The following is a 223,562-nucleotide window of genomic DNA, read 5'->3' as shown; positions in this document are numbered from 1 at the left end:
TCCGCGTCCAGGACGGGGCCGTCGTGCACGGGCCCGCCACCGCCCGGCAGCCCGCCTTCGAGACCCGGGTCACGGAGGAGGGCACGGTCCAGGTCCGTCCTTACTAGGGGTTCGGGGGCTGTTCCACAGGTCCATTGCGGTCAGCAGAACGTTCCGCAATGGCGACTCATGGTAGTTGAGTACTGACTCTGCGCATATGTCGCTCGTAGGGTGGCGGCCATGACGTCCATCGCCCTCCCGCCGCTCCCGATGCCGTACCCGGCGCGCCTCAACCCGCACCACGCCCGGGCCCGGTCCGCCGCGAAGCGGTGGGCCCTCGACATCGGGATCCTCGGCTCCGACGAGTCCGTCTGGGACGAGGCGGACTACGAGGCCATCGACTTCGCCAGGTTCGCCGCCTACGGCTTCCCGGACGCGCCCGCGGACGAACTGGAACTGCTCACCGAGTGGTACGTCCTCGGCTGGTTCATAGAGGACCACATCGACCGACTCACCCCGGCCAAGGCCACCACGAGATTCGCTCCTTCCCGCCTACGCGCCTTAACCCCCGTGACCCTCACCCCAGAAGACACCCGCCCGAACACGGCCCCGCCCTCAAACACCGCCCCCACCGGCCCAAAGGACGCGCCCGCCGAGCCGAACAGCTCGCCCGCCCCGGACAGCCCGCCCGCCCCGAGCAACACGACCCCCGGGCCGGAGGGCACATCCGCCCTGGACGGCCCGCCCACCGCGGACAACGCGACCCCCGGACCAGAGGGCGCGCCCGCCATGGACGGCGCGCCCGCCGAGCTGGCGGGCACGCCCGCCGCGGACGGCCCACTCGCCCCGGACGGCCCGGCCGCCCCGGACAGCGCGTCTCCCGGACCGGAGGGCGCGTCCGCCCCGCACGGCCTGCTCGCCGCAGACGGCCTACTCGCCCCGGACAGCGCGCTCCCCGGGCCGAAGGGCGCGTCCGCCGTGGACAGCGCGTCCGCCGAGCTGGCGGGCGCGGACGGCCCGAACGGCCCGAACGGCGCGGACGGGGCGGACAGCGCGGTCGTCGGGCCGGAGGGCGTGCCCGACCCGGAGGGCGCGTGCGTCGAGGCGGAGGGGGTCCGGGTCGAGGCGGAGGGGGTCCGGGTCGAGGTGGAGGGGGCGGTGGAGCAGGGGCTCGCGGATCTGTGGGCGCGGACCGTGCCGGGTACGTCGGCCGGGTGGCGGCGCCGGTTCGCGGACGCCTTCCACGGCGCGGTCGAGACCTCGGCCGGGCTGCTGGAGTTCCCGGAGCGCGCCGTCCTCGACCCGATGGAGTACCTCGGCCTGCGGCGCGAGCACGGCGGCCCGTTCTGGACGGCGCGGCTCGTCGAGCACTCCGTCCGCGCCGAGGTCCCCGAGCGGCTCGCCGGGACGCGGCCGCTCCGCGTGATCGAGACGAGCTTCGCCGACGTCGTCGGCCTGCGCGACGACCTGTTCCGGCACGCCCGCGACGCGCGGAGAGGGTCGTCGTTCAACATCGTCCCCGTCCTGGCCGAGTGGCTCGGGTACACCCGGCAGCAGGCCGCCGACCTCGTCGGGGACCTGCTCACCGGGCGGATGGGCCAGCTTGAGGACACCGTCCGCGACGAGCTCCCCGGCCTCGCCGCGCGGGAGGGCATGACGCGCGCCGAGGTCGCCTCGGTCGGCGCGTACGTGCAGGCGCTGCGCGACCACATCGCGGGCGACCTGCGCTGGCACCGCGAGACGTCCCGGTACGGGTCCGCGGAGCCGCCGCGCGTGGACTGGACGCGCCGGGCCCATCGCCCGTCCACCGCACGCGCCGGGCACTTCGCCGGACGCCCCCTCGCGATGCCGTACCGGATCCGGCGCAACCCGCACCACGAGGTGTGCGGGCTCAGGTCGACCGACTGGGCGCGGCGGATGGGACTGCTGCGCCCGAACGGCGTCCCCGGCTCCGGAGCCTGGACGGAACGGCAGTTCACGGCCGAGGACCTGGCCTACATCCCCGCCACCGCCTTCCCGGACGCGCCGCGGCCCCGGTTGGAGCTGGTCGGCCAATGGCTGATCTTCGCCCTCTACATGGACGACCTGGTGGTCGAGCTGTTCAAGCGGGGCCGCCCGCTCGGCCCGGGCGACCTCGCCGCCGCCGAAACGCTGTTCGCACGGCTCCCGGCGTTCATGCCCGCCGACCGCGCCGCCCCCGTGCCGTCGCCGCTCAACATCCTGGAGCGGTGCCTGGCCGACCTGTGGCCGCGCAGCGCCGAACTGTTCCCGGACCGCGTCGACGGCCTGGCCGAATACTGCTCAGGCCACCTGTGGGAGCTGTTCAACCTGCACCAGCACCGCGTCCCCGAGCCGCTGGACTACTTCGACTGGCGCCGGCGCTCATTCGCGCACACCCTCAACCTCACCCTCATCAGGGCGGCCGCCGACATCCGGCTGCACCCGGCCCTGTCGGCCAGCCGCCAGCTCCGCGCCCTCGACAACGCCGCCATGGACGCCATGCTCCTGTTCAACGACGTGTTCTCCGCCCGCAAGGAGGTGGAGCTCGAACGCTGCCTGAGCACCGCGACGCTCCCGCTGGAACGCCTCCTCGGCCAGACGCGCGCCGAGTCGCTCCGCACGCTGAACGACCTGGCGGGCGTCCGGCTGCGCCGCTTCGACCACATCGCCACCGAGCGGCTGCCCGCCCTCACCGCCAAACTCGGCCTGGACGCGGACTCCCGCCGAACCCTCGACCGCTACGTGGACGCCCTGCGGTCGTGGCTCGCCGCCGTCCACCACTGGCACCACGCGGGCGACCGCTACTCCACCCGGACGACTCCGCGCCCGACTCTGGGCACGTCCGCCAGCCGTCCCACGGCCGTGCAGGCCGCCCGCACGCTCCGCAGGACGCTGACCGTCGCCGCGCCCGACCCCTGGCTAGCGAGCCTCACCGAACGCCCGCCGCCGGCCGCGGCCGGCGGCGCCCCGAGTCAACTGAACGATGGGCGCCTCCGGAGGACGGTTCCCACGAGGACCTCCTCGTCGGGCTGGGCGGAGTCGGCGTAGGGAGCGGTGCCTCTTTCGGCTATCCGCGCCGAGGTGATGGTCAGTTCGTAGTGCGCCCACACCATGGCGGCGTCGGCCAGGCGGCGGGGCGTCGCGTGGATCAGGTGGACGTCCGGCGAGTCGGCCACGACCAGCAGGACCGGCGCGCCGCGATCCAGCTGGACGGCGGTCGGGTCGTCCGGCCAGACCGCCACCCGCAGCCGCAGGCCGTCGAGCACGCGCAGCTCGCCCCAGTCGGGGACGCACACCCGCGGACGGCCGTCCGCGCCGCCGGTGAGCATGAGGACGGGGCGCCGCCGCGCCTGCGCGCTTCTGATCACGTCGAGGGAGGTCGAAAGGACGTCGGGCGAGGCTGTCATCGGCATCTCCGCCTTACGTCGAAGGTCCGCGGCCGCCCCGGAGTACCCCCTCCGAGCCGACCCCATCGTTCGAATACATGTTCGATATTACTCGATCGGTACGACCTTTCGCCCCCGCCGAGACGCCACGATCCCCTGACCCACCGGCCACCCGACCCCGCCACCCAGCCGAACCCGCCGCCCAATCGAACGCGCCGCCCAGTCGGGCGCCGGTCGATCGGACGCCGGTCGATCGGACGCCGATCGGTCGGACGCCGATCGGTCGGACGCGCCGGTCGGTCGAACGCGCCGGTCGGGTCGGGCACGCCGGTCGGTCGGGCACGTCTATCCTCCGGCGCGCCGACCGGCGGGCACGTCGGTCAGTCGGGGGCGTCGGCGGAGCGGTCGGAGACCGGGTACTCGACCAGGGCCAGGACTCGGCTGGCCATGAAGCGGGCCGTGCGGACCGCGGTGCCGGTGCGGGTCACCTCGCTGACCTCGACGACCCCGCGGCGGGTCGCGATGTCGACGCGGCGGCCGGCGCGGCTCGCCACGACCTCGTACGTCCGCGTTCCCTCGCCGCCGGCGTCGATGACGATTTCGACCCTGTCGCCCTTCATCGGCGCGAACCTCCGATAGTCGAACGTATATTCGACCTATACCCGGAACGCCCGTCCGCGAACCCTGCCTCGGGCGCCGAAAGCGCTGGTCACAGCAGGAGATTTACGATGGCGACGAGGCCGACGACCACGATCACGCCGCGCAGCACGAGCGGCGGGATCCGGCGTCCGACCCGGGCGCCGAGGAACCCGCCGACCGTCGCGCCGGACGCGATCATCAGCACCGCCCACCAGTTGACCCGCGTGTCCGAGAACAGCCACAGGAGCGTGAACAGGAGCCCGGCCGTCCCGTTCACGAGGGCCGCGAGGACGTTCTTCGCCGCGTTCAGCCGCTGGAGGTCGTCGTCCAGCATGATGCCGAGCAGGGCGATGAGGATGATCCCCTGCGCCGCCCCGAAGTAGCCGCCGTACACGCCCGTGAGCAGCACGCCGACCCACAGCGCCGCCCCGCCGTGCGGACGGTGCTCGCCCTCGCGTCGCCGCAGCATCCACTGCTGCAGCCGGGGCTGCGCCACCACCAGCACCAGCGCGATCACGATCAGCGCGATCACGATGACGTCGAACGCCCCGGCCGGGAGGCCGAGCAGCAGCAGCCCGCCGATCAACGCGCCGATCAGGGACGCGCTCACCAGCCGCAGCAGCCGTCCGCGCTGCCCCTTCAGCTCCTCCCGGTACCCGTAGGCGCCGGTCGCGCTGCCGGGCACGAGCCCGATCGTGTTCGACACGTTCGCCACCACGGGCGGGTAGCCGAGCGCCACCATGGTCGGGAAGGTGATCAGCGAGCCCGAGCCGACGATCGTGTTGATGCCGCCCGCGGCGACTCCGGCGGCGAAGATCACCGCCGCGTCCAGCGCGTCCATCGGGCTCAGCGGACGGACCTCGCGTACCAGCGCCCGTTCTGCCGGTCCACCGCGAGCGGGAGGCCGAACGTGCCGGACAGGTGCTCGGCGGTGAACACCTCGTCCACCTTGCCCTGCGCGACGATCTCGCCGCCGCGCAGCAGCAGCGCGTGGGTGAAGCCCTCGGGGACCTCCTCCACGTGGTGCGTGACCATCGCCATCGTCGGCGCGGTCGGGTCGTCGGCGAGGGCGGCGAGCCGGGCGACGAGGTCCTCGCGGCCGCCGAGGTCGAGGCCCGCGGCGGGCTCGTCCAGCAGCAGCAGCTCCGGGTCGGGCATCAGCGCGCGGGCGATCTGGACGCGCTTGCGCTCCCCCTCGGAGAGCGTGCTGAACGTCCGGCGGATCAGGTCGGCGCAGCCGAGCGCATCGAGCAGCGCGACGGCGCGGCCGACGTCCGTGGAGTCGTACTCCTCCTGCCAGCGGCCGAGGATCGCGTACGAGGCGGTCAGCACCAGGTCGATGACCGTCTCCCCGGCCGGGACCTTCTCCGCGAGGGACGAGCTGGCGAGGCCGATGCGCGGGCGCAGCTCGAACACGTCCGTCCGGCCGAGCTCCTCCTCCAGGATCCGGACGGAGCCCTCGGTGGGGTGCATCATCGCGGCGGCGATCTGGAGCAGGGTCGTCTTGCCCGCCCCGTTGGGTCCGACGATGACCCAGCGGTCGCCCTCGTTCACCGTCCACGTCACGCCGCGCAGCAGGTTCGCCCCGCCGCGCCTGACCCCGACTCCGCGGAGTTGAAGCACCTCGCCGGTCATCGCGCGCCTTCGTCCCCTCCGTGGTCCCTGATCCTCAGAAGAGAACTTATGCGATGCGGGACGGCCGCGGACCCCCGGCTCCCCACCCGGGAAACCGCCGCCCGGCGGCCCTCCGCGCGGCCCGCTCCGGCGCGAGAGGTTCGTTACGCGCTGCTGCGAGGGCGATCGGAGCGCTTATGGTGGATCGCATGCCCATCAGGGAGTGTTGGGGACGGCAATGAGCAAGGACGCTGCGACAGCGCTGGCCGCCTGGGGCAATGCCTGGCTGACCGGACACGTCGGCCTGGACGAGGCGGTCGACGCGGTCGAGAAGACGGCGGGCCCGCAGATCCTGCGCGGCGCCTCCGCGAACGGACACGGACCGGCCGAGGCGCCGCTCCGCGGCGCGCTCGGCGACCTGCGCGTCGCCGGGATGGCCGCGCTGCGGCTGGCCCTGCCGGAGCCGGGCGACCCGCTCGGGCTCACCGGCCCGGCCGCGTTCAACCGCGCCGCGATCGACGCGGGCGCGGCCGTCGTCGCCGTGTTCGGCGACCGGGCGGTCGGCCTCGTCCCGGCCGACGACCTGCGCGGATCGTCCTACGTCGGGATCTGCTGGACGGCCTGCGACGCGGCCCGGGCCGAGCCGGACGTCCCGTCCCTCGCGGACGCCGACCGGCAGCTCGCCCTCGCCATGCGGGACGCGACCGAGGCGCTCCTCACGGTCGACGACTTCGCGGGCGTCCCGCCCGAGATCGCGGACGCGCTCGCCGCGCTGCGCGACCCGGACCGCGGCGACCATCCGCTCGCCCCCGGCTACCCGGCCCGCGCGCACCGCGTGGCCGCGCTCGCCGGACGGCTGTCCCTCGTCGTCGACCTCGCCCGCCGGATGGACGACCGGGGGCTCGGCGCCGACCAGATGCGGCGCCGCGGGGAGGCGCTCCGGCTGCTCGACCGGGCCGTCCGCCGGGCGCTCGTGGCGGCCTGCAACAGCGCGTTCGACCCCGTCCCGTAGAAACCGGTCCCGTAGAAACCGTCCCGTAGAACGAGAGCGGGGCGCCCCCCGGAGGGGACGCTCCGCGCTGCCGCGAGCCCGGTGATCAGGCGCGGACGACGATGGTGCTGCAGATCTTGTCGGCGAAGGTCTGCTTGCGCTCGTCCCACAGCGGCCAGAGGAAGCCGATGTAGCAGAGGAAGCTGTCGGCGATGTGCGCGAACTTGCGGGCGATCGCCATGCCGAACCCGATCGGCTGCCCGGTCTGCGCGCTGACGAGCCGGATGCCCAGCTGCCGCTTGCCGATGGACTGCCCGGTGGTGCCCTCCTGGTAGCAGATCCACAGGCCGGCGCCGATCATCAGGGCGAAGCCGATCAGGTAGAACAGGATGCCGATCGCCGCCGCGCCACCGCTGCCGGAGCTCGCGAGCAGGCCGCCGATGAAGTACAGCACCCAGAACGGCGCCATGAAGATGAGGTAGTCGATGATGTAGCCGCCGGCGCGCGACCCCCACTCGGCGAGCTGCCCGCTGCTGCCGTAGTGGTGGTGGTGCACCTCCTGGTACCCGGGCGCGGACGGGGGCGGCGCGCCGTAGCCGGGCTGGGCGCCGGGCGGCTGCTGCCCGTAGCCGGGCTGGGCCGGGGGCTGTCCGTACCCCGGCTGGGCCGGGGGCTGTCCGTAGCCGGGCTGCGCCGGGGGCTGCTGCCCGTAGCCGGGCTGCTGGCCCGGCTGCTGACCGTAACCGGGCTGGGCCGGGGGCTGCTGGCCGTACCCGGGCTGTTGCTGCCCGTAGCCCGGCTGCTGGCCGTACGGGTCGTAGGGGTTACCCACACTTGCTCCTTATTGATTGACCCTGTGGTTATGTGACGCCCGCCGGACCCGGAGGGCTCCGCAAGTCTGGCGGAGGATCGTCCTCCGGCTCAAACCCGCAGAACGCCGAACCGGGCGAGCTGCCACAGCTCCGACCCCACGAGGGCGGTGCCGAGCATCCAGGCACGGGTCTTCGGCTGGAGTGCCCACCACCGTCGTCCCAGCCCGAGGGGCGCGACCGCGACCGCGACCGCGCCGACGAGGACCACGGGGTTCGCGAGCGCCGCCTGGGCCGGGCGGCCCCCGCCGAACTCGATGAACACGGTGGTGCCCCCGCACACGGGACAGGGGACTCCGGTGAGCGCCCGTAGGGGACAGAGCACGCCGGGGTCGTCGAGACGGTGGACCAGCGCGGCGCCGACGGCCGCGGCCGCCATCGCCGCGACGCGCAGCACCACACCCAGGGGTCCGTGCCGCGCCGCGGTGAGGGTCCGGCCGACGATCCCGCCGAGCGCACCTTGCGGTGCACCGGCGGCCGCCGCCCCGGGCGCTCCCCCCAACGGATCCTCCGCCTCGAAAGAAAAAAAGCTGAGTGACCCGTATACCGGGTCCACCCCAAGGCGGGTCAAGTCCGGGCAACGATCCGCGATCGGACCGTTACCCCGCACGCATCGACACCGCCTCAGAGGTAAGAGTAGGACAAACCGCCAGCTACATGGGCACTCTTTAGCCCGACGATTGTCACGAAATGGATGACGCGCTCCCGGAGCGGAACACGGGATCGCGGGCGGGACGGGACGCGCCGAAGTCACACGGGGGCATGCGCGCGCAACACGTGAAGGAGGGTCCGGCCGGGACGGACAACCGGTCTCGAACGGGCGGGCTCGGGCGGGGCTCGGTCAGGCTTGGGCGGCGGCGCCGACCACGACGGGGGGCTCCGCGCCGCGGGCGTGCTCGGCCTCGACGACGTCGGCGATGACGGCGGTGATGTTGTCCGGGCCGCCGTTGTCGCGGGCCTGCGCGATCAGCCGGTCGACGGCGCGCCGCGGATCGGCCTCGGCGGACAGGATCTCGTAGATGCGCTGGGCGTCGACGGGACCGGACAGGCCGTCCGAGCAGAGCAGGTAGCGGTCGCCGAGGCGGGCCTCGCGCAGCCGCAGGTCGGGCTCGCGGTCCTCGCGCCCGTCCAGCACCCGGTACAGGACGTGCGACAGCCGGGACGTCTCGGCCGGGTCGGCCTGCTGGCCGGCCTGTTCGGCCTCCGCCTTGAGCAGCTCGTCCATCGTGTGGTCCTGCGTCATCTGGAACAGCTCGCCGTCGCGCAGCAGGTAGCCGCGCGAGTCGCCGACGTGCGCGAGCGCGACGGACTCGCCGGACCACAGCATCGCGGTCAGCGTCGTGCCCATCCTGCTCAGGTCGGGACGTTCCTCCCGGACGATGCGCAGCTTCTCGTTGGCCTCGGCGACGGCGCGGCCCAGCATGTCGACGAGGTCGTCGCCCTGGCGGGCGTCGGCGTCGAGCGAGCGGAGGGACCCGATGACCGTCGAGCTCGCGACCTCGCCGCCCGCGTAGCCGCCCATGCCGTCGGCGACCGCGATCAGCCGCGCGCCGGCGTATCCCGAGTCCTCGTTGTTCTCTCGGTTGCAGCCGATGTCGCTTCCGGCCGCGTATCTGATTGCTACGTTCATACCAATTTCGATGACGATCCTGTCAGAGGAGTTGTATCAGTCGCGGACGTCGGCCCTGCCGATTTCCCCGGCGATCCCGGCCGCGCCGTCGTCGCCGGAGGAGCCGACGCCGTGCCGGACGGCGTACAGGGCCGCCTGCGTCCGATCCTGGACTCCCAGTTTCATGAGCAGATTACTGACGTGCGTCTTGACCGTCTTCTCGGACACCACGAGCGCGCGTGCGATCTCCCGGTTGGACCTGCCCCGCGCGATGTGCACGAGCACCTCCCGTTCCCGTTCGGTCAGCGCGGCGAGGCCGCGGTCGTCACCCTGGCCGGGGCCGCCGGCCGTCCCGGACCGCACCATCGCCTCGGCCGCGTCGGGCGCGAACAGGACGTGCCCGTCGTGCACGGCCCGGATCGCCTGGACGAGCGCCTGCGGGTCGACGTCCTTGTACAGGTACCCTGCGGCGCCCGCCCGCACCGCCGGGAGCACGTGCCCGCGCTCCGTGACGCTGGTCAGGACGAGGACCCGTGCCGCCACCCCACGAGCCCGCAGTTCCGTCAGCGCGGTCAGGCCGTCGGCGCCGGGCATCTTGAGGTCCATGAGCACGATATCGGGCTCCAGGGATTCGGCCAGTGTCACGGCCGATGTGCCGTCCGCGGCCTCCCCGACGACGTCGATGTCGTCCTGGATGCCGAGGAACGTGCGGAGCCCCTGCCGGACGACCGGATGGTCGTCGGCGATGAGCACCCTGATCGGCGCCTTCCCCCGGAGGCGCGGGGGGTCGTCCCCGCGCGCGGGGGTGGAGGCGCGGCCGTCGCCGGTCACAGCGGCACCTCCAGCCGGACGGTCGTGCCGCGTCCGGGCGCGGCGTCGATGGTGAGGTCGCCGCCGATCGAGTAGGCCCGGTCGCGCATGGACGCGAGGCCGAGCCCGTTCTGCGGCTCCGCCGCGTCGGCCGGGTCGAAGCCCGTGCCGTCGTCGGCGACCTCCAGCACGGCCTGCCCGTCCGAAGTGCCGAGGCGGACCTCGACCGTCCGGGCCTTGGCGTGCCGGAGCGCGTTGTAGAGGGCCTCCTGCGTGATGCGGAACGCGACGGCCTCGTGCTCCTCGGGCAGCACGACGGCCTCGTCGGCGGCGATCCGCACCTCGGCCTCGTGCGCCCGGTCGAGGACCTCGACGTGCTTGCGCAGCGAGGACACCAGCCCGTCCGCGAGGTCGGCGGGGCGCAGCTCGAAGATCACGGCGCGCAGCTCCGCGAGCGCCTCGGCCGCGAGCCGCTCGACCTGCTCAAGCTCCCGCACCGTCCGCGCCGGGTCGCGTTCGGCCAGCGCGGACGCGGTCCGCGCGGTCAGCCGCAGCGAGAACAGCTTCTGCGCGACCGCGTCGTGCAGCTCGCGCGCCATCCGGTTGCGCTCGGCGACGACGGTCAGCTCGCGGTTGTGCTCGTACAGGCGGGCGTTCGTGACGGCGATCGCGGCGTGCGCGGCGAACAGGGTGAGGACGTCCTCGTCGTCCTTGGTGAAGCCGCCCGGGGTGCGCTTGTTGGCGAGGAAGACGATGCCGAGGACGTCCTCCGCGTCGCGGATCGGCACGCCGATGAAGTCCTTGAGGACGGGATGCGCGACCGGCCACCCCTCGAACTCCGGCTCCCGGCGGATGTCGGCGAGCCGCTTCGGCGTGTCGCCCTTGAGCATCGCGGCGAGCATCCCGTGCTGGCGGGGCAGCGGGCCGATCCGCTCCCACTCCTCGTCGGAGACGCCCTCGACGACGAACTCGGCGAACGAGCCCTCGTCGTCGGGCACGCCGAGCGCGGCGTAGCGGGCGTCCAGGAGCTGCGCCGCCGCCCGGACGATCACCTGCAGCACCTCGTGCACGGACAGGTGGCGGGTGACCGCGAGCACGGCGGAACTGACGGCGTGCAGGGTCGCGCCCTGCTCACCGCCGCAGCCGTCGCCCGTCTCCATTCCGGCCTCTCGTCTCCGCTGGCCGCGCGCCCTTCCGGCGCCCGCATGTGAAGACCGTACTCTCTGTAGGGGCCTTCTCGAATCAGCCCCGGGGAGGACGCGCGCGGACGGGGCCGTCCACTCGTCCGTCCGCTCGTCCGGGACGAGGGTCCTAGGACCATCTGACCACCGCCGCCGGGGCCCGTCGGCCGATGCCGCGGACGCCTCCGTTTCCTAGCGTCGAGGGCATGGAAACCCCCCTCTTCGACCCCGCGTCCGCCAGGACGGCTCTGATCACCGGGGCGTCCCGGGGCCTCGGCCTGGCGCTCGCCCGGGCGCTGGCCCGGGACGGCTGGCGCGTCGTCGCCGACGCCCGCGACGCGGACGCGCTGAAAGCCGCCCTCGGCGAGATCGACGGTGATGTCACCGCCGTCCCCGGGGACGTCACCGACCCGGCCCACCGCGCCGAGCTCGTCCGGGCGGCCGGAAGCGGGCTCGACCTGCTCGTCAACAACGCGAGCACGCTCGGCCCGACGCCGCTGCCCCGGCTCGCCGACCTCGCCGTCGCCGACCTCGCCGACACGTTCGCCACGAACGTCCTCGCCCCGCTGGCGCTGATCCAGGACGTGCTGCCGCGCCTGCGGGGGCGGCGCGGCGCGGTCCTCAACATCACCTCGGACGCGGCCGTCGAGGGCTACGCGGCGTGGGGCGGCTACGGAGCGTCGAAGGCCGCGCTGGAGCAGCTCTCGAACGTCCTCGCCGCGGAGGAGCCGGACGTCGCCGTCTGGTGGGCCGACCCGGGCGAGATGAACACCGCGATGCTCCGCGCCGCCGGGGAGGACGCCGACGCCGCGCCGCCGCCCGAGGAGGCCGCCGCCGCGCTCCTCCGCCTCGTCGGCGACCGCCTTCCCAGTGGCCGGTACCGGGCCGTTGACCTGGCCGGTGCAAGATGACCACCGTGCTGGAGCATGAGCAGAAGACGGTCCCCGCAGGCGGCGTGCTGCGGGCCGGATACCGGGGCGCGACGTTCGGAATCGTCCTGGTCGTCACGCTGCTGGCCTTCGAGAGCATGGCGGTCGGGACCGTCATGCCGGTCGTCACGGACGACCTGAACGGCCTCTCCCTCTACGCCTGGGGCTTCAGCGCCACGCTGATCATGAGCCTGCTGTCGACGGTGCTCGCGGGCGGCTGGGTGGACCGGTCCGGGCCCGTGCGGCCGCTGCTCGCCGGGCTCGGGACGTTCGTCGCCGGGCTGGTCGTCGCGGGCGCGGCGCCGTCCATGTGGCTGTTCGTCGCCGGGCGCGCCGTGCAGGGCCTCGGGACGGGCGTCTCGCTCGTCGCGCTCTACGTCGTGATCGCCCGCGTGTACCCGGAGGAGCTGCGTTCGCGGGTGTTCGCGGCGCTGTCGGCGGCGTGGGTGCTGCCGTCGCTGATCGGGCCCGCCGTCGGCGGCGTCGTCGCCGAGCATGCCGGGTGGCGGTGGGTGTTCCTCGGGCTGGTGCCGCTGGTCGTCCCGCCGACCGTGCTGCTCGTCCCGGCGCTGCGCGAGATCAGGACGGTGGACGTCGCCCCGACCCCCGGCCGGGGCCGGTACGTGGCCGCCGTGTCGGTCGCGGCGGGCGCGGGCGTCATGCTCTACGGCTTCGACCGCCCCGGCTGGACGCTGGCGCTCGCCGCCGTCGCCGGGCTCGCGGGCCTCGCGTTCGGCCTGCCCCGGCTGCTGCCCGCCGGGACGCTCCGGCTCCGCCGCGGCCTGCCGAGCGTCGTGCTCGTCCGGGGGCTGCTGTCCGGCTCGTTCTTCGGCATGGACGTCTTCATCCCGCTGGCGCTGACCCGGCTGCACGGATTCAGCGCCGCCCAGGCCGGGATCGTGCTGACGGTCGGCGCGCTCGGCTGGTCGGCGGCGTCCCAGATCCAGGGCCGTTCGCAGCGGCCCCGCGAGTTCTACGCGCTGCTCGGCGCCGTGCTCGTCACCGCCGGGATCGCGGCCGCCGCCGTCACGCTCCAGCTCTCCGGCTGGCTCGCCGCGCCCGCGTGGATCATCGGCGGCGCGGGGATGGGCTTCGCGATCGGGAGCCTGTCGGTGCTGCTGCTCGACCTGTCCCCGGAGGAGGAGCAGGGCGTCAACTCGTCCGCGCTGCAGATCGGCGACACGCTCGGCTCGTCCCTCGTGGTGGGCGCGGCGGGCGCGCTGGTCGCCGGGTTCGGGACCGCGCGGCTCGGCACGGGCCTCGCCGTCGCCGGGACGCTGTTCGCCGCGATCGCCCTGCTCGGCGTGTTCGCGGCCCTCCGGCTGGAGGTGCGGGAATGACCGTCGAGTTCACCCTGCCGCCCGCGCTGGAGGCGCACGAGCCGCCGGAAGCGCGCGGACGGAGCCGGGACGGCGTCCGCCTGCTCCTCTCCCGCCGCGCCACCGGCGAGGTCACCCACCACGGGTTCCGCGACCTGCCCGCGCTCCTCGACCCGGGCGACCTGCTCGTGGTCAACACGTCCGCGACGCTGCCCGCCGCCGTCCGGCTGGACCGGATCGGCATCCACTTCTCGACCCCCGTCCCCTCGGCGGACGACGACCGGCTGTGGCTGGTGGAGCTGCGGCGCCTCACCGGCAAGGCCAGCGCGCCCTATTCGGGCGGTTCGCCGGGCGAATGGATCCCGCTGCCCGGCGGCGCGACCCTCACCCTGGTCGGACGGCGCACCCGGCGGCTCTGGGAGGCGCGGTTGAGCACGGAGGTCGTCCCCTACCTGCGGCGGCACGGCGTGCCGATCCGGTACGGGTACGTGCGGCGCGACTGGCCCGCCGCCGCCTACCAGACGGCGTTCGCCCACGACCGGTCGTCCGGCGGGGCGGAGATGCCGAGCGCCGCCCGCCCGTTCACGCCCGAACTGGTGACGCGGCTGGTGTCGGGCGGCGTCCACATCGCGCCGATCACGCTCCACACCGGGGTCGCGTCCCCGGAGGCGGGCGAGCCGCCGTACGCGGAGCGCTACGAGGTGCCGGAGGCGACGGCCGCGCTGGTCGGACATGTCCGGAAGCGGGGCGGACGGGTGATCGCGGTCGGCACCACCGCCGTCCGCGCCCTGGAAACATCCGTCGACGGCTCCGGGAACGTTCGAGCCGCCAAAGGGTGGACGGAACATGTCGTGACGCCCAAGGACGGCGTCCGGGCCGTGGACGGCCTCCTCACCGGTCTACACGAGCCGAAGTCGTCGCATCTGCTGATGCTCACGGCCATTGCTGGCCAAGATCTGCTCACCGCGACCTACGCCGCCGCGCTATCGGAAGGCTATCTCTGGCACGAATTCGGGGACGTGAACCTGATCGTCGCGAGGTGAACGGGGTGCCCCTGCCGGAAGACCAGTGATCCACGGCCGGTACCGTGGAAAGCAGTCATGGACGTGTCAGCGCAGCGCACGCTGCTCATCACACTCACCGGACGCGACCGCCCCGGAGTGACGTCGCGCCTCTTCAGAACACTCGCCGAGTTCCCGCTCACCGTCGCCGACGTGGAGCAGGTCGTCATCCGCGGACGGCTCGTCCTCGGCGTGCTGCTCTCCTACAGCGAGGGCGCCGACATAGGCGGCGTGTGGAACACGGCCGAGCGTGTCGCGAACGACCTCGACATGGAGGTCGAGCTGTCCACCGGGCGCAGCACGCGGACGCCGAAGCGGCGCGGGCGGCTGCACGTGACCGTCCTCGGCGCGCCGCTGCGGCCCGCCGCCATGGCCGGGATCGCCGGGCGGATCTCCGCGCACGGCGCCAACATCGACCGGATCGAGCGCCTCGCATCCAATCCGGTGACCTGCATCGAGCTGGACGTCTCCGGCGCCGACCCCGACGCCCTCCGCGCCGCCCTCACCGCCGAGGCGGCGGAGCAGCAGGTGGACGTCGCCGTCCAGCAGAGCGGCCTGCACCGGCGCGCCAAGCGGCTGATCGTCATGGACGTCGACTCCACGCTCATCCAGGGCGAGGTCATCGAGCTGCTCGCCCGGCACGCCGGGTGCCTCGACGAGGTCGCCAAGGTCACCGAGTCCGCGATGCGCGGCGAACTCGACTTCGAGGGCTCGCTCCGCGAGCGCGTCGCGCTGCTCGCCGGGCTGGACGCCGCCGCCGTCGACGCGGTCCGCGGCGAGGTGAGGCTCGCCGCCGGGGCCCGGACGCTCGTCCGGACGCTGAAACGGCTCGACTACAAGTTCGCGGTCGTCTCCGGCGGGTTCACCCAGGTCACCGACGCCATCGTCGACGACCTCGGGATCGACTACTCGGCCGCGAACACCCTGGAGATCGCGGACGGGAAGCTCACCGGCCGCGTCACCGGCCCGGTGATCGACCGCGCCGGGAAGGCCGCCGCGCTCGAACGCTTCGCCCGCGAGGCGGGCATCCCGGTCAGCCAGACCGTCGCGATCGGCGACGGCGCCAACGACCTCGACATGCTCCAGGCGGCCGGGCTCGGCATCGCCTACAACGCCAAACCGGTCGTCCGGCAGGCCGCCGACACCGCGGTCAACGTCCCCTACCTGGACACGATCCTCTTCCTCCTCGGCATCTCCCGCGAGGAAGTGGAGGCGGCCGACGCCCAGGACCCGCATGGGGGCACCGTCTCTCCTGGGTAGACCCCCCTTGTGATCAAGCGGGTGCGGGAGGCGTACGCGCTCGCCGGCGGGGGGTCGGCGGCGCCGTTCTACGGGCTCGCCGCCGCGCTCGCCATGGCCGTCCCGCTGTTCGCCGGGGCGCTCACCGGGCACGGCCCGCAGGGATCCATGATCGCGCTGGGCGCGTACCTGGTCGCGCTGCGGACGCCCGAGGGCCCGTACGGGGCGCGGGCCAGGGACCTCGCGGTCGGCGTCCTCGTGGTCGCGCTCGGGTCGACGGCGGGCGGGCTGCTCAGCGGGCACACGTGGCTCGCGGTCGCGGCCGTCCCGCCGCTGATCGCGCTCGGCGTCGCCGTCCCGCGGATCGGGTCGACGGCGGGGCTCGCGGTGCTGCTCAGCGCGGTCCGGCCGCCGTCCGCCGACGTGATCGGGATCGGGCTGCTGGAGCTGATCGGCGGGCTGCTCACCGCCGGGCTGCTGCTCGCGCCGTGGCCCGCGCGGCGGCTGCGCCCGCTGCGCGCCGCGCTCAGCGAGGCCGCCGACGCCGTCGCGGAGGCGCTGGACGCGGTCGCGCAGGACGTCGTCGCCGCCGACGCCGCCCCCCTCGACGCCGTCGAGCTGACGAACCCCGACCTGCTGGACGTGGCCCGCATCCCCGACTGGGAGGCCAAGCGGCGGGCGGCGTCCGAGGCGCTGACCACGGCCCGCGCCACGTACGCGCTGTACCGGTCGGGACACGGCGGCGGCGAACCGACCCGTCCGGAACGACTGATCGACGCGCTCGGCCGCGTCCTGCACGAGACGGTGACGCTCCAGGCCGTCATCGAGGCGGCGAAGAACTACCCGCCGGACCGCGACTGGCAGCTTGAGACGCAGACGGCGATCTGGGCGCTCGCGGCGCGGCTGCGGCTGCTCGCCGGGGCGGTCGCCACGGCGGGCGAGGCGCCGCTCGGCGGGGAGGAGTCGGCGGCCGTCCGGCGGCTCGGCCGCGCCGCCGAGCACATCAGGCGCGCCGGGCTCGCCGGGGACGAGGACCTCATCGCGGTGTCGCTGATCGGGCAGGTGAACCGGTCGATCGTCCGTATCGCGGGTGAGATCGCGTCCACCCGGCGGATCGTCGCGGGCGGGCTGCGGTTCGGCGTCGGCCCGCCGCGGCTGCCGGAGACGCTCGACCCGATGCCCGTGTGGGCCGAGGCGCGGCGTGCCGTCCGGACCCGCTCCCCGATGTTCCGGCAGGTGGCGCGGGTGTTCGTGACGGCCGTCGCGTCGATGTCCATCGCCGCCGCGCTGCACCTGTCGCACGGCCACTGGATGACGGTCACCGCGATGCTGAGCCTGCGCGCCACCTACGGCGAGACGGTCGAACGCCTCGTGCAGCGCGTCGGCGGCACCGCGGCCGGGGCCGTGGTCGCCGCGCTCATCCTGACGCTCGCCGCCGACCAGCCCACCACCGCGCTGATCGTGTTCGGCTTCGCGCTCGCCGGGTTCGCGATGCGCTCGGTCAGCTTCGCCTACTGGGCGCTGTTCGGGACGCCGCTGGCGATGATGCTGCTCGACTTCTCCACGCCGGCGGGGTGGGCGACCGCCGGGGAGCGGATCGTGCTGACCTTCGCGGGGACCTTGATGTCGTTCCTGGCCGTCCGGCTGCTGTGGCCCGCGGGGCACCTCGAACGGCTGCCGGTTCGGCTGGAACGGCTGCTCGACACGCACGCTCACCTCGTCCGGACGACGGCGGACGTGCTGGCAGGGGAGCGGGTGCGGCTGCCCTACGACCGGATCGTCGGCGCGGAACGGGCGGCTGAGGCGGTCGCGGACACGGGGAGGCGGCTGGGGCAGGAGCGGGTCCCGGACGAGGGGCTGATCGCGATACTGGAGACGGCCGTCGATGCCGCGCACCGGACCCGGGACCACCTGATCGCCGTGGCCCGGCTGTCGCGGGAGGAGGCCGTGGACACGGGGCCTATGCCCGAGATCCTGGACCGCTTGGCCGACCAGCTGGAGGAGACGGCGGATCTGGTGGCGGAGCCCGCGGACCGCGCTCCCGGGGAGCCGTCGCCGGTGGAGGAGCTGAGCGAGGAGCTCGCGGATCTCGACTCGCATCTGTCGACGTTGACGCGGAGGCGGCGGGCGGAGATCGCGTCGGGGGGTGGCGGGGAGGACATGACACCTGTGCAGCACGCGTTGTTGCAGGTATCCGGGACGCGGCACACGATCGGGGCGCTACGCCGCGACACGGAGACGGTCATCGAGTCGTCCCTGGCCGCGGTAGACCGTCTCCAGGAACGAGACCGGAGGACATCTCTACGCCTACGTCCCTGAACGGGCCTGCGGGGCCGGTCTGGCTTGATCTCGCCGGGCCTGGTCCCCTGGGGTGCGTGGAGTTATCCACAATCTGCGGCCCATCCTCCGGGGAGGTGCGCGGGCTGTTGACATGGAAGGTAACCGGCCCGCCCCCGGGCGGGAGGGGCCTGCTTTTCCGGGGGGTGGGTCAGTCCTTCGGGGTGCGGACGGTCCGGAGGGTGCCGATGCCGGGGCGTGCCTCAGCCCATGTGCCGGGCAGGTCGATCACGGCGAGGGCGCAGGTCGGGAAGGTGTCCGGGGACTGTCCGGTCAGGTCGTGGACGAGTTGGTGCACCGCCGGGTTGTGGCCGACGAGCAGCGCGCGTTCCGCGTCGTCCGCGACGCGGTTCACGAGGGCGAGGAGTGTCTCCGGGTCGTTGTCGTAGATCCCGGACTCGAAGCTCACCTCCGCCTCGATCCGCAGCAGCGCGAGCGTCTCGCGCGTCCGTGCCGCCGGGGAGCACAGCACCGCGCCGGGGACGAGGTCATTCGCGCGCAGCCAGTCGCCGGTCGCCGTGGCGTCCGCGCGGCCGCGATCGTTCAGGACGCGGTCGATGTCCGGTGTCCCAAGGCCTGCGACGGCCTTCGCGTGGCGGAGCACAATGAGCGTCGGCATGATCGCCACCCTACTCAGCGGGACCGTCCGCGCACTACGCGGACTGCGCGGACTGCGCGGACTGCGCGGACTGCGCGGACGTGGAGCACACAGCGACCACGGGCCCACGGGTACGGGACGGGGCGGATACGGAGAGGTATAGCGGCGGCTACGGTGCGACGAGCGCGGCGATGGCCCAAAGGACGAGCAGGATGCCGAGCATCCCGCCCATCATGATCGCGAAGCCCTTCGGCCCCGAGATGGTCGACTTGCCGCCGTCGCCAGCCACAACGCCTCCAGCTTCCCTGCTTCTAGTAGCCACTGGTCACCAGCTTCTGACCTAGTGATTGGACGCTGCGTTCCCTGCAAGGCTCCGCGTTGCTCCCAGGAGACTCCGCGTGCCCGGGAGGTTGTGTGTTGCTCACCGTGGAGAGTCCGCATTGCGGGACCGCCGCGTTCCTCAGCAAGCGTACGTCCGCCCCCCACCATGTCGAAAAGCAGGCCCCTCCAACCTGGCTTGAGTGCAGGCCCCGCCCCCCGAGGTTGAAGAGCAAGCCCGTCCCGCCCAGGCAGCAAGGCAGGCCCCTTCCGCCAGATAGAAGGGCAGACCCCTCCTACCCGAGGGGAAAGGCAGGCCCCTCCCCCGGGTAAAGAGCAAGTCCGTTCCGCCCAGTGAAGGGCAGACCCGTCCCGCCCACGGTGAAGAGCGCCCGTCCCGCCTAGGGTGACAGCCCGTCGCCTGGAGTGAAGGGCAGCCCGTCCCGCACAGGGTGAGGAGCAGGCCCCTCCCGCGCAGGTGGAAAAGCAGGCCCCTCCCGCCCGGGGGCGGGCCGGTTACCTTCCATGTCAACAGTCGGCGCACGTCCGCGGAAGAGGGACCGCAGATTGTGGATAACTCCTCGCACGCCCGGACGTGCGAGAGCTTGGCTGGACGTGCGAAGGGCCGGTGGCATGTCCTGCCACCGGCCCTCGTCTGACGGATTGTCAGCCCTTGTTCGCCGGTTCCTCCTCGTTGCCCGCCTCGGCCTTGGTGCCCTCGGCACCGACCGCGGCCTCCTCGGGCGCGCTCCCCTCGACCGCGCCGCCCTTCGCCTCGCCGCTCGCCGCGGCGGGCGGAGCGGCGCCGCCGCCCGCGGGCTCGGCGATCGGGTCGGCGCGCCGCTTGGACACGACGATCGCGGCCACCACGACCGCGACGGCGAGGATGGTCACCCCGGCGCGCAGGGCCGTGTTGTCCGCGTACCGGACGACGGCGTCCGCGATCAGCAGCGCGACCAGGTTCATCACCTTGATCAGCGGGTTGATGGCGGGGCCCGCGGTGTCCTTGAACGGGTCGCCGACCGTGTCGCCGATCACCGTGGCCTCGTGCGCCTCGGAGCCCTTGCCGCCGAGGTGGCCCTCCTCGACGAGTTTCTTCGCGTTGTCCCAGGCGCCGCCGGAGTTCGCGAGGAACACCGCCATCAGCACGCCGGCCGCGATCGCACCGCCCAGGTATGCGCCGAGCGGCGCGTACCCGAGCGCGAAGCCGACCGCAATCGGAGTCATGATCGCCAGCAGTCCGGGGGTCGCGAGCTCGCGCTGCGCGTCCGCCGTGCAGATGGAGACGACCCGGTCGTAGTCGGGCTTCTCGGTGTAGTCCATGATCCCGGGCTTGGTGCGGAACTGGTCGCGCACCTCGACCACGACCCGTCCGGCCGCGCGGCCGACCGCCATGATCGCCAGGCCGGAGAACAGGAACACGACGGCCGCGCCGATGATCAGCCCGATCAGCACGTTCGGGCTGTCGATCGAGATGTTGAACGTGGCGAAGTCGCCGAGCGCCTTCTTCGCGTCCCCGGACGCGTCGTTGATCGCGGAGATCACCGTCGTCCGGAACGAGCCGAACAGCGCGGTCGCGGCGAGGACCGCCGTCGCGATCGCGATGCCCTTGGTGATCGCCTTGGTGGTGTTGCCGACCGCGTCCAGCCGCTCCAGCACCTTCGCGGCCTCGCCCTGGACGTCCCCGGACATCTCGGCGATGCCCTGGGCGTTGTCGGAGACGGGGCCGAAGGTGTCCATCGAGACGATGACGCCGACCGTGGTCAGCAGCCCGGTGCCCGCCATCGCCACCGCGAACAGCGCGACGGTGGTGTTGCCGAAGCCGAGCAGGAACGCGCCGTACACGGCCGCCCCGATCACCAGCGCGGTGTAGACGGCCGACTCCAGACCGAGCGAGATACCGGACAGGATCACGGTCGCCGGACCCGTCCGGGCGCTGTCGGTGACCTCCCTGACCGGCTTGCGGTTCGTCTCGGTGAAGTAGCCGGTGAGCAGCTGGATCGCGCTCGCCAGCACGATGCCGATGATCACGGCGCCGAGCGCGACGAGGCGCGGGTCGTGGTCGAGGCCGCTGATCTCCTTGTCGGTGACGCCCTTCAGGTCGGCGAACGACGAGGGCAGGTAGGCGAACGCGGCGATCGCCACCAGCACCGCCGAGATGATCGCCGAGATGAAGAAGCCCCGGTTGATCGCCGACATCCCGGACCGGTCGCCCGCCCGGGGCGCCACGGCGAAGATGCCGATCACCGCGGTGATGACGCCGATCATCGGGACGACCAGCGGGAACACGAGCCCCTGGGTGCCGAACGCCGCGGTGCCGAGGATCAGCGCGGCGACCAGCGTGACCGCGTACGACTCGAACAGGTCGGCGGCCATCCCGGCGCAGTCGCCGACGTTGTCGCCAACGTTGTCCGCGATGGTCGCGGCGTTGCGCGGGTCGTCCTCGGGGATGCCCTGCTCGACCTTGCCGACCAGGTCTGCGCCGACGTCGGCGGCCTTCGTGAAGATTCCGCCGCCGACTCGCATGAACATGGCGAGCAGCGCGGCGCCGAAGCCGAAGCCCTCCAGCACCTTCGGCGCGTCGCCCTGGTACGCGAGGACGACGATCGCCGCGCCGAACAGCCCGAGGCCCACGGTGAACATGCCCGCGACGCCGCCGGTGCGGAACGCGATGCGCATCGCGGTCCGCTCGCCGCCCTCCTCGCGGGCGGCCGCGGCGACCCGGACGTTCCCCCGGACCGCCAGCCACATGCCGGTGAACCCGGTGACCGCGGAGAAGATCGCGCCGATGACGAAGAAGACCGAGCGTCCGATCCGCTCACCGGTCGAGTCGGCGGGGAGCAGCAGCAGGACGAGCGGGATCAGCACCACGAAGACCGCGACCGTGCGGAACTGGCGTTTCAGATAGGCGCTCGCGCCCACCTGAACGGCTCGCGCGATCTCCTGCATCTTGTCGGTGCCCTGGCCCGCGGCCAGGACATCACGCACGAGACCCGCGGCGACGGCCAGTGCCAGCAGTGCGATCACAGCGACGACGACGACCAATGACAGGTCGCCGCCGCCGAGATCTACTTCTGCGCTGGCCGGGCTTGACAGGGAAAGCCCAGACATCCGTCCTCCTCGACAGGGGTGTTGCGATCTCGATCGCAAAAAGTCGATCTTTACCGCGTACCCCGCGAGTCATGATTTCGAACGCCTCGCACGGCAGCGCGGGTCCCGGGAGTCTACGCAGGCGGCACTCGAATGTTAAGGCCGCAGGGCCCTTGAGAAGGATGTCGCCGAAATGCAATGAACGATACGCCGAATTTTGACCTCAAAGCCGACTCATGCAGCATCTTCCCAGGTCAACGGGGGTTAGGCCGTTATTACCCCAGGGGCACCCTGCCGCACTCAGGCGGCAACGGGCGCATCAGCGGGGTCGCTGGCGTCTTCATTAAAGCTAGGCTTTAACACGAAATATGTCTAGACCTAAATCGACGAAACTTAGATCAACTACACGAGATTCTCACACCTCGGTCCCCACCAGCCCCACCGGCCCCGCACCGGACGCCCGTCCGACACGCCGAAACGACCTGCTACCGGGCGGTCATCAGGCCGCGGACACGAGGGCCCCGGATGCGGCGCGAGACGCCCTCTGCCGGACGGTCGCCTCCCGGCGAGAGCAAGCACGGGGCGGACGACCAACTGACGACGCACCGTCGGCATGCGGCGCGCCATCGGACACGGTGGGGCGCGCGCTCCTGCACCCGTTGGATACAACGCGCCAACTCCATGCGGGGCGAGAGCAGACAGGTGGCAGGCGGTCGGCTCTCGCGAGAGGCGCATGCAGACCGACCAACGCGCCATCGCCACGTGGTGGGACGAGGCACGCGACGCGGCACGCATGTTGCAGGCGGCCGGGCTCATTAGGGAAGGGTGTGGCGGACGACCAGTTCGCGGCGGGCTGTCAGCTCGGGGACGGGCCGTCAGCGTGCGGTGGGTCGTCGGTCTTTGGCGGGAACAGGCATTTGGCGTGGGGGAACGAGTGAAGGCCCCGCCGTAGCGGGGCCTTCGGTGGTGCGGTGAGCGCGCGTCAGATGGTCGCCTCGGCCTCGGCCGGCCAGCTCATCCGTATCTGGACCCCCTTGGGCGTGGCGGCGATCTCGACATCGTCCGCCAGGCCGGCGATGACGGCCAGTCCCAGTTCGGCGGTGCCCTCGCCGCCGAGGCCGAAATCGAACTCGTCCGCGTCCGGGGCCGTCGGCAGGCCCCCCGCCTCGTCGTCCCCGGGGACGGTGTCGCTGACGGTCACCTCGAAGCGGCGGTCGGCGCCGCTCAACTCCAGGCGGACGGGCTCGTCCGGGCAGTGCCTGCGGTGCGCTTCCACGGCGCGCGAGCACGCCTCGCCGACCGCGAGCCTGACCTCGTCCAGCAGGGCCTCGGCGACGCCGCTGCGGCGGGCCACAGCGGTCACGATCAGCCGGGCGGTCCGGACGTGGACGGGCAGCGCACTGAAGGACAGTTCAACGGTCGCCATCTCAGCTACAGGCCGCCCCTACTTGGCGCCCTTGCGCTTCTCCTCGGCTTCGGCGATCGAGTCGTGGATGCCGAAGACCTTGGTCAACCCGGTGATCCGGAAGATCTTGAGGATGCGCTCCTGGGTGCACACCAACTCCAGCGACCCGTCGTGGGCGCGCACCCTCTTCAACCCGCCGACGAGGACGCCGAGACCGGTCGAGTCCAGGAACTCGACCTTCTCCATGTCCACGAGCAGGTGGAACTTGCCCTTGTTGACCAGGTCGATGAGCTTCTCGCGTAGCTTCGGCGCCGTGTAGACGTCGATCTCGCCTTCCACGTTGATGACGGTGAGGCCATCGTCGGTGGTGTAGTCGTTCACCTTCAGGTCCACAGATCCTCCAGCGCGCCGTGCAGCACAATCTGATCTCGCCTTCCGAGCCTCCGGGAGGTGGTCCGGACGGCGAGACTTCGCCGTGATTCAACCACGCTCCGGCACCGTCCACGTGGGTATTCGTCCACACGGGCGAAAGTTCGCGCCGTCCCATCTGACCTGCTGCTCCAGGGGTCAGGGCAGGGGGAACGGGCCCTCCGGCGCCGGGGCGTTCCCGTTGTTTTGCCCCGGCTGGCAAACTGAAAACCTCATGGGCGCCCAAAGATCTTCAACCCCTCTCGACCGCCTGCTCGCCGACCCCACCAGACGCGAACGCATCACTCATGTCGAGCGCGTTCCCGCACGTCAGGGCCGTCGCGTGGAGTGGCCCGCCTGGTCGCCGCCGGTCCTGCTGGAACGGCTGGCCGCGGCCGGCATCGAGGCCCCCTGGGAGCACCAGGCCGCCGCGGCCGAACACGCCCATGCGGGACGCTCTGTGATCATCGCCACAGGCACCGCGTCCGGGAAATCGCTCGCCTACCTGCTGCCCGGCATCGCGGCGATCTATGCGGGGGAGGACCATCCTCGCCACGAGGGAACGATTCTCTACCTCTCCCCGACCAAGGCCCTGGCGGCGGACCAGCTCCGCGCGCTCCGCTCCCTACACCTCACGCGCCTGCGCGCCGCGACCTACGACGGTGACACGCCCCAGGACGAACGGACGTGGGTCAGGCAGCACGCCAACTACGTCCTGACCAACCCGGACATGCTCCACCGCTCGATCCTGCCGAGCCACTCACGCTGGTCGTCTTTCCTACGCCGCCTCCGCTATGTGGTCGTGGACGAGGCGCACGGCTATCGCGGTGTGTTCGGATCGCATGTCGCCCACGTTCTGCGCCGGTTGCGCCGCATCTGCGCCCGCTACCACGCGAACCCGACCTTTGTACTCGCGTCCGCCACGACATCCGAGCCTGCTAGCGCCGCGTCCCGTCTCACTGGGCTGGACGTCGTCACAGTGGACGACGATGCCTCACCGCGTGGCCCCGCGACGTTCGCGCTCTGGGAGCCGCCCCTTACAGAGCTGCGCGGAGAACATGGTGCGCCTGTGCGACGCACCGCCACAGCGGAGGCCGGTGACCTCCTCGCCGACCTCGTCGTAGAGGGCATTCAGACACTCGCGTTCGTCCGCTCCAGGCGCGGGGCAGAGTCGGTGGCGCTCGGGGCCAAGCGCGCGCTGCACGAGGTCGTCCCCGCTCTGGCGGAACAGGTCGCCGCCTATCGCGCCGGTTACCTCCCTGAGGAGCGACGCGAGTTGGAGGCCGCGCTGCGCGACCGCTCGATCGTCGGCCTGGCGACCACGAACGCCCTGGAGCTGGGGGTGGACGTCTCCGGGCTCGACGCCGTCCTCGTCTGCGGCTGGCCCGGCACGCGCGCGTCCCTCTGGCAGCAGGCCGGACGCGCCGGACGTTCCGGACAGGCGTCCCTCTCCGTGCTGCTCGCCCGCGACGACCCGCTCGACACGTTCCTCGTCCACCATCCGGAGGCGATCTTCGGGACGCCGGTCGAGGCCACCGTCCTCGACCCGGACAACCCGTACGTCCTGGAACCTCACCTTTGTTCTGCCGCGTCCGAGCTGCCGCTCACCGAGGACGACCTCCCGCTGTTCGGCCCGGCCACCGAAGACCTGCTGCCCGACCTCGTCCGACGCGGGTTCCTGCGCCGCCGTCCCGCCGGCTGGTACTGGACGCGCCGCGAACGGGCCGCCGACCTGGCCGACATCCGGGGCGCGGGCGGCGCGCCGATCCAGGTCGTCGAGATGGGCACCGGACGCCTGCTCGGTACGGTCGACGAGGCGTCAGCGCACACGACCGTCCACGAAGGCGCGGTCTACATCCACCAGGGCAACTCGTTCATCGTCCAGACCCTGGACTTGGACGACTCCGTCGCGCTGGTCGAATCGGCCGACCCGGACTACTCGACCACAGCCCGCGACGTCACCGACATCAGCATCGTGGAGCGGTTGCGCACCACGTCCTGGGGCGAGGCCACGCTCTGCTTCGGCACGGTCGAAGTGACCCGCCAGGTCGTCGCCTACCAGATGCGCCGCCTGCAAACGGGCGAGATGCTCGGCGAGAAGCCCCTGGACCTCCCCGCCCGCACCCTCCGCACCCGCGCCGTCTGGTGGACGCTCTCCGACGCGCAGATCTCCGGCCTGGACGGCCTGGACGACGACCTCGACCTGGCCGGTGCCGCCCACGCCGCCGAGCACGCCTCCATCGGACTGCTCCCCCTGTTCGCGACGTGCGACCGGTGGGACATCGGGGGTGTGTCCACGGCCGTCCACCCGGACACCGGGCTCCTCACCGTCTTCGTCTACGACGGGCATGAGGGTGGAGCTGGTTTCGCTGAACGCGGCTACGCCGATGCGGCCTCCTGGCTGCGCGCGACGCGCGACGCGATCGCGTCCTGCGAGTGCGAGTCCGGCTGCCCGTCCTGCATCCAGTCACCGAAATGCGGAAACGGCAACGACCCCCTGGACAAACAGGGAGCCCTAACCCTCCTCGCCGTCCTGCTGGCCGACGCCCCCAACTAAACCCAAACCTCCCGCCGTAGCCGCGCACGCCTTGCCGCGACCTCTTACGGGCGAACGGGCTTAGCCAGGTGCACGTCTTCCGGGTAAACGCGCTTAGCTGGGTGCGACTCGCTGGGCCGGGACGGGGGCGGGCTGGTCGTCCCGGCCGCGCCGCGCCTGGGCGAGCGCCTGCTGCAGCCGCCGCCGCTCCATCTCCAGCGTCTGCAGGGACTCCGCGTGCTCGTCCCGCAGGTCCCGCAGCTCCCGCCGCATGCCCATGGACCGCCTGAACCCGAGCGCCACGACCATCAGACCCGCCATGAACACGATCGCGACGATCGCCCCGGCCGCGAAGACGTGCCACTGCTCGGTGATCCCCGGAACCTCGTCCCCGAACACGGTCAGGTGGGCTTGGCCCGTGTTGTCCAGCACCACCACGACACCGGCCGCGACAGCCGCGAACAGGACGAACAGTCCCAAGAAGATCATGCGGAGGGTCTCCTCTCCAATGGGCCCACACTTCCCGGGACAGGACGGGGCCGAAGCCTCGGACGAAGGACGCGCAACGCCGGACCAACCGGGGCGATCCGACTGGCAAGGCAGCCTAGACCCCTGCCCAAACCCCTCGCCAGCCCTCACCGTCCAGCACCGGATCGCCCATCACACCCCGGAAACACCCCCAGACCCGCAGACAGAATCCCTGGCCTGCAACAACAACCCACACCCACCCGCTCCACCCCTCAACAAGATCCAATAGGCGGGTAGCCGGGGCCGAGACAGCACACCGGATTGGGATGATGCCCGCGGCCCTTCCGCACGCGGAACCAGATGCCACTGCCCCCGAGTGGACGCGAAAGCACACCCGAGAGTGTCCGCTCCGCCGCGTCCGTCACCCGTGTGCGCACCTGGCCGGGGGGCTGGGCTTGCGTGCTGTTGTTCGTGCTGGACGGTGCGGTCTTGGGCGTGGCGGGCTGCGAAGTGGGGCGCTGTCGCCTGTGTGTGGAGTGGTGTCGTTCGGTGTGGGTTACTTGCGGCGGTGGGCTCGTTTGGAGCTCTTGCTCGGGCCGGACTTGGCTAGGCGGACGTTCACACCGCCGGAGCGCTTGCCCAATGTCGCGGGGCGGCGGACGGCACCCGCCACCTTGCCGGCCGCTGCCGCATCGACGAGGGTCGCGGTGCCGGAGGCCGGAGCGCTTCCCTTCTCACTGCGCTTCTCGGACTCGCCAGCCTTCTCGGACTCGCCCGGCTTCTCGGGCTCGCCTGACTGGTCGGGCTTGTCGACGAGGGGCATGACGGGGGCCGCCTTGGCGCGGGCTTCGGCGCGGGCGATCTGTTCGCGCGCCCGCCGGACGCGCTTGCGGCCGGTTCCGCCGCGCGCGAGGCGGGCGGCGGTGCCCTTGCTGCTCGTCCCGGCCTGGGCCACGCGCAGGCGCCGCGTCCAGGTTCCGAGGTGGGCGGCGGCGATCAGCAGGACCAGCGCGATGCCCACGCTCTTGCCCCATTGCAGGCGGTCGGTGGCCGCGACGTTCTGAGTCCTCGGCGATTCGGTGGCGATCTCGGGCGCGGGGTAGGCGATACCGGGCGTCGCCCCGTTCGGCCGGACGGACGGCAGAGTCACCGGCGAGTCCCCATTGAACGGCGTCAGCGGGGCTCCAGTGCCCGGCACCCCCGAGCCCGAGGGCAGGGACGGCGCGCTGCCTTCGGGCAAGCTCGCGGGCCCGCCGCCGACCAGGGCGCTCGCGCTGGCGGCGCCGGAGTACAGCGAGCCGCCCGTCCCGGTGGAGCGCCGCGCCCGGACGCCGACGGAGACCGGTCCGCTCGACCTGGTCACCGACAGGCTGGCGGAGCAGCTCGTCCCTTTACAGAGCGAGCCGATCGAGCCGGACGTGGACTTCACCCCGGAGCCTGAGAGCGCGTAGCCGGTGAGGTCGTCCTCCAGGCCGCGGTTCCAGCTCACGACGAGCTTGCTGCCGGACGCCTGCGCGGACACCCCGGTGGGCGCGGCCGGTGCGATGCGCACGGTGAACGTGTTGGAGTCGTAGACGTGGCTGGTCTGCTTGCCCTTCAGGTAGACCCTGTAGGTGCCGTTGCGGCTGATCGGGAACGTCCCGGACAGGTCGCCGACAAGCCCCTTCTCCTGCAGGACCCTGCTACCGATTCCGGGGCCGTCCACCCACAGCTGCATCGTGAGCGCGAAGTCGAAGTGCGCCTTGGCGGTCAGTTCCGATCCGCTGGTGATGACCGAGCCGGCCGCCGGGGTGATGACGCTCGTCGAGGCCGCCTGGGCGGGCATGGCGAGCAGGGGGAGGCTCATCGCAAGGGGTGCGGCGATTGCTACTGCACCGATCCTGCGAATGATGGTCACGGCCTCAATCCCTTCGACAGCGTCCTGCTCGTCTCATCCCGCCGGGGACCTCGCGGGACACAGCGTGCCGAGTGATGACTACGGGCTCACGGCAGCGTAACGTACTGCCGAGTAGCAAAAGTCACAGGACGATGACAAAGATGCGGTGTTCTCATCATCCGCAGCCCCTCCCGCCCTATTGACACTCAGTGCAACGAGCTTCGTCGCGCCAGGCTACGCCGTTCGGACCCCGTAGGACCAGCCCTCGCGCGCGATACGACACTCACCTCTCCGATCCCCATGGGCACCCGCATGTCCGCCGTCACCGAGACCTCCACGATTTCTCCTCTCACCCGGCACCGCGTCAACCGCGTCCGGTACTCGGCGGCGATGCCCTTCGCCCTGCCGCACGCGACGCTCGCACCCTCAACTGCACGGGCTGCTCCGGCCAGCGCGGCGAGGTCGGCCGCCGCGTCCGCACGATGCCGGACGCCACGCACCCCGCCGACCGCCACCGCCGCCACTCCGCAGACCCAGATGACGGCCGCGAACGCGAGTACCCAGATCGTCCCCGACCCCCGATCCGACCGAAGCGCGACCCGCCGAACACCACGTCTCACCACACCCGCCCTCCCCTAATTCCGCCCACTCCCTGCACTCCGCACACCCCGCACACTCCTCCGCCCCGCTCCCTCACGTTCCGCCGCTCCCGCACACTCCGCCCACTCCGCGCGCTCCCTCGTCCCCGCCCGCTCACCTCACTCCGCCCGCGCGCTCCGCCCGCTCCCTCGTCCCCGCCCGCTCACCTCACTCCGCCTTCTCACCTCACTCCGCCCGCTCCGCTCGCTTCGTCTGGTCCGCTTGCTTCATCTGCTCCGCTCGCTCTGGTTGTCGGATGGACGGGGTCGGCTGGGGCTTTGGGTGGACGGGGTTGGGTGGAGTTGGTGGTGGAGGGGCCTCGTTCGTGTCGGGTTCGGTTGCCGGTTCTGTGGCGGCGACGGCGTGGGCGTGGACGGTCAAGGTCGCGAGACCAGCGGCCGCTGGCGGCTTGACGGATGCGGAGACGTCCACCCGGACAGTGGCCTGATCTCGGCTTACGTGCACAGTCGCCCCCTCCGGGACGGCCTTCACCACGAGTTCGCGCACCGCGTCCAGGGACTCGCCCCTCGCCGCGGCGCGGGCGCCGGTTCGTGCGGCGTCCGTACAGGTGAGCTGGACGGAGGCGAGCGCCAAGCCCCACAGGGCGATCGCCGTGATCAGGACCAGGCTGGGGAGGGCCACGGCGACCTCCGCCGTGACCATCCCGCGGTCCCTCAGCCGGCGAGCCGCAGGGCCCTCTCGACGACGTGTAAGAGCAGCCCCTTCACCTTGGTGCTGGTCACGATCTCGAACAGACCGCCAGCGAGCGCCGTGGCCGCGAGCGTGCCGACCGCGTATTCGGCGGTGGTCATCCCCCGGTCTTTGCACGTCCCGAACCATCGCCGCACCGCCGTCCATTTGGCCCTCATGCGGGCTCCTTTCGATCGTCGTTCTCTTCCAGGCTGCTGCGCGGACGGCCCGGGCGACCGGAGAACGCCCGCCTGTGGATAACTCGTGACTCGTCATGGCGCGAGGATCGTCAGGGCGATCCCGGCGACGGCCGGGACGACGCTGAGCAGGACGAAGGCGGGCAGGAAGCACAGGCCCAGTGGCGCGAGCGAATGGATGCCCGCCGCCCGGGCCCTGGCAGCCGCCGCCGAGCGCGCCGCACGCCGTTGGTCCTGCGCAAGGCGGCTCAGCGTCGGCGCGAGCGCCGCGCCGGTGGACGACGCCCGGACCGCCGCTCGGGCGAGGGGCGCGAGCATCGGTTCCTTCGCGAGGGCCAGCCACGCGGCGGCCGGATCGGCTCCCAGTTGGATCTGGACGGAGACGGTTCGCAGTTCGTCCCCGAGCGGGCCGCCCACCGCGTCCGCGACCGCGGCGACCGCCTCGTGCCAGGGGGCACCGCCGCGCAGGCATGCGGCGAGAAGGTCCACCGCCACGGGGAGATCGGTGACGAGACGTGCCTGCCTGCGTTTTCGTTCGGCGTTTCCCAGGCGATCGAACGAGAGCCACATGGCGACGGCGGCCAGGACTCCGATCACCACGCCTGCCGTCCCGCCGAAGGTCAGCAGGCAGAACGCCCCCGCCGCTCCCGCTGCGGCGCGCCGTAGAAGGATGTCGCGCCGTCGCGTCGCTTCTGACCGTCTGTCGTCCGCGCGATGCCTTCCCTCGCCCGCCTGTTCGGGGTGATGTCCGGCCGTACTTGGGTCGGTTGCCGGGCTCAACGCAGGCCGATGTGTCTCCGGCCGGCTAGGACCGGTCGCTCTGCCGCGACTATGAACTCCTCGGGTGCGTGCCGGGCCGGGTTTGTTTGGCCGTCGATTCGCGGTCGCAGTGGGGGCTGCCGGAGCGGTTGGGCGGACATTTCGGGGACGTGCTGGCGGGGGCGGGTCGGCTTCGACACGGCTGCGGCTTCGGCGCCTCATAGGTGCGTGAAGCCACGTTGTGAGGCCGGGACTTTTGCGCGGCCGACCGCCCCCGGGACCTTGGTCGGGCCACCAGATCACGTGTGCTCCCCAGGCCGACGGGCTAACCGCTGCTCGTCCGTCCCCGATCCGGATCCAGGTGCAGGTGCAGGTGCTGGCCCAGGGCGATCGGCTGATCGGAGGACTGATCTACCGTGTTGTGGGACAGGGCGCCAGGGAGATCGGGTGGGTTCGCTTCCGTGGTCAGGTGGTGATGTGTGTTGGAGGGGCACCGGCCATGCGCTGTCGCGAGGGTGGCCGGGGGCCTTCGGGCTGAGGGAGTGAAGCGGTCCGCTCTGCGGGTGGTTGGAGGGGGCGGGGGCGCGGGGCGGGCCTGGTCTGCGGAGCTTTGTGAGGCGGTGGTCGGCGGGGTTGGTGCGTCTGGCCAGGCAGTAGGCGGAGGCCGCTGCGCAGAGGACAGCCATCAATGTCGTCATCTCTTCACCTCGTCTCGTGCGGACGGTCAGTGTGGGAACTCTGCTGATTTGGCTAGGTGGCGCGTCCAGTAGAGGCCGGTCAGGTTGAGGGCGGTGCCTGTGACCAGGCAGGCGAGGCCGGGGAGCGTCCCGCAGAGGAAGGACAGCGGGTGTGCGCCGAGGGCGGCGGCCATCGCCACGCCCAGGAGAGGGAGCACCGCCAGGAGGCGGGCTGTCGCGCGTGGGGCCGCCAGTTGGACGGCGACGTCCTGCCGTTGGGACTCGTCGTCGCGGAGGGCGGTGGCCAGGCCGTCCAGGACGGTGGCCAGTGCCCCGCCGCGTTCGGCGCCCACCCGCCAGCACGCGGCCAGGAGGCGTAGGCCCCCGGCTCCTGGTCGGTTCGCCAGTTCGGCCAGGTGATCGAAGGGTGGATGGGGGAGGTCGACGAGTTCTTTCGAGACGTCCGGGTCGAGGACGGTGGCGGCTGCCGCGAACGCCTCGTCGGGTGTGCGGCCCGCGGCCAGCTCGGCGGCCATCGCGTCGCACAGCTCGATGACGGACATGCGTCGGCGGTGAGGGAGCGTCCTACGGGCGCGAAGCGCCTCGACTCTGGCCTTGATGGAGTTGAACGGCCTGGCGGTCTGGGGCGGGACGAGGCGGTCTAGGCGGATGGCGGCCGGGGACGGGGTCAGCAGCATCCAGACCGCGGCGGCCGCGCAGAGCGCCACCAGCGTGGTGCTCATGGCGCGAGCCGGGCGGACAGCAGCTCAGCTCCCGGCCCTGAGACCATCTCGCCGGACGGCGTGAACGACACCGCCGGAACGACGCCCACCAGCCCATCGGGCGCCCGGCGCAGGAGGCAGATCTCCGCCACTCGGCGGAGACCACCGGCCGGTTCCCTGACCAGGTGGACCACGGCGTCCAGGGCGGCGGAAAGCTGGCTGTGAACCGCCTCCCGGGACAGCCCGGCCGCGCAGGCCAGCGCTTCAAGCCGGGCCGGAACGTCCGCCGCCTTGTTCGCATGGAGGGTTCCGCATCCGCCCTCGTGGCCTGTGTTCAAGGCTTGGAGGAGCACCACGACCTCCGGGCCTCGGACTTCGCCTACCACCAGGCGGTCGGGGCGCATGCGTAGGGCTTGGCGGACGAGGTCGTTCAACGTCACGCCTCCCGCGCCCTCCATGTTGGGCGGACGTGCTTCCAACCGGACGACATGGGGATGGGTCGGTCTCAGCTCCGCCGAGTCTTCGACCAACACCAGGCGTTCGGCAGAGTTCGCAAGCCCGAGCAAGGAACTCAACATGGTCGTTTTGCCGGTGCCGGTACCGCCGGTGATCAAGAAGGCGGCTCGGGACTCGATCAGCGCGGCGATCAGGTCCGCCCCTTCGGGCGGGACGGTGTGGGCCGCGACCAGTTCGTCCAGGGTGAAGGCGCGGCGGCGTGGGAGGCGCAGGGAGAGGCACGTGCCGGTCGCGGCGATCGGTGGGAGGACGGCGTGCAACCGCACCCCGCCGGAGAGGCGAGCGTCGGCGTAAGGCGAAGCGTCGTCAAGGCGGCGTCCTGCGGCGGCGGTGAGGCGCTGGGCCAGGCGACGGACGGACGCCTCGTCCGGGAACCGGAGGGCGGTGCGGACGAGGCCGGAGCCCGCGTCGATCCAAACCTCGTCGGGGCCGTTCACGAGGACGTCGGTGACGTCCGGGGAGCGCAGCAGCGGTTCGAGCGGCCCCGCGCCCACGAACTCGGCGCGTAACTCGTCGGCCAGCGCTAGTACCTCGCGGTCGCCGAGGAGCCGTTCCTCGGCGCGGAGCGCGGCGGCGACCAGGCCGGAGGTCGGCTCGCCGCCGAGGTCGGCGAGACGGCCCCGGACGGCGTTGGACAAACTGCTCACGCGCCCCCGCCTTTCTGGAGGACGAGCTCAGGGCCCGTGAAGGGAGAGCGTTCCGGCTCCCGCTTCGCAGCCCAGGGACCGGAGGCGGAGGGGTGTGGCGGGCGGTTCGTTGCGGTCATGCGGCTATCTCCTCTCGGTAGGCGTAGGGCTGGAGGGCCAGGTCGGCGAGGACGCCTGCGCAGAATTCCGCGAGGGGGCCGCGGCGGCAGCCTCGTTCGAGGGCGCCCTCGTCGACGGCGGCGGGCAGGCGGCGGTCGCGCTCGTAGGCGCCCGCGGACGGGATGTCGAGCGCGTGGGCGACCGCGTCGGCCGTGAGCCCGCCCGGGGCGGGGCCCTGGACGACGAGCCGCAGCTCGTCGGTGTCCCGGCGGAGCGAGGCGGCGAGGCCGTCTGCGGCGACGGTCGCGCGGACCTCCGCCGGGACGAGCACGAACGTCAGGTCGGCCGAGCGCAGGGCGGCGCGGCCGACGTCGTCCGGGTAGCGGGGGATGTCCGCGATGACCAGGTCGAAGCCACGGACGGCTGCGTCCAGCAGGGAGCGGGCCGACTCGCCGGAGACCGGGACGGGTGCGCCCCGCCGCCACGACAGCACGGAGAGGTCGCCGGACGACGGCAGCGTCTCGCGGAGCGTCGCGGTGTTGAGGCGGCCGCGCCGTTCGGCGAGGTCGTGCCAGCGGACGCCCTCCTGCTCCTCCAGCCCGAGCATGAGGTCGACGCCGCCGCCGAGGGGGTCGGCGTCCACGAGCAGGGTGCGGAGGCCCTGGCCCGCGGCGGTGAGGCCGAGCGCGGCGGCGAGGACGCTGGCCCCGGCGCCGCCGCGCGAGCCGACCACGCAGAGCGTCGTCGCCCAGCCGCCCTCGGGTTCGCCCGCCGCTGCGAAGGCGTCGACCAGCCAGTCTTCGTGATCGGGCAGGGCGGCGACGTCCTGCGCGCCCACCTCGACGGCCAGCCGGTACGTCTCGGACGTGGCGGCGGAAGGGGTGACCAGGACGACGCCGGGGCGCCGCTGGAAACCGGCGGACGCCACGTCGCCCGCGATGTCGGCGCCCACCAGGACGAGGGCGGGCCACGTCCAGGCGGCTCTCGCCTCGTCCGCGCCGTGGGCGACCTCTGCGTGGGCGTCGGCGGCGGCCGCGAGGCGGAGCAGGCCGTCGGCGAGGGCGGCGTCGCCGGTGACGATAAGTGCCGCGAGGTTCATCGGATGCTCCTTCGACGTTCGGAGACATCCACCTTGCGGCGCGCCACGGCGGCGATGAAGACGTTGCGCGAACTGTGGATAACTTCGCCGCGCCCCGCGACCGACCGACCGCGACCGACCTACGCGGACGACCAGCGCGGACGACCAGCGCGGACGACCAGCGCGGACGACCAGCGCGGACGACCAGCGCGGACAACTGTTCGCGACGGCTTCGGGGAGGCCGGGCGCGAAGACTGCGGCGAGAAGTGCGGGAAGGCGGCGGGGGAAATCGGCGGGCGGCCGAGGAGACGGCGGGGCGGTGGCGCCGGAGAGGTTTGCGCCGCCGCCCCGCGTCCCACGTTTGGGCGACCCCCGCCGGGGGGGAGAGCGGGGGTCGCCATGCGGTCCGGCTCCGGGGGGGTAGAGCCGGGCCGCTTTCCAAGAAAGACTCAGGGAGTTCGGCTAAGCCGACGCAAGTTCGCTCTATAGCAGAGGCAAACTCACTGACTCCAGTCTAAGCAGATACAACATATGCTGCCCGCCCGTTGAGAGTTCCGTCGAGTCGCAAACTCGCCTAGCAGGTGACGATTTTTCTCACCCACTTGGGACGATCCCCTCAACGCGCGCCGGATCGGTGCCGCACGTTGCCGCCCCGTACTCGACAGGACGCCGCGAACCCATGCACAGTACGTGCATCGGCACGGGCATGCGAGCGTACAGGAGAACTAAAGATCTTTCCTACCCCGGGCACCGGGATCGGTCCCGCAAATGGAAACGATCACACTGCGTGATCATTTTTGTGACCATTGCCCGGGTTCCGGTTAGTCCGGAATGGCGTAATCCATCCCGCGTTGGCCACATTGGACACCCGCGTCCCCCACGCCGCGCCACTCGCCGACCAGGCCCGCTTTCCGGACAGGGCCTTGTCAACTGGGCAAATAAGGCGTAGGAAGGTCATACGGACCACGTGTCCGAGCACGGCAGCCGGGCACCCACGCGCGACCAGCCGCGGGAGGCGCGTCGAGACGGGCTTGACCCGATCCGACGGATATGAGGTGCACGCTTGGTAACCCGGTGTGACGTGACTGGCGGCGGCGTCCCGGAGCGGGGCGCCGTTCGCTTTGTGCCGCGCCGAACGTCCCCGGGTTTTCGCGCGGCGGATCCGCCTTCGGCTTGACAGGCGGCTTTGCTCCTGACGAAAGATCGGTTACCGCTCGCGCACGTCCAGTCCCAGAGCGGTCGCGAGCACGACCGCCTGAAACGGATCGATCACGGCGCGCCGCAGTTCCACGGTGCGCGGATCCATCGCCGAGATGTCGCTTCCGCGTAGATCACAGCCCGAAAAGTCGGCCTTGTGAAGTGACGCACCCGACAGGTCGACGGAGCGGATCTCGGCTCCGTCGCATCGCGCGCCCGTGAGGTCCGCCTCGCGCATGCGCAGGTCCGTGAACGAGGCCCGGCGCAGGTCGGCCCCCGGCAGACCGGTGAAGGACCAATCGCCGCCCTTGACCTTCAACAGGTCGTACGTACAGCGGTCGAACATGCTGCCCAGCAGCTTGCATCCGCTGAAGGTCGCGTCGAAGAAACCGCAGGCGACGAACGTACAGTTCACGAACGCGGCGTCGGTGTGGGTGGACGCGTTGAACCGCACCCCGCGAAACGTGCAGTCGGTGAAGACCGCGCCGACGCCGTGGGCCTCGGTCATGTCGACGTCCATGAACAGGACGGCCTCGTGGTTCTCGCCCGTCAGGTCGCGCGAATCCCAGTCGGCGGACGAGACGGTCGTCTCCGTGGGCGCGGCGGGACGTCCGTGCATGCGATCAGCCATTCCCCCAGCATGGACCCCGCCACCGACAAACCCCGGCCACCGACAAACCCCGGCCACCGACAAACCCCGGCACCGACGAACCCCGGCTGCCGGTAGAGGTCAGCCGCGCATGAAGGCTTCGCAGATCGCCTGGGAGTCGCGTGCGGCGGCCGCCACCGCCGCGGAGCAGTGCGCGATCCACTGCGCGACGCCCTCCGGCGTGCCCGTCCCGTACGCACGGAGCGCGTCGCCGTAGCCATCGGCGAGTTCCAGGTGCCCGACCTCTGGCGCGACCAGTGATTTGGGGTCGAGCCCACGGGCGACAAGGGTGAGGCGCTGGGCGGCACGGGCGATGAGCCCGTCCCCCCAACCGAACGGACGCAACGTCAGCAACTCGCCGTGCACAATGGCCGCGACCACCAGGGCGGGCGCCTTCGTCCCACCGGTCAGGAGCCCGCTAAGGGCGTCCAGCCGCGCCGCCACCTCGGACGGCGACGGCGGCTCACCAAGTCCCAGCACATCCTGAACAGGACCGTCGTCCGTGCGCGGACGTCCCAGAGAAGCGCTGTCGACCGCGTCCGCCGCCGCGAGGACGTGCATCCGCGCGAGAGCCTGCCGAGGCGCCCTGCGCCATGTCTCCGCCAGAGACCCCAACTCGGCGGACACGCGCAACGAACCCTGAACAACAGGATCAGCAGGGTTCTCCGTGGTGCGCAGCTCGTCCAGCGTGACGGAAGACCCTTCCAGGACGGCCGAGGCCCGCGCCCCCCGCAGAGCCGACTCCGTCGACACCTCGGCGCTGCGCCGCCGCAGGACGCGGTGGCCGAGCAGCCGGTCCACCGCGGAGCGCGCCTCGTCCACCGCGCCGGACACTCCGGGCAGGTTCGCCACATCGGCAAGGGGATCGGTCACGGCCCGACCTTATGCGGTACGCCCGTCCGCCTGGACAGCACCCCACACCATCCGGACACCTCCCCACGTGCCCGGACGCATCCCCACGACCCACTAACCGGAGGCACCGTTCGCATAGACGCGAGACCCTCCGGGCACGTAGAACGTAAGCGGTCCCCCAAGCGGCGGTACACCGGAATCCGCCGTGTCGGGAACATCACACAACACCATCCCGAGCCGTGAGCGCCGGTCGCGTTCGTCATCCACCGCCATCCACGACACCCCCTGGCCGCGGCCTTGTGGTGACCGGGACCTTCCTGGTGGAGTGGGGATACCGGGCGACCCCCACGCTTCAGCTAGCAAGGAGTGAGCGTTGAGCCAGAGCCAAGAGACACTGTCGAACCTTCTGCAGGAGACGCGCCGCTTCCCCCCGCCCGCGGAGATCGCCGAGTCGGCCAACGTCAAGGCCGAGGCGTACGAGCAGGCGGCCGCGGACAGTCTCGCCTTCTGGGCGGAGCAGGCGGATCGGCTCTCCTGGACCAAGCGGTGGGATGAAGTCCTGGACTGGAGCAATCCGCCGTTCGCCAAATGGTTCGTCGGCGGTGAGCTGAACGTCGCCTACAACTGCGTCGACCGGCACGTCGAGGCAGGACGCGGAGACAAGGTCGCGTTCCATTGGGAGGGTGAGCCGGGCGACTCTCGTACGCTCACCTACTCCGACCTCCAGCACGAGGTGAACAAGGCTGCGAACGCGCTGCTCGAACTGGGTGTCCGCAAGGGCGACCGGGTCGCGATCTACCTGCCGATGATTCCGGAACTGCCGATCTCGATGCTGGCGTGCGCGCGCATAGGCGCGACCCACTCGGTCGTGTTCGGCGGCTTCTCCGCGGAGGCACTGCGCACCCGCATCGACGACGCGCAGGCCAAGCTCGTCATCACCTCGGACGGCGGCTTCCGGCGCGGCAAGCCGTCCGACCTGAAGGGCATCGTGGACGAGGCCGTCACGCAGACGCCGTCCATCGAGCACGTCCTCGTCGTACGCCGCACTGGGGAGCAGGTCGCCGAGAACGAACGCGACCTGTGGTGGCACGACGTCGTCGACAGGCAGAGCGACCAGCACACCGCCGAGCCCATGGACTCCGAGCACCCGCTGTACATCCTGTACACGTCCGGGACGACGGGTAAGCCGAAGGGCATCCTGCACACCACCGGCGGCTACCTGACGCAGTGCGCGTACACGCACTGGGCGGTCTTCGACCTGAAGCCCGAGACGGACGTCTACTGGTGTTCCGCCGACATCGGCTGGGTGACGGGCCACTCCTACATCGTGTACGGGCCGCTCGCCAACGGCGCGACCAGCGTCATCTACGAGGGCACCCCCGACACACCCAACAGGGGACGCTGGTGGGACGTCATCCAGAAGTACAAGGTGTCCATCTTCTACACCGCGCCCACCGCGATCCGGACGTTCATGAAGTGGGGCGACGACATCCCCGCCCAGTACGACCTGTCGTCCCTGCGCGTGCTCGGGTCGGTCGGCGAGCCGATCAACCCTGAGGCGTACGTCTGGTACCGCAAGCACATCGGCGGCGACCGGACCCCCGTGGTCGACACCTGGTGGCAGACCGAGACCGGCGCGATCATGATCAGCCCCCTGCCGGGCGTCACGGCCGGGAAGCCGGGCGCGGCGATGCGCCCGCTGCCGGGCATCGCGGCGGACGTCGTGGACGACCAGGGCCGGTCCGTCCCGAACGGCGGCGGCGGGTTCATGGTGGTCAGGGAGCCGTGGCCGAGCATGCTCCGGACGATCTGGGGCGACGACGAGCGCTACGTCAAGACGTACTGGTCGCGCTTCGAGGGCCTGTACTTCGCGGGCGACGGCGCCAAGCGCGACGAGGACGGCGACCTGTGGCTCCTCGGCCGCGTCGACGACGTCATGCTCGTGTCCGGCCACAACATCTCCACGACGGAGGTCGAGTCGGCGCTGGTCTCGCACCCGAAGGTCGCCGAGTCGGCGGTCGTCGGCGCGACGGACCCGGTGACCGGGCAGGCGATCGTCGCGTTCGTCATCCCGCGCGGGGACGCGGGCGGCGACGTCGAGGGCGAGGAGTTCCTGCGGGAGCTGCGCGACCACGTCTCGAAGACGCTCGGCCCGATCGCCAAGCCCCGCCAGATCATGATCGTCCCGGAGCTGCCGAAGACCCGCTCCGGCAAGATCATGCGGCGGCTGCTGCGGGACGTGGCGGAGAACCGCAGCATCGGCGACGTCACCACGCTGGCCGACAGCACGGTGATGGACCTCATCTCGGAGAAGCTCCCGAGCGCCAAGTCCGAGGACTGACGCGGGTCCCCGAAGCGGACCGATCGGCCCGCGCCCGGCGCACCCCGCCGGGCGCGGGCCGCGCCGTTTCCGCACGTTGGGTAAAGTCTGAAGAGGTGCGCCGGGAAGTCTGGTCGGCAGATGACCGCTCGCTCGTCCACGACGAGCGGGCTTCGACCAGACCGTCCACGGCCTTCCGGGGGTTCTCTGCATGGCGCGCCCACCTGTGCGGCGCCGCGTCGCCGCGACGTGGCCCTTCCGTCCGACCGTCCGCTACGGGACGCAGGTCGCCTCGGCCCTGCGCACCGAGACGATCGGCGGGGTCATCATGCTGCTCGCCGCGGTGGCCGCCCTTGTGTGGGCCAACACTCCCTGGGCGGACGCCTACAAAGACCTCCAGAAATACGAGATCAGCCCAGACTGGCTCCACCTCGGGCACATGGACGTCCAGCACTGGGCGTCCAGCGCCCTGCTCGCCGTGTTCTTCTTCATCGCCGGGCTGGAGCTGCGCGAGGAGCTGACGCACGGCGAGCTGCGCAACCCGAGGGACGCGGCGCTGCCCGTGATCGCGGCCGCCGCCGGAGTGGCGGTCCCGGCGCTGATCTTCCTCGCGGTGAGCGCCGGGGAGCCGGGCGCGGCGCGCGGCTGGGCGGTGCCGACGGCCACGGACATCGCGTTCGCCCTGGCCGTCCTCGCCGTGACGTTCACCTCATGCCCGGCCCCGCTGCGCGCGTTCCTGCTGACCCTCGCCGTGGTGGACGACCTCATAGCCATCGCCATCATCGCGCTCTTCTACACGAACGGGCTCACCTACATACCGCTCCTCCTGGCGGCGGCGCTGATAGCCGCCTACGGGTGGCTCCAGTACAAGAACGTGAGGTCGCCCTGGATTTACGTACCGATCGCGGTACTCGCCTGGTACTTCCTCCAGCGAAGCGGCATCCACGCGACCGTCGCAGGGGTCGCGCTGGGAATGCTCACCAGTTCCAAGGAGACCCCGGACGGACGTCCGACCAACGCCGAACGCGCCGACCACGCCCTTCGACCGTTCTCGGCCGGGGTCGCGGTGCCGGTCTTCGCGTTCCTTTCGGCGGGCGTCGGGCTCGGAGCGTCCCAGCTCGGAGGCGTGCTCGGCGATCGGGTGGCCCTCGGCGTGATCGCCGGGCTGGTGATCGGTAAGTTCGTGGGAGTCCTCGGCGGGGCCTGGACGGCCGTCCGGCTGGGCCTCGCGACCCTGGGGGAGGATCTGCACTGGCAGGAGATCGCGGGCGTGGCGCTGCTGGCCGGGGTGGGTTTCACCGTTTCGCTGTTGATCGGCGGTTTGGCCTATACCGACCCGTCACAATTCGAGAGAGTGACGACTGCGGTCCTGATCGCGAGCGTTCTCGCCTCGGCGGCCGCCGCCGTCGTCTTCCGGAGAAGGACGCGTCTGCGCGCGTCCGGACTGAAGGAGAGTTAGCGATATGTCCGAGCAACTGCCGGGCGAGGGCGCCGGGGACGACCGGTCCATCGGCGAGCTGGTCGCGCTGGCGTCCAGCAACATCTCCAACCTGGTCAGGGCGGAGATGGACCTGGCCAAGCTGGAGCTCAAGGCCGACGCCAAGAAGGCGGCGCTCGGCGGCGTGATGTTCACGATCGCCGCGCTGATCGGCGGGCTGATCGTCATCCTGCTGTCGATCTCCCTCGCGTACGGGCTGGTGGCGCTCGGCATCTGGCACTGGGCCGCGTTCCTCATCGTGGCCGGCGTGTACCTGGTGCTCGCCGGGCTGCTGATCCTCATCGGCTATCTCCGGATCCGGAAGATCGACGGGGCGAAGCGGACCCGGCGGACGCTGAAGGACGACCTGTCCGCGCTCCGCCACCGCGGTGATCCGGGCGCCCCCGAGCTGACGGGCTGACGGGCGGCATGTCCGGGCACGACGCGTCCCTCGTCGAGGTGGACGGACCGTGGACGCACCGCCAGATCAGCGCGGGCGGGACGCGGTTCCACGTCGCCGAGGCCGGTGAGGGCCCGCTCGTGCTGCTGCTGCACGGCTTCCCCGAGTTCTGGTGGTCGTGGCACAACCAGCTCGTGTCGCTGCCCGCCGCGGGCTACCGCGCCGCCGCCGTCGACCTGCGCGGCTACGGCGGCAGCGACAAGCCGCCGCGCGGCTACGACCTGATCAGCCTCGCCGGGGACGCGGCCGGGCTCGTCCGGGCGCTCGGCGAGGCCAACGCCGTCGTCGCCGGGCACGACTGGGGCGGGCTCCTCGCCTGGACGATGGCCGTCTACCACCCGAAGGTCGTCCAGCGGCTCGCGGTCGTGAGCGCCCCGCACCCGCTGCGGCTGCGGCAGGCCGTCGCGGGCGACCCGCGCGGGCAGGGCTGGGCGGCGCGGCACACGTTCGGGTTCCAGGTGCCGGTGTGGCCGGAGCGGCGGCTCGTCCGCGACGACGCGGCGCTCGCCGGGAAGCTCCTGCACGACTGGTCGGCGCCGGGCTGGCCGGACGAGCGCACGGAGCGGCTCGTCCGCCGGGCGGTGCAGATCCCGGGGGCGGCGCACAGCGCGCTCGAGTACCACCGCTGGCTGATCAGGTCGCAGGCCCGTCCGGACGGCATCCGCTACGCGCACCGCATGCGCGCCCCCATCCGCGTGCCGACGCTCCAGTTGCACGGCGCGCTCGACACGTGCACCCTCCCCGGCAGCGCCCAGGGGTCGGGCCGCTACGTGAGCGCGCCCTACCGCTGGAAGCTGATCGAGGGGGCCGGGCACTTCCCGCACCAGGAACGTCCGGACGTGTTCGACGCCCAGCTCCTCGGCTGGCTGACCGACCCGGAGCCGGAACGCTGAGCCCCCGGCGTACCGTGGAGGCATGCGGGACCGGGACGAGTCTGGACGCCCACGCAACGCACGGCCGCGCGACGCCTACGGCCGTCCGCTTCCGCATGGCGCGACCGGGATACCGACCATGCCGGACAACATCGACCTCCCCCCAGAGGAAGCCTTGGCCGAAGCCCAGGCCCTCTTGGACGCCGACCGTCCGTTCCACGCGCACGAGGTCCTGGAAGCGGCCTGGAAGGCGTCCCCGGACGGCGAACGAGAGCTGTGGAGAGGTCTCGCACAGGTCGCCGTGGGGCTGACCCATCTGCGCCGTGGAAACGCGCGAGGCGCCGAAGCGCTGCTGACCAGGGCGGCGGAACGGCTCGTCCCGTACGAGGACGCTCCCCCGCACGGCATCGACGTCCAGGGCATCGTGAAGCACACCCGCGAACTGGCCGCGAACCCCCACGACGACCCCGTCGAACTCCGCCTGACCAAGCCCTAGCTCAGTCGGAGCACTTCTGTGTCGACACGGCCTCCGTCGCGTTGATGCCCGCGCGCATGTCGGGGGCGACCTCCGCCGCCGTCAGCGCGTAGCCGGTCGACGGCGAGTCGAGCGCGGCGGCGAAGATGACCCCGTAGACCCGGCCGTCCGTGGACAGCAGCGGGCCGCCCGAGTTGCCCGGCTCGACCTTGCCGCGGATGGCGTAGATCTCGCGGCTGACCTGGCCGGAGTGGTAGATGTCCGGGCCGCGGGCCGTCTGCCGGGCGCGGATCCGGGCGGCCTCGGGCGTGAACGGCTGGTTGCGCGGGAACCCGGCGATGATCGCGCTGTCCCGGACGCGGGCCTCCCCGGCGAACTTCAGCGGCGGCACGTCCAGGCCGGGCGCGTACAGGACGGCGACGTCGCGCTTCGGGTCGTACAGGACGACCCGTCCCCGCGCCGTCCGGCCCTTGGCGGACGTGACCAGCGACGCCCCGCGCACCCCGGCGACGACGTGCGCGTTCGTCATGATGCGGTCCGGCGCGAACATGAACCCGGTGCCCTCGATGTGCCGCTGGCACTGCGGCGCGGTGCTGACGATCTTGACGATGCTGGCCTTGGCGGCGCGCAGCCCCCGGGTGTTCAGCACGGACTCGTCCGGCGGCGGGACCTGCACCACCGACTCGCCGCCGAGCCCGTTGAAGACCTGCGGGAACTCGCTGCTCTTCACGAACCCCTGGAACGAGGTGAACCACGTCTGCGCCTGCGGCGGCATCACGTCGTTGATGCCGCCGATGATCGAGGAGCCCTTGACCTGCGTCCGGACGGGCTGGAACTCGGAGTTCGCGACCAGGTTCCCGAAGAACCACGCGACGACCAGCAGCGACATCGCGCTGACGAAGGTGCCGCCGACCGCGTCGGCGTTGCGGGCGTTCATGCCGGTCACCCGGTTGCGCAGCACCGCGCCGAGGGACGAGGCGACGAGCTGGCCGAGGGTGGCGGTGAGGAACGCGATCACGATGGCGAGGAGGGCCTGCTGCGCGGCGCCGTCCACCACGGCCTCGGCGATCGGCGGCGCGATCAGCACCCCGGCGACGCCGCCGCCGACGAAGCCGACGAAGCTGAGCAGGCTCACGATGAAGCCCTGCCGGTAGCCCGAGACCCCGAACAGCACGACGAGCACGAGGAGGATCAGGTCGAGAACGTGGTCGTGCACCGCTTCACCGTATAGTGCCGCGCACCCCGGTAACGTCCCCTCTCTGTACCAGATTCAGGTGCGATGGGTAGCCGCCGGGGATGACGTGCGTGCCCTCGCGCGACCGTCCCGCCGGGCAACGGCGGGCTGACCTGCGAAGGAGTCGCCCCTCGCCGGGCCGGGCCGGTTCGGGAGGGCGTCAGCGCTCCGGCGGCAGGTCTTCGACGCGGTCCTCGTCCCAGGGGCGGTTCCAGCCGCCCGCGTCCAGCACCGTGGTCAGCAGCGCGGCCGTGAACCCCCACACGAGCATGTCGCGGACGCGGAACGCGGGCCCGAGCCGGAGCCCGGACGGGTGCCGGACCATCAGCCGGTTCGCCGGGTCGACCAGCTCCCTTATCGGCACACGCGCGACCATCGCGACCTCGCCCGGATGGCCGGGCGCGATCTCCGACGGCTCCCGCCACCATCCGGCGACGGGCGTGACCCGGTGCTCGCTGTGCCGCAGGTACAGCTCCGGCAGCGTGCACAGGACGTCCACGCCGGCGGGTTCGACGCCCGCCTCCTCCCACGCCTCGCGCAGCGCCGCCGCGACCGGGCCGTCGTCCTCGGGGTCGATCCGGCCGCCGGGGAACGCGGGCTGCCCGGCGTGCTTGTTGAGGGTCGCGGCGCGCTCGGTGAGCAGCACGTCCGGGCCGTCGGGGCCCTCGCCGAAGAGGATCAGGACGGCGGCCGCGCGGGCGCCGTCGACGGGCCGGAACACCGGCGGCACCGGCACCCGGGGGCCTTCGACCCGGAACCGTTCGAGCCACGGGGGAGGGCTGGGGGCGATGTCGGTCACCTCCATCCCAACCCTGGAACGCTCTCGTTCCTTCCCCTCACCGCGTACACGGTCATGAGAAGGGCCCCGGCTTGACGAGCTTCCGCGCCGTCTCCTCGTCGGTCGGGCCCTCGCCGAAGGACGGGCAGAGCCGCGCGACGGGGCACGCCCCGCAGGCGGGACGGCGCGCGTGGCAGATCCGGCGTCCGTGCCAGATCAGCCTGTGGGAGAGCATCGTCCAGTCTTTGCGCGGGATCAGTTCGCCGATCTCCTGTTCGACCTTCACGGGGTCGTCCTCGGTCGTCCAGCCGAAACGGCGGGCGAGACGGCCGAAGTGGGTGTCGACGGTGATTCCGGGGACGTCGAACGCGTTCCCCAGCACGACATTGGCCGTCTTACGGCCGACCCCAGGAAGGGTGACGAGGTCTTCCAGCTTCCCTGGGACCTCCCCGCCGAACCGGTCGCGCAGCGCGACGGACAGCCCCATCACCGACTTGGTCTTGGCTCGGAAGAACCCGGTGGGCTTCAGGATCGCCTCGACGTCCTCGGGGTTGGCGGCGGCGAGGTCCTCCGGGGTCGGGTACTTGGCGAACAGCGCGGGCGTGGTCAGGTTCACCCGCATGTCGGTCGTCTGCGCGGACAGCACGGTCGCGACGAGCAACTGGAACGGGGTCGCGAAGTTCAGCTCGCAGTGCGCGTCGGGATAGGTCTCGGCGAGGATCCGGTCGATCCGGCGGGCCCGCCGCACCAGCGCCAGCCGGGACTCGTTCTTCCACTTCCCCGCCCGCGCCTTCTTGGACGCCTCCGTCACCATGACGGCCAGCCTAAAGCCTCGCCCCGCCCGCCGGTCCCCGCTCCGCGTCGGCGCGTCAGCCTTAAAAAGACGATTGTGTTTGTTTGTGTTAGGGTCGCGCGCATGATCCTGGACTCGTCCCGCTGGACGGCGACGCTGGCCGGCCGCCGCGTGCTGATCACGGGCGCGGCGCGCGGCATCGGCGCGGCCCTCGCCGTCCGGCTGCACGGGCGCGGCGCGAAGGTGGCGCTCACGGGCCTGGAGCCGGAGCTGCTGGAGCCGGTCGCGGCGCGCTGCGGCTCCGCCCCCTGGTGGACGTGCGACGTCACCGACCGGGAGGGCGTCGCCGAGGTCGTGGAGTCCGCCGTCAGGGCGCTGGGCGGCGGGTTGGACGTCGTGGTCGCGAACGCGGGCGTGGCGGCGCAGATGCCCGTCGTCGGCGGCGACCCGTCCGTGCTGGAGCAGAGCCTCAGGGTGAACGTGCTCGGCGTCCACAACACGCTGCGCGCGGCCGGGCCGCACATCAGCCATGAACGGGGGTACGCGCTGGCCGTGGCGTCGCTGGCCGCCGCCGTCCACGCTCCGCTGCTCGGGGCGTACAGCGCGTCCAAGGCGGCGGTGGAGGCGCTGGGCGACACGCTGCGGGCCGAGCTGCGCCCCTACGGGGCCAAGGCGGGCGTCGCGTACTTCGCCGAGCTCGACACGGACATGACGCGGCGCGGGTTCGGCACGGAGGCCGCGTCCGCGCTGACCGGGTCCCGGCGCCTGAGCGGGATCGTCTCGGCGGTCACGCCGCTGGACGTCGGCATCGACGCGTTGGAACGCGGCATCGCCCGGCGCGCGAAGCGCGTCGTCGCGCCGTGGTGGGTCGGCGGGGTGCTGCCGTTCCGGATGATCGCGCAGCCGGTCGTGGACCGGGTCGTCCAGCGCGATCTGCGCCGGATCCTGGAGATCGCCCGCGCGGAGCAGGTCGAGCTGACCACGCCGCAACCGGATTCTCACCTGTGACGGCGGCGTCCGGCGTCCCGCGGGTGGCCCCCGGCGGCATCCGCGAGGTCGGGACGGTGAACTGGCTGGTCTGCCGGGTCGCGGGACGGGCCGCCGGGACGGGCCCGCCCAACCTGTTCCGCACCCTCGCCCGCCGCCGCGGCCTGTTCCGCGGCTGGCTCTGGTTCGCCGGACGCCTCATGCCCGGCGGCTCGCTGCCCCGCCGGGAGACCGAGCTGGTCATCCTCCGCGTCGCCCACCTGCGGGGATGCCGGTACGAGTTCGACCACCACGTCCGCCTCGGGCGCCGCGCGGGCGTCCGCGAACGGGACGTCGAGCGCCTCAAGGAAGGTCCCCGCGCCGACGGCTGGACCCCGCGCGAGCGGGCGGTCCTCGCCGCCGTCGACGAACTCCACGCCGACCGCGACCTGGCGGACGGCACCTGGACGCGGCTGCGCGCCCACCTGTCCGAGGGCGAGTGCGTCGAGCTGGCCGTGCTCGCCGGGCACTACGAGATGCTCGCCACGGTGATCACCGCGCTGCGCGTCCAGCCGGACCATGTAAGAGAGCGCTGACCAGCGGATTCGCGGAGTGAGGATCACCACACGCGCTAGGCGTCCAGGACGCCCGAGCGGAGCAGCAGCCGGACGTGCTCGACGACCGGCGGCCCGACCGCACGCACCGCGTCCATGTCACCCGCCGCGACCGCGGGCGTCACCATCGCGCCGACCGCCGACGTGACGATCTCGCAGGCGAACCGGGACGCCTCCCCGGTCACCCCCATGAGCCCCGCGAGGTCCTCGGCCAGGCCGTGCTGGATCTCCGACCGGCGCCGCACCGCCGCCGGCCCCGCCGCGTACACCTCGACCAGGAACAGGCGCGCGTAGCCCGGCTCCGACGCGAGCGCCTCCAGGTAGGCGCCGAACGCCCGCTCGAACCGCGCCATCGGGTCTCCGCCGCCCCCGGCCGCGTCCGCGAGACGGCGTCTGAGCAGCTCACTGGCCTTGTCGAACGCCGCCATGAAGCAGTCGAGCTTGGACGAGAACACCCCGTAGAAGCTCTGCCTGGACACCCTGGCCCGTTTCAGCACGTCCTCGACGGACGTCCCCACGTAGCCCTTCTCGGCCATCGCCGCCGCCATCGCCGCGCAGAGGCGGTCGCGGTGCACCCGCTCCACCTCCGACCGGGACAGCGCGTGCCGCCCCCTCGGAAGCCGGCGCGGCGCGGGCTCGGGCATCCGATCAGCCTAGGGCACCCCGCGGACCTGGCTGATCGTCCGGTAACGGGTGAAGAGACCGGTGTGACGGCATTCACCCGATGGTCCGTACACTGGGCGAACGGGACCACGGCGGCCCTGGCCGGGACGTTCGCACCGGTCCCGCGTTGTCGGCGCGCCGTGACCCTGCCTTCAACCACACGGTGGGACGTACGTCACACTAGGCATGTCGGGTGTTCGAGGAGGAGAAGCGTGACCGATCGCGACGTGGACGTTCTGAGCAGAGCCCCGCTCTTCGAGGCCCTCGACGAGCAGGGCGCCAAGGCGCTGCGCGCCAACGTGACCGAGGTGCGCCTCGCCCGCGGGCAGACGCTGTTCAACGAGGGCGAGACCGGCGACCGGCTGTACGTCGTCCTGGAAGGCAAGATCAAGCTGACCCGGACGGCGCCGGACGGCCGGGAGAACCTGCTGAGCGTCCTCGGCCCGAGCGAGATGTTCGGCGAGCTGTCGCTGTTCGACCCGCGGCCGCGCACCGCGAGCGCGATCGCGGTGACCGAGTGCCGCCTCGCCGGGCTCGGCCACGACGACCTGCGGCCCTGGCTGACCGGGCACCCCGAGGTGGCCGTCCAGCTGCTGCGGGCGCTGGCGCAGCGGTTGCGCAAGACCAACGACGTGATGGCCGACCTCGTGTTCACCGACGTCCCCGGGCGCGTCGCGAAGGCGCTGCTCGACCTCGCCGAGCGGTTCGGCCAGCCGTCGGAGGCGGGGCTGCACGTCCACCACGACCTCACCCAGGAGGAGCTGGCGCAGCTCGTCGGCGCGTCCCGGGAGACGGTCAACAAGGCGCTCGCCGACTTCGCCCAGCGGAACTGGCTGCGCATCGAGGCGCGGGCCGTCGTCATCCTCGACATCGAGCGCCTCCGCAAGCGCTCCAAGTGATCCTCCGGCCCGACGCTCCGACCCGACGCTTCGACCCCTTGACCGACAGGCCCGCACGGCGTGGTGCGGGCCGCCCCGCTCACCGCTCGTTCAGATAGTCGAGCTGGGACTGCACGGACCACTCGGCGGCCGGCCACAGCGCCTTGTCGACGTCCGCGTACACACGTTCCACGACCTCGCGGGCGGTCCGCGCCCCCGCCGCCACGGCCGCCTCGACCTGCGCGAGCCGCTCCCGGCGATGGTCGATGTAGTGGTCCAGGACGGCGATCGGATCGTCCAGCCTGGGCCCGTGACCCGGCAGGATCGTCGCCGCCTCGACGCTCGCGGAGAACTTCCGGAGCCGGTCGAGCGAGCTCAGGTAGTCGCCCAGCTTCCCTTCCAGGACGGTCGTCCCGTATCCGAGGACGGTGTCGCCGGTCAGCACGGCGCCGTCCGCCGGGAGCCAGAACGTCAGCGAGTCGTCGCTGTGGCCGGGCGTCTCCATGACCCGCAGCTCCAGGCCGCCCGTGGTGATCACGTCGCCCTCGCCGAGGCCCTCGTCGCCCAGCCGGTGCCTCGGGTCGAGCGCCCGCACCTTGACGGAGCCCCCGGCCATCGCCGCGAACTTCCCCGCGCCCGCGGAGTGGTCGGGGTGGCCGTGCGTCAGCAGGACGAGCCCCACCCGCCGCCCCTGCTCCTCGACGGTCCGCAGGACGCGCCTGAGGTGCTTGCCGTCCTTCGGGCCTGGGTCGACGACGACGGCCGCGTCGGATCCGGACTCGGCGATGATCCAGGTGTTGGTGCCGTCCAGGGTCATGGCGGACGGGTTCTGCGCGAGCACGCAGGTGGCGCGTTCGGTGCCCATCCCGTCGATCTCCGTCATATCACCCATCCTGCCCGAGGCGCGATCGGGGTGATCGACCGGGTTCCAGCCCAGCCCGTCCAGGCGGCGCAGCACGGACGTCCCGGCGAGCCGCCACATCACGGCCTGGCTCAGCGGCGTCCGGCGGGCACCCATCCCGGCTACTCCCGCGCGGCGTCTTCGGAGAGGGCTTCGGGCAGGGGTTCGGGCAGGGCCTCGGGGAGGACGAGGTACACGTCGCCGTCGACGATCTTCGCGGTCGGCTCCACCGGGGCGATCTCCCGCCGCGCCGCCAGCACGTCCGCGACCGTGCCGAACTCGGCCAGCTCGGCGAGCGTCGCGATCGTCGGCGGCAGCATCGGCCACTCGCCGGACGCGCCCCGCTCGGCGGCCTCCGCCGGGCGCACCCACGCCACCCGGTCGGCCTCGGTGCTGACGTCCCTGGCGCGCTGGCCGTCCGGCATCGCGGCCACGAAGAACCGGGTGTCGTAGCGCTTCGGCTCGATCCGCGGGGTGACCCAGTGCGCCCACGGGCGGAGCAGGTCCGCGCGCAGGACGAGCCCGCGCCGGTCGAGGAACTCGCCGAACGACAGGGAACGGTCCAGCAGGGCGAGCCGGTCGGCCTCCCAGGCGTCGCCGCGGGTGTCGTCCACGACGGTCCCGGCGGTCGGCCCGGCGAGCAGGACGAGCGTCTCCTCGAACGTCTCCCGGACCGCCGCGCAGACCAGCTCGCGGGCCAGCGTCTCGTCCGCGCCGAACGCCGTCCCCCACTCGGCGGGCGGCGGGCCCGACCAGGCGAGCGCCGCGTCCCCGTCGCGCGGGTCGACCGCGCCGCCCGGGAACACGTACGCGCCGGGCGCGAACGCCATCGACCGGACGCGGCGCATCAGGAACACCTGCAGCCCGTGCCGGTCGTGGTCGCGCAGGACGGCGACCGTGGCCGCGTGCCGCGCGGGGGCGATCTCGGCGCGGCCGGACCGCAGCTCCTCGAAGCGGGCGCGGAACGACGCGGGGAGCTTGAAGCCGGTCACCGTCGTCTCGACGGGCTCGTGGTTCTCATGGCGGGCCCATTCGGACATACCGAACGCCATTCCGTCAAGTCCGTCGAGTCCGTCGAGACCGGCGAGCCCGACCGCCCCGCGCTCAGTCGACCTCCGCGATCAGCTCGACCTCGACGGGCACGTTCAGCGGCAGGGCGGCGACGCCGACCGCGCTGCGCGCGTGCCTGCCCGCGTCCCCGAACACCTCGACCAGCAGGTCGCTCGCCCCGTTGACCACCTGGGGCTGGCCGGAGAAGTCCGGCGCGCTGGCGACGAACCCGACGACCTTGACGATCCGCCGGACCCGGGACAGCTCGCCGACCTCGGCCTTCAGCGCCGCGATCGCGTTCAGCGCGCAGATCCGGGCCTGCCCGGCGGCCTCGTCGGCGTCCACCTCGGCGCCGACCTTGCCGGTGACGTGCACCTCGCCCTTCACCACCGGGACCTGCCCGGACGTGTAGACGAGCGAGCCCGTCCGGGCCGTCGGGACGTACGACGCGACCGGCGGGACGACGTCCGGCAGCTCGATCCCCAGCTCCCGCAGGCGCTCCTCTGGCGTGCTCATGACCACTCCTCCTCGATGGGGCTCTACGACTGGACGCGGCTCTACGACTGGACTTCGCGCTTGAAGTAGGCCACGAGGTTCTCCGGGTTCGGCCCCGGCAGGACGGTCACGAGCTCCCACCCGTCCTGGCCCCAGTTGTCGAGGATCTGCTTGGTCGCGTGCACCAGCAGCGGCACGGTCGCGTACTCCCACTTGGTCATGCGGCGAGCTTATGGCAGGGCCCCTCCGCATCGTGCTAGGGGGCGGCGCGTGGCCCTAGGAGGCGGGGGTCGCCGCGTCGTACCGCGCGCGGGCCGCGTGGATCTCGTCGATGTTGTGGTCGGCCCACCGGTGCATCGCGGTGACGAGCGGGATGATCCGCTCGCCCAGCAGCGTGAGCGTGTACTCGACCTGCACCGGGACGGACGGCGTGACCGAGCGGGAGACGAGCCCGTCCCGCTCAAGGGAGCGGAGGGTCTGCGTGAGCATCTTGGCGCTGACTCCCGGCATCGTCCGGGCGAGCTCGGCGTACCGGCGCGTGCCGCCCGCCAGGCGGCCGAGGATCATCGCGCTCCACTTGTTGCCGAGGATGCCGACGAGCTGGTGCGTCGGGCACGCCTCCATGTAGGCGTCGAACTCCGCCTTCTCCCGCTCGCGGCGCTGCGCCGCCGTCATCGTCGTCACGGGCTCACCTCCGGGTGCCGAACGCACTCGGAGGTAACTCCTTCCGGCCCGCCGCTGTTCCGGCGAAGGTGGGCGATGCGGGGGTTCTCCCCGCGAAATCCCCTTCCAGGCAAGGAGTTTCGGCATGCGCGCGATCATCGTCAGGGCGCCCGGCGGGCCGGCGGCGCTGGAGGTCGCCGACGTCCCGGCGCCCGTCCCCGGGCCGGGCCAGGTACGGATCAAGGTGGCGGCCGCCGCGGTCAACCCCGTCGACGCCGCCACCCGCTCGGGCGTGCTGGCCGACGCGGGACTGATGCCGCCGATCGGCGAGCGGGAGCACACCGGCATCGGCTGGGACGTCGCCGGAACCGTCGACGCGGTCGGCGAGGACGTGACCGGCTTCGCCGAGGGCGACCAGGTCATCGGCGTCCGGGACCGGCTCGACGTGCCGGTCGGGACGTACGCGGAGGCGGTCGTCCTGGACGCGGCCTCCGTCGCCCGCGCGCCCCGCTCGGTCCCGGCCGTGGAGGCGGCGACGATCCCGCTGAACGGCCTGACCGCGCTCCAGGCGCTCGACCTGCTCGACCTCCCGGCGGGCGGGACGCTGCTGGTCACCGGCGCCGCGGGGGCGGTCGGCGGCTACGCGGTCGAGCTCGCCGCGCGGCGCGGGCTGCGGGTCGTCGGGGCGGCGTCGGCGACGGACGAGGCGCTCGTCCGGAGGCTCGGCGCGGAGCTGTTCGTGCCGCGCGGCGCGCATCTCGGGGACGCGGTCCGGGCGCTCGTCCCCGGCGGCGCGGACGGGGCGCTCGACACGGCGCTGCTCGGCGTCCGGGCGCTCGACGCCGTCCGGAGCGGCGGGACGTTCGCCGCGGTCAACGGGGGGCCGGTCACACCGCCGCCGCTGCGCGGGATCACCGTCCGCAACGTGTGGGTCCGCGCCGACGGCGCCCGGCTGGGGCAGCTCTCCGACCTCGCGGAGGCCGGGGATCTGACCCTCCGCGTCGCGGACGCGCTCTCCCTGGACGAGGCCGCCAAGGCGCACGAGCGCCTGGCGGCGGGCGGTCTGCGCGGCCGCCTGGTCCTCGTCCCCTGAGCCCGGGGGCGGGCGTTCAGCTCTGCGGCGGCTGCTCCGATTCGCCGCCACCGGTGATGCCGCGCGGCTCGCCGGAGTCGCGGTGCGGCTTCGGCTCGTCCAGTCCGATGACCGGCGGGACGTCCTCGGCCGACTCCAGCGTCGAGGGCGTCTCGGCGGCGCGGGCCAGCTCCTGCTCGGCCTTGGCGAGCCGCTCCCCGAGGTCGGGCGTGCCCTTGCCGCCGCCGGAGCCGCTCGCGGGAGAGCCGCCCGCGACCTTGTCGAAGAACCGCAGGATCTCGACCGGCAGCGGCATGACCAGCGTGCTGTTCTTCTCCGCGGACACCTCGACGACCGTCTGGAGCAGGCGGAGCTGCAGGGCCGCCGGGTCCTGCGACATGATCTCCGCCGCCGCGGCGAGCCGCTTGGACGCCTGGAACTCGCCGTCCGCGGTGATGATCCGCGCGCGCCGCTCCCGCTCCGCCTCCGCCTGCCGGGCCATCGACCGCTTCATGCCCTCCGGCAGCGACACGTCCTTGATCTCGACGCGCTCGATCAGGATGCCCCACGGCCCCTCGGTGATCTCGTCGATGATCGTGCGGAGCCGGGCGTTGATCTTCTCGCGCTCGCCGAGCAGCTCCTGCATGTCGGCCTGGCCGATGACCGACCGCAGCGACGTCTGCGCCACCTGGGACACCGCGTACCCGTAGTTCTGGACGTTCACGATCGCCTTCACCGGGTCGATCACGCGGAAGTAGACGACGGCGTCGACGCGGACGCTCACGTTGTCCTGGGTGATGCCGTCCTGGGCCGGGACGCCCATCGTGACCGTCTGCCGGCTGACCTTCTGCATCCGCTCGACGATCGGGACGATCGCCGTGATGCCGGGCATCCGGACCGCGCCCCGGCGGAGCTCGCCGCCGCGCTGCACCTGGCCGAACCGGAACACGATGCCGTGCTCGAACTGCTGCACGACGCGGATCGACGACGTCAGGACGATCAGCGCTCCGACGACGACCACCAGCAATATGACTAGAGCCACCGCTTCCATCACGGGCACCTTTCTCGCGTGGACGGCGGGCCGGGGAGCGTCCCCCGCCCCGACTCTGCCTGGACCCGTGGAATCCAGTCGGAACCTCCCGCAGGGCGGTTCACGTTTTCCAGCTAACCGCGCGGGCAAGCCGAAGTACAACGTCCAAGCGAACGATCTTGAACGAACCGTGTCAGGGATCACTTGCAGAGGGGCGGGCGCGGTCTGAAGTGTCCGTCGGGTGGACGATATGGTCGATCGGGTGAGCGCGAGAGACACCGACTGGGACGGCGTACGCCTCCATGTGGTAACCGGGAAGGGCGGGACGGGCAAGACCACCGTCGCGGCCGCGCTGGCGCTCGCCCTGGCCGCCGGAGGACGCAAGGTCCTGCTCGTCGAGGTCGAGGGGCGGCAGGGCATCGCCCAGCTCTTCGACTGCCCGCCGCTGCCCTACGGGGAGCGCCGCGTCGCGGTCGCCCCGGACGGCGGCGACGTCTACGCCCTCGCGGTCGACACCGAAGAGGCGCTCATCGAGTACCTCGAGATGTTCTACAACCTGAAGCGCGCCGGGAAGGCGATGACCAAGCTCGGCATCGTCGACTTCGTCACTACCATCGCGCCCGGCCTGCGCGACGTGATCCTCACCGGCAAGACGAGCGAGTCCGTGCGCCGCAAGAGGCGGGACGGCTCGTTCATCTACGACGCCGTGGTCATGGACGCCCCGCCCACCGGACGGATCACGAAGTTCCTCAACGTGAACGACGAGGTGTCCGGGCTGGCGAAGATGGGGCCCGTCCGCAACCACGCCGACACCGTCATGAAGGTCCTGCGCAGCCCTGAGACGGCCGTTCACTTCGTCACGCTGCTGGAGGAGATGCCCGTCCAGGAGACCATGGACGGCATCCGCGACCTCACCGAGGTCGGCCTCCCCATCGGCGGCGTCATCGTGAACATGGAGCACCCGCCCGTCCTCGCCGAGGACGACCTCGCCGCCGCTGCCGCCGGGGCCCTCGACCTGGACGAGATCGTCCGCGGCGTGAAGGCCGCCGGGCTGGAGCACGACGCCGAGTCGATCGCCGCCGTGCTCGCCGCCGAGGCCGCCGACCACGCCCGCCGCACCGCCCTCCAGCGCCGCGAGAAGGAGCGCCTGGAGTCGATCGACCACCCCCGCTACACGCTCCCCCTGCTCTCGGACGGCATGGACCTCGCGGGCCTCTACGACCTGGCCGCCGCCCTCCGCGCCCAGGGCGCCGCATGACCGAGCGCAGCGAGGTCGCGCGGGGCGTGTGGAGGGTCGTCCCCCACAGTCCCCGCCGCATGAATGTGAACCGGCAGAGGTGAACGGATGAGCCCGACCGGCAAGACCCCGCCCGCGCTCGACGTGGACGCGCTGCTCGACGACCCCCGCACGAAGATCATCGTGTGCTGCGGGTCCGGCGGCGTCGGCAAGACGACGACGGCCGCCGCGCTCGGGCTGCGCGCCGCCGAGCGGGGCCGCGACGTGGTCGTCCTCACCGTCGACCCGGCCCGCCGCCTCGCCCAGTCGATGGGCCTGTCCGAGCTGGACAACAACCCGCGCAGGATCGAGGTCGAGGGCGACGGCGAGCTGCACGCCATGATGCTCGACATGAAGCGGACGTTCGACGAGATCGTCGAGGCGCACGCCGACCCCGACCGGGCGAAGCAGATCCTGGCGAACCCCTTCTACCAGTCGCTGTCGTCCAGCCTGTCGGGGACGCAGGAGTACATGGCGATGGAGAAGCTCGGCCAGCTGCACCGCTCCGGCGCCTGGGACCTGATCGTCGTGGACACCCCGCCGTCCCGGAACGCGCTCGACTTCCTGGACGCCCCCGAGCGCATGGGCCGCTTCCTCGACGGCCGCTTCATGAAGATCCTCGCCGCCCCGGCGAAGACCGGCGGCCGGTTCGGCGTCAAGGTGATCAGCGCCGGGTTCGGCATGTTCACCGGCGTGATCAACAAGGTGCTCGGCGTCCAGCTCCTGCGGGACGTGCAGACGTTCGTCGCCGCGTTCGACACGATGTTCGGCGGGTTCCGGGAGCGGGCGGAGAAGACGTTCCAGCTCCTCCAGACGCCCGGCACCGCGTTCCTCGTCGTCGCCGCGCCCGAGCCGGACGCGCTGCGCGAGGCGTCCTACTTCGTCGAACGGCTCGCGGAGGAGCGCATGCCGCTCGCCGGGCTGGTCGTGAACCGGGTGCACGAGCCGGGGGCGGACGTCCTGTCCGCGGCCCGGAGCCAGGCCGCGGCCGAGACCCTGGAGGAGCGCGGGGAGCACAAGCTCACCGCAGCGCTGCTCCGCATGCACACCGACCGCATGCAGCTCGCCGCCCGCGAGGAGCGGCTCCGCGACCATTTCGCGTCCACGCACCCGACGGTGCCCGTCACGGCTGTCCCGGCGCAGCCCGAGGACGTCCACGACCTGGAGGGCCTGCGCTGGGTGGGCGAGGACCTGGCCGCCGCCCCCAGCACGCCACCGTCCGCCGCCGCCTGACCAGCGGTCGCCCGGCTCGGCTTCATCGTGGGCGCCACCGCGAACCGTGGGCAAAGCGTGCCCCGAGCAAGGTGTCGCCGACTCATTTCACTGGCTGGAACAGTGCGCGGCGCGGGCGCGGCGGACTGGCGCGGGTTCGATCACCGAATTACACAAACCCGACAAGTCGGCCCGCTGAAAGCGAGGATTCTTCATCAATCCTCGTCCGGGCAGCAAAAACCATCGGCCGGACGGTGACCCGCGCCCACCCGTAATGAGCCACCGGGCGGACGCGGCTGTGGGCCCGCACCAAAACGGTGCGGGCCCGAAGCCACGCTTTATTGATCGAGCCGCAGCCTCAACTGGCGACGAGTTCCTGCTCTTCGACCTCGACCGACCGCTCGTACTCCTCCTTGGCGGTCTCCAGCAGATCGCGCCACGATCGCACGTCCGGCCGCCGACGCAACAACGCGCGCCTCTCCCGCTCCGTCATGCCGCCCCAGACGCCGAATTCGATCCGGTTGTCGAGGGCGTCGGCGAGGCACTCCGTGCGCACCGGACAACCGCGGCAGATCATCTTGGCCCGGTTCTGCGCCGCACCCTGCACGAACAGGGCGTCCGGATCCGCGTTACGGCAGGCGGCGCGGGCGGTCCAATCCGTGATCCACATCTTGGCCCCACTCCCCTAGGGTCTGTGTCGATTTGCGCTCCTTGGCCGGACGGGCGCGGACGTCAGGCCGCCAAACGAAAGCCGTGGGGAAGAACTTACGGAAGCGAGGGACGATTCAACAGCCCCCGATGGGCCCATTCTCGATATAGCCCACCAGGGCCATACCGCCGGAACGGACTAGTTACCTGTAGTTGACGCGCCAGACACGGCTCGGGTTGTCATCATGAGGGCATAACGGACGTACGTCCCCGCCAGCCGGAGGGCGGTACGTTCGACCTCGGGAGACCTGTCCCGAATGCACAGCTCGTCCCGCGTACTCTAGACCCCGTGCGGGTTGCGAACACTGATCGGGTCAAGGCTGCGTCCACGCTCTTCAGGCTGCTCGGAGCGGGGGTACTGGCGGGGGTCCTTGTCGCGTTCATCGCGTTGCCCGGCGTCGGCAGCGCCGGCCTGACGGCCCGCGACGCCGCGAACAACTTCGAGGACATGGACAGCCACCTCAAGACGACGCCGCCGTCCGAGAAGACGGTGATGTACGACGCGAGCGGCAAGCAGATCGCCACGTTCTTCGACAAGTACCGGGAATCGGTCCGGCTCGACCAGGTCGCGCCCATCATGCGCACCGCGATGATCGACATCGAGGACTCGCGCTTCTACCAGCACGGCGCCCTCGACCTGAAGGGCACGATCCGCGCGCTGGCGTCCAACGTCGAGTCGGAGCAGACGCAGGGCGGGTCCACGCTCACGCAGCAGTACGTCAAGAACCTGCTCGTCGACGCGGCCCGGACGCAGGAGGAGTACCGCGACGCCACCGCGACGACGGTCGGCCGCAAGCTCCGCGAGCTGCGCTACGCGCTCGACCTCGAACAGCGCTACAGCAAGGACCAGATCCTTGAGGGCTACCTGAACATCGCCTACTTCGGCGCGGGCGCCTACGGCGTGCAGGCGGCGGCCAAGCGGTACTTCAGCGTCCCCGCGTCCCAGCTCAGCCTGGGGCAGGCGGCGCTGCTCGCGGGCATCACGCAGAACCCGACGGCCTACGACCCCATCCGCAACCCCAACGACGCGCGGAAGCGGCGCGACACCGTCCTCTACCGGATGGCGCAGCTCCGCCACATCACCAAGCAGCAGGCCGACGCGGAGGCCGCGAAGCCGATCCAGCTCAACCGCACCGACCCGGTCGGCGGCTGCGAGTCCAGCAAGGTGCCGTACTTCTGCGAGTACGTGAAGTACGACATGCTCAACATCCTGTCGGACGGCAAGTACTGGCAGCTCAAGCCGAAGCAGCAGCAGCGGTACGTCAACGACCTCAACCGCGGCGGTTACACAATCCGCACCACGCTCGACATGCAGGACCAGCGGGCCGTCGACCGGTCGCTCCGCCAGACGGTCGCCCCCGGCGGCAGCCGCGTCGGCGTCGAGGCGATGGTCGAGCCCGGCAGCGGCGGCATCCGCGCGATGGGCGTGAGCAAGCGGTTCGGGCCGGGCAAGGGCCGGACGACCATCAACCTGCCGGCCGACGCCGCGCACGGCGGGGGCAGCGGGGTGTCGGCGGGCTCGACCTTCAAGGTCTTCACGCTCGCCGCCGCGCTGAGCCAGGGCGTCCCGGTCAGCACGTCGATCAACTCGGGCAACAGCACGACGGTGGCCGGGCTCACCACCTGCAAGGGCGACGGGACGGCGCCCTGGAGCCCAACGAACGCCGACCCGGCCGAAGCGGGCGGCTACAACCTCAAGACCGGCACCTGGCACTCGGTCAACACGTTCTACGCCCAGCTCGAGAAGCGGGTCGGGCTGTGCAACGCGGTGAAGATGGCCGAGAAGTTCGGCATGAAGCGGGCGGACGGCCGTCCGCTGTTCCAGGTGCCCTCCCAGGTCCTCGGCACCAACGAGATCGACATGGTGCACCTCGCCGCCGCGTACGCCGGTTTCGCCGCGCGCGGGAAGTACTGCGAGCCCGTCTCGGTCACCGAGGTCGTCGACGCCCAGGGCAAGAAGCTCAAGCTGCCCAAGCACGAGTGCCGCCAGGCGCTGAACTCCGACGTCGCCGACAAGGTGAACTCGATCCTTCAGGGCGTCCTCACCAAGGGCACCGCGCGGCGGATCGGCGGCATCGGCAGGCCCGCCGCGGGCAAGACCGGCACCTGTGAGGAGCACTCCTGCGCGGTCTTCGCCGGGCACACCCCGAACCTCGCGGCGGCCGCCGCCTACTGGGACTTCCGCGGCCCCTACCGCTACAAGGTGTACGGCGTGTTCGGCGCCGACCAGCCGTTGACGATCTGGTCGCAGAGCATGCGCGGCGCCCTCTCCGGCAAGCCCGCGCCGAACTTCAACACCCCGTCCCAGAGCTTCGGCGACACCGTCCGCGTCCCGAAGCTGGAGGGCGCGACGATCGCCGCCGCCAAGACCGCGCTCACCGGCGCCGGCCTTGAGGTGCGGGTGGCGTCGGGGTCCGTCCCCTCGGACAAGCCGAGAGGGACGGTCGTGTCCACATCCCCGGGCGCGGGCACCGAAGTCCCGTCGGGCACCACTGTCATCCTTTATGTGAGCAGCGGTAAGAAGGGCCACGACAACGGTCCGCCCGGGACGGGCTGGCCACGCTGAGGTAACGGCTGACCATTTCCGGACAGCCGCCGACTCCATAGCGGCCCCCGCCACCGCTCCGCGGCGCGCGGGGGCTTCGGCTTTTCAGCAGGTGGCGGCCGCGATTTCCGGGCGCGTTCGAGCTACCACACATTCCGGCATCGCGGAAGATCACCGAAGCGCCTCCGAAATAGTCGCTTGACCAACCGGAACGCGGTTAGTCATGATCACCAGCGAGATGATCTCTTAGCGAGGAGGGGGCTCGTGTTCTCATTGGGCAGCGTGAATTCGCGCAGGATCGGCGCCGCGGTGGTGGCGGTCGGCACGGTCGCCGGTGGAATGACCGCACTGGCCGCGCCGGCTTCCGCCGCGCCGCTGTGGTGCGGTTCGTGGCTGAAGAATCCCGGAAGCGGCAACCACCTGGTGTCCGGCACCCGCGCCAAGATCAACAACACCGCGTACATGCAGGTGAACGACAGGAAGGTCAACGGCGTCTGGTACGCCTGGGCCAAGCTTTACAAGTCGGGGTCGGCCACTTCGGGGATCGCCCTGATCTGGCGTAACGCGGGCAACGGGACCCTGTACCAGTGCGGCGGGCGCGACGGAAAGTCCGCCTACCAGTACACGGGTTGCAGCAATACGCTCTGCGACGCCTACACGCCCGGCGTCGACAACCCGCACGCCAACCGGGTCCAGGCCAAGGCCGTTCGGAACAGCGAGGTCTTCTACGGCCCTGCGGTCGCCTACTGATGAATCGCGGTCCCGTCCGGACGGCCGCCACCCCGGGCATCATCACGGGGGCCGTCGTCGCGGGGGCCGTCATCGCGGGGCTGACAGCGTGTTCGTCCGGTTCCGGCCCCGGCGGAGAGCCTCCGCTGGGGCCGGTCCCGACTCCCCGGGCCGGTTCCCAGTTGTCGCTGCCTTTGGACGCGTACAAACCCTCAATGGAGGAATCCGTCCGGATCGAGCGCGCTTCCGGTCTTTTTCTCCGGGCCTGCATGAAACGGTATGGATTCACCTTTCCGGTGCCGAGCGCGCACGTCCCGAAGTACCCGAGAAACGCGACGCTCCTGTCCTGGATTCCGATCCAGGAGGTCGGCCGGTACGGATACCAGGGGCCGCCCGGATTCAACGCCGACCTCGCCGCCGCTTCCCGGAACGGCAGACGGGGTTTCATCGTCCCACCGGACCAGATGCCGGTTTTCGAGGGGAGCGTCAAGAGCCTCAACGGTGTTCCCGTTCCGCCCGGCGGATGCTATGCCGCCCTCAAACAGAAGATCAACTTGGGTGCGCCGCGCGTCCGGGTGGATCCCGAAGACCCGAGCGTCCAGCCGGAACAGGGAATCGAGTACTTCCAGATCCGGGCCAACTTCCAGGCGCGCTCCGACCGCAGATTCCGGGCGCTGCTCGGAAAATGGAGCGCCTGTATGGCGAGGTCCGGCCTGAACTACGACTCCCCGGACTCGGCAGAGGGCGATCCCCGCTGGGCGGACGCGAACGAGAACGGAGAACGCCACAAGCCCGGCGCCGCCGAGTTGACGACCGCGACCACCGATGAGCGCTGCCGCGCCGAAGTGAACTTCTCCGGAGTGTTGCAGGCGCTGATCTCGGCCTACGAGCTTCGCCAGATCAAAGCCCACGGCGAGGTGATCCGCGGCGTCCAGAAGCTCCTCCGCGTCCAGGTCGGAAACGCCGCGTCTCTGACGGGGCCGCCGGCCGACACCGTCCCCTAGACCACCGTCGTGGCCGCCGCCGCGCCAGAGATGAGGCGGCCGCGCCGGAGCCGGCGTCGGGCGCCCGTCCCCTCGCCAGCGAAACACCCGCCTGCTTTCTAGGTGTGCACCCCGCTAGGCGCGCAGTACCAGTCAGTTCCCCGGAAGCCCTCGGCAATATTCCAGGAGGAGTATCGAGATGGCCGATGACATGGTCCGCAGAGCCCAGCGCTTCATCAACACCGTCTACAGCGGCGTGCCAGGTATTCCACACGTCGACGAGGACGGCGTCACCGGCTGGTCGACGATGTACGCCCTCACGCGATGCCTGCAACACGAACTGGGACTCACCTCCCTCTCCGACAGTTTCGGCCCCACCACGCTGAGCACCCTCCAGGCGAAATGGCCGACCATCAGCCGCAGCTCGGTCCCGCCCGCGAACATCATCCGGATCCTGCAGTCGGGCCTGTACTGCAAGGGGTACGACGGCGGTGAGATCGACGGCGTCTACAACGACCGCGTGTCCGCGGCCGTCACCAAGCTCAAGGCCGACATGGGAGTCGGGGACGCCTATCCCGGCGACGCGACCACGCCCAAGGTCTTCAAAGGCGTGCTCAACATGGACGCCTACGTCGTCATCAGCGGCGGATCCGGCACGGTGCGTTCCATCCAGCGCTGGATGAACGCCCGCTACATCAACCGCCGGAACTACTTCGTCATCCCGTGCGACGGACACTTCTCGCGGGACGTCCAAAAGGCCCTGATGTTCGTCATCCAGTACGAGCTCGGGATGAGCGACGACGTCGCCAACGGGGTCTTCGGCCCGGCGACGAAGGACGGCTTGAAGCAGAACACCCTTTCCACGGGATCGACCGGGGTATGGGTGAACCTCTTCAGCGCGGCGATGATCTTCAACCGCCGGGACGGGGTGACGTTCACCGATTCCTTCGGCGGCGCCCTCGCGAGCGCGGCCTCGGCGTTCCAGGAATTCGTCAAGCTCCCGGTCACCGGCAAGGGCGACTTCCAGACCTGGGCGTCCCTGCTGGTCTCCACCGGCGACTCGACCCGGAAGGGAACGGCGTTCGACTGCGTCACCGAGGTCGACACTCCGCGCGCTCTCGCACTGAAGGACGCGGGATACCAGATCGTCGGCCGCTACCTGTGCAATGTCGCGGGCACCACGCTGAACAAGATGATCCAGCCCTTCGAGCTGACCACGATCCTCGGCCACGGGCTCCGGGTCTTCCCGATCTACCAGACCTACGGCGGCGCGGTCTCCTACTTCAATTTCAAGCAGGGCGCCGCGGACGGTTTCGACGCCATCGTGTGGGCCCGGCACCACGGTTTCAAGCCGGGAACGCGCATCTATTTCGCCGTGGACTACGACGCGATCGACGCCGATGTCACGAGCAACATCATCCCACACTTCCGGGGGATCAAGCAGTCCATCGACGAGTACGGCGGCGGTTACAAGATCGGAATCTACGGGCCCCGGAACGTGTGCAGCCGGGTCGGCGGTGAGGGTCTGACCTCGGCCAGCTTCGTCTCGGACATGTCGACCGGGTTCAGCGGCAACCTCGGCTACCCCATGCCCGAGGACTGGGCCTTCGACCAGATCGCCACGGTGGTCGTCGGCTCCGGCGACCGGCGCATCGAGATCGACAACGACATCGCCTCCGGCCGCGACCAGGGGCAGAGCAGCGTCGCCCCGCCCGGCATATCCGAGGCACTCGACGTTCCCTTCGACTCCCAGTACCTCGGCACGCTGCTCTCCGACATCAGGCACTACTTCTCGACGATCGGGATCGAGGAATCCGGCACCGGCCAGCCGTACTCCACGGAGGAGTCGTTCCGCATACTCATGGCCTACGACCGGCTCATCACCAATCTGGCCCGCGCCCTGAGAATGCGCAAGTCGCTGATCCAGGTTCCGCTCCTCTGGGAGATCAGGCACTATTCGGACCTCGACATCGTGTCCGACGAACTGGTCCGCCAGCACTACCAGCACGGCATCGGCAACAAGATCGACGGAAGCACCGGGCTGGGCCAGATCTTCGCGGCGACCGCCATCGCGGCGCGGAACTACTCCGTCGACCTCGGCATCCTGAACGTGCCGAAACTGAACCCTGCCAAGGAGGCCGACCTCTGGCAGATCTGGCAGAAACTCAACACCGAGCCCGAGTTCAATGTCGGCGTCGTCCCGCACGTGCACATCTGGGGCGCCCACGACGTCGGCGCGCCGCGTCCGAGCCTTGATTACAGTGATGCCAACACGCTCCGAGTACTGGTCCGCTACCAGGGATCGGGTCCGGACGCCGAAGCGGAGGGGCAGAAGCGGCTCGGGCTCTACCGGGTGTTCGAAAGCTTCAACAAGCCCTTGCGGGAAAAATGATCCGAGAGGGGACGTTCGCCTTGCGTCCTGGCCGCCGCCCGTCCCACTACGCCGTCGTGCTCACGGCGGTCCTGGGCGCGAATCTCCTTCTCGGATACATCGGCATATATCCGATCGGCATCACCTGGTACGTGCTGAAGAACACGGTCGTCGCGGACCTCGGTTACGGGCACCGCGACCCCACCTTCGACGAGGGGCTCCTGCTCCCCTTCACGTACGCGGGCCTGTTCCTGATCGCATTCGCGGCGATCTCCGGAATCGCCAACTACTTCCTCGTGCGGATATGGCCGTTCGGCGGGAAGTGGCTCTGGCCGATCGCCGCCGCCCTCCTCGTCCTGCCCGGCCTCCTGGTCATCGCCGACCCTCGCCTCGGGTGGCGCTAACCGTCGAAAGGACCGTCCTGCAATGAAGAGTGACGACAGCCCCACAAGACGCGCAGTACTCCAAGGAGCGGCCGGCGCCGCCGCCGTCGCCGGTATCGCCGGATCGGGCATCGGCGCGCTCGCGGCGCCTGCCAGTGCGGCCCCCGGTCCGGGTCCGAAGAAGGAAGCCGCCCTCAAGAAGTCCATCGAGAAGGCCAGGGCCCGAGTGGAAACGGGCAGGCGCAGCGCCAACGGCTGGTCGATGGAGAAGAGAGTCGACGCCGGTGGCTCCATCTGGACCAAGAAGGTGCCCGGCAGCGACGTCTCGGTCGCCCTTCGCATCGGCGACGCCGCGATCGTGCTCACCCATGTGATCCGCCGTTTCCACTACGAGATCGACACCCTGGAGAACGGCGACGTCGTCGGGTTCAAGCCCCCGCGCCTGCTGTTCGAGCACGGGTGGGAGAGCAACCACTCGTCCGGCACCGCGATCGACATCCGCCCCGGCTGGTACCCGGACGGAGCGAAGGGCGGCTTCTTCCCGCACGAACTGGTCACGATCCGCGACATCCTCGCGGACTGCGAAGGGGCCGTGAAATGGGGCGGCGACTTCGCCACCCCCGCCGAATCGCATTTCCAGATCGACGTCCGCCCCGACGACGCGCTGCTGAGAAAGGTGGCGGACAAGCTTCGCGGGTGGAACGCGGCCCCGGGCGAAGGCGCCGGAGTCCTGGTCGACGTCCTGGCGCCGTCGCGCCGGTCCCGCGCCGACGCGCTTGAGCGGCGCCAGCGACGCCGCTGACCGGATCCGGAGGGCCCGGCGTTCGCGCCGGGCCCTTTCTCACGCGGTGAGCTGGCGCTTCACCTCGGCGGCGACGCGGCCGCCCTCGGCGCGTCCGGCCACCTTCGGGTTCACGGCCTTCATGACCTGCCCCATCGCCCGCGGACCGGCCGCGCCCGTCGCGGCGATCGCGTCCGCCACCAGCGCCGTCAGCTCCTCGTCGGCGAGCTGCGCGGGCAGGTACTCGTCCAGGACCTCGCCCTCGTCCCGCTCCGCCTTCGCCTGCGCGTCCCGTCCCGCGTCACCGAAGGCGGCCGCCGCCTCGCGGCGCTTCTTCGCCTCCCGGGTCAGCACCCTGACGACGTCCTCGTCGGACAGCTCGCGCGCCTGCTTACCGGCGACCTCCTCGTTCTTCACCGCGGTCAGCGCGCTGCGCAGGGTGCGGACGCGCACCTCGTCTCGCGCCTTCATCGCCGCCGAGAGGTCGGTCTCCAGCTTCTCCTTCAAGGTCATGCACCACATGATGCCCGTCCCCGGCGCCGTCCCCCCACATCCGGCCGCACTGGAAGCCGCATCGGGATTACCGAGAGGTGCACATCTCTGGAAGCATGGAGGTGTGCGAAAGTTTCACGCCGTCCCCCTCGCCCTGCTGGGCGCGGGCGCCGCGACCTTCGGGTACGCCTCGGTGATCGAGCGGAACTGGTTCCGCCTCCGCCGGGTGGACGTTCCGGTGCTGCCGCCCGGCCGCCCGCCCGTGAAGATCCTGCACATCTCCGACGCGCACCTCACGCCGGGCCGGTCCCGCCTCATCCACTGGGTCCGCTCCCTGAACGCGCTTGAGCCCGACCTCGTCGTCAACACCGGCGACACCCTCTCGCACCGCGACGCCATCGGACCCTTCCTGGACGCCCTCGGCCCCCTCCTCGACCGTCCCGGCGTCTTCGTCTACGGCTCGAACGACCTCTACTCCCCGCGCTTCAAGAACCCTCTGCGCTACATCTGGCGGACGAGCAAGTCCGACTACTCCCGCAGGCGCCGCGAACCCGACCTCCCCTACCGCGAACTCGGATCGTCCCTCCAGGCCGCGGGCTGGCTCGACCTCAACAACCGCATCGGCCGCCTCAAGGTAGGCGACCTGGACGTCGAGTTCGGCGGCATCGACGACTCCCACATCGACCGCGACCGCTACGACAAGATCGCCGGTCCGGTCGACCCGCAGGCGGACGTCCACCTCGGCGTCATGCACGCCCCCGAGCCCCGCAACCTCGACCGCTTCGCCGCCGACGGCTACGACCTCCTCCTCGCCGGGCACACCCACGGCGGACAGGTCTGCGTCCCCTTCTACGGCGCCCTCGCCACCAACTGCGGCATCGACCGCCCCCGAGTGAAGGGCCTGCACCGCCACCGCGGCTCCTGGCTGAACGTCTCCGCCGGCCTCGGGACGTCCCCCACCGCGCCCTTCCGCTTCTGCTGCCCGCCCGAGGCGACGCTCCTCACCCTCGTCCCGCGCTGATGCCCTTCCACTGGAGGACCGACCGCCGCTCCGTCACGGGCTACGACCGCGTCGTCCAGAACCCCGTCCTCGCCCGCCTCGGAGCGCGCCTCCTCTGGAACTACGACATCCGCCACCTCCACCAGGCGATCGCCGCCCAAGACCCTTCGGCCCTCACCCTCGACATCCCCTCCGGCGGCGGTGTTGCCGTCCGCGACAACCCCCGCCACGTCGCCGCCGACCTCTCCCGCACAATGCTCGACCGCGCCCGCCGCAAGACGTCCGCCCTCGTCCAGGCCGACATCTACGCCCTCCCCTTCCCCTCCGGAACCTTCGACGCCTGCGTCACCTACAACGGCCTGCACTGCCTCCCAGACCCAGCCGCCGCGCTACGCGAACTGACCCGCGTCCTCCGCCCCGGAGGCACCCTCAGAGGCACCACCCTCATCCTCCGCACGAGCCGCCGCACAGACGCCCTCTACGCCCTCCTCCGCCGCCGGGGCTACTTCGGCCCATCCGGCACCCTCACCGACCTCCGCACCTGGCTGACGACGGCCGGCCTGACCGACATCCACCTGGCCCCCAACGGCGCCGTGGCCGGCTTCACGGCCCACCGCCCAGCTAATTAGGGACGCACCACCCCCCGCCATCCGCTAAGGTGTACTAGGCGCCGGGAGAACGTACGACTCCCGGGCAGCCACCACCGGGGTGTAGCGCAGCTTGGCAGCGCGCTTCGTTCGGGACGAAGAGGTCGTGGGTTCAAATCCCGCCACCCCGACAGAGAAGTCCCAGGTGAGAGAGGGTCTCGGAGTTCCATCCGAGGCCCTTTTTCGATCTTCAAGGCCACGGGGAGCCAAACGGGGAGCCACCGTCACCGGACTTACGCGGACTTGGCGGCACCGAAAACGGCGTTGATCGCCTCGGCGCCCTTCGTGATGACCGGCTTGAGCTGGTGCCGGTAGACCTCTTCCGTGACCGCCGTGGACGAGTGCCCACAGAGGTCTGCGATGTTCTCCAACGGCACGCCACTGTCACTCATGATCGAGACGAACGAGTGACGAAGTTCGCGCGGCGTCCAGTTCGTTCCGATACCCGCCTTCTTGGTGATCAGCCGGAACGCTCGCCGGACGTTGGCCGCGTCGAGGGGCGTGCCGATGGGTGAGCAGAAGACGAGATTGTTGTCCTGCCAGGCCCCACCCGCTCTGAGCCTCTGGGCCGCTTGGCGGGTGTGATGCGTGCGGAGAGCCTCCACCGCTGGGGTCGGGAGTTCGAGCGTACGGCGAGACTTCTCCGTCTTCGTGTCGCCGTGGGCGCGGACGGACCGCCACACATAGATGGCGAACCTCTCGTGATCGAAGCCCACTTCGGTCACCGGACGCCATGCGCCCTCGTCCTCTACCCATGCGACGACGTGAACCCAGCGAAGGGCGCGAGCCTCCTCCGTCCGGATGCCGGTTGTGAGGCTGACGACGACGTAGGCATGTAGCCGCGACGACTTTGCTTTCTCCAGCACGACGGTGGCTTCGCCGAGGGTGAGTGCCTTGCTAGGACGTCCGGCCTTGCCTTTCGGTGTCGTCACGAGTTCCGCGACGTTGCGCACGACCTTGTCACGAGCCTGGGCGTGCCGGATGGCTCGCTTCAAGATCGAATGGACGCCTTGCAGGGAACGGCTGGACAACTTCGTCGTGAGGCCATCGAGCCATTCGTCTACGTGGTCGGCACGCAAGTCCATGAGCTTGGTCTTGCCGATGCTCGGAATGATGTGCTTGTCAGCGAGAATGCGGAGGGTCGTCACAGTGCTGGGATCGACCTTCTTGAGCCCCTGCGAAAGCCAGTCTTCAACGGCGTTGGCCACCCTGTAGTTCGCGGGACTCCTGACGCCGGACTCCAGGTCCTTGACCGCGTCGTTGAGTTTGTCCTTGACGTCTTGCTTGGTGCGTCCCTTCCTCTTGAGCCGCTTGCGCCTGCCGTCGGGGCCGAACCCGAGGGAGACGGCACCGGTGTAGCCGTCTCCCTCGGGGTAGATCGTCCCCTCATAACGGCCGATGACGATCTTCATATCCATCCCTCCTCTTATGGGGTGGGGCCGTTCACCAGGGACGCTAACACAAGACGTCCCTAGACGTCCCTAGGTCAGGAGGTCGTTTGCAGGGGCGTGGCGTACCGACTGAACCTTCCGTGCGGCTGGGCTCAGTGCGTCACTTCGTGGGAGGGCTGTTCCATGGAGGTGACGAACTCGGCGAGGTGCTGGTCAGTGATGCGGCGCAGCTTGCCGATCTTGAGACTGCGGAGTTGGCCGGTGCGGATCAGGAAGTAGACTTTGTCCCGTCCGATGTTGAGGATCTCGGCTACCTGCTCGACGGTGTACGCCTGCACGAGACACCACCTCCTTTCGCCCGGGGGATCGCCCGGGGTCTTGTGCGGTGTGGGTTGTGATCATCTCCTTGGTTACGGTGAGTGCTCGTCTGCGTCTCGTCTCACGGACGTCTCAACCGCCCATACGTGCAGACGCGCGCGTGAGACGAGACATTGAGACGACTACTGGACGTGATCGGACGCCTTGTAGCGGCCCCGTCCGACCTGGACGGCGCGGCCCGTCTTCACGAACTCGGCGAGGCGTCGATAGAGCGTCGGACGGCTGAGGTTCGTGATCAGCAGGAGGTGTGCGATCGGGAGGCCCTCGTCCGGTGCGCCGTCCAGGGCATCCCTCAGAACGGTCTCGGCGTGATCCTCGTGGGATGGATCCGGCGGGGCGGTCGATGCGGGAACCGGTGCCGTGCGTGCCTCGTCCAGGGCGTGCAGGGAGACCTCGTCCAACGGCGGACGGATGGACGCTTGCCTCTCCGCGGTCTCTGTCACGGTGTCGTCAGTGAGGAGGTAGGCGCGGCCTCGCCGAGGCGTGTCATGTTCGGGTGCGGAGAGGAGGAACTTGCCCGGCGCGTCCAGGGTGTGAGCGTGCCATCCGGCACTGAGCATCCCTTGCCCAAGGATGAGATCGACGTCTTTCCTCTCCCGGACGCGGAAGCTAATGCGGACGTCCATCTGTGACCGGACGGCACCCTTGCCCATGGCCTTTTGTGTCGGGCGCTGAGTGGCCGCGATAAGAGTCACGGCAACGGCGCGTCCCCGCCGCGCGATCGAATCCGTATCGCTCGCAGCTTCCGGAGCATCCTCGGCGAGTTCGGCGTACTCGTCCACGATGATGACGAGCGCGGGAAACTCCGGCGTCGGATCCCACACGCGCCGTCCGTTGGCTGCGAGGTATTCGGCGCGTCCTTCCAGAACGGTGACGGCGTCGCGGAGCATGGCGTGGGCTTGCTCGGGGGTGGTGGCGAGTCGATCGATGCAGGACGCCCACGGCATGAGTTCCATACCGCGTTTGAGGTCGATAGCCCAGATGACCACGTCCCGGCATGCGCTGAGATTGCCCATCAGGACGTTGATTCCGCCGCTCTTTCCCGAGCCTGCCACGCCCCCGATCAGCCCGTGACGTCGCAGCAGCAGAACGCGCGCGCCGGTGGCGTCTTCGAACGGGCCGAGGTCGATCGGCTCGGTAATGGACGAGACTGACGGTCCAGGCCATGGAATCGCGTCGGCGTGCGGGTCTGTGTCGAGCACCCGCAGTTCAAACCGGTTGGCTTTGTCGTCGCGCGTCGGATAGACGCGCACCGCGCCCCGGAACGTGCCGAGAGCCGACTCAAGTGCCGGAATCCTCCCGATAACGTCCTGGATCGTCTGGCCGCGTGCCAGCGCGAATCGTGCGCGCCATCCCCACACGTCCACTACCGCGGACTGTGCGCGTGATCCGGAGAGCCCGACCGATTGCGCGATTTCCGGCCACGCGGCTATCTGCCGATCGACACGGACTTTGGCGCGCCTGCGCCGATGTGCCCACCAGGGCACGGCGAGTACGACTCCGCCGCCCGCCAGCATGAGAGGCAACGGCTGGAACATGACGCCCAGCGCCGTAGCGGCGGAAAGCCATCCACCGGCACCCATGGCAACGATGGCGGCATAGACCCGTTCGATTCGCAGGGAGAGCCCGCCCCGGTCCCCGGACAAGGCAAGCGCCGATGCGAGCGCTGTAGCGGCACCCAGCATCCACGGCCACCATTCCGGGTGTGTCAGGTGCAAGCCCGCACCCCCAAGAACGAGAGCGGCCATCAGATAACCCGGCGCCAGCTCCGACCGGTACCGCCACAGTGCCCGCATGACGAGCACGGCGGCCACGTCCGGGAACTGGTCGTCACGGTCGATGATCACCATGGGCTGAAGCCCGTTGCGGCGCATCTTCTGCGCATGCCGCCGCATTTGACGTGTCCGGCTCATGAGCGCCCCCAGGCGTCCGGGGGAAGGTGCCCTTGCGCGCGAAGCTCGTCGCGCAAGTAGTACAGCGGATCCGACTCCGCGTCGCGTTCGGCCTTGAGGGTCGCGCGTCCAGCGGCAGCGAGATTCGCGTGGTCACGTCGAGCCTTGGAAAGCGCGCCGGACAGCCGATGGATTTCGGAGATGAGTGCGGTGACGTCCGCGAGTGCGGCGTAGATATGGAGCCACAAGTCCTCAATGGACGGCATCGCATCGGACAGATTGGTGACGATCTCGCGCGCGGCGAGGCTGCGCGTACGAACCTCCTGAATGTTGACCTTGACGTGGGGCGGTTGGTCAGGCACTAGGGCATCCCTCCCTTCGGTCGGGAACGTCAGTGCTGAGAAAGGGACTGGACGAGGACGGAAACCAGTCGACGGATTTCCGGCGCGGCATCGGTGGCGGCGAGGAAGAACCCGAACAGCAGGCACACGGCGATGTGCGAGCCGCGCAGTCCCATGTATCGTCACGCGATCCACACCGCGGCGCCGAGGATCACAACCAGGGGAACGGAGACGTCCACGGAGTCACTCCCTCACAGCCAGAGGTCCGGGTAGCGGGAGCCGTGCCCGCGCCGCAGCCAGCGGGCACGGGCACGGCACTTGCGGCACCGCCGGTTACCGGGCTCGACACGCGCGCCACAGACGCACGAGTGGCCGGTGATGATGCGAGGCATTCGCCGCATGGTCACCGCCCCGCCGGGACGCGGCCCGGCGTGTCGTCGCACGTGCGAGTGCTGAGCAGACGCCTGGACGCCGTACCGACGCGGGACGTCTCGGGGCGTCCCCGCGAGGCGCGGCGCTCCTCGGCGTGGATGCCGATGACGAGCATGGCGAAGATTCCGCAGGTGGAACCAGCGAGGAAGACAGCGATGATCGCGGCCAGGATGAGGATCATGTGAGATCCCTCCTCTCGAAAGGCCCGTGTCCGGCGGGGGCGGTCCGGGCGATCGGTGGCTACCGAGAAAGAGAGTGCTTCTGACCTGCGGGACGAGATCACCACATGACTGGACGTGTTCATGACGTCCTCATAGGGTTGACCGCGTCCTAGGACGTCCCGGAACCCGGACGGGTGCATGCCGAACGAACGCCTACGCGCCACTCTGCTAGAGCAGGGCCTGACCATTGCCATGCTCGCCGAGTCGATCGGCGTGGATCAAAAGACGGTAGAACGGTGGATCACTCAAGGCCGCACTCCGTACCGGCGGCATCGTTACGCAGTGGCTTCGCGCTTGGGCGTAGACGAGACCTTTCTATGGCCGGACGCCTTGTCCAACGAACAGGTCACCGCGGCGTCTACCGGCGAGCTGGTGACGATCTATCCACACCGCACGGCCGTACCTAGGGACATCTGGGGACGTCTCTTTGCTTCCGCTGAGGAAGAGATCGGCGTCCTCGTCTACGCCGGTCTGTTCCTCTCGGAGGACACGGGCATTCAACGCACGTTCGCCGAGAAAGCCAAAGCCGGTGTTCGCGTCCGTATCCTGCTCGGCGACCCTGAAAGTCCCCAGGTCGCCGAACGCGGCGCCGACGAGGGCGTAGACGACGCAATGGCCGCGAAAATCCGCAATGCCCTAGTCCTCTACAAAAACCTTCGTAAACAGGACGGCGTAGAGTTTCGCAGTCACCGAACGGTACTGTACAACTCGATCTATCGTGCGGACGATCAGCTCTTGATTAACACCCACGTCTACGGAATGCCAGCCGCGCTAGCGCCGGTATGGCACCTACGCCGCATCGCGGGAGGCGACCTCGTGAATACCTACCTAGAGAGCTTTGAGCGCGTCTGGGAAGGCGCGGCACCCATCCCCGTGGGTTGATGTATGGCTCGGCGAATCGACTACTACGACGACCCTGCTGCACCCGAAGCTAACAGCCTCGTCCCGTCGGTGAATGTCGTTGTCGTCCGCGATGACGGGAGAATACTTCTCATTCGCCGTACGGATAACGATAACTGGGCATTGCCGGGGGGTGCGATAGACCTCGGAGAGTCGGTCAGCCAGGCGGGAATTCGCGAGACTCTCGAAGAGACGGGCATCAACTGCGAGATCACGGGAGTAGTCGGCATCTACTCAGATCCGAAACACGTGATCCACTATACGAGCGACGATGAGGTCCGGCAAGAATTCTCTATCGTGCTGACTGCTCGCCCGATCGGTGGACGTCCGACCGCTAGTAGCGAATCCAGTGAAGTTCATTGGATAGCGACCGAAGATACAGGATCGCTGCAGATGGATCGCTCAATGCGGTTGCGAATCGCCCACTACCTAGAACGACGAGACTCGCCGGTTGTTCTCTGAGTGGGCCCCGAGAGGGTCTGCGGAGGCACCTAAACAGATAGTCCAAGGTAGCGAGACTTCTTCTGTACTTGAGTCACTGCGTCAACGAGATGCGGCTCCGCCAAGCGCGTAAAGCGAGTAACCAGATGATTCGGTCCGTAGCGCTCGCGTATCTCGGCTAGGCGCTCGGCGACCGAGACAACCTCCCCATCCGGCGTAGTGGTCATGTCGCAGTAGATGAGAGCACGACTCAAGTATCCGCTTGCCGGTGCAAATTCATCGGACAACTCGTCCGCCAACCCACGTTCGCGAGCCTCGATTAGAGCGCAGGAATGGTGAGCTACCAATTGGCACAGTTGAGTGTCGGCATGGTGGGAGTCGCGAAGGTAGCGTGCGCCGTCCAGGGGATGGAACCCTGTCTCGACGAGGTCGGGGGCGTACCCGATGTCGTGCAGCCAAGCGGCGGCCTCTAGAAGGTCGGCCCTGTCGCCGAGAGTAGGGGCGAGCGTGCGGGCTTGGCGAGCCACGCCCTGGGTGTGGGCCCAGCGACGAGGGAGTGGGGTCTCCAGGTGCTTGCGTGCGAGGTCGCGTGCCCATGCGGCTGTGTTCTTCCTCATGGATTCGACGGTACGAGGGCGCGCATGGACGTCCACGGGCGTGGAGGGATCATCTAGGGACGTCTTGGCGGACGAAACGCCCCTTGCCGTGGACGCAGGTGACCAGACCCGCGGTTTCAAGGGCGACTAGGGCCGTGCGAGCCGTGAAACGGGATACGCCGTATCGCCGGGCGATCTGCATCTCGCCAGGGAGCGCATCGCCGGGCAGAAAGTGACCGCTCTCGATCTGTTGCCGTAGCTGCGCGGCGATGTGCTCCGAACGGGTGCGAGGTGGGGCGGCTTCGTCACGGACGAAGTGGCCTACGCCCGTGCGGACGTTGATGAGCCCCTCGTCCTGTAGGGCGGACAGGGCCCGCCGCACGGTGTTGCGGGCCACGCCGAACTCCACGCAGAGGACGACCTCGCCCGGCAGGCGGGCGCCAGGGGCGTAGGTGCCGTCGGTGATGCGTTGGCGTAGCGCGGTCGTGATGCGGGCGTAGGCGCCCCATGCCGTGCGGCGGGCCATGTCAGATCTACTCGTCCCTCAGTGCGTCGAATGCCGATGAGATCCACGGCTTAAGCAAGATGCTGAGCTTTTCCGCGGCGAGGTCGACGTGCTTGCAGGGTGTGAGCCAGAGGCCGGTGCTGGATTGGTACCACCAGGCTCCGTCTCCCCATGCCACGGAGATGCTCTCGCCGATGGCGGGTGCGGCTTTTGAGTACACACGCAAGAGCGTGCGGGGGGTTTCCGTGCGGAGTTGGGTCGTCCAGCCGTCCCGGCGGACGGCGTGGGCGAGGCGAGTGAGATGCCAGCGTGCGCGCCATGGGCCGCTGTAGGTGGGCAGAGAGGGCGCGGTCGGTGCGTTCGAGGGAACGAGTACCGACCGCGCCACCTCCACCCCACCCCACGGGGCCGCGCTCCCACTCACGGCCCCTCCTGGCGAAGGCTGCGAGGAATGATTTCGCGCCATCACCAGGTCCCGGCGCGCGCCACCTCGGCACGCTCGGCCTCGTGGACGAGCGCCTCGCGCAGCGCGGCGGGGCTCGTCTGGATCACCGTGGGGTCCACACCGGCGGACGGGTCGCGCAAGCTGGCCACCCAGTCACCGAGACTCCCGTCCCATCGTGTGGCGCGCCAAATCCGGTGACCGGTGAAGTCCCGGCGCAGGGCGGCGAGTGCTTCCTTTGCCGCGTGTGATTCGGTCTCGGCTGGGGTGGCCCTCTGGGGCCGGTCGCTGGGCATGGTGGCTCTCCCTGACTTGCGTGTCCCTTGGGGGGCGAAGTGCTGTCTTCGCGGTGCGTCAGAGCCTTCCGTGCGCGTCGGGACCTCTCCATCGGCATCTAGGGACGTCTAGGGACGTCTTCTGTTAGCGTCGTTTGCGTGCCGTTCTCACTTGCGTCGGTGGAGGTCCGGTGAACGACCTGTTGCGGCGAGCACTTGCCGATGCGCGCTTGACCGAAGCGGACGTTGCGGACCGCCTGGACGTGGACCCCAGGACCGTCCACCGATGGGTCGCCGGACGAGTGCCCTACCCGCGCCACCGAACGAGGGTCGCGTCACTCGTCGGGAGGGACGAGGCGGACTTGTGGCCCCAACTCGCCCTAGCGAACGTCCGAGTTGAATCACCAGCGATTCACGTCCTGGCGACCTACCCGCACAGATGGGCCGTCCCGCGTCCGGTCTGGCAACACCTCTTTCAATCTGCGCGGGACGAGATCGGCATCCTGGCCTACGCGGGCCTCTTCCTCGCTGAGGACATGGGCATCATGCGCGCACTAGCCGACAGAGCGCATCGGGACGTCCGTGTGCGGGTCGTCCTCGGCGACCCGAATGGGACGTGCGTCGCTGAGCGCGGAAGGGACGAGGGCGTGGGCGAGTCGATGGCTGCGAAGATCCGAAACGCTCTCGTCCACTACAAGGCCCTACGGGACGTGGACGGCGTTGAGATCCGGTTGCATGACACCGTCCTCTACAACTCGATCTACCGCGCCGATGACGACCTATTGATCAATCCCCATGCCTACGGCATAGCCGCATCGCATGCGCCGATCCTGCATGTGCGAAGGACTGAGGAGGGTGACATGGCGAGCATGTACCTGGAGAGCTTTGAGCGGGTATGGTCGGGCGCGTCGCCGGTGAAGTAGAGCTACATGCGAAAGCCCCAGTCACGCACTGGATAGGGCGTAACTGGGGCCTTCGAGGTTCCCACTGAGGCTGACTGTTCCACAGCCGTCGCCATGTTTTGGGGTTTGCGGCTAGCCAGAACTCAATAGCTAAATGGGTCTGGGCATCCCCGGACCTTGAGTTGAGCATGCACGGGAAGGAAAGCACAACACTTCTCATATATCTCGTACACTCCGTCCGCTTTGAGCATTTCAACCAACAGATCATGCAGGTCCAGGAGCTTTAGTACATCCCGAGCAGCATATTGCACTTGAGCGTCAGACAGCGCGTCGGCCATCCAATCACTGAAACGCATGTGCTTTTCGAGTTTTACTCCAAAGTGTTGCGACATCAGATATTTGAGCGAATACTCTTCCGAAGGCGCAGTAGGGCGCAAGATCTTTGCAGCGATCTTAGTGCAAGCTACATTGTTCGGAGAAACACTCCAAGCCGCGGACATAAAGGACAGGTCAAAAGGTGCGTGATGGAATACTTTTCGCACGTCTTCGTCTGAAAGTAGCCGCGCCAAGAGCTGGGGTGAGCCCTCGGAAACTCTGGCCACGATGTAAGTGCCTATTCCACGGGCGTGGAGCTGACATGTCCCGATGCTTGCCGCGAGTGGGTCAAGGCCGTCGGTCTCGATGTCCCACGCAACCTCGCGGCTGGCGGATAGACGAGCATAGACTTCGGGCGTTAGGTCCCCCGAAAGGAGTTGTACATCCTCAACTGCTTGCTCACGGATATACTTTCGTCGCATTTCCGGCCAATACTCCTTCCAGGTCATCGCGAAAGAAATCAAACATCTCTTTATCCTTACGAAAGACGAATACCGGAACAGAGCCACTTCTACTTTCTTTGTGATGATAGAGCGTCACGACAAAAAGCTCATCTATACGGTATGCCGAGAAGGCTCTATAAACAGGAGTGGTGTAAATTTCAACTCGCCCTGACCTTGCGCTGCCATCGAACCTTTTATAGTCCTCGATTGCCTCCTCCAGTTTGGATCGCACTTCGTCCTGTCCCCGATTAAAACGAGTCGCAAGCGCATCTACGCATGCGTCATTCTGAGGATCTGGGATGCACACTCTAATCTTGGCGCCACTTCGGGTCGCGAGAGCCGACAACTTGGCCTGATGTGTGTTCCTCCAGGTGGTCGCCCAAGCGGCGAAAACATCCAGTTCTTTGGCAGACGTCAGCCGTTCATCCCAGTCGATTGCTTTGTTGTAGTCAAGACCAACTGACTCCAGTCCAGCACTAACAACAGAGTCATTTAGTTTCACGACATTGAGGACCTCGCGTAGCAAAGACTGCCGTCCGAAGAGATCCCACAGCGTGGCGACCGCGACAGAGGCAATCAGCAATCCGCCCATTTGGTTGAGCAGACTTGCAATACTTTCATGAGACTTCCCCCACTTAGTCCCCGAAACATAGAAGAGGCAAACTCCCGCCAATACCGTTATTGCGGCGAAAAGCCAATATTGGAGGTTTGTCACCAACCGGTCTCGGTCCCGTGCTGCCATGCGCTGGTCCTCCCTGCTGCTCACGACACTAGCCGTGACCGCTGACAAAGTTGGCTGCCGTCGTTCCGGCAGGCACGACTGTAGCGAGATGGCCCACTTCGGCCGACGATGCCTGGTAAAGGTTCAGCTTCACCTGTCTGGCTGGGCATGGGCCCCGGGCACCTGCCCGGCTAAGCCGCGGGCACGGCAGACGAACGGGCCCCGTCGAGAGGTCCGGCTGCGGCTTGGTGGCGATTGAGGGGCGTTGGCCACGTACTCACATGCCAGGCACCATCGACGAGGGCCGCGTTGGCGATCACGGCACTGTTCACCGTGAGGACCATGTGCGTGTCGTTGATCTTGCTTGCCATATGGCCTCTTCTCCTACGCCGGGAGGGAGCCACGGGAGCCAGAACGGGAGCCAATGCCGTCGAACGGCACGGGACCCATCCGGACTCACCGCGACTCCATCCGAGCGTTGATGCAGGTGAGAGGCACCCCGTTCGGCTCCAAGTTGACCTCGACGGAGATCGATTCGCCTGGGTTGCTTCGGGACGAAGAGGTCGTGGGTTCAAATCCCGCCACCCCGACGCTGGTCAGAGGCCCGGTCCCCTCCATGAGGGGGCGGGCCACTCCCATTTGTGGGAGATGTGTGGGAGATCCTCTCCGGAGGCGGGACGGCACAGGCGTCCGACTATCGCGATTCCTCTAACACAAGGCACTGCCCAAAGTTCATCGATCGAGTTCGGTCGTGGACGCTGCCGGGTGAGATGGTCAACAAATCTGTTTGAGGCCTCCGGCAGCGCGGCGGCTCCGAGACCAGGTGTGCTGGACGCAGTCGGGGGAACTTCTGTCTGCTTGGGTTGGGCATACTCAGCAGTGCGGTATCGCGGCGTCAGATGGACGTGGTGTCGAGGGCCCGTTCAGCATTATCTATGAGTTCCTTGTAGGTCAGGACTTCCACTCTGCTGAGGTGGCTGTTCAGCGTTCGGAGGGTTTCGTTGATCTCCTGCTCGGGAACGGTCGGCTGGGCCGCTGGGTGACCGATCAGAACGACGGCGCTGGCTCGGCGTGTCTCGATGCCGAACTTGGAGCGGATCATCTCTCTGTTTTCGTCGAGGCCGACGAGGTAGTTCAGGGCCTGTTCGACGGCGTCGTGGACCTGCGATGTGGGCACCCATGAGTTGCGGTAGCGCTTTACTAAATTGTGCCTGATACTCATCGCACGTTTCAGCTCCACTATGTGGAGGGAGCCGTCTCCACGGATCAGTGCTATGTCGAGTTCGTCACCGGGGACCAGGCGCCGCTGGACGGCTTGCCCGACGTAGCGTCCACCGAAGATCCAGTATTGATCATGAAGGGCGCGTTGCAGGTCGAATTCGGACGCGTTCGGGTCCTCGACGTTTATGCGTAATCCTTCGAGGGCGGCGCAACGTCGCTGCATCTCCAGAGCGCGAAACAGCATTGCCCCGTCGTTGTCAGAGGCGAGCAGGTGCAACGCCTCCGGTGACATCGCGATGCGCTGGGCGGCTTCCAGTGGGTTCTCGACATCGATGCGTTCACGAAGCACTCGTTCCAGCCAGAGCGACAGCTCCGCGCGGCCCCGGACGAGACGGTACCTGCCGGGACGGTCATCGGGGGCGTCAAGGAGACGTGCGTCCCTGCTCAGTTCCTTGAAGTGCTCGACCAGTTCGGCGGTTGTGCACTCGGGATGCTCAGCGGCGTATTCCTGGATCGCCTCGGCTGTGTAGAGATGGGCGATGGATAGCGAGGCCGCGACGAAGTCGCGCTTCGACTTGCTTCGTTTGCCGTCCTGGAAGAGGCGGTAGCGTTCGTCGAAGTCGGGCTGCAGGATGCGGTCCTCGGCATAGTCGAGGGAGTCCTGGAGGAGGCGCACCACGTTCCATTCTTCTGCATGCGCGGCTGCCGCTCGGGCAGTCTCTAGAAGAGTGACCAGGCGCTTTCCGCCTCGCCTATGGCGGTCCTTGCTGCTCCGCAGATGAACGAGGACTCCATCGATAGCGGTCTGGGTGGTCTCGGCCTTGGCTTCATCATGGGTGGCCTCCAGCTGGAGTTCCAGGGAGAGGTCCGCGCGTCCTGTCATGGATCGACTATGGGCTCTACCTCGGACAGTCGTCGAGGATGCGGGAGCACTGGCATGACAGGGAGGGCGCAGAGGACGGCCCCTGCATCGTCCGAGGCCAAAGGCGTCAGGCTGGAGACGATCGCGCACGTCTTTATGCTGCGCTCCCGACCGCGCGTTGAAGTGGGGGAATGTCGTCCTGTGCCCGGCTTACGTGATCGGTTGGTCGTGTTTGTTGGTGGCCCATGAAGGTCAGGTGTGTGGACAAAGTCGATCATTCGGGATATCGAGGGGGCGGTCGGTGTTTGGTGGGTCGGTGCTTTCTGAGGGGCGAGGGGTTGCTTTGCGGGGTAGTCGGGTGGTCGTGGGGTTGGCGCTCTGCGTGGCGTTAGTCGGTGGAGTGCCGGGGACGGCGCGGGCGGCGGGTGGGGCGGTTGAGTGGACGCCCTGTCCGGAGGATCCGGCGGTTCAGTGCGGGCGGGTGGCCGTGCCGGTCGACTGGTCTCGGCCCGCGGGTGAGCGGATCAGTGTGGCGCTGGCGCGTCGGCCCGCGTTGGATCCGGCGCGGCGGGTGGGTTCGCTCCTGATAAACCCTGGGGGGCCAGGTGGTTCAGGGGTGGACTTCACGATGTTCGCGGATCAGGTGTTCGGCCCTGAGATCGTCCGGCGCTTCGACATTGTCGGGTTCGATCCGCGTGGGGTCGGGCGCAGCCATCCGGTGTTGTGTCCGGACAGCGAGACGCCGTCTGTTTTCCCCTCCAGTGCGGAGGAGCTCGAGAGGCTCGTCGCTGGTAATGCGCGGCGGGCACAGGCGTGTCGGCGGCTGACCGGGCCGTTGTTCGACCATGTTGACACCAGCAGCGTCGTCAAGGATCTGGATGCGATTCGTGCTGCGCTGGGTGAGCGGCGAATCTCCTATTACGGGGTGTCGTATGGGACTCTGATCGGGCAGCAGTATGCCGAACAGTTTCCAGGTCGTGTGCGTGCGTTGGTACTGGATAGCAATATGGATCATAGTCTGACCACTGCGCGTCGCTATCTGCTCACTGAGTCCAGCGCGCTCGAAGAGAGCTTCGGTCAGTTCGCCGCCTGGTGCAGGACGAGCGACAAATGCGCCTTGCGGGAGCAAGGCGCTGTCAAGGTCGTGGACGAGCTGATGGCCAAGGCCGACAAGGGCGAGCTCGACGATCCGGAGAATCCGGGGACGAAGATTCCGCCGGAGGAGCTGTCTCGCCGGCTCCTCGGAAGCATGTACGACCCGGGTTTCTGGCCGGGCCTGGGAACCGAGCTCGCCGGGCTTCAGGAGGGGGCGCGCACTAGGCAGGCGTTCAGGGAGGACGTGGTCGAAGACCCGTATCAGGCGATCCTGTGCGCCGACTTCGAGTTTCCGGTCCGCGATTTTCGTCAGGTGCGTGCCCTGGCCGCGGCGGCTCGGAGGGTGGCGCCGCACACCCGGGTCAATCCGCTCGGCTGGACCGACATTCTCGGTTGTAAGGGGTACCTGCCCGGGGCGCGCAATCCGCAACGTTCATATCGGATCAAGGGCACGCCGCCGATTCTCGTGACCAATGGGCGCTATGACGTCGCCACCCCCTATCCGTGGGGGGTCAATGCCGCTCGGCAGATTCCGGACGCTGTTCTGCTCACCTATGACGGTGTCGGGCATGGCGACTACTTCCTCAGTGCTTGCGTGGCGGAGGCCGTCGATCGGTACCTCCTGACGGTGCGCACGCCGCCGCGCGGGACGCACTGTCCTCAAGGGCCGCTGCCCGTCCGTCTTTCTCAACGGCCCGGTTTCACGCTTGCTGGCCCGCGATGACCGCGCCTATCCGCGCATTGCCATTTTCAGAGCGTGAGGGCGCCCAGGTAGCCGATCATTTCGGGCATATCATGCTTGGGTGGATCTGTCGGTTGTTACGCGGAAGGCCGTGCTTGAGGCCGTCGCGGAGTGTGATCGGGTTGGGCGCGGTCGGTTTCTGGAGGAATACGGGTTTGATCCCGCGCGCCGGTACTTCCTCTTCTACGAGGGCGTTTACTACGACTCCAAGGCGATCGTCGGGGTGGCGCATCGGTATGCGGCGGGTCGGCCGCTGGCCGCGGATGAGTTCTCTGGTGGTCGGCAGACGGTCGGTCGGCTTCTCGAGCGGCTGGGATTCGAAGTGGTCGTCGCCGAACCGGCTTCGCCTCGGCGGCGGATGGTGGAGCTGCTTGGGGCGTTGCGGACCGCCGGTACCGCTGACAGGCCCGTCCGGCACCAACCGATAACGCTTCTCTGGGCGATGGGGAGGGCCGCGAACCGGCGGCCGCGCCTGGTCGCGTGGCGGGACGCGCGATTCGAGCTGAGCGATCTCATGCGTGAGTATGGGCAGCCCGGTTCACGGCTGACCCCTGAATTTCCGGTTCTGGCGTTGGCCCGTACGGAACTGTGGGAATTGCAGGGGCATGTGGGGGACGTTCCGGCGGCGCATGGTAATCCGGTTCCCTGGCTTGATGAGCAGAATCCCAATTGCGGGCTTGCGGTCTGGGCTTATGAGCTTCTCGCGTCCAGTGAAGGTGCGCGGGCGGAGGCTGTTGCGTCGCTTGGTGCGCGGTTCTTTGGTGGGAGCGTTCCCGAAGGGTTGCTGGCGAGGGTTGGGCTGCGAGCCAGCGGGAGCGCTGCAGCGTCTCGGAGTTCTGCGCCGCTGGAGCTTTATTGGAGTCTTTGTTCGACGGTTGAGGCCGCTGAGGCTCGGGGCGACCATGAGCGGATGACGCGCAGTACGCGGGAGCAGCCTGTGCGGTCTGCGGCTGCGGTTCGGGCCGTGCTGGTTCGCAGTGGAGGACGTTGTGAGAATCCGTTGTGTGCCGGGCAGCCCGATGATGTCAACCAGAACGGCGAACCCATTCTTGAGGTTGACCACGTGCAGGATCGGGGGCAATGGGGGCGCGATCATCCGATTCAAATGATCGCGCTCTGTCCCAACTGCCATGCCGTCAAGACGAGAGGGCGGACGCGGGAGCGGCTTCGTGCGCTCCTCCTCTTGGAGGCGCGGGCTCGGCACAGTGCTTGGGCGCGGCAAGCCTGACGTTCACCAGAACGTGGGGGCGCGGTGGGGTTAGTTGGAAGGCTTGCGGCTACAGGGGGAAGGTGGCGGGGGAAAAGGGGAGCGGAATGGTTCATCGGGGGCGGCGGCGGGGGGACTCGCCGGTCAACTGGGAGTTGTTGTTGGGGCTGGTGGCGGCTGGGTTCATCGTTTACGTGTGGGTTTGGGCGGCTACTCAGGGTGGGCCTCCCTGGTAGTCGGCGCGGGTGTGTAAGGCCGGGATTGGTGGGAAGCATGGGTCGCGGCCTGCGGTTGGGGCCTGAATTCGGGGGGTGGGGACGGGCGCCGGTCGAGTGGGCCTACGCTTTTCGGGCGTAACCGCGAGCTAGGTGGAGGATCGACCGTGGACATCATCAGCCGGGCGGAGTGGGGAGCGCGTGCTCCCCGGGCCCGCAGCACGGTGACCTGGGCGGAACGCTCCGAGTTCGTCGTGCATTACTCCGAGGGGCCTACGACGCAGTCCGTCCGGTCCATTCAGGACTTTCACATGGACGACCGGAACTGGGCCGACATCGGCTACAACTTCCTCGTCGACGTCGACGGCCGGGTCTATGAGGGGCGCGGCTGGCTGGTCGTCGGGGCGCACGCGCCCGGGCACAACACGTCCGGGATCGGCGTGTGCATGATCGGGCGGGACGGGGACGCGACGCCGGCCGCGAAGCGGTCCATCCGGGCCGTGTACGACGAGGCCGTGCGGCGGGCCGGGCGGTCGCTCCGCAAGCTCGGGCACCGCGACGTGTATTCGACGAACTGCCCCGGCGACCAGTTGTACGCCTGGGTGCGGGACGGTATGCCCGCCGACGACATCGAGGAGGACGACATGCCGGACTATGTGTCCGTCGGAATGGACCAGTCGCAGGAGCTGCCCGCCGGGCAATGGGTCACCGTCAACTGGGGCAAGGAGTACGGCGACACCGCGCACCACCATTGGGACAAGGGCGGCCCGTCCCTTGTCATCGGCCCCGCCCGCTACGCGCTGACCGCCAATGTCCGGGTGGAGGGGCTCCAGCCGGGAACGGAATTGCAGGCGCGGGCGATCGAGCACGCGGAGGCGGGCGGGGACGTGTCGGCGGGGCCGGTCGCCGAGTACGTGGCGAGTGAAGGCGGTACGTTCGTCCATTACAGCCTTCCCGCCGACATGGTGGGCAACGGCTACCGGGTGCGTTTCCAGGTCGTCCATTTCGGTGTCGGGGCGGGCCGTATCGCGTCCGGCAGCGCGAAGTGCCTGGTCTGGCCGACCTAGCGGGCCAGGAGGTCGCGCAGGGCCTTGGTGATCTCGGCCGGCGCCTCCTCTGCCATGAAATGGCCGCAGGTGACGGTGGAATGGCGCAGGTCGGGTGCCCATGCGCGCCATACCGCCGCCGCGTCGTAGCCGAGGGCGGCGCCCCAGTCCTGCTGGAGGACGGCGACCGGCATCCTCAGGGTATTGCCCGCTGAACGGTCGGCCTCGTCGTGTTCGACGTCGATTCCGGCGGACGCGCGGTAGTCGGCGACGATCGACGGGATCGCGGCTCGGCAGGCGTCCAGGTAGGCGGCGCGGACGTCCTCGGGAATGGCGGACGGGTCGTTCGTCCACAGGTCGAGGAAATGGCCGAAGAAGGCGTCCGGGGCTCCGGCGATGAGTTGTTCGGGGAGTCCCGGCGGCTGGGCCATCAGGTACAGGTGGAAGCCGACGGCCGCGCTGACGCCGTGCATGACGTCCCACATGTCCAGGGTCGGGAGGACGTCCAGGCAGGCCAGGTGCGTGATCGTGGACGGGTGGTCGAGCCCGGCGCGGAAGGCGACGAGGGCGCCGCGGTCGTGTCCGGCCAGGGCGAAGCGGTCGTGGCCGAGGGCGCGGGCCAGTGCGACGATGTCCTCGGCCATGGTGCGCTTGGCGTAGCCGCTAAGGGGCTTGTCGCTCGCGCCGTACCCGCGGAGGTCGGGGCAGATGACGGTGTGGTCGGCAGCCAGGTCCGTGGCAACGTGGCGCCACATCAGGTGGGTCTGCGGGAAGCCGTGCAGCAGGACGATGGGGCTTCCGCTACCGCCGACCGCCACGTTCAGGGACACATCGTCCGCGACGCGGACGCGCTTGTAGTCGAATCCAGTGATGTTCTCCATGTCCCCAGGCTGCACACCGTGAATGAGCATCGGATGAGTAGCGTTGCCTGGGTGGACGTCCTGTTCGGGGTGCTGGGGCCCGTCGCGGCGTGGGACGGCGACGGCCGCACGGTCGCGTTGAAGGGCCCGCGGCACCGGGCGGTGCTGGCGCGGCTGATCGTGGCGCGCGGACGGGTCGTCCCGGTGTCGCGGCTGGTCGACGATCTGTGGGTCGCGCCGCCGCCGGACGCCGTGGGCGCGGTGCGGACGTTCGTCGCGGCGCTGCGCCGGGCGCTGGAGCCGGACCGGCCGCCGCGCACGCCGTCCCGGACGCTGGTCACCGAGGGCCCGGGGTATGCGCTGCGGGCCGGGGAGGACGAGGTCGACGCCTGGCGTTTCGAGCGCGCGGCGGCGACGGACCGTCCGCCCGGGGAGGCGCTCGGGATCCTGGACGAGGCGCTCGGCTGGTGGCGCGGCCCCGCCTACGCCGACTTCGCCGACGAGGGCTGGGCGCGGGCCGAGCGCGCGCGGCTGACGGAGCTGCGGCTGCACGCGGTCGAGCGGCGGGCGGAGGCGATGCTGGCGCTCGGGCGCGCCGCCGAGGCGGTCCCCGACCTGGACGCGCACGCCGCCGAGCATCCCTGGCGCGAGGACACCTGGCGGCTGCTGGCCCTCGCGCTTTACCGGACGGGACGCCAGGCAGACGCGCTCACCGTCCTTCGAAGGGCACGGGGGCTGCTGGTAGAGCAGCTGGGCATCGACCCAGGGCCGGGGTTGCGAAAACTGGAGGAAGACGTCCTTCGCCAGGCGGACCATCTCCAGGGGCAGGACGCGGCGGCGCGGGTCTGGGCGGACACTGCGGCTGTCTATGACCGGACGGTCGGGTCAGGGGCTTCTGGCGCGCGCGCCAGGCTGGAGTCAACGGTCGGGATCTTGCGGGATCTCGCGGTGACGGGCGGCGGCGGGCTCGAAGCGGCGCGCGAGCGGCGCCTGGCGGCGGTCGCGGCGGCGGAGGAGCTCGGGGACGCGGAGCTGACCGCAAGGGTGATCGGCGCGTACGACGTCCCGGCGGTCTGGACGCGGTTGGACGATCCGCGCCGGGCCGCCGAGCTGGTCGCGGCGGCCGAACGCACCCTCGCGGCCCTCCCGTCCGGCGGGACGGACGCGACGCGCGCCCGCCTGCTGGCCACGGTGGCGCTGGAGTCGCGCGGCTCCGGTTCGCGGCGCGCGCGGGAGGCGGCGCGCGAGGCGGAGCAGATCGCCCGCCGCCTGGACGATCCCGTCCTGCTGGCCTTCGCGCTGAACGGCGTGTGGATGCAGACGTTCGAGCGCGCGGGGCTCGCGCCGCGGCGGGACGAGATCGGCGCCGAGCTGGTCGCGCTGTCGGAACGGCACGAGCTGGCGAACTACCAGGTTCTCGGGCATCTCATCCGGATGCAGGCGCGGAGCGCGCGCGGCGACTTCGAGGCGGCGGACGGGCACGCGGCGTCGGTGGAACGGCTGGCCGAGCGGCATGAACGTCCGCTGGTGGGGGTGTTCACGGCCTGGTACCGGGCGTTGCGGCTGGCCGCGTCGGGGGACGACGCGGAGGCCGCCTACCGGGCGGCCGTCGATCGGCTGGACGGGTCCGGGATGCCCGGGTTCCAGGACGGTCTGCCGTCGCTCGCCCTGCTTTGCCGACACGTGCGCGAGGGGCGTCCCGCGCCGACCGGCCCGGCCGACTGGGGGCCGTACGAGCCATGGGCGCGGCCTCTGGTCCTGCTGGCGCGGGGCGATCGCGACGCGGCCGCCGAGGCGCTGCGCGCAACACCCGAACCCCCCGCCGACCTGCTGCTCGAAGCGCTCTGGGCGCTCACCGCCGCCGCCGCGGTCGAGCTGGGCGACCGCCCGGCGATGCGACGCGCGCGCGACCGGCTCCGCCCGGCCGCCGGGGAACTGGCGGGCGCGGGCAGCGGCCTGGTCACCCTGGGCCCGGTCTCCCGGTTCCTGGACGAGATCGACGCCGCCCTCACCCGGTAAGCCCTGCGCGGGGTGACAGCCGTTTACCTGACGACGATGTTTGCTTGCCCTTTCACGGGTAGGGCCGCATCGAAGCGGTGAGAGGAGAGTCCGTCGTGACGGACGTTTCGAGCAGGGGTGCGGAGCCGGGGGACGAACGTCCGGTGCTGACGAACCGGCAGGGCCACCCCGTGTACGACAACCAGAACCAGCGCACGGTCGGTGCGCGCGGCCCGGCGACGCTGGAGAACTACCAGTTCCTGGAGAAGATCAGCCATTTCGACCGGGAGCGGATTCCGGAGCGGGTCGTCCACGCGCGGGGCGCGACGGCCTACGGGTTCTTCGAGGCGTACGGGAAATGGGGCGACGAGCCGATCGCCACGTACACGCGGGCGAAACTGTTCCAGGAGCGGGGCGCGCGGACGCCGGTCGCGCTGCGGTTCTCCACGGTCATCGGCGGGCGCGACTCGGCCGAGACGGCCCGCGACCCGCGCGGGTTCGCCATCAAGTTCTACACCGAGGACGGCAACTGGGACCTCGTCGGGAACAACCTCGCGGTCTTCTTCATCCGCGACGCCATCAAGTTCCCGGACGTCATCCACGCCCTCAAGCCCGACCCGGTGACGTTCCGCCAGGAACCGGCGCGCATCTTCGACTTCATGTCGCAGACGCCCGAGTCGATGCACATGCTCGTCAACCTTTTCAGCCCGCGCGGAATCCCGGCCGACTACCGGCACATGCAGGGCTTCGGCGTGAACACCTACAAATGGGTGAACGAGACGGGCGAGACGAAGCTCGTCAAATACCACTGGATGCCGAAGCAGGGCGTGCGGAGCATGACGGAGGAGGACGCGGCGGCCGTCCAGGCCCGTGACCTCGGGCACGCCACGCGGGACCTGCACGATGCCATCGACCGCGGCGACTTCCCGGAATGGGAGTTGCTCGTCCAGATGATGGACGACAACGACCATCCCGAGCTGGACTTCGACCCGCTCGACGACACCAAGGTCTGGCCGGAGAACGAGTTCCCGGCGTTGCCGGTGGGGCGGATCGTCCTCGACCGGAACGTCGAGAACAACTTCGCCGAGAACGAGCAGATCTCGTTCGGCACGGGCGTCCTCGTCGACGGGCTCGACTTCTCCGACGACAAGATGCTCGTCGGGCGGACGTTCTCCTACAGCGACACGCAGCGCCACCGCGTCGGGCCGAACTATCTGCAACTGCCCGTCAACCAGGCGAAGGGGACGCAGGTCCGGACCAATCAGCGGGACGGGCAAATGGCGTTCTTCGTCGACGACGGCGGCGAGAACCCGCATGTGAACTACGAGCCGTCCATTACGGGCGGGCTGCGGGAAGGGCAGTATCCGACGCACGACGAGCAGGGGCCGGAGATCCACGGACGGCTGACGCGCAAGCGCATTCCGCGGGTCGCCGACTACCTGCAGGCCGGGCAGCGGTATCTGCTGATGGAGGACTGGGAGCGCGACGACCTCGTCCGCAACTTCGTCGCGCTGATCTCGCAATGCGCGCGTCCCGTCCAGGAACGGATGGTCTGGCATTTCCTCCTGGTGGAGGACGACCTCGGACTGCGCGTCGGAGAAGGGCTCGGAATCGGCCCGGACGACGTCGCGCACCTCAAACCGCTCCCCGGCCAGGACCTCACGGACGAGGACCGGCGGCGGCTCGACAACCTCGGCAAGAACGGCTCCCGGGACGTCACCGGGCTGAAGATGACGCATTGCGTCCCGAACGAGAGGGCCGTGCACACCTTCTAGCCGGCCCCCTTCCGAGCGGCCGCTCAGTGCTCGCTGATCAGCGGGTGAACGCGGAAGGCCGTCCGGCCCCCGGGGCGGATTCGGTGGTGCGGAACGTCTGGCGGTAGGTGGACGGCGGGACGCCGATCGTCGCGACGAGGTGCTGCCGCAGCGACGCCGCCGTCCCGAACCCGGCCTCGGCGGCGATGCGGTCCACCGCGAGGTCGGTCGTCTCCAGCAGGCGGCGGGCGCGCTCGACGCGCTGCTGCGTCAGCCACTGTCCGGGCGTCATGCCGACCTCGTCCCGGAACCGGCGGGAGAACGTCCGGACGCTCATCCGCGCGTGCTTCGCCAGTTCGCTCAGTGCGAGCGGCCGGTGCAACTGCTCCAGCGCCCACGCCCGGGTCGCCGACGTCGTCGCGACCTCCGGCCCGGGGACGGGGCGCTCGATGAACTGCGCCTGCCCGCCCTCCCGCCACGGCGGCACGATGCAGCGCCGCGCCACGCCGTTCGCGACCTCGCTGCCGTGGTCGCGCCGGACGATGTGCATACACAGATCGATCCCTGCGGCGACGCCGGCCGCGGTGAGGACGTCGCCGTCGTCCACGAACAGGACGTCCGGGTCGACCTTGACCTTGGGGAACTCGCGCTGGAAGCGGGCGGCGTCGCGCCAGTGCGTGGTGGCGGGACGCCCGTCGAGCAGGCCCGCGGCGGCCAGCACATAGGACGCCGTGCAGATCGACACGATGCGCGTGCCGGGACGCAGCGCGCCGAGCGCCCCGGCGAGCGGTTCGGGGAGCCGGGCCGGGCCGTCGAGATCGTAGGCGCAGGGCGGGATGACCAGCGTGTCCGCCGTCCGGACGAGCTCCGGCCCGTGCCGGACCGCGACGTCGAAGTCGGCGTTCGTCCTGACCGGTCCGCCGTCGACGCTGCAGGTCAGGACCTCGTAGAGCGGCTCGCCGTCCGCCGACACGGCGGACCCGAACAGGCGGACCGGGATGCTCAGCTCGAACGGGTACACGCCGTCCAGCGCCAGTACGACCACACGATGCATGGCCAAATTCTCACACACGCCGCGATCTGGCCACGAAGGTGGCACGGGACGAGGGACGTCCAACATCGGGTCTCCGGACGAATGAGCTACAGAACGCTGTCCGGATCGGGGGGCCGGCGGGATCATGGCGAACAGGGCCGTCTTAGGCGGCTTACCAGGTCTGGCCTGCCGGAACATCCGGACGCACGCCCCCGCGACCCTGGCCCCGCCCGCAGGGACTAAGGGTCTCCCGGGGGGATTACTCCACCCCGGATGGGGGTTTTCCCCTATGGCGATGATTCTGCCGGAGCGGCAGAGTCATATTCGGCAGCAGGGGGACGAGGCCCCCTCCGCAGGAAGAAGGCAGACGATGTCGAACACGCCGACCCTCACCTCGCTCACAACCTCCGACCTGGCCGAGATCCTGTTCTGCTGCGAGCTGCAGGAGTCCGACCACCCGTCCACCGAGCAGGTCCGCGCGGCGATCGACGACCGCCTCGGCGCCTACTCCACGTGCGTCGCCACCGTCGCCCAGGAGGCCGGCGACCACCCCGAGACGTACCTGGCGCGGATGCGCTGGGCGCTCAGCACCGTGTCGCGGGCGTACCGCGCGCCGGTCACCGCGGCCTGATCACGATCACCGAACGATCCCGAAGATAGGAACCCGATGCCTTCAGCTTTCGCCGACCGTCCTCAGGACATCGTCCCCCGCACCCTCCGCGACCTGCTCGCCGTCGAGGCGTCCCAGGCCGAGAACGGAAAGCGGCGGCGCCGACAACGCAGGATCAAGACCGCCCGGCGCGTCACCTAGGGCCCGGGCACGGTGCCGCCGCGCCCGCTGAGGGTTCAGCGGTGCGACTTGGACTTCGTCTTCTTGTGCTTCGGCTTCTTGCCGTGCCCGCCGCCGTCCGACTCCCACTCGTAGCCGGGCGTGTTGTTCTTGCAGTACCGGTCGCTGACCTTCGTGTCGGTGGCGTCGTGCTCGCACCACCGCTTGTCGCCGCACGCGGTCAGCCCGAGCGCGGCGACCAGGACGGTGACCGCGAGGGCGGCGGACGGGGTCTTGCGCATTCTCTTCTCTCCTCTGCCGTGGGACGTCCCGGCCGGGACGTCGCCGACCCGGATCTGACGGCGGCCGGCATGATCGCGTTCCCGGCGCCCGCCGGACGGGACGTGTCCGGCTCCGGCCGCGAACTCTGCCGGCGCGCGTGAACGACGCCCCGGCCGCACCCGACGATCACACGGCCGGACGCGGGTACCGCATCGCCCGGGGTGTGATCAGCGAGCGGCGATACTGGTGGGCATGGTCGATGACGAGCGCTGGAAGGCGCGTTTCCGAGCCGCCCGGATCACCCTGCCGCGATGGGCGCGGGACGTCCCGAGCCGCAGCGTCTACCGGTCGAACGCCACGGGGACCTGGGAGATCTACTCCTGGGACCGTGACACCGGCGCGCGGCGGCAGGTGACGGACCGTCCGAACGGCACGTGGGCGGGCACGATCGACCCGTCCGGCGAATGGGTGTGGTGGTTCGCGGACACCGACGGCGACGAGTTCGGCGTATGGAAACGCGCTCCTTTCCACTCCCCGGACGAGAGCGTCCCGCCGGAGAGCGTCCCGGCCGTCCCCGAGTTGGAACCGTCGTATCCGTCTGGGCTGAGCCTGGGACGCTCTGGCCTCGCCGTCATCGGACGGACGACCGACGCAGGAAACACCATCCATATGTGCCGTCCGGCGGCATCGCCCGAGGTGCTCTACCACCACGCGGAGGACGCGCACGTCGCGGGCCTCTCCCGGGACGAATCCCTGATCGCCATCGGGCACAGCGAACACGGCGACAGCCGCCACATGGCGCTGCGCGTCCTCCGCCCGGACGGTTCCACGGTCGCCGACCTTTGGGACGGCCCAGGCAAAGGCGTCTACGGCGCGGGTTTCGCTCCGGTCGACGGGGACGCACGGCTCCTCGTCAACCACGAACGCCGCGGCCGGGACGAGATCCTCATCTGGGACCCGGTCGCCGGGACCGAACACGAGATCGTCCTCGACCTGCCCGGCGACTTCGGCGCGTCCTGGTACCCGGACGGGACGGCGCTGCTCATCTCCCACAACCACGAGGCGCGCGACGAGCTGTACCGCTACGACCTGTCCGACGGGACCCTGACCAGGGTGGACACGCCGCGCGGCGTGATCGGCGGGGCCGATGTCCGGCCGGACGGGACGGTCGAGTTCTCCTGGTCGTCCGCCGCCGAACCGCCCGTCATACGCAGCACTTCCGGCGCGGTGGTGCTGACGCCGCCGGGTCCGGGCGCGCCGCCGTCCGTCCCGGTCGAGGACGTCTGGGTGGACGGCCTGGCCGGACGCATCCACGCCCTGGTCAGCAAACCTGACGGCGAGGCCCCCTTCCCCACCGTTTTCGACATTCACGGTGGGCCGACCGCTCAGGACGACGATTCGTTCGTCCCGTCCGCCGCCGCCTGGGTCGACCACGGGTTCGCGGTCGTCCGCGTCAACTACCGGGGGTCGACCGGGTACGGGTCGGAATGGCGCGACGCCATCGAGGGACGGGTCGGGCTCACCGAACTGGAGGACATCAAGGCCGTCCGCGACTGGGCCGTGTCCAGCGGGCTGGCCGATCCGGCGCGGCTCGTCCTGACCGGCGGCTCGTGGGGCGGTTTCCTCACCCTGCTCGGCATCGGCACCCAGCCGGACGACTGGAGCGTCGCGGTCGCCGCCGTCCCCGTCGCCGACTACGTCGCCGCCTACGAGGACGAGATGGAGGGCCTCCAGGCGTTCGACCGGTCCCTGTTCGGCGGCTCGCCGTCCGAGGTCCCGGACCGGTACCGCGAGTCGTCCCCGATCACCTACGTGGAGGCGGTCAGGGCGCCGGTGCTGGTCCTCGCCGGGGAGAACGACCCGCGCTGCCCCATCCGGCAGATCGACAACTACCTCGCGCGGCTCGCCGAGCTGGGACACCCGCACGAGATGTACCGGTATGACGCCGGGCACGGCTCCCTGGTCGTCGAGGAGCGCATCACCCAGATGGCCGCCGAGATCGGCTTCGCCCGGAAACATCTAGGCATGTCGTGAACGTCCCGGGGGACGGGCCGCCCGGCCCGTCCCCCGGGGTTTACAAGATCAACGACCCGGGCATCCCTCCGAGCGGCCGCACCGCACGGCCGGTCGCCGGCGGACCGGCCCCGCCCCCCGGACATCACCGATCGGGGGGATCACATGAACCGGCCGCACCGCACGCGCGCCCATGCCCGCGTCCGCCGCGCGCCCCGCCTCAGACGGCACCGAGCGCCCAACCCGTCCGGAGACGGCGCACCTCATCCGTGTCACCGCCTGACCGCGCTGGTCACAGCCCTGTCCGTCCCGGTCGCGATGCTGGCCGCCACAACCCCACCGGCCACCGCGTCCCCACCACCCGCCACCTCGGCAGCTTCAGCCGGACCGTCCAGGCCCGGCGAGGCCCCAGCGCTCACGGCGCTGGCTCCCGGTAGGCGGGTCGCGTCGCCTCCAAGCAGGCTGGACGCCGACGGGGCCAACGCCCGGAAGGGGCGGGTTTCGGGTGCTCGGCGGGTGCGGGGGATTTCGCCGCGGGACGTCGTCCGGCGGCTGCCGGATTCGGCGCGGCTCGGGCAGGGGCTCGCCGAGAGCCTGCTGCGCGCGAACGGCATCGACTGGCAGTCGACCGGCGGGTGCTCCGATCCAGCGGTCCGGAGCTGCACGTCGTTCGAGAACGTCCGGCTCGGGACGGTCAGGGGCGTGATCGGCTTCGCGGCGTCCAGCGGTTGCGAGGTCACCGTGACGGGCGGGACGGAGCACGGCCACGCGGGCGGCCGGTTCAGCCACTCGAACGGCTACAAGCTCGACATCGCTCCCAGCGCGTGCGTCGACCGGGCGGTCAGGGAGTACGCGCCGCAAGGCGTCAGAAGCGACGGCGCGCGCCTCTACCGCTCACCGGACGGCGCGCTCTTCGCCCGCGAGAAAGACCACTGGGACATCACGTTCCGCTGAGGCGCGCCCAGACCGCCCTTACGCGCGGACCTCGCGGATGATGCCGACCAGCTCCCGCGTCACCGACTTGAAGCCCGGCATCCGCGACATGGCGACCATGCGGTTGACCAGCGGGACCGTCCGCTCCACGAGCAGGTACGTCTTGCGGCAGCCGGGCGAGCTGTCGTGCACCCAGTACAGGACGATGCCCATGGAGTAGATCCACAGCAGCTCCGGCAGCTCCGCCCGGAACTCCTTGTCGATCTTCAGGTCGGAGCCCTCGACGACCTCGCGGTAGATCGCGACGGCCGACTCGCGGGCCGGGCCCGACTCGGCGCTGAACGGGTTGAGCGGGCTGGTCGGCTCGGCGGCGAACTTGAAGAACTTCCCCGCGAACTCGTGGTAGGGGACCATCGTGTCGACGCGGGCCTTCAGGACGCCGAGCAGCCGCGGGGCGAACCGGGTCTCCGCGTCCAGGACGGCCCGGCAGGCGGCGACGTGCTCGTCCTGCAGCTCGTCGTAGTACGCCTGGATCAGTTCTTCCTTGGACCCAAAGTAGTAGTAGGCGTTGCCGACCGAGACGCCCGCCTCCTTGGCGATCGCGCGCATCGTCGTCGCCTCGTACCCGCGCTCCCTGAACAGCCGCAGCGCCGTTTCGACGATCACGGCCCGCGTCTGCTCGGACTTCACGGCCTTCGTCTCGGTCACGCATGCCACCATACGGCCCCGCCACGACGTCCTGCCCGTCCGGAACACGGCCGTCACCGTGACGCGCGGTAGCCGGGCGCGGTCAGTCGGCGCGGTCAGTCGGTGCGGCCGGAGGCGATCAGCTCGGCGATCTGCGCGGTGTTCAGCGCGGCTCCCTTGCGCAGGTTGTCGCAGCAGAGGAACAGGTCGAGCGCGTGCGGGTCGTCGAGGGAGCGGCGGACCCGTCCGGCCCAGGTCGGGTCGGTCCCGACGACGTCGGACGGCGTGGGGAACTCGTGCGTCTCCGGGTTGTCGCACAGCACGACGCCCGGCGAGCACGCGAGGATCGCCTGCGCCTCCCGCTGGTCGGTCCGCTCCTCGAACACGGCGTGGACGGCCACCGAATGCGCCGTCACCACGGGCACGCGCACGCAGGTCGCCGACACCTTCAGCCCCGGCAGCCCGAGGACCTTGCGGGTCTCGGCGCGGACGGCGACCTCGTCGGACGTCCAGCCGCCGTCCTCGCGCGTGCCCGTCCAGGGGACGACGTTCAGCGCGAGCGGCGCCGGGAACGGGCCGAGCTCGCCGACCACCCCGCGGATGTCGCCCGCGCGGTTGCCGAGCGCGCGGTCGCCGCCGACCTTCTCCAGTTGCGCGTACAGGGTGTCGACGCCGTCGCGTCCGGCCGACGACGCCGCCTGGTAGGACGCGACGACCAGCTCCCGCAGCCCGTACCTGCGGTGCAGCGCGCCCAGCGCGACGATCATCGACAGGGTGGTGCAGCCGGGGCCCGCGACGATGCCGCGCGGCCGGTCCCGGACCCGCTCGGGGTTCACCTCGGGGACGACGAGCGGGACGTCCCCGCACATCCGGAACGCGCCGGACCCGTCCACCGCCACCGCGCCGCGCTCCGCCGCGACCGGCGCCCATTCGGCGGCGACCGGCGCGGGCACGGCGAACGTCGCGATGTCGACGCCGTCGAAGACCTCGGGTGCGAGCGCCACGGCCTCGGCCCGCTCGCCGCGCACGCGGAGCGTCCGCCCGGCGGACCGTTCCGAACCGACGAGCCTTATCTCCCCGTACACATCGCGGCGGACGGACAGCAGGCCGAGCATCACGGCGCCGACCGCCCCGGTCGCGCCGACGACAGCGAGGGTCGGCAGCCCGGAAGACGAGTCCATCGTCGCACTCACATCCTCTGAACTACCGCCGTCCGCGACCGGTTCCCGCAGGGGATGCTGCCACCGTCCCGCCCCGCCGACTGCGTCACGTGACGCGCGAATCCCGCGCTTCGGAACCCGGCGCGGGCAGGGCGGCGCCCAGGCGGGCCGGTCGGCGGCCGGCCCGGGCGGCGGAGGACGGGTCGGGAAAGACGGGTCGGGACGGGCGGGTCAGCGGCCGGTGCCGCCGTAGACGACCGCCTCGACCTGCTCGGCGTCCAGGTCGAAGGCGCGGTGGGCGGCGGCCACGGCGGTGTCGATGTCGTCCTGGGCGACGACGACCGAGATGCGGATCTCCGACGTGGAGATCATCTCGATGTTGACGCCCGCCTCGGCGATGGCGCTGAACAGGGTGGCGGTGACGCCGGGGTGGGAGCGCATGCCCGCGCCGATCAGCGAGACCTTGCCGATCCGGTCGTCGTAGCGGAGCGACTCGAACCCGATCCGCTCCTTGACCTTGTTCAGCGCGGTCAGCGCGCTCTGCCCGTCGGTGGCGGGCAGCGTGAACGAGATGTCCGTGCGGCCGGTGGACGCCGCCGACACGTTCTGCACGATCATGTCGATGTTGATCTCGGTCTCGGACAGCACGGTGAAGATCGTGGCGGCCTCGCCGACCTTGTCCGGCACCCCGACCACCGTGATCTTGGCCTCGCTCCGGTCGTGCGCGACGCCGGAGATGATCGCCTGCTCCATGTCCTGTCCTTCGATCTCGCTGCTGTCGACGACCCAGGTGCCCACCTTCTGGCTGAACGAGGACCGTACGTGGATCGGGATGTTGTAGCGGCGCGCGTACTCCACGCAGCGCAGATGCAGGATCTTCGCGCCGGACGCCGCCATCTCCAGCATCTCCTCGTAGGAGATCTTCGGGATCTTGCGGGCGGCGGGCACGATGCGCGGGTCGGCGGTGAAGACCCCGTCGACGTCGGAGTAGATCTCGCAGACGTCGGCGTCCAGCGCGGCGGCGAGCGCCACCGCGGTGGTGTCGGAGCCGCCGCGGCCGAGGGTGGTGATGTCCTTGGTGCCCTGGGAGACGCCCTGGAACCCGGCGACGATGCAGATCGAGCCCTCGTCCAGCGCGGTGCGGATCCGTCCCGGCGTCACATCGATGATCTTGGCTTTGCCATGCGAGCCGTCGGTGATCACGCCCGCCTGGGAGCCGGTGAACGAGCGGGCCTCGTGGCCCAGGTTCGCGATGGCCATGGCGAGCAGGGCCATCGAGATCCGCTCGCCGGCGGTGAGCAGCATGTCCAGCTCGCGGCCGGGGGGCAGCGGGCTGACCTGCTTGGCCATGTCGATGAGATCATCCGTCGTGTCGCCCATCGCGGACACCACGACGACGACGTCGTTGCCCGCCTTCTTCGTCGCGACGATGCGCTGGGCGACCCGCTTGACGCCGTCGGCGTCGGCGACGGAGGAGCCACCGTACTTTTGCACGACTAGGGCCACGGATGGCGCTCCTCGGTTCGGGGTCAGGGCGTACCGGACGTCGAGTCTACAGAGCCCGACCGGATGGATTACAAACAGGTAACTCCGTACCCCGTTTCAGCCCGCCCAGCCCCCGGCCAGCGTACGGGCGCTGTTCCCCGCGCGCTTGGTCAGATGTTCGGCGGGCCCTGTTCTATACGGCGCATGACGGGGTCGTATTTGTCGATGTCGTCGCTGTCGAGCCACTGCCGTTCGTCCCACCAGGTGGCGCCCGCGTCGGCCAGGGGGCCGATCAGGTCGCGCGCGTCGGCCGGGCTGGTGCCGCCGACGACGATCTCGAACGGGCCGTCGCCTTCGCGGTGCCGGTGGACGTAGCCGGTCAACTCCCGGACGTCCTCGGGCGAGGGCGCATACCCGTGCGAACCGGGGCCGAACAGGGGGACCGCGCCGTCCCACCGCGCGGCGCGCCGCATCGGACGGCGGTTCGGCCAGAATCCGGCGACCCAGACCGGCGGGCGCGGACGCTGCACGGTCGCGGGCAGCAGCGCCACGTCGTCGACCTGGTAATGGGGTCCGTGGTGGGTGACGGGTTCGCCGGTCCAGTAGCGGGCGAGGAGGCCGAGTCCCTCGTCCAGCCGCTCGGCCAGGACGGTCTTGTCGGTCGTCTCGCCGAAGGCGCCGAACTCGTCGGCGACCGGCCCGCCGAGCCCGGCGCCGAAGATCACGCGCCCGCCGCTGAGGACGTCCAGCGTCGCGACCTGCCGGGCGAGCTGCTGCGGCCGCCGCCGCGCCACCGGGGTGACGAGGGTGCCGAGCTTGATCCGGCTGGTCGCGAGCGCCGCCGCGGTCAGCAGCATCCACGGGTCGGCGAAGGTCTTGCGCTCGGCCTTGACGTGGACGACGTGGTCCCAGACGAACAGCGCGTCCCAGCCCGCCTCTTCCGCCGCGGCCGCGACCCGCGCCAGCGCTCGGACGTCCGCGAAGTCGCCGAAGTTCGGCACGTTGATCGAAAAGCGCACAGGCCCATGCTGCGCGGCGGTCCGGGAGGCGGCAAGCCAATTTCACCGTGGGATTGAGGGTGGCGTCCGGACTTAGTTGCGGCCTCGCTGGACCGTTGGGGCGGGTGTGCAGTGCCGTGGCGGGTGGACATGCGGGCGTCGAGTCCCGGAGATCTATCCTCGCGGAAGCCGCAGGCATCTTGGGCCTCCGGCGACCGTCCGAATAGCCTTGGTCACCGGACGTGCGCGGGCTCTGTGTCGGCGCGGATCTTCCCGGTCGACCCGCCTGTGAGCGAGGCGGAGCGTCCGGGCGGCGGCAGGAGCGGCGGGGGCGCCGTGGTCTTCTCGTCCACCGGCTTGCAGGGAGGCGGGAAGGCGATGGGAGAGCCGATGGCCCCGATTGAGGAGTTGCCGCGCGTCCGGAGGGGTCCGCTGGACTCGCTGTACGCGGCACTGCGGCGGAGGGCTCCGCAGATGTCCACGGCCCGCCCCGGCGAGGACGGCGTCCTGCACGTCTCGTACCGGGCCCGGTCCACCACGGTCACCTGGGACGACGACCTCAAGCAGTACGCGGCGGGCCTGGAGCGGTTCGGCCCGGACGCCGAGAAGGCCGCCGAGCTGATCGCGTGGAGCTTAGGCGCCCCCGGCGCCCCGTCCCCCGGCCAAAGCTAGGCCCCGGAGTGGGTGGAGCCCGTCCGGCGCTGGGCAGCACCCAGCCCGAGCTGGACCGAAGCCGGGCCAGCGGAGCTGCCGGGAGCCAGCTCAAGGGGAGATGAGCGGGAGCCCGGGCCGGGGCGGGGTCGGGCCGCGTGGAGTTGGGGGAGCTCGGCGGGGGGTCGAGCCAAGCAGAGCTGGGTGGGAGTTCCTCGGAGCTAGGCGGTGGTGGCGGCTTCGGTGGCGACGTTCAGGCGGGCGTTGGCGACGAAGGCGTGCAGGGCGCGGAGGGCGGCGCCGGCGTGGTTGCCCCAGTGGTTGAAGTACGAGTACTGCCACCACCAGAGCGCTTCGAGCGGACGTTCCTGCTGGTAGTGGCGCAACCCGTGGACGAGGTCGCTGGCGACGTCCACCAGGTCGTCCGACAGGCGGTAGGACGTGGGCTCGGTGTCCTTGTACGGGTCGAACACCTCGACGTACTCGTCCAGGGCGTCGAGGCGTTCGGACAGGCCCTGCCGGATGGCGTCGAGGTCGGGGTCGGGGCCGACCTCGGGCTCCCAGTTGTCCGGGAGGATGACGTCGGCGCTGGCGCCGAGCTGCGCCCCCGCCAGGATGACCTGCGACACTTCGAGAAGGAGCAGGGGGACGGTATGGACGCCGCCGTCGCCGCGCGCGACCGCCTCCAGGCCGTTCAGGTAGTTGTCGACGTGGCGCGCCACGCGCTCGGCGAGGGCGTTCCAGTCCTTCTGGCTGTTGGGCTGGCTGGTGGGGTCAGACATCGAGCAGCCTCCGTCCTTCGAATGCGCGGCCGAGCGTCACCTCGTCGGCGTACTCCAGATCGCCACCCACCGGCAGGCCGCTGGCCAGACGGGTGACGGTGAGGCCCATCGGCTTGACGAGCCGGGCCAGGTACGTCGCGGTCGCCTCGCCCTCCAGGTTGGGGTCGGTGGCGAGGATGAGTTCGGTCACCGCGCCGTCCGCGAGGCGCTGCATCAGCTCGCGGATGCGCAGGTCGTCGGGGCCGACGCCCTCGATCGGGCTGATCGCGCCGCCGAGGACGTGGTAGCGGCCCCGGAACTCGCGGGTCTTCTCGATCGCGACGACGTCCTTGGACTCCTCCACGACGCAGATGATGTGGGGGTCGCGGCGCGCGTCCCGGCAGATCCGGCATTCCTCTTCTTCGGCGACGTTCCCGCACGTCTTGCAGAAGCGGACCTTGTCCTTGACCTCTTTGAGCGCCTTGCCGAGCCGCTCGACGTCGGCCGGATCGGCCGCGAGGAGGTGGAAGGCGATCCGCTGCGCGCTCTTGGGGCCGACGCCGGGCAGCCTGCCCAGCTCGTCGATGAGGTTCTGAACCACCCCTTCGTACAACGGACCCCTCCTTTCCTACTTCCCGGTCCTTCGGGCTTCCTGGTCTTTCGGGCTTCCTGGTCTTTCGGGCTTCCGGGTCTTCGTTCGGGCTTTCCGGGTCTTCGTTCGGGCTTTCCGGGCCTTCGTTGTCAGGCGCCCGAGCCCGGGCCGCCGCCGAGGCCCGGGAAGCCGCCGGGCAGGCCGCCTCCGCCGCCTCCGCCGCCTCCGCCTCCGCCGAGGCCGGGGATGCCGCCGCCTCCGCCGAGGCCCTGGGCGAGCGGGCCCATCTTCTCCTGCTGGAGCTCCTGCACCTCGCGCCCGGCGTCGCGGATCGCGGCGAGGACGAGGTCGGCGATCGTCTCCGCCGTGTCGGCCGGGTCGTCGGGGTCGATGGCCTTCGGGTCGATCGACAGGCCCGTGACCTCGCCCTGCCCGTTGACCGTCGCGGTGACGAGGCCGCCGCCCGCGGTCCCCCGCACCTCGGCCTCCGCGAGCTCGCGCTGGGCGCTGAAGAGCTGCTCCTGCATGGCCTGCGCCTGCTGGAGCAGTTCCTGCATGTTCAACTGACCACCGGGTTCCACGGTGCACTCCCTCTTCCGGCCCCCCGAAAGGGCCTTCTCCCTGGCGCTCCGCCAGCCACCGGACGTCCGTCCCCCGAGACTACGGGTTCGCGGGGCCAAGCGGTAAGAGCACCACCGGTGCGCCGACTCACCCCTGATCTCGGCATGTGCTCCACCCCCGGCCATCTGCGTGCATACCGTCCCGCACCATCCCAGACCACGGCCCGGACCAGCGGGGACCTGGCGGTCGGACGGGTAGGGCGCGTTCAGCGCGCGGCCGGGTCACGGGGCGGTCCCGGGTCGTTCTTCGGGACGAGGGGGCGCACCAGCGCGTCCGAGAAGGGCGGTTCCTCGCGGAACTCCGCGGCCTTCTCCCAGCCCCAGCGCACGTACATGGCGTAGGCGTCGGTGCCGATGACCGCGGGGAGGGTGGCGTACCGCTCCTTCCGTTCGCGGAGCAGCTCGTCCAGGAGGCCGCGGCCGAGGCCCTGCCCGCGTTCGGCGACGGCGACGACCAGCTCGACGACGGCGAACTTGTCGGACGCGAGCACGTCGCCGGGCGGCGCGGACGCGGTCGCCCACCACGCGCCCGGCGCCATCGTGAAGCCGAACGTGAAGCCGCGCAGGCGTTCGCCGCGGCGGGCGACGACCGAGGCGAAGCCGGACGTGAGGATCTGCTCGCGGGTGCGGGCGAGGAAGCGGTCCCCGGAGAACTTGGGGGCCGAGTTGTAGGGGGGCTCGGCGTAGATCTCCTCGTAGAGGGTGGCCAGCTCGTCCAGGGCGTCGAGGGCCGCGGTCTGGTCCAAGGCGGTCAATGTGACGTCTTCGGACATGATCCCGCCTGTTCACGGTCGGGGAGGGGGTGGAGTGTACGCCGGTGGCGCCGTCGACGCCATCAGCCGTGGTCACCGTCCGCCGCCCGGTTCGCGGGGCTGCGGCGGGGTGACCGGGACCGCCGCGTGGGGCCGCGTCGCGGTCGGCGTCGCGGTGGCGTCGCGGTCGGCGTCGCGGTCGGCATCGGGTGGGCGTCGCGGTGGCGTCGCTGCCGGTGCCCCGCGTGACGGTCGTCGGGGTGCGGGTGTCCCGCTAGGACTGGGACGAGTTGTCGATCTCGCGGATGATCTGGCCGCCCAGTTCGCGCTGGATGAGGGCCATTCCGGTCATTTCGGCCTCGTTGCCGTCGACGTCGGCGTCGCCTTCCGGGTCGACCTCGTCGCTCTCGTCCATGGGTTCCGGGGGCGGCGGAGGCTCGTCCGGCGGCGGCGGCGGTTCCGGCATGCTCTCGGTGCGCGGGACCGGCGGGCGGGGCTGCGAGTGGGCCTGGGCGGTCGGCTGCGGCCGGGGCTGCGGTGCCGGGTTCGGTGTGGCCGCCCCACCGAACCCGGTGTTAGGGCCCGGCCTGCCCGGCGGGGGAGCCGCGGGTGGTCCGCCGCCGACGACGGTCTCGATCCGCCAGTCGACGCCCATCCGCTCCTTGAGGACCTCGCGGAGGACGGCGTCGCGGCCTCCGTTGACGAAGCCGAGACGGCGCCCTTCGGCGTCGAAGCCGAGCGTGAGGACCTTGCCGTCCAGCGAGACCGGCTGGACCCCGGACATGATGACCATCCAGGTGGCGCGGCTCTTCTGCTTGACGGCCTCGACGACGTCCGGCCAAAGCTGCTGCACGGCCGAGAAGTCAGCCCCACCGGAACCAGCCGAAACCGCCCCACCGCCGCCCGCGCCTGCGGGAGCACCTGCATGGCTACCTGCGTGGCTACCTGCGTACGTGCCTGCCGAGGCACCTGCGTGGGCACCGCCAGAGGAGCCCGCCTGGCTGGACGGGGCTGCGGGTGCGCCTGGGCTGGCCTGAGCACTGGCCCGGGCTTCGCTGGGCGGGGCTTCGCTGGACCGGGCTCCGGGGGAGCCTCCGCCCGAGGAGGGGCGACGGTTATCCACAGAACCGCGTTCCACTTCCGGAGCCCCCCGCACGGGGTTGACACTGGAAGTGGGCTCGGCCCCCTGGGAGGGCGGGGACTGTTCTTCCCGGGGACTCGCGTTTTCCCAGGCAGCCGCAGGCTCGCGTGTCTGGGCCTCGCGTGTCTGGGACTCGCGGGCTTGGGACTCGCGGGCTTGGGAAGCGTCAGCTCCTCCAGCGCCTCCCTGCTGCGCCCCGCCCCGTGGGAAGCCGCCCCCCTGGGAGCCGCCTTGCGGGGGGCCGCCTTGCTGCGACCCGCCCTGCTGCGACCCACCTTGCGGGAAACCGCCCTGGGGGAAGCCGCCCTGCGGGGAGCCGGCCTGGGGGGAGCTGCTCTGCCCGCCACCCCCCTGCGGGGCGGACGAGAAGGCCGGAGTCGGCCCACCGCCTACGGCCCCGCCACCAAAACCACCCTGTCCGCCTTGAGCGGCCTGACGCTCCAGCCGATCCAGGCGAGCAAGCAGAGAAGCCTCGTCCTCATAAGCGGCCGGAAGCAGAATGCGAGCGCAGATCAGCTCCAACAACAACCGCGGCGAGGTCGCCCCGCGCATCTCCGTGAGCCCGGTGTGCAGCAGATCAGCCGCCCGCGTCAGCTCCCCCGCCCCCATGGACGACGCCTGCCGCCGCATCTGCTCCAGTTCGTCCGGCGGGACGTTCAGCAGCCCCGTCCCCCCGGCCTCCGGAACGTTCGAAAGGATCACCAGATCCCGGAACCGCTCCAGCAGATCAGCCGTGAACCGCCGCGGATCCTGCCCGCTCTCCACCACCCGGTCGATGGCGGCGAACACAGCCGCGCCGTCCCGTCCCGCGAAAGCGGCGATGACCTCGTCCAGCAAGGCCGAGTCGGTGTATCCGAGCAGCGAGACGGCCCGCGCGTACGTGATGCCCTTCTCGTCCGACCCGGCCAGAAGCTGATCGAGAATCGACAAGGTGTCCCGAGCAGACCCGGCCCCCGCCCGCACCGCCAGCGGCAGCGCGGACGTCTCGTAAGGCACGTCCTCCGACCGGAGGATCTCCTCGACCAACTCCTGCAGCACACCCGGCGGGATCAGCCTGAACGGGTAGTGATGCGTACGCGACCGGATCGTCCCGATGACCTTTTCTGGCTCGGTGGTCGCGAACACGAACTTGAGGTGCGGCGGCGGCTCCTCGACGAGCTTCAGCAGCGCGTTGAAGCCCTCCCGGGTGACCATGTGCGCCTCGTCGATGATGTACACCTTGAAGCGCGCCGAGACCGGTGCGAAGAACGCACGTTCACGCAGGTCACGGGCATCGTCGACACCACCATGGGACGCGGCGTCGATCTCGATCACATCAATGTGCCCGGTGCCGGACGGCCCGAGCGCGACGCACGAGTCGCACACCCCGCACGGATCGGGCGTCGGCCCCTTCTCGCAGTTCAGCGACCGTGCGAGGATCCGCGCGCTGGACGTCTTGCCGCACCCGCGCGGACCGCTGAACAGGTAGGCGTGGTTGATCCGGCCGTTGCGCAGCGCCTGCTGGAGGGGCTCGGCGACATGTTCCTGCCCCTTCAGCTCCGCGAACGTCGCTGGCCGGTACTTGCGGTACAGAGCCAGACTCATCGGGGGCCCGCCCTCCTCGGGAAGCAGAGCGTCACAAGCGAAAGGACCCCCCGCACACCCGCCAGAGCCTGCTTATCCTTGCTGCCTTCCGGCCCTGGGGAGGTTCACAGGGTGACGCCGTGCGAGGGGTCTTCCCAGAGTCTATGGCATCCCCCACCCTGGAACGCCACGCTTCCCGCGTAGTCTCCGGCGCATGTCCGTCCAGACTCTCCTGCACATCGCCGAGCGAACCCACTGGCAGAACGCCGTCGACTCGGACACGCCCTACACCATGTCCACCTTGGGCCGGACGCTCGACGACGAAGGCTTCATCCACTGCTCGTCCGACCTGGCCCAGGTGGACGGCGTCCTCGGACGCTTCTACACCGCCGTCCCCCGCTCCGACCTCGTCCTCCTGGTGATCGACGTGTCCCGGCTGGACGCCCCCGTCCGCTACGAACCGGCGGGCGACGAGGTGTTCCCGCACGTCTACGGCCCGATCCCGCCGGCCGCCGTAATTGAGACCAAGTCACTGCCCGAGAACCGGTAGGCTCTCCCGTGGAGGATTCGCCTAGTGGCCTAGGGCGCACGCTTGGAAAGCGTGTTGGTGGCAACGCCTCGCGAGTTCGAATCTCGCATCCTCCGCCAGCCTAACCAGGCAAAACATGACGAGGGCGGCACCCCAGGGTGCCGCCCTCAGTGCTTCCCAGTCTCAGTGACAAGCCGTGGGCCGGGTTCAGCGCCTACGTAAGTCCAGCGCTTGGGAGCCACAGCGGTCTCTCGCCAGACGCGAGATGCTCGGGGCCAGCGCATCGTCCTGCTGGCGACACCTCGACAGCTGCACGCGCCTCCACCAACCCCTCTCGTCCCAGATAAGGACGGCGGCGGTCATGGTTATAGGTATGTGAATAAATCCCTCTTCCGATCCACATGGCCCCGATCTACCCTGTCATCGGGATTGGGGGCGATCTATGGGGGGCTCATCCAGGGGCGACGGGGCTACGAAGTCCCGAGGGCGGCGCATCGAGCCGGTGCATGCGAAGACGTTCACCGACATGATGGAGCAGTTGCACGAGGGGTACGTTTCGAGTGTGGCCGCAACCGCTGGCTGTTCCTATGAGATCACCGGCAAGGATCTCTGGGGCATCGATGGTCAACTTGTACGCCCGCCTACCGTGGCCACCGACGTTGAGCAGATGTTGTTCGTTCAGCTCAAAGCAACAACCGGCATTACTCCGAACCCGGAGAGAGCAACGTTCAGTTATCAGTTCACGAAGCGCGACTATTTTGACCATCTAGTCAAGGTCCGCACCTACCCCAAGGCCATCCTCGTTGTAATGGCGATGCCTGCTAAGCAGAGCGAGTGGACCGAGGCCGACCACGTCGCGCTCACTACTAAGAGATGTTGCTACTGGGCACACCTAGAGGGCTTGACGTCGAAGGCGAAGTACCCATCTGTCCAAATCCCGACCCAAAATATCTTTGACGCTCATGCCGTCATCGGGATCCTGGATAAGATAGAAAGAGGGGAGCCGCTACGTGAGCAGTAGAGATGCCAACCTCCCCGAAAGGGTGGACCCAGAGAAGCTAGCGGTACTACTTCAGGACGCAGGGTGGCGTACCGTCGGCGGCAGAGCAGGCACTTACACACGCCTCGCCCCACCGGTAGACGCAGAAGCTCCACCCAGGCAGGCAAGTCTTATAATCCCTCTGAACTCTCAAGCTCCAGACTTTTTGGACAACCTACAACTCGCACTATCCCGAGTAGCCGAGAATCGGGATCTATGGACGCGCTCTATTTACCCTCGGCTCATGATCGACACTACGGACGAGTTCCGTTTCCGCAAGGAATCTCCGACCCCTAGCGGCTTGATCCAGTGGCGGAGAGGCGAGAAGCTGATCGAATCGGCGCGACGTACGCTACTGGCAGGAGCGAAATCCTTCATAGCACCAGGACGCCACTATGTTAATAGGCATGGAGGGTTCGCGAATCGGTATTTGGATCAGGTCCTCATGGGACAGACCGAACCCGGCAGCTACATTGTCACAGCGTATGCACCCCCCGCCGCATCGGTCACCCTTCGCGGTGGGTCTCCTCAGTCAGCGAGAATCGTTGAAGCTGGCGCCGCCCAGGTTCGAGCAGTTAATGAGGCTGTTGTTCGGGCACTAGAGGCGACCTCAGAAGCTTTGGAACATTACAAGAGCCGAGGTTCACTCTCTGGCTTCGAAGATGGCGTGTCACATGGCGTCTCTTATGAGATGACCAACGCGATCTTGGGTGTCACAAATGATGCAGACGAAGCAGACGTATCTATTGAGTGGGACACCTCAACTGGACCAGCTCCTGAACTAGAAAGTCATTTCGTTTTCCGACCTTCAGACATCGAGCCGTTGACACGGGCAGCAGTCAAGCTCGCCCAAGATGAGTCGTCTCAGGTCGTGACAGTGATGGGCCGGGTACACATTCTCGCCAAGAAGGCGGCGGGCAGCCCCGGAGTCTTCGGGATAGACTCACTCCAGCCTGATGGCCCCAGAAAGGTACGCGTCCGTCTGGCAGATGAAGAGGATTATCACGAAGCGATCAGGGCACACGAGGAGGACTTGGCGATCCTCGTCAGCGGGACCCTAGAGAAAGAGGGCAACCTGAGTTGGCTGTATGGCGCCACAGTGATTCAGACTCTTGACCACGTGGACACCTATCGAACACGACAGTCCAGAGGCGACCATGTGCCCGGACAACTCGATATGTTTGCCGAAGAGAACTAAGGCGCCCCCCTCAACAGGGAGGCGCCTTCGACTCAAACAACTACTCCCATAGTAGGTCCCCAACGCGGGCGGCGACATCGTTTCGGATGGTGTCGCTCATGTGCTGGTAGCGCTTGGCCATGGAAGCGCTCGACCAGCCCATGATGGCCATGGCCGTTGGCGTCGGGACGCCGAGGATGAGTAGGACCGTCGCCGCCGTTTGGCGGGCGTCATGGAGACGGGTCTCTCGGAGTCCTGCTCTCTCTAGCAGGGCCTTCCACTCGTGGTAGTCGGTGTTCGGATTCAGGGGCTCCCCGTCCGGCTTGGTGAAGACGTAGCCGCCCTCACGCCAGAGTTGATGGGCCTCATCGCGTTCGACGTCTTGCTGAGCCTTGTGTGCCTTGAGGAGTCCGACCAGCGGCGCGGGTAGGCCGATCACACGGCGTCCGGCCTTGGACTTGGTCCGGCCGGTCTCCGGTCGTGCCTGCTGACGCTCGGGGCAGTAGCCGGCCTTCCGGCCGCACGGATTGTCGCCGCACCCGTGCGTGTATCTGGGTCGGAGACGTCCACGTCGGACGCGGATCATGCCTGTGGCGAGGTCCACGTCTTCCCACTTGAGGCCGAGCGCTTCGCCCTGCCGGAGACCGAGAGCGAGGGCCAGGACCCATCGGGCTCCGTTCCGTTCTTGATCCCTCGCCACCTTGAGTAGGCGTTTGATCTCGTCGATTTCATACGGCTCCGGCTCCTCCTCGTCCAGCTTTGGAGCCGTCGCGAGAAGTACCGGATTCGTGCTGAGGTGGCCACGCCGGACGGCCACGTTGAGCGCGTTGCGGAGGGTGCGGTGTACGTGATGTGCCGTTCCTGCTGAGAGTCCTTGCTTCTCCTTCATCTTGGCGTAGAGCTTCTCGCAGTGCTCGGGTGCGAGTTTGTCCAGGCGGTGAGCACCGAGACCGAGAATAAGGTGCTTCTCGACGTGTACGCGATACCCGGCATGAGCGTTCTCAGAGATGCTCGGCGGGATGGCGATGTTCTCGATCCAGTGCGTGAGCCACTTCTCGACGGTCCAGCGCTGCCCGGCCTTGGGGACTCGTCCCTTATCCCGAAGCTCCTCCAGTTTCCGGACCTTCCTAGTCACCTCCGCCTTGTTCTTGGCCATGACGTGACGGCGGTCGGGCTTGCCATCGTCCTTGGTGCCGACCGTGACGCGGCCGTGCCAGTAGCCGTCCTTGCCGAGGTAGATGGACGATCTTCCGTTGGCGTGGCGTCCCATGTGATCTCCTCTGACTAGTTCGGCTGCACGGAGGACAGGAGGCTTGAGACGTAGGTGGCAAGGCACTCGGCCGGGACGCGGCGCAGGCGGCCGATGGTGACGCTCTTGACTTCGCCAGAGGCGATGAGTCGGTACATCTGCGTACGGCCGATCTTGAGGCGGCGCGCGGCCTCTTCGACGGTGAGGAGTAGGTCGGTGTCGGCGGTGATCGTGGTCGTCACAGGGAACCTCCGGGAGTGTGCGGTGGCGGGTTCCGGCGCCTTGGGCGACAGGCACCGTGGCGAGCGATCCGGGTCCGACGGTGGAGGTCTGCAACGGTGCAACGGTGCACAGAATCCACAGGAATGGGTTTCTGGGGATTCTGTGGTGTGTTGCTGCGTTGCGGGGCTGACGTGCGGGTGGGTGAAAGACGCGGTCACCTGGGCGGCTCGGCGGGGGCCTCGGTGGCGTTCGGGTGTACCTCGTAGGCGGCGGAGGGCGTCCGGCCGGCGCCCTTGCGCGGCGGGGTCGGGAGGCGGCGGATCCAGCCGTGGGACTCCAGGACGCGGAGGCCGGGGTCGGTGTCGGTGACCTTGGCAAAGCGGGTCCGGAGGGCTTGGACGACGTCGCGGGCGGTGAAGCGTTCGGTTCCGGTGCGACGGATCCATTCCAGGAGCGCGCGGGCGTCGGCGACGGCGGGATCGGCGCCGATGATGTCGTAGGCGACTTGGGCGTGAAGGGTGAAGTACTCGCCAATCTGGTGGGCCTTGGTGAAGGTGGCGAGGCTGATCGGGCGGTCCCATCCGGAGCGGAAGTGCTCGGCGAGGTGGAGCAGTGCGGCGATGCGCAGGACCGCACCGACGAGCTTGCCGCCCCAGTCGGTCATGTGGGCGAGGTCACCGCCGGGCCGAAAGCGGGTCTCGGTGTCCTTCAGGACGGCGACGATGGCGGCCTCAGCCTCTGGGCCGAAGTGCAGGGTCCGCGGTTCGGATTCGGCGGCGAGCGACAACACGAGCGCCTTGACGTTGCTCTCGTAGGTGCTCAGAACGGCGGGCGGGACAGGGGCGGGATTCTCCCGGCGGTAGCCGAGTAGGGACTTGGGGACCGAGCAGAGCAGACGGCCAAGTAGTCCTTGCTCGCGGAACTCCGGAGTGTCACCAAGGCGGGCGAGGACGCCGGGTTGGATACAGACGCCCATGGTGAGCGTCGCGGCGTCGATGTGCTCGGATTCGCGGCGGTCGTCCGGGGTGATGCAGGGAACCTAACAACTGATATGGATCAAGGTCAACTGTTAGGAAGGAATTCGTCTGAAGATGTGTTCTGACCTGCAGGGGCATGGGTTGAACGACCATGGTCGGCTGTTAGCAGACTGATAGCCTCCATATCAGTGCTCCGGACACCTACTCAGGAAGGGAGCGCCGATGACGCCCTCACGTCCTCGCCTCGTCCGCTCGGAGGCGCTGCATCAGCAGGTAGCGCGCAACATCCGCAATGACATCGAGGCCGGCGTCCTGCGCGACGGCGACGCCCTCCCGTCAACCCGCGATCTCGCCGAACAGTGGGGCGTCAGCGTCTTCACGATCAGCGAGGCCATGAAGGTGCTCACGGCGGAGGGCCTGGTCGTCAGCAAGTCCCGCTCCAAGCGGATCGTCCACGCGCCAGACCAGGCACGTACGCAGAGGGTCCGGCTCGAACGGCCGCACATCGTGCTCGTCGGCGGCTACGCGGGCAGCGGCAAGACCGAGCTGGGGCGGATCCTCGCGCGGGAGACCGGCTGGCCGATGCTCGACAAGGACACGCTCACCCGTCCGGTAGTCGAAGCCGCGCTAGAGCTACTCGGGAAGTCCCCCCACGACCGCGAGTCGGATGCCTACCTCAACCACATCCGGCCTCGCGAGTACGAAGCGCTGATCGCGGCGGCGGACGAAAACGTCGAGTGCGGGACGAGCGCCATCGTCACAGCGCCGTTCATCCGGGAGTTCAGCGATCCGGCATGGGTGAGACGCTCCCAAGCGCACTTCACCGCGTTGCAGGCCATCACGACCCTGGCATGGGTGTACTGCGATGCCGAGACGATGCACACCTACGTTCGCCATCGCGGAGCGGCGCGGGACGCGGCGAAGCTCGCCGACTGGGAGGGCTACCTCGCCTCCATCGATTTGAACTTCCGGCCGCCGGAACCGTACGTCCTGGTCGATAACAGCGCCTCAAGCAGGCCGTTGCAGAGCCAGGCGAAAGAGCTGCTCGAATCCGTCCTACACGGCCGGGCGGAGGGCTGATGTTCGGGGGCGTCATCCTCTACGGTCCACCGGCGAGCGGCAAGGACACCATCACCGCAGCACTCACGACCCTTGACGCCCGCTACGCCTACTTCCACAAGCTCAAGGCCAGGCCGGGCCGCTCCATGGGATACCGGCTCACCACGTCCGAGGACATTGCCGAGCTTCGCCGCCGCGACGCAGTCCTCTACGAGTCGAGCCGATATGACGCCACGTACGTCGTCGATGCCCCCCACCTTGCCGAGCTGCGCGACGCGGGACGGATACCGATCGTCCACATGGGCCAACTAGCGGGCGTGGAGGCGCTACAGACAGGGTCCGTGAGGTGGCTAGACGTCTTGGTGTGGTGTTCTCGCGAGACCTCGGAGAAACGCCTCCAGGAGCGCGGGAGCGTCGATATCGACAGACGCCTCCGAGCATGGGGCGAGACCCTCGCCGACCTCGGCCCCGACGGTCGCGAATGCTTCACCTTGGCTGTACGCACCGATGCCCTCTCCGCCAGGGCGGTCGCGTCCGCGATTCATGCGGCCGTACTGAGCAGCCAGATAGACGCGGTGGAGTGAGACAAGATGCCACCCGACAGAGGCCCCAACTCCCCGAGCACGGGAGTTGGGGCCTCTCGCTCTTGGACGTCCGAAGCCCTTGACCGGCTGTGGGCTCGAAAACAGCCGGCAGGCAAGTCCCGGCACATCAGATCCAGGGAGGTTCACGATGGCTCTAGAGTTCCTCGGTGGAGACCCAGAGTCCGACGACGGCGGGTCGCCCACCGTCTGGCGAGACCCGGCAACCGGCGACTACATCCTCCGCGGATGGGAGGTCGCCGAGACGTCCACGCTGGCCGACACGGGCGAGAACCCGCCCGGCGAGAGGCTCATCCGGTTCCCGGCACGCATGATGCAGTTCTTTCCGGAGGTGAATCGCGGTGACGCCGACCTACGGTGATCTGCTGCGTTCGGCCACGTCATCGGCGGTCCACCTGGAGATGCGCGACCTCTACACCGTGGACTCCGAACAAGAGCGCATCGCCGCATGGCGCGCGGGCCACCGCTACGACTCCGCCGACCGCGCATCCTGGTGGCGTCCATGGCTTGACCTGATCGCCGAAACGGTCGCCCGCGGAGTGACAGTCCGCCGGGCGCGCGTGGTGTCGGAGCCGGTGAGCGAGTACATCCGCTACTCCCACTCCTACGCCTTCACCAACGTCGCGGCCGGGGAAGCGCTCCGCTGGCTACCGCGTCGGCGCGCGTCCGATCTGGCGTTGCCGGGCAACGACTTCTGGCTGGTCGATGACCGGCTCGTCCTGTTCAACCACTTCGACGGCGACGGACGCCCGACCGGCGTAGAAGTCGCCGAAGACGCGGCCACCATCAAGCTGTGCGCCTCGGCGTTCGATGCCGTCTGGGAGCGCGGCATCGACCACCAGGACTACCGGCCCGCGTGAGCTAGCTACGGTGTCGTCTCCCTCGTCCAGCGTCCAGCAGGCCAGGCAAGCCCTGGCCGATCGGCTCCGAGAGCTGAGGCTGGACGCTGGACTCACCAAGCGCGAGCTGGCCCGCGCGTGCGGCTGGCACGAATCCAAGAGCTCCCGCATCGAACACGCCCGCCGGCCACCCTCCGAAGACGACATCCGGGCCTGGTGTACCGCATGCGCCAGCGAGGACCAGGCCGACGACCTGATCGCCTCGCTCCGCGCCGTGAACTCGATGTACGTCGAGTGGCGCCGCCTGCACCGCTCCGGCCTCCGCCGCCAACAAGAGGCACGCCTCCCGCTGTACGAGCGAACCCGGCACTTTCGCTCTTACCAGGCATGGCTAGTCCCCGGCCTCCTACACACCCGCGCGTACGCCACTGCCGTCATGCACTCGCTCAGGCACCGCCAGAGTCTCCCCGACGACGTAGACGAGGCCGTCAACGCCCGCATGCGCCGACAGCAAGTCCTCAATGAGGGCGATCACCGCTTCGCCTTCGTCATCGAAGAGGCCGTCCTACGCAACGCCGTGTGCGACCGCGAGGCCCTGATCGGCCAACTCGACCACCTGATGACGTGCGCCTCCCTGCCCTCCGTGAGCCTCGGCATCATCCCGGCACAGACCGAGCGAACCCGCTGGCCGGTCGAAGGCTTCTGGATCTTCGACGACGACCAAGTCAACGTCGAGCTGGTGTCGTCCTACCTGACGATCACTCAGCCTCGCGAGGTCCACGAGTACGTCCAGGCGTTCGCTGAGCTGTCGGCGATGGCGGTCTACGGCGCTATGGCACGAAAGCTCCTGACCTCGGCCATTGAGGCGCTCAGATAGCCCGGCAAGTTCGGGCACACTCATCGACCCAGCTCAAGCGGCCTTCCTACCGTCACGGGTGTCACCACGTCACTCCCCAGGAGACACCTCATGCCGACGATCACAGACCTCGCCGCCGAAGGCCCACGCCTCCGCATCCAAGCCCTCAAGCAGGCGATCAACTCCCACGGCTACGTCGCCGAAACCACGGACACCGAGCCGCTCCTTATCGTCCCCAGCGCGTTCGGCCCACCCGTCGAGATTCGATGCGACGCCCGCCCCGCACGAGACGGACAACTCTGGTTCTACGTGCACCCAATCGGCCGCCCCATCGCCCCAGCCGACGATGACCACCTTCCAAAGGCCGTCGAAGCCGTCAAGGCGAGACTTGCCGCCAAGGAGCAGGCATGGGAACAGGCCGGAGGACGCTGACATGAACGGCACCAACCCTCTCCCGGCTCCCACACCCCAAGTCCGAGCGCAAGCCATCGCCGAGCTACGTCACTACTTCCCTGGTGTCCTGACCTGGTACGGAGAAAAAACGAACATTTGGTGGGCCATGCTTCCCGGCGGGCGAAACGGCCGCCTGATCGAAGCCACCACACCACAAGACCTGGCCGTCAGGATTCGCCGAAGTCTAGGATCGATCAATTCCTAACGCACAACCGAGTTCGCGTCACCGGGCGGAGATCTTCACAGCGCCTTGAACGGCGCCGCTACGCGTCACCGGCGACCTACGCGTAGAACATCCGTCCACTTTAGGCCATTGATCGTCAAGTGCTCTACTGTTGAAGACGGTTCTAGCACTGTATTCTTGCTGCACTGTTCCTTTACCTTACCGAACTCCAGGATGAGCTGACGCTCATGGAAGCTACCACCCGGAGAACCCGTGTCTGAAACAATCAATTCTTTCCTGCGAACCGGGGCCATCGATCTTCGTCCGTCACCCACTGAGATCATTGACGGCCGGGGAGGGCAAAGTTGGGCAGAAGATAGATCTTTGGCTGCCGAGGCACTGACAGACGCGATTCTGTCAGTTGATCTACCTAAAGCGGGTCTACTCTCGATAGTCGGGGCAAGGATAATTGGTCGCCTCGACCTAAGCGCACGCGAGATCCCGAAAGTAATTAGGTTTAGAGGCTGTTACTTCGATGACGAAGTTGACCTCAAATACACAGATGCGCGTTCAATCAGTTTCGCGCTCTCGTCAATCAGTCGGCTTAATCTCGCAGCAACGAGCATCCATGGAAATCTACTCTTGGATGAAGCAGATATCCGGGATGGAGTCACACTCTACGGTGGCAGTCTCAGTGGATCGCTATCATGCAAAGGGGCGAAGATTGCGTGCCGAGACTGGTATGCACTGGACGCTAGCTTGTGCAATATCGGTGGTGCCCTTCTATGTGGGGAGAACTTCCACGCCGAGGGCGGGGTTTCCATTGCGCGCGCCCATGTTGGTGGAGATGTAAACTTCAATAGTGCACAGTTGACAGGACATAAGAATCGTCCAGCTTTGTCCGGCCAAGACACCAAGATCGATGGCCAGATCAACTTGTCTTATTCGTCCTCTTCTGGCGGTGTTGATTTGCGCGACTCTCGCATCGGAGGAAACGTAGAATGCGTCGAGACCGTCCTAAGAAATAAGGCGAAAGTTACATTGGACGCGAGTGGAGCACGCATCTCAGGGAGACTGGATGCGGCGAGGATAGATGCGGATGGCGGCATCATACTTAGAGCATGCGAAGTGGACGCATTAACGATGGCCGCTGGCAGAATTCATAACGATGGAGGAGGTGCTGTCGAACTGTCTGACATCCAGACTGGTCGCAGCATAGACCTAAGGAACGTTAATATCTTGGGTCATGTGACGCTCGTCGATGGGAATGTTGGACGAGATCTCATACTTTCAGGAGCCCGCCTAAAAGGCGGACGATCGAACGTATCAGTGTACGCAGAGGGCCTGAGCACGAGAGGAGGTATCTACCTGACCCGTTCCTTTGAGTCGTCCGGTGGCTTGGATTTTGATAACGCGCGTATAGGAGGTAGTTTCTACGGCACCAAGGCGATAGTCAGAACCAATGGCGGAACGGCTCTATCGTTGAGGGGAACTGTGATTGGCGGCGATCTAGAACTCCAGTCAGCGAACCTGACCGGCGATATAACTGGCCGCGCTTGTGACGTCGGTAGAGCTGTTATTCTCGACCAAATCGAAGTGGCGTCAAGGAAGCCGCCCGCACTGAACCTTCCCGGACTAAAAGTCGGGTCAGACTTCAGCGCTTCGAAGGCAGTGATTGACGGTGGCATCTCCCTTGCGGGCGCCAGTATTAGCGGTGAAGCGTCTTTCATCGAAAGTGAAGTAAAGGGGATCGGAGATCTTCCTTCGCTCTCGCTGGACCGAGGAGAGCTAAAGGGGCAACTCTCCTTCGCACACGCTAAGCTTCACGGCCAGATTCGTCTTCATGGAGCACATATTCACGCTGTACTATCTTTCGACAACACAGTTCTGACTTGCCCAAGAAAGAAGAAAGGGGAAGAAATTGTAGCTCTTATAATGAGACACATGATAGTGGATGAATCCGTGTATGCCCAATTCGCAGAAATCGGAGGGGCGATGGATCTCATCGACGCGCGAGTTGGTGCGTGGCGTGATGTGAAGGATGCATGGCCCGAAGTCATAGCCGTAGTCGGTTTCAAGTACAACGCGATCACAGGTAGCCCTAAGGTTACCATTAAAGATCGGCTGGAGTGGTGCAATAGAAACAAGCCGAGTTTTGCTCTCCAACCGTTCGAACAGTTAGCTCAAGTTTGCCGGGCTAGCGGGAACGAAGAGGATGCTCGTAAGATCGGTATCGAGATGCAGCGATTGCTTCGAAACCACAACAAGAGCGAAATCCGTAAGCTAGTAACCGTGCCATGGAGTTTCACCCTCCGAGTTCTCATAGGCTACGGCTACAAGCCGTGGCGCATAGTGGTCCCGTTCGTAATCTTTGCCATAATCGGAACCATTATTTTCTCTACCTTGCATGCAGATGGCCATATAACAACGGTTCCGGGTCCCAGAAAGCTCGATTTCAACTCTTTTCGATACACAGTAGATCTTCTCTTTCCAGTGGCTCTCCTCGGCCAGCGCGGCAACTTCGTGGTCGACTCTGTTGCGGCATGGTTTTCATTTTTCTTCACGGTCACAGGGTGGTTCTTGACTTACATCTTCATAGCGGGACTCGCAGGTATTTTCAAACGAGCCTAGTTGCCTCATATGCGGACCTAGAGGCAATTGGCCGTGCGGTAGTGCAAGCCTGCCGTCCCTTATGAGGTGAGGTAGATAGTCTCGCTATGGATCAGACGGTCGCCCAGCCGTCCCGTAGGCTCAGTTCTAGTCTCAGTGGTGCGGAGTTCCGGGTCGTTCGGGTGCGTTCGAGGGCGACCGGCGGCTGGGCGGGACAGCTTCTGAGCTGGTGGTTTGGTCCTGTGCGATCATGGGTGGACGGGGGGACGCAGACTTGGAAAGCGTGTTGGTGGCAACGCCTCGCGAGTTCGAATCTCGCATCCTCCGCCGCTGGCAGGCCGGTGCCTACGATGGGCACCGGCCTTCGCATGTCCTGAGGGCACCGGCCACTGCATGCCTGGGGAGTGCCGTGAGCGGTTCTGAGTATCCGGTCGTCGACTTTGATCCCGGTGTCGCGGGACGGCCTGTTGGGGCGGCGCACGCGCTGTTCGACGAGTTGCGCGGGCTGCATCCGGTGGTCCGATCCGATCGTGGGTTCTGGGTGCTCACCCGGTATGACGCGATCATGGATGCCTGCCGCTCCCCCGGCCTGTTCTCGAACAGCGCGATCAGCGCGTTGGACGCCGATCCCGCCTACCGGTGGATCCCCGAGATGCTCGACCCGCCCGAGCACACGGTGTGGAGGCGGCTGCTGCGCCCGCTGTTCACCCCGGCACGGGCGCGGGCCATGCGGGACGACGCCGAACGCCGCTGCGCCGACCTCGTCGACGGGCTGGCCGCCCAAGGGACGTGCGACTTCGTCGCCGACTTCGCCCGCGTCTTCCCGACGTCGATCTTCCTGGAGCTGATGGGGCTGCCGGCCGAGCGGCTCCCGGAGTTCCTGGCCTGGGAGAACGCGATCCTGCACACGCCGTCGTCCGAGGGCGGCGAGGCGCGCCGCACGACCATGGCGGACGTCGCGGCCTGCTTCACCGAGCTGATCGCCGCCAGGCGACGCGACCCGCGCGACGACATCGTCACGGCCGCGCTGTCGTTCCGCGTCGGCGACCGCCCGGTCGCGGACGAGGAGCTGCTGTCGCTGTTCGTCCTGCTGTTCCTGGCCGGTCTGGACACCGTGTCGGCCGCGCTGTCGTACGCCTTCTGGCATCTGGCCCGCCACGACGCCGACCGGACGCGCGTCGCGAACGACCCCGGCGTCGTCCCGTCCGCCGTCGAGGAGCTGCTGCGCGCCTACGCGATCGTCGTCATCGGACGGAAGGTCACCCGCGACGCCGAGGTCCACGGCTGTCCGATGAAGGCGGGCGACATGGTGCTGCTCCCACTCGCCGCCGCCGACCGCGACCCGCGCGCCTTCCCGGACGCCCACGTCGTCGACCTCGACCGGCATCCGAACCGCCACATCGCGTTCGGCGCGGGCCCGCATCACTGCCTCGGCGCCCACCTGGCCCGGCTGGAGCTCCAGATCGCCATCCGCGAGTGGCATGCCCGCATACCGGACTACCGCGTCCCGGACGGCGCGCGGGTGACGGAGCACGCGGGGCAGGTGCTGGGACTGGAGTCGTTGCCGTTGGAATGGTCCACCTGACGGTAGGTGGGGACGGACCAGGCGAGTGCCATGGCCCGCCTCCCTACAGGCGTCGCAATTGACAAGCGTTCCAACAGCACTGGTCCACGGCCCGTAGGTAAATCGCACTCCACAAGTTCGGAACTTACTAACGAAGCCCGTGAGCTGGGAGAAACTGGTTTACCGATCCTGGCAAGCGGAGTGACTCATGTTGTTGAGTCGCCTTCTCGGGGTCATGCCGACACCGTAGACTCGGAGGGTGATCTTCAAGGCGGTGGGTGACGGAAGGCCCTATCCGGACCATGGACTCTCGTCCAGGGACTGGGCCAAGATCCCGCCTCGCCAGGTCCGCCTCGACCAGCTCGTGAGCACCAAGCGGGAGATGGACCTCCAGTCCCTCCTCGCCAAGGACTCCACCTTCTACGGCGACCTGTTCCCCCATGTCGTCCAGTGGAAGGGCGAGCTGTACCTGGAGGACGGCCTGCACCGGGCGCTGCGCGCCGCGCTGCACCAGCGGCTCGTCCTCCACGCCCGGGTACTCGACCTCGACGCCGTCGATTTCTCCTGAACCGTCCCGTTAGCGGACGGGTTGCGGGGCGGGGAGGGCGCGCGGCGCGGGCGCCGCGTCCCGTAGCCGGATGAGGCCGGGGCGCGCGGCGAGCAGGCCGAACACCGCCTCCGGCACGACGAGCGCCAGCAGCAGCACCAGCGGGACGTTCCACCCGCCCGTCGCGCCGTGCAGGACGCCGACCGCGAACGGTCCCGTCCCGGCGAGCAGATACCCGCCGGTCTGCGCCATCCCGGACAGCCCGGCCGCGATCGACGGGTTCGGCGAGCGCAGGCTCAGCAGCGTGTAGGCCAGCGGGAACGCGCTGCCGGTGCCGAGGCCGAGCACGACGACCCACAGCCATCCGGCGGACGGCACGGCCATCATCCCGACGAGCCCCGCGACCATGACGGCCGCGACCGCGACGACGACCGGGCGCTGGTCGCGCAGCCGCGCCGCGAACACCGGCACGGCGAAGCCCAGCGGGATGCCGACGATCATCATCGTGGACATCATCATCCCGGCCGTCGCGGGAGCGTACCCGGCGTCCCGCATGATCTCCGGCAGCCACGACATCAGCACGTAGAACATCAGCGACGCGAGGCCCATGAACGCCGCGACGAACCAGGCGATCGGCGAGCGGAGCAGCGAGTGGTCCGCGCCGCGCGCCGGGGTCTCGGCGGCGGCGCGGGACGACCGGCCGCGCAGCGCGAGCGGCCCCCACACGAGCAGCGCGAACGCGGACGGCACGGCCCAGATCGCGAGCGCCAGCCGCCATCCGCCCGCCTCGTCCAGCGGGACGGCGAGCGCGGCGGCGACGGCCCCGCTCGCGGCCATCAGCATCATCGCGAGCCCGGTCAGCGAGCCGACCCGGGTGGGGAACACGCGCTTGATCACGGCGGGCATGAGGACGTTGCCCATCGCGATCCCGGCACCCGCCAGGATCGTTCCAACGAACAGCGACAGCGGCGACTCCACCACCCGCAGCACGATCCCGGCCGTGATCAGCACGAGCGACCCGGCGATCGCGACGTCGGTGCCGAGCCGCCGCGCGGCCAGCGGCGCGACGGACGCGAACACGCCGAGGCACAGCACCGGCAGCGTGGTGAGGACGCCGACCGCCGCGCCGGACAGCCCGAACGCCTCGCGCAGCTCGCCGAGAACCGGGGCGATCCCGGTGATGGCGGCGCGCAGGTTGATCGTCAGCAGGACCAGCCCGGCGAGCGACCAGACGGCCGTCACGCGGGAGACTCTGCTCGTCACAGGGGAGTTCATCTCGTCCTTCGTCGTGAGCTTCGAACGCCCGGGACGCGGGCCGCCGGACCTGGGCCCAAACGATTGGGCGCGGGCGCCGGACGGCACATGCCGGGCAGCGGCTTGGAGGTTCAGGAGGTCGTCGTCGACCGGGCGGATTTGGCGGAGGCCAGGATCTGGTCCAGACACGCGTGCGCGGCCCGGGTGGCGGCGTCGGCGTCGCCCGCCTCGACGGCCGCGGCGATGGGGCCGTGCGGGACGTCCGCGTGCTCCAGCAGCGACCCGGCCGCGCCGATGCTGGCGCGGAGCGCGGCGCTGAAGTCGCGGTACAGGTCGGTCAGGACGCGGTTGTGCGTGGCCTCGACGACGGAGGTGTGGAACGCGAGGTCGGCCTCGACGAAGGCGTCGTGGTCGCCCGCCGCCCAGGCCGCGTCGCGGCGGGCGAGGGCGAGCGCGATCGCGGCGATGTCGGCCTCGGTGCGGCGCGCGGCGGCGAGCCGTGCGGCCTCCACCTCGAACCCGCGCCGGACTTCGAGGATCTCGACCAGCTCGGCCGTCTCGAGCCGGCGCCGGACGGCCCCGGACAGCTCGCTCGTCGCCCGTACGTACGTGCCGTCGCCCTGGCGGCTCTCCAGGAGCCCGGCGTGGGTCAGCGCGCGGACGGCCTCCCGGACGGTGTTGCGCCCGACGCCGAGGGCCTCCGCGAGCGCCGGCTCGGGCGGGATCTTCGCGCCGACCGGCCAGCCGCCGCCCGTGATCTCGCTCCTGAGCTGCTCGATCACCTGATCGACGAGCGAGGAGCGGCGGGCCGTGCGCAAGGTCACGATTACCTCCGGTCAGCGAATCATCCTACGTCTGGATGATAGGACGCCGATCGGCCCGGCTTTATTCCGCCCCCACCGCAACGGGCTTAAGGGACAAAAGGTCAGACTCGTCCGAGGTCGCGGCTGGCGGCCTGCGGGCGCGCGGCCCGCAGCCCGGCCGCCTCCAGCGCCCGCCGGTACGAGGACGCGGCGCTCTCCGCGTCCTGGACCAGCTCGAACAGCTCGCCCAGCTCCCTGAACAGGTGCGCCGCGGGACGCCCCGGGTGCAGCGTGCCCAGTTGCTCGGACGCGGCGTTCAGCACGAGCCGCGCCGCCGCCGGGTCGCCCTGGGCGACGCGCGCCCGCGCGAGGACGAGCCGTGCCAGCACGGTCTTCTGCGCCCGCGCGGCGACGTCGCCGGTGGGCTCCGGCGCCACCGACGCCGTGCCCTCCGGCGCGGCCAGCGCGAGGCCCGTGTCCAGGAACTGCAGCAGCGTGCGGATGGCCTCGTCCAGTTCGCCGACGAGGACCAGCGCGCGCGCTCGGGCGATGGTGCTCTCGGTGGTCTCGGCCTCGTCCAGGCCGGTCGCCTCGTCCAACAGGGCAAGGGCTTCCTGGGCGGCCTCGCGCGAACCCTCGGGACGGGGACGTTCGAACCCGTTCGGACCGTCCGGCACCGTCCCTGACGGGATCGGGGCAGAGAACGGCGTGACACCCCTGAGCAACGCCTTCGCCGCGGCCAAGGACAGACGGGCGCGGGCGTGCGCCGGGGCCGCGTCGTTGCGGACGGCGAGGGCCTGGTCGGCGAGGTACAGAGCGTCGCCGATCGTCCCCTCTTCGAGGGCGCGCTTGCTGGCCTGCTGGTAGTGGACGCTGGTCGGCTCGTCCGGCACGTCCCGCGGGTGCAGGAGGCGGCGGCCGAGTTCGTGCGCGCGGGCGGGCTCGGAGCGGTCCACATAGGCGAGCAGCAGAATCCGTCCCGCCTCGGTGTACTCCTCGCCGACGCTCAGTTCGAGCAGGCCCAGCCGCTCGATGGCGCGCTCGCCGAGCGCGATGGCCTGGCCGAGGTCGCCGACCGCGTGGTAGCAGCGCGCCAGCGCGATCACCGGTGGCAGCCAGCTCGCCCGTCCCGGATCGCGTTCGGCCTGCTCGCGCAGCTCCTCGAAGAGCGCGATCGCCTGGTCGGTGCGGCCGAGCGCCTCCAGGGCGCGGGCGCGGCCCCAGCGGGCGCGGGCCGTCAGGTCGGGGTCGTCGCTGCGCGCGATCACCTCGTCGAACCCGGCCTCGGCGGTGACCGGGTCGCCGCGCAGCAGCGCCAGGTGCGCGTGCCGCTCCCGTACCTCCAGGTGGGCGCGCTGCTCCGGCTCGACGCCCTCGGCGAGGTACTCCGGGGTGCAGCCGAGGCGCTCGGCCAGCATGCGCAGCACGGTCGGCGTCGGAGTGCGCTTGCCCGACTCGATCAAAGAGATGTAGCTGTCGGAAAGGTCGTGACCGGCGAGCTGTGCCTGCGACAAGCGTCTGGTCAGCCGCAGGTTGCGGACACGTTCGCCGACGTTGCCTGGACCCGGCATGTGGACTCACTTAGCGGAAGTAAACAGGCGGCTGGGGTGCCGACATGATTGCACATTGCGGGTTATCGCACATCGAGAGTAATGAAGCGGCGGGAGAACGGCGTTCCCGGCGGGCGCCGCGAGCCCCCGCGCGCCCGCCGCTCCGCCCTGGCGCGCCGGGCCGGCCGGGACGAACCGCCCGAGCTCGCGACGCATGTCACACCCCTGGACGTTATCGGACCCTACCCGCAAGATCGTCAATCCGCCGAAATTGACCAGAACGCCGCGCTGTCGGGCTAGCCCTGCTCGTCCGGGCCGGACGCGGTGGGGACGTCCCCCTCGACCGGCTCCACGGGCTCCCGGGGGCGGCGCGGCGGCGGGGGCGGGGGCAGCGGCTCCTCGGGCGCGGGATTCTTGTTCGGGAAGATCATCTCGCAGACCTCGAGATAGAGCTGCTCCGGGTACGGGAGGTAGTCGACGTTGGTGAGCGCCTGGTCCTGTCCGGCGGACTCCAGGACGAACTCGCCGTACCCGAGCATGCGGCCCGCGATCGTCCGCTTGAAGCTCATGTCGGTGACCTTGGCCAGCGGCATCATCGCGACCTTGCGGGTGATCAGGCCGGTGGTCAGCAGCATCCGCTGGTTGGTGATCACGAAGTAGTCGACGGACCACTCCGCGACCCGCCAGACGAACCAGCCGAGCAGGATCAGCCAGCCCCACCACACCCAGGACATGGCCTCCTTGACCGTGTTGCTCAGCACGCCCGCGACGATCAGGCCGCCGAGCACGAGGCCGACCGGCACCATCAGGGTCGCCGGATGGCGGCGTACCGTGATGACCTGGTTCTCGTGCGGTAGCAGGTACTTGTTCACCGACGCCGGCGCGGAGTCGCCGGGGGTTACGAGCCTCATCCGAACCTCAGGCGATGCCGTTGACGAAGGTGGCCAGGGAGTCCGCGGCGGACGCGAGACCGGTCGCGGCGCTCTCCACGGACCGAGCCGCGCCGTCCGGCTGGCTGATCACGTAGAACGCCACGAAGGCCACCGCGACCCACGTGATGTACTTCTTGGCGGGCACTGCTGCCTCCCGGAGCATCGTCCCACGGACCCCGAATCAGTCTCGCACAGCGCCCACGACCGGCAAAGCACGCGCAGTGCCGCGTTCCCGCGGGGCGTCAGGGCGCGTTGTCGAGGGACGAGCGGCGCGTCTTGCGCCGTTTCTCGGCCGCGACCGTGGCGAGCACCTCCAGGTGCCGCCGCGCGATCCGTTCCACGAGGTCGGCGGGCGCCGCCCCCATGACCTCCTCGGCCCCGTACCGGGCGGCGGAGACGCAGCGGTCCACCGTCTCGGCGGCGTGGACCCCGTCGAACTCCTCGGTGAGCCGTTCCCCGATCTCCGCGTAGCGCGGCAGGTCGCCATCCCCTTGGTGAGCCATCACGTGTCCTCGATCGAGCTCGCTCGCGCCGCCCGGTCCTGACGGTCCCCTGTGCCGGGACGGCGGAGGGGAACGCGCAGTGGCGTTCCGTAGGCCCTTCGTACCCCTTGCCATCGCGAACGAACATCGCCGGAACCGACCGCGTCCCGATCGTGACCGGCGCCGTGACCGGCGCCGGGAACCGCCTTGAGCCTCGCTCAGACGGCGCCGTACAGGCGGTCTCCGGCGTCCCCGAGGCCGGGCATGATGAAGCCCTGCTCGTTGAGGTGGGAGTCGATCGCGGCCGTCACCACCCGGACCGGGGCGTCGAGGCCGGCGAACGCCTGCTCCAGGTACTTCAGCCCCTCCGGGGCGGCGAGCAGGCAGATGGCGGTGACGTCGTCGGCGCCGCGGTCGAACAGCAGCCTGATCGCGGCGGCGAGCGTCCCGCCGGTGGCGAGCATCGGGTCGAGGACGTAGCACTGCCGTCCGGACAGGTCGTCCGGGAGCCGGGTCGCGTACGTCTCGGCCTGCAGCGTGCCCTCGTCCCGGATCATGCCGAGGAAGCCGACCTCGGCGGTGGGGAGCAGGCGCGTCATGCCGTCCAGCATCCCGAGCCCGGCGCGCAGGATCGGCACCACGAGCGGCTTCGGGCTCGCCAGCTGGACGCCCGCCGTCTCGACGAGCGGCGTCCGGACGGTGACCTCGGTGACCCGGACGTCCCGGGTCGCCTCGTAGGCGAGGAGGGTGACGAGCTCGTCCGCCAGCCGCCGGAATGTGGGGGAGTCGGTGCGGACGTCCCGCAGCGTGGTGAGCTTGTGCGCGACCAGGGGGTGGTCGACGGCGAGGGTCTGCATCCGCTCACCGTAGCCCACCTCGGAAGATCGGCCGGAGCCCGGCGAAATAGGATAGGACGCCGCTGAGCTGGGCAGTATGGCGGTATGAACAGCGAAAGCGATCAGCGTCCGGGAGGGGCCGCGCGGGCCCGCGAGTCCGCGCCGGACCCGCCCGCGGCCACGAGGCGCACGCCCGCCCCCGACGACCCCGCACTCCCCGACGACTCCGCTCCCGCTCCCGCCGTCTCGACGCGACCAGGTCCGCAGGGCGACATCGCCCCGGACGAGGTCCGCGAGATCACTCCCGAGGAGGTCCGCGAGCGGCTGCGCCGCCGCGCGATCTTCCTGCGCGAGCTGGCCGAGGCCCGCGAACTGCGCCGCCGGGTGACCCCGCACCGGTCGCGCCGCGCGCGGATCCACGCCGCGCTCCGCCGCCGCACGTTCCGCATCAACTGATCCCGTTGACGCGGGTGCCGGGAACGGTGGATTCGTGGCGCTGGGCCCCGGTTCGTGGCGCTGACTCCCCGCCTCACGCGCCGGTGCGGCGCCCAGTTTGACGGTGGGGCGTACGAGCACGCGCCGCATCTGGGACCATGCCGTGGCAGGAAACGTGCCGGTGGGGTGGAGATGACGGATGTCGACGCGACGGACTTCGCCGTCGTGGTGTATCGGGAAGACGAGGGCTGGGAGGCCGAGATCCTCCCGGTGGCGCTGACCGAGGACCTCGCGGGGCTGATCCATGCCCTGCGCCAGCAGCCGAGCCTCGGCGGGACGGTCGGGCTCGTCTCGGTCGGCGACGACTTCTTCGTCGCGATCCGCCTGCTGGGCGACGAGGTGATGGTGTTCCTCTCGGACGTCACGGCCTCCGTCGACTGGCCGCTCGCCGGGCAGGTCCTCGACTACCTGGACATCCCGATCCCCGAGGACGAGGAGCTCGACCAGGTCCTCCCGGTCGGCGACATGTCCATCTTCGCGGACCTGGGCCTGGACGAGATGGAGCTCGGCGCCATCTCCGGCGACCTGGAGCTGTATCCAGACGAGATGCTCCTCAGCATCGCGGGCCGCATCGGCTTCGCCCCCGCCTTCGAGCGCGCCATGGACGCCATCGCCTGACACGTCCCGGCGGGAGCGCGTCCCCGGAACCCGGACGCGAGAACCGTTTCCCGGCGCGGGGCGCCGGCCGCGGGGGTCAGGGGTGTGTCTCCGGTACCCGTTGGGTCACAATTGGCACGTGTCCTATTTCGCCGCCGTGTTCGCGCGGACCCCGCAGGGCTGGGTCGGCGCCGAGGCCGTGCTCGCCGAGGCCGAGCACGTCGACGACGTCGCCGACCTGATGCGGGAGGCGGCCGTCGAGTCCTACGGCGACCCGGTGGTGCTGCTCGCGGAGGCCGACGACGACTGGTTCGCGATCGTCCGGCTGGACGGCCAGGACGAGCCGCGCGCCTACGTCTCCACCGTCCGCGAGGACGGGCTCGGCGCCCTGTTCCAGCAGCTCGTCGGCGAGATCCCGGACGGCGACCCGGGCGGCGACCCCGGCCTCCTCGACGACCTCGGGCTGGCCGCCGAGCGCGTCAGCGACCTCGGCGAGCGCGCCCTCCCCGGCGACGCGCTGCTCGCCGTCGCCGAGCAGGCGGGCTTCGGCGAAGAATTCGACCGCCTCCGTGACTGATCCCGCCCGCGTGACCGACCCGGCCCCCGCGCCGGGCTCGGCCTCCTCGCTGCCGGAGCACGGCGCGCCCCCCGGCCACCACGCGGCAGCGAAACCGGTGCGGACACCATGTCGGCAGGAGAGGACACCCCAGCCGCAAGGCCAGACGCCGCAGCCGCAAGGCCAGACGCCGCAGCCGCAGGGCCAGACGCCGCAGTCGCGGACGCGGACGCCGTGATGGCGGGAGCGGACGCCGTGGTGGAGGGGCTGGCGGGCGTGATGCGGTCGGCGCTCGGGGAGGCGCGGAAGGCGCTGGACGCCGGGGAGGTTCCGGTCGGAGCCGTCGTCCTGGACCCGTCGGGCACGATCATCGGCGCCGGACACAACGACCGTGAGCGCGGCGGCGACCCGACCGCGCACGCGGAGATCACCGCGATGCGGGCGGCGGCTCGGGCGCTCGGGACGTGGCGGCTGTCCGGGTGCACGCTGGTCGTCACGCTGGAGCCGTGCACGATGTGCGCCGGGGCCTGCGTCCAGGCGCGGGTCGACCGCCTCGTCTACGGCGCGGTCGACCCGAAGGCGGGCGCGGTGGGGTCGCTGTGGGACGTCGTCCGCGACCGGCGGCTCAACCACCGTCCCGAAGTCGTCGCCGAAGTGCTGGCGGACGAGTGCGGCGCGCTCCTAACCGAGTTCTTCGCGCGCCGCCGCGTCCGGTAGGCTCTCCCGCGGTGGTGTCGCCTAGTGGACGAGGGCGCACGCCTCGAAAGCGTGTGAAGGGCAACCTTCCGTGGGTTCGAATCCCACCACCACCGCCCAGCCCGAAAGGCCGCACCCCCGCGCGGGGGTTGCGGCCTTCGCCTTCTCATCGCACTCCGACGTCCGTCCCAGGGCTTTCCCGAGTGCGCTCCCCCGTGGGTGGGTCAGCCGACCGTGACGAGGGCGACGCCCGCGACGGCGACGGCCATTCCCACACGCTGGACGACGCGCAGCCGTTCGCTGTAGGCGATCCGGGCCAGCAGCACCGTGATCGCCGGGTAGAGCGACGTCAGGACGGCGGCCAGGCTGAGCATCCCCCGGTGCGCGGCGAGGAAGTAGAGCGCGTTCGCGCCCGCGTCGAGGACGCCGGAGAGCAGCGCGAGCGCGATCATCGTCCGGCCGGGCATGCGCGGGCCGAGGCCGGAGCCGCGCAGGAGGACGGCCAGCAGCGCCACCACGACGATGGACAGCGTGCCCACGCGGGCGCCGACGATCGGCCACAGCCCGGCGTCGTCTCCGGCAGTCTTCAGCAGCACGTAGAAGATCCCGAAGCACGCGCCGGACACGGCCGCCATCAGCGGCCCGGAGTCGAGCAGCCGCCGCCAGCCGGGCACCGCCGCCGCGGTGACATGCCCACTGTCGCCCTTCTCGGACTCCATGCTGACCAGCCCGATCGCCACGAGGCACAGCAGCACGCCGAGCAGGACGGACATGTCCAGCCGCTCGCCCCGCATGACCCCGACGCCCACCGGCAGGACGGCGGCGGCCAGCGCGGACACCGGGGCCACCACGCTCATCGGCCCCCTGGCGAGGGCGCGGTAGAAGGCGATCAGGCCCGTCCCGCCGAAGAGGCCGCCCGCGAAGCCGCAGGCCATCGGCCCGAGCGCCGGGCTTCCGGGGGCGAGCAGCGCGATCGCGAGCACGACCACGAGCCCGCCGGGGACGCACCAGACCAGCGCCTTCAACGTGGTCGACTTCCGCGCGACGGCGCCGCCGAGGAAGTCGGCCACCCCGTAGGCCAGGGCGGCGCTGAGCGCGAGGGCGGTGACCATCACCGCCCGCCGATCATCCGGGACTCGACCCGGACGTCCGGCGCGATGGCGCGGAGCCTTTCCGCGAGCTTGTCGCCCGCCTCGACGAGCCTGTCGATCGGGTACGGCTCAAGGCGTTCGAGCAGGAAGAACCCGTTCTTGGTGGTCTCGGTGAGGCGCGTCCTGACGCACTGCCGCCAGTTCCAGCGGCGGCAGGTGACGCCCGCGTCGTCGCGCCAGACGACCTCGCCCCGGTCGGGGTGCTCCACCGCGGGCTCGCCGGCCGCGATCACGTCGAACGGCTCCTCGCCGGTGGCCCTGACCAGGCGGGCCGCGCCGCGGTAGGCGTCGAGGTCCTCGCCGCCGATGGGCAGGGCGTACTCGACGCTGACGGCGTTGTAGGCGTCCACGACCCGGTTGACGGACGGGAGCGCGTCGGCGCGGCGGAGCAGCGCCTCCACCGAGGGACGGGTCCGCTTCGGCTTCGCGCCGAACGCCCGGTACGCCGCGCGCCACGCCTCGACGTGCGGATCGTCCGGGACGGCCCGCTCAGCGGCGTCCGCCAGCCAGCGCTCCGACTCCTCGTCGCTCGGCCCGTTCACGAGCCCCTCGGCGACGACGGCGAGGACGGCGAAGTCGGGCCGCAACTCCCGAACGGCCTCGTCCACCACGACCCGGTCCAGCATCCCTGCACCCTCCAACCACGGTCACTTTAATGAAACCCGAATACCATCATACCGACCGCCACAGATGTGGGCGGGGATGCGAAAGACTGGGGCGGTCGGCGGTGAGTTGGGAGGCTCGGGTGAGTGGGCAGGGGGCGATCGGGGAGGCCGTGGCGCGGACCGTTCGGGCGTTGCGGGCCGGGCATGGGTGGAGCCTGGACGAGCTCGCCGGGCGCGCCGGGGTCAGCAAGGGCGTCCTGGTCGGCCTTGAGCAGGGGCGCGGGAACCCGAACCTCGGGACGCTCATCCGGATCTCGGACGCGCTGGGCGTCCCGCTGACGCGGCTCGTGCAGGTGGAGGAGGAGCCGCCGGTGCGGATGTTCCGGCCGGAGCGGCACGTCGTCCTGTGGGAGGGCGAAGAGGGCGGGACGGGGACGCTGCTCGCCGGGTCGGATCCGCGGCCGTCGCTGGAGTTGTGGCGGTGGGTGCTGCGGCCGGGGGAGACGCGGGAGAGCGACGCGCACGTCCCCGGCACCAAGGAGATCGTGTACGTGCAGGAGGGCACGCTGACGCTCGGCGTGGACGGGCGGACGGACCTGGTCGAGGAGGGGGCCGCGGCCGTGTTCGTCGGCGACCGTCCCCATTCGTACGGGAACGCGGGTAAGGGCGACGTGCGGTTCATCCTGGCCGTCCTCGACCTGTGAGCGAGGATCAGGACGTCAGCCGGACGGGCATGGCGAGGTAGCGGAACCCCGTGTCGCTTTCGGGTGGGGCGTCTTCGTCGTCCTTCTTGTCGGGGATGCCGGTGAGGAGCGCGGCCTTCGTGGGGCCCGCGCATTCGAGGCGGGCGTATTCGGTGTCGATTCCGGCGAGGCCGTCGAGCAGATACTGGGGCGCGAAGGCGATGTCGATGTCGTCGCCGCTGAGCTGTGCCGGAAGGCTCTCGTTGGCGCGGGCTGAGTCGCCGGTGGCGGCGCTGACGCGCAGCTCGTCGGTGGTGAAGGCGAGCCGGACGGGCGTGCCGCGCTCGGTGACGAGCGCCGCGCGCTTGATCGTCTCGACGAACGGCGCGACCTGGACCTCGGCGACGGACGTCCATGTGCCGGTGAGCCGCGACCGGTAGTTGATGTACTGGTCGTCGAGGAGGCGGCTGGTCATGCTGCGGCCGCCGCCGGACACGCCGATCAGGGTGTCGCCCGCGCCGCCGAGGGAGATCGTGACCGCGGCGTCGCGCCGGATCGCCTTGGCGGTGTCGGCGAGGGTGCGGGCGGGGACGACGACGCCCGCGGTGAAGCCGTCCTCGGCGGGGGTCCAGGTCAGCTCGCGGGCGGCGATGCGGTAGCGGTCGGTGCAGGCGAGCCACATCGTGTCGCCGTCGATGTCGATCCGGACGCCGGTGAGCATGGGGAGGGTGTCGTCGCGCCCGGCGGCCGGGGTGACCTGGGCGACGGCGGTGGCGAACAGGTCGCCGGGGATCGTCCCGGCGACGGCGGGCGGCTCGGGGAGGGTGGGGTAGTCCTCGACGGGGAGGGTGAGCAGGCCGAACTCGGCCGGGCCGCACCGGACGACGACCTCCGAGCCCTTCGTGACGACCTCCACCGGGTGGGGCGGGAGGTTGCGCACGATGTCGGCGAGCAGCCGCCCGGGGACGAGGGCGCGCCCCGGCTCGGCGACGTCGGCGTCCTCCTTGGCGCGGGCGGACACCTCGTAGTCGAATCCGGCGAGGGTCAGCTCGCCCTGGTCGGTGACCTCGATGAGCATGCCCGCGAGGACGGGCAGCGCGGGACGGGCCGGGAGCGTCCGCGCAGCCCACGCGACGGCGTCGGCGAGCGTCTGCCGGTCGACTCGGAACTCCACTTGATCAGCCTTTCCGCGACGGTGGCGCCGGCCGGGGTACCGGCCATGACACGCACGGTATCCCCGGCCACCGACAGTTCCCGAACGCCCAGCTCAGACGTGTCGCGGACGCCCCGTCGGCGCGCCCTCAGAAGAGGGCGTCGGCGGTCGACCTGGTCTTGCGCTCGAAGTCGAGGAGGTAGCGCTTGCGGTCGAGACCGCCGCCGTAGCCGGTGAGGGCGCCGTTGGCCCCGACGACCCGGTGGCACGGGACGATCAAGCTGATCGGGTTGCGCCCGTTGGCGAGCCCGACCGCCCGCGACGCGGACGGCTTCCCCAGGTCGACGGCGATCTGACCGTAAGTCGTGGTCTCGCCATAGGGAATCTCCTGGAGCGCTGTCCACACCTGCTGCTGAAAAGGCGTTCCCAGAAGGTTCAGCGGTAGGTCGAACTCGGTCAGGTCACCGGCGAAGTAGGCGGAGAGTTGTTCGGCGGCGGACGCGAAGGGCTCGTCCTTCGGGTCCCCCGGTATCCCCAGCATCTCGTCGGACGGACGGTGCCGCTGCACCTCCATGTACAGCCCGGCCAGACCACCGTCGACGGCGACCAAGGTGAGGTCTCCTACGGGACTGTCCAGGACGACGCGCGTCGATCCCATGAACGGAAATCCTCCTGATTCAGGATGCGGGGAGCAGGTTGATGGCATGGTCACCGGTCGCCCACAGGTACTGGACGGCATAGGCGCGCCATGGTCGCCATCGAGCAGCATGACGGGTGAGGGCGGCCGGTGTGGCGGGAAGGTCGAGCGACTTGGCGGCGGCCCTGATCCCGAGGTCTGTGGGCGTGAACGCGTCGGGGTCCCCTAGGGCGCGCATCGCGATCGTCTCGATCGTCCAGGGTCCTATGCCGGGGAGGGCGGAAAGGCGCACGCGTGCTTCGTCCCAGTCGCTCCCCACCCCGAGGTCGATTTCGCCGCTCGCGAGTGCGTCGACAAGGGTCATGAGGGTGTTGCGCCTGGTCTGCGGGAACGCGAGGTCCTCCGGGTTGAGTTCGGCCAAGGCGGACGGGGTCGGGAACAAGTGAGTCAGTCCTCCGCCAGGGTCGGTGATGGGATCGCCGTAGGCGGTGACGAGACGTCCCGCGTGGGTGCGGGCGGCGGCCGTCGAGACCTGCTGGCCCAACACCGCGCGGACGGCGAATTCGGGTGCGTCGACGGTTCGCGGGACACGTCGCCCTGGGGCCTTGTCCACCAGAGGGGCGAGGACCGGGTCGGTGCGGAGCAGGTCGTCCACGGCGATGGGGTCGGCGTCCAGGTCGAGCATCCATCGGCACCGGCTGATGGCGATGGTGAGGTCGCGAAGGTCGCTCAGCGTCAGGGTGCAGGCGACGTGGTCCGGATGGGGCCGAAGGGTGGCGATCCCATGTCCGTGGGGTAGGCGCATAGCGCGCCTGTAGGCGCCGTCCCGCCATTCCTCGACACCCGGTACGGCGGTGGCCGCGAGGTGTCCGAAGAGGTTGTCTGGGCAGAGCGGCGCCCGGAAAGGAAGCCGCAGCGACAGCGCGCCAGAACCGGCGGGTGGGTGGCCCTTTGCCACACGGTCGCGCAACCCACTCGGCGTTAGGGCGAACACCTCCCGGACGGTCTCGTTGAAAGCCCGGATACTGGCGAACCCCGCTGCGAACGCCACGTCCCCCATCGGAAGGGTCGTCGTTTCGATGAGAAGACGCGCCGTCTGAGCACGCTGGGCCCGCGCCAAGGCGAGTGGACCCGCACCCAGTTCGGCGTTGAGCTGCCGTTCGATCTGGCGGGTGCTGTAGCCGAGTCGTCCGGCAAGGCCGGGGACACCCTCACGGTCGACCACACCGTCGGCTATCAGGCGCATGGCGCGGGCGACGACGTCCGCGCGATGGTTCCATTCAGGCGAGCCGGGCGTGGCGTCGGGACGGCACCGCTTGCAGGCGCGGAAACCCGCCTGCTGTGCGGCGGCCGCACTCGGATAGAACCGCATGTTCTCCGGCTTGGGGGCGACGACCGGGCAGCTAGGGCGGCAGTAGATCCCCGTGGTGACGACGCCGGTGAAGAACCAGCCGTCGAAGCGGGCGTCCTTCGCCTGGACGGCCCGCACGCACCTTTCCGCGTCCTCATGCATGTCTTCCAGCATCGACGATGGTCAGGCACGCTTACTAGCCGGAATCCGACATCATCGTCCGGCCCCGCACGATCATCGGCGTGATGACCTCCCAGGTAATCGATCTTCCGCCGCCGGGTTGGCAACGTAGTGACCACCGGGGGACGAACCGACCAACCCGGACGATCGACTGAGGAGTCATCAGATGAGCGACGTTCAGCAGCGCGTGGAACGCTACCTGGCGATCTGGAACGAGAAGGACCCGGCGGCCCGCCGCGCCGCGATCGACGAACTGTGGACGGACGGGGCCGTCTACGTCGACCCGCTCGGCGTCGCCGAGGGACGCGACGCGATCGACGCCTTCGTCAGCGCCGCGCAGCAGCAGTTCCCGGGCCTGGTCTTCCGTCCGGCGGGCGACGTGGACGCCCACCACAACGTGGCCCGCTTCACCTGGGAACTCGCCCCGGAGGGCGGCGAGGCGATCGCGGTCGGCTTCGACGTGGCGGTGTTCGACGACGAGGGCCGTTTCGACCGCGTGCACGGTTTTCTCGACAAGGTCCCCGCGTAGAGCGAACGCGGTCCGCTTAGCGTTCGGCGCGGAAATGAGCCTCCCGGTCGGCGGTCGCCAAAGCGGTGTTAACGAAAGCGACCACCGCGAAGGCGATCGCCCATCCGGGACGGTCAACCCCGTACAGCGCAAGGGCTCCCGCACCGAACACCACGGCCTTGACCATGAGCACGAACGGCAACGCGACCTTGTACCGGGCCTTGGGTGCGGCGAACGAACCCCATAGCAGAATCGCGGCGACCGGTGCCCCAACCCCCAGGACGACGTTGGCCAACACGTTCCCGCCAGTGGAGAACCCCCACCAGGCGAGGGCGACGATGGCCACGACCTCCAGGAGGAAGGCGAGCCCCTCGTTCACGGCATGCAATGGCCCAGGTAGACGCACGCGGATACGGTACTCGGTGTGGACGAGATCTCCTGGCGGGAGGGCGGCCGGGACGTGAGCGTCCGCTGGCGGTCGGAAGGCGGCGCCCCACCGCCCCGCCGCGTCGTGGTCGCCGACGACGAGACGCGCGCCGACGACGCCTACCGGCTGGCCTGCGAGGGCACCTCACTGCTGTGGCGGGGCGACTTCCAGAACGCCCGCCAGCTCCTCACCGCGATGGCTCGCCGGATCGACCGTCCGCCGAAACGCAAGAAGCCGGAACCCTCCGGGGCACAGGCATTTCATCTGTTCCGGCAAGCACGAGCCCAGCGCGCGCGGACGCTCAGCATGCTGCTCATCCCGTTCGACCCCGGCCACACCATTCCCCTACGCCGAGCCCCGGACGTACAGGAAGCCTGCACCGAGGTGTACGGCCCGGACGACCAGCCCTACGTGACGTCTCTCCGCGAACTGCTCGGCCTCATCGGCGCGCACGAATGGCGCAGGAAAGGGGTGCCGATCCCAGCCCTGGACGGCGACCGGATCCACCCGCACCATGGCGTCTTCTCCCCTGTCAGGGGCGAATACGTAGACCTGGTGAACGAAGCACCGATCCCGCCTACGACAACGGCCTTCGACATTGGGACGGGCACAGGGGTACTCGCGGCAGTCCTGGCCCGTCGCGGTATCGAGCGAGTAGTCGCCACCGACAACGACCCGCGCGCGCTTGCCTGCGCCCAAGAGAACGTCGACCGCCTGCAAGTACGGGTCGATGTCGTCCAAGCGGACCTGTTCCCCGAGGGAAAAGCGGGGCTCATCGTCTGCAATCCGCCTTGGCTCCCAGGCAAACCGGCCTCGCCTCTAGAGCATGCCGTCTACGACGCGAAAGAACGCATGCTCCGAGGTTTCCTGTCCGGCCTGCCGCAACGCCTCGAACCGGACGGCGAAGGCTGGCTCATCATGTCCGACCTTGCCGAGCACCTGGGGCTGCGCACCCGAGACGACCTCCTCGCCCTGTTCGAAGAGTCCGGCCTAAGGGTCGCGGGCACGCTCGACGCCAAGCCGCGCCACCCCCGCGCGACCGACCCCGACGACCCGCTCCACTCGGCACGCGCCGCCGAGACGACGACCCTGTGGCGGCTGGTCCCCTAGACGTGGCTTCGGTGGACAGTATCGGCACCGATCACGCCGAGCAGTTCGAGCGCCTCGACGGCGGGGCTCCCCGGCGGCGGCGTGAAGACGACCAACCGCTGATCCTCGGCCGGGGTCAGCAGGATCTCCGCGTCGAACTCCATCGCGCCGATCTCCGGGTGCAGCACCTTCATGCGGCTGCTGCGCCGCACCGCGACCTCGTGCCGCTCCCACAGCCGCGCGAACTCGTCGCTCGCCTCGCGCAGCCGTCCGACCAGCGCGGACGCCACCGCGTCGGTCCCGCGCCGCGCCACCGCCGCGCGTAGATCGGCGACATGCAGGCGGCTGTAGTGCTCGTGCTCCGCCTCCGGGTACGCCTCCCTGACGAACGGGTCGGTGAACCATCGCCACACGATGTTCCGGTCACCGGGCTCGACTGTGCAGACACAGCCGAAAAGGAATTCGGACATCGAGTTCTGCGCCAGCACGTCCCCGAGGTCCCCGATGATCGTCGCCGGGGTGTCGTGCAGCCGGTCGAGCAGGTAGAGCAGGCCCGGCCGGACGTGCTCCCCCGCGAACGGCCCGGCGGGCGGACGGTGCCCGGCGAGGACGTAGAGGTGATCGCGCTCGTCCTCCGTCAGCCGCAGCGCGCGGGCCAGCGAACGCAGCAACTGCGTCGAGGGCTGCGGGCTCCGTGCCTGCTCAAGGCGCATGTAGTAGTCAGCCGACATGCCCGCGAGCTGCGACACCTCCTCCCGGCGCAGCCCCGGCGTGCGCCGCCGGGGGCCCTCCGTCAGGCCGACCTCGCGCGGACGCAGCCGCTCCCGGGAACGGCGGAGGAAGTCGGCCAGCTCGCGGCGGTCCATGTCCATACGTCCAATCATCCGTGATCCACCGCGGCTCAGACTGGGACCGCCTGTCCTAGCCAAGGCGGTCCGCTCCTCATCGGCGTCCAGCGCGGGCAGCGTTGGGGGCATGGCAGAAATCACCGTTGGCAAGGCCCGTATCTCCTACCGGACCGAGGGCTCCGGCCCGCCGGTCGTGCTCGTCCACGGCGTGGGCCCCGGCTCGTTCATGTGGGACGGGATCCTCGACCGCTTCACCGGCCGCAACACCGTGCACCTTCCCGACCTCTCCGGCAGCGACTCCGCCTCCGACGACGGCGCCCCGCTCACGATCGAGACCCTCGCCGAGCAGGTCAGCGCCGTGATCGAGGACGCCGGGACGGGTCCGGCCGACGTCGTCGGCTTCTCGCTCGGCGCGCCCACGGCCGCCGCCGCTGCCGCGCTGCGCCCGGACCTCGTCCGCCGCCTCGTCGTCGCCGCCGGGTGGGCCCACGCGGAGGACGTGTACATCCAGCAGCTGGTAGCCCTGTGGCTAAGCATCGCGGACTCTCCCGAAGGGTTCGGACGCCTAGGAACGCTCACTTCCTTTGCCCGCCCCCACCTGAACGAGATCGGCTACGAGGCCGCAGAGGGTTCGCACGGCTTCATGCAGCCCAACGACGGGCGCCTACGCCAACTCGACCTGGTCCGGCGGGTCGACGTCCGTCCGCTGCTGTCGCGCATAGAGGCACCCACGCTCGCCATCGGTTGCACGCGCGACCAGACGATCCCCGTCGAGAACCATCGCGACCTAGGCAAGCTCATCGCGGGCAGCGACTACGCCGAACTCGACACCGGACACGTCGCGCTCATGGAACGACCCGACGAATTCGCGAAACTCATCCAGGACTTCTTCGCCCGCCCCTAGCCGGACGAACCGGGTAGTCGGGATACCAGGGTGGATGAACCCTGGTTACCGTGCGCGCGCGCCGAGCACGATGGACCATATGCGTCCCATCGAAGAGCAGACCATTCTCATCACCGGCGCGACGGACGGACTGGGCCGCGCACTGGCCGCCGAGCTCGCCGCCGAAGGCGCGACGGTCCTCGTTCACGGACGGGACGACCAGCGCGGCAAGGCGACCTTGCAGGAGATCGGCGGCCGGGCGTCCTGGTACCGCGCGGACCTGTCGTCCCTGGACGAGACACGCGCGTTGGCGGAGGCGGTCAGGGCCGACCATCCGCGGCTGGACGTCCTGGTCAACAACGCTGGCATCGGCGCAGACGGGCCACGACGAGAAAGCGCGGACGGTCACGAACTGACGTTCCAGGTGAACTACCTGTCCGGATATCTGCTCACCCGGCTGCTTCTACCGACCCTCATCAGCTCGGCCCCAGCACGCATCGTCAACGTGAGCAGTCTCGGTCAGCAGGCCATCGACTTCGACGACGTCATGCTCCACCACGGCTTCAGCGGGATACGCGCCTACTGCCAGAGCAAACTCGCACAGGTCCTTTTCACCATCGATCTGGCGGACGAGCTGGCCGGGACGGGCGTCACGGCCAACGCACTACACCCGGCCACCTACATGCCGACGAAAATGGTGTCCTCGCCGATAAGCACCCTGAAGGAGGGGGTCCGCGCGACCCACCGCCTTGTGACCGACCCAGCGCTGGACGACGTGTCAGGACGTTTCTTCAACGGTCTCCGGGAGTCCCGCGCCGACGACCAGGCGTATGACCCGGCCGCCCGCGCGCAACTCCGTGCCCTCTCCGAGAAACTCACCTCCGCTTAGGCGGCGTTGGCGATTTCCCACACCGGACGTCCGACCTGGACGCGCGAGATCCGCCAGCCGTCGTCCGCCCTGACGGCGCTCAGCTCATAGCGCTCGCCCAGCAGCCGCGGCCCCTCCTCGTTGGCGAACACGACAAGGAGGTTCGCCTGGATGACGGCGCGGTCGCCGTCCAGCTCGATGAGCTTGTTGGTGATGAAGTGCTGCGTGGGCACCTTGTGGTTCTTCTGTGCCTGCGCGATCAGCGCCTTGACGCCCTTCGCGACGCCGCCGAGGGTGCGCGCCTCGGCGTCGTCGGTGAAGAGCGCGAGCCCGGTTTCGGGGGCGCCCTCGTCCAGCCACAGCCCGAGGCGACTGGCCAGCGCGGACAGCTCTGCACGGTCGTTCATCACAACTCCATTGGTTGAGCCAACATTGGCGAGACCAACGATACATATCGTTGGCCCAACCAACAACCCCGTACACTGATCCGCATGATGACGGCCGACGCCCAGCCGCCCGCACGCGTCAGGAACGCCGCGAGCTGGCTGATCAACATGGTGTCCGCGCACAGCCAACGCCTGGTCGGGGACGGTTTCGCCGCCGCGGGTGCACGCGGCTACCACTACCGGCTGCTCGCCGCGCTCGACGAGTACGGGCCGTCCAGCCAGGCCACGCTGGGCCGCCACACCGGCATCGACCGCAGCGACGTCGTCGCCGCGCTCAACGAGTTGGCCGCGAAGAAGCTGGTCGAGCGGGCGCCCGACCCGTCCGACCGGCGGCGCAACATCATCACCCTCACCCCGGACGGCGCCCGCCACCTCGCAAAATTGGATGAGGTCCTCACCGGAATCCAGGATGATCTTCTGGAGCCGCTCGACCCGTCCGAACGCGCCCAGCTCACGGCCCTGCTGACCCGGCTGGCCGACCACCACGCGAAAAGGAGTCGCCTATGACGTCCACCGGCCTGCGCTTCGTGGAAATCCCCGCGGCCGCGATGACCGCCCTGCTGGACGGCGACCTCGCCGCCGCGAGCGCCGCCGCGGGAGTCACGCTCACCGACTATTTCCTCACCGACGAGGCCATATTCCTTTGGCGGCTCCGCCTTGAGCAGCTCGCACACGACCCGGAGATCGCCTCCTGGATCGTCCGCGCCGCCGTTTCGGAGAGCGACGGGGCCGTCGTCGGATATGCGGGATTCCAATCACCTCCCGACCCGGATGGGACGGTCGAGATCTCCTATTCCGTCGATCCCGCGCACCGCCGCCGCGGCCACGCCCGCGCGATGCTCGCCGCGATGCTGGAAAGGGCGGCGGCCGAGCCGTCCGTGAAGACCGTCCGCGCGACGATAAGCCCGGACAACGAGGCGTCCCTCGCGACGATCGCGGGCCACGGCTTCACCCACGTCGGCGAGCAATGGGACGAGATCGACGGCCGCGAACTCATCTATGAGCGCCCCGCCCGCTGATCCAAGTTTATGGTTAGGTGGTCGGGTGATTCCGATCTACACGACCGACGGCGTCCAGACCGCGGGCGCCGGACCCGTCGAACAGGCATGGCCGGTGTGGTGCGAGAACACCGAAATCGGCAACGGCCTCGACGAACTGGCGAAGTCCGCGGCGCAACGCGGCGCGCACGCGATCATCGCCCTGCGGATCAGCACCTACTTCAACAGTTACGTCACGCGGACCAAGCACGTGTTGCTCGGCACCGCCGTCATCCTGGGCGCCCCGTCCGACTGACCCGCCCGCCCTCGGTCAGGAGGTGGACGGCTCGCCGCGCCGCGTCCGGATCGGCGGCGGCGAGCCGCGTCATCAGCCCGTCGAGATCACCGGATGAAATGGCGGCCCGCCAGTTCCCGTGCGCGTCCCGCGTGATCACCCACTCGGGAAAGAGCCGCTGGACCAGCAACAGCGCGACGGCCTCGTTCATCGGGCGGACGACCGCTCCTTGAGGAATTCGTCCACGGTCTCCGCCGCCCATTCGGCGTCCCCGCACGGGCAGAACCAGCCGCCCCGCCCGCGCGCCGCCTCGTAATAGCTCCAGAGGCCGTGCGGAACCGCCAGCACGCACAGCGTCATGGCGATATCAGCGCCGTAGATCCGCAGCAGTGGGACCCGGACCGGGACCACGTCCGGCTCATAGGTCTTCACGCACCGCCATCCGCGCCGCTCAAGTGGCGGAACAAGCGCGTCCAGATAGGCCATGACGATGTCCCGGTTCCGCAGCGCGCGCCATTCCAGGTACCGATGCTGGACGGCCCGGCGCACCCGGTAGCGGATCAGTGCAGTTTGGCCCACGTGATTTTCCCTCCTTCGTTCAGAGGACGGACGCCCCACGCCCGCACCAGTTCCGCCACCAGCAGCAGCCCCCGGCCGGACGTGGCGGTGCAGTCCGCCGCCGGGATGAAGGGCAATTTCGCTCCGCCGTCCCACACCTCCACCACGGGGAGGCGGTCGCGCTCGTCCACGAACACGCGCACGACGATCCGCCCCTCCCCGTGCACATAGGCGTTGGTGACCAACTCGCTCACCACGAGCCGGCCTATTTCATCGTCCGCGATCCCCCACTCCGCGAACCGCGCCGCCACAAACCGCCGCGCCCTCCCCGCCGCCCGCCCGTCCGGTTCCAGGACGAGCGTCGGGACTTCAGGGGCCAGCACCGCAGGAGACATAAGAATCACCTCGGGGAAGTCTTCGATCAACTGTTCCCCAGCGTCCCCTGCGGCAGGATTCCGAGTGAGGCAAAACCCGTGGTCACGCACATAATCGCGACACTGCGTTCATTGCCGTTCATCATTCGGTGACCACCCGGTCGGAGGAGTCGACATGCCGCAACGCCCGAAGCGCCTGACCCCCTCAAGCGGCCCGCTGGACCTGTTCGGGTCCGAGGTCCGCCGCTACCGGCAGTTGGCCGAACTGTCCCTCGCCCAGTTCGCCGACAAGATCCCGTTCGCCGCGTCCACCATCGGGGAGATCGAGCGCGGCGAGACGAGCTGCGACCGCGTCTTCGCCGAGGAATGCGACCGCGTCCTGGACACTCGCGACGCCCTCGCCCACCTCCACGACGGTCTCTTCGACGGCCGCTCCGCCGCCTTCCCCGACCACTTCGCAAGGTGGCCCGACTACGAGCAAAAGGCCGAGACCCTGAGGTCCTACGAACCACTCGTCATCTATGGGTTGTTGCAGACGCCCAGCTACGCCGAGGTGCTCTTGTACGGAGATCAGCAAGCTGTACAGGGCCGGATCGACCGGCAGGCCATCCTGAACCGGGACGAACCGCCTCCACCAAGGCTGCTCTACATCCTCCCGGAGCGGGTGCTGCGTTCGAGGGTGGGCACTGCCCAGGTGATGTACGAACAGCTTTACCGGCTCGCCGACGCCATATCGCCGCGGCTGTCCGTGCAAGTGATTCCGGACGGTGCTCCGCACCCCGGCAACACAGGAGCGTTCGTCATCGCGAGCCTGCCCGGCAATCTGCGGACCGCCTACACTGCTTGCGAGCCGCGCGGCAGGATCTTGGACGGGCTCTCCGACGTTGATCAACTGCACGAGCGGTTCGCGGATATTTCCACGTACGCGCTTCCGGCCGAGATGTCGGCAGCGCTGATCAGGGAGATCGCAGACGACGTATGGAAGCCATGACCCCCCACCTCGCGTGGCGTAAAAGCAGCTACAGCAGTTCGCAGGGCGACAACTGCGTCGAACTGGCCGACCTCGGCACAGCGGTAGGCGTCCGAGACTCCAAGGACCCGGACGGCCCCCACCTACACATCACCCGCAACACCCTCCACACTCTGATCACAACCCTCAAGCGCTGACGGCCACAGCCCTGGCCCGAAATGGGCCAAGGCTAAGAACGTCACGACGAAAACGGCTTGGCGCAGGCCAGGTCTGGTCTGTTGCCGGATGAGAACGTCGCCCACAGCGAAGGGTGATGAATGCCATGGAATCCAGGCCGACATGGCGAAAGACACGCCATTCCGGCAGCGACGGCGGTCACTGCGTGGAACTCGCCCGACTCCCAGGGGGCGTCGGCATCCGCGACCCCAAGAACCCCGAAGGCCCGCGCCTCCTGATCACCCGCGACGCGCTCCGGGCCTTGGTCTCCGACCTCAAGCGCTAGGTCGAGCCCCGGACCGTCCGCGGTTGCGGCGGTGACGCTGCTGGTCGCCCGGTTCGGGAACTCCAGCGCGCTCGGCGGGTTGGCACCGCCTCCGGTGCACACGGCGGCTGTGCCTGCTTATCGGGACGTCGGCGGGCGTTGACGGTGGCGTTGTGCGGACGGGGGGTGCGGCGAGGTCACGGCTTACCTTCCTTCCTGTCCAACCGTTCGATGGAGTGGGCGTCAACTGCCTTGGCGGCCAGAGTCACCGGCCGGGAGGTGGTGTTCACACCGCGTCCTGGCTGTCCAGGGCCGCTCTTCGGGAAATGCACGATGGTGGCTGGTGGGAGGCCGAACCACTCCTTGGCGGTGCGGGTCGTCAGCAGTAGCAAAATCAGGATTCCGCTCGGAATGCTCAGCACGCCCACGACCATCGCGAGCACCCTGGAACCCCGGTAACCCCGCCAGAGTCCCTGCGCCAGCATTCCCGGAAGCGCTGCCACGACGAGCATCAACAGGGCGTACCCCAGCGCGCTCGGCTCACGATCCGCGATCGCGATGGCCACCATCCCGACCGTGAGGACGAGGAACAGAACAGCGGGTATCGAGAAGATCACCACGACGGCGATCACGCTGGCCGGGGGCCTTTGTCTCCTGCTCGGCGGCATGGCGGCAAAGTAACGCCGCCCGTCCGAGACCCCTCCCGGAAGGACACCGGCCGCTAGATGTTCAGCGGCCGACCGGTCCAGTCCCGCGTCCCGCCGGGGTCGTTAATGAGGGGCGGCGCGGTGGCGGCCTTGGCACGATGGAGCGTTCCTAGCCGATGGGAAGGGAGCGTCCATGAGTAGTGCCGTCACGTTGATCCGCTCGTCCTCGCTGTCCGACGTCGCCGAGTATGCCTACGCCGCCTCGGCGGCTCCCGGATCTCGCCTGATCTTTCTCGCCGGGGCCTGTCCGCTGGACGAGGACGGAACCACGGTGGCGGTCGGCGATTACGCAGGTCAGGCGGCGAAGGCCGTCGAAAATATGCGAATCGCCCTGGAAGATGCCGGAGCGTCCATGAGCGACGTCATCTTCACCAGGGTCCTCGTCGCGTCCAGCAAGCAAAAGGACCTGGGGGCCGCCTGGAAGGTGGTCCGCGCCGCTTTCGGTGATCACGACGTCCCCAGCACGCTGATGGGCGTCACCGTCCTCGGCTACGACGATCAGCTCGTGGAGATCGAGGCCACCGCCGCCGTCCTCGACGCCTAGGGCCACGCATCGAGTTCCTCGGAACGTGCAACAGTTCGGGCCGCCCACGCGTCCTGGGGACGATGGGAAGGGACGGCCTTGGATCACGACGGCGTGACCTACGAGGAATTCGTGACTACGCGTGCGCAGGCGCTGCTCCGTTACGGCTACGTGCTCACCGGCAACCCCGACGACGCGGCCGACCTGCTGCAAGAGGGCCTGATCAGGCTGAGCGGCGCCTGGAGCCGGGTCGTGAACAAGAACGACCCCGAGGGGTACGTCCGGACGATCATGGCCCGCCAGCACATCAGCATGTGGCGTCGGCGAAAACGTGAGCGCCTGGTCGGCGACGTCCCGGAAGGACGCTACGACGACCGCGGCCTGGAACGGGCCGAGCACGACCCGCGGCTCTGGGAGGCGCTGGCCTCGCTGCCTCGGCGGCAGCGGGCGGTGCTGGTCCTGCGCTACTACGAGGATCTGTCCGACGAGGAGATCGCGGCGATGCTCGGCATCTCGCGCGGGACGGTCCGCAGCCAGGCCGCCCGCGCGCTCGGCAAGCTACGCGCGGACTGGCGTCCGGCCGCCGCGTCCACGGCGGGAGGACACCATGACCGATGACCTGGACCGGGCGTTGCGCGCCACGCTCACGACCGCGGCGCGGCAGGCCCCGGACGTCAGGGCGGGCCTGCTCAACAGGGTGGAGAAGGCACGCCGCAGGCGCCGCCGCGTCCGGATGTCGGCGGCCGTGGCAGCGGTCGCGGTCGCCGTCGGCGGGACGGGCGCGGTCGGCGGGCTGCTGCGCTCCGATCACGACACGCCTCCCGCCGCCACCACGGCCGGGGACCTCAAGCCGGTGTCGCTCGCCCGGCTCGGCGCGCCGGTGAAACTGCGCGAACGGTGGCCGGACGCCGTCCGGAACGTCCCCGGCCGGTTGCCCAACGGGCGCGTTCTGGAACCGGTGGCACTGCTGGACGGCGGGACGCTGGTGGGAGCGACCACGTCGTCCCTGCAGAAGCCGGACAAACTGTGGTCCTACGATCTCGACGGCCGCAAGGCCCGCGTGATCACCGACATCGTCGTCCCGGGCGGGTCGAAGATCTTCGCGTCCGACTTCGCCATCGGGCAGGGCCAGGTGATCTGGTGGCTGTCGTACCGCGTGAACGGCCGCGACACGGTCGAGATCTGGGGAGCGCCGCTCGCCGGCGGCACCGCACACAAGATCATCGGGATGCGGGGCGACTCGATCACCACGCTGCTCATCGACGGCGACACCATCGTCTGGGGGATGAGCGACGGCATCCACAAAGCGCCCCTGTCGGGCGGGGCGTCCACCGTCGTCCCCGGCACCGCCGGTTACGAGATCGTCTCCTGGCCCTGGATCGGCTCGCCTGTGTACGACGGGAAAGCGTGGCCGGACGTCTTGTACCGGTCGCTGTGGAACGAGCGGACGGGAGAGCGCCGCAAGGCGGCCCTCGCACCGCTCAAAGGGACGTGGTCATGCGCGGTGACCTGGTGCGTCGGCTCCGACCCTTGGAAGAGGACCATGACCATGCAGCGCAGGGACGGAAAGGCCGGAAAGACACTGCCGCTCGACACCCCTGCGTCCCCGATGACGTTGAGCGTCATCTACGACCGGTTCATCCCCTACTTCCCCGAAGGACTCAGAACGAGGACTCACGTCCTGTACGACCTGCGGACCGGCAAGCTGATCGACACCGGGATACCGCGAACCAACGAGGTCCTCGCGCGACGGCGGAACGACCGGAACCCGCAGCGCTTCATCCAGAACGAGGCCGGGACGGCACTGATCGACTTCTCGAAGATCCCCTGAAGGCGGACGGAAGGCGCTCAGGGGCGGCGGGCGGTGACGATCCAGGCGCGGGAGTCGAACCAGACGCCGTCGTCCATCATATGCGCGGCGAGCATTTCGCGCAGGCGCCCGATCGCCCGCGTTGCGGCGGTGGCGTCCAATCGCTTGAGCGTCTCGCTGGTGCTGGTGAAGCCGCAGGCCCAGGCGAGCGCGGCGTCCACGTCATGGCCGTAGTAGACCGGCTCGCGGACGTCGGTGAAATCGACGCCGGTGAACCCCGCGTCCCTCAGAATCTGCTTCACGGACGCGGGATCGGCGAGCGAGAACGCATCCGGCCCCTGTTCCGCGTGGACGGTTTCGAGCGCCTGGTGAATGGCCTCGTCCCATTCGTTGCGTTCGTGGGACTGCCAGACCATCATCACCAGGCGTCCCCCGGACGGGCGCAGCGCCCGCCCGATATTGGTGAACGCGGCGACCGGGTCGGCGAAGAACATCGTCCCGAACCTGCTGGTCACAAGGTCGAAGCGTTCCTGCGGAAAGCTGTGGACCTGCGCGTCGGCGCACTCGAAGGCGACATTGCCCAGCCCCTCGGCCTGGGCGAGTTCGCGGGCGCGCTCAATGGCGCGAACGGAGACGTCCACCCCGAGAGCACTGCCACTCCGCGCTATCCGCGCGGCCTGCCGGGTCGTCTCCCCGGCTCCACAACCGATGTCGAGAACGTGTTCATCGACCTGAACACCGCAGGCACGGCGCAGCACCTCATTGTGCCGCCGCAGCTCGGCTTCATAGCTCGTAGGGCCGGGATCGTTCACTGGATTTCGCACCGAGGTCCCTTCAATTCGCTCACGTGACCACGATGCCACTCCGCCTTGAGTCAGGCAGCGCAGACGAGACCACTGAGCAGGTAGTACTTGGAGCGATCCGGATCGGTCCCGGTGAGTTTCCAATCGCCGTCGCCGGTCGCGCGGGGCCTGCTGGCGGTCATGTGGCTGGTGGTCACCCCCAGGTTGAACCCGGCGCTGACGGCCCTGGCGCCGTTCGGGCAGGCCCATGTGGGTCCGTCGCCGTTGTCGAACTCGTTTTCGCTTAGCCTCGTGCTCCAGACGGAGAGGTTCTGGTCGGCGCAGACGGCGTAGACGTCTAGGTCGACGGTGCCGGCGCCGTGGCTGGTGCCGCTGGCCACTGAGTAATAGACCTTGGACGAGGCCGCGAAGAAGATGTAACTGGCGTTCAGCTCGGCGCCGGGCCCCCTGGCTTCCGCTCCGGTTGCCACTATGTCCTTACCTAGCGGACAGGTGACAGCGCGGGCCTCCCCATTGGGGACCGCCGTCTCCGTCTCCTTGACGACCTCGTAGCCGGGCGGCGGAGTGGCGCACATCGCATATGAGGTCATGGTGAAGGCGTCCGTTGCCCCGGTGTTGGAACGGGCCTTGACCTGCCATCCCGCCCCGGCAACGGGCACGGTGGCGGCCACGCTGTGCCCCTTGGCGAGATCGAACCCGCCGCCGACGGGCTGCGTGCCTTCTGGGCAGCGTCCCGTCCGGGCTTCGTAGGGCGAGACCGTCCCGGTGTCCTGCACCATGCGCAGATCAGGGAGGCCGCGCTCGGCGGCCGTGGCGGGGGAGGTGTTCGCGACGAGCGCGGCGGCGACGAGGGCGAGGGCGGGGGAGCGTCGAGACAGCAAACCGGTCTCCTGTTCGGGAGGCGTTCTCGGAATCCGATCGCCGGTGAGCGTCTCACCGCCCGTCAGACGCGCCAAGGTCCCAATTTCCGGGCCGCCTGATTCGCAGCGTCCTACCGATGACGGCGGAGATTGTGGGGCCCCGCCCCCCACGGCGGCGGGAGGGCGGGGCCGGGCCATGGGATGCCGCAGTCCGTGGGCCGCCCATGGCGCGGGTCACGGCGGGGTATCCGTGACCTACATATAAGCCAGCGCCCGAGGCCGCCGAATTGTCACACTGTGCGCTGACCTCGGCATTCATGCGGGACGGGATGGGGCTCGGCGGGGCGGTGTCACGTTCGGCGGGTGGCTGACCGTCCTATACCTGGGTATCCAGTCGCCGAGGAGGGCGTTATGCCGGAGGACGAGAAGCGGGCGGCGCACCAGGATCTGGTGAATCGCGTGCTGGACGGCGAAGGGCGGGCGTCTGCGCGGCAGCGGGCGCGGGCATTCAGCAATGACGGGCTTTCGCCGCCCTTGGACGCGCTGATCGGCAAAGTCGTCGACCGGCCCGCCGAGGTCACCGAGGCGGATCTCGCGGCGGCGAAGGCGTCGGGCTGCACCGAGGATCAGATTTTCGAGCTGGTCGTCTGCGCCGCGGTCGGCCATTCCGCGCGGCTGTATGACGCCGGGTTGGTCGCCCTGGCGGAAGCGACCGCCCCCCGAGAGGCCGGGTCATGCGACTTGACATCCTCAACCACGGCTACCGTCCCGGGACCAAGGTGCTGTTCGCGGCCGTCCGGCTGTTCTCCGGGCGGCCGATGCCGGACGCCGCCAAACTCGTCTTCTACCGGCCCGACTTCTACGGGGCGCGGGCCAAGGAATTCACGCACCAGGCGATGCGCGGGCCGTCCGAGTGGTCGGTGGGCGACCGGGAATTGATGGCGGCCTATGTGTCCAAGGTGAACGAGTCCGCGTTCTGCGTCGGCGCGCACACCGCGACCGCGACACGCGCCTACCAGGACGAAGCCCGCGTCACGGCGGTTCTGGCCGACCTGGAGACGGCGCCTGTTTCCGAGCCGCTGCGGGCGACGCTGCGAATGCTGGGTGAGCTGACGCGGGAAGGGGATATCAGCGCCGAGGAGATGCGCCGGGTGCTCGCCGCCGGTGTCACGCCGCAGCAGGTCAAGGACGCGCTGGCGGTCTGCGCCGCCTTCAACACCACCGACCGGCTCGCCGACGTCTTCGGGTTTCAAATGCTCAGCCCCGAAGGTTTCGCGGCGGGGGCGAAATACCTGCTCAAGCGCGGCTACCGCTGACCTGCGGCGCGGGTGGCGCAACTCGGGGCCGTGCGGGTTCGTTGGAGCGGCATGGCCCTCATCGTCTTCATGACCATTCCCGGACTCGTGATCGGGCTGGTCGCGTTCGCCGTTCTCGACCGCGCGGGCCTATGGGCGCACCGCCGGTTCCGGCTGCCTTGGCGGCGGGACGACGGGGGCCGGCCCATCTCGGCGGTAGCGGTCGGCGAACTGGACGCCTTCTTCCAGGGCACACACCGCCACCAGCAGGACCAGCGCAATTCCTCTCTCATGATGAGGGACGACGAAGACGACAGCGCGCCTCCGTGCCGGAAAATCGACCTGGACGGCGGAACGGCGATCGTCCACCGTCCCCCGTCTAGCTGAAAGGCATTCGGACACCCGGGCCCGTCCGCGTGGACTCCGACGCCTAAGTCGGCTGCCCCTCCGCGCGCTGTCCGTAGATGTGGACGCGCTGCCCTCGGTATTCGGTGTCGCGCAGGTGCGTGTGGCCGATGCGTTCGGCCACGCCGATGGAACGGCTGTTGCCCGGCAGGATCAGGGAGATGACCTCGTCCGCCCCGAGTTCGGCGAAACAGTAGGCGACGGCCGCGCGGCCCGCCTCCGATGCGTAGCCCTTTCCCCAATGGCGGCGGGACAGGCACCATCCCACTCCGAGACCCGGGAAACCGTGCGGCCGCCACGGGCCGGCGCGTCCCACGAAAGCGCCCGTCGCCTTCTCCACCAGCGCCCAGTGCGAATATCCCCGGATCTCGCGGTGGCCGATGAACGTGGCGAGGCTGCGCCAGGCGTCCGCCGCGCCGGTGCTCACGGTTTCCGCCAATCCCGAGGCCACCTCCGGATCGGCCAGCATCTCCGCGTAATCCTCGAAATCTTCACCGGTCAAAGGACGCAGGACCAGCCGTTCCGTTTCCAGCACCGTCATGACCAGAGTGTGCGGGCTGGCGGCCCGTCCATGGAAGGGCCGCGAAGCGCTCCGCGTTCAGCGGCGGGCGTGGCGGATTTTCAAGCGGCCGAAGCCCATGGCCCCCGAAATGCGAATGGTCGGCCCGGCGCCGCCGGGACGGGCCCGCCGCGCGGCCTTGTAAAGCGTCGGCTTCCACGAGGACTGCAGGTTCTCGATGTCGACGACCGCGTCGCGCGGAACCGTTATCGTGGCGCGGCCGGTGCCGAGCCGCACCTCGATATCGACCACCGGATACTCGATGACCGCGCGGGACAGGTCCAGATGCACCCGTCCGAACGCCGACTCGACCTTGAGGTTCCGCGGCACCCGCCACGCGCCGCGCCGCTTGATCCGCCCGTTGAACGCGCCGATCGTGGACGTCGCGGGCGCCTTTTCCGCCGGGAGCGAGGTCAGCGCTTTCGCGAGCTCGTCCCGCGTTCTGGCGGAGAGCACCCGGTCGAGACGCCCGGTCATGTCCTCGTGCGAGACGCGCCCTTCCGCGTACGCGTCCTGAACGCGCCGCACGGCGTTGTCGCGGTCTTCGTCGCCGATCAGGGTCGACGGGTCTTCCGGCACATCGGGCACCACCGCACTCTAATACCGTCAGGTACGGAGCAGTGGCCGCAAATGGGCGTACGCCCAGGCCGCCAGCGTGGTCGGCGTCGTGGTCACGACGTCGCGCGGCTGCTCAGGGACCAGGTCGCGCGTCCCGGCCGCCATCCCGACGATGCCCTCCACCGCGCCGGACGGCAGCCCGGCCGACCGCAGCGCCGCGCGGACGTCGTCGTCGCCGACCACCTCCAGCCGGATCTTCCGCCCGACCGCGTCGGACACGATCTCCGCGACCTGCGCGAAGCTCAGATGCTCGGGCCCGTGGACGCCCTGCACGACGCGGCCCGTCCACGCCTCGTTGAGCAGGCGCGCGGCGGCGACGTCCCCGATGTCGCGCGGATCGACCCAGGCCATGGGCGCGTCCGGCCGGAACGACGTGGTCAGGACGCCGCGGGCCAGGCCGTCCAGGTCCATCAGCAGGTTCGTGAAGAAGTAGCCGCAGCGCAGGTGAAGCGTGTCGGCGCCGGTCGCGTCGAGCCGCTCCTCGATCCGCGCCAGCGCGTCGATGTGCCCGGCCCCGTGCCGCAGCTCCGCGCCGACGCTGCTCAGCAGGACGACCCGTCCGACCTCCCCCGCCCCGGCGACGTCGATCAGCCCGGACGCCGTCCGCTCCGAGGTCTCGATCGGGTTCTCGGACGTGGGCGGAGTGGGGTCGACCCAGAAGACCGTCCGCGCACCGGACGTCGCCTCCCGGACGAACCCGGCGTCGGTCAGGTCACCGCGCCGGACGTCGACACGTTCGCGGGTCGCGTCGTCCAGCCGGGCCGGGTCGCGGACCAGCACGCGCGGCCGGAGCCCGGCCTGCAACAGCAGCCGGACCACCCGGGATCCGACATGTCCGGTCGGAGTGGTGACGACGATCGTCATCGTGAAGCCCCCCTCGTAGGTCGTGTCGTCCAGGCACGGTACGAACCAACGCGGTCAGGAGCTGGCCGCGTTCGCCCCCTATTCGGAACCCATGCCCGGCGAAGGACGCAGACCGTCGAGGATGATGCCGAGGTTGCGCCGCCATTGGTCCGGCTTGGCGCTGAGCCCGATCGTGTGGTCGGACGGGATCGCCGTGGCCAGCACGAACGGGACATCGCTCCAGTCGAGATCGCCGCGGATCGCCCCGGCGCCCTGCGCCCGCGCGACCAGATGCCGCACCTCCCGGCGAAGCCGATCGATATGCGGGTCAAGGTCTAGATCGCACGCCCCGGACAGGGCGTCGTGCAGGCCGCAGCTCGACGCGCGCAGCCGCACGTAGGACTCGGCGAAGTCGACGAAGGCGGTCCAGGGGTCGTCGGCGGCGCGCGCCCGGACGGCCAGCTCGGTCATCTCGGTGATCGTGTCGATGAGGATCGCGGACAGCAGCGCGTCCAGCGACGGAACGCGCCGGTAGAGCGTGCCGAGGCCGACCCCGGCGCGCTGGGCGACGTCGCGCGTGGTGATCTCCAGGCCCTCTTCGTCCAGGGCGGCGCGGGCGGCGGCCACCAGGCGCTCCGCGTTGCGGCGCGCGTCGGCCCGCAGCTTCGTGCCGCCAGGGGCGAGCAGGGCGTCGACCGCGGTCATGCCCGCCAGGCTAGCCGAACCGGGTCATGATGTTCCAGTTATGCTATAAACGGAACACCATGACCCAGTTAGGAGAACGTCGATGACCCGTCCGATCAACGTCGGCATCGTGGGAGCCAGTCCGGGCCAGGGCTGGGCGCCGCGCGCCCACATACCGGCGATCGACTCCATTCCGGACGTGGCGCTCACCGCGGTCGCGACCACCCGGACCGAGACCGCGCGGGCCGCCCGCGACCTGTTCGGCGCCCGCCACGCCTTCACCGACGCCGCCGACCTCGCCCGGCACCCCGACGTGGACCTCGTCGTCGTCACCGTCAAGGTCCCCGCGCACGTCGAACTCGTCACGGCCGCGCTGGACGCGGGCAAGCACGTTGTACTGCGAGTGGCCGCTGACCCGCACGTCCGCCGAGGCCCGCGCCCTGAGCACGGCCGCGGACGCGGCCGGCGTCCGCACCGCGGTCGGCCTCCAGGCGCGCTTCGCCCCCGCCGCCGTCCGCATGCGCGAACTGCTCGGCGAGGGCGCGATCGGCGACGTCCTGTCCGCGACGCTCTACAGCGCGCGGGCCAGGGGCGCGGACGTCGACGTCCCCGCCCGGTCGGCCTACACCTTCGACGCCGCCAACGGCGCCGGCCTCCTCGACGTGCTCGGCGGACACGCCCTCGACCTGGTGCAACACGTGCTCGGCCCGATCACCGACCTCACCGCGCGGACCGCCCTGCGCAGCCCGGACCACCGCGTCGCCGAAACCGGCGAACCCGTCAAGGTCACCGCCCCCGACCAGCTCCTCGCCATCGCGGGCCTCGGCTCCGGCGCCGTCATGTCGATCCACCTGCACGACGCCGAATCCGGGCCGCCGCGCACCCGGCTGGAGATCACCGGGACGGACGGCAGCCTCGCCCTCACATCCGCACCCGAAACGGACCCGTGGGCCGCCCAACTCCAGATCGGACGCCTCGATCTCTTCATCTCGCGCTCGGGTGCCTGGGAGCCGGTCGCGCTCGACGCCCACGACTCCGCCGGGCTGCCGACGCAGGCGTCCAATGTCGCGCGCCTTTACCGGCACCTGATCGCCGACCTGCGCGACGGCGGCCACCGCGTGCCCGATTTTCACGAGGCTCGCGCGCTCCACGAACTGCTCGAACGAATTCCCAGGGACTAGGGCTCGGGGTGCTCGCGAAGCCAGGTGCTCGCGAAGCCAGGGCTCGGGATGCTCGCGAAGCCAGGTCTCAGGGTGCTCGCGAGCTAGGGCTCTGGGTGCTCGCGAAGCCAGGTCTCCGCGCGCCGCCGCGACGCCCGCGACAGCCAGGCGTCCTGGACGACCTCCCTGACCTCCCGCAACGTGAGCTCACCGACCTGGCCCCCGCGCAGCAGCACCGACGGATGCCCGTTGAAATGGGGCGTGGTGAAGAACGGCGAGCTCTCGTCCTGGACCATGGCCTGCTTGTCGGACTCGGACGGCACCCAGAACACGATCACGTCCGTATAGCGCTCGCCCGTCTCCGGGTCGAACGCGTCAGGACGGGCCGTGCGGAAGAACACGAACGACTTGCCGCCGACCTGGTAGATCGGGTTGCCGCCCTTGCCGTGCTCGACCGTGACGTGGGGCATGCCGAGCGCCAGGTCGTGCACGTCCTCGACCCGGGCCCGCCGCTCCTCACCGGCCGCCATGCCCACCCGCCTACTGAGCCATGTCGACGAAACGGCTGTAATGCCCCTGGAACGCGACCGTGACGGTGGCGGTCGGCCCGTTACGGTGCTTGGCCACGATCAGGTCGGCCTCCCCCGCCCGCGGCGACTCCTTCTCATAGGCGTCCTCGCGGTGCAAAAGGATGACCATGTCCGCGTCTTGCTCGATACTGCCCGATTCACGAAGGTCGGACACCATGGGCTTTTTGTCGGTTCTCTGTTCGGGGCCTCGGTTGAGCTGCGACAACGCGATGACCGGGACGCCCAGCTCCTTCGCGAGGAGCTTCAGCGAACGGGAGAACTCCGACACCTCGACCTGGCGGCTCTCGACCCGTTTCCCGGACGACATCAGCTGCAGATAGTCGATGATGACCAGGCGCAGGTCGTGCTGCTGCTTGAGCCTCCGGCACTTGGCGCGGATCTCCATCATCGACATGTTGGGCGAGTCGTCGATGAACAGGGGGGCCTCGGCGACCTCGCTCATCCGGCGGGCGAGGCGCGTCCAGTCCTCGTCCTGCATGGTGCCGGACCGCATCGCGTGCAGCGCCACCCGCGCCTCGGCGGACAGCAGCCGCATCGTGATCTCGTTGCGGCCCATCTCCAGGCTGAAGAACACCGACGTCAGCCCATGCTTGATCGACGCCGCCCGCGCGAAGTCGAGCGCCAGTGTGCTCTTCCCCATGGCGGGCCTTGCGGCGACCACGATCATCTGGCCCGCGTGGAGGCCGTTGGTGAGGGCGTCGAGGTCGGCGAAGCCGGTGGGGCAGCCGACCATCTGGCCGCCGCGGCTCCCGATCGCCTCGATCTCGTCCAGGGCGCCGGGCATGATCTCGCTGAGGGAGATGTAGTCCTCGCCGGAGCGTTTCTCCGCGATCGCGAAGACCTCGGCCTGGGCGCGGTCGAGCACCTCGTCGGCGTCCGCCCCGTCGGCGGCGTAGCCCATCTGGACGATGCGGGTGCCGGTCTCGACCAGCCGCCGCAGGATCGCCCGCTCGTGGACGATCTTCGCGTAGTACCCGGCGTTGGCGGCGGTCGGCACCAGCGAGATGAGGGTGTGCAGGTAGGGGGCACCGCCGATGCGTCCGATCTCGCCGTTCTTGGTCAGCTCGCCCGCGACCGTGACCGCGTCGGCGGGGTCGCCGCGGCCGTAGAGGTTGAGGATGGTGTCGTAGACGATCTGGTGCGCCGGACGGTAGAAGTCGGGCGTGCGGAGCATCTCGACGACCTCGGCGATGGCGTCCTGGGAGAGGAGCATGCCGCCGAGTACGCCCTGCTCGGCCGAGATGTCGTGCGGCGGGGTGCGTTCGAACTCGGGTTCGGACGGTCCAATCTCGGCCACGCTCACCGTCGCACCCCCTTCATCACCGGTCGCCGGCGCCCCGTCCGCCTCATCGCCGACCGTTCATCCCACGTCTATCCGAAGCGTCTGACATTCTCCCGAGCCCACGCGGTCGCGAGCAACGCGTCCTGTGGACGAGCCTGTGGAGTCCCTGTGCAGACACGCCGTTCCGGTTGTGCACGACTTGTGGATAACTCTGTGGACGGCCGGAGAGAATTTCCAACCTCTACCTCGTTGACCTGCATGGACGTCGTCCACCGGCTGTGCGGGAAAATTAGTTCGCCGTCCAGGGCGATGTAAGGCTTGAAGTTTTTTCGAAAGTTACGGCCTGGTACCCTCGGCGCGGTGACGACCCCTCGGCGAACGCTCGCGCGCGCACACGACCGCGAGATCCTCCGCCTCGCCGTGCCCGCCTTCGGCGCGCTCGTCGCCGAACCCCTGTTCCTGCTGTCCGACTCGGCGATCGTCGGGCACCTCGGCACCGCGCCGCTCGGCGGGCTCGGAGTCGCCGGACAGGCCCTGAACACCCTGGTCTACCTGTGCGTATTCCTTGCCTACGGGACGACCGCCGGGGTCGCGCGGCAGGTCGGCGCCGGTGATCTGCGGGCCGCCGTCCGGCAGGGGATCGACGGCATGTGGCTCGCGCTCGCCATCGGCGTCGGGCTGATCGTGGTCGGCTGGCCGCTGATCCCGCTGATCGTGGACGCTTTCGGCGCGTCCCCGGCCGTCGCGCCGTTCGCCGAAACCTACCTCCGGGTGAGCCTGTTCGGGATCCCGTCGATGCTGATCGTCCTCGCCGGGACGGGCGTGCTGCGCGGCCTCCAGGACACCCGCACGCCCCTCCTCGTGTCGGTCGGCGGATTCTCGCTGAACCTGCTGCTCAACGTGCTGTTCGTGATCGTCCTGGACTGGGGGATCGCGGGGTCGGCGTGGGGCACCGTGCTCGCTCAGACGGGCAGCGCCGCCGTGTACGTGGTGGTCGTGCTGCGGGCGGCGCGGCGGCACGGCGCTCAGGTACAGCCCGATCTGGACGGGTTGAGGACGTCCGCCACGGCGGGTTTCGGCCTCCTCGTGCGGACGGCCGCGCTGCGCGTCGTTCTCATCGTCGGGACGTCCGTCGCTGCGCGGATGGGCGACCAGGAGATCGCCGCCTACCAGGTCGGATTCCAGGTGTGGACGCTCCTCGCCTTCGCCCTCGACGCCATCGCGATCGCGGGGCAGGCGATCACCGGACGGTATCTGGGCGCGTCCGACACCGGCGCGACGCGGGCCGTCACGCGGCGGATGGTGGCGTGGGGCGTCGGCTGCGGCGTCGTGTTCGGACTGGTGATCGTCGCCGTCCGGCCGTGGCTGCCCGACCTGTTCACCTCGGACGGCGGCGTCCGCGACCTGCTGCTCGCGTCGCTGCTGGTGGTGGCGCTGCTGCAACCGGTGGCGGGGGTGGTCTTCGTCCTCGACGGGATCCTGATCGGGGCCGGGGACGGCGCCTACCTCGCCCTGACGACGCTGATCGCGACGGCCGTGTTCCTGCCCGCGGCGATCGTCCTCTACCGGGCGGACGCGGGTCTCACCGGACTCTGGGCGGCGATCGGGCTGTGGATGCTCACCCGGATGATCACTCTCGGCCTGCGCGCCCGCGGCGACCGCTGGCTGGTGACCGGGGCCGTCCGCTGACCAGCGCGTTCAGCCGGCAGAGCCGCGCCTGCTCGGGACGGCTCTCCGTCGAATTTCCGCGAACCGCACCCGCACCGGCCGCCACACTCGCTACTATTCGAACATGTGTTCCACACACGGCGAGCGGATGGCCCGGCTGACACAGGCGATCGACGACCTGGCGGCGGAGGGCCTGGCCGGGCTGCCTCCCGAGACCCTGGTGGAACGGGTGGCGGGCATCTGGTCGCTGGTCGAGGGCATCGACCCGGAGATCGCCCGCCGCCGCACCCGCTACACGACCCCGGAGACCTGATGCCCGGCGGCTCAGGTCAGGTCGTCGATCGACGGCAGGACGGGGAACCCGGAGTCGTCCGTGGAGTTCTCGGGTCCCTGCTGAGACTCGTCCGTCGGCTCCTGATCGGGCGAGCCGCCGAGACGCGCCGACACGGACCTGCGCAGCGCCGGCAACTTCGCGTACAGGGCGTCCCCCGGGCAGGCCGTGTTGTTGAGGTCGCGATGCCCGACGATCGCCTTGCGCGGTTCCAGGTCGTACGCGCGGCAGAGCCACACGCACACTTCCACCAGCGAGTGCCACAGGCGTCGCGGGACGGCCCTGCTGGAGTACGTGCCCTCGTTCTCGATCCCGATGGTGTGCGAGTTGTGGTGCAGCACCTGCGCGCCGACCGCGAGGTCCCGTGCCCGGACAGCCCTCAAGCTGCGGTTACGGCCTTCCATCACGATGCCGCCCCGGCTGATGGTGAGCTGCTGCCCGGCGTCGTCCCAGCCGTTCCTGTTCATGTGGAACGACTGGATGAACCGCGACAGCGCGAACGCGTGCGCGAGGGAGGTGTCCCTCGAATTCGCCGTGGCCGTGTGGTGGATGACGATGTGGTCCGGCCGCCGGTTCAGCACCTTCGCCGGACGCCGTGCCGGACGCGCCCTCCACTGCGCGCGGGTGTAGACGCGCGGGGCGTCCGCCGTGAAGCGGTCGCCGTCCGCGGACCCCCAGATCGGAGGATCGTCCGCCATGGCGGCGTTCTGGACGGGCAGCCCCAGGGACAGCACCTCCAGCAGCCCGGCGCCCACCACGCCCCCGATGACCGACCGGCGCGTCACCGGCCAGCTGTCCGCGGAATTGCCCGAACAGGCGACCACCGCCACTCCCCTCGCTCCGCGCTTCCATGATCACGGAACGTGATGACCGGTCTGTCGCCCCCCGAAACACTGGGCGGTTCGCGGACGTTTCACATGAAACCCCAAGCCTGAAACCCCGGCGTGGCCCGCCAATGCCCCACCCTTGCCCAAGAAATTCCATCCCTCCCACCGCCCGCGCCGACCTTCGTCGCCGTTGAGGGCCGCGTCCCATCCGGCCCCGACTTCCCATCCCGGCCCGGCGGCAACGCGCCTTTCGGCAGGTTCTCGGTGGGAAGCGAGCGGCCCCCGCCGCCCTGGAGGGCCGTGCCCCATCCGGCCCCCGCTTCCCATCCCGGCCCCGCGGCAGCAGCGCCATTCCCAGAGGTTTTCGGTGGGAGCAGGCGGCCCTCGCCGCCGTGGAAGGCCGCGTCCCATCCGGCCCGCGCTTCCCGGTCGCGGCCCGGCGGCAATGCGCCATTCCCGCAGGCTCTGGGCGGGAAGCGACCGATCCGCAGGCTCTCGGTGGAAACCGACCGACCCGCAGATTCTGGGCGGGAAGCGACCGGCCCGCAGATTCTGGGCGGAAAGCGACCGAGTCGCAGGCTCTCGGCGGGAAGCGACCGGCCCGCAGAATCTTGGTGGGAAGCGAGCGGCCCCCGTCGCCCTGGTGGGCGGCGGGGGCCGGTCGGTGGTGGTGCCGGTCAGGCTTCGATGACGTTCACGTCGATCGAGGCGCTGACGTCGGAGTGCAGCCGGACGCTGACCCGGTGGGTGCCGACCGTCTTGATCGGGTTGCCGATCTCGATGCGGCGGCGGTCCAGGTCGGGACCGTGCGCGTCGCGGACCGCGGTGGCGATGTCGGCGGCGGTCACGGCGCCGAACAGGCGGCCGCCGCTGCCGGCGCGGGTGCGCAGCGTCACGCGCAGCGACTTGAGCTGGTCGGCGACTTCCTTGGCGTGCTCGACGGTCGCGATCTCGCGGGCCGAACGCGCCTTCTTGATGGACTCGATCTGGCGCTCGGCGCCGCGCGTCCACCGGATGGCGAACCCGCGCGGGACGAGGTAGTTGCGGCCGTAGCCGTCGCGGACGTCGATGACGTCGCCGGGCTCGCCGAGCCCGGAGACCTGCTGGGTCAGGATGAGCTTCATGATCGTTCCTCCTGCCTCAGCGCGCGGTGCTGGTGTACGGCAGCAGCGCCATCTCGCGGGCGTTCTTGATCGCCGTGGCGACGTCCCGCTGGTGCTGGGTGCAGTTGCCGGTCACCCGCCGGGCACGGATCTTGCCGCGGTCGGAGATGAACTTCCGCAGCAGACCGGTGTCCTTGTAGTCGACGTAGGAGATCTTCTCCTGGCAGAAAACGCAAACCTTCTTCTTCGGCTTGCGGGGAGGTGGCTTCGCCATCGTGGTGCTCCTTTGGGAGAGCCCCGCTCACGCGGGAATGGACGTGTACTCGTTTCTTGCTGGTCATCGCCGGAACGACGGACCGCCCGCGACGGACGGACCGTCCAGCACGGGAACCCTGCCGGAGGCGCGAGGCCCGGTCAGAGGCGCCCGGTTAGAAGGGCGGGTCGTCGGAGAAGCCCCCGCCGCCACCGCCGCTGGTGGCCCAGGGGTCGTCGGCCGGTGCGCCGCCGCCCTGCTGCTGGCCGCCTCCGAAGCCGCCGCCCTGCTGGCCGCCGCCTCCGAAACCGCCACCGCCGCCGCCTTGGCCGCCGCCGCCGAAGCCACCGCCGCCGCCCTGGCCGCCGCCGCCGAACCCGCCGCCGCCACCCTGCCGCTGGGTCTTGTTGACCTTGGCGGTGGCGTTGCGGAGCGACGGGCCGACCTCGTCGACCTCGACCTCGAAGACGGTGCGCTTCTCACCCTCGCGGGTCTCGTACGACCGCTGCTTGAGGCGTCCCTGCACGATCACCCGCATGCCGCGCTGCAGGGTCTCGGCCACGTTCTCGGCGGCCTGCCGCCAGACGTTGCAGGTCAGGAACAGGGCCTCGCCGTCCTTCCAGTCGCCCGCCTGGCGGTCGAAGAACCGCGGGGTCGAGGCGAGGCGGAAGGACGCGACCGCCTGGCCGCTCGGGGTGAAACGGAGATTCGGGTCCTCGACGAGGTTCCCGACGATCGTGATTACGGTGTCGCCTGCCATGGGGCTCGCTCCGGCTGGTGTGAGGACTGAGCCGGGCTCAGTGGACCTCGGGGCGGATGACCTTGGTACGGAGGATCGACTCGCTCAGGTTGAGCTGCCGGTCGAGCTCCTTGACCGTGGCAGGCTCGGCCGAAAGGTCGATCACCGCGTAGATGCCTTCGGACTTCTTCTGGATGTCGTACGCCAGGCGCCGGCGGCCCCAGACGTCGACCTTCTCCACGCTGCCGCCGCCGTCCTTGACGACCTTCAGGAACGGGTCGAGCGCGGTGTTGGCGGTGCGCTCGTCGATGGCGGGGTCGAGAATGGCCATGAGTTCGTAACGACGCATGCTGTGTCCCTACCTCCTCTGGACTGATGCGGTCACGGTCTCTCCGTGACAGGAGGGCTTACTGCGTCCCCCGCGGCGGCGCCGGACCCCGGATCGCCGGGCGCGCCGGCCGCGAGACCGATACAGGTTACCAACGATGGGCCATGGACGAGCCGCTTGCCGGAACGAACCCCCAGCCCAGCGGACGGGGGCTCACCTGTTGGCTCGCGGGCGGGTGGGGCGGGCCGGGCGGGCGCAGCGCCGCCGTTCGAGTTCGGCCATGATGTCGGCCATGCGGGCGCGCATGCGGGCGGTCTGGGTCGTCAGCAGCGACAGCTCCTCGACGAGCTCCGCGTCGCCGATGAGCCCCAACTCCGCTTTCGTCACCACGGTGCACCTCCTGCCTCCTCCCTCCGCTTCCCCTCGGAGGGCCGGACCGAGCCGGTGTTCGAATCCTTGTTCGACCGTACCGCGTCCCGCCGACATTTTCCGCCCGCCCCCGCCGGTTGATCAGCGGGCTCGTTGGGAACCCCTTTAAGGGCATGGTCCGTCCGGTCCCGTGCGTGGCATATGCCCTTTTCACGCGCGGGCGCCATGACCCGAGGAGGGTACCGATGCCTCAGGAGGCAGCGGGCGCGGAGCGGCACGCGACGGGCGCGGAACGGCGGCCGGCGACCGGCACGGAGGTCGAGCCGCACCGGCTCCAGGCCGTCCTCGCCGTGGTCGCCGTCACGGTCGGCATCGCCGCGCTCATCATGGGCTGGATCCCCCAGACGCATCTCCCCGGCGCCATCGCGGGAGTGATCGGCCTTCCCGTCGCGCTGTACTCCCAACTCATCTCCGCCACGACGAACGAACGCTGGCTGAACGTCATCGGCATGGTCACCTCGTTCCTCGGCGTCGCGTTCGCACTGAGCCACGGCGGCTTCACGATCTGACGGCCCGCGTCCCCGTCGTCGGTTTGGCGGGGTGGGTTGTCGGGGGGCGCGGATAGGCTCGGGGCATGCGCATCGGAGCCCACGTCGATCAGACCGACCCGCTCGAGAACGCCCGCGCGGTGGGCGCCGACGTCGTCCAGTTCTTCCTGGGCGATCCGCAGGGGTGGAAGAAGCCCGTCCTGCCGGAGGGCGTCGAGGCGCTGGCGGGCTCCGGCGTGGACGTGTACGTGCACGCTCCGTACACGATCAACGTGGCGACGTCCAACAACCGGATCCGCATCCCGAGCCGGAAGAACCTGACGCAGCAGTTGGAGGCGGCCGCGTCCATCGGCGCCAAGGCGCTGATCGTGCACGGCGGGCACGTGCTCAAGGACGACGACCCCGAGATGGGCTTCGAGAACTGGCGCAAGGTGTTCGAGCGGGTCGAGTGTCCGATTCCGGTCTACATCGAGAACACCGCCGGCGGCGGCAACGCGATGGCGCGCAAGTTCGACCGGATCGCGCGGCTGTGGGACGTGCTGTCCGGCGTCCCGGGGCTCGAGTCCAAGCTCGGCTTCTGCCTCGACACCTGCCACGCGCACGCGGCGGGGGAGGCGCTCGTCGACGCCGTCGACCGGATCAAGGCCATCACCGGCAGCATCGACCTGGTGCACTGCAACGACAGCCGCGACGACTTCGGCTCGGGCGCCGACCGGCACGCCAACCTGGGCAACGGCAAGATCGACCCGGAGTTGATCCTCGCGGTGGTGCGGGCGGCGGGCGCGCCCGTCGTGGTGGAGACCCCGGCCACCGGCCAGGCCGAGGACATCTCCTGGCTTCGTTCCAAACTCTGACGCGCGAGGGCCAGATCGCCTCCGAGTGCAGGAACCCGCCGGACGCTCCCGACATCTAACCCCGCGAAGACCAGCATGACGACAAAGGCCGAAGGGCGCGTCACACTGGCATAATCCGGAACTCAGCCCCTCAGCGCACGCGCGATTCTCCGGCGGCGGGCGCGCGAACCGATCGGGAACCACATGGCACAGCCTCCGTACGACCCCTACGGCTACGGCTCGCAGGACCCGTACGCTCAGCACTACTCCCAGCAGCCCCCTCCCGTGCAGCACCACTACTACGGAGCGTCGCCGGTTCCGGTCGTGCGTCCGACCAACGGCATGGCGACGGCGTCGCTGGTGTGCGGGCTCATCGGCTTCTTCGCCTGCGGTCTGACGTCCATCCTCGCGATCATCTTCGGGCACGTCGCGCAGAGCCAGATGAAGCGGACCGGTGAGGGCGGCCACGGCATGGCCGTCACCGGGCTCATCCTGGGCTACCTCGTCTCCGCGGGCTGGATCATCTTCTGGGTGCTGTACATCCTCGGTGTGGCCTGGTTCGCCTCACAGCCGACCACGTACTAGCGGCGTACGCCGCACGGCGTCGACCGGAACCCGCGGCGGGGGCGCGGGGAGACCCGCCGCCGGGTTCCCATCCGGGTCTTCCTCCGGTCCACGCCCTTGTCATCGCGTCGGCTTCGCGCGCGAGGCCGCTCCTCACGCACCGCTCCCGCGTTCTTACGCGAGGCGGGGGACGCCCGCCGCTTCTACGCCGACGCTGGATATGAGCACGACCATCGGGGTGGACGAGTCGCGCCACACCCGGACGGCCCGCGCGAACACGTCGAGCACCTTCCGGAAGGCGTGCTGGTCGGCGTCCGCCAGTTCGGACCACGACTCGTACAGGACGACATAGCCGTGCTTCGTCGGCGTCCAGGACATGTCGGCGAGGGTGGCGCCGAGTGCGTCCCAGCCGTCCGGGGCCTCCTCCGGGGGGAGTTCGAAGGCGTCCGCGCACAGCCGCAGGAACGATTCCGCGTCGCGGGCGCGGCGCCCGTCGAGGTGGAAGCCGCGCCAGCCCGCGTCCTCGGCCCGCTCGGTCCAGGCGGTGTCGCCGATCGCGCCCGGCACCGGGGGCGTCCGCCACTGGTAGACGCCCGGCTTCACGCGTCCCGCGAGCAGCTCGGTCAGTGCTTGGTTCGCGTCCACGTCCTCTCCCGGTAGCTCTGGCGTCCGTTCCGCGGGCCGGGGCGTTCGCCCGTGCCGCCGGGCGCGATCCTCCCCCGCCATCGCCCGGGCTATCCCTTGAGCGGGCAGATTCCGGCTGGACGTCTGGACGCGGGACGGCCGTTCGTGGCCGCGGCGGCCAGGCAGTTTTCTGTCATTAGCGCCCTGACCTGCGGCGATACAGAGACATCACATCCGCGCTTGACAGTGGGGCACGCCATTGCCTAATCTCTCGTTAACAGAGAAGCTCACAGAGAGAGCGACTCTCCGAGCGAGGCAGTTGCCCGATTCCGAGAGGAACACCGAGATGAACGCCACGCAGACCACCACCACGACGACCACCCCGACGACCGACGACGTCGCCCGCGTCCACGCCCACTACCGGACGATCAAGAAGCTCGGCCACTGGACCACCGGACGCCGCGTCGAGGTCCGCGCCCGCCGCGGCATGGTCGTCCTCGACCTGCGCTCGCCGCGGATCCCGGACGGTGACATCGAGGTCGAGGTCGACCTCGACCACTCGATGGTCAAGCTGCTCGTCCCGCAGGACGCCGACATCGACCACTGGGACCTGAGCTACCCCGGCCGCGGCCGGGTCAAGGACTGGACGGGCGAGAACGGCGCGGGACGCCGCGTCCGGATCACCGGCGAGATCAGGCACGGCGAGATCCGCGTCCACCGGGGCGGGATCGCGACACTGTCCGCGATGTTCTCCCGCGAGTTCGTCCAGGACGCGCGCCGCGCCCGCCGCGAGGGCACGGAGCCGACCGTCGCCGACCCCGCCCGCGGCGCCGGCTGACACTCCGGACCCACGATCGTGCACGGCCTGCCCAGCGCCGTGCACGATCGTGTTTCACGCGAGAAGCGTGCCGAGCAGGCGGAGGCCCTCGTCGCGGACGTCCGGCAAATCGTTCTCTATTCCGTGCAGGACGTCCGTCGCCGGGTCGGCCAGTGCCCAGAAGCGCAGTTTGGCCTCCAGGCGCGAGTCGAGCGGACGTCCGCGATGCTCCTGCAACCGCCGGACGAATTCGCGGTTCGTCTCCGGCCACAGGTAGCACAGGTCGTAGTCGGGATCGCCGATGCACACGTCGCCGAAATCGATCAGGCCGGTGACGCGCGTCCCGGTAATGAGGAAATGGTCCAGGCTGATGTCGGCGTGGGTCAGCGTGGGAGGGGCATCGAAATTGGCGTCCTCGGCCAGGTAGTCCTCGTAGGCGGACAGCAGCGTGCTGGCCTGCGCGGACGGCAGCAGAGGCGCCACGTGGGCGCGCACCAGCTCAAGGTCTCCGGCGAATTCCGAGCGGAGGTCCACCTCCGGGACGCCGAGTTGCCGGGCACGCTCCACCGGAAAGGAATGGATCGCCTCGATCGCTTCCGCGATCTGGCGGACGGGATCCGGCTCGTCCAGGAGGCCGCGCGCGTGCCATTCGTCCTCGGACAGCGACTCGCCTGGCACGACCGGATAGCAGCAGAACGTCCCGGGCCCGAGCGGGTTCGGGGCGGTGAAGGCGAACCGGGGAATGGGCAGGTCCAGCCATTCGGCCAGTTCGGGGAGCAGCCTGGTCTCGCAGGCGATTCCCTCGGCGCCGTCCTCGTTGCGCGGGAACCGGAGCACATACGCGCCCGCGCCCGCCTCAAGGAGAAGGGCGACGCTCTCGAAACCGGCGCCCAGCGGACGCAGCGGACCTCCCGCGAGATCCGGCCTGGCCTGGGCGACCGCCGCGCGGACCGCCGGTTCCCACCCGTCCGGAAGGTCGACGCTTCTCGACACCGCGAACTCCTCGATGATTATCCGGTTGAGTCTCCACTGACTGGAGCCCTGAAAGTGGACCGCATGGACGACGGCGCCCTCTACACGATCGGCGAACTGGCCCGCCGCACCGGCCTCCCGGTGCGGACGATCCGGTTCTACTCCGACGCGGGTGTGCTGCCGCCGTCCGGTCGTACCGAGGCCGGTTACCGGCTGTACGACGCCGCGGCCGCGGCGCGTCTCGACCTGGTGCGGACGCTCCGCGACCTCGGCGTCGACCTCGGCACGATCCGGCGGGTGCTGGATCGGGAGGTCGGCGTGCCGGAGGTCGCGGCGGCGCACGCGGAGGCGCTGGACGTGCAGATCCGCACGCTCCGGCTCCGCCGGGCCGTGCTGCGCGCGGTGGCGAAACGTGGATCCAGTCCAGAGGAGGTCGAACTCATGCACAAGCTCGCCCGGCTGTCCGACGAGGAGCGGCGCCGGATCATCACCGACTTCGTCGACGAGGCGTTCGCCGGACTCGACCTGAACCCCGACTTCGCGGCGAAGATGCGGGCCGCGCTGCCGGAACTGCCCGACGACCCGGAGCCCGCGCAGGTGGACGCCTGGGTCGAGCTGGCCGAGCTGGTCGGCGACCCCGGCTTCCGCACGGCGGTCAGGCGGATGGCGGAGTTCCAGGCGGAGGACGTCGCGAACGGCGCCGTCCCGGAGAACCCGCAGCGTCTCGCCGAGCTGACCGGGGAGAAGGCGAACGCCGCCATCGCGGACGGGATCGCGCCCGACTCGGACGCGGCCCGCCCCATCGTGGACGAGTTGGCCGGAGCCTTCGCCGCCGCGTCCGGCCAGGAGGACGGCGCCGAGTTCCGGCGCGGCCTGCTCGCGCGATTGGAGGCGGGCAACGACCGGCGCACGGAGCGGTACTGGCAGCTCCTCGCCACGATCAACGGCTGGCCCGTCCCGCCGACGCTGGCGCCCGCGTTCGAGTGGTTCACCGAGGCGCTGCGCCCGCGCAGCCCGCACAGCCCGCGCGGCTAGCGGCACGGTCAAGGAGTCACGGGGACGCGGGCGTGATGCGCGCCGCGCCGGCGTCCCAGTGAGAACACGTCCGGGGCGCCGTCGAGGACGCCGCCCGCCGGGTCGTCCGAGCCGTCCGACCGGACGAGGTCGCCGGACGGGCGCAGCACGTCCAGCACGACCAGCGCCGCCAGCGCGAGGACGGTCACGAACCGGGCGAGCAGCGCCAGGTGGTAGACGTCCTGGCTGATCCCGCCCGCCGGGGCGTCGAAGCTCAGCACCGCCGAGAGCGTGCCGGAGAGGTCGGCGCCGGGCGTCTGCGCCGACACCGACAGCAGGAACCACCAGATCCCGAAGAAGTAGGCGATCTCCCCGAGCTGCCAGACGACGAACGCGGGCAGCTTCGGGCGCGCCAGCACCGCGAGCGGCAGCAGCCACAGCACGTACTGCGGCGACCAGACCTTGTTCGGCAGCATGAACGCGACCAGCACGAGGAACATCAGCTGCGGCAGGCGCGGCCGGCGCGGGGCGGCGAACGCGAGCACCGCGATGCCGAGGGCGAGGACGAGGAACGTCCCGGTGCCGAGCAGGTTGAGCCGGTCGGTGTCGGACGTGACGCCGTCCAGCCCGTGCGACTGGAGGTAGAAGAAGATCGAGCCCCAGTCGACGCCGCGTTTCTGGCTGAAGGTGTAGAACTCCTTCCAGCCGTCCCACGCGAAGATCATGACGGGCAGGTTCACGGCCAGCCACCCGGCGGCGGCACCGGCGAGCATCCGTCCCATGGGGCGCCACTGACCGGCGCGGACGCACAGCAGGACGAGCGGTCCGAGGAACAGCAGCGGGTAGAACTTCGCGGCGATCGCGAGGCCGAGCAGCGTCCCGGCGAGGGCCGGGCGGCGCGCCGACCACGCGGCCACGGCCAGCACGGACAGCGCCACCGCGAGCAGGTCCCAGTTGATGTACGCCGTGAGCAGCAGGGCGGGGGACAGCGCGACCATCAGCCCGGTCCGCAGCGAGCGGCGCCCGGCGACGTAGGCGGTGGCGAGGACGGCGACGACCGCGAGGACGGCCAGCAGCAGGACGGTGATGTTGTAGAACGCCATCCCGCGCCCGTCCACGCCGAACGGGCGGGCCAGCAACGCGGCGACCTGCATGAACCCGCCGCTCAGCACCGGGTACTCGACATGGTGGATGTCGGAGCCGACGAACGAGTCGAAGTAGGGCACCTTGCCGTCGTTCAGCCCGCGCACGTAGTACAGCGGGTAGACGTCGGTGTAGCAGGCGTTCGTCGTCGTCTTGATGAAGTCGAACCGCGCGGACGCGCACGGCTGCTTCTGCAGCCAGCCGAGCAGGCCGGTCAGCACGGTGACGCCGGTCAGCACCGGCGCGAGGCGGGCGAGCCGGCCGGGCTCGTCCGGCATGTCGCTGCCCGTGTCGGCGGCGGCCATCCCGACCCTCTCAGAAGACGACGACATGGACAGCAAGACTATTGGTCATCACGTGGTCGTCACGACTCCCGGACACGGCCCGGTCCCTGGACGCGAGGACGGCCCCGCCCCTGGACGCGAGGACGGCCCGGAGCCGTCGCGGGCTCCGGGCCGTCCTGGCGCGACCGTCGTCGTCAGTTGCCGTTCGGGTTCGGCGGGTCCTCCTTGCGGCAGGCGGGGTCGTCCCGGTGCTCGGGTTGCGCGCACCACCAGGACTTGTCGCCGTCCGGCGGAATGTTGGGATTGCAGTTGGGAGGCAGGCCGAGCCGGTCGCACGGCACGTCCGAGCCGGGGACGGTCGGCGTCCCGGTCGGGTCCGGGGTCTGCGGCTCGCAGCCCTGCGGCGGGTTCGGCTGACCCGGACGGCACTTCGGCGTCACCGTCGGGCTCGGCGTCGTCGACGTGGTCGGCGTCGGCAGCGGCTTCGCCCACGGGGCGATCTGCCCGCCGTTCACCGGCGGCTGGAACGGGGTGATCTCCCGGCCCTCCAGCGCCTTCGTCATGAACACCTTGAACAGGTCGGCGGGGACGGTACCACCGTAGACCTGGCTGTAGTTCCCGACGCCCACCAGCGACTCGCGCTTGTTCTTGACCTGCCGCCACATCGCCGCCGACGTCGCGAGCTCCGGGGTGTAGCCGACGAACCACGCGGACTTGTTCTCGTCCGTGGTACCGGTCTTGCCCGCGACCGGACGGGCGCCGAGGCTCGCGCGCTTACCGGTACCGGACGTGACGACCGCCTGCATCGCGGACGTGGCGTCCCGCGCGACCCCCTCGGGGAACGCCCGGTCGGCCTTCTGCCACGGGAGCTTCTCGAGCGACTTGCCGAGCCTGTTCTTGACGGGGTGGCCCCGGGCGTCGGTGATCTTCGCGATGACGTGCGCGGCGCGGTGCTCGCCGTTCGCGGCGAACGTCGAGTACACCGACGCCATCGTCACCGGCGTCGTGTCGATGACGCCGAGCGGGAGGGAGGTGTAGGTCGGGTTGAGTCCCTGGGTGTCCTTCGGGATCCCCATCTTCTTGGCCATGTCGATGACGTTCGTCAGCTGGACCTTCTGCCCCAGCTCCACGTACGCCGTGTTGATCGACATCGCCGTCATCTGCTTGAGGTTGTAGACGCCGTTCTCCGACCGGCTGTCGTTGGTGAACGTCGCGCCGTTGATCGTCCGCTTGTAGCCGCCGTCCATCGTCGTCTTCAGGCTGACGCCCTGGTCGAGCGCCGTCGCGAGCACGATCGGCTTGAACGACGACCCCGGCTGCACCTTGCCCTGGAACGAGTTGTCGAACTGCTGCACGGCGTAGTTCGGACCGCCGTAGGCGGCGACCACGCCGCCCGTCTTCGGGTCGATGGACGCGAGCCCGAACTGGATGTCCTTGCCGAGCCCGTTCTGCCTCTTGATCTGCGCGACGGCCTTGTTCGTGTAGTCCTGCAGGCCCTTGTCGAACGTCGTCGTGATCCGCAGGCCGCCGGTCTCCAGCGCGGGCTTGTCGATGCCGAGCTGCTCCAGCTCGCGGAGGACGCGGTCCTGGAGGTAGCCGGCGTTCGGGTCGTTCGGGGCGTCGCTCCACCGCTTCTGGGTCTGCGGGAACTTCGCCGCCGCGCGCTTGCCCGGGTCGAGCCACTTCTTCTCGACCATCCCGTTCAGGACGTAGTTCCAGCGGGCGATCAGCGCCGCCTTCGCCGGGTCGGACTCCGGGCCGAACGTCTTGAAGTACTCCGGACGCTGGATCATCGCGGCGAGCATCGCCGCCTCGGACTCGTTGATCTTGTCGACCGGCTTGTGGAAGTAGGCGCGGGACGCCGCCTGGATGCCGTACGAGCCGCGGCCGAACGACACCGTGTTCAGGTACAGCTCGAGGATCTTCTCCTTCTTCATCTCCTTGCCCATGCGGACCGAGATGAGGATCTCCTTGAACTTCCGGCTGACGGTGCGCTCCTGGCTGAGGCCCGCCCAGTAGTTGCGCGCGAGCTGCTGCGTGAGCGTGGACGCGCCCGCGACCTCGCCGCCCGTCGCCGCCCGGAACATCGCCCCGGCGATGCCCGTCGGCGAGATGCCCGGCTCGTGCCAGAAGTTGCGGTCCTCGGCGGCGAGCACCGCGTTCTGGACGTGCTTCGGCACCTTGTCGAGCGGGATCTCCTCGCGGTGCGTGCCGATCCGGGCGAGCGTGGAGCCGTCCTTGTAGGTGATCACCGACTCCTGGCGGGTGGCGGCCTGCTGCGCCTCCGTCGGCATCGGGGTGTTCTGGTAGGCGACGATGACGAGCGCCGCCAGTCCGAGGATCGTCACCGCGACGACCGCGACCACGATCTTCCAGGACGGGACGTACCGCCGCCAGCCCGCCTTCTTCTCCTGGCCGTCCGTCGGCTTCGCGCGGCGGCCTCCCCGGCCGCGCAGACCGCTCAGGCCGCGGCCGCCGCCGCTGTCGTCGCCCCAGAAGCCGTCGTCGCCGCCGCGTCCGCCGCCGCCTCCCGGACCGCCCGGACCACCGGGCCCGCCAGGTCCGCCCGGGCCGCCTGGCCCGCCCTGGCCGCCGCCGGGACGTCCGTATCCGCCGCCTCCCGGGCCGCCGGGACCGCCCGGGCCGCCCGGAACGGGGGGACGTCCGGCCGGGCCGGAGCGCATCGGCGCGGGCGCGCCGCGTCTGCGACCGCCGCCGACCCGCGCGGGGCCGCCGCCCCGTCCGCCCGGTCTGCCGCCGCCGGTGCGCGGGCCGCGGCCCGGCGTGCCGGACGACCCGCCGCGCGGCGTACCGGCGGGGGCGCCCGAACCGCCGGTACGGGGGGCGCCCCGCCGGCCAGGCTCGTCTCCGTACTCCGGTCCGTATCGGCTTCGGTTACTCACGCGACCTCATCAACTGGGATACGGCTGTGCGTCGTCAGGCTGTGCCTCGTCAGGCTTTGCGTCGTCCGAGAGTACTGCGCACCCGCAGGCGCGGGGGCCGACGTGTCAAGGCTCGTCAGGCCCCGACGCTCCGTGGGCGCCCGGTCGCACCCGCCGACGTGCGGCGACTCGTGAAGATGCGTCATGTCACACACCGCCTCCACGAGACGGTTCGGACGGGACGCCGACACGGTTCACCATCATTCGGGCGGCCTCGCCAGGGGCAGCAGCGGCACGACGGCCGTCGAGTTCGGCTGCGCGCCGCGTCCGCGCATGCGGCAGACGGGGTCGCCCTGGTGGAACTGGCACCACCAGCGGGGCGGCGGGATGCTCGGCGGCTTGTTCGGATCGCAGGACCCGTCCGGGAACGGCGACTGGCAGGGCGGCTTGTCGCCGCCGTCGCCGTCGCCGTCGCCGCCCTCGCCGTCACCCTGGCAGCGCGGGTCGTACTTGCCGATCGGGCTGTTGCACCACGGCGGGCGGTCGTCCTTCTTCTTCTCCGGCGGCTTCGCCCACTTCTGCACGATCCCGCCCCACGCCGGCTGGGGGAACGCCTCCTGCGGCACGCCCTGCAGCGCGTTCGACATGTAGGACCGCCAGATGCGGGCGGGGATCGTGCCGCCCTGCACCTCGCCGATCCCCGGCAGGATCACCGACCGTTTCTGCTTGTCCGGGCCGATCGAGTCGTTGTAGAGCGTGACGGCCGTGGAGACCTGCGGCACGTACCCGACGAACCAGGACGAGACGTTCCGGTCGGTCGTGCCGGTCTTGCCCGCGGCCTGACGTCCGTCCGGGAGCGCGGCGGCGGTCGCCGTACCGCCGCGGATGACCTGCTGCATCGCGTAGGTGGCGTCCGCGGCGACCTTCGGGGTGAAGACGCGGTGCCGCTCGTACTTCGGCTGCAGCCGGACCGTCTTGTTGTCCTGCTCCTTCACGAGCCGGATCACGTGCGGCTGGTAGTAGGTGCCGCCGTTGGCGAACACCGCGTAGCCCGCGGCCTGCTCGATCGGCCGGATGTTGTTGACGCCGAGCGCGAGGTTCAGGCAGCACTTGTGCGGCTTGAGCAGGTCCGGCGAGATCCCGGCGTCGGTCTCGGTCTTGATGACCTCCTCGATCCCGACCTTGCCCATGAGCTGGATGAACGCGGTGTTCACCGAGTCCTTGGTCGCCGTGATGAGGTTGACCGCGGGACCCACGTTGTGGCTGTTCGGGACCTTCGTGCCGGACGGGTCGTTCTCCGGCACGACGTTGCCGTTCGGGTCGATCGGGATCTTCGAGCGTCCCTCGACCAGGCTCTTCAGGCTGTAGTTCTGCTTCAGCGCGGTCGCGAGCACGTACGGCTTCATCGCCGACCCCGCCTGCGCCGACCCCTGCCACACGTTGTCGAACGCCTGGGAGAGGTAGTTGGGGCCGCCGTAGAACGCGATGACCTCGCCGTTCGCCGAGTTCACCGACACCAGCCCGACGCGGATCTTCTTCCTGGCGAGCTTGCCGGGGTTCACCTGCGGGACGGTGTGCTCCGCCGCCTGCTTCGCCATCGCCATCCGCCTGCGGTCGAACGTCGTGTAGACGCGCAGGCCCTTGGTCGTCAGCTCCTTGTTGTCGATGCCCATCCGGCGCAGCTCTTCCTTGGCGCGCATCAGCATGTAGCCGCGCTGGCCGCCGTAGAGCTGGTCGCTCGTACCCGCCTTGTTGATTTTGGGGAGCTTCTGCTGGTACTTGTCCGCGTCGGCCTGGCTGAGCTTGCCCATCGAGACCATGCCCTTGAGCGTGTACTGGTAGCGCCCAGTCACCCAGGCCAGGTTCCCCTTCTCGCCCGGGTCGCGGTTGGGGTTCTGGATGATGCCGCCGAGGACCGCCGCCTGGTCTGGACGCAGCTTCCACACGTCCGTCCCGAAGTACTCGCGGGACGCCGCCTGGATGCCGTACGTGTCGCGACCGAAGTAGATGGTGTTGAGGTAGAGCTTGAGGATGTCGTCCTTGGAGTGCTTGTCCTCAAGCTTGAGCGAGATGAACAGCTCCTTGAACTTCCGGGTCATCGTCCGGTTGTTCGGGTCGGAGTAGTAGTTCTTCGCCAACTGCTGCGTGATCGTCGATCCGCCGCCCGACCCGCCGGTCAGGTTGTCCCACACGGCGCGGGTCGTGCCCTTCACCGAGAAGCCGGGGTCGGTGCGGAAGCTGCGGTTCTCCGCCGCCAGCACCGCGTTCTGGACGTGCGGCGGGATCTGCTTCAGCTCGACGCTCTGCCGCTTCTTGCCGATCCGTCCGATCTCGGTGCGGTCGGTGTAGTAGAAGATCGACGCCTGGTCCTCGACGCCCGCGACGGTGGGCTCGGCCGGGGTCGGCGTGTTCGCGTACGCCACCCAGATCAGCGTGATGAACCCCGCGATGCCGAGACCGCAGACACCGGCGACGAGCTTCCAGGACGGAATGAAACGCCGCCACCCGGTGCCGCGGGAGCGCAGGTGGTCGAAGAAGGACGTCTTCTTGTTGGGCGTCGGGGGTCGTAGGGGCCCGCCTGGACCGCCGGGCCCACCCGGACCGCCTGGGCCTGGGCCTGGGCCTGGGCCGCCTGGACCGTTCGGGCCGCCTGGACGTCCGGGGCCGCCCGGTCCTCCGGATCGGGGCGCCGCGCGCGTGCCCGTGCTGCGGAACCTCGCGGTGACCTTCGTCCCGAGTTCCTGCCCGCGCTTGCCGAGCTCGGTCAGCTTCTCCCGGACGCCGTTGCCGACCGTCCCGAACGCCGCGCCACCGGCCCCGGCCATCCCGGGACCCATGCCCATTCCGGCACCGCCGGCCGCACTGTGCCTGCCCGGGACACGCCCCGGCCCGCCCATGAGCCCACCCGGCGGCGGCCCCATAGGCACCCCTGCCCCAGGCCCACCGGGCCCACCAGGTCCACCCGGCGCTCCCATAGGAAGACCGCCCGGACCACCGGGAGAGTTGCCGGGAGCACCACCGGGGCCGCCAAACGACCCCATCCCATGGGGATTCGCCGGACCAGCCGGTCCCTCCAACGGACGAGGTCCACCCGCCCTGAAAGCGTTGCCCGGACCGGCGCCGCCAGGCCCGTCCGGCAACAAAGGCCCATTAGGACCCTGCGGACCAGCTCCACCGGGACCGCTTGGCATGCCGGGCCCACCTGGACCACTCGGCGCGCCAGGCCCCCCGGGAGCACTCGGTCCACTCTGCGCGCCAAACCCAGCCGGGCCGCCCTGCGGGGCGGGCCCGTCCGGCAACAGGGGCCCATTAGGACCCTGCGGAACGGTCCCACCGGGACCACTCTGCATACCGGGCCCGCCCGGTCCACCCTGCGCGCCAGGTCCGCTTGGATTACTCGGGCCGTCCAGCGGGCCCGGTGAACCCATCGGGGACGCGCCGCCCGGTGCGCCGGGGGGCGTCGGGGACCAGCTGCCCGCGGGGCCGCCCGGCGTGGTCTCCGGGGGGACGGCGGGGCCGGGCGCGGTCGGGGCGGGGTCGGCGGGGACGGCGTGGCCGCCCATGAAGCCCGGGCTCTCCTGCCCGGACGGCGTGCCCGGCGCGGGGTTCTCGTCGGCGGCCCCCGGTTGTCCAGGGTCGCCGGATTCGCCGGGACGGGGACTGTGCTGCCCGCCCGGCCACTGCGACCCGGGTTCCGGTCGGGGCTGGCTTGGATTACTCACGCGACCTCATCAACAGGGGGACAACGATTGCTGCCATAGGGCCGGGGCGATCCCACGGCGATGGTGCGGCTCGTGCGCCGTCCGAGAGTACTGCGCGGGCTGGTGAGCGGGGGGAGCGCGTGCACGGCGAAGGTGCGTCCTGGCTGGTCAGCGCCCTTGCCGTAGGGGGTGCGGCCGGCTGTTCCTCCTTCTTCTCCTCCACCGTTCGGGGCTGCGCCCCGGGGCCGGGGCGGCCGACGGGACCAGGGTTTCACGCGCAACTTTGACACACTTCCGCCACATACACCCTGAATTCGCCGTATTCGCTCTGCCTCGTGAGGTATGCCGACGCCCTCGAACGTTCACCGGACGGACCGCCGTCGGTTCCCCACTTGCCAGGACGGCCGCCGCTACGTATCTTGTCGATGTATCGAGTCGATACATTCACTCGATACATCGGTTCGAGACATCGGTTCGAGACGGCCGGTCTCCGGGGGAGGTGGACGATGGCGGCGAGGAAGGGCGCGGGCGTGCTGGAACTCGCCGTGCTCGGCCTGCTGCACGAGTCCCCCATGCACGGATACGAGCTGCGCAAGCGGCTCAACGTCCTGCTCGGCATGTTCCGGGCCTTCTCGTACGGGTCCCTCTATCCGTGTCTCAAGCAGCTCCTCGCGGACGGGCTGATCGTCGAGGACCGGCCGGAGGAGCCCGGCACGCCGCTGGCGCTGCAGAGCCGCCGGTCGAAGATCGTCTACAAGCTCACCGCGGACGGCAAGGAGCGCCTCCAGCGGCTCCTGACCGAGGCCGGTCCGGCGTCGTGGGAGGACGAGGGGTTCGGCGTGCACTTCGCCTTCTTCTCGCACACCCGCGCCGACGTCCGGCTGCGGATCCTCGAAGGCCGGCGCAGCCGGCTGGAGGAGCGCCTGGAGAGCGTCCGCGCCGCCCTCGCCCGGACCCGCGAGCGGGTCGACTCCTACACCCTGGAGCTGCAGAACCACGGGCTGGAGTCGGTCGAACGCGAGGTCAGATGGCTCAACGAGCTCATCGGGCGGGAGCGGGCCGAGCAGGAACAGCAAGCCAGACGCTACGAAAACAAACAGGACAAGCCTCGGGACAGGGGCCGCTGACGAAGGCCCCGCCTGGGGGACGGGTGAACCCCACCTCAGGCCCCCCGCACAGAGGTGGCGTTCGCCCTATCGGGGCGGGCGAGGATCGCAACCGCAAAAGAGAAGGAGCAACCGGATGGGTTCGGTGCGCGTGGCCATCGTGGGTGTGGGCAACTGCGCCTCTTCGCTCGTCCAGGGTGTCGAGTTCTACAAGGACGCGGCCCCCGACACGCGAGTGCCCGGCCTGATGCACGTCCAGTTCGGCGAATACCACGTCGGCGACGTGGAGTTCGTCGCGGCGTTCGACGTGGACGCCAAGAAGGTCGGGATGGACCTGTCCGAGGCCATCCACGCCAGCGAGAACAACACCATCAAGTTCGCCGACGTCCCGCCGACCGGGGTGACCGTCCAGCGCGGGCACACCTTCGACGGTCTCGGCGAGTACTACCTCGACATGGTCGAGGAGTCCGACGCCGAGCCGGTCGACGTCGTCCAGGTCCTCAAGGACGCCGAGGTCGACGTGCTGGTCTCGTACCTGCCCGTCGGGTCCGAGGAGGCCGACCGCTTCTACGCCCAGTGCGCGATCGACGCCAAGGTCGCGTTCGTGAACGCGCTGCCGGTGTTCATCGCGAGCGACCCGGAGTGGGCGCAGAAGTTCACCGACGCGGGCGTCCCGATCGTGGGCGACGACATCAAGTCCCAGGTCGGCGCGACCATCACGCACCGCGTGATGGCCCGCCTCTTCGAGGACCGCGGGGTCGAGCTGCTGCGCACGTACCAGCTCAACTTCGGCGGCAACATGGACTTCATGAACATGCTGGAGCGCAAGCGCCTCCAGTCCAAGAAGATCTCCAAGACGCAGTCGGTCACGTCCCAGATCCCGCACGAGATGGCGAAGGCCGACGTGCACATCGGCCCGTCCGACCACGTGCCGTGGCTGGACGACCGCAAGTGGGCCTACGTCCGGCTGGAGGGCAGGTCGTTCGGCGACACGCCCCTCAACCTGGAGTACAAGCTGGAGGTCTGGGACTCCCCCAACTCCGCCGGTGTGATCATCGACGCGGTGCGCGCCGCGAAGATCGCGAAGGACCGGGGGATCGGCGGGCCGATCCTGTCGGCGTCCTCCTACTTCATGAAGTCGCCGCCGGAGCAGTACAACGACGACCAGGCGCACGACGCGGTGGAGAAGTTCATCCGCGGCGAGGTCGAGCGCTAAGCACGACGAAATACCGCTTAGCACCTCAAGCGCGGGGAGACGGGGCCGCGCGGCTCGTCACAACTCTCCCAAGAGACGCCCTGACAGTGGACATCCGCTGTCAGGGCGTCCTTACTTCTGGAGAGAAAACGGTGATGTACCGGCCCTTTGTCACGCTCTGGCCCTACTGTGACACCGCCGGTTACTGCGCGCCAAGTTCCGAGTCTTGAGGTGAGAACGTGACGGCACGCGAGATGATCAAGGTGTCGGCGGGCCTGGCGGGGCTCGTCCTCGGGCTGTCCGGGTGCTCCGGCGGCGGCGAGGGCGCCGCCGCGACGGGGCGGCCCCGCGACGGCGGCACGCTGAAGGTCGTCGGCTCGTCGGACGTCGAGCACCTGGACCCGTCCGCCGTCGCCAGCGTCGGCGCGTACGGGCTCGCCCGCGTGTTCGCGCGGACGCTGTACGGGACGCGCGCGTCCAACGACTTCCAGGAGACGATCCCCGTCCGGCCGGACGTCGCCGAGCGCGTCCCCACCCGCGAGAACGGCGACCTCAGCAAGGACCGCCGCACCTACACGGTGCGGCTGCGGGAGGGCGTGCGATGGAACACGCGGCCTGCGCGGGCGGTGACCGCGCACGACTTCGTCCGCGGGTTCGAGCGGCTGTGCAACCCGGCGTCGCCGTCCGCGGGCACGGGGTACTTCGTCTCCACGATCAAGGGCATGGCCGGGTACTGCCGCGGCTTCTCCGCCGTCGACCCGAAGGATCCCGGCGCGATGGCCGCCTACCAGCGCGACCACGACGTCGAGGGCGTCCGCGCGAAGGACGACCGGACGCTCGTGTTCCGGCTGAACCGTCCGGCCAGCGACTTCCTCAACCTGCTCGCGCTCCCGTACACGGCCGCCGCGCCGCGGGAGTACGACCGGTACGTCCCGGACGGCCCGGAGCTGCGGCGCAACACGATCTCGGACGGCCCGTACCAGATCGCCGAGTACCGGCCCGGCCTGTCGTACCTGCTCACCCGCAACCCGGCGTGGCGGGCGGCGGCCGACCCGCTGCGCGAACGGCATGTCGCGAAGATCCAGATCACCCTCGGGCAGGACTCGGCGGAGACCGTCCAGCAGCAGATCGAGCAGGGGGTCTCCGACCTCGCGTGGGACCAGCCGGTGCCGACGTCCGCGATCCCCCGGCTCCGGCACGACAGCCGCTTCGCGATCATGGAGACGCCGAGCAACAGCCCCTACCTGGTGTTCAACACGCACAGCCCGAACAACGGCGGCGCGCTCGGCGACCGCGCGGTCCGGCGCGCCCTCGAGTACGCGGTCGACCGGAGCGCGCTCATCAAGATCGTCGGCGGTCCGTCGGTGGCGCGGCCGCTGCACACGGTGATCCCGCCGGGGAACTCGGGTTACGCGGCCGTCGACCACTATCCGACGCCCAACGAGTCCGGTGATCCGGCGAAATGCCGCCAGTTGCTCGGCCAGACCGGACGCACCGGGCTGACGCTGAAGTTCCCGTACCGGACGAACAGCGTCCACAAGCTCATCGCCCAGTCGATCGCGGAGAACCTCGACTCCTGCGGGGTGAAGACCGAACTCACCCCCGACACGGGCGGCTCCTTCTACGCCGGGACGATCGCCACCCCCGCCAAGGCGCGCGCGGGCGAATGGGACATCGCCGCCCCCGGCTGGACGCCCGACTGGTACGGCAACAACGGCCGCTCGATCATCCAGCCGCTGTTCGACGGGCGCGCCTACGGGCAGAACTCCACCAACTACGGCGGCTACGACAATCCGCGGGTCAACGCCCTCATCGACGCCGCGCTCACCGCTCCGGACACGGCGGTGGCGGCGAGCCGCTGGCAGCAGGCCGACCAGCAGATCATGGAGGACGCGGCGATCGTCCCGCTGCTCGATCGTTCGCAGACGCTGTTCCGATCGTCTCGCGTCCACGGGGCGCTCTTCCTCCCCACCACCGCGACCTATGACTACACGCGCCTCTGGCTCACGTCCTGACCTCCGCGTTTCCGGCTTTCGTTCTGGACCGATGGACGCAAAGGCACTGGGTACAGTGATCAGGTGAGGGCTGGGGATCTGCCGGGAATTCTGCGCGGGCGGGACTTCCGGCGGCTGTACGCGACGCGACTCGCCTCGCAGTTGACGGACGGCCTCTTCCAGGTGGCGCTCGCGGGTTACGTGTTCTTCTCGCCGGAGCGGCAGACGACGGCGGCGAAGGCGGCGGCCGCGTTCGCCGTGACGCTGCTGCCCTACTCGGCGCTCGGCCCGTTCGCGGGCGTGTTCATCGACCGGTGGCGGCGGCGGCAGATCCTCGTGTGGACGCCGATTCTGCGGGCCTTCCTCGTCCTGCTCGTCGCGGCGCTCGCCGCCGCCGGGCGGGAGGGCCTCGGCTTCTTCGCCGGGGTCCTCGTCGTGCTGGGCGTGAACCGGTTCTTCCTCTCGGCGCTGTCGGCGGCGCTCCCGCACGTGGTGCGGCGCGATCACCTGGTCACGGCGAACGCGTTCTCGGTGACGTCCGGGACGATCATCGCGTTCGTCGGCGGCGGCATCGGCTACCTGCTGCGCCGGTCCTTCGGCTCCGAGGACGGCGGGACGGCGCTGATCCTCGTCGCGGCGGCGGCCCTGTTCCTCGCCGCCGGGCTGATGGCGACGACCCTGCCGCGGGCGCTGCTCGGCCCGCACCCGCCCGAGGACGCGCCGGCGGGCACCCCGCGCGGCGAGGCGCCGCGGACGGTCGAGGCGCTCCGCACCGTCGTGGACGGCCTGGTCGACGGCGCCCGGCACATCGCGCGGCGCCCGCAGGCGGCGCTGGCGCTCGGCGCGATCTCCTTCCACCGGTTCCTGTACGGCGTCGTCCTGATCATGACGCTGCTGCTGTGCCGGAACAGCTTCGCCGACGACCCGGACGAGGGCCTCGCGAAGTTCGCGGTGATGCTCGGCGTGTCCGGCGCCGGGTACTTCGCGGCGGCGCTGATCACCCCGGCGGTGGTGCGGCGGATCAGCAAGCAGGCGTGGGTGGCGTGGCTGCTCGGACTGGCCGCGCTGAGCCTGCTCGCGCTGGGCATGCCGTTCGCGGAGCGCTCGTGGGCGGCCGCGTCGTTCGTGCTCGGCGTCGTGTCCCAGGGCGTGAAGCTGTGCGTCGACACGACGCTCCAGGAGACGATCGACGACGCCTACCGGGGCCGCGTGTTCGCCGTCTACGACATGCTGTTCAACGCCATGTTCGCGGCGGCGGCAGCGGCGGCCGCCATGTGGCTGCCCTCGGACGGCAGCGCCGGGCTCACCCTCCTCGCCGTGATCGCCGCGTACGCGGCGGGCGCGGTCGTCTATCGGACGGCGGCGGCCCGCCGCCCGGCCCACGCGCTCCGCTGACCGAGTTCTGTCGGAGGCACGTGATGTAGTCGTCCCATGACTCTCAGTCGTGAAGTGATCAGAGCGACTCGGCGACGGCGGTCAGGGCGGCGGCGATGTGGTGGACCTCGTCGTCCGTGCAGACGTAGGGCGGCATCGTGTAGATCAGCTTGCCGAACGGGCGGAGCCACACCCCGTGCGCCATGGCGATCTCCTGGACGGACGGGACGTCCACCGGCTCGCGCGCCTCCACCACCCCGATCGCGCCGAGGACGCGGACGTCGGCGACGCCCGGGAACTTGGCCGCCTCCTCCAGTTCGCTGGTGAGGATCGCTTCGATGGCGTCCACCTCGTCCCGCCAGTCGCGGGAGAGGAGCAGGTCGATCGACGCGGACGCGACGGCCGCGGCCAGCGGGTTCGCCATGTAGGTGGGGCCGTGCATGAGCACGCCCGCCTCGCCCGAGGTGATCCCGTGGGCGACGCGGTCGGTGCAGAGGGTGGCGGCCATCGTCATGTATCCGCCGGTCAGCGCCTTGCCGAGGCACATGATGTCGGGGACGACCTCGGCGTGGTCGCAGCCCCACAGCTCGCCCGTCCGGCCGAACCCGGTGGCGATCTCGTCCAGGACGAGGAGGAGGCCGTGCTCGTCGGCGATCTCGCGGAGCACGCTCAGATACTCGGGGGCGTAGAACCGCATGCCCCCGGCGCCCTGGACGATCGGCTCGACGATGATCCCGGCGAGCTCGTCCGCGTGCTCGGCGGCGAGGCGAGCCAGCTCGTCCAGGTAGTCGGCGTCGGGTTCGGCCGAATACCCGAGCGGGGGCGGCGGCGCGAAGACGTGCCGCGCGAGGACGTCGCTGAAGATGTGGTGCATCCCGTTCACCGGGTCGCACACGGCCATGTCGCCGAACGTGTCGCCGTGGTACCCGCCGCGGACGGTCAGCAGCCGGTGCCGCTCTGGCCTTCCCTGCGACCGCCAGTACTGGAGCGCCATCTTGATCGCGACCTCGACCGCCACCGATCCGGAGTCGGCGAAGAACACCTTGGTCAGCGGCTCCGGCGTGATCTCGACGAGCCGCTCCGCCAGCCGCACCGCGGGCGGATGCGTGAGCCCCCCGAACATCACGTGCGCCATCTTGCCGAGCTGCCCGGTGACGGCCGCGTTCAGCTTCGGGTGGTTGTACCCGTGGATGGCCGCCCACCACGACGACATCCCGTCGATCAGCTCGCTGCCGTCCGCGAGGACCAGCCGCACCCCGTCCGCCGAAACGACCGGCTGCACCGGAGCCGACGCGGGCATGGGCGAATACGGGTGCCAGATGTGCTCCCGATCGAACGCCAACATCCGCTCGGCCTCACGCGGACTCATCCGCCCGAGCTGCAAAGGAATCACGACTCCACCCCTCCACCACCAGACCCCGCGTCCTCCCCATCCGCGCCACCCTCAGACCCGCTGTCGCTGAGCTGGGAACTCCCGAGGGCCTCGGCTTCGGTGGTGGCCCAGGTTCGGAGTTCTTGTTCGGCTGCTTCCTTGCCGATCAGGCCGCGGTCCAGGCGGAGGTCGAGGAGGAAGCGGTATGCCCTGCCGACGAGGGGGCCGGGCGGGATGCCCAGGATCTCCTGGATCTCGTTGCCGTCGAGTTCGGGGCGCATCGCGGCCAGTTCCTCTTCCTCCGCGAGGCGTTCGATGCGCAGTTCCAGGTCGTCGTAGGTGCGGCGGAGGCGGTCGGCCTTGCGGCGGTTGCGGGTCGTGCAGTCGGCGCGGGTCAGCTTGTGCAGGCGGGAGAGGAGCGGACCGGCGTCCCGGACGTACCGGCGGACGGCCGAGTCGGTCCACTCGCCGGTGCCGTACCCGTGGAAACGGAGGTGCAGCTCGACCAGACGTGACACGTCGGCGATGACGTCCTTCGGGTAGCGCAGCGCGGTCAGCCGCTTGCGCGTCATCTTCGCGCCGACGACCTCGTGGTGGTGGAAGGACACGCGTCCGCCCGACTCGAAGCGCCGGGTGCGGGGCTTGCCGATGTCGTGGAGCAGCGCGGCCAGGCGCAGGACGAGGTCGGGCCCGTCCTCCTCCTGCGCGATCGCCTGCTCCAGGACGATCAGCGAGTGCTCGTAGACGTCCTTGTGCCGGTGGTGCTCGTCGATCTCCAGCCGCAGCTTCGGCAGCTCCGGCAGGACGTGGTCGGCGAGGCCGGTGTCGACGAGGAGGGCGAGGCCCTGGCGCGGGTACAGGCCGCAGATCAGCTTGGACAGCTCGTCCCGGACGCGCTCGGCGGAGACGATCTCGATGCGGGGCGCCATGTCCGCCATCGCGCGGACGACGTCCGGCGCGACCTCGAAGCCGAGCTGCGACGCGAACCGGGCGGCGCGCATCATGCGCAGCGGGTCGTCGTTGAAGGAGTCCTCGGGACGGCCGGGCGTGCGCAGGATCTTGCGCTGCAGGTCGACCAGCCCGCCGAACGGGTCGACGAACTCGTGTCCGGGGAGCCGGGCCGCCATGGCGTTGACGGCGAAGTCGCGGCGGCGCAGGTCCTCGACGAGGGACGTCCCGTACGACACGTCCGGCTTGCGCGACTTCGGGTCGTAGGACTCGCTGCGGTAGGTGGTGATCTCCAGCTCGACGCCGTTCTTGCGGAGGCCGACGGTGCCGAAGTCGATGCCGATCGTCCAGTGCGCGTCCGCCCAGTCGCGGATGATCTCCAGGGTGCGCTCGGGCGGCGCGTCGGTGGTGAGGTCGACGTCCTTGGTCGGGCGGCGCAGCAGCGCGTCCCGGACCGGACCGCCGACCAGCGCCAGCTCGTGACCCGCCGCCGCGAACCTGGCGCCGAGCTCGTCGGCGACGGGCGCGATGCGGCGCAGCAGTTCGGCGATCGCGGTCCGCCGCGAGGCCTCGGGGGTCACGTTCCGGTTGGGCACGGCCATCGAGCGTATTTCCTTGATAGATGGGATGACAAAGGACTTTCCTGCGATCGGTGGGGCCCGCGCCGGAGTCCTTGCGGGGCCGGACGGGGACGGGGCTCTTCACATGCCCCGCTCCCCGAGTTACGTTCTGGGCACTCCGATGACGCCGGCGCGACCGCCGGTGCGGGTCCCGCACGACAACGGTAGCGGGACCTCACGGCCCACGGTCCGCCGCAGGTGCGGCAGAGGCGCATCGAGAGGGTTTACGTGTCGCCGGCGGCGTTAAGCCGGACGTCTCGGGTATGCGGAGATCCCGCGAAGTGCGAAGCACGGGGTGACATCGAACCAGGACCCGGGGGCGAGCGGGGTGCGCCCCCACGGATGGAGCCGATCATGAAGGACGCCCTCGCCATCCACCGCGCGCTGCTCGAATGGGAGACCGTGCACGAGATCGTGCGGCTGCCCAGCGCGCTGGCCAACGCCGACGAACTGCCCGCGGTGCTCGGCCTCCCGGCGGCCCGGTGCCTGGTGACGCGCGTCTACGCCTGCGACGACGTCCGTCCGGGAAACCGGTTCCTCGCCGGGGTGATCGTCCGCGCGGGCGAGCGGCCGTCGCCGGAGGCGGTGCGGCTCGCGGCCGGCGCGCGGGCCGTCCGGCCCGCCCACGACGACGTCGTCAACGCCGTCACCGAGTACGCGGCGAACCTCGTCTGCCCCCTCCTCCTGCCGGACGACATGCTCCTCCTCATAGACCAGCGCATCATCGACGCCATCCCCGAGGACGACGTCGTCTACACCGCGACCGGTGAGCCGTCCACGGCCCTCGGCATCAGCGTCCGGACCCTGCACACCATCTGCCAAGCCAAACCAGCCGACATCCGCCCCCCGTCCTCCGACACCCGAGAACCCCACCACCCCGCCGCCTGACCCCCACGCCCCACTCGGGTGGGCGAAACGGGTGATTGGGGGAATCCGGGCTCGGGGTGGGCGGGGCGGCCTGATGGGGGCGCGTGGCCGACTAACATCGGGGCCGTGGTGCGGGAAATCTATGCCCGTCGTCCCGAGGGAGCCGGTCGCGCGGTCGGCGCGGCGCCGGACGGCTCTCGGTCGGACACGGCGTGAGAATGGTCAGGCGCGCTGTCGCGCTGGCCGCCCTGCTGCCCTGCATCACGATGGCGGCCCCCACCGTCCTGATCCCGCCCGCCCTCGCGTCGTCCCCCGGGTCTCCTGATCTGGCCGCTGCCGAGGGGACCCTCGCCTCCGCGGGACGTGCGACGGGCGCGCAGCGGCAGCGGGTGCAGGTGGGGCTCGCGTTCACTCAGGTGTCGCCGAAGACCCTGCATGGCAATTCGCGGATCGAGATATCCGGTATCGCGAAGAACCGGACGGAAGGGCAGCTCGCCGGACTCACCATCCGGATGCGGTACAGCGCGCAGCCGATCACCAGCCGGGGCCAGCTCGACCAGTTCTCGTCCGGGCAGACGAACCAGCTGCCGAACGTGACCCAGCCGCAGCCATTGACGAACGTCGCCGCGCCCGGCTCGACGCAGAACTGGTCGTTCCAGGCGACCCCCAAGTCGCTCCGGCTGAGCGCTCCGAACGGCACGCCGGGCGTGTACCCGGTGGGCGTCGAGGTGCTGAACCCGGCGCAGCAGGTCGTCGGCGGGCTGACGACGTTCCTGACGTTCATGCCGCAGAAGCGGCTGTTCAAGCCCGTCTCGATCAGCTGGGTCTGGCCGCTGATCGACCGCATGCACCGCACCACCGACGGGGCGTTCTTCGACGACCAGCTCACCAAGGACATGGCCCCCGGCGGACGCCTCAACCGGCTCGTCAGCGCGGCGGGCACGACCGCCACGCCGGTCACGTGGGCGGTCGACCCGGCGCTCATGGACGACGCGCAGCGCATCGCGTCCGACCCCTACGTCGTCCAGCCGTTCGGCGCGAAGAAGGGCGCCGAGAAGGAGAAGAGCCCGGTCGCGGCGCGGTGGCTGTCCGACCTGAAGACCGCGTCGAAGGGCGACCCCTACTTCACCGTCCCGTACGGCGACCCGGACGTGGTCGCGCTCGTCCGGCACAAGACGCCGCGCGACATCGCCGTCGCCCTCGACGCCCGCAACACCGGTGTCGCGACGCAGGCGCTCGGACGTCCGGCGGACGCGCACGTCGCCTGGCCGCCGTCCGGCGCCGCCGGTCCGGGGACGCTCGAACAGCTCGCCGAGCACCAGCTCAAGCGCGGCGGATCGTTCCTGATGAGCAGTTCGCAGTTCCAGAACCCGGCGTCGGGCACGCCGCCGAACGCGACGACGGCGCTGCAGACGAAGCGGGGCGTCGAGAAGACCGTCCTGTACGACGAGAAGCTCAGCCAGATCGTCAGCCAGGGGTCGCGGTCCGCGGCCGGAGGGGTGCTGACCGAGCAGCGGTTCCTGGCCGAGACGGCGATGATCGCGGCGGAGACGCCGAACCTGGCGCGCTCGGTGGTCGTCGCCCCCGACCGGCGCTGGGACCCGGCGCCCGGCCTCGCCGAGCGCCTGCTGACCTACACGAAGGACGCCGCCTGGCTGCGCGAGACGCCGCTGAAGAAGATCGAGGCCGCGCAGCCGCAGGCCCGGGTGTTCAACGGCCTCCCCGACTCCAACGTGTGGCACGAGCTGGGCGACGCGCACCTCGCGCAGACGCACGACATCGCCAAGCGCGCCTCGGCGTTCCGGGCCGTGATGACGGGCGACATCAAGATCTCCTACGAGCGCGCCCTGCTCCGCCTGGACTCCGTCGCCTGGCGGACGATGCCCGCCCGCGCCAAGGCCGCCCGCGACGCGCTCAGCAAGCAGGTGAAGGACGACATGGGGAGCGTCCGCATCGTCCATCCGAAGAACGGGCGCGTCCTGATGGGGGGGAGTTCGGGGAGACTCCCGGTCCTCATCGAGAACAGGCTGAGCCATCAATCGGTGACGGTCCGCCTTGTCGCGACGTCCGAGAACACCGCGAAACTCCGGCTCGGGCAGCTCCCCCCGGAGGAGGCGGTGATCGAGCTCAGGCCCGGGCAGCGGGCCCAGCGCTGGATCCCGGCGAAGGCGTCGGGCAACGGCAACTTCCACGTCTACCTGGAGCTGTGGGTCCCGAGCTCGAACCCGAACTCGGACCGGAACACGAAGGGGCGGAGGTTCGGGGACGTCCAGACCATCACCGTCCGCACCACCGGGTACGGACGGCTGGCGCTGCTCATCACGGGCGGCGGACTTGCCGTACTCTTCGTGGGCGTCGGAGTGCGGGCCATCAGAGCAAGGCGCCGCCGGAAAGCGGAGGCAGCCGGTGACGGGTCGACCGGAATGGGATCGGCGGGGACGGCCGAACAGGGGTACGGATACGCCGGCCCCGGGTTCGCAGGGCCCGGGCTCCCCGGCGTCGAGTTCCCCGCAGCCCCCGGGGCAGGGCTACCCGCCACAGGGGCAGGGGCAGGGCTACCCGGGTCAGGGCCACAATCCCCAGGGCAGCCCGCAGGGGCGCCCGCCGAACCAGGGCCCGCCCCACGTCCAGCCGGGCCAGGTTCCGCCCCCACAGGGCCCGCCCCCGCAGGGCCCGCCCCCGCAGGGCCCGCCGCGTCCGACGTACCCGGCGCCGCAGGGGTACCCGAACCGGCCGCCGACGGGAAGGCCGGGCGGCGCGGCAGGCACTCCGCCGCCGACCCCCGCGGCCGAGACGGCGATTGACCTCCCCGCCCCCGGCGGTACGGCGCCGGGAGGCCCGCCGACGCCGGGCGAGACGGTCGTCGACGCCCTGCCGCCCCGACCGCCCGCGCCGGACGGCGGCGAGAAGCCGGCCTCCGGCGGCATCCTGCGCTCCGGCGCGATCATGGCGGTGGGCACCCTCGCGTCCCGCGTCACCGGCTTCCTGCGCACCGCGGTCATCGTCGCCGCGCTCGGCACCGGCCTGCTCGCCAACGCCTACAACACCGCGAACACGATCCCGAACCAGATCTACGACCTGCTGCTCGGCGGGATCCTGACCAGCGTCGTCGTCCCGCTGCTGGTCCGGGCTAAGGAACGCGACCGCGCGTACGGCGAACGGTACGAGCAGCGCGTGTTCACCCTCGCGGTGATCGGCCTCGGCGTGCTGACCGTCGTCGCGATCCTGTGCGCGCCGCTGTTCATCGACGTCCTCGCGGGCAGCTACACCGGCGACCAGCGCAAGGTCGCCATCCTGTTCGCGCAGTTCTTCCTGCCGCAGATCTTCTTCTACGGCGTCGGCGCGTTCGCCGGGGCGATCCTCAACACGCGCGGCAGCTTCGGCGCGCCGATGTGGGCGCCGGTGCTGAACAACCTCGTGGTCATCGCGGTCGGCGGCGCGTTCCTCGCGATCACCTCCGGCCGGATCGACCCGTCCAGCATCTCGGACGGCCAGCTCATGCTGCTGTCGATCGGGACGACCGGCGGGATCGTCCTGCAGACGGTGGCGCTGTGGCCGTCGCTGCGCCGCGTCGGGTTCCGGTGGCGGCCCCGCCTCGACTTCCAGCGCGGCGAGATCGGCGAGGTCGGGCGGATGGCCGGCTGGACGCTGCTCTACGTCGTCGCCACCCAGACCGGCCTCGCCGTCGTCACCGCCCTCGCGAACCGGGCCGGGACGGTCGCCGACAAGCAGGGCCTCGGCGAGGGCTACGGGTACACGCCGTACTTCAACGGCTACCAGCTCTTCCAACTGCCGTACGCCATCGTCGGCGTCTCGGTGATCACCGCGCTGCTGCCGCGGATGAGCCGGTTCGCGGCCGAGGGCAAGACCGCCGACGTGCGGGCCGCGTTCTCCAGCGGGCTGCGGCTGTCCTCGGTGATCATCATGCCGGCGGCGGCGCTGATGCTGGTGCTCGGCCCGGAGATCACGACGGTGCTGTTCGCGCACGGCAACACCTCGCCCGCGGACGCGCTGGTCATCGCCCGGGTCATGCAGATGTTCGCGATCGCGCTCGTGCCGTTCTCCACCTACCAGCTCATGCTGCGCGTCTTCTACGCGCACGGCGACACCCGGACGCCCGCGCTGGTCGGGCTCGTGTCCGTCACGTCCAACATCATCGTGGCGTTCACGGCGTACAGCGTCCTCGACGTCAAGTGGATCGTCGTCGGCATCGCGGGCGGGTTCGCGATCACGAACATCGTCGGCACGCTGACCTGCTGGCTGGTGCTGCGCCGCAAGCTCGGCGGCATCGACGGGCGCCGCATCGTCGGCGGGCACCTGAAGCTGCTCGTCGCCGTCTGGCCGCTCGTCGGCTTCGCCTACGCCACGCGCACCGTCGCGGACGCGGCGGGCGACACCGCCAACCTGCTGCCCGCGCTGGCCGCGCTCGTCGTCGGCTCGGCGGGCGGCGGCCTCCTCTACGTGCTCTTCGCCAAGCTCATGCGGGTGGACGAGGTCCAGACGGCGATCTCCACGTTCACGAGCCGCCTGCCCGGCCGCTAGCCCGGGACCGATCCCGGTTCGGTCGCGGCCGGAAGCCCGCCGCGAACCAGACGGGCGGACGGGCGGCGGCGCCGACACGACGCGAGCACGACGGAATGGCATCTGTAGCGGTAGCGGCAGTGGGAAGCGAGGTAAACCCGCGAGACAAAGTAAAAAGGACGCGCCGCGATAAGGAAGCCACCCGGGCGTGTAGCCACTACCATGTGGGGGACTACGGCTTGCGGGGCGACACCCTGGGGAACGCAAAGAGGAGGGTCGGAGGCGTAAGCTGCCACGCCACGAACATGGGATCTGACCACCTGTGCAGGACGTTGCCGTGAGCACGTCAGTCATCGAGCCCGGCACGCGCCTCGCCGGCCGCTACCGGCTGGAGGAGCGCATCAGCGACTCCGGCGGTTCGGCCCTCTGGAAGGCCATCGACGAGATCCTCGCGCGGGCGGTCGCCGTCCGCACCTTCGACCCCGAGTTCCCCCGGATCGCCGAGGCGGTGACGTCCGCCCGCTCGGCGAGCAGGCTGACCGACCCGCGGCTCACCCAGGTGTTCGACGCCGACGACAGCGGCGAGAGCGCGTACGTCGTCAGCGAGTGGGTCGCCGGCGAGACGCTGGAGGGCATGCTCGCCAAGGCCCCGCTGGAGCCGGGGCGCGCCGCCACCCTGCTCTACGAGGCGGCCGAGGCGCTCTCCGCCGCGCACGCCGCCGGGCTGTCGCACCTCTGCCTCACCCCCCGCGACCTCGTGTGGACGACCGGCGGCACCGTCAAGATCCTCGGCATCGCGACCGACGCCGTGCTCGGCGACCGGCAGTCCGACGACCCGGGCGGCGACGACGTCCGCGGCCTCGGCCGGATGCTGTACGCCGCGCTCACCGCGCACTGGCCGGGCGACCCGGCCGGGTCCGACCTGCCCGCGGCGCCCGCCACGGACGGCGTCCCGCACGCGCCCCGGCAGGTCCAGGCCGGGATCTCGCACGCCATCGACGCGATCGTCTGCCGCTGCCTCGGCCTCGGGGCGGCGGAGGCGCTCGCGTCCCCGTCCGACCTCGCGAAGGCGCTGCGCGGCGTCCCGCGAACGCCGCTGCCGCTGTTCGCCGGGCTCGGGCACGCCCAGCCGCCCGCGCGTCCGGCGCCGCCGCGCCGTCCGGCCGCGCCGGGCGCCACGCAGCCGCACCGGCCGGCCGCCGAGCCGGAGCGGACGGCGGCGTCGCACGTCCCGCCGCCGCGCGTGCGCGGCCGCCGGGACGCCCCGCCGGGGTCCACCGGCACCCGGGCGGCGCCGGCGCACGGCGCTCCGGGACGGTCCGGCAACCGCGCCCTCCTCGGCGTCGCGGCCGCCGCCCTCACCGTCATCGTCGGGCTCGGCGCGTGGGCGCTGACCGGCCTCCGCGACAAGGGCGACCCGAACGACAACGTCACCGACAAGGGCCGCCAGAGCGCCCCGGCGAAGCCCGCCGTCGCCGAGCTCAAGGTCCGGACCGCGGAGGGCGTCGACCCCGTCGGCCAGGACGGCGGCAAGGGCACGGAGAAGGGCCGCCTCGCCATCGACGGCAAGTCCGGCACCGCGTGGCGCAGCTCCTACTACACCTCGCCGGACTTCGGCAGGCTCAAGGAGGGGCTCGGGCTCCTGCTCGACATGGGCAGGACGGTCAAGGTCAGCGAGATCAAGGCCCAGCTTCCCGCCCAGTCCGCGGGGGCCGTGATCCAGTTGAAGATCGGCGCCACGTCCGACGCGGGCTCGATGCAGAAGGCGGACACGGCCACGGCCGGGTCCGGCAGCGTGTCGTTCAAGCTCCAGCAGCCGCGTACCGCGCGGTATGTGCTGCTCTGGTTCACCAGGCTCGGGCACGGGTCGGACGGCCAGATCCGCGCCGAGGTCAACGAGGTCTCCGTCCTCGGCTCGACCGGCTGACCCGGCGGAACGTCCGCACACCGGCAGGTCGACCGGCGTCCGCGGCCCCCTACGGGAGGATCGCGGCGAATCACCGCGCCGGTGACATCCCCGCGATCGGCCGGGACGCCGCCGAACGGTCTGTGACGTGGGGCGGCGCATGTCTGTATCGTGCCTGTGAGCAGATTGTCCCTTCGCCCCCAGGAATCCGTGGTGCCAACCCCAGCAGCCGGTCGCGGGCTCCCGGCGCCGGCCCCGGCCAGGCGTCCCGAACGAGAAAGCGGTCGCTCATGACGTCGGTGAGCATGCGTCGCGTCGACGAGGTGCCCGACAAGGAGCTCCTCCACCGCCACGCCCAGGGGGACCCGCACGCGTTCGCCGAACTGGTCCACCGCCACCGGGACCGCATGTGGGCCGTCGCGCTGCGCACCCTCGGCGACCCGGAGGAGGCCGCCGACGCCCTCCAGGACGCCTGCCTGTCGGCGTTCCGCGCGGCCGGACGGTTCCGCGGGGACGCCGCCGTCACCACCTGGCTGCACCGGATCGTGGTGAACGCCTGCCTCGACCGCGTCCGGCGCAAGTCCGTCCGCCCGGCGACGCCGATGGGGGACGACGCCACGTTCGACGCCGTCGCGCCGAAGATGCCCGACCCGACCGACGCGCACGGCGTGTCCCTCGACGTCCGCACCGCCCTGGAGCAGCTGCCGTTCGAGCAGCGCGCGGCCCTCGTCCTCGTCGACATGATGGGCTACTCCGTCGACGACGCGGCTCAGGTCATGGAGGTCCCGCCCGGGACGATCAAGAGCCGCTGCGCGCGGGGACGGGCCCGGCTCGCGCCCCTTCTGGTCCACCACCGGAACCGACGGGAACCGAAAAACGTCGGAGGTGTGGAAGGAGGTGGCATGCCCAAGTGAACCCCGCACACCTTGACTACGACATCCTCGCCGACCTGGCCGAGGGAATGCTCGAAGACGACGAAGCCGCCTCCGTCAGCGCGCACCTCGACACCTGCGCCGACTGCCGTGAACGCTCCGCCGACCTCGCGGACGTCTCCCGGATCCTGGCGGAGGCACCCGTGCCGTCCATGCCCGCCGAGCTGGCCGAACGCATCGACACCGCCATCGCCGCGGAGTCGCTGAACAGCGCCACGGTCGCGAGCCTTGAGGAGCGGCGCGGAAGGCGGCATTGGCGGATCCTCTCGGCCGCCGCGGCGGCCGTGGTGGTGCTCGGCGGCGGAGCGGCGGTCGGCAGCCTCGCGCTGGACGACGCGGACGGCGGCCACGGCCAGGCGGCGACCCCGCCGCAGGACAACGCCCGCCCCCGCACCGCCGAGGGGATGGCGCCGAACGCCGCGCCCGCGCCGGCCTTCGAGGTCGCCCGCAGCGGCACCCACTACCGGGCCGGGACGCTCGCCGCGCAGGTCGGCGCCGTCGCCGCGGACGGCTCGACCAAGCGCGGCCTGGCCGCCTCGCCGGACACGCGGCTCCGCGAGTGCGTGCTCGGCGTGGTCGGGGAGCGCAAGCCCGTCCTCGTCGACCAGGCCGACTACGAGGGCCGCCCGGCCACCGTCATCGCCGTCCGGGGCGACCGGAACGGCAAGCTGACCGTCTGGGTCGTCGGCCCGGACTGCTCCGCCGCCGACCAACACGTCCTGAAAAAGATCGACAACGCCTGACGCGTGCCACCGAGGCCGTGCCCGTTCCCGGACGAGCACGGCCTCCACGCGTTCAGCGGCCTGTTCGTCCACAGGCGGAGGCCGCCTGTGGGCGCGGCTTCCCGCTGGGTTTCCCGTGTGTGGACGAGCCTTCGCGGATACGGGCGGCCTTCGCGTGTCGCTGCGTGGGGGCAACGCGGATTCGCGTCGCCGGGTGGCGGGTCGTGTCCGGCCGGTTCTTCGGGCCGGGGGATGTCGCGTGTCCGGTCGATGTCGCGGTCGGATGTCCGGTCGGTGTCGCGTGGCGGCGCGGTCGTGGGACGGACGACGGGTCGCGGTCGGAATCGTGTCGCTTGTCGCGGTTGGGCGGGCGTCAGAGGGGCGCTAGGAAGTCGAGGGCGATCGTCCAGGCGCGTTCGGCGGATTCGGGGTCGTGGTCGGGGAGGCCGGGGTCGGTGAAGAGGTGCCCGGCGCCCCGGTAGCGGAAGATCTCCACGTCCGCGCCCGCCTTGCGCATGCGCAGGTACCAGGCGTTCAGCCAGTCGGCGGGCTCGTAGGTGTCGGGGTCGGCGACGTGGAGCTGCACCGGGATCTCGGTGGAGGCGTCGTCGGCCATGTCGGACGTCCCGTGCATCAGCAGCAGCCCGCCCGCCTTCGCGTCGGCGAGCGCGAGGTTCTGGGCGACGGCGGCGCCGAGCGAGAACCCGGCGTAGACGAGCCCGCCGGCGTCCACGAGCGGGGCGGCGGCCGCGACACCGCGACGCAGCAGCTCGTCCCGTCCGATGTCGTCCTTGATGGCGGCCCCGTCCTCCGACGTGTCGGCGACACGCCCGTCGTAGAGGTCGGGGACGTGGACCTCGTGTCCGGCCGCGCGGAGCCTGTCGGCCGCCTGGTGCACCGCCGGGCGCAGCCCGTACATCGAGTGGAAAAGCAGAATGCGCGCCATCCCCTCACCCTACGACCGGCCGCCGACAGGACGTCCCGCGCCTGACCGGGCCTTCTCCCGGACGGGCCACCGGCGGACGCGGGAGTCGGGCGGCGCCTGCCGGGAATCCCCTGGGCCTAGGATCGGTTGACGCGATTGGCAGGGCCGGGCCGTGCCGCGCCGACGGCCACGAGGAAAGGCAGACGCAGTGAGCGACGTCCGTAACGTCATCATCATCGGTTCGGGCCCCGCGGGCTACACCGCTGCCGTCTACGCGGCTCGCGGCGACCTCCGTCCGCTGGTCTTCGAGGGCTCGGTGACCGCCGGCGGCGCGCTGATGAACACCACCGACGTGGAGAACTTCCCCGGCTTCCCGGACGGGATCATGGGCCCCGACCTCATGGACAACCTGCGCAAGCAGGCCGAGCGGTTCGGCGCCGAGCTGATCACCGACGACGTGACCGAGGTCGACCTCACCGCCGACCCGAAGGTCGTCAAGGTCGGCGACGACGTCTACCGCGCCCGGACGGTGATCGTCGCGACCGGGTCCGGCTACCGCAACCTCGGCCTGCCCGACGAGCAGCGGCTCTCCGGACGCGGCGTCTCCTGGTGCGCGACCTGCGACGGCTTCTTCTTCCGCGAGCAGGACATCGCCGTCGTCGGCGGCGGCGACACCGCCATGGAAGAGGCGATCTTCCTGACCAAGTTCGCCCGCTCGGTGACGGTGGTCCACCGCCGCGACGAGCTGCGCGCGTCCAAGATCATGCAGGACCGGGCGTTCGCCAACGAGAAGATCCGCTTCCTGTGGGACAGCGAGGTCGTCTCCATCCAGGGCGAGGACAGGGTCACCGGCGTGACCGTCCGGAACACGAAGTCCGGGGAGCAGTCGGCGCTGGAGATCACCGGCCTGTTCATCGCGATCGGCCACGACCCGCGCAGCGAGCTGTTCGCCGGGCAGTTGGAGACCGACACCGACGGGTACCTCCTGGTGGACGCCCCGTCCACGCGGACGAAGATCCCCGGCGTGTTCGCCTGCGGCGACGTCGTCGACCACGTCTACCGGCAGGCCATCACCGCCGCGGGCACCGGCTGCGCCGCCGCCATCGACGCCGAGCGCTGGCTCCAGGACCAGGACTCGGAGCAGAAGGTCTCGGAGGCCGAGGCGTCCTGACCGCGCCTCCCGCCCATCTGCGGGGCGGACGTCCAGCGAGCCTCAACCGCCGAACCCGTACGAACACCGAAGGGGAACCACCATGAAAGCCGTGACCGACGCCGACTTCGCGTCCGAGGTCCTGGGCAGCGACAAGCCCGTTCTCGTCGACTTCTGGGCCGAGTGGTGCGGCCCGTGCCGGATGGTGGCGCCGATCCTGGAGGAGATCTCCAAGGAGCACGGCGACAAGATCGACATCGTGAAGCTGAACATCGACGAGAACCCGAAGGTGCCGCAGCAGTACAACGTCCTGCAGATCCCGACGATGAACGTCTACAAGGACGGCGAGGTCGTCAAGCAGATCATGGGCGCGAAGCCGAAGGCCGCCCTGCTGCGCGACCTGGCCGAGTTCATCTGATTCTCCCGGTTCCTCGTCGTCTCCCGCGGCGAGCGCGAAAGGCGTGTGGCCCGCACTCTGACGCAGAGTGCGGGCCACACGCATGCGAAGCGGTGTCGATCGGTGCTGGAGCGGCTCAGTTCGTCCTAGACGGGACGCAGCGCCCCTTCGGGGGTCATGGAGCCCAGGAGCCGTTCCAGCGCCACCTCGACGTCCTCACGCCACGACAGGGCCGACTTGAGCTCCAGCCGCAGCCGCGGGTACCGGTGATGCGGCCGGACGGTCTTGAACCCCACCGAGAGCAGGTAGTCGGCGGGGACCATGCACCCGCCCTCCTCGCCCTTGAGGTCGCCGAACGCCTCGATCGCCTTCACCGTGCGGCGGGTGAGGTCCTTCGCGACGCCCTGGACGAGCATCCGGCCGAGCCCGCCGCCCGCGAACTCGGGCAGGATGTGCGCGGTCATCAGCAGCACCGCGTCCGCGCTGACCGGGCTCGTCGGGAACGCCACCGAGCGCGGCACGTACAGCGGCGGCGCGTACATCACGAAGCCCGCCGGGACGTTGTCGACGTACACGATCTTGCCGCAGCTGCCCCACTCCAGCAGCGTCGAGGAGATCCACGCCTCCTTCTCCAGGGCGGGGTCGCCGGTCTCCAGCGCGCGCTCGCGGCCGACCGGGTCCAGCTCCCAGAACACGCAGCCGCGGCAGCGGTGCGGCAGATCAGCGAGATTGTCCAGCGTGATGTTGACCAGACGACGCGACACCGGGTCGGCACCCCCTGCTGCGATCCTCGCCCGCCGTCCCGAACCGGCGGCCGGACGGCCGTCGGCTGCTCGGGCGGAACGCCACTCCGCGGAAGTCCCCGGCAACATTCCGGGTCCCGGGGGCATCGTATCTGACAGGGAGCCCCGCGCCCGGACGGCACGCCCGTCCATGATCGGCGCCCGCCGCGGGAGCCGGGCGGGCCGGGCGGGCCGGGCGACGCGCCCGGGGTTCGGCGGGATCGGCGCGGGCCGATGCCGTAAGTTGCAGGCAAGCCAGTCCACCGCCTCGGAGGTGCCTCGTGGAACAGCACTCGCGTACGGACGCCTACACCGACCGCTATGCCGCCCGTGCCGCCGGCATGGTGCCCTCGGAGATCCGGGCTCTGTTCGCGATGGTCGCCCGTCCCGAGGTGGTATCCCTGGCCGGCGGCGCGCCGTACGTGTCCGCGCTCCCCCTCGACGCCGTCGGACGGATGATCGGCGACCTCGTCGCGGGCAAGGGCGCCGAAGTGCTGCAGTACGGCTCCGCGCAGGGCGACGAGCGGCTCCGTGAGCACATCTGCGAGGTGATGGCGCTCGAGGGCGTCCAGGCGTCCGCGGACGACGTCGTCGTCACCGTCGGCGCGCAGCAGGCGCTCGACCTCATCACCAAGATCTTCGTCGACCCGGGGGACGTCGTCCTCGCCGAGGCCCCGTCCTACGTCGGCGCGCTCGGCACGTTCGCCTCCTACCAGGCCGACGTGGTGCACGTCCCGCTGGACGAGGGCGGGCTGATCCCCGCCGCGCTCCGCGAGACGCTCGCCCGGCTGCGCCGCGAGGGCCGCCGCGTCAAGTTCCTCTACACCGTCCCGACGTTCCAGAACCCGGCGGGCGTCACGCTCACCACCGCGCGCCGCGCCCAGATCCTGGAGATCTGCGCCGAATACGACGTGCTCGTCGTCGAGGACAACCCGTACGGGCTCCTCGGCTTCGACGGCGACCCCATGCGAGCCCTCCGCGCGGACGACTCCCAGCGCGTCATCTACCTCGGCTCGTTCTCCAAGACGATCGCGTCGGGGCTGCGCGTCGGCTGGGTGCTGGCGCCGCACGCGGTGCGGGCGAAGCTCGTGCTGGCCGCGGAGTCGGCGATCCTGTGCCCGTCGAACTTCTCGCAGCTCGCCGTCCGGGAGTACCTCGCGACGCAGCCGTGGCGCGAGCAGATCAAGGGCTTCCGCGAGCTCTACCGCGCCCGCCGCGACGCGATGCTCGACTCCCTCGACCAGCTCATGCCGGACGGCTGCACCTGGACCCGTCCCGCGGGCGGCTTCTTCGTCTGGCTGACCCTCCCCGAGGGCCTCGACTCCAAGGCGATGGCGCCGCGCGCGATCGCCGAGCGGGTCGCCTACGTCCCCGGCACCGGCTTCTACGCGGACGGCACCGGGCACCGGCACATGCGGCTGTCCTACTGCTTCCCCGAACCGCACCGGATCCGGGAGGGCGTCCGCCGCCTCGCCGCCGTCATCGAGCAGGAGGTCCGCCTCCGCGACACCTTCGGCGGGACGGTCGCGGGCAACTCCGTCGGCGTGCAGGCTCCCGGGCCGGACGTCGTCTGAGTTGTTTCACGTGAAACACGCCGGCTCTCGGGCCCCTTCGCGGGCGTCCGGGGGCCGGCGCTTTCTTTTGACCACCGTCTAGAGGGGCACCATCAGTGGAACTCGGGCACGTCGTCGTCCTCGCGGGCGGACTCTCCTACGAGCGCGAGGTGTCGCTCCGCTCCGGCCGCCGCGTCACCGAGGCGCTGCGCGCCCTCGACATCCCCGTCGAGCTCCGCGACGCGGACGCGACCCTCCTCGACTCCCTCACCGACGACCCGCCGGACGCGGTGTTCCCCGTCCTGCACGGCGCGGCGGGGGAGGACGGCTCGATCCGGGACGTCCTCGAACTGCTCGACGTCCGCTACGTCGGCGCGCGTCCGGACGCCTGCCGCGTCGCCTGGGACAAGCCGACCGCCAAGTCCGTGGTGCGCCGGGCCGGGCTCCAGACGCCCGAGTCCGTCGCGCTGCCCAAGGAGGTCTTCCACGACCTCGGCGCGTCGTCCGTCCTCGACCAGATCATCCGGAGCCTCGGGCTGCCCCTCTTCGTCAAGCCGACGCGGGGCGGGTCGGCGCTCGGCGCGTCCGTCGTCCAGGAGGCCGCCGACCTCTCCGCCGCGATGGTCGGCTGCTTCGCCTACGGGGACGCCGCGCTCGTCGAGCGCTACGTGCCGGGCACCGAGGTGTCGGTGAGCGTCATCGAGCGCGACGGCGAACCCGTGGCGCTTCCCGCCGTCGAGATCGTCGCGCCCGGCGGCCTGTACGACTACACCGCCCGCTACGACGCCGGGGACACCGAGTTCGTCACCCCGGCCCGCCTCGACCCGGACGCCACCGCCCGCGCCACCGCCGCCGCCGTCACCGCCCACCGCGCCCTCGGCCTCCGCGACCTCTCCCGCACCGACCTCATCGTCTCCCCCGACGGCGAGGTCCACTTCCTCGAAGTCAACGTGGCCCCCGGCATGACCGAGACAAGCCTCTTCCCCCGCGCCATCAGCGTCGCCGGCCTGGATCTGGGCGAGGTCTGCCGCTCCCTGATCCTCTCCCGCTTCCCCTAACCCCCCACCTCCCAGCTTCACCGCACAACCCACCACCCGCGAGGGCCGATGTTTCTCGTGAAACATCGGCCCCCGCGAGCTGCGGGTCAGCCCGTGCGCAGCCCCCCGTGCCGCACGGCACGTCGGTGCTCGGCGGGTCGGCACGTGGGCGCGGCACGTGGGCGCGGCACGTCGGCGTGGCACGTCGGCGTGGCACGCCGCGCGGTGGGTCGGCGCGGTGGGTCGGCGCGCTTGGCCCGGGCGGTCCGCGGCTGATCGGTGCGCGGCCGTTGGCGCTCGGCGGGTTGGTGCGGCGGTCGATGCGCCCACGTCTCCGCCGTCGCCAACCGCATGTTTCACGGGAAACCTCTCGCCCTGGAACAGCGGCCCGCCGCCGGACGGCTGTGGCACCGCTCTCAGCCCGGGCCGGTGCCCGGGGCGCGCGGTGCGACGGCGCGCGCCGCGTCCCCGCCAGGGGATGCCTCAGGTTTCACGAGAAGCCTCAAGCCGCCCACCACCCGAGTCGCCCCGGCGGCCGATCAGGGGGGTTGGGGAGGGATGTTTCACGGGAAACACGGGCGCCCCGGGAGCTGGGCTTCCGGGGCGCTGGGGTGGAGTGGGCGTCAGGCGGTGGTGGGGTCGTCGTCGGGGGCCATGGACTTGATGATGCGGTCCAGGTCTTCGAGGGTGGCGAACTCGACCACGATCTTGCCCTTGTTGCGGCCCATGTCGACGCGGACCTTGGTCTCGTAGCGGTCGGAGAGCCGGTCGGCGAGCTCCTGGAGGCCGGGCGCGACCGGCTTCTTGCGGCGGCCCTGGCGCGGCGCCTTCGGCTCGTCGTACTCGCGGAGCGCGATCAGCTCTTCGAGCGCCCGGACGGAGATCCCCTCCTGGACGACGCGCTGCGCCAGATGCTCCTGCGCCTCGACGCTGTCGAGCGAGAGGAGCGCGCGGGCGTGCCCGGCGGACAGGACGCCCGCGGCGACCCGGCTCTGCACGGCGGGCGGCAGGTTCAGCAGGCGCAGCGTGTTGGTGATGTGCGGACGCGACCGTCCGATGCGCCCGGCGAGCTGCTCGTGGGTCGCGCCGAAGTCCTGGAGGAGCTGCTGGTACGCGGCCGCCTCCTCCAGCGGATTGAGCTGCTGGCGGTGGAGGTTCTCCATGAGCGCGTCGCGGAGCAGGTCGTCGTCGCTGGTTTCGCGGACGATCGCCGGGATCACGTCCAGCCCGGCGCGCTCGGACGCCCGCAGCCGCCGCTCGCCCATGATCAGCTCGTAGTCGTGCTCGCCCGACGCGACCTTGCGGACGACGATCGGCTGCAGCAGTCCGACGATGCGGATCGACTCGGCCAGCTCGTTCAGGGCGTCCTCGTCGAACACCTCGCGCGGCTGGCGCGGGTTCGGCGTGATGGAGCGGACGGGCAGCTCGGCGAAATGGGCGCCCGCGACCGGCTCCAGCCCCAGATGGGACGCCGCCGACGCCATGCCGTTCGCCCCGGCTCCTCCGGCGGAGCCCGGCGCGCCGCCGTCGGCGACGGCCGGGTCACCGGGCGCGGGCGGTGCGGGCGGGGGCGGGCCCGTAGGAATGAGGGCGCCCAGCCCCTTGCCCAGACCGCGTCGCTGCTGGCTCACTGGACGGCCCCCGCGTGGGCCATCTCGGACGCGGCCTCGCTGTAAGCGAGCGCGCCGCTCGACCCGGGGTCGTAGGTCATGACGGACTGCCCGTAGCTCGGCGCCTCGGAGACCCGGACGCTGCGGGGGATGACCGTATTGAGGACGACGTCGCCGAAGTGGTTCCGCACGTCCTCCGCCACCTGCGCGGCGAGCCGCGTCCTGGCGTCGTACATCGTGAGCAGGATGGTGGACACCTTCAGCTGTTGGTTGAGGTGCGCCTTGACGAGGTCGACGGTCCGGATGAGCTGCCCGAGGCCCTCCAGCGCGTAGTACTCGCACTGGATCGGGATGAGCAGTTCGTCGCCGCCGACGAGCGCGTTCACGGTGAGCAGCCCGAGGGACGGCGGGCAGTCGATCAGCACGTAGTCGAACTTGTCGGTGTCGTATGCCTCGAGCGCCCGCCGCAGCCGCGACTCGCGGGCCACCTTGGACACGAGCTCGATCTCCGCGCCGGCGAGGTTGAGCGTCGCGGGCGCGCAGTAAAGGTTCGGGATCTCGGGCGCCGGAACGACGATGTCGGCGAACGACATGTCCTCGATCAGCACGTCGTAGATCGACGGGACCTCCGCGTGGTGGTCGACACCGAGGGCGGTGGAGGCGTTCCCCTGCGGGTCGAGGTCGACCACGAGCACCTGCGCGCCGTGCATGGCGAGGGACGCGGCAAGGTTCACCGAGCTGGTGGTCTTCCCCACGCCGCCCTTCTGGTTGGCGATGGTGATGATGCGACATTTGTCCGGCCGGGGCCATTCCCTGTCCCGGCGGCCGGTCATCGTCCTGACCGTCGTGGCCGTGGTGGCGGCCGTCGCGGTCGACGTTTCACGTGAAACCTTGGCGTCCTTGAGCGCCTCGCGCACGAGTTCTGACTCCCCCTGATTTGGTCCCTTGCGCGGCACCGGCGGCGGCGCGCCGGTGTTCGTCGGTACATAGCCGACGTTCTCCGCGGTTCCGGACGTCGTGATGCCCCACTTCGCATGCCCGGAGGGCGCGGTCCCCGGCGTGGTGGCCGGATCCGCGTCCCCCGGCGCCCCGGCGACCGCCGTCCGGTCCGCGGCCGCGCCGGGTCCGCCCGGGCCGGGCGGGCCGGGCGGCTGTTCGTCGGGGGATTCGTCGGCGCGGTCAGGTCTGCCAAGTCCTGGTCCCGTGCTCATGAAGACCTCTTCCTCGACCCTTTGGCACGCCGGGGTGCGCGCCTCCGTCGTCCGACATTCTCGCCGCCGCCGGCGATCACTCGCACGAGAGTTGTCGGAGGGTCGACCATACCGCGCCCGACTTGAAGCAGTTCGGTGCCGCGCACCCCGTGCCGCTTCAGGACGGGCTCGGCCTCGTCCAGCTCGGCCGCGGCGCGCTCCCCCTTGAGCGCGAGCAGCTCGCCCCCCGGCCGCAGCAGCGGAAGCGCCCACTTCGCGAGGCGTTCGAGCGGTGCGACGGCGCGCGCCGTGGCGACGTCCATCGACAGGCGTCCGGCCACCTCCTCGGCCCGCGCCCGCAGCACCTCGACGTTCTCCAGGTCGAGCATCTCGACGCACTCGGTCAGGAACGTCGTCCGCCGCAGCAGCGGTTCGAGCAGGGTGATCCGCAGGTCCGGCCGGACGATCGCGAGCACGATGCCCGGCAGGCCCGCGCCCGAGCCGATGTCGACGACCCGCGCGTCCGGCGGCACCGCGGCCGACACGACCGCGCAGTTGATCAGATGGCGTTCCCAGAGACGATCGACCTCGCGGGGCCCGATGAGCCCGCGCTCGACGCCGGCCGTCCCGAGGAACGCCGCATAGCGTTCCGCGACCGGAAGCGCGTCACCGAAAACCTCGCTCGCAATCCCCACCAGACGAATCGTTCCACATAACACGGCGGCGGCGCGCACGTGAAACGGCGTGACGGACGTCCTGCCGCGAGCGCCCGACGTAGCGCCGCGAGGTCGGAGGACCCTTCCGTTATGGCGAGAACCACATGACCTCATCGCATATTCGAGGCCCGTGGGGTAGGTGGTTGCGAGGTCGCCCGAATCCCCCTCGGAAGGAGCTCCGACAGATGGGAATCGGAGTCAGTCTCGCATTCATCGCCCTGGGCGCGATCCTGGCGTTCGCGCTGCGCGTCGATCTCAGCGGCGTCGACATTCACCTGGTCGGCTGGATCCTCATCCTGGTCGGCCTGATCAGCATGGGCTTCACGCTCAAGTACACCCGGCCGCGGCGCGGCGCGGGCCGCATCACCGGCGCAGACCCCGCCTACGGGGACGAGCCCGGGACGATCGTCCGCGAAGAGCACATCATCGAGGACCCGCCGCCCGTCGGGGGCCGTCCGAGCGAACGCGTCGAACGTGTGATCGAGCACCCCGCTCCCGCCGCGCCGACCGGCCACCGGGAGCTGGACCCGACCTTCGCCCAGGATCCGGCGCACGCGCAGGACCCGGCGGAGGTGAACAGGACGGCCGTGGTGAACAGCGACACCCAGGTCCCGGAGCGCCGCAGATGGCGCCGCACCACGCGCCGGTAACACGACGGGCGGACAGAAGGAGCCGGTAGGAGGGACGTCGCGCGTGCCCGGTGTGCCAGGGCGGCGCAGCACACCGGGCTCCGGGGCCCCGCGCCAGATCCAGGCGCGGGGCCCTCTCCTCCAAACGCGCCACCCCACCAACGCGCCGCTCCTCTGACGAGGCGAGCCCCGAACGCAGCCGCGCTCGAAGGAGCCCGTCCTCAAGGCACCGTGAAAGCCTCAAGGCACCGTGAAAAAGGCGACGGCCCCGACCGGTGGACCGGTCGGGGCCGTGGACGGCCGAGGTCAGGCGGGATAGACCACCACGTAGCGGTCGGGCTCCTCGCCCTCGGACTCGCTGCGCAACCCGGCGGCGGCCACCGCGTCGTGGACGATCTTGCGCTCGAACGGGGTCATCGGGGCGAGCGGCTTCGGCTCGCCCGCCTGCTTGACCTCGTCGGCGACGTCCGTGCCGAGCTTGGTCAGCTCGGCCCGCCGCCGCTCGCGGTACCCGCCGATGTCGAGCATGAGCCGGGTCCGGTTGCCGGTCTGGCGGTGCACGGCCAGCCGCGTCAGCTCCTGCAGCGCCTCCAGGACCTCGCCGCGCTTGCCGACCAGCTCGTCCAGGGAACCGCCGACGACGGCGACGATCGCGCGCTCGCCCTCGACGTCCATGTCGATGTCGCCGTCGTAGTCACCGATGTCCAGGAGGCCCTCGATGTAGTCGGCGGCGATCTCGCCTTCCTGTTCGAGCGCCTGGACGTCGACCTCGGTGGTGTCGGTCTGGCTCAACGGGATCTCCTTCTCCGGCACGTACTCGGGGTTCAAACTAGCGCTTCGGGGTGCCGCTGCGCTTGCTGCGCGGCTTACGGGTCGGCTGGTTCCGCACGACCTTGGGCTTGGTGTCGGGCTCGTCGTCCACCGGCTCCGGCTCCTTCTTGAGCCGGGCCTTGGCCTTGATCCCGGACGCGGCCTGGCCGTTCTTTGTCCCGGCGGCCTTGGCGCCCGCCTTGGCCCCGGCCTTGCCCGCGCCGGACTTCCCACCCGTCTTGCCAGTGGTGGTGGTGGACGCGGCCTCGCCGTCCTTACCGGGCGGTGGGTACCGCTTGTAGATGTAGTGCTGCTGCGCCAGGGTCCAGCTGTTGGACGTGACCCAGTACATGAGGACACCCAGTGGGAACCCGAGCCCGAACAGACCGAACAGCGGCGCGAGGAAGACCATCATCTTCTGCGCCTGCATCATCGGGTTGGCGTCGTCGGTGACGGGCTGCCGCTTCATGCTGGCCCGGACGGTGAAGAACGTCGTGCAGGAGCTGATCACCACGGCGATGCCGGTGACGATGATCGCGCTCCACACCTTGGGGTTGGCGCCCCAGGCGTTCAGGAACGTGTCCGGGATGTGGGCGCCGAAGATGTTCGCGTTCTGGGCGCTCTTGACGAGGTCCCAGTCCATCGCGAAGACGTCGTGGCCTTCCTTGGCGTCCGAGATCCGCTTGAGGGTCTGGAACAGCCCAATGAAGATCGGCATCTGTACCAGGAGGGGGAGACAGCCCGAAAGCGGGTTGGCGCCGTTCTCCTGGTAGAGCTTCATGACCTCCTGGTTGAGGCGCTGCTTGTCGTTCTTGTATTTCTTGCGGAGCGCCTGGACCTTCGGGTTCAGCTCCTGCATCTTCCGCGAAGCGTGGATCTGCTTCACGAACAGAGGGACCAGCAGCAGCCGCAGGAGGACGGTCAGCAGAATGATCGAGCCGCCCCAGGCCCAACCGCTGTCCTTGGGGAGGAAGGTGCTCAGCCCCGTGTGGATCCACACGATGAGCTGAGAGACGATCTCGTACAACCAATCAAGCACCGGGCAGCTCCTTGGGCTCTGCTAGGGCGGGGCCGCTCTCCTCGCGGCCGGAGTTCGAGGGGGCCGCCGTGGACCTCGTCTTCCGCGGCGGCACCGGGTCGTGACCCCCGGGATGGAACGGATGGCACCGCGCGATCCGGCGGGCCGTCAACCAGGTGCCGCGCAGCGCCCCGTGCACCTGGAGCGCCTCCAGGCCGTACGCGCTGCACGTGGGCTGGAACCGGCACTGCTGCCCGAGCAGGGGACTCAAGAAGCGGCGGTAGGCGCGGACGAGAAGGATCAGCAGGCTCGCGACGGGGCCCGGTCGCCCCATCTCATACCGCGAGGGGAGAGCCATCCCCTGCCGAGTCCTCATCTCCGCCCCTTGGACGCGGGCCGCAGGAGCCGGTCCAACGCCGACTCGAGATCCGCGGCCAGTTCGCCAGGACGCGCCTTCCCCGCACGGGGGTTGGCGCGCACTACGAGCAGGCTACCCGCTGGGAGCCGGTCCAGGTGCGGGCGCGCCAGGTGGCGGAGCCGGCGCCGCACGGAGTTGCGGACGACGGCGTTGCCCACCGGGCGCGCGACGATGAACCCGACGAGCGGCGGTGCCGCCGCGCCGGGCTCCTGGTCCGGGTGGAGCAGATGAACAACGACGGTTGGCCGTCCGGCGCGGCGCCCGCGCCGGACGGCCAACGTGAAGTCGTCCCGCCGCCGCATCCGGTTTCCGGACGGCAGCACAGTGTGGGTGGGTCAGACCGCGATGCGGGCGCGGCCCTTGCCGCGCCGGTTGGCGAGGATCGCGCGGCCCGCGCGCGTGCGCATGCGCAGCCGGAAGCCGTGCTTCTTGTGGCGGCGACGGTTGTTCGGCTGGAAAGTACGCTTGCTCACTTGAGGCTCCAGGGCTGCGGTCGGTTCGGCGTCATTTTCGGCAAAGGCTCGATAGCTCGCATCGAGGGCCGCGTCCGGTCCCCCGCAGCGGGGGCCCGCCCGAGCCTGCGTGGCGAGGCTGCCGGCGGGCACGCGGCATCTCCGTCGATGCGACTCGACCTCAGAACGTTACGGGCAACCGGCCGCACGGTCAAACGGAGCGGCCGCTCCAGCGCCCCGCGCGCGCATGGGAAGCGCGCCGGCGGGCATGTCTCGGGATCGGACTCCGATGGACATGTTGGACGGGATGGCGCCTGTTGCGGGTGTGGCTCACAGCGGTTAAGGTCGTCCGGGCGAGCCGACGCTCCTCCGACGAATTCCGCGATCTGATGTCGGCCTTCAGCCCCGCTAGCCCCCGTTCAGGAACCACCCCACCACCGGCCCTGCGAAGGCCGGCGCTCTCCCGACCTCGTTCACCGGAACCCGCCTCGTGGGTTTTACACAGGGTGCCCCATGCCTATGCACAGCATGTGGACAACTCTGTGGACAACTCGTGAGAGAGTAAGTCTTTCGCGCCGCGGCCGTGCCCCGTGAGGCCGATCGCGTGCCGTGGGGCGGACGGGCAGACAGGTACTCCGTCGGACGGAGGGGGAGGGGACCTTGCGCATGGACGGTCAGGATCTCGGATCGGTCTGGGCCCGCACCCTGACGGCCCTGTCCGAGAGCGATCTGTCGCCGAGCTACCGCGCATGGCTGCCGATGGTCCGCCCGCTGGCGCTGGTCGAGGGGACGGCGCTGCTCGCCGCCCCGAACGAGTTCGCCAAGGACGCCCTCGAAACACGCCTCCGCAACCTCATCACGCAGGCGCTCTCACGTGAGCTGGGCAGGGAGATCCGCGTCGCGGTGACCGTCCAGCCGGAGCCTCCGGCGGGTGCGCCGGGCCCTCCCGCGGGGGGCGCGCGGCCGGGTGCGGGGGAGCCGCTGTCGGCGCCGGTTCCGGGGCCCGGAGCGGGGCTCGGGATGCACGAGTCCACGCCGCCCTATGGCGACTCCTACTCCGAGCGTCCGCCGGACGACCGGGACCGCGAGCGCGACCGCGACCGTGATCGGGAGCGTCCGTTCGCCGACCAGGGGTACGGCGAGCGGTCCGACCGCGCGTACCCGGAGCAGCCGTACGGTGACCAGGGGTACCGGTCGGGAGTTGCCCACAGCCCGAGTGGACACGGAGGTTATCCACAGGCCGAGGACGACGAACGCGGCGCCTATCCGCCCGCGCCCCGTCCTCCTACTTCTTATGGCCCGCCGGGTGGACGTGGTCCCGCCCCGTTCGACAACCGTGGCCCCCAGGCGTACCCGGGTTATGGAAACCAGGAAGGTTTCGGTGGGGAGCCCTCAGGGCGGCCCCCGCATTCTCATCTGAACGACCGGACGTTGGGTCAGCTCCGTCCGGGTGGACGAGCCGCTGAGCCACAGGGCCGCGAGCCCCAGCACGGCGGGAGCGAGCCGCCGTTGGGACGCGCGGAAGACACCTTCCAGGGCGGAGACCCGTTTCCCGGTGTCGAGCAGTCCTACGCGCCCCCGGAGCAATACGGCGGGGGCGGAGGGGGCGGCGAGCAGTACCGCGGTGACGAGCCGCCCTACCGTGAGAGCTCCTTCCGCGACGAGGACAACCTCGACCCGCGCGCTCCTGCGCCCGCCCCTGGGGCGGGCGCCTCAGAGCACGCCCGGCTGAACCCCAAGTACACGTTCGAGACGTTCGTCATTGGGTCGTCGAACCGGTTCGCGCACGCGGCGGCCGTCGCGGTCGCCGAGCAGCCCGCCAAGGCGTACAACCCGTTGTTCGTCTACGGCGACTCCGGTCTCGGCAAGACGCACCTGCTCCACGCGATCGGCCACTACGCCCAGAGCCTCTTCAACGGAGCGCGCGTCCGCTACGTGAGCTCCGAGGAGTTCACGAACGACTTCATCAACTCGATCCGCGACGGTAAGGCGGACGGGTTCCGTCGCCGTTACCGCGATGTCGACATCCTCCTCGTCGATGACATCCAGTTCCTTGAGGGCAAGGAGCAGACGCAGGAGGAGTTCTTCCACACGTTCAACACGCTCCACAACGCCAGCAAGCAGATCGTCATCTCCAGCGACCGTCCGCCCAAGGAACTGGTCACGCTGGAAGACCGGCTGCGCAACCGGTTCGAATGGGGGCTGACGACGGACGTGCAGCCACCCGAGTTGGAGACGCGCATCGCGATCCTGCAGAAGAAGGCGCGCCAGGAGGGCCTCGCCGCCCCGCCGGACGTGCTGGAGTTCATCGCCTCGCAGATCGCGACGAACATCCGCGAACTGGAGGGCGCCCTCATCCGGGTCACCGCGTTCGCGAGCCTGAACCGGCAGTCGGTCGACATGAAGCTCGCCGAGATCGTGTTGAAGGACCTCATCCCGAACGACTCCGGCCCGGAGATCACCGCCGCGATGATCATGGCGCAGACGGTGGAGTACTTCGGCACCACCATCGAGGACCTGTGCGGGCCGTCCCGGTCCCGGATGCTCGTCACCGCCCGGCAGATCGCGATGTACCTGTGCCGCGAGCTGACCGACCTGTCGCTCCCCAAGATCGGACAGCAGTTCGGGGGCCGCGACCACACCACCGTCATGCACGCCGAACGCAAGATCCGGTCGCTGATGGCCGAGCGCCGTGCGATATACAACCAGGTCACGGAGCTGACCGGGCGCATCAAGCACCAGGCGCGCAAGCGCTGACCGGCACGCTCGTGCACAGTGTGGACAACCGGCGGCGACGCCTGTGGACGGGACGCGGACGCCTCGTCCACAGCCCGTCCGGCGCACGGAAACGACATAGGGCGCGCATCACCAGAGATCCGGAGTCGCTACTCACAAGTTGTGGAAAACTCTGGGGATTTTCGTGGATAACCCGGTGGGCAACCCTTGGAAAAGCTGAGGATGAGGAGTGGACGGATGTGGACCCGCGGCGCACGGGCCCCGCACTCCTGGGGAAAACCAGTGGACGGCTTGGGGACGGACCTGGGGGCGAACGGCCCGATCCGCCGTCCCCCGTACACAGGCGGCCGAAACCCACGGCATACCCGTGGAGAACTCGTGGAAAACCGGGGGATGACATGAGGATGACGTGTGGGGATGATTTCGCCGTCCCCAGGCGGCGTCGCGCCGTCCACCCTCGGTACACAGCCCCGGTGGACAGAAAAACGTGGGCTCACCTGGGAAAACGAGGTCTGTCCACACTATCCACCGCCCCTATTACTAGTACTGCACATGTTCTCTACTCAAAAAAAGATCCACCTCAAGTCAGGGCCTGGGGACAACCCGCTCCGAGCGCCGGGCCGAGGCCGGATCACCTCACCCTTGTCCGACACCTGCAGGAGGCGGGTCCCCTTGAAGTTCCGCATCGACAGAGACGCCCTCGCCGACGCCGTCGCCTGGACCGCGCGCACGCTCCCGGTCCGGCCCCCGGTGCCGGTCCTCGCGGGCATGCACATCGTCGCCGGGGGTGAGGAGCAGAGCGACCGGCTGAAGCTGTCCGCGTTCGACTACGAGGTCTCCGCCCAGGTGTCCACGGACATCGACGTCGAGGAGGCCGGTACCGCGCTGGTGTCCGGACGTCTCCTCGCCGAGATCTCGCGAAGCCTTCCTCCCCACCCTGTGGAGGTGACGACCGACGGAGCCAAGGTGATGCTCCGTTGCGGCAGCGCGAAGTTCACACTTCTCACGATGCCTGTGGAGGACTACCCCACGCTGCCCGAGATGCCGCCCGCGGCGGGGTCGGTGGGCAGTGACGAGTTCGCCGCCGCGGTCAGCCAGGTGGCCATCGCCGCTGGGAAGGACGACACGATCCCCATGCTGACCGGGGTCCGTGTGGAGATCGAGGGCGAGACCGTCACGCTGGCGTCCACGGACCGGTACAGGCTGGCCGTCCGCGAGCTGCACTGGAAGCCGGAGCGGCCGGACTTCTCCGCCGTCGCGCTCGTCCCGGCGAAGACCCTCGCCGACACGGCCAAGTCGCTGACCGCGGGCGCCGAGGTGTCGATCGCCCTCGCCGGGACGGGCGGCGCCGGCGAGGGAATGATCGGCTTCGAGGGCGGCGGGCGCCGGACGACGTCCCGGCTCCTGGACGGCGACTTCGTCAAGTACCGGTCGCTGCTGCCGAGCGAGTACGCCGGTCTCGCCGAGGTGCAGACGGCCCCGTTCATCGAGGCGGTCAAGCGCGTCTCCCTCGTCGCCGAGCGGAACACCCCCGTACGGCTCTCGTTCAGCCAGGGCGAGGTGGTCCTGGAGGCCGGCACGGGGGACGAGGCCCAGGCCGTAGAGGGTCTGGAGGCGACGCTGGAGGGCGAGGACATCGACATCGCGTTCAACCCGGCGTTCCTGCTCGACGGGCTGTCCGCGATCGGCTCGGACGTGGCGCGGCTGTCGTTCACCACGCCGACGAAGCCCGCCGTCCTCACCGGGAAGCCCCCGCAGGACGGCGAGAACCCCAACTACCGTTACCTGATCATGCCCGTCCGGCTGTCCGGGTAAGGACGGCGGGCGGGACGACGATCCGCGGGGGAGCCGCCCTCGCGGCCCCGCACGCGCGGGACCGGCGCGTGCGATGACGCACAGGACGCGACGCACAGGACGCACAGGGGAGAGTGAGCTTGCATGGAGCTTGGGATCATCGGCCTGGGCAAGATGGGCGGCAACATGGCCGAGCGGTTGCGCCGCGGCGGTCACACGATCGTCGGCTATGACCGCGATCCGAACGTCAGCGACGTCGGTTCCGTCGAGGAACTGGTGGAGCGCCTGGCCCCGCCCCGCAACGTGTGGGTGATGGTGCCCGCGGGCAAGGCCACCGAGGAGACCATCCACAGCCTGGGGGAAGTTCTCCAGCCCGGCGACCTCGTCGTCGACGGCGGTAATTCACACTATGTGGACGACCAGAAGCACGGCGAGGAGCTCGCCGTCAAGGGCATCGGCTTCGTCGACTGCGGTGTGAGCGGCGGTGTCTGGGGCCTGGAGAACGGCTACGCGCTCATGGTCGGTGGGGACGAGGCCAACGTGAAGCGCCTGATGCCCATCTTCGAGACGCTCAAGCCGGAGGGCGAATACGGATTCGTCCACTCGGGCAAGGTCGGTGCAGGGCACTTCGTGAAGATGGTCCACAACGGCATCGAGTACGCCATGATGCAGGCGTTCGGCGAGGGCTACGAGCTGATCGAGGCGTCCGACCTGGTCACCAGGGTTCCGGAGACGTTCCGGAGCTGGCAGGAGGGCACGGTCATCCGGTCCTGGCTGCTGGACCTGATGAACCGGGCCCTCGCGGACGACCCGGAACTGGACGACCTGCGCGGCTACGCCAACGACTCCGGCGAGGGACGCTGGACGGTGCAGGCCGCGGTGGAGCACGCCGTCCCGCTGCCCGCCATCACCGCGTCCCTGTTCGCGCGGTTCGCCTCCCGGCAGGACGACTCCCCCGCGATGCGGGTCGTCGCCGCCCTCCGCCAGCAGTTCGGCGGCCACGCCGTCGAGGCCGTCGACGCCGTGGGCGCGGACTCCCCTGGCGCCGACGTCACCCCGCCCCCCGTCTGAGCTGTTCGTCCGGGCGGATCGCCGTCCGGGCGAAGTTATCCACAGTTGCGGCTTGGGCTGTGCGCGGCCGCCGACGTCCCCGATGCTGGGGATCGGACCGGCCCGCGAGCTGCCAGAACGCCCCGCGGGCCCGTCCGCCGCGGGGCGTTCGCGCGTCTCGCGGATGTTCGCGGCACCGCGACCGTGGAGGAGACATGGGACGCACGACGATGGTCGCCCGCTCGGCACGCCGTCCGCGCGCGACTCGGCTCGCGGACCGGTGGCGCTCGTCGGCCGGGTGGGTTCTGTGGATGCTGGAGGCTCTACGCTCGTGTCTCGTGCACGTCGCCCACCTCTCCTTGCAGGACTTCCGCTCGTACCCGGCCGCCGAGGTCGCGCTCGGGCCGGGGGTCACCGCGTTCGTGGGCCCGAACGGGCAGGGCAAGACGAACCTGGTCGAGGCCATCGGCTACGTCGCCTCGCACGGCAGCCACCGGGCCGCGACGGACGCGCCGCTCGTCCGGCACGGCGCGCCGCGCGCGATCGTCCGCGCCGGGATCGTCAAGGACGACCGCAAGGCGCTGATCGAGCTGGAGATCAACCCCGGCCGGGCGAACCGGGCACGGCTCAACCGGTCCCCCGTCCCCCGGCCGCGCGAGATCCTCGGCATGCTGCGGACGGTCCTGTTCGCCCCGGAGGACCTCTCCCTCGTGAAGGGCGACCCGGGGGAGCGGCGCCGCTTCATGGACGAGCTCCTGACCGCCAGGGCCCCCCGCTTCGCGGGCGTCCGCTCCGACTACGACCGCGTCCTCAAGCAGCGCAACGCCCTGCTGAAGTCGGCGGCGGCGCACCGGCGCTCCCCCGGCGCGGAGGTGCTCGCGACCCTGGACGTCTGGGACTCCCACCTCGCGCGCACCGGCTCCGAGCTCCTCGCCGCCCGGCTCGACCTCGTCGAGGCGCTCCGCCCGCTCGTCGCCCGCGCCTACGCCGACCTGGCTCCGGCGGGCGACGCGGCCGACCTGAACTACAAGAGCTCGCTCGGGGACGCCGAGTTGTCCACAGACCGTGGAAAACTCGGCGAGCAACTGCTGTCCGCGATGGGGGAGTCGCGAAAACAGGAGCTGGAGCGAGGGGTCAGCCTCGTCGGCCCGCACCGGGACGAGCTCGTCCTGCGGCTGGGGGAGCTTCCGGCGCGCGGCTACGCGAGCCACGGCGAGTCCTGGTCGTTCGCGCTCGGCCTGCGGCTCGCGGCGTTCGACCTGCTGCGCGCGGACGGCGACGACCCCGTCCTGATCCTGGACGACGTGTTCGCCGAACTCGACACCGGGCGCCGCAGCCGCCTGGCCGAGATGGTCGCGCCCGCCGAGCAGGTCCTGATCACCGCCGCCGTGCCCGCCGACGTCCCGGCGGAATTGACAGGGGGTTCGTATACCGTCTCCGACGGCCGGATAACCCGCGACTGACCAGGCGATGACGGAGAAGGGGTGAGAGCGTGAACGACGATCCACAGGATGTGCACAACTCCCCCGCGCCCGCACCCGAGGGGACGCCCGCCAAGTCGGGGATCGAGCTGGCCCGCGAGGCCCTCGCCCAGGCGAAGGCGGACGCCATGAAGCGCGGCACCGTCCCCGGGCAGAAGTCCAGGCGCAAGGGCGGCGTACGGGGCGGCCGGGTGCGCGAGCCCGGCCGGGGCGGCGACCCGAAGCCGTTCGGCTCCGCCATCCACGAGCTGCTGGCGTCCCGCGGCTGGGAGCAGCGTGCCGCGGTCGGGGGCGTCTTCGGCAACTGGCCGGGCATCGTCGGCGCCGAACTCGCCGAGCACACCCGTCCCGAGCACTTCGAGGACGGCGAGCTCACCGTCGCCGCCGACTCGACGACCTGGGCGACGCAGCTCCGCCTGCTGTCGTCCACCCTCGTCCGCCGTCTGAACGAAGAATTGGGCCACGGGACCGTCCGCCGCGTAAAGGTGGTGGGGCCTTCCTCAGGCCCCCGCCGCACCGGCGCCTGGCGAGCCCGCTGACCCTGCCCCGCCTGGATTCACGGCGGTTCGCGGGCGGGTCACCTCGGGGGCGGGGCCGAGTGGCGCTGCGGAGGGTGTTCGGTGTCGGCAGGGGGTGGGAGCATCTGGGACAGGGTGTGCGGAGGTGGACGCGCCGGTATGCGGTACGTAGGCGAGCGGCACGTAGACTAGATAAAACCCCCGGTCCTATGGGGGGATGCATCTCCAGGTCCGATCGGCCGCCACACGCGCACACAGCGCTCGACAGTGCCACTTTCCGCCGTGTGACCCGGTAGAATGAAATCGGTTCAGGATGCTGCGCCGCCAACGGGTGCCCAGGGCTCTGACCGATGCGATGACCAGAGCACGCGGGCGCCTTCTCATGTGTGTTACGGGGCACACCGTGCCCTCCCTCGGGCGCGGAGCGGCAGACATCCCCGGCAGGAGGATCTTCCTTTGGCGTACGACGCTAGTTCGATCACCGTCCTTGAAGGGCTTGAGGCGGTTCGCAAGCGCCCCGGCATGTACATCGGCTCGACCGGTGAGCGCGGCCTGCACCATCTCGTCTACGAGATCGTGGACAACGCCGTCGACGAGGCCCTCGCGGGCTACGCCGACGACATCGTGGTCACGTTGATGGCCGACGGCGGCGTGAGCGTGCTCGACAATGGGCGTGGCATCCCCGTCGGCGAGCATCCTGTGGAGAAACGCCCGGCAATCGAGTTGGTGCTCACCACGCTCCACGCGGGCGGCAAGTTCGACGGCAAGTCCTACGCCGTCTCGGGCGGGCTGCACGGCGTGGGCTCCGCCGTGGTGAACGCGCTGTCCACCCGGATGGAGGCCGAGGTCCGCACCGACGGCCACGTGTGGCGCCAGTCGTACACGTGGCGCGGGCCGGAGACGGCGCTCCAGAAGGGCGAGCCGACCGACGAGACCGGCACCCTGATCAGTTTCTGGCCGGACGCGGAGATCTTCGAGACCACCGAGTGGAACTTCGAGACCCTGTCCCGCCGCATGCAGGAGTACGCGTTCCTGAACCGCGGCCTCGCGATCACGCTGCGGGACGAGCGCCCCGACCACGCCAACGGCGAGCCCCACGTCGTCCGCTACCACTACGAGGGCGGCATCGAGGACTTCGTCCGCTACATCAACGCGCGCAAGGACGCCGTCCACGAGTCGGTCGTCTACTTCGAGGACGACACCAAGGGCATGTCGATCGAGATCGCCATGCAGTGGAACTCGTCCTACGCCGAGTCCGTCCACACGTTCGCGAACACGATCAACACGGCGGAGGGCGGCACCCACGAGGAGGGGTTCCGCGCGGCGCTGACCACGATCGTCAACCGGTACGCCCGCGACAAGGGCCTGCTGCGTGACAAGGACGACAACCTCACCGGCGAGGACGTCCGCGAGGGCCTCACCGCGATCATCTCGATCAAGCTGGCCGACCCGCAGTTCGAGGGCCAGACGAAGACGAAGCTCGGCAACACCGAGGCGAAGTCGTTCGTCCAGAAGGCGTGCAACGAGCACCTGCGCGACTGGTTCGAGGAGAACCCGGGCGAGGCCAAGGAGATCATCAACAAGGCGTCGCAGGCCGCGCGGGCGCGGGTGGCGGCGCGGCAGGCGCGCGACCTGACCCGCCGCAAGAGCCTGCTCGAGTCCACGTCGCTGCCGGGCAAGCTGTCGGACTGCCAGTCCACCGACCCGAGCAAGTCGGAGCTGTACATCGTCGAGGGCGACTCGGCGGGCGGCTCGGCGAAGGGCGGCCGCAACCCGCACTTCCAGGCGATCCTGCCGATCCGCGGCAAGATCCTCAACGTGGAGAAGGCCAGGATCGACAAGATCCTCAAGAACAACGAGGTCCAGGCGATCATCACCGCGCTGGGCACCGGCGTGCACGACGAGTTCGACATCACCAAGCTGCGCTACCACAAGATCATCCTGATGTCGGACGCCGACGTCGACGGCCACCACATCAACACGCTCCTGCTCACGCTGCTGTTCCGGTTCATGAAGCCGCTGATCGAGGCCGGCCACGTGTACCTGTCCCAGCCGCCGCTCTACAAGATCAAGTGGGATGCCCGGGGCACCGAGGCCGACTACGCCTACTCCGACGCCGAGCGGGACGCGATCATCGAGGCCGGGGTCGCCGCGGGCAAGCGCGACCCCCGTCCGCGCGACCTGGTGCAGCGCTTCAAGGGCCTCGGCGAGATGAACGCCAACGAGCTGTGGGACACCACGATGGACCCCGACAACCGGGTCCTGCTGCAGGTGCAGCTCGACGACGCCGCCCAGGCGGACGAGCTGTTCAGCGTGCTCATGGGCGAGGAGGTCGAGCCCCGCCGGGAGTTCATCCAGCGCAACGCCAAGGACGTGCGCTTCCTCGACATCTGACGTGCGGGCCTCCGCCTCGGCGGCTCCCGGGCTCCCGCTCCGGCGGCCTGACTCCCAGAGGCGACCGCACGCGCATCCCACCGAGCAGAAAAGGTCTTCAGAGTGACGGACGTGACCACCGAGGGCGGACACCCGGGCGAACGGATCGAACCGGTCGACATCCAGGTCGAGATGCAGAAGAGCTATCTCGACTACGCGATGTCGGTCATCGTCGCGCGCGCGCTGCCGGAGGTCCGCGACGGCCTCAAGCCCGTCCACCGCCGCGTCCTGTACGCGATGTACGACGGCGGCTACCGGCCCGACCGCGGTTACTTCAAGTGCGCCCGCGTCGTCGGCGACGTCATGGGGAACTACCACCCGCACGGCGACTCCGCCATCTACGACGCCCTGGTCAGGCTCGCGCAGCCCTGGTCGATGCGGTACCCGCTGGTCGACGGCAACGGGAACTTCGGCTCCCGCGGCAACGACCCCGCCGCCGCCATGCGGTACACCGAGTGCCGCATGGCGCCGCTGGCGATGGAGCTGCTCCGCGACATCGACAAAGAGACCGTCGACTTCTCCCCCAACTACGACGGCCGGTCGCAGGAACCCGACGTCCTGCCGTCGCGGTACCCGAACCTGCTGGTTAACGGGTCCGCGGGCATCGCGGTCGGGATGGCGACGAACATCCCGCCGCACAACCTGCGGGAGGTCGCCGACGGCGTCCGCTGGTACCTCGACAACTACGGCGCGTCCGACGAGGAGCTGCTCGAAGCGCTGATCGAGCGCGTCAAGGGCCCCGACTTCCCGACCGCCGGGCTGATCGTCGGCCGCAAGGGCATCGAGGACGCCTACCGCACCGGCCGCGGCTCGATCACGATGCGCGCCGTCATCGAGGTCGAGGAGATCCAGGGCCGCACCTGCCTCGTCGTCACCGAGCTTCCGTACCAGGTCAACCCGGACAACCTCGCCCTCAAGATTGCCGAAGGGGTGAAGGAGGGCAAGCTCGACGGGATCGCCGACGTCCGCGACGAGACGTCCGGCCGGACGGGGCAGCGGCTCGTCATCGTCCTCAAGCGGGACGCGGTCGCCAAGGTCGTCCTGAACAACCTGTACAAGCACACCCAGCTGCAGGAGACGTTCGGCGCGAACATGCTCGCGCTGGTCGACGGCGTGCCACGCACGCTGCGCATCGACCAGTTCGTCCGGCACTGGGTCGCGCACCAGATCGAAGTCATCGTCCGCCGCACCCGGTTCCTGCTCCGCAAGGCCGAGGAGCGCGCCCACATCCTGCGCGCCCTGCTCAAGGCCCTCGACCGGATCGACGAGGTCATCGCGCTGATCCGGCGGTCGCCGTCGGCGCAGGAGGCGCAGCAGGGCCTGATGAGCCTGCTGGAGATCGACGAGGTCCAGGCGCAGGCCATCCTCGACATGCAGCTCCGCAAGCTCGCCGCCCTGGAGCGCCAGCAGATCACCGACGAGTACGACAAGCTCATGGCGGAGATCGCCGACTACAACGACATCCTCGCCTCGCCCGAGCGGCAGCGGCAGATCGTCGGCGACGAGCTGGCCCCGATCGTCGAGAAGTTCGGCGACGAGCGGCGCACCCAGATCATCCCGTTCGACGGTGACGTCTCCTACGAGGACCTCATCGCCGAAGAGGACGTCGTCGTCACGATCACCCGCGGCGGCTACGCCAAGCGGACCCGCACCGACCTGTATCGGGCGCAGCGGCGCGGCGGCAAGGGCGTCCGCGGCGCGCAGCTCAAGCAGGACGACATCGTCGACCAGTTCTTCGTCACGACGACGCACCACTGGATCCTGTTCTTCACGAACAAGGGCCGCGTCTACCGCGCGAAGGCGTACGAGCTGCCCGACTCCGGCCGCGACTCGCGCGGCCAGCACGTCGCGAACCTGCTGGCCTTCCAGCCGGACGAGCACATCGCCCAGGTCATGGACCTGCGCGACTACGACGTCGCGCCCTACCTGGTGATCGGCACGAAGAAGGGCCGGGTCAAGAAGACCGCGCTCCGCGACTTCGACTCGCCGCGCACCGGCGGCATCATCGCGATCAACCTGGTCGACGACGACGAGGTCATCGCGGCCCGGCTGGTGTCCGCCGACGACGACCTGCTGATGGTGTCGACCGGGGCGCAGGCGATCCGGTTCCGCGCCGACGACGAGTCGCTCCGCCCGATGGGACGCGCCACGTCCGGCGTGATCGGCATGCGCTTCGAGGAGGACCAGGAAGTCCTGAACATGCTGGTCGCGCAGGATTCGTCCCAGGATGTCCTGGTCGCGACCGAGGGGGGCTATGCCAAGCGGACCCCCGTCGACCAGTACCCGCTGCAAGGTCGTGGGGGTAAGGGCGTCCTCACCGCTAAGATCGTGGAATCTCGCGGGATGTTGGTAGGGGCTCTGATGGTGGGCCACGACGACGAGGTCTTCGCGATGACGTCGAACGGCGGAGTGATCCGCACCACAGCGGCGGAGATCAAGCAATCCGGCAGGCAGACCATGGGCGTCCGTCTAATGAACCTCGCGGACGGGGACAGCGTGGTGGCCATCGCGAGGAACGTAGAGTCCATGGAGGACTCGGAAGAAGCCGAAGGGGGCGAAGGTGCGTGATGAGCGCGACGACGTCCCCGATCCGCTAGGCCAGGAGGACACGTGAGCACCGAGCCCGGCAAGAACGAGGACGGGCCCGGCACGGGCGCGCCCGGCGGCGGCTCCGGATCGGGCTCCGGGACGGGCTCGGCCGGGAAGTCCGGGCGCTCCGCCGGGAAGTCCGGAGCGAAGCCGGGCAGGTCCAAGCCGGGCCGGTCGGGGAAGACGGTGTCCGCCGCGTCCTCGCCGTCCGGCCGGGACGAGACGACCGTCGACATCGGCTCCTCCGGCACGGACGAGACCCGGAGCGACCTCTCCCAGGTCGCGGACGACCAGGCCAAGCCGTCCGACACTCCGGAGATCGCCCCCATCAAGGACACCGCCGAGCCTCCGAAGGACGATTCGGGAGCGGGCGCGCCGCCGAAGAGCACGCCGTCCCCGCCCGGGCCCCGGTCGTCGGGGCCCGGGTCCGGGTCGTCCGGGTCGTCCGGCTGGTCCAGGCCCACGGAGCCGTCTGGTTCGGTCTCCTCCGGGCGTTCGGAGTCGCCGAGCAAGCCGTTCACCCCTTCGTCCTCGCCGTCCTCGTCCGGTTCTTCCGGCTCGGGTGGCTCCGGGGGAACCAACCGCAAGGGTTTCGCGGGCACGATCCTCAAGGACCGTCCGTCCTCCACCACCGTCGCGCCGGCCAAGACCTCGTCCAAACCCGCGGTCTCCGGCAAGCCCGCGCGCAAGGCGCAACTGCAGCTCGCCCGGCTCGAACCGTGGTCGGTGATGAAGTTCAGCTTCGTGATGTCGCTGGTCTGCTTCGTCGTGCTGCTGGTCGCGGTGATCGTCCTGTACACGATCCTGTCCGGGCTCGGCGTGTTCGACGCCATCAGCGACACCATCAACAGCCTCACCAAGGAGCAGGGCGAGACCACCGGCAGCGTCGACGCGGGCAGCTGGTTCTCCTTCTTCCGCGTCTTCGGCTACACCGTCCTCGTGGGCGCGCTGAACGTCCTTCTCATCACCGCCCTCTCCACGGTCGGCTCGGTCATCTACAACCTCGCCGCCGACCTCGTCGGCGGCGTCGAAGTGACCCTCAAGGAGGCCGAGTAATCGATTTCCGGTTGCCCGGCAGGATGGGGTAACCTCTCGTTGCGCCGCCCAGTACAGCGGCACAACCCGGGCCTATAGCTCAGTCGGTTAGAGCGCATCCCTGATAAGGATGAGGCCGGAGGTTCAAGTCCTCCTAGGCCCACCCAGTCAGGCCCCTTCCGGGGCCGAGACCGAAGAACAGACACCCTCCCTCTGTGGAATTCCGCGGGACGATCTTCCGATCGTCCCGCTTCTTTTTTGCCGCTGCCGACCTGGAACAGGGCGGCGTACGAAGCTGCCCCATCAGCGAAGGACCCTGACATGGACCACCAGCGGTCCGTCGCCACCCTCGTCACAGCCACCCTCGCATCCCTCGCGGCCGTCGCCGTAGCCACGATTCTGCTCGCCCCCGCATGGTGGCTCTGGCTGTTCTGGTTCGCCTGGGTGGCCTTGGGCGCCGTCACCGTCGCGGTCCTCGCCGCCATCTGGCAGCGGTAGCGGGAGACGGAGCCGTAGAAGGATGCGCCCATCGGCTGGGACCTGGCTGAGTCCTCGCCGCGATCCAGGCCAGCCTCGGCCACCACTCCCCAGCCCCTTGCCGGGCACCGACCAGGGGTCTTTTGCTTTCAGCCCCCGCCGCGGGCTCGCCTGAGGCTCGCCGGTTGAGCCACTCTCCTCATCCGTTTTCCACAGTCTGTGGAAAACGGATTCCCGGGTTGGGTGCCCTCTTGTCGGTGGGCGGTCCGCTTGGCGCGACCTTGATCAGGTGGACGCCGTCATTCTTCCGCTCCGCGATATCCATTGGGCTCAACGACACGTCCGGCCCGTCCGAGAAGTGGTGAGCGTGGTGGCGTCTGTGGAACGCGCGCTCGCGCCTCGCGGCATGCCACAGGACGTGAGCCGCATGCGGGACGTGCACCGTTGTGGATGAACGTCGCTGGTTGGGGACGTGGCTGGGGATGGTTGGTGGGCAGCGTTATCCACCGGGACGGTCGGGGTGTGGAGGCCGTCCGTCCACAGTGTGTGTACGTGGTGTGGGCAACCGTCCGGCGGAGGCTGTCTTTCGACTGGTCAGCAGGTTTTCCACGACGTGGACAAGTCGTCGAGGGGGCTGGGGGCAACCTGGGGAAGAATGGTGGACGCGGCGGCGGGCGCCTGTGCCCAGGGTGTGCACAGAAGTTATCCACAGGTTGTGGAATCCGTGCGTGGCGGCGAGTGGGCGCGGATGATGGACGAGATGGCGCGCGATCCGCCGCCCGGACGCCGAAAAGCCCGGTTGTTCTGGGGAATCCACTGTGGACGCGGGCCTCTGTAACGCCGGTCGACAGGGGGATGGAGGTGTGCGCGAAGGGAATCCCCAGCTGTGGATAACTCTCTCTAGAGGTCCTTCGCCACCGGGTGGCGGGGTTGGTAGATCGGGAGTTCGCCGCCACTCGGCAGCCGGATCGCCGTGAGCAGTCCCCAGCTCTGCTCGGTGATCGGGACGTCGACCTGGACGCCGCGGGCGCCCAGTCCTTCGAGCGTGGTCTGGATGTCGTCGCACATGAGGTAGAACTCGTGCCGCGGTTCGCCCTCGGTGGGGTGGGCGGCCACCTCGGCCGGCGGCAGCTTGAAGATCAGCCAGCCCTGGCCCGCGTCGACGTTCGGGAAGCCGAGGACATCCCGGATGAACGCGCGGTCCGCCTCGGCGTCGCGGCTGTAGATGATGACGTGTGCCCCATTGATCATGTTCCCCCCTTGGCTCTCGCGCCTGGTTCCTTCCCCGCGAAAGGGCCAGATCGCACCGGGAACCGCAGGGGGCGCACGGGATGAGGAAGGAGGTCTCCGCCGTTACCTCTACATGGCGCGTAGTGTCCGCATGAAATCGATCGCCACGCCACGCCCGGCGACGCGGAAAGACACCTGCGCGCGAGGCCTTGCGAGCACGGACATGCACGCCTCGAACAGGCCCGCCACCTGCGAACATCAGTTCGAATGCGTGCTACGCTCCCCGCATGGGGCACTTGCTGAACGAGCCGGTGCGCGCCGAGCACGACCAGGCGGGACGGCTCACCGCGTACGAGTGGCGCGGAGCGCGCTACGCCGTGCAAGAGGTACTGAAGACCTACGGAACGCCCCAGGAGGGCCGGGTCTACCGCGTCCGCATCACGGGTGCCGAAGGCGTGGCGGTCGCGGAGCTCGGCCGTGACGAGGATCGCTGGCGGCTCCGGCACATCTTCTCCGCCTGACGATCCCACCCGCCCCATGCCCGCCAAACCCAGTACCACCCCCAACCTTTCTCCCGACACCGCACCCGCCAACACTGGCGCGGCACCCACCATCCCGCCCAGCGTCCCGACCACCGACGCCAAGCCCGACAGCCCTACGGCGGTGCCTGACAGCGCCCGCGCTATACCCGCCAACACTGGGCCCATCTCCGGAAGCAGCGGAAGCGCTCTCGCCGGGGACGCCCGCGCTGTGTCGGCGCCCGCTGACGGCGTTTCTGAGTACGTCGGGAGCGTGTCCGACAGCGGTGGCGCCGTTGGTGAGAATGCCCGCACTGTGCCTGGTGACGATCGCGGTGTCGGCGGTGGCGCGGGCGCCGGGCGTGACCTTGTTCTTGGGCGGCGAGGGGACGGTGTCGGGCGGCGGGGGGACGGTGTCGGGCGGCGGGGGGACGGTGTCGGGCGGCGGGGGGACGGTGTCGGGCGGCGGGGGGACGGTGTGGGGCGGCAGGGGGAGCGGGATCGGGTTGTCTGGACTCGGGTTGGCGGGGTTCAAGGGGGGCCGCTCGATCTGTTGACGGCTCGGATCGGGCGGCGGCACTACGCGCCGCATATTCATGATCAGTATGCGATCGGGGTGACGGTCGACGGGCTGGAAACGATGCGCTACCGCGGGGAGCGCGTCTACTCCGGGGCCGGGAGCGTCGTGGTGATCGAGCCGGGCGAGGCGCATACCGGTGGTCCGGCGAGGGAGGACGGGTTCGCCTATCTGTGCGTCTACCCCGATCCGGAGTTGCTGGGCGCCGTGCTGACGGACCACCCGGACCCGTCACCGCTGTGGCCGCACTTCCGGGAGCCGATCATCGGTGACCTCCGGCTCGGCGAGGAGTTGCGGCTCGCCCATCGCGCGCTGCGGCTCGGCGAGGATCCGCTCGAGGGCGAGACCCGCCTGCTCGGAGTGCTCGGCGCGCTCGTCCGGCGGCATGCGAGGCAGGGGCGTCCGGCGGAGGACCCGGGGCGGCGCGGCGCCGACGCGCGGCGGATCGCGCGTTCCGTCGCGGAGCGGCTGTCGGGCGAGGTGACCGCCCCGCCGACGCTCGCCGAGGTCGCCGCCGACCTGGAGATGTCCCGCTACCAGTTGTTGCGGACGTTCCGCGACGTCGTCGGCATGCCGCCGTACGCGTGGCTCGCCCAGCACCGGGTGACGCGGGCCCGCGCGCTGCTGGACGCCGGGCACCGTCCCGCCGAGGCCGCGACCCTCGTCGGGTTCGCCGACCAGGCGCATCTGACCCGCTGGTTCCGGCGCGTGGTGGGCGTCACGCCGGGCGCGTACCGCAACAGCGTTCAAGACGGCGGCGGGCCGCGCCGCGCATCCTGAACCTGTCCGCGAGGCCACCCGCCGCGGACGGAACGGGGAAACGGAGGTCGGTATGAGTCGCCGCGGCTGGGCGCTGTTCGCGCTGATGAGCGTGCTGTGGGGCATCCCCTACCTGATGATCAAAGTGGCCGTCGAGGGCGTCTCGGTGCCCATGGTGGTCTTCGCGCGGACCGCGCTCGGCGCCATCGTCCTGCTGCCGCTCGCGATCCGCGCCGGACGGCTGGACGTGGTGCGCCGCCACTGGCGTCCGCTGCTGGCGTTCACGGCGGTGGAGATCCTCGGCCCGTGGGCGCTGCTCTCGGACGCCGAGAACCGGCTGACCAGCTCCATGACCGGGCTGCTGATCGCCGCCGTCCCGATCATCGCCGTGGTGCTCGCCAGGCTCACCGGCGACGCGGAGCGGCTCGGCGTGCTGCGCTGGGCCGGGCTGCTGATCGGCCTGGTCGGCGTCGGCGTCCTGGCCGGGCCGCATCTCGGCGGCGGCAGCGGGTGGGCGATCGGCGAGGTCATGCTGGTCGCGGTCGGCTACGCCGTCGCCCCGATGATCACGACGCGCCGGCTGCGGGACCTCCCGAGCCTGCAACTGGCCGCGTTCGCGCTCGCCATCGCCGCCGTCGTCTACGCCGGTCCCGCGGCCGCCACCTGGCCGGACGAGATGCCGAGCGGCCGCGTGATGGCGGCGCTCGTCGGCCTCGGCCTGATCTGCACGGCGCTGGCGTTCATCGTCTTTTTCGAGCTGATCCGCGAGGTCGGGACGTCCAGGGGAATGGTGTTCACCTACGTCAACCCGGCCGTCGCCGTTGTTGCGGGCGTTGCGTTCCTGAGCGAACCGCTGACCGGGACGATCATCGCGTCCTTCGCGCTGATCCTCGGCGGCTCCGTCCTGGCAACCGCCCGCGCGCCCCGCTCCCAGTCGCCGTCCCCCTCCGTGCAGCAACGGCCGAACCCGTGTCCGGAAGAAGCCCCCACGGCCTAGCCCATGGCGCTGGTGGCCCTCCGCGTGTCTCAGGTCAGCGGAGGGTCACTTTGAATTCGGAGGCGGCCGTCGTGTTGCCCGCCGTGTCAATGGCGCGGTATTCGATCGTGTGGCGCCCCTTGCCGAGCTTGCCGTAGGTGAGGCTGTCGATGACCGTGCCGTTCTCGGTGAAGAGCCAGGGTGCGGACGAGTCGGTCGGCCAGCCGAAATAGGTGAACCAGCCGTCGCCGTCCACGCGGAACTCGGACACGACGACGCCCGCGTGGTCGTCGGCGCCGGTCAGACGCATGGTGAACGGTCCGTCGAAGACGTATTCGGGCGTGCGTCCGGGACGAACCTGAGCGGCCTTGGAGAGCTCGTATTTCACCGTCGGGGCTTCGGCGTCGATCGTCCAGGAACGGCTCTTGGAGCCGACGCGCGCGACCAGTTTGTGCGTGCCTTCGGACAAGTGGAAACGGCCGAGATCGATGTCCCGGTCGCCGCCTTCAACACGGCGTCCGTCCAATTCCCAGCGGACGGACGGCACACTCTCCACCGGATGCGTCGTCTCGGCGTAGACCACCGAGTCGGCGCCCACCGGCTTGTCGGTCGGCGTGGACGAGCTGAAATCGACCGGTACGTCGTCCGGCGGGGTCTTCACTCCGGTATCGACCGTCCAGGTGCGGACCTGGGTGAGCGCGGCGGACGACCGGACGGCCGGGTCCCGGACGAAGCCGGTCGGGTCGACGACCGTCGCCTGAACGGTGTGCGTGCCCTTCTTCAAGTGCAGCCGCGACAGGTCGAGGTTCGCTCCCGCCGCGCCGCGGCCCGCAGGCAACGTCGCCCGTACGGGCTTTCCGTCGACCGTCCAGGTGATGGAGAGCTGATGCCCGGTCGGGTGCATCGTCTCCACCCAGAGGACGCGGTCGGCTCCGACCGGTGCGTCGGTCGGCGTGTGGGCCTGGACGAGGTTGACCTTCGCCGATATCCGCTGCGTCATCCGCTCGCGGGCGACCTGGTCGAAGTAGTAGCCGAGCGTCTTCATCATCGAGTGCTGGCTCGGCCTCCACACGCCCTTACTGAAGTAGATGCCGCCCTCGTAGCGTCCTATGGTCCCCCCGGATTCGCTCCGTTCGCCCAGCCACCGCCACCACTTCGCCTTCTGCGTCTTCATCTCCTGCTCGGTCAGCAGAGTGTGGTGAATGGAGTCGGGCTCAGGACCGGTGTACGTCCCGCCAGGCACACCGCGTTGGTAGTAGTCGTACTCGTCCTGCAGCCCGCCCAGTGAGTGGCCCAACTCGTGCGGTGCGATGAGGGCGGACATCGCGTTCCCACCCGAGGCGGTCGCGTACGCTCCGCCTGCACCTCCATAGGTGTCGCTGTTGGCGAGCGCGAGAATCTGACGGTTCGCTACAGAGGCCCCTGGGACGAGGTCCGCATACGTCTTGGCCGCCGCGGAATCCATGACGAGAAGCCGCTGAATGCCGTCCTCACGACATCCGCTCCAGAACGCCATGCGCAACGGTGTCGTCCGGCGTGGGGACGACAGGGACGGGTCACAGCTCACCCCAGACTCACCGGACGGAATCTCCACCGCGTACACGTTCATATAGCTGCGGTACGACTTGAACGGCTCGATCGTCCACAAGTCGTTGAGGTGCTCAGCGAGGTTGGCGCGGAACTTCGGCATGTCGGCAGGCGTGTAGCCGTCCCCGAGGATGACCAGGTTGAAGCGTTTGGCGGGGTCGCCGGTGACCTGGACCGGCACCACGGTCGCGTCGGCGGGGTCCGCGGCCCGCGCCGGGGCCGCCGCCAGGGCCAGCACGGTCGCGGCCGCCGCCCCGATAGCCGCCGTCCTACCCGTCGTCCACATGCGCAGACCTCCTCGGGACGCGCCGCGGCAGGCGAGATGCCGCCCGGGAGGACGCGAGCGCCGCACGCCCCGCCGATCAAGCGGGGCTGCCCGGATTATCACCTGGAGACCCGATTTTGTCGCCACCCTGGCCCGTCCCAGCCTCCCGGTCACCTCTTGTCGCGTTGGCCCTGGGCGAGGGCGCGGGTGATGCGCGGGCCGCCCGCGCGGCGCTGTACCGCCGCGGACAAGGCGGGCGCGACGCCGCCCAACCGCGCGCCGAGCCGCAGGCCGAGCGGGGCGACGTCCACCTCGGCGATGTTCCGTTCGACGGCCCGGACGGTCGCCCGCGCGACGTCGCGCGGTGTCCGCGTGCCGATGCCGCGCGGCAGCGTGACCCCGGCGTCGGCGAACATGCCCGCGTCCCGGATGAAGCCGGGGAACACGGTCGACACGCCGACGCCATGCGGACGCAGATCCTCGCGCAGGGCGAGAGCGAACCCGCGCATGCCGAACTTCGTCGCGTTATAGAGGGATGCGTGCCCGGACGCCGACTTCCCGGACAGCGACGACACGAACACCAGATGCCCGCGGCCACGATCGGCCATCCGCGCGCTCGCGAGCTTCGCCATCACGATCGGCGCCCGGAGGTTCACGTCCAGCACGCGGTCGATCTCAGTGATCGAGTAGTCCGGGAGCAGGCCGGACGCGGGGAGCGCGGCGTTCGCGACGAGGACGTCCACCTGGCCCGCGTCGTCGAGCAGCCGTTCGGCGGACGCGCGGTCGGCCAGGTCGGCGACGATGGCCCGGCCGCCGAGCCGGTCGGCGAGCGGTTCGAGGACGTTCGCGCGGCGGCCCGTGAGGACCAGCCGTCCGCCCCGGTCGGCGATCGCCCGCGCGAGCGCCCGCCCGATCCCGCCGGTCGCCCCGGTGACGAGGACGTTCGCTCCGCGCAGGTCCATGCGCAGATGATGGCGGATCGGTCCGCACAAAACCACAGATGCCTACATTCCGATCCGCCACAGGACCAGGATGAGCGCCGCCAGCACCAGCCCGGCCGCGCCGAGCGGGACGTCGCCCAGCGCGATCACCCCCGCGCAGCCGAACGCGATGATGCCTGCGGCCACCGCCACGCCGCGCCTTCCGGACGACTCCCGTCGCGGCCCCTCCGGGTGTTGCGCCGCTTTCGGCGCGCCCGGCTCGAACTCGTGCTCCCAGCGCCGGAAGTCGTCCTCCGCCATCGATTCTCCCGCGGGGTCGTCCCCGGGATCGCGCGGCCGGACGGGCGTCCCGGCGGGGTGGCGCCGCCCGCACCGGATTGGACCGCTGGTCCGATACCGGTGAGGGGGTGCGGATCGCCCGGGAACGATTGCTAGGCTGCGGAGAGCCTGGGGGAAGCAGACGTTGAGGTAAGACATTCCCTCGGGTTTGACTGCATAGTCGAGGTGAAGGGGTCCCACCGTGAAGAAGCTGCTCATTTTGGCCGTCGTCGCACTCGGTGGCTTCGCTGTCTGGCGCCGGCTGCAGCAGGACCGCGCCGAGCTGGACCTGTGGACCGAGGCCACGTCGTCCGACAACTGACGTTCTCGTCCGTCCGCCCGCGAGAGCCGGAGCCCGTGCGGGCCGACCGAGGATG

227 protein-coding genes, 4 tRNA genes, 1 other RNA gene and 2 pseudogenes (1 of these 234 running past the window's edge) are annotated in these 223,562 nt (G+C 70.1%); 116 read left to right on the top strand and 118 right to left on the bottom strand.

The genetic code is table 11. The features are described from left to right. Both FXF68_RS10040 and FXF68_RS42245 read left to right on the top strand, forming a co-directional pair. On the top strand, positions 1-107 hold the end of the coding sequence (locus tag FXF68_RS10040) for a Rieske (2Fe-2S) protein (RefSeq protein ID WP_148758645.1). 808 nt of this gene lie to the left of the window's left edge; only the last 107 of its 915 coding nucleotides appear in the window; its start codon lies off the left edge, out of view; its stop codon occupies positions 105-107. Positions 108-219: 112 nt separating this feature from the next. After that, a complete protein-coding gene (locus FXF68_RS42245; protein WP_187437838.1) occupies positions 220-3,027 on the top strand; it encodes a terpene synthase family protein in 2,808 nt (935 codons plus the stop codon). Here the strand turns inward: FXF68_RS42245 and FXF68_RS10030 are convergent. The 4 genes from FXF68_RS10030 to FXF68_RS10015 all read right to left on the bottom strand — a co-directional run bounded on the left by FXF68_RS10030 (position 2,952) and on the right by FXF68_RS10015 (position 5,639). Continuing rightward, positions 2,952-3,386 (bottom strand): hypothetical protein, encoded by a 435-nt coding sequence (locus tag FXF68_RS10030; RefSeq protein WP_148758644.1) that lies wholly within the window; start codon positions 3,384-3,386, stop codon positions 2,952-2,954. The genes FXF68_RS42245 and FXF68_RS10030 overlap by 76 nt on opposite strands. Before the next feature lie 359 nt (positions 3,387-3,745). Beyond that, positions 3,746-3,985, bottom strand: a complete 240-nt coding sequence (locus FXF68_RS10025) for a hypothetical protein (RefSeq protein WP_148758643.1) — start codon at positions 3,983-3,985, stop codon at positions 3,746-3,748. 89 nt (positions 3,986-4,074) lie between these two features. After that, entirely contained in the window at positions 4,075-4,845 is a 771-nt protein-coding gene (locus FXF68_RS10020) for a sulfite exporter TauE/SafE family protein (protein ID WP_148758642.1), read from the bottom strand. A 5-nt stretch (positions 4,846-4,850) separates the two neighbouring features. Next, positions 4,851-5,639, bottom strand: coding sequence for an ABC transporter ATP-binding protein (locus tag FXF68_RS10015; protein ID WP_148758641.1), 789 nt, complete (start codon positions 5,637-5,639; stop codon positions 4,851-4,853). A 217-nt stretch (positions 5,640-5,856) separates the two neighbouring features. On the opposite strand from FXF68_RS10015, the gene FXF68_RS10010 reads away from it, so the two are divergent. After that, on the top strand, positions 5,857-6,630 hold the full coding sequence (locus FXF68_RS10010) for a hypothetical protein (protein WP_148758640.1): 774 nt from the start codon (positions 5,857-5,859) through the stop codon (positions 6,628-6,630). An 85-nt stretch (positions 6,631-6,715) separates the two neighbouring features. Here the strand turns inward: FXF68_RS10010 and FXF68_RS10005 are convergent, their stop codons facing one another. The 5 genes from FXF68_RS10005 to FXF68_RS09985 form a co-directional block, all read right to left on the bottom strand. Beyond that, on the bottom strand, positions 6,716-7,441 hold the full coding sequence (locus FXF68_RS10005; protein WP_148758639.1) for an RDD family protein: 726 nt from the start codon (positions 7,439-7,441) through the stop codon (positions 6,716-6,718). A gap of 89 nt (positions 7,442-7,530) precedes the next feature. Further along, a complete protein-coding gene (locus FXF68_RS10000; protein WP_246178605.1) occupies positions 7,531-7,980 on the bottom strand; it encodes a DUF2752 domain-containing protein in 450 nt (149 codons plus the stop codon). Positions 7,981-8,319: 339 nt separating this feature from the next. Then, positions 8,320-9,108, bottom strand: a complete 789-nt coding sequence (locus tag FXF68_RS09995) for a PP2C family protein-serine/threonine phosphatase (protein ID WP_148350353.1) — start codon at positions 9,106-9,108, stop codon at positions 8,320-8,322. Between the two features lie 36 nt (positions 9,109-9,144). After that, a complete protein-coding gene (locus FXF68_RS09990; protein ID WP_148759343.1) occupies positions 9,145-9,846 on the bottom strand; it encodes a response regulator in 702 nt (233 codons plus the stop codon). A 68-nt stretch (positions 9,847-9,914) separates the two neighbouring features. Continuing rightward, complete coding sequence (locus FXF68_RS09985) at positions 9,915-11,057, bottom strand: GAF domain-containing sensor histidine kinase (RefSeq protein ID WP_148758638.1); 1,143 nt, start codon at positions 11,055-11,057, stop codon at positions 9,915-9,917. A gap of 227 nt (positions 11,058-11,284) precedes the next feature. Between FXF68_RS09985 and FXF68_RS09980 the strand changes: the two genes are divergently transcribed. Genes FXF68_RS09980 through FXF68_RS09960 form a run of 5 tightly spaced genes read left to right on the top strand, consistent with a single transcriptional unit; the run spans position 11,285 to position 17,945 of the window. Beyond that, positions 11,285-11,989, top strand: a complete 705-nt coding sequence (locus FXF68_RS09980; RefSeq protein ID WP_148758637.1) for an SDR family NAD(P)-dependent oxidoreductase — start codon at positions 11,285-11,287, stop codon at positions 11,987-11,989. Then, positions 11,986-13,347, top strand: coding sequence for an MFS transporter (locus FXF68_RS09975; RefSeq protein WP_148758636.1), 1,362 nt, complete (start codon positions 11,986-11,988; stop codon positions 13,345-13,347). Before FXF68_RS09980 ends, FXF68_RS09975 begins: the two co-directional genes overlap by 4 nt. Beyond that, on the top strand, positions 13,344-14,369 hold the full coding sequence (locus FXF68_RS09970) for an S-adenosylmethionine:tRNA ribosyltransferase-isomerase (protein WP_148758635.1): 1,026 nt from the start codon (positions 13,344-13,346) through the stop codon (positions 14,367-14,369). Before FXF68_RS09975 ends, FXF68_RS09970 begins: the two co-directional genes overlap by 4 nt. A 57-nt stretch (positions 14,370-14,426) precedes the next feature. Then, on the top strand, positions 14,427-15,647 hold the full coding sequence (serB, locus tag FXF68_RS09965; protein ID WP_148758634.1) for a phosphoserine phosphatase SerB: 1,221 nt from the start codon (positions 14,427-14,429) through the stop codon (positions 15,645-15,647). Positions 15,648-15,656: 9 nt separating this feature from the next. Beyond that, positions 15,657-17,945, top strand: a complete 2,289-nt coding sequence (locus tag FXF68_RS09960; protein ID WP_148758633.1) for an FUSC family protein — start codon at positions 15,657-15,659, stop codon at positions 17,943-17,945. 169 nt (positions 17,946-18,114) lie between these two features. Here FXF68_RS09960 and FXF68_RS09955 read toward each other — a convergent pair whose 3' ends face one another. The 4 genes from FXF68_RS09955 to FXF68_RS09940 all read right to left on the bottom strand — a co-directional run bounded on the left by FXF68_RS09955 (position 18,115) and on the right by FXF68_RS09940 (position 23,767). Next, positions 18,115-18,582 carry a SixA phosphatase family protein gene (locus tag FXF68_RS09955; RefSeq protein ID WP_148758632.1) on the bottom strand — a complete coding sequence of 156 codons (468 nt, stop codon included), beginning with the start codon at positions 18,580-18,582 and terminating at the stop codon, positions 18,115-18,117. A gap of 963 nt (positions 18,583-19,545) precedes the next feature. Continuing rightward, on the bottom strand, positions 19,546-21,990 hold the full coding sequence (locus FXF68_RS09950; protein WP_148758631.1) for a sodium-translocating pyrophosphatase: 2,445 nt from the start codon (positions 21,988-21,990) through the stop codon (positions 19,546-19,548). Between the two features lie 961 nt (positions 21,991-22,951). Beyond that, the gene (locus FXF68_RS09945; protein ID WP_148758630.1) at positions 22,952-23,395 is read right to left on the bottom strand and encodes an ATP-binding protein; all 444 of its coding nucleotides are present in this window, start codon (positions 23,393-23,395) and stop codon (positions 22,952-22,954) included. An 18-nt stretch (positions 23,396-23,413) separates the two neighbouring features. Continuing rightward, entirely contained in the window at positions 23,414-23,767 is a 354-nt protein-coding gene (locus FXF68_RS09940; protein WP_021597910.1) for an STAS domain-containing protein, read from the bottom strand. A 250-nt stretch (positions 23,768-24,017) separates the two neighbouring features. On the opposite strand from FXF68_RS09940, the gene FXF68_RS09935 reads away from it, so the two are divergent. Then, the gene (locus tag FXF68_RS09935; protein ID WP_148758629.1) at positions 24,018-26,339 is read left to right on the top strand and encodes a DEAD/DEAH box helicase; all 2,322 of its coding nucleotides are present in this window, start codon (positions 24,018-24,020) and stop codon (positions 26,337-26,339) included. A 93-nt stretch (positions 26,340-26,432) separates the two neighbouring features. Here the strand turns inward: FXF68_RS09935 and FXF68_RS42240 are convergent, their stop codons facing one another. The 11 genes from FXF68_RS42240 to FXF68_RS09885 all read right to left on the bottom strand — a co-directional run bounded on the left by FXF68_RS42240 (position 26,433) and on the right by FXF68_RS09885 (position 37,405). Beyond that, positions 26,433-26,807: a hypothetical protein gene (locus tag FXF68_RS42240; RefSeq protein WP_187437837.1), complete on the bottom strand. Its 375-nt coding sequence runs from the start codon at positions 26,805-26,807 to the stop codon at positions 26,433-26,435. A gap of 535 nt (positions 26,808-27,342) precedes the next feature. Next, on the bottom strand, positions 27,343-28,632 hold the full coding sequence (locus tag FXF68_RS09930; protein WP_148758628.1) for a hypothetical protein: 1,290 nt from the start codon (positions 28,630-28,632) through the stop codon (positions 27,343-27,345). 236 nt (positions 28,633-28,868) lie between these two features. Continuing rightward, positions 28,869-29,282: an Rv3654c family TadE-like protein gene (locus FXF68_RS09925; RefSeq protein WP_281292208.1), complete on the bottom strand. Its 414-nt coding sequence runs from the start codon at positions 29,280-29,282 to the stop codon at positions 28,869-28,871. A 205-nt stretch (positions 29,283-29,487) separates the two neighbouring features. Next, positions 29,488-29,964, bottom strand: coding sequence for a TadE family type IV pilus minor pilin (locus FXF68_RS09920; protein ID WP_246178604.1), 477 nt, complete (start codon positions 29,962-29,964; stop codon positions 29,488-29,490). Between the two features lie 11 nt (positions 29,965-29,975). Continuing rightward, positions 29,976-30,170, bottom strand: coding sequence for a DUF4244 domain-containing protein (locus FXF68_RS09915; RefSeq protein WP_148758626.1), 195 nt, complete (start codon positions 30,168-30,170; stop codon positions 29,976-29,978). Between the two features lie 93 nt (positions 30,171-30,263). Further along, on the bottom strand, positions 30,264-30,788 hold the full coding sequence (locus tag FXF68_RS43765; protein ID WP_246178603.1) for a type II secretion system F family protein: 525 nt from the start codon (positions 30,786-30,788) through the stop codon (positions 30,264-30,266). Positions 30,789-31,671: 883 nt separating this feature from the next. After that, on the bottom strand, positions 31,672-32,367 hold the full coding sequence (locus tag FXF68_RS09905; protein ID WP_148758624.1) for a type II secretion system F family protein: 696 nt from the start codon (positions 32,365-32,367) through the stop codon (positions 31,672-31,674). Continuing rightward, complete coding sequence (locus FXF68_RS09900; RefSeq protein ID WP_148758623.1) at positions 32,364-33,509, bottom strand: TadA family conjugal transfer-associated ATPase; 1,146 nt, start codon at positions 33,507-33,509, stop codon at positions 32,364-32,366. The genes FXF68_RS09905 and FXF68_RS09900 overlap by 4 nt, the downstream gene beginning before the upstream one ends. 115 nt (positions 33,510-33,624) lie before the next feature. Then, on the bottom strand, positions 33,625-34,707 hold the full coding sequence (gene ssd, locus FXF68_RS09895; RefSeq protein WP_148758622.1) for a septum site-determining protein Ssd: 1,083 nt from the start codon (positions 34,705-34,707) through the stop codon (positions 33,625-33,627). Positions 34,708-35,893: 1,186 nt separating this feature from the next. Next, a complete protein-coding gene (locus FXF68_RS09890; RefSeq protein WP_246178602.1) occupies positions 35,894-36,403 on the bottom strand; it encodes a pentapeptide repeat-containing protein in 510 nt (169 codons plus the stop codon). Positions 36,404-36,613: 210 nt separating this feature from the next. Further along, positions 36,614-37,405, bottom strand: a complete 792-nt coding sequence (locus tag FXF68_RS09885; protein WP_148758620.1) for a Fic family protein — start codon at positions 37,403-37,405, stop codon at positions 36,614-36,616. 352 nt (positions 37,406-37,757) lie between these two features. Between FXF68_RS09885 and acs the strand changes: the two genes are divergently transcribed. The 5 genes from acs to FXF68_RS09860 all read left to right on the top strand — a co-directional run bounded on the left by acs (position 37,758) and on the right by FXF68_RS09860 (position 43,009). Further along, positions 37,758-39,725: an acetate--CoA ligase gene (acs, locus tag FXF68_RS09880; protein WP_148758619.1), complete on the top strand. Its 1,968-nt coding sequence runs from the start codon at positions 37,758-37,760 to the stop codon at positions 39,723-39,725. 190 nt (positions 39,726-39,915) lie between these two features. Further along, positions 39,916-41,163, top strand: coding sequence for a Na+/H+ antiporter NhaA (gene nhaA / locus FXF68_RS09875; RefSeq protein ID WP_222869878.1), 1,248 nt, complete (start codon positions 39,916-39,918; stop codon positions 41,161-41,163). A gap of 4 nt (positions 41,164-41,167) precedes the next feature. After that, the gene (locus FXF68_RS09870) at positions 41,168-41,602 is read left to right on the top strand and encodes a phage holin family protein (RefSeq protein WP_148758618.1); all 435 of its coding nucleotides are present in this window, start codon (positions 41,168-41,170) and stop codon (positions 41,600-41,602) included. Positions 41,603-41,610: 8 nt separating this feature from the next. Further along, on the top strand, positions 41,611-42,534 hold the full coding sequence (locus FXF68_RS09865) for an alpha/beta fold hydrolase (protein ID WP_148758617.1): 924 nt from the start codon (positions 41,611-41,613) through the stop codon (positions 42,532-42,534). Between the two features lie 118 nt (positions 42,535-42,652). Further along, on the top strand, positions 42,653-43,009 hold the full coding sequence (locus tag FXF68_RS09860; protein ID WP_246178601.1) for a DUF309 domain-containing protein: 357 nt from the start codon (positions 42,653-42,655) through the stop codon (positions 43,007-43,009). 1 nt (position 43,010) lies between these two features. Here the strand turns inward: FXF68_RS09860 and FXF68_RS09855 are convergent, their stop codons facing one another. From FXF68_RS09855 to nth, 3 genes are all read right to left on the bottom strand, one after another. Then, entirely contained in the window at positions 43,011-44,204 is a 1,194-nt protein-coding gene (locus tag FXF68_RS09855; RefSeq protein ID WP_148758615.1) for a MarP family serine protease, read from the bottom strand. Between the two features lie 178 nt (positions 44,205-44,382). Beyond that, entirely contained in the window at positions 44,383-45,021 is a 639-nt protein-coding gene (locus FXF68_RS09850) for an NUDIX hydrolase (protein WP_425458592.1), read from the bottom strand. Between the two features lie 52 nt (positions 45,022-45,073). After that, the gene (gene nth, locus FXF68_RS09845; RefSeq protein WP_148758613.1) at positions 45,074-45,814 is read right to left on the bottom strand and encodes an endonuclease III; all 741 of its coding nucleotides are present in this window, start codon (positions 45,812-45,814) and stop codon (positions 45,074-45,076) included. Positions 45,815-45,916: 102 nt separating this feature from the next. Between nth and FXF68_RS09840 the strand changes: the two genes are divergently transcribed. Together FXF68_RS09840 and FXF68_RS09835 are read left to right on the top strand one after the other, a co-directional pair. Continuing rightward, positions 45,917-46,801, top strand: a complete 885-nt coding sequence (locus tag FXF68_RS09840; RefSeq protein WP_148758612.1) for an SDR family NAD(P)-dependent oxidoreductase — start codon at positions 45,917-45,919, stop codon at positions 46,799-46,801. Beyond that, positions 46,798-47,355, top strand: a complete 558-nt coding sequence (locus FXF68_RS09835; RefSeq protein WP_148758611.1) for a carboxymuconolactone decarboxylase family protein — start codon at positions 46,798-46,800, stop codon at positions 47,353-47,355. The genes FXF68_RS09840 and FXF68_RS09835 overlap by 4 nt, the downstream gene beginning before the upstream one ends. A 35-nt stretch (positions 47,356-47,390) precedes the next feature. Here the strand turns inward: FXF68_RS09835 and FXF68_RS09830 are convergent, their stop codons facing one another. Next, positions 47,391-48,017 carry a TetR/AcrR family transcriptional regulator gene (locus FXF68_RS09830; protein WP_246178600.1) on the bottom strand — a complete coding sequence of 209 codons (627 nt, stop codon included), beginning with the start codon at positions 48,015-48,017 and terminating at the stop codon, positions 47,391-47,393. Between the two features lie 231 nt (positions 48,018-48,248). Between FXF68_RS09830 and FXF68_RS09825 the strand changes: the two genes are divergently transcribed. Further along, positions 48,249-48,935 (top strand): Crp/Fnr family transcriptional regulator, encoded by a 687-nt coding sequence (locus FXF68_RS09825; protein WP_067483689.1) that lies wholly within the window; start codon positions 48,249-48,251, stop codon positions 48,933-48,935. A 79-nt stretch (positions 48,936-49,014) separates the two neighbouring features. Here the strand turns inward: FXF68_RS09825 and FXF68_RS09820 are convergent, their stop codons facing one another. The 5 genes from FXF68_RS09820 to FXF68_RS09800 are packed head-to-tail and all read right to left on the bottom strand — an operon-like array spanning position 49,015 to position 52,035. Then, positions 49,015-49,932, bottom strand: coding sequence for an MBL fold metallo-hydrolase (locus FXF68_RS09820; RefSeq protein ID WP_222869877.1), 918 nt, complete (start codon positions 49,930-49,932; stop codon positions 49,015-49,017). Positions 49,933-49,937: 5 nt separating this feature from the next. Then, the gene (locus FXF68_RS09815; protein WP_246178599.1) at positions 49,938-50,867 is read right to left on the bottom strand and encodes an NUDIX hydrolase; all 930 of its coding nucleotides are present in this window, start codon (positions 50,865-50,867) and stop codon (positions 49,938-49,940) included. Positions 50,868-50,919: 52 nt separating this feature from the next. Then, a complete protein-coding gene (locus tag FXF68_RS09810; RefSeq protein WP_148758610.1) occupies positions 50,920-51,381 on the bottom strand; it encodes a RidA family protein in 462 nt (153 codons plus the stop codon). 41 nt (positions 51,382-51,422) lie between these two features. Beyond that, complete coding sequence (sp36, locus tag FXF68_RS09805) at positions 51,423-51,581, bottom strand: Sp36 family protein (RefSeq protein ID WP_131897152.1); 159 nt, start codon at positions 51,579-51,581, stop codon at positions 51,423-51,425. Positions 51,582-51,636: 55 nt separating this feature from the next. Then, the gene (locus tag FXF68_RS09800) at positions 51,637-52,035 is read right to left on the bottom strand and encodes a winged helix-turn-helix transcriptional regulator (protein WP_246178660.1); all 399 of its coding nucleotides are present in this window, start codon (positions 52,033-52,035) and stop codon (positions 51,637-51,639) included. Positions 52,036-52,168: 133 nt separating this feature from the next. On the opposite strand from FXF68_RS09800, the gene FXF68_RS09795 reads away from it, so the two are divergent. Continuing rightward, entirely contained in the window at positions 52,169-53,116 is a 948-nt protein-coding gene (locus FXF68_RS09795) for an NADP-dependent oxidoreductase (protein WP_148758608.1), read from the top strand. 16 nt (positions 53,117-53,132) lie between these two features. Here FXF68_RS09795 and FXF68_RS09790 read toward each other — a convergent pair whose 3' ends face one another. Continuing rightward, positions 53,133-54,146 (bottom strand): slipin family protein, encoded by a 1,014-nt coding sequence (locus FXF68_RS09790; RefSeq protein ID WP_148758607.1) that lies wholly within the window; start codon positions 54,144-54,146, stop codon positions 53,133-53,135. Positions 54,147-54,387: 241 nt separating this feature from the next. Between FXF68_RS09790 and bagA the strand changes: the two genes are divergently transcribed. Together bagA and bagB are read left to right on the top strand one after the other, a co-directional pair. Then, the gene (gene bagA / locus FXF68_RS09785; protein WP_148758606.1) at positions 54,388-55,383 is read left to right on the top strand and encodes an ATPase BagA; all 996 of its coding nucleotides are present in this window, start codon (positions 54,388-54,390) and stop codon (positions 55,381-55,383) included. 87 nt (positions 55,384-55,470) lie between these two features. Then, positions 55,471-56,634, top strand: coding sequence for an ATPase BagB (bagB, locus tag FXF68_RS09780; RefSeq protein WP_148758605.1), 1,164 nt, complete (start codon positions 55,471-55,473; stop codon positions 56,632-56,634). 337 nt (positions 56,635-56,971) lie between these two features. On the opposite strand, the gene FXF68_RS09775 is transcribed toward bagB, so the two are convergent. Next, positions 56,972-57,283, bottom strand: coding sequence for a WhiB family transcriptional regulator (locus FXF68_RS09775; RefSeq protein WP_067893986.1), 312 nt, complete (start codon positions 57,281-57,283; stop codon positions 56,972-56,974). Positions 57,284-57,610: 327 nt separating this feature from the next. Between FXF68_RS09775 and FXF68_RS09770 the strand changes: the two genes are divergently transcribed. The 6 genes from FXF68_RS09770 (at position 57,611) to FXF68_RS09745 (ending at position 65,134) form a co-directional block, all read left to right on the top strand. Continuing rightward, entirely contained in the window at positions 57,611-59,887 is a 2,277-nt protein-coding gene (locus FXF68_RS09770; protein ID WP_148758604.1) for a penicillin-binding protein, read from the top strand. Between the two features lie 261 nt (positions 59,888-60,148). Beyond that, positions 60,149-60,616 (top strand): hypothetical protein, encoded by a 468-nt coding sequence (locus tag FXF68_RS09765; protein WP_148758603.1) that lies wholly within the window; start codon positions 60,149-60,151, stop codon positions 60,614-60,616. A gap of 248 nt (positions 60,617-60,864) precedes the next feature. Then, a complete protein-coding gene (locus tag FXF68_RS09760) occupies positions 60,865-61,599 on the top strand; it encodes a hypothetical protein (protein WP_187437835.1) in 735 nt (244 codons plus the stop codon). 178 nt (positions 61,600-61,777) lie between these two features. Beyond that, positions 61,778-63,970, top strand: a complete 2,193-nt coding sequence (locus FXF68_RS09755) for a glycoside hydrolase domain-containing protein (protein WP_148758601.1) — start codon at positions 61,778-61,780, stop codon at positions 63,968-63,970. Continuing rightward, on the top strand, positions 63,967-64,353 hold the full coding sequence (locus FXF68_RS09750; RefSeq protein WP_148758600.1) for a hypothetical protein: 387 nt from the start codon (positions 63,967-63,969) through the stop codon (positions 64,351-64,353). The genes FXF68_RS09755 and FXF68_RS09750 overlap by 4 nt, the downstream gene beginning before the upstream one ends. A 22-nt stretch (positions 64,354-64,375) precedes the next feature. Beyond that, the gene (locus tag FXF68_RS09745; protein ID WP_148758599.1) at positions 64,376-65,134 is read left to right on the top strand and encodes a M15 family metallopeptidase; all 759 of its coding nucleotides are present in this window, start codon (positions 64,376-64,378) and stop codon (positions 65,132-65,134) included. Between the two features lie 39 nt (positions 65,135-65,173). On the opposite strand, the gene FXF68_RS09740 is transcribed toward FXF68_RS09745, so the two are convergent. Continuing rightward, a complete protein-coding gene (locus tag FXF68_RS09740; protein ID WP_148758598.1) occupies positions 65,174-65,626 on the bottom strand; it encodes a GatB/YqeY domain-containing protein in 453 nt (150 codons plus the stop codon). A 103-nt stretch (positions 65,627-65,729) separates the two neighbouring features. On the opposite strand from FXF68_RS09740, the gene FXF68_RS09735 reads away from it, so the two are divergent. The 3 genes from FXF68_RS09735 to FXF68_RS09725 all read left to right on the top strand — a co-directional run bounded on the left by FXF68_RS09735 (position 65,730) and on the right by FXF68_RS09725 (position 67,383). Further along, positions 65,730-66,626, top strand: coding sequence for a metallophosphoesterase (locus tag FXF68_RS09735; RefSeq protein ID WP_187437834.1), 897 nt, complete (start codon positions 65,730-65,732; stop codon positions 66,624-66,626). Continuing rightward, on the top strand, positions 66,626-67,234 hold the full coding sequence (locus FXF68_RS09730; protein WP_148758597.1) for a class I SAM-dependent methyltransferase: 609 nt from the start codon (positions 66,626-66,628) through the stop codon (positions 67,232-67,234). The genes FXF68_RS09735 and FXF68_RS09730 overlap by 1 nt, the downstream gene beginning before the upstream one ends. 75 nt (positions 67,235-67,309) lie before the next feature. Then, positions 67,310-67,383 (top strand) — tRNA-Pro (locus FXF68_RS09725). Between the two features lie 102 nt (positions 67,384-67,485). Here FXF68_RS09725 and FXF68_RS09720 read toward each other — a convergent pair. From FXF68_RS09720 to FXF68_RS09695, 6 genes are all read right to left on the bottom strand, one after another. Continuing rightward, on the bottom strand, positions 67,486-68,664 hold the full coding sequence (locus tag FXF68_RS09720) for a site-specific integrase (protein ID WP_246178598.1): 1,179 nt from the start codon (positions 68,662-68,664) through the stop codon (positions 67,486-67,488). Between the two features lie 131 nt (positions 68,665-68,795). Further along, positions 68,796-68,981 (bottom strand): helix-turn-helix domain-containing protein, encoded by a 186-nt coding sequence (locus tag FXF68_RS09715; protein WP_148758595.1) that lies wholly within the window; start codon positions 68,979-68,981, stop codon positions 68,796-68,798. A gap of 162 nt (positions 68,982-69,143) precedes the next feature. Further along, positions 69,144-70,934 (bottom strand): FtsK/SpoIIIE domain-containing protein, encoded by a 1,791-nt coding sequence (locus FXF68_RS09710; protein ID WP_148758594.1) that lies wholly within the window; start codon positions 70,932-70,934, stop codon positions 69,144-69,146. Next, positions 70,931-71,275, bottom strand: a complete 345-nt coding sequence (locus FXF68_RS09705) for a hypothetical protein (RefSeq protein WP_148758593.1) — start codon at positions 71,273-71,275, stop codon at positions 70,931-70,933. The genes FXF68_RS09710 and FXF68_RS09705 overlap by 4 nt, the downstream gene beginning before the upstream one ends. 29 nt (positions 71,276-71,304) lie before the next feature. Beyond that, on the bottom strand, positions 71,305-71,430 hold the full coding sequence (locus tag FXF68_RS44430; protein ID WP_281292188.1) for a hypothetical protein: 126 nt from the start codon (positions 71,428-71,430) through the stop codon (positions 71,305-71,307). A gap of 227 nt (positions 71,431-71,657) precedes the next feature. After that, on the bottom strand, positions 71,658-71,867 hold the full coding sequence (locus tag FXF68_RS09695) for a hypothetical protein (protein WP_148758592.1): 210 nt from the start codon (positions 71,865-71,867) through the stop codon (positions 71,658-71,660). A gap of 178 nt (positions 71,868-72,045) precedes the next feature. On the opposite strand from FXF68_RS09695, the gene FXF68_RS09690 reads away from it, so the two are divergent. Both FXF68_RS09690 and FXF68_RS09685 read left to right on the top strand, forming a co-directional pair. Next, on the top strand, positions 72,046-72,789 hold the full coding sequence (locus FXF68_RS09690; protein WP_148758591.1) for a helix-turn-helix domain-containing protein: 744 nt from the start codon (positions 72,046-72,048) through the stop codon (positions 72,787-72,789). Between the two features lie 3 nt (positions 72,790-72,792). After that, complete coding sequence (locus FXF68_RS09685; RefSeq protein WP_148758590.1) at positions 72,793-73,269, top strand: NUDIX hydrolase; 477 nt, start codon at positions 72,793-72,795, stop codon at positions 73,267-73,269. Positions 73,270-73,298: 29 nt separating this feature from the next. On the opposite strand, the gene FXF68_RS09680 is transcribed toward FXF68_RS09685, so the two are convergent. From FXF68_RS09680 to FXF68_RS44425, 3 genes are all read right to left on the bottom strand, one after another. Beyond that, positions 73,299-73,865, bottom strand: a complete 567-nt coding sequence (locus FXF68_RS09680) for an HD domain-containing protein (protein WP_148758589.1) — start codon at positions 73,863-73,865, stop codon at positions 73,299-73,301. 49 nt (positions 73,866-73,914) lie between these two features. After that, the gene (locus tag FXF68_RS09675; protein WP_148758588.1) at positions 73,915-74,370 is read right to left on the bottom strand and encodes a GntR family transcriptional regulator; all 456 of its coding nucleotides are present in this window, start codon (positions 74,368-74,370) and stop codon (positions 73,915-73,917) included. A 444-nt stretch (positions 74,371-74,814) separates the two neighbouring features. After that, positions 74,815-74,943, bottom strand: a complete 129-nt coding sequence (locus FXF68_RS44425) for a hypothetical protein (RefSeq protein WP_281292187.1) — start codon at positions 74,941-74,943, stop codon at positions 74,815-74,817. 314 nt (positions 74,944-75,257) lie between these two features. Here FXF68_RS44425 and FXF68_RS09670 point away from each other — a divergent pair, with 314 nt between their 5' ends. Further along, positions 75,258-75,989 (top strand): XRE family transcriptional regulator, encoded by a 732-nt coding sequence (locus FXF68_RS09670; protein ID WP_148758587.1) that lies wholly within the window; start codon positions 75,258-75,260, stop codon positions 75,987-75,989. A 122-nt stretch (positions 75,990-76,111) separates the two neighbouring features. On the opposite strand, the gene FXF68_RS09665 is transcribed toward FXF68_RS09670, so the two are convergent. The 3 genes from FXF68_RS09665 to FXF68_RS09655 form a co-directional block, all read right to left on the bottom strand. Then, on the bottom strand, positions 76,112-76,792 hold the full coding sequence (locus FXF68_RS09665; protein WP_148758586.1) for a 3'-5' exonuclease family protein: 681 nt from the start codon (positions 76,790-76,792) through the stop codon (positions 76,112-76,114). Beyond that, on the bottom strand, positions 76,743-77,528 hold the full coding sequence (locus FXF68_RS09660; RefSeq protein WP_148758585.1) for a hypothetical protein: 786 nt from the start codon (positions 77,526-77,528) through the stop codon (positions 76,743-76,745). Before FXF68_RS09660 ends, FXF68_RS09665 begins: the two co-directional genes overlap by 50 nt. 874 nt (positions 77,529-78,402) lie before the next feature. Continuing rightward, a complete protein-coding gene (locus tag FXF68_RS09655; RefSeq protein WP_148758584.1) occupies positions 78,403-79,611 on the bottom strand; it encodes a Shedu anti-phage system protein SduA domain-containing protein in 1,209 nt (402 codons plus the stop codon). A gap of 193 nt (positions 79,612-79,804) precedes the next feature. Here FXF68_RS09655 and FXF68_RS09650 point away from each other — a divergent pair, with 193 nt between their 5' ends. The 3 genes from FXF68_RS09650 to FXF68_RS43760 all read left to right on the top strand — a co-directional run bounded on the left by FXF68_RS09650 (position 79,805) and on the right by FXF68_RS43760 (position 83,916). Then, entirely contained in the window at positions 79,805-81,409 is a 1,605-nt protein-coding gene (locus FXF68_RS09650; RefSeq protein ID WP_342787113.1) for an alpha/beta hydrolase, read from the top strand. A 79-nt stretch (positions 81,410-81,488) separates the two neighbouring features. Beyond that, positions 81,489-82,655, top strand: a complete 1,167-nt coding sequence (locus FXF68_RS09640; protein WP_222869876.1) for an HNH endonuclease signature motif containing protein — start codon at positions 81,489-81,491, stop codon at positions 82,653-82,655. A gap of 361 nt (positions 82,656-83,016) precedes the next feature. Further along, the gene (locus tag FXF68_RS43760; protein WP_246178596.1) at positions 83,017-83,916 is read left to right on the top strand and encodes an N-acetylmuramoyl-L-alanine amidase; all 900 of its coding nucleotides are present in this window, start codon (positions 83,017-83,019) and stop codon (positions 83,914-83,916) included. Here the strand turns inward: FXF68_RS43760 and FXF68_RS09625 are convergent. Next, entirely contained in the window at positions 83,913-84,776 is an 864-nt protein-coding gene (locus FXF68_RS09625; protein ID WP_148758582.1) for an alpha/beta fold hydrolase, read from the bottom strand. The genes FXF68_RS43760 and FXF68_RS09625 overlap by 4 nt on opposite strands. A gap of 33 nt (positions 84,777-84,809) precedes the next feature. Between FXF68_RS09625 and FXF68_RS09620 the strand changes: the two genes are divergently transcribed. Together FXF68_RS09620 and FXF68_RS09615 are read left to right on the top strand one after the other, a co-directional pair. Further along, positions 84,810-86,774, top strand: coding sequence for an AfsR/SARP family transcriptional regulator (locus FXF68_RS09620; RefSeq protein ID WP_222869875.1), 1,965 nt, complete (start codon positions 84,810-84,812; stop codon positions 86,772-86,774). A 95-nt stretch (positions 86,775-86,869) separates the two neighbouring features. After that, on the top strand, positions 86,870-88,528 hold the full coding sequence (locus FXF68_RS09615) for a catalase (protein WP_148758581.1): 1,659 nt from the start codon (positions 86,870-86,872) through the stop codon (positions 88,526-88,528). Between the two features lie 37 nt (positions 88,529-88,565). Here FXF68_RS09615 and FXF68_RS09610 read toward each other — a convergent pair whose 3' ends face one another. Next, positions 88,566-89,561, bottom strand: a complete 996-nt coding sequence (locus FXF68_RS09610) for a GlxA family transcriptional regulator (protein ID WP_148758580.1) — start codon at positions 89,559-89,561, stop codon at positions 88,566-88,568. 349 nt (positions 89,562-89,910) lie between these two features. Between FXF68_RS09610 and FXF68_RS09605 the strand changes: the two genes are divergently transcribed. Beyond that, a complete protein-coding gene (locus tag FXF68_RS09605) occupies positions 89,911-90,171 on the top strand; it encodes a hypothetical protein (protein WP_148350310.1) in 261 nt (86 codons plus the stop codon). A 36-nt stretch (positions 90,172-90,207) separates the two neighbouring features. Continuing rightward, positions 90,208-90,351, top strand: a complete 144-nt coding sequence (locus FXF68_RS42235; protein WP_187437832.1) for a hypothetical protein — start codon at positions 90,208-90,210, stop codon at positions 90,349-90,351. 35 nt (positions 90,352-90,386) lie between these two features. Here the strand turns inward: FXF68_RS42235 and FXF68_RS09600 are convergent, their stop codons facing one another. Then, a complete protein-coding gene (locus tag FXF68_RS09600) occupies positions 90,387-90,611 on the bottom strand; it encodes a hypothetical protein (RefSeq protein ID WP_148758579.1) in 225 nt (74 codons plus the stop codon). 18 nt (positions 90,612-90,629) lie between these two features. Between FXF68_RS09600 and FXF68_RS44420 the strand changes: the two genes are divergently transcribed. From FXF68_RS44420 to FXF68_RS09590, 3 genes are all read left to right on the top strand, one after another. Continuing rightward, complete coding sequence (locus FXF68_RS44420) at positions 90,630-90,752, top strand: hypothetical protein (RefSeq protein ID WP_281292185.1); 123 nt, start codon at positions 90,630-90,632, stop codon at positions 90,750-90,752. Positions 90,753-90,843: 91 nt separating this feature from the next. Beyond that, entirely contained in the window at positions 90,844-92,625 is a 1,782-nt protein-coding gene (locus FXF68_RS09595) for a S9 family peptidase (RefSeq protein WP_148758578.1), read from the top strand. Between the two features lie 495 nt (positions 92,626-93,120). After that, the gene (locus FXF68_RS09590) at positions 93,121-93,558 is read left to right on the top strand and encodes a hypothetical protein (protein WP_222869874.1); all 438 of its coding nucleotides are present in this window, start codon (positions 93,121-93,123) and stop codon (positions 93,556-93,558) included. Between the two features lie 18 nt (positions 93,559-93,576). Here the strand turns inward: FXF68_RS09590 and FXF68_RS09585 are convergent, their stop codons facing one another. The 4 genes from FXF68_RS09585 to FXF68_RS09570 all read right to left on the bottom strand — a co-directional run bounded on the left by FXF68_RS09585 (position 93,577) and on the right by FXF68_RS09570 (position 97,888). Then, positions 93,577-94,245, bottom strand: a complete 669-nt coding sequence (locus tag FXF68_RS09585; protein WP_148758577.1) for a TetR/AcrR family transcriptional regulator — start codon at positions 94,243-94,245, stop codon at positions 93,577-93,579. A gap of 95 nt (positions 94,246-94,340) precedes the next feature. Then, positions 94,341-95,405: an aspartate-semialdehyde dehydrogenase gene (locus FXF68_RS09580; RefSeq protein ID WP_148758576.1), complete on the bottom strand. Its 1,065-nt coding sequence runs from the start codon at positions 95,403-95,405 to the stop codon at positions 94,341-94,343. A 210-nt stretch (positions 95,406-95,615) separates the two neighbouring features. Continuing rightward, positions 95,616-96,890, bottom strand: coding sequence for an aspartate kinase (locus FXF68_RS09575; protein ID WP_148758575.1), 1,275 nt, complete (start codon positions 96,888-96,890; stop codon positions 95,616-95,618). 149 nt (positions 96,891-97,039) lie between these two features. After that, entirely contained in the window at positions 97,040-97,888 is an 849-nt protein-coding gene (locus FXF68_RS09570; protein WP_148758574.1) for an LLM class flavin-dependent oxidoreductase, read from the bottom strand. A gap of 369 nt (positions 97,889-98,257) precedes the next feature. Here FXF68_RS09570 and FXF68_RS09565 point away from each other — a divergent pair, with 369 nt between their 5' ends. Continuing rightward, complete coding sequence (locus FXF68_RS09565) at positions 98,258-98,539, top strand: hypothetical protein (protein ID WP_148758573.1); 282 nt, start codon at positions 98,258-98,260, stop codon at positions 98,537-98,539. A 200-nt stretch (positions 98,540-98,739) separates the two neighbouring features. Here FXF68_RS09565 and FXF68_RS09560 read toward each other — a convergent pair whose 3' ends face one another. The 6 genes from FXF68_RS09560 to ffs form a co-directional block, all read right to left on the bottom strand. Further along, the gene (locus tag FXF68_RS09560; RefSeq protein ID WP_148758572.1) at positions 98,740-99,300 is read right to left on the bottom strand and encodes a DUF5063 domain-containing protein; all 561 of its coding nucleotides are present in this window, start codon (positions 99,298-99,300) and stop codon (positions 98,740-98,742) included. Then, on the bottom strand, positions 99,293-99,892 hold the full coding sequence (recR, locus tag FXF68_RS09555; RefSeq protein ID WP_067793525.1) for a recombination mediator RecR: 600 nt from the start codon (positions 99,890-99,892) through the stop codon (positions 99,293-99,295). Before recR ends, FXF68_RS09560 begins: the two co-directional genes overlap by 8 nt. Positions 99,893-100,020: 128 nt before the next feature. Next, the gene (locus tag FXF68_RS09550) at positions 100,021-100,428 is read right to left on the bottom strand and encodes a YbaB/EbfC family nucleoid-associated protein (RefSeq protein ID WP_222869924.1); all 408 of its coding nucleotides are present in this window, start codon (positions 100,426-100,428) and stop codon (positions 100,021-100,023) included. Positions 100,429-100,697: 269 nt separating this feature from the next. Next, a complete protein-coding gene (locus tag FXF68_RS09545) occupies positions 100,698-101,264 on the bottom strand; it encodes a GNAT family N-acetyltransferase (RefSeq protein WP_148758570.1) in 567 nt (188 codons plus the stop codon). Between the two features lie 253 nt (positions 101,265-101,517). Continuing rightward, a complete protein-coding gene (locus FXF68_RS42230) occupies positions 101,518-103,968 on the bottom strand; it encodes a DNA polymerase III subunit gamma and tau (protein ID WP_187437830.1) in 2,451 nt (816 codons plus the stop codon). 38 nt (positions 103,969-104,006) lie between these two features. Then, an RNA gene (gene ffs, locus FXF68_RS09535) (signal recognition particle sRNA small type) lies at positions 104,007-104,102 on the bottom strand. Between the two features lie 59 nt (positions 104,103-104,161). On the opposite strand from ffs, the gene FXF68_RS09530 reads away from it, so the two are divergent. From FXF68_RS09530 to FXF68_RS09515, 4 genes are all read left to right on the top strand, one after another. Next, on the top strand, positions 104,162-104,497 hold the full coding sequence (locus FXF68_RS09530) for a DUF952 domain-containing protein (protein ID WP_148758569.1): 336 nt from the start codon (positions 104,162-104,164) through the stop codon (positions 104,495-104,497). A 10-nt stretch (positions 104,498-104,507) separates the two neighbouring features. Then, positions 104,508-104,595: transfer RNA gene (locus FXF68_RS09525), tRNA-Ser, on the top strand. Between the two features lie 407 nt (positions 104,596-105,002). Beyond that, positions 105,003-105,497, top strand: a complete 495-nt coding sequence (locus tag FXF68_RS09520; RefSeq protein ID WP_187437829.1) for a DUF4365 domain-containing protein — start codon at positions 105,003-105,005, stop codon at positions 105,495-105,497. Positions 105,498-105,759: 262 nt separating this feature from the next. Further along, positions 105,760-106,713, top strand: coding sequence for a hypothetical protein (locus tag FXF68_RS09515; protein ID WP_148758567.1), 954 nt, complete (start codon positions 105,760-105,762; stop codon positions 106,711-106,713). Positions 106,714-106,753: 40 nt separating this feature from the next. Here FXF68_RS09515 and FXF68_RS09510 read toward each other — a convergent pair whose 3' ends face one another. From FXF68_RS09510 to FXF68_RS43750, 3 genes are all read right to left on the bottom strand, one after another. After that, entirely contained in the window at positions 106,754-107,962 is a 1,209-nt protein-coding gene (locus tag FXF68_RS09510; protein WP_148758566.1) for a tyrosine-type recombinase/integrase, read from the bottom strand. A gap of 14 nt (positions 107,963-107,976) precedes the next feature. Then, positions 107,977-108,183, bottom strand: coding sequence for a helix-turn-helix domain-containing protein (locus FXF68_RS43755; RefSeq protein ID WP_246178589.1), 207 nt, complete (start codon positions 108,181-108,183; stop codon positions 107,977-107,979). 194 nt (positions 108,184-108,377) lie between these two features. Further along, positions 108,378-109,193, bottom strand: a complete 816-nt coding sequence (locus FXF68_RS43750) for a DUF3987 domain-containing protein (protein ID WP_281292206.1) — start codon at positions 109,191-109,193, stop codon at positions 108,378-108,380. A gap of 169 nt (positions 109,194-109,362) precedes the next feature. Between FXF68_RS43750 and FXF68_RS09495 the strand changes: the two genes are divergently transcribed. The 9 genes from FXF68_RS09495 to FXF68_RS09455 all read left to right on the top strand — a co-directional run bounded on the left by FXF68_RS09495 (position 109,363) and on the right by FXF68_RS09455 (position 117,854). Then, positions 109,363-110,220, top strand: coding sequence for a GntR family transcriptional regulator (locus FXF68_RS09495; protein ID WP_148758564.1), 858 nt, complete (start codon positions 109,363-109,365; stop codon positions 110,218-110,220). Continuing rightward, on the top strand, positions 110,220-110,783 hold the full coding sequence (locus FXF68_RS09490) for a guanylate kinase (protein WP_148758563.1): 564 nt from the start codon (positions 110,220-110,222) through the stop codon (positions 110,781-110,783). The genes FXF68_RS09495 and FXF68_RS09490 overlap by 1 nt, the downstream gene beginning before the upstream one ends. Positions 110,784-110,931: 148 nt before the next feature. Then, positions 110,932-111,162, top strand: a complete 231-nt coding sequence (locus tag FXF68_RS09485) for a hypothetical protein (RefSeq protein ID WP_148758562.1) — start codon at positions 110,932-110,934, stop codon at positions 111,160-111,162. Beyond that, positions 111,143-111,661, top strand: coding sequence for a DUF6879 family protein (locus tag FXF68_RS09480; protein WP_246178587.1), 519 nt, complete (start codon positions 111,143-111,145; stop codon positions 111,659-111,661). The genes FXF68_RS09485 and FXF68_RS09480 overlap by 20 nt, the downstream gene beginning before the upstream one ends. Positions 111,662-111,671: 10 nt before the next feature. After that, on the top strand, positions 111,672-112,517 hold the full coding sequence (locus tag FXF68_RS09475) for a helix-turn-helix domain-containing protein (protein WP_246178582.1): 846 nt from the start codon (positions 111,672-111,674) through the stop codon (positions 112,515-112,517). Positions 112,518-112,607: 90 nt separating this feature from the next. Further along, positions 112,608-112,928, top strand: coding sequence for a hypothetical protein (locus FXF68_RS09470; RefSeq protein ID WP_148758559.1), 321 nt, complete (start codon positions 112,608-112,610; stop codon positions 112,926-112,928). Positions 112,929-113,385: 457 nt separating this feature from the next. Continuing rightward, the gene (locus FXF68_RS09465) at positions 113,386-115,743 is read left to right on the top strand and encodes a translocation/assembly module TamB domain-containing protein (protein ID WP_187437828.1); all 2,358 of its coding nucleotides are present in this window, start codon (positions 113,386-113,388) and stop codon (positions 115,741-115,743) included. A 388-nt stretch (positions 115,744-116,131) separates the two neighbouring features. Continuing rightward, positions 116,132-117,307 carry a cytochrome P450 gene (locus tag FXF68_RS09460; protein ID WP_246178580.1) on the top strand — a complete coding sequence of 392 codons (1,176 nt, stop codon included), beginning with the start codon at positions 116,132-116,134 and terminating at the stop codon, positions 117,305-117,307. 238 nt (positions 117,308-117,545) lie between these two features. Next, on the top strand, positions 117,546-117,854 hold the full coding sequence (locus FXF68_RS09455; protein WP_148350294.1) for a type II toxin-antitoxin system VapB family antitoxin: 309 nt from the start codon (positions 117,546-117,548) through the stop codon (positions 117,852-117,854). Between the two features lie 9 nt (positions 117,855-117,863). On the opposite strand, the gene FXF68_RS09450 is transcribed toward FXF68_RS09455, so the two are convergent. The 7 genes and pseudogenes from FXF68_RS09450 to upp all read right to left on the bottom strand — a co-directional run bounded on the left by FXF68_RS09450 (position 117,864) and on the right by upp (position 123,711). Further along, the gene (locus FXF68_RS09450; RefSeq protein ID WP_246178578.1) at positions 117,864-119,075 is read right to left on the bottom strand and encodes a CynX/NimT family MFS transporter; all 1,212 of its coding nucleotides are present in this window, start codon (positions 119,073-119,075) and stop codon (positions 117,864-117,866) included. Between the two features lie 143 nt (positions 119,076-119,218). Further along, positions 119,219-119,911, bottom strand: a complete 693-nt coding sequence (locus FXF68_RS09445; protein ID WP_148758555.1) for a FadR/GntR family transcriptional regulator — start codon at positions 119,909-119,911, stop codon at positions 119,219-119,221. A gap of 101 nt (positions 119,912-120,012) precedes the next feature. After that, entirely contained in the window at positions 120,013-121,461 is a 1,449-nt protein-coding gene (locus tag FXF68_RS09440) for a helix-turn-helix domain-containing protein (protein ID WP_148758554.1), read from the bottom strand. A gap of 392 nt (positions 121,462-121,853) precedes the next feature. Next, positions 121,854-122,351 (bottom strand): annotated as a pseudogene (locus FXF68_RS09435) (PH domain-containing protein); the annotation flags it as partial. Between the two features lie 7 nt (positions 122,352-122,358). Further along, complete coding sequence (locus FXF68_RS42225; protein WP_187437914.1) at positions 122,359-122,517, bottom strand: hypothetical protein; 159 nt, start codon at positions 122,515-122,517, stop codon at positions 122,359-122,361. A 97-nt stretch (positions 122,518-122,614) separates the two neighbouring features. After that, on the bottom strand, positions 122,615-122,875 hold the full coding sequence (locus tag FXF68_RS09430) for a hypothetical protein (protein ID WP_148758553.1): 261 nt from the start codon (positions 122,873-122,875) through the stop codon (positions 122,615-122,617). 197 nt (positions 122,876-123,072) lie between these two features. Continuing rightward, positions 123,073-123,711: a uracil phosphoribosyltransferase gene (gene upp, locus FXF68_RS09425; RefSeq protein ID WP_148758552.1), complete on the bottom strand. Its 639-nt coding sequence runs from the start codon at positions 123,709-123,711 to the stop codon at positions 123,073-123,075. 84 nt (positions 123,712-123,795) lie between these two features. Here upp and FXF68_RS43745 point away from each other — a divergent pair, with 84 nt between their 5' ends. The 5 genes from FXF68_RS43745 to FXF68_RS09400 all read left to right on the top strand — a co-directional run bounded on the left by FXF68_RS43745 (position 123,796) and on the right by FXF68_RS09400 (position 126,150). Continuing rightward, positions 123,796-124,146 (top strand): hypothetical protein, encoded by a 351-nt coding sequence (locus tag FXF68_RS43745; protein ID WP_246178576.1) that lies wholly within the window; start codon positions 123,796-123,798, stop codon positions 124,144-124,146. A gap of 171 nt (positions 124,147-124,317) precedes the next feature. Next, positions 124,318-124,803, top strand: a complete 486-nt coding sequence (locus FXF68_RS09415) for a tRNA adenosine deaminase-associated protein (protein WP_067894295.1) — start codon at positions 124,318-124,320, stop codon at positions 124,801-124,803. Between the two features lie 118 nt (positions 124,804-124,921). Continuing rightward, positions 124,922-125,359: a tRNA adenosine deaminase-associated protein gene (locus FXF68_RS09410; RefSeq protein ID WP_148758551.1), complete on the top strand. Its 438-nt coding sequence runs from the start codon at positions 124,922-124,924 to the stop codon at positions 125,357-125,359. 216 nt (positions 125,360-125,575) lie between these two features. After that, complete coding sequence (tadA, locus tag FXF68_RS09405) at positions 125,576-126,055, top strand: tRNA adenosine(34) deaminase TadA (RefSeq protein WP_246178575.1); 480 nt, start codon at positions 125,576-125,578, stop codon at positions 126,053-126,055. Positions 126,056-126,065: 10 nt separating this feature from the next. Beyond that, positions 126,066-126,150 (top strand) — tRNA-Ser (locus tag FXF68_RS09400). 108 nt (positions 126,151-126,258) lie between these two features. Here FXF68_RS09400 and FXF68_RS09395 read toward each other — a convergent pair. Both FXF68_RS09395 and FXF68_RS09390 read right to left on the bottom strand, forming a co-directional pair. Then, positions 126,259-127,146 (bottom strand): EamA family transporter, encoded by an 888-nt coding sequence (locus tag FXF68_RS09395; RefSeq protein ID WP_148759331.1) that lies wholly within the window; start codon positions 127,144-127,146, stop codon positions 126,259-126,261. Beyond that, positions 127,146-127,811, bottom strand: coding sequence for a B3/B4 domain-containing protein (locus tag FXF68_RS09390; RefSeq protein WP_148758550.1), 666 nt, complete (start codon positions 127,809-127,811; stop codon positions 127,146-127,148). The genes FXF68_RS09395 and FXF68_RS09390 overlap by 1 nt, the downstream gene beginning before the upstream one ends. Positions 127,812-127,930: 119 nt before the next feature. On the opposite strand from FXF68_RS09390, the gene FXF68_RS09385 reads away from it, so the two are divergent. Continuing rightward, positions 127,931-128,494, top strand: coding sequence for a helix-turn-helix domain-containing protein (locus FXF68_RS09385; RefSeq protein ID WP_148758549.1), 564 nt, complete (start codon positions 127,931-127,933; stop codon positions 128,492-128,494). 7 nt (positions 128,495-128,501) lie between these two features. Here the strand turns inward: FXF68_RS09385 and dnaN (FXF68_RS09380) are convergent, their stop codons facing one another. From dnaN (FXF68_RS09380) to FXF68_RS09370, 3 genes are all read right to left on the bottom strand, one after another. Next, the gene (gene dnaN / locus FXF68_RS09380) at positions 128,502-129,647 is read right to left on the bottom strand and encodes a DNA polymerase III subunit beta (protein ID WP_148758548.1); all 1,146 of its coding nucleotides are present in this window, start codon (positions 129,645-129,647) and stop codon (positions 128,502-128,504) included. A gap of 127 nt (positions 129,648-129,774) precedes the next feature. Beyond that, complete coding sequence (locus FXF68_RS09375; RefSeq protein ID WP_148758547.1) at positions 129,775-130,284, bottom strand: methylated-DNA--[protein]-cysteine S-methyltransferase; 510 nt, start codon at positions 130,282-130,284, stop codon at positions 129,775-129,777. Between the two features lie 19 nt (positions 130,285-130,303). Beyond that, positions 130,304-131,776 (bottom strand): DNA-3-methyladenine glycosylase 2 family protein, encoded by a 1,473-nt coding sequence (locus FXF68_RS09370; RefSeq protein WP_148758546.1) that lies wholly within the window; start codon positions 131,774-131,776, stop codon positions 130,304-130,306. Between the two features lie 184 nt (positions 131,777-131,960). Between FXF68_RS09370 and FXF68_RS09365 the strand changes: the two genes are divergently transcribed. Further along, a complete protein-coding gene (locus FXF68_RS09365; RefSeq protein WP_148758545.1) occupies positions 131,961-132,323 on the top strand; it encodes a nuclear transport factor 2 family protein in 363 nt (120 codons plus the stop codon). A 16-nt stretch (positions 132,324-132,339) separates the two neighbouring features. Here the strand turns inward: FXF68_RS09365 and FXF68_RS09360 are convergent, their stop codons facing one another. Continuing rightward, a complete protein-coding gene (locus FXF68_RS09360) occupies positions 132,340-132,681 on the bottom strand; it encodes a YrdB family protein (protein WP_246178573.1) in 342 nt (113 codons plus the stop codon). A gap of 45 nt (positions 132,682-132,726) precedes the next feature. Here FXF68_RS09360 and FXF68_RS09355 point away from each other — a divergent pair, with 45 nt between their 5' ends. Continuing rightward, entirely contained in the window at positions 132,727-133,839 is a 1,113-nt protein-coding gene (locus FXF68_RS09355) for a methyltransferase (protein ID WP_148758543.1), read from the top strand. Here FXF68_RS09355 and FXF68_RS09350 read toward each other — a convergent pair. Then, positions 133,836-134,690 (bottom strand): helix-turn-helix transcriptional regulator, encoded by an 855-nt coding sequence (locus tag FXF68_RS09350; RefSeq protein ID WP_148758542.1) that lies wholly within the window; start codon positions 134,688-134,690, stop codon positions 133,836-133,838. The genes FXF68_RS09355 and FXF68_RS09350 overlap by 4 nt on opposite strands. A gap of 103 nt (positions 134,691-134,793) precedes the next feature. On the opposite strand from FXF68_RS09350, the gene FXF68_RS09345 reads away from it, so the two are divergent. Next, positions 134,794-135,570: an alpha/beta fold hydrolase gene (locus FXF68_RS09345; RefSeq protein ID WP_148758541.1), complete on the top strand. Its 777-nt coding sequence runs from the start codon at positions 134,794-134,796 to the stop codon at positions 135,568-135,570. A 79-nt stretch (positions 135,571-135,649) separates the two neighbouring features. Then, complete coding sequence (locus tag FXF68_RS09340; protein ID WP_148758540.1) at positions 135,650-136,438, top strand: SDR family NAD(P)-dependent oxidoreductase; 789 nt, start codon at positions 135,650-135,652, stop codon at positions 136,436-136,438. On the opposite strand, the gene FXF68_RS09335 is transcribed toward FXF68_RS09340, so the two are convergent. Beyond that, positions 136,435-136,824 carry a nuclear transport factor 2 family protein gene (locus FXF68_RS09335; RefSeq protein ID WP_148758539.1) on the bottom strand — a complete coding sequence of 130 codons (390 nt, stop codon included), beginning with the start codon at positions 136,822-136,824 and terminating at the stop codon, positions 136,435-136,437. The two genes, FXF68_RS09340 and FXF68_RS09335, sit on opposite strands and share 4 nt — an antisense overlap. Positions 136,825-136,908: 84 nt before the next feature. Between FXF68_RS09335 and FXF68_RS09330 the strand changes: the two genes are divergently transcribed. The 3 genes from FXF68_RS09330 to FXF68_RS09320 are packed head-to-tail and all read left to right on the top strand — an operon-like array spanning position 136,909 to position 138,156. After that, a complete protein-coding gene (locus FXF68_RS09330; protein WP_148758538.1) occupies positions 136,909-137,370 on the top strand; it encodes a MarR family winged helix-turn-helix transcriptional regulator in 462 nt (153 codons plus the stop codon). Continuing rightward, entirely contained in the window at positions 137,367-137,882 is a 516-nt protein-coding gene (locus FXF68_RS09325) for a GNAT family N-acetyltransferase (RefSeq protein WP_222869873.1), read from the top strand. Before FXF68_RS09330 ends, FXF68_RS09325 begins: the two co-directional genes overlap by 4 nt. A gap of 25 nt (positions 137,883-137,907) precedes the next feature. Beyond that, positions 137,908-138,156 carry a hypothetical protein gene (locus tag FXF68_RS09320; RefSeq protein ID WP_148758537.1) on the top strand — a complete coding sequence of 83 codons (249 nt, stop codon included), beginning with the start codon at positions 137,908-137,910 and terminating at the stop codon, positions 138,154-138,156. Here the strand turns inward: FXF68_RS09320 and FXF68_RS09315 are convergent. From FXF68_RS09315 to FXF68_RS09305, 3 genes are read right to left on the bottom strand one after another with little or no spacing between them, the layout of a single operon-like run. Further along, the gene (locus FXF68_RS09315; RefSeq protein ID WP_148758536.1) at positions 138,131-138,346 is read right to left on the bottom strand and encodes a hypothetical protein; all 216 of its coding nucleotides are present in this window, start codon (positions 138,344-138,346) and stop codon (positions 138,131-138,133) included. The two genes, FXF68_RS09320 and FXF68_RS09315, sit on opposite strands and share 26 nt — an antisense overlap. Continuing rightward, positions 138,343-138,714, bottom strand: a complete 372-nt coding sequence (locus FXF68_RS09310) for a hypothetical protein (RefSeq protein WP_148758535.1) — start codon at positions 138,712-138,714, stop codon at positions 138,343-138,345. The genes FXF68_RS09315 and FXF68_RS09310 overlap by 4 nt, the downstream gene beginning before the upstream one ends. Continuing rightward, positions 138,696-139,088, bottom strand: coding sequence for an ATP-binding protein (locus FXF68_RS09305; protein ID WP_148758534.1), 393 nt, complete (start codon positions 139,086-139,088; stop codon positions 138,696-138,698). Before FXF68_RS09305 ends, FXF68_RS09310 begins: the two co-directional genes overlap by 19 nt. A 154-nt stretch (positions 139,089-139,242) precedes the next feature. On the opposite strand from FXF68_RS09305, the gene FXF68_RS09300 reads away from it, so the two are divergent. The 3 genes from FXF68_RS09300 (at position 139,243) to FXF68_RS09290 (ending at position 140,539) form a co-directional block, all read left to right on the top strand. After that, complete coding sequence (locus FXF68_RS09300) at positions 139,243-140,058, top strand: helix-turn-helix domain-containing protein (RefSeq protein WP_148758533.1); 816 nt, start codon at positions 139,243-139,245, stop codon at positions 140,056-140,058. After that, complete coding sequence (locus FXF68_RS09295; RefSeq protein ID WP_148758532.1) at positions 140,055-140,234, top strand: DUF397 domain-containing protein; 180 nt, start codon at positions 140,055-140,057, stop codon at positions 140,232-140,234. Before FXF68_RS09300 ends, FXF68_RS09295 begins: the two co-directional genes overlap by 4 nt. Positions 140,235-140,350: 116 nt before the next feature. Then, entirely contained in the window at positions 140,351-140,539 is a 189-nt protein-coding gene (locus FXF68_RS09290; protein ID WP_342787112.1) for a DUF397 domain-containing protein, read from the top strand. Positions 140,540-140,715: 176 nt separating this feature from the next. Here the strand turns inward: FXF68_RS09290 and FXF68_RS09285 are convergent, their stop codons facing one another. Further along, complete coding sequence (locus tag FXF68_RS09285; protein ID WP_187437827.1) at positions 140,716-141,186, bottom strand: hypothetical protein; 471 nt, start codon at positions 141,184-141,186, stop codon at positions 140,716-140,718. A 172-nt stretch (positions 141,187-141,358) separates the two neighbouring features. Between FXF68_RS09285 and FXF68_RS09280 the strand changes: the two genes are divergently transcribed. The 3 genes from FXF68_RS09280 to FXF68_RS09270 all read left to right on the top strand — a co-directional run bounded on the left by FXF68_RS09280 (position 141,359) and on the right by FXF68_RS09270 (position 143,579). Next, on the top strand, positions 141,359-141,769 hold the full coding sequence (locus FXF68_RS09280; RefSeq protein WP_148758529.1) for a RidA family protein: 411 nt from the start codon (positions 141,359-141,361) through the stop codon (positions 141,767-141,769). A 93-nt stretch (positions 141,770-141,862) separates the two neighbouring features. Continuing rightward, entirely contained in the window at positions 141,863-142,366 is a 504-nt protein-coding gene (locus FXF68_RS09275; protein WP_425458591.1) for a SigE family RNA polymerase sigma factor, read from the top strand. Continuing rightward, positions 142,356-143,579, top strand: coding sequence for a TolB-like translocation protein (locus tag FXF68_RS09270; RefSeq protein ID WP_148758527.1), 1,224 nt, complete (start codon positions 142,356-142,358; stop codon positions 143,577-143,579). Before FXF68_RS09275 ends, FXF68_RS09270 begins: the two co-directional genes overlap by 11 nt. Positions 143,580-143,596: 17 nt before the next feature. Here FXF68_RS09270 and FXF68_RS09265 read toward each other — a convergent pair whose 3' ends face one another. Beyond that, positions 143,597-144,370, bottom strand: coding sequence for a class I SAM-dependent methyltransferase (locus FXF68_RS09265; RefSeq protein ID WP_246178568.1), 774 nt, complete (start codon positions 144,368-144,370; stop codon positions 143,597-143,599). A gap of 62 nt (positions 144,371-144,432) precedes the next feature. After that, entirely contained in the window at positions 144,433-145,317 is an 885-nt protein-coding gene (locus FXF68_RS43740; RefSeq protein WP_246178566.1) for a hypothetical protein, read from the bottom strand. 638 nt (positions 145,318-145,955) lie between these two features. Between FXF68_RS43740 and FXF68_RS09255 the strand changes: the two genes are divergently transcribed. Together FXF68_RS09255 and FXF68_RS09250 are read left to right on the top strand one after the other, a co-directional pair. Further along, entirely contained in the window at positions 145,956-146,537 is a 582-nt protein-coding gene (locus FXF68_RS09255; RefSeq protein ID WP_148758525.1) for a carboxymuconolactone decarboxylase family protein, read from the top strand. Between the two features lie 69 nt (positions 146,538-146,606). Then, positions 146,607-146,903, top strand: coding sequence for a DUF6191 domain-containing protein (locus FXF68_RS09250; RefSeq protein ID WP_187437826.1), 297 nt, complete (start codon positions 146,607-146,609; stop codon positions 146,901-146,903). 43 nt (positions 146,904-146,946) lie between these two features. Here FXF68_RS09250 and FXF68_RS09245 read toward each other — a convergent pair whose 3' ends face one another. The 4 genes from FXF68_RS09245 to FXF68_RS09230 all read right to left on the bottom strand — a co-directional run bounded on the left by FXF68_RS09245 (position 146,947) and on the right by FXF68_RS09230 (position 149,646). Next, the gene (locus FXF68_RS09245) at positions 146,947-147,462 is read right to left on the bottom strand and encodes a GNAT family N-acetyltransferase (RefSeq protein WP_148758523.1); all 516 of its coding nucleotides are present in this window, start codon (positions 147,460-147,462) and stop codon (positions 146,947-146,949) included. A gap of 57 nt (positions 147,463-147,519) precedes the next feature. Next, a complete protein-coding gene (locus tag FXF68_RS09240) occupies positions 147,520-148,068 on the bottom strand; it encodes a DUF1707 SHOCT-like domain-containing protein (RefSeq protein WP_148758522.1) in 549 nt (182 codons plus the stop codon). 18 nt (positions 148,069-148,086) lie between these two features. Next, positions 148,087-148,962: an NmrA family NAD(P)-binding protein gene (locus FXF68_RS09235; RefSeq protein ID WP_148758521.1), complete on the bottom strand. Its 876-nt coding sequence runs from the start codon at positions 148,960-148,962 to the stop codon at positions 148,087-148,089. A gap of 78 nt (positions 148,963-149,040) precedes the next feature. Continuing rightward, positions 149,041-149,646 carry a TetR/AcrR family transcriptional regulator gene (locus tag FXF68_RS09230; protein WP_148758520.1) on the bottom strand — a complete coding sequence of 202 codons (606 nt, stop codon included), beginning with the start codon at positions 149,644-149,646 and terminating at the stop codon, positions 149,041-149,043. Between the two features lie 82 nt (positions 149,647-149,728). Here FXF68_RS09230 and FXF68_RS44625 point away from each other — a divergent pair. Then, positions 149,729-149,962, top strand: a pseudogene (locus FXF68_RS44625) (Gfo/Idh/MocA family oxidoreductase); the annotation flags it as partial. Positions 149,963-150,017: 55 nt separating this feature from the next. Then, entirely contained in the window at positions 150,018-150,806 is a 789-nt protein-coding gene (locus tag FXF68_RS09225) for a Gfo/Idh/MocA family protein (RefSeq protein WP_246178564.1), read from the top strand. Positions 150,807-150,889: 83 nt separating this feature from the next. Here FXF68_RS09225 and FXF68_RS09220 read toward each other — a convergent pair whose 3' ends face one another. Together FXF68_RS09220 and dnaB are read right to left on the bottom strand one after the other, a co-directional pair. Continuing rightward, entirely contained in the window at positions 150,890-151,315 is a 426-nt protein-coding gene (locus FXF68_RS09220) for an MmcQ/YjbR family DNA-binding protein (RefSeq protein WP_148758519.1), read from the bottom strand. Positions 151,316-151,325: 10 nt separating this feature from the next. Continuing rightward, complete coding sequence (gene dnaB / locus FXF68_RS09215; RefSeq protein ID WP_148758518.1) at positions 151,326-152,678, bottom strand: replicative DNA helicase; 1,353 nt, start codon at positions 152,676-152,678, stop codon at positions 151,326-151,328. Positions 152,679-153,017: 339 nt separating this feature from the next. Between dnaB and FXF68_RS09210 the strand changes: the two genes are divergently transcribed. Continuing rightward, the gene (locus tag FXF68_RS09210; RefSeq protein ID WP_148758517.1) at positions 153,018-154,346 is read left to right on the top strand and encodes an MATE family efflux transporter; all 1,329 of its coding nucleotides are present in this window, start codon (positions 153,018-153,020) and stop codon (positions 154,344-154,346) included. A 103-nt stretch (positions 154,347-154,449) separates the two neighbouring features. After that, positions 154,450-154,638, top strand: a complete 189-nt coding sequence (locus FXF68_RS09205) for a hypothetical protein (RefSeq protein ID WP_052357975.1) — start codon at positions 154,450-154,452, stop codon at positions 154,636-154,638. A gap of 11 nt (positions 154,639-154,649) precedes the next feature. Here FXF68_RS09205 and FXF68_RS09200 read toward each other — a convergent pair whose 3' ends face one another. The 6 genes from FXF68_RS09200 to FXF68_RS42220 form a co-directional block, all read right to left on the bottom strand. Next, on the bottom strand, positions 154,650-155,480 hold the full coding sequence (locus FXF68_RS09200; RefSeq protein WP_425458590.1) for a peptidoglycan recognition protein family protein: 831 nt from the start codon (positions 155,478-155,480) through the stop codon (positions 154,650-154,652). Between the two features lie 680 nt (positions 155,481-156,160). Beyond that, positions 156,161-156,607 (bottom strand): 50S ribosomal protein L9, encoded by a 447-nt coding sequence (rplI, locus tag FXF68_RS09195; protein WP_148758516.1) that lies wholly within the window; start codon positions 156,605-156,607, stop codon positions 156,161-156,163. 16 nt (positions 156,608-156,623) lie between these two features. Then, a complete protein-coding gene (gene rpsR / locus FXF68_RS09190) occupies positions 156,624-156,860 on the bottom strand; it encodes a 30S ribosomal protein S18 (protein ID WP_019631633.1) in 237 nt (78 codons plus the stop codon). A 154-nt stretch (positions 156,861-157,014) separates the two neighbouring features. Then, positions 157,015-157,599, bottom strand: coding sequence for a single-stranded DNA-binding protein (locus FXF68_RS09185; RefSeq protein WP_148758515.1), 585 nt, complete (start codon positions 157,597-157,599; stop codon positions 157,015-157,017). Positions 157,600-157,636: 37 nt separating this feature from the next. Continuing rightward, complete coding sequence (rpsF, locus tag FXF68_RS09180) at positions 157,637-157,927, bottom strand: 30S ribosomal protein S6 (RefSeq protein ID WP_067905293.1); 291 nt, start codon at positions 157,925-157,927, stop codon at positions 157,637-157,639. A gap of 192 nt (positions 157,928-158,119) precedes the next feature. Further along, on the bottom strand, positions 158,120-158,296 hold the full coding sequence (locus FXF68_RS42220; protein WP_187437913.1) for a hypothetical protein: 177 nt from the start codon (positions 158,294-158,296) through the stop codon (positions 158,120-158,122). Between the two features lie 224 nt (positions 158,297-158,520). On the opposite strand from FXF68_RS42220, the gene FXF68_RS09175 reads away from it, so the two are divergent. The 3 genes from FXF68_RS09175 to FXF68_RS09165 all read left to right on the top strand — a co-directional run bounded on the left by FXF68_RS09175 (position 158,521) and on the right by FXF68_RS09165 (position 160,241). Then, complete coding sequence (locus FXF68_RS09175; protein WP_148758514.1) at positions 158,521-158,844, top strand: hypothetical protein; 324 nt, start codon at positions 158,521-158,523, stop codon at positions 158,842-158,844. Positions 158,845-158,909: 65 nt separating this feature from the next. Continuing rightward, on the top strand, positions 158,910-159,677 hold the full coding sequence (locus FXF68_RS09170) for a deoxyribonuclease IV (protein WP_148758513.1): 768 nt from the start codon (positions 158,910-158,912) through the stop codon (positions 159,675-159,677). A gap of 183 nt (positions 159,678-159,860) precedes the next feature. Further along, positions 159,861-160,241 (top strand): DUF4190 domain-containing protein, encoded by a 381-nt coding sequence (locus tag FXF68_RS09165; RefSeq protein WP_148350245.1) that lies wholly within the window; start codon positions 159,861-159,863, stop codon positions 160,239-160,241. A 153-nt stretch (positions 160,242-160,394) separates the two neighbouring features. Here the strand turns inward: FXF68_RS09165 and FXF68_RS09160 are convergent, their stop codons facing one another. Continuing rightward, entirely contained in the window at positions 160,395-160,865 is a 471-nt protein-coding gene (locus tag FXF68_RS09160) for a barstar family protein (RefSeq protein ID WP_187437825.1), read from the bottom strand. 325 nt (positions 160,866-161,190) lie between these two features. Here FXF68_RS09160 and FXF68_RS09155 point away from each other — a divergent pair, with 325 nt between their 5' ends. Further along, a complete protein-coding gene (locus FXF68_RS09155; RefSeq protein WP_148758511.1) occupies positions 161,191-161,682 on the top strand; it encodes a hypothetical protein in 492 nt (163 codons plus the stop codon). Positions 161,683-161,736: 54 nt separating this feature from the next. Here the strand turns inward: FXF68_RS09155 and FXF68_RS09150 are convergent, their stop codons facing one another. Then, positions 161,737-162,654, bottom strand: a complete 918-nt coding sequence (locus FXF68_RS09150; RefSeq protein ID WP_187437824.1) for a phosphotransferase family protein — start codon at positions 162,652-162,654, stop codon at positions 161,737-161,739. Positions 162,655-162,717: 63 nt separating this feature from the next. Between FXF68_RS09150 and FXF68_RS09145 the strand changes: the two genes are divergently transcribed. Then, a complete protein-coding gene (locus tag FXF68_RS09145) occupies positions 162,718-163,668 on the top strand; it encodes a helix-turn-helix domain-containing protein (protein WP_148758509.1) in 951 nt (316 codons plus the stop codon). 8 nt (positions 163,669-163,676) lie between these two features. Here FXF68_RS09145 and FXF68_RS09140 read toward each other — a convergent pair whose 3' ends face one another. The 3 genes from FXF68_RS09140 to FXF68_RS09130 all read right to left on the bottom strand — a co-directional run bounded on the left by FXF68_RS09140 (position 163,677) and on the right by FXF68_RS09130 (position 170,793). After that, a complete protein-coding gene (locus tag FXF68_RS09140; protein WP_246178563.1) occupies positions 163,677-165,122 on the bottom strand; it encodes a glycosyltransferase family 87 protein in 1,446 nt (481 codons plus the stop codon). Positions 165,123-165,268: 146 nt separating this feature from the next. Then, positions 165,269-167,977, bottom strand: a complete 2,709-nt coding sequence (locus FXF68_RS09135; protein ID WP_281292181.1) for a transglycosylase domain-containing protein — start codon at positions 167,975-167,977, stop codon at positions 165,269-165,271. A 239-nt stretch (positions 167,978-168,216) separates the two neighbouring features. After that, complete coding sequence (locus FXF68_RS09130; RefSeq protein ID WP_187437823.1) at positions 168,217-170,793, bottom strand: transglycosylase domain-containing protein; 2,577 nt, start codon at positions 170,791-170,793, stop codon at positions 168,217-168,219. A 1,370-nt stretch (positions 170,794-172,163) separates the two neighbouring features. Here FXF68_RS09130 and FXF68_RS09125 point away from each other — a divergent pair. From FXF68_RS09125 to FXF68_RS09110, 4 genes are all read left to right on the top strand, one after another. Further along, complete coding sequence (locus FXF68_RS09125) at positions 172,164-172,784, top strand: PadR family transcriptional regulator (RefSeq protein ID WP_148758507.1); 621 nt, start codon at positions 172,164-172,166, stop codon at positions 172,782-172,784. 115 nt (positions 172,785-172,899) lie between these two features. After that, a complete protein-coding gene (locus tag FXF68_RS09120; RefSeq protein WP_148758506.1) occupies positions 172,900-173,979 on the top strand; it encodes an inositol-3-phosphate synthase in 1,080 nt (359 codons plus the stop codon). A gap of 218 nt (positions 173,980-174,197) precedes the next feature. Beyond that, positions 174,198-175,973: an ABC transporter substrate-binding protein gene (locus FXF68_RS09115; RefSeq protein WP_246178555.1), complete on the top strand. Its 1,776-nt coding sequence runs from the start codon at positions 174,198-174,200 to the stop codon at positions 175,971-175,973. 63 nt (positions 175,974-176,036) lie between these two features. Then, a complete protein-coding gene (locus tag FXF68_RS09110; RefSeq protein WP_148758505.1) occupies positions 176,037-177,347 on the top strand; it encodes an MFS transporter in 1,311 nt (436 codons plus the stop codon). A 58-nt stretch (positions 177,348-177,405) separates the two neighbouring features. On the opposite strand, the gene FXF68_RS09105 is transcribed toward FXF68_RS09110, so the two are convergent. Then, a complete protein-coding gene (locus FXF68_RS09105) occupies positions 177,406-178,695 on the bottom strand; it encodes an adenosylmethionine--8-amino-7-oxononanoate transaminase (protein WP_148758504.1) in 1,290 nt (429 codons plus the stop codon). A 20-nt stretch (positions 178,696-178,715) separates the two neighbouring features. Then, complete coding sequence (locus FXF68_RS09100; protein ID WP_148758503.1) at positions 178,716-180,248, bottom strand: CCA tRNA nucleotidyltransferase; 1,533 nt, start codon at positions 180,246-180,248, stop codon at positions 178,716-178,718. Between the two features lie 372 nt (positions 180,249-180,620). Here FXF68_RS09100 and FXF68_RS09095 point away from each other — a divergent pair, with 372 nt between their 5' ends. The 6 genes from FXF68_RS09095 (at position 180,621) to FXF68_RS09070 (ending at position 189,235) form a co-directional block, all read left to right on the top strand. Next, positions 180,621-181,154 (top strand): YbaK/EbsC family protein, encoded by a 534-nt coding sequence (locus FXF68_RS09095; RefSeq protein WP_148758502.1) that lies wholly within the window; start codon positions 180,621-180,623, stop codon positions 181,152-181,154. Between the two features lie 197 nt (positions 181,155-181,351). After that, positions 181,352-183,937, top strand: coding sequence for a DUF6049 family protein (locus tag FXF68_RS09090; RefSeq protein ID WP_148758501.1), 2,586 nt, complete (start codon positions 181,352-181,354; stop codon positions 183,935-183,937). After that, positions 183,933-185,675 carry a murein biosynthesis integral membrane protein MurJ gene (murJ, locus tag FXF68_RS09085; RefSeq protein WP_148759325.1) on the top strand — a complete coding sequence of 581 codons (1,743 nt, stop codon included), beginning with the start codon at positions 183,933-183,935 and terminating at the stop codon, positions 185,673-185,675. Before FXF68_RS09090 ends, murJ begins: the two co-directional genes overlap by 5 nt. Positions 185,676-185,991: 316 nt before the next feature. Then, entirely contained in the window at positions 185,992-187,581 is a 1,590-nt protein-coding gene (locus tag FXF68_RS09080) for a protein kinase family protein (protein WP_148758500.1), read from the top strand. 284 nt (positions 187,582-187,865) lie between these two features. Beyond that, positions 187,866-188,474 (top strand): RNA polymerase sigma factor SigM, encoded by a 609-nt coding sequence (gene sigM, locus FXF68_RS09075; protein WP_067905333.1) that lies wholly within the window; start codon positions 187,866-187,868, stop codon positions 188,472-188,474. Further along, entirely contained in the window at positions 188,471-189,235 is a 765-nt protein-coding gene (locus tag FXF68_RS09070) for an anti-sigma factor family protein (protein WP_148758499.1), read from the top strand. Before sigM ends, FXF68_RS09070 begins: the two co-directional genes overlap by 4 nt. A 352-nt stretch (positions 189,236-189,587) precedes the next feature. Here the strand turns inward: FXF68_RS09070 and FXF68_RS09065 are convergent, their stop codons facing one another. Next, a complete protein-coding gene (locus FXF68_RS09065; protein WP_148758498.1) occupies positions 189,588-190,160 on the bottom strand; it encodes a dienelactone hydrolase family protein in 573 nt (190 codons plus the stop codon). 187 nt (positions 190,161-190,347) lie between these two features. Between FXF68_RS09065 and trxB the strand changes: the two genes are divergently transcribed. Further along, positions 190,348-191,310 carry a thioredoxin-disulfide reductase gene (gene trxB / locus FXF68_RS09060; protein ID WP_148758497.1) on the top strand — a complete coding sequence of 321 codons (963 nt, stop codon included), beginning with the start codon at positions 190,348-190,350 and terminating at the stop codon, positions 191,308-191,310. An 82-nt stretch (positions 191,311-191,392) separates the two neighbouring features. Further along, positions 191,393-191,707, top strand: coding sequence for a thioredoxin (gene trxA / locus FXF68_RS09055; protein ID WP_148758496.1), 315 nt, complete (start codon positions 191,393-191,395; stop codon positions 191,705-191,707). 125 nt (positions 191,708-191,832) lie between these two features. Here the strand turns inward: trxA and FXF68_RS09050 are convergent, their stop codons facing one another. Beyond that, positions 191,833-192,450: a GNAT family N-acetyltransferase gene (locus FXF68_RS09050; protein ID WP_148758495.1), complete on the bottom strand. Its 618-nt coding sequence runs from the start codon at positions 192,448-192,450 to the stop codon at positions 191,833-191,835. Positions 192,451-192,809: 359 nt separating this feature from the next. On the opposite strand from FXF68_RS09050, the gene FXF68_RS09045 reads away from it, so the two are divergent. Together FXF68_RS09045 and FXF68_RS09040 are read left to right on the top strand one after the other, a co-directional pair. Then, on the top strand, positions 192,810-194,042 hold the full coding sequence (locus FXF68_RS09045) for an aminotransferase-like domain-containing protein (protein ID WP_148759324.1): 1,233 nt from the start codon (positions 192,810-192,812) through the stop codon (positions 194,040-194,042). Between the two features lie 95 nt (positions 194,043-194,137). Then, positions 194,138-195,079 (top strand): D-alanine--D-alanine ligase family protein, encoded by a 942-nt coding sequence (locus FXF68_RS09040; protein ID WP_148350211.1) that lies wholly within the window; start codon positions 194,138-194,140, stop codon positions 195,077-195,079. A 602-nt stretch (positions 195,080-195,681) separates the two neighbouring features. Here the strand turns inward: FXF68_RS09040 and FXF68_RS09035 are convergent. The 3 genes from FXF68_RS09035 to rsmG all read right to left on the bottom strand — a co-directional run bounded on the left by FXF68_RS09035 (position 195,682) and on the right by rsmG (position 198,553). Beyond that, positions 195,682-196,689, bottom strand: a complete 1,008-nt coding sequence (locus FXF68_RS09035) for a ParB/RepB/Spo0J family partition protein (protein WP_148758494.1) — start codon at positions 196,687-196,689, stop codon at positions 195,682-195,684. After that, positions 196,686-197,501: a ParA family protein gene (locus FXF68_RS09030; protein ID WP_148759323.1), complete on the bottom strand. Its 816-nt coding sequence runs from the start codon at positions 197,499-197,501 to the stop codon at positions 196,686-196,688. The genes FXF68_RS09035 and FXF68_RS09030 overlap by 4 nt, the downstream gene beginning before the upstream one ends. Before the next feature lie 374 nt (positions 197,502-197,875). Further along, positions 197,876-198,553 (bottom strand): 16S rRNA (guanine(527)-N(7))-methyltransferase RsmG, encoded by a 678-nt coding sequence (rsmG, locus tag FXF68_RS09025; protein WP_148758493.1) that lies wholly within the window; start codon positions 198,551-198,553, stop codon positions 197,876-197,878. A gap of 206 nt (positions 198,554-198,759) precedes the next feature. On the opposite strand from rsmG, the gene FXF68_RS09020 reads away from it, so the two are divergent. After that, complete coding sequence (locus FXF68_RS09020) at positions 198,760-199,224, top strand: DUF6458 family protein (protein WP_148758492.1); 465 nt, start codon at positions 198,760-198,762, stop codon at positions 199,222-199,224. Between the two features lie 285 nt (positions 199,225-199,509). Here the strand turns inward: FXF68_RS09020 and FXF68_RS09015 are convergent, their stop codons facing one another. Genes FXF68_RS09015 through rpmH form a run of 5 tightly spaced genes read right to left on the bottom strand, consistent with a single transcriptional unit; the run spans position 199,510 to position 201,922 of the window. Then, complete coding sequence (locus FXF68_RS09015) at positions 199,510-199,995, bottom strand: Jag family protein (RefSeq protein ID WP_067905405.1); 486 nt, start codon at positions 199,993-199,995, stop codon at positions 199,510-199,512. A gap of 37 nt (positions 199,996-200,032) precedes the next feature. After that, the gene (yidC, locus tag FXF68_RS09010) at positions 200,033-201,052 is read right to left on the bottom strand and encodes a membrane protein insertase YidC (RefSeq protein WP_148758491.1); all 1,020 of its coding nucleotides are present in this window, start codon (positions 201,050-201,052) and stop codon (positions 200,033-200,035) included. Next, complete coding sequence (gene yidD / locus FXF68_RS09005; protein WP_246178544.1) at positions 201,045-201,389, bottom strand: membrane protein insertion efficiency factor YidD; 345 nt, start codon at positions 201,387-201,389, stop codon at positions 201,045-201,047. Before yidD ends, yidC begins: the two co-directional genes overlap by 8 nt. Before the next feature lie 14 nt (positions 201,390-201,403). Beyond that, the gene (rnpA, locus tag FXF68_RS09000; protein ID WP_148758490.1) at positions 201,404-201,772 is read right to left on the bottom strand and encodes a ribonuclease P protein component; all 369 of its coding nucleotides are present in this window, start codon (positions 201,770-201,772) and stop codon (positions 201,404-201,406) included. A 12-nt stretch (positions 201,773-201,784) separates the two neighbouring features. After that, positions 201,785-201,922 carry a 50S ribosomal protein L34 gene (gene rpmH, locus FXF68_RS08995; protein WP_067905399.1) on the bottom strand — a complete coding sequence of 46 codons (138 nt, stop codon included), beginning with the start codon at positions 201,920-201,922 and terminating at the stop codon, positions 201,785-201,787. A gap of 645 nt (positions 201,923-202,567) precedes the next feature. Between rpmH and dnaA the strand changes: the two genes are divergently transcribed. The 10 genes from dnaA to FXF68_RS42210 all read left to right on the top strand — a co-directional run bounded on the left by dnaA (position 202,568) and on the right by FXF68_RS42210 (position 216,035). Then, on the top strand, positions 202,568-204,658 hold the full coding sequence (gene dnaA, locus FXF68_RS08990) for a chromosomal replication initiator protein DnaA (RefSeq protein ID WP_148758489.1): 2,091 nt from the start codon (positions 202,568-202,570) through the stop codon (positions 204,656-204,658). Positions 204,659-205,309: 651 nt separating this feature from the next. Continuing rightward, positions 205,310-206,452, top strand: coding sequence for a DNA polymerase III subunit beta (gene dnaN, locus FXF68_RS08985; RefSeq protein ID WP_148758488.1), 1,143 nt, complete (start codon positions 205,310-205,312; stop codon positions 206,450-206,452). Positions 206,453-206,575: 123 nt separating this feature from the next. After that, entirely contained in the window at positions 206,576-207,502 is a 927-nt protein-coding gene (gnd, locus tag FXF68_RS08980) for a phosphogluconate dehydrogenase (NAD(+)-dependent, decarboxylating) (RefSeq protein ID WP_148758487.1), read from the top strand. Between the two features lie 317 nt (positions 207,503-207,819). Further along, positions 207,820-208,944 (top strand): DNA replication/repair protein RecF, encoded by a 1,125-nt coding sequence (gene recF, locus FXF68_RS08975; protein WP_148759322.1) that lies wholly within the window; start codon positions 207,820-207,822, stop codon positions 208,942-208,944. A gap of 29 nt (positions 208,945-208,973) precedes the next feature. Then, positions 208,974-209,501: a DciA family protein gene (locus tag FXF68_RS08970; protein ID WP_246178534.1), complete on the top strand. Its 528-nt coding sequence runs from the start codon at positions 208,974-208,976 to the stop codon at positions 209,499-209,501. 435 nt (positions 209,502-209,936) lie between these two features. Further along, the gene (gyrB, locus tag FXF68_RS08965) at positions 209,937-211,874 is read left to right on the top strand and encodes a DNA topoisomerase (ATP-hydrolyzing) subunit B (protein WP_148758486.1); all 1,938 of its coding nucleotides are present in this window, start codon (positions 209,937-209,939) and stop codon (positions 211,872-211,874) included. 102 nt (positions 211,875-211,976) lie between these two features. Continuing rightward, entirely contained in the window at positions 211,977-214,481 is a 2,505-nt protein-coding gene (gene gyrA, locus FXF68_RS08960; protein ID WP_148758485.1) for a DNA gyrase subunit A, read from the top strand. Positions 214,482-214,523: 42 nt separating this feature from the next. Further along, complete coding sequence (locus FXF68_RS43735) at positions 214,524-215,558, top strand: DUF3566 domain-containing protein (RefSeq protein ID WP_246178533.1); 1,035 nt, start codon at positions 214,524-214,526, stop codon at positions 215,556-215,558. Positions 215,559-215,626: 68 nt separating this feature from the next. After that, positions 215,627-215,700 (top strand) — tRNA-Ile (locus tag FXF68_RS08950). 158 nt (positions 215,701-215,858) lie between these two features. Further along, positions 215,859-216,035 carry a hypothetical protein gene (locus tag FXF68_RS42210; RefSeq protein ID WP_187437819.1) on the top strand — a complete coding sequence of 59 codons (177 nt, stop codon included), beginning with the start codon at positions 215,859-215,861 and terminating at the stop codon, positions 216,033-216,035. 879 nt (positions 216,036-216,914) lie between these two features. On the opposite strand, the gene FXF68_RS08945 is transcribed toward FXF68_RS42210, so the two are convergent. After that, positions 216,915-217,265: a VOC family protein gene (locus tag FXF68_RS08945; RefSeq protein WP_148758484.1), complete on the bottom strand. Its 351-nt coding sequence runs from the start codon at positions 217,263-217,265 to the stop codon at positions 216,915-216,917. A gap of 266 nt (positions 217,266-217,531) precedes the next feature. Here FXF68_RS08945 and FXF68_RS08940 point away from each other — a divergent pair, with 266 nt between their 5' ends. The 4 genes from FXF68_RS08940 (at position 217,532) to FXF68_RS08930 (ending at position 220,095) form a co-directional block, all read left to right on the top strand. After that, the gene (locus tag FXF68_RS08940; protein ID WP_067905381.1) at positions 217,532-217,765 is read left to right on the top strand and encodes a hypothetical protein; all 234 of its coding nucleotides are present in this window, start codon (positions 217,532-217,534) and stop codon (positions 217,763-217,765) included. 296 nt (positions 217,766-218,061) lie between these two features. Beyond that, complete coding sequence (locus tag FXF68_RS43730) at positions 218,062-218,319, top strand: hypothetical protein (RefSeq protein WP_246178530.1); 258 nt, start codon at positions 218,062-218,064, stop codon at positions 218,317-218,319. After that, a complete protein-coding gene (locus FXF68_RS43725) occupies positions 218,241-219,119 on the top strand; it encodes a helix-turn-helix transcriptional regulator (RefSeq protein WP_281292177.1) in 879 nt (292 codons plus the stop codon). The genes FXF68_RS43730 and FXF68_RS43725 overlap by 79 nt, the downstream gene beginning before the upstream one ends. A 52-nt stretch (positions 219,120-219,171) precedes the next feature. After that, positions 219,172-220,095 (top strand): DMT family transporter, encoded by a 924-nt coding sequence (locus tag FXF68_RS08930; protein WP_148758482.1) that lies wholly within the window; start codon positions 219,172-219,174, stop codon positions 220,093-220,095. Between the two features lie 34 nt (positions 220,096-220,129). On the opposite strand, the gene FXF68_RS08925 is transcribed toward FXF68_RS08930, so the two are convergent. The 3 genes from FXF68_RS08925 to FXF68_RS08915 all read right to left on the bottom strand — a co-directional run bounded on the left by FXF68_RS08925 (position 220,130) and on the right by FXF68_RS08915 (position 223,167). Further along, complete coding sequence (locus FXF68_RS08925) at positions 220,130-221,947, bottom strand: M64 family metallopeptidase (RefSeq protein WP_148758481.1); 1,818 nt, start codon at positions 221,945-221,947, stop codon at positions 220,130-220,132. A gap of 149 nt (positions 221,948-222,096) precedes the next feature. Further along, positions 222,097-222,888, bottom strand: a complete 792-nt coding sequence (locus FXF68_RS08920) for an SDR family NAD(P)-dependent oxidoreductase (RefSeq protein ID WP_148758480.1) — start codon at positions 222,886-222,888, stop codon at positions 222,097-222,099. Between the two features lie 42 nt (positions 222,889-222,930). Further along, positions 222,931-223,167, bottom strand: a complete 237-nt coding sequence (locus FXF68_RS08915) for a hypothetical protein (RefSeq protein ID WP_148758479.1) — start codon at positions 223,165-223,167, stop codon at positions 222,931-222,933. A 220-nt stretch (positions 223,168-223,387) separates the two neighbouring features. Between FXF68_RS08915 and FXF68_RS43010 the strand changes: the two genes are divergently transcribed. Beyond that, complete coding sequence (locus FXF68_RS43010) at positions 223,388-223,507, top strand: DLW-39 family protein (RefSeq protein WP_211342807.1); 120 nt, start codon at positions 223,388-223,390, stop codon at positions 223,505-223,507. Positions 223,508-223,562 lie beyond the last annotated feature (55 nt).

Source organism: Actinomadura decatromicini, from assembly GCF_008121305.1.
GTDB lineage: Bacteria > Actinomycetota > Actinomycetes > Streptosporangiales > Streptosporangiaceae > Spirillospora > Spirillospora syzygii.
The sequence above is the reverse complement of the archived record's forward strand: the minus strand, read 5'-3'. Positions and strand labels throughout refer to the sequence as shown.

Coding starts and splice junctions, on each gene's coding strand:
- rplI (WP_148758516.1), bottom strand. CDS start 156,607: ATGAAGCTCATCCTGACCCAGCAGGTCTCCGGGCTCGGCGAGCCCGGC.
- FXF68_RS09905 (WP_148758624.1), bottom strand. CDS start 32,367: ATGAGCACCACGCTGGTGGCGCTCTGCGCGGCCGCCGCGGTCTGGATG.
- FXF68_RS43745 (WP_246178576.1), top strand. CDS start 123,796: ATGAACAGCGAAAGCGATCAGCGTCCGGGAGGGGCCGCGCGGGCCCGC.
- FXF68_RS09600 (WP_148758579.1), bottom strand. CDS start 90,611: ATGCGCAAGACCCCGTCCGCCGCCCTCGCGGTCACCGTCCTGGTCGCC.
- FXF68_RS09975 (WP_148758636.1), top strand. CDS start 11,986: ATGACCACCGTGCTGGAGCATGAGCAGAAGACGGTCCCCGCAGGCGGC.
- FXF68_RS09685 (WP_148758590.1), top strand. CDS start 72,793: ATGGCTCGGCGAATCGACTACTACGACGACCCTGCTGCACCCGAAGCT.
- FXF68_RS10030 (WP_148758644.1), bottom strand. CDS start 3,386: ATGACAGCCTCGCCCGACGTCCTTTCGACCTCCCTCGACGTGATCAGA.
- FXF68_RS08940 (WP_067905381.1), top strand. CDS start 217,532: ATGGGGCACTTGCTGAACGAGCCGGTGCGCGCCGAGCACGACCAGGCG.
- FXF68_RS09890 (WP_246178602.1), bottom strand. CDS start 36,403: ATGGACGTCGACATGACCGAGGCCCACGGCGTCGGCGCGGTCTTCACC.
- FXF68_RS09560 (WP_148758572.1), bottom strand. CDS start 99,300: ATGTCTGACCCCACCAGCCAGCCCAACAGCCAGAAGGACTGGAACGCC.
- FXF68_RS42240 (WP_187437837.1), bottom strand. CDS start 26,807: ATGATCTTCTTGGGACTGTTCGTCCTGTTCGCGGCTGTCGCGGCCGGT.
- dnaA (WP_148758489.1), top strand. CDS start 202,568: ATGGACGGTCAGGATCTCGGATCGGTCTGGGCCCGCACCCTGACGGCC.
- FXF68_RS09985 (WP_148758638.1), bottom strand. CDS start 11,057: ATGGAGACGGGCGACGGCTGCGGCGGTGAGCAGGGCGCGACCCTGCAC.
- FXF68_RS09820 (WP_222869877.1), bottom strand. CDS start 49,932: ATGGGTGCCCGCCGGACGCCGCTGAGCCAGGCCGTGATGTGGCGGCTC.
- FXF68_RS42230 (WP_187437830.1), bottom strand. CDS start 103,968: ATGAGTCTGGCTCTGTACCGCAAGTACCGGCCAGCGACGTTCGCGGAG.
- FXF68_RS09300 (WP_148758533.1), top strand. CDS start 139,243: ATGCCGCAACGCCCGAAGCGCCTGACCCCCTCAAGCGGCCCGCTGGAC.
- FXF68_RS10025 (WP_148758643.1), bottom strand. CDS start 3,985: ATGAAGGGCGACAGGGTCGAAATCGTCATCGACGCCGGCGGCGAGGGA.
- FXF68_RS09830 (WP_246178600.1), bottom strand. CDS start 48,017: ATGCCCGAGCCCGCGCCGCGCCGGCTTCCGAGGGGGCGGCACGCGCTG.
- FXF68_RS09495 (WP_148758564.1), top strand. CDS start 109,363: ATGACGCCCTCACGTCCTCGCCTCGTCCGCTCGGAGGCGCTGCATCAG.
- FXF68_RS09945 (WP_148758630.1), bottom strand. CDS start 23,395: ATGGCGACCGTTGAACTGTCCTTCAGTGCGCTGCCCGTCCACGTCCGG.
- FXF68_RS09755 (WP_148758601.1), top strand. CDS start 61,778: ATGGCCGATGACATGGTCCGCAGAGCCCAGCGCTTCATCAACACCGTC.
- rpsR (WP_019631633.1), bottom strand. CDS start 156,860: ATGGCGAAGCCACCTCCCCGCAAGCCGAAGAAGAAGGTTTGCGTTTTC.
- FXF68_RS09245 (WP_148758523.1), bottom strand. CDS start 147,462: ATGACGGTGCTGGAAACGGAACGGCTGGTCCTGCGTCCTTTGACCGGT.
- FXF68_RS09815 (WP_246178599.1), bottom strand. CDS start 50,867: ATGGCGTTCGGTATGTCCGAATGGGCCCGCCATGAGAACCACGAGCCC.
- FXF68_RS09550 (WP_222869924.1), bottom strand. CDS start 100,428: ATGCAGGAACTGCTCCAGCAGGCGCAGGCCATGCAGGAGCAGCTCTTC.
- FXF68_RS09340 (WP_148758540.1), top strand. CDS start 135,650: ATGCGTCCCATCGAAGAGCAGACCATTCTCATCACCGGCGCGACGGAC.
- FXF68_RS09345 (WP_148758541.1), top strand. CDS start 134,794: ATGGCAGAAATCACCGTTGGCAAGGCCCGTATCTCCTACCGGACCGAG.
- FXF68_RS10015 (WP_148758641.1), bottom strand. CDS start 5,639: ATGACCGGCGAGGTGCTTCAACTCCGCGGAGTCGGGGTCAGGCGCGGC.
- FXF68_RS09220 (WP_148758519.1), bottom strand. CDS start 151,315: ATGGCGGCCGGTGAGGAGCGGCGGGCCCGGGTCGAGGACGTGCACGAC.
- FXF68_RS09740 (WP_148758598.1), bottom strand. CDS start 65,626: ATGACCTTGAAGGAGAAGCTGGAGACCGACCTCTCGGCGGCGATGAAG.
- FXF68_RS09730 (WP_148758597.1), top strand. CDS start 66,626: ATGCCCTTCCACTGGAGGACCGACCGCCGCTCCGTCACGGGCTACGAC.
- FXF68_RS09605 (WP_148350310.1), top strand. CDS start 89,911: ATGTCGAACACGCCGACCCTCACCTCGCTCACAACCTCCGACCTGGCC.
- FXF68_RS09675 (WP_148758588.1), bottom strand. CDS start 74,370: ATGGCCCGCCGCACGGCATGGGGCGCCTACGCCCGCATCACGACCGCG.
- FXF68_RS09165 (WP_148350245.1), top strand. CDS start 159,861: ATGGCACAGCCTCCGTACGACCCCTACGGCTACGGCTCGCAGGACCCG.
- FXF68_RS09545 (WP_148758570.1), bottom strand. CDS start 101,264: ATGTCCGAAGACGTCACATTGACCGCCTTGGACCAGACCGCGGCCCTC.
- FXF68_RS09955 (WP_148758632.1), bottom strand. CDS start 18,582: ATGCCGACGCTCATTGTGCTCCGCCACGCGAAGGCCGTCGCAGGCCTT.
- FXF68_RS09095 (WP_148758502.1), top strand. CDS start 180,621: ATGAAGGACGCCCTCGCCATCCACCGCGCGCTGCTCGAATGGGAGACC.
- bagB (WP_148758605.1), top strand. CDS start 55,471: ATGAGCCCGACCGGCAAGACCCCGCCCGCGCTCGACGTGGACGCGCTG.
- serB (WP_148758634.1), top strand. CDS start 14,427: ATGGACGTGTCAGCGCAGCGCACGCTGCTCATCACACTCACCGGACGC.
- FXF68_RS09865 (WP_148758617.1), top strand. CDS start 41,611: ATGTCCGGGCACGACGCGTCCCTCGTCGAGGTGGACGGACCGTGGACG.
- upp (WP_148758552.1), bottom strand. CDS start 123,711: ATGCAGACCCTCGCCGTCGACCACCCCCTGGTCGCGCACAAGCTCACC.
- FXF68_RS09840 (WP_148758612.1), top strand. CDS start 45,917: ATGATCCTGGACTCGTCCCGCTGGACGGCGACGCTGGCCGGCCGCCGC.
- FXF68_RS09695 (WP_148758592.1), bottom strand. CDS start 71,867: ATGATCCTCATCCTGGCCGCGATCATCGCTGTCTTCCTCGCTGGTTCC.
- FXF68_RS09325 (WP_222869873.1), top strand. CDS start 137,367: ATGACGTCCACCGGCCTGCGCTTCGTGGAAATCCCCGCGGCCGCGATG.
- FXF68_RS09175 (WP_148758514.1), top strand. CDS start 158,521: ATGCCTCAGGAGGCAGCGGGCGCGGAGCGGCACGCGACGGGCGCGGAA.
- FXF68_RS44430 (WP_281292188.1), bottom strand. CDS start 71,430: ATGGGACTGCGCGGCTCGCACATCGCCGTGTGCCTGCTGTTCGGGTTC.
- FXF68_RS09580 (WP_148758576.1), bottom strand. CDS start 95,405: ATGGACTCGTCTTCCGGGCTGCCGACCCTCGCTGTCGTCGGCGCGACC.
- FXF68_RS09365 (WP_148758545.1), top strand. CDS start 131,961: ATGAGCGACGTTCAGCAGCGCGTGGAACGCTACCTGGCGATCTGGAAC.
- FXF68_RS08920 (WP_148758480.1), bottom strand. CDS start 222,888: ATGGACCTGCGCGGAGCGAACGTCCTCGTCACCGGGGCGACCGGCGGG.
- FXF68_RS09520 (WP_187437829.1), top strand. CDS start 105,003: ATGATGGAGCAGTTGCACGAGGGGTACGTTTCGAGTGTGGCCGCAACC.
- FXF68_RS09680 (WP_148758589.1), bottom strand. CDS start 73,865: ATGAGGAAGAACACAGCCGCATGGGCACGCGACCTCGCACGCAAGCAC.
- FXF68_RS09290 (WP_342787112.1), top strand. CDS start 140,351: ATGAATGCCATGGAATCCAGGCCGACATGGCGAAAGACACGCCATTCC.
- FXF68_RS09620 (WP_222869875.1), top strand. CDS start 84,810: ATGAGTAGCGTTGCCTGGGTGGACGTCCTGTTCGGGGTGCTGGGGCCC.
- FXF68_RS09530 (WP_148758569.1), top strand. CDS start 104,162: ATGTCCGTCCAGACTCTCCTGCACATCGCCGAGCGAACCCACTGGCAG.
- FXF68_RS09030 (WP_148759323.1), bottom strand. CDS start 197,501: ATGACCGGCCGCCGGGACAGGGAATGGCCCCGGCCGGACAAATGTCGC.
- FXF68_RS09655 (WP_148758584.1), bottom strand. CDS start 79,611: ATGACAGGACGCGCGGACCTCTCCCTGGAACTCCAGCTGGAGGCCACC.
- FXF68_RS09305 (WP_148758534.1), bottom strand. CDS start 139,088: ATGTCTCCTGCGGTGCTGGCCCCTGAAGTCCCGACGCTCGTCCTGGAA.
- FXF68_RS09120 (WP_148758506.1), top strand. CDS start 172,900: ATGGGTTCGGTGCGCGTGGCCATCGTGGGTGTGGGCAACTGCGCCTCT.
- FXF68_RS09800 (WP_246178660.1), bottom strand. CDS start 52,035: ATGACGGCGGCGCAGCGCCGCGAGCGGGAGAAGGCGGAGTTCGACGCC.
- FXF68_RS09235 (WP_148758521.1), bottom strand. CDS start 148,962: ATGACGATCGTCGTCACCACTCCGACCGGACATGTCGGATCCCGGGTG.
- FXF68_RS08915 (WP_148758479.1), bottom strand. CDS start 223,167: ATGGCGGAGGACGACTTCCGGCGCTGGGAGCACGAGTTCGAGCCGGGC.
- gnd (WP_148758487.1), top strand. CDS start 206,576: ATGGAGCTTGGGATCATCGGCCTGGGCAAGATGGGCGGCAACATGGCC.
- FXF68_RS42245 (WP_187437838.1), top strand. CDS start 220: ATGACGTCCATCGCCCTCCCGCCGCTCCCGATGCCGTACCCGGCGCGC.
- FXF68_RS09660 (WP_148758585.1), bottom strand. CDS start 77,528: ATGGCAGCACGGGACCGAGACCGGTTGGTGACAAACCTCCAATATTGG.
- FXF68_RS09045 (WP_148759324.1), top strand. CDS start 192,810: ATGGTGCCCTCGGAGATCCGGGCTCTGTTCGCGATGGTCGCCCGTCCC.
- FXF68_RS09750 (WP_148758600.1), top strand. CDS start 63,967: ATGATCCGAGAGGGGACGTTCGCCTTGCGTCCTGGCCGCCGCCCGTCC.
- FXF68_RS09090 (WP_148758501.1), top strand. CDS start 181,352: ATGGTCAGGCGCGCTGTCGCGCTGGCCGCCCTGCTGCCCTGCATCACG.
- FXF68_RS09185 (WP_148758515.1), bottom strand. CDS start 157,599: ATGGCAGGCGACACCGTAATCACGATCGTCGGGAACCTCGTCGAGGAC.
- FXF68_RS09745 (WP_148758599.1), top strand. CDS start 64,376: ATGAAGAGTGACGACAGCCCCACAAGACGCGCAGTACTCCAAGGAGCG.
- FXF68_RS09145 (WP_148758509.1), top strand. CDS start 162,718: ATGGACGACGGCGCCCTCTACACGATCGGCGAACTGGCCCGCCGCACC.
- FXF68_RS09250 (WP_187437826.1), top strand. CDS start 146,607: ATGACCATTCCCGGACTCGTGATCGGGCTGGTCGCGTTCGCCGTTCTC.
- FXF68_RS09130 (WP_187437823.1), bottom strand. CDS start 170,793: ATGGGTCCCGGGATGGCCGGGGCCGGTGGCGCGGCGTTCGGGACGGTC.
- FXF68_RS09140 (WP_246178563.1), bottom strand. CDS start 165,122: ATGTCGTCGTCTTCTGAGAGGGTCGGGATGGCCGCCGCCGACACGGGC.
- FXF68_RS09370 (WP_148758546.1), bottom strand. CDS start 131,776: ATGCATGAGGACGCGGAAAGGTGCGTGCGGGCCGTCCAGGCGAAGGAC.
- FXF68_RS09205 (WP_052357975.1), top strand. CDS start 154,450: ATGTGTTCCACACACGGCGAGCGGATGGCCCGGCTGACACAGGCGATC.
- FXF68_RS09280 (WP_148758529.1), top strand. CDS start 141,359: ATGAGTAGTGCCGTCACGTTGATCCGCTCGTCCTCGCTGTCCGACGTC.
- FXF68_RS08930 (WP_148758482.1), top strand. CDS start 219,172: ATGAGTCGCCGCGGCTGGGCGCTGTTCGCGCTGATGAGCGTGCTGTGG.
- ssd (WP_148758622.1), bottom strand. CDS start 34,707: ATGAACCTCGCGGCACTTATCGTCACCGGCGACGCCGCCCTCGCCGAC.
- sp36 (WP_131897152.1), bottom strand. CDS start 51,581: ATGACCAAGTGGGAGTACGCGACCGTGCCGCTGCTGGTGCACGCGACC.
- FXF68_RS09100 (WP_148758503.1), bottom strand. CDS start 180,248: ATGGCCGTGCCCAACCGGAACGTGACCCCCGAGGCCTCGCGGCGGACC.
- FXF68_RS09690 (WP_148758591.1), top strand. CDS start 72,046: ATGCCGAACGAACGCCTACGCGCCACTCTGCTAGAGCAGGGCCTGACC.
- FXF68_RS09610 (WP_148758580.1), bottom strand. CDS start 89,561: ATGCATCGTGTGGTCGTACTGGCGCTGGACGGCGTGTACCCGTTCGAG.
- FXF68_RS08925 (WP_148758481.1), bottom strand. CDS start 221,947: ATGTGGACGACGGGTAGGACGGCGGCTATCGGGGCGGCGGCCGCGACC.
- FXF68_RS09375 (WP_148758547.1), bottom strand. CDS start 130,284: ATGGGATCGACGCGCGTCGTCCTGGACAGTCCCGTAGGAGACCTCACC.
- FXF68_RS09980 (WP_148758637.1), top strand. CDS start 11,285: ATGGAAACCCCCCTCTTCGACCCCGCGTCCGCCAGGACGGCTCTGATC.
- FXF68_RS09390 (WP_148758550.1), bottom strand. CDS start 127,811: ATGCTGGACCGGGTCGTGGTGGACGAGGCCGTTCGGGAGTTGCGGCCC.
- FXF68_RS09490 (WP_148758563.1), top strand. CDS start 110,220: ATGTTCGGGGGCGTCATCCTCTACGGTCCACCGGCGAGCGGCAAGGAC.
- FXF68_RS09565 (WP_148758573.1), top strand. CDS start 98,258: ATGGCCCCGATTGAGGAGTTGCCGCGCGTCCGGAGGGGTCCGCTGGAC.
- FXF68_RS09170 (WP_148758513.1), top strand. CDS start 158,910: ATGCGCATCGGAGCCCACGTCGATCAGACCGACCCGCTCGAGAACGCC.
- FXF68_RS09295 (WP_148758532.1), top strand. CDS start 140,055: ATGACCCCCCACCTCGCGTGGCGTAAAAGCAGCTACAGCAGTTCGCAG.
- FXF68_RS42235 (WP_187437832.1), top strand. CDS start 90,208: ATGCCTTCAGCTTTCGCCGACCGTCCTCAGGACATCGTCCCCCGCACC.
- FXF68_RS09270 (WP_148758527.1), top strand. CDS start 142,356: ATGACCGATGACCTGGACCGGGCGTTGCGCGCCACGCTCACGACCGCG.
- FXF68_RS09775 (WP_067893986.1), bottom strand. CDS start 57,283: ATGTGGATCACGGATTGGACCGCCCGCGCCGCCTGCCGTAACGCGGAT.
- FXF68_RS09665 (WP_148758586.1), bottom strand. CDS start 76,792: ATGACCTGGAAGGAGTATTGGCCGGAAATGCGACGAAAGTATATCCGT.
- FXF68_RS09970 (WP_148758635.1), top strand. CDS start 13,344: ATGACCGTCGAGTTCACCCTGCCGCCCGCGCTGGAGGCGCACGAGCCG.
- FXF68_RS09915 (WP_148758626.1), bottom strand. CDS start 30,170: ATGAGGGCCAAATGGACGGCGGTGCGGCGATGGTTCGGGACGTGCAAA.
- FXF68_RS09255 (WP_148758525.1), top strand. CDS start 145,956: ATGCGACTTGACATCCTCAACCACGGCTACCGTCCCGGGACCAAGGTG.
- FXF68_RS09285 (WP_187437827.1), bottom strand. CDS start 141,186: ATGCCGCCGAGCAGGAGACAAAGGCCCCCGGCCAGCGTGATCGCCGTC.
- FXF68_RS09510 (WP_148758566.1), bottom strand. CDS start 107,962: ATGGGACGCCACGCCAACGGAAGATCGTCCATCTACCTCGGCAAGGAC.
- rpsF (WP_067905293.1), bottom strand. CDS start 157,927: ATGCGTCGTTACGAACTCATGGCCATTCTCGACCCCGCCATCGACGAG.
- FXF68_RS09920 (WP_246178604.1), bottom strand. CDS start 29,964: ATGGTCACGGCGGAGGTCGCCGTGGCCCTCCCCAGCCTGGTCCTGATC.
- FXF68_RS09440 (WP_148758554.1), bottom strand. CDS start 121,461: ATGCCGGGTCCAGGCAACGTCGGCGAACGTGTCCGCAACCTGCGGCTG.
- FXF68_RS09335 (WP_148758539.1), bottom strand. CDS start 136,824: ATGAACGACCGTGCAGAGCTGTCCGCGCTGGCCAGTCGCCTCGGGCTG.
- FXF68_RS09810 (WP_148758610.1), bottom strand. CDS start 51,381: ATGAGCACGCCAGAGGAGCGCCTGCGGGAGCTGGGGATCGAGCTGCCG.
- FXF68_RS42210 (WP_187437819.1), top strand. CDS start 215,859: ATGGACCACCAGCGGTCCGTCGCCACCCTCGTCACAGCCACCCTCGCA.
- FXF68_RS09485 (WP_148758562.1), top strand. CDS start 110,932: ATGGCTCTAGAGTTCCTCGGTGGAGACCCAGAGTCCGACGACGGCGGG.
- FXF68_RS09790 (WP_148758607.1), bottom strand. CDS start 54,146: ATGGAAGCGGTGGCTCTAGTCATATTGCTGGTGGTCGTCGTCGGAGCG.
- nth (WP_148758613.1), bottom strand. CDS start 45,814: ATGGTGACGGAGGCGTCCAAGAAGGCGCGGGCGGGGAAGTGGAAGAAC.
- FXF68_RS09065 (WP_148758498.1), bottom strand. CDS start 190,160: ATGGCGCGCATTCTGCTTTTCCACTCGATGTACGGGCTGCGCCCGGCG.
- FXF68_RS08945 (WP_148758484.1), bottom strand. CDS start 217,265: ATGATCAATGGGGCACACGTCATCATCTACAGCCGCGACGCCGAGGCG.
- FXF68_RS09415 (WP_067894295.1), top strand. CDS start 124,318: ATGACGGATGTCGACGCGACGGACTTCGCCGTCGTGGTGTATCGGGAA.
- FXF68_RS09515 (WP_148758567.1), top strand. CDS start 105,760: ATGATCGACACTACGGACGAGTTCCGTTTCCGCAAGGAATCTCCGACC.
- FXF68_RS09720 (WP_246178598.1), bottom strand. CDS start 68,664: ATGAAGATCGTCATCGGCCGTTATGAGGGGACGATCTACCCCGAGGGA.
- FXF68_RS09950 (WP_148758631.1), bottom strand. CDS start 21,990: ATGTCTGGGCTTTCCCTGTCAAGCCCGGCCAGCGCAGAAGTAGATCTC.
- FXF68_RS09230 (WP_148758520.1), bottom strand. CDS start 149,646: ATGACCGCGGTCGACGCCCTGCTCGCCCCTGGCGGCACGAAGCTGCGG.
- FXF68_RS09860 (WP_246178601.1), top strand. CDS start 42,653: ATGCCGGACAACATCGACCTCCCCCCAGAGGAAGCCTTGGCCGAAGCC.
- FXF68_RS09155 (WP_148758511.1), top strand. CDS start 161,191: ATGAACGCCACGCAGACCACCACCACGACGACCACCCCGACGACCGAC.
- tadA (WP_246178575.1), top strand. CDS start 125,576: ATGGCGGGAGCGGACGCCGTGGTGGAGGGGCTGGCGGGCGTGATGCGG.
- FXF68_RS09430 (WP_148758553.1), bottom strand. CDS start 122,875: ATGGCTCACCAAGGGGATGGCGACCTGCCGCGCTACGCGGAGATCGGG.
- FXF68_RS09105 (WP_148758504.1), bottom strand. CDS start 178,695: ATGAGTCCGCGTGAGGCCGAGCGGATGTTGGCGTTCGATCGGGAGCAC.
- FXF68_RS10010 (WP_148758640.1), top strand. CDS start 5,857: ATGAGCAAGGACGCTGCGACAGCGCTGGCCGCCTGGGGCAATGCCTGG.
- FXF68_RS09710 (WP_148758594.1), bottom strand. CDS start 70,934: ATGAGCCGGACACGTCAAATGCGGCGGCATGCGCAGAAGATGCGCCGC.
- trxA (WP_148758496.1), top strand. CDS start 191,393: ATGAAAGCCGTGACCGACGCCGACTTCGCGTCCGAGGTCCTGGGCAGC.
- FXF68_RS09315 (WP_148758536.1), bottom strand. CDS start 138,346: ATGAACGAGGCCGTCGCGCTGTTGCTGGTCCAGCGGCTCTTTCCCGAG.
- FXF68_RS09795 (WP_148758608.1), top strand. CDS start 52,169: ATGCGCGCGATCATCGTCAGGGCGCCCGGCGGGCCGGCGGCGCTGGAG.
- nhaA (WP_222869878.1), top strand. CDS start 39,916: ATGGCGCGCCCACCTGTGCGGCGCCGCGTCGCCGCGACGTGGCCCTTC.
- FXF68_RS09395 (WP_148759331.1), bottom strand. CDS start 127,146: ATGGTCACCGCCCTCGCGCTCAGCGCCGCCCTGGCCTACGGGGTGGCC.
- FXF68_RS09870 (WP_148758618.1), top strand. CDS start 41,168: ATGTCCGAGCAACTGCCGGGCGAGGGCGCCGGGGACGACCGGTCCATC.
- FXF68_RS09935 (WP_148758629.1), top strand. CDS start 24,018: ATGGGCGCCCAAAGATCTTCAACCCCTCTCGACCGCCTGCTCGCCGAC.
- FXF68_RS10020 (WP_148758642.1), bottom strand. CDS start 4,845: ATGGACGCGCTGGACGCGGCGGTGATCTTCGCCGCCGGAGTCGCCGCG.
- FXF68_RS09350 (WP_148758542.1), bottom strand. CDS start 134,690: ATGGACATGGACCGCCGCGAGCTGGCCGACTTCCTCCGCCGTTCCCGG.
- yidD (WP_246178544.1), bottom strand. CDS start 201,389: ATGGCTCTCCCCTCGCGGTATGAGATGGGGCGACCGGGCCCCGTCGCG.
- FXF68_RS09125 (WP_148758507.1), top strand. CDS start 172,164: ATGGCGGCGAGGAAGGGCGCGGGCGTGCTGGAACTCGCCGTGCTCGGC.
- FXF68_RS09930 (WP_148758628.1), bottom strand. CDS start 28,632: ATGAGCCTCCCCCTGCTCGCCATGCCCGCCCAGGCGGCCTCGACGAGC.
- FXF68_RS09020 (WP_148758492.1), top strand. CDS start 198,760: ATGGGAATCGGAGTCAGTCTCGCATTCATCGCCCTGGGCGCGATCCTG.
- FXF68_RS09595 (WP_148758578.1), top strand. CDS start 90,844: ATGGTCGATGACGAGCGCTGGAAGGCGCGTTTCCGAGCCGCCCGGATC.
- FXF68_RS09625 (WP_148758582.1), bottom strand. CDS start 84,776: ATGGAGAACATCACTGGATTCGACTACAAGCGCGTCCGCGTCGCGGAC.
- FXF68_RS09760 (WP_187437835.1), top strand. CDS start 60,865: ATGAAACGGTATGGATTCACCTTTCCGGTGCCGAGCGCGCACGTCCCG.
- sigM (WP_067905333.1), top strand. CDS start 187,866: ATGCGTCGCGTCGACGAGGTGCCCGACAAGGAGCTCCTCCACCGCCAC.
- FXF68_RS09330 (WP_148758538.1), top strand. CDS start 136,909: ATGATGACGGCCGACGCCCAGCCGCCCGCACGCGTCAGGAACGCCGCG.
- FXF68_RS09470 (WP_148758559.1), top strand. CDS start 112,608: ATGCCGACGATCACAGACCTCGCCGCCGAAGGCCCACGCCTCCGCATC.
- FXF68_RS09995 (WP_148350353.1), bottom strand. CDS start 9,108: ATGAACGTAGCAATCAGATACGCGGCCGGAAGCGACATCGGCTGCAAC.